Here is a 230,686-nt window from a genome sequence, read left to right on the forward strand (position 1 = left end):
GCAGACAGGAGCGCACCCGGCGCTCCTGCCATTCTTCATCACCTCTCCCTTTACCCTGCCGATACAGCCTGTTGCAACTATTCTCATTATACAGGAGGCGCTGAACTCAATTGCATACACACTTTCGTTGTAATAGATGAGAATGAAGAATGAGAAAAACCATCCGCACCATCGCCAGACTGTGCCATTACTGCAAGCTGGCCACGATGACAGGGCTTTGCATTCTTATGAGCAATCCAGCCAACTCAACCGATGTCCGAATTGAAAAAGACAGCCTTGGAGAGGTCAGCGTGCCTGTTGCTGCGTTGTACGGTGCACAAACCCAGAGAGCTGTGGATAACTTTCCAGTCAGTGGCCAACCTCTGCCGGAAGCGTTTATCACTGCCATTGCCCGTATAAAAAAAGCAGCCGCTGTAGCAAACCAGTCTCTGGGCTTGCTGTCGGAAGACAAAGCTGAGTCCATCATCAAAGCGGCTGATCAGATTATTGCAGCGGATTATCCCGGCACCGCTCAAAGCCAGTTTCCCATTGACGTTTACCAGACCGGTTCCGGCACCAGCACCAATATGAATGTGAACGAGGTGGTCAGTCATCTTGCCAGCCTGAACGGAACCACACCGGTCAGTCCAAACGATGATGTTAACCTTGGGCAGAGCAGTAATGACGTGATCCCCTCTGCCATTCATGTGGCGTCGGCCCTGCTGGTAGAGCAACAGCTGTTACCTGCCCTATCGCACCTGATTCAAACCCTTGACGAACGAATTCAGGATATTGGCCACATCGTCAAAACCGGACGTACGCATACCATGGATGCCATGCCGGTGACTTTTGCTCAGGAAATGGGAGGCTGGAAGGCGCTGCTACTGCAGGACCAGAAACGACTAAAAGACACACAGAAACGTCTGTTACAACTGACCCTGGGCGGAACCGCTGTGGGTTCCGGCACCAATACACATCCCGACTATTCACAGGCTGTCTGCAACGCTCTGGATAAAGATACCGGTTTGCACTTTACCCCGGCTCCCAACTTTTTCGCCGCCCAGAGTGTGCCTGCAACCGCACTGGAGCTTTCAGCCAACCTGAGAAATGTGGCTGTCAGCTTGATGAAAATTGCCAATGATCTGCGCTGGATGAACAGCGGGCCACTGGCCGGTTTCGGTGAAATTGAACTGCCAGCCCTGCAGCCGGGCTCAAGCATTATGCCCGGTAAAATCAACCCGGTCATTTCAGAGTCTGTCACCATGGTTTCGGCACAAATTATCGGACTGGATACTGCCGTCACCATCGCAGCGCAGTCCGGCCACTTTGAACTGAATGTCATGTTGCCACTGGTGGCGAATAACCTTGTACAAAGCATTATGCTGGCGAGCAACGCCAGTATTATTCTGGCTGACAAGGCAATCAAAGGCTTCAGGGTGCGTGAAGCGAATATCAATCAATCCCTTGATCGCAACCCGATTCTGGTCACTGCTCTCAACCCGATCATCGGTTATATGAAAGCAGCAGACATCGCCAAACAGGCCTACAAAGAAAAGCGCTCGATTCTGGAGGTCGCGAAAGAAAAAACAGACCTGACTGAAGAGGAACTAAAAAGGATTCTTGACCCTGTACAGCTGACCAAAGGCGGAATCAACAAAAAATAAGCTTCAATTTTTGATATTCAGCCGGTCGCTGAGCCAGTACCAGAACAGCCCCAGATATTCATGCAGAGCGATTTCACTGCTTCGCAGGTTGCGCGTCCGGGGCATCCAGTAGCGCAGTTTTTTCCATGGAACCTCTGACCAGGTGAAAATGGTGGGCGCGGGAATGACTTCAAACCCCATTTTCTGAAAACTCAACACCGACCGTGGCATGTGCCAGCTATGAGTCACCAGAATAATACGAAGGTCATCTTTTCCTAACTCCCTGCTCAACATGTCGTGACTGTAAAGGGCATTCTGCCAAGTGGTAAGACTTTCTTTTTCCTGCCAGCGAGCCTGAATACCGTAATCCGTGTGCAACACTTCCGCCATGGTGGCAGCTTCTGACCGCGCACCGCCGCCACTGGTCAGCAATGGTACACCACAAATACGGTGGACTGTTGCTCCGTAACGAACTCTCTCCAGAGACAACGCCGTTGGCTGATAGCCTTGGTATTCAGGTGTGAAGCGCGGGAGACCTCCGCCCAGAATCACAATAGCGTCGGCTTCGGCACAGGCATCAGAATCCAGAGCTCCGTACCACTCCAGCCCTTTATTGAGAACCGTTGCAACAGGCGTGATCGACAGCGTATAAAATGCAAACAGTGCCAGCCAGGGCAACCACCCCAGCGTTGCTTTAAAAATCAGTCCCACAGCCATCATCCATAACAGCAGAACCGGTGGCAGCAGGCTCTGTTTTAAACACCATCGCATGACAGGTTTCATAAAAGGCCATTGGTTATTTATCTCAGGTAATTAATACAACAAGTAAGCACAACCCGCTAACCTTTTGCGAGAATATCGGACATACGTACCTTCTTCAAATATGAGTCAATTCGCCAACAACAACCTTCAAACCGCAGTCAAACTGTTGCGCGAGTAATTGATTCATGACCGAGAAAGAAAAAATGATTGCCGGGATGGGCTATTTTCCATCTGACCCTGTCCTGAAGAAAGAAAGAGAGCTGGCCAAGGCTCTTTGCTTTAAGCTAAACAACCTTGCTCCTGATCAGAACGAAGAGAAGATGGAGCTGTTCAAAACACTTCTGGGTAAAGTGGAAGAAGCCAACATTGAGCCCAGTTTCTACTGTGACTACGGCTATAACATCCATCTGGGCAAGAACTTTTACTCCAATCACAATCTGGTCATTCTCGATGTCTGCCCGGTGATTATTGGCGATAATGTCATGTTTGGCCCGAACGTTACTGTTACATCAGCCGGTCATCCGATTGATGCGGAAACCCGTAACTCCGGTCTGGAATTTGGCAAAAAAATCACCATTGGTAATAACGTATGGCTGGGTGCCAATGTAACCGTTAACCCCGGAGTCACTATTGGCGACAACGTTGTCATTGGTTCCGGCAGTGTTGTCACCAAAGACATCCCGGCCAATACTGTGGCGGCCGGGGTTCCCTGTAAAGTCATCAGAGAGATTGATCAGTCTCAGGCAGCCTGAGCGACTTTAAACCTCTGATTGACCAATCACACGATGTCGTTCCTGCAGAACGATATCGTGCATTAACTGCTTCAGCCAGCTTAATACCGGATGCGCACTGTCACTCTTGCGCCAGGCCAGACTGATGGCAAAATCCCCCACAGCCACGGGTGGAATGCAGTGGTGTAAAGGTTGCTCCGAATCATCAATATACGACATCGTTTCAGGGACTACCGATAAAAGACGGTTGCCTTTTAAAAGATTCAGCAACGAAATAAACCTTGAACAGCCCAGAGCCACTTTCCGACTTAAACCCTGCCGGGCAAGAATGTTATCCACATTACCACTGAGTTCGCCTTCCGGCGTCACCAACGCATGGGGCGTATCCAGATAATCCTGCAGAGACAACGGCAATGATTTCTGCAATACCCGGTTATCAAACAGGCAAACGTGTTTCTCAAGGTACAAGTCCTGTACTTCCAGCTCATCCATCGCTTCCGACCAGTGCCCCAGAGCCATGTCCAGTTTTCCGGCTTTCAGCAGGTCTGCCGCATTGCTGCGATTCACCGTAACAAAGCTTAACTGTGCATGAGGAGCCTGAGCCTGTATTCGTTCAAACAGAGCGCGGGCATAAACCAGTTCGCAATAGTCGTTCAGACCAATTCGAACCGCTCCTTCCCAGATGTCTGCTGTGAATGCAGACTGATCCAGAACACGATCCCGAATCACACTTAAAACATCGTGTATTGCCAGATAAAGCTCATCCGCTTTTCGTGTTGGCCGCATCTGCTGACCCTGTCGTTCAAGCAATACATCATCAAACAGCTTACGTAAGCGACCCAGAGTGTGACTCATGGCAGACTGCCCAAGATACAAACGCTCCGCCGCCCTGCTGACACTCTGTTCCTGATACAGCGCTTCAAAGGCTGTCAGCAGGTTAAGGTCTACTCTTGATAGATCGATCTTATTCATAACCAAAATTCAAATAATTAATTAGATTAATCAGTCTGTGTTTTTTTAAAATGTTTATCTCCGAATTACAAGACTTCTGACTGCCCCATGTTCAAAAACTGTTTTGAAGTGTTTATCCGCTTCCTGGCTCTGGGCTGTTATGCCTTCGGTGGGCCGACGGCGCATATTGGCTACTTCCATCGGGAATTTGTAGAAAAACGACAATGGCTGAGTGAGCAGGAATACGCAGACACCGTCGCTCTGTGCCAGATGTTACCCGGGCCAGCCAGCAGTCAGGTGGGCATCAGCATTGGTTTTGACCGTGCCGGTCTGCCAGGCGCTTTCGCTGCGTTTACCGGTTTTACCCTGCCTTCCGCCATCATCATGATTTTGCTGGCAATGGGTTACAGTGAAATTTCCGGGCTGTCTTTTGCCATGGGCATTTTGCAGGGTGTGAAATTGTTTGCGGTGGCTGTTGTAGCCGACGCTCTGATCAAAATGGGTAAATCCCTCTGCCCTGATCGTGCCCGCGTCACCATGGCGATGATAACCGCCGGACTGATGCTGGTAATGCCCGGCGTCGCCATGCAGATGACTGTGATTGTGGTTGGCACCATTGCCGGTTATCTGATTTACAACCGAAATAGCAACGCAGGAGAATTTCCGGAGATCAAAGGTCGTAAACGCATCGCCTTCGCTGCTGCCGCTTTATTTGTGGTGGGAATCCTGGTCATTCCGGCCATTGCCGCTCAATCTGACAGTACTGCCCTGCAATTATTCGACAGCTTTTATCGTTCCGGAGCACTGGTGTTTGGCGGTGGTCATGTCGTGCTCCCTATGTTACAGGCCGAACTGGTACACGACGCGGGTGTTACAGCCGATGCCTTTATCGTGGGATACAGTGCCGCGCAGGCGGTTCCTGGCCCAATGTTTACCCTGGCACCTTTTCTTGGTGGCGTTTTCGGTGGCCACTTTAACCTGAGCTACTCTCTGGTTGCCCTGACGGCTATGTTCGCGCCCTCTTTTTTATTGCTGGCCGCCGCCTGGCCGTTCTGGAACCGGTTGAAAGCCATGCCCAAACTGCGTTCTGCCATCAATGGCATTAATGCAGTCGTGACCGGTCTGCTGCTGGCAGCCTTCTACGATCCGGTCATCACTCTTGCGATTAAAGGTGCGGAAGATGTTGCCCTGGCGTTGCTGGCTTATCTATTGCTGGCGGTATGGAAGCTGCCCATTGCTTTGATGGTGCCGCTTTATGCGGGGATTGGCTTTGTGTTGCTTTAAGGGAATTAGTACGGAGTCACTCGCTGTGACTCCTTACGTATGAGCTTAACCAAACCAGCGATTAAGTCGCTGTTTTATACTGTTAACTTGCTCGCTTCCTTTGTGTTGAAATTCAGTTTTTCTCTGCTTAGCTTCAAGCTTGGCGCGCTTCCAATCTGAGCCTGCCATTTCCTTCTGCACATCATAAACCCCTTGCCTGACTTGATGTTTCGCCTCTCGGCCAATTTTTGTCAGGTTTTCCCAACTAAAATGCTTACAAAGAAAATCACCAATGGGTTTGAGCTTAAATGTAACTCGTTCCAACAAGTCACCCAGTGCATTAATCAAACCATATCGCTGTTCAACACTACGATTATAAGCCCTTGCGGACTGACCTGTGCGAGTCTCCCGGTTGTTAATAGCTCCTGGAAATGAATTGCATCTACGATGACGTTGCCTCTGAGGCCGCTGTGGCACCTGACTATGTTGTCCAACTCCAAACATATGCTGTACCTCCTTGTTCAGTAATATGTTCTCGGAAAAGGTTATTGATATTAACCTTCTACATTTACAAGTCTAGTAATGAATTACTCATTTCATGCCTGAAAACGTTAGCAGCACTAACCGACTGGTTATTCCGTAACCGAAAAAAACACCCTATTTACTAAACCACCGTAGTTTAGTTGTTATAGGGTTCGAGTATTTGCCCTTGTATGGTAGCCTTCATCGTCAACAACAACCCTCTGAAATTATTCATTTCTTCCATAGTTGTTAACCCTATACCAACAGCATGTTGCGTTCACTGCGTACATAACATCACAGATTATCGCAGTACACTCTAAACATGCGCATAGTTTATTGAACGGACAACCCGATGAGAAAACCTTTTCACCTAATGGCCAAACCCACCAGTTATCAGTGTAATCTCGACTGTGATTACTGCTTTTATCTGGAAAAAGAAGTCTTCTTTAACAAACGGGCCGAGAATAAAGGAAAGGAAAAAATCACTCACATGAGTGATGAAGTATTGCGCAACTACATCAAGCAGTACATCGCTTCACAAGACACACCCATGGTTGATTTCACCTGGCAGGGAGGCGAACCCACCACGGCAGGGCTGGACTTTTTCAAGCGCGCTATTGAGTACCAGAAAAAGTTTGCCGGTGACAAACAGATTACCAACAGCCTGCAAACCAACGGCGTTCTTCTGAACGACGAATGGTGTGCCTTTCTGAAAGAACACAACTTTCTGGTTGGCCTGTCTATTGATGGCCCGGAAGAGCTACATGACCATTACCGGGTATCCCAGGGTGGAAAACCGACTTTCAAACGGGTTGTTAAAGCTATTGAGTGCATGAAAAAGCACGGTGTAGAGTTCAATACACTCACAGTTGTGAACAATGTGAATGTGAAGCACCCACTGAAAGTTTATAACTTCCTGAAAGAAATTGGCTCCACCTTCACCCAGTTCATTCCGGTGATTGAGCAAATGGAAGTTGGCGTTGAAAATCCAATGTTGATCTTCCCTAAATCCCAGAGCGAGAAAAAGCTGATGCCTTTCTCTGTGGATCCGGAAGAGTTTGGTGATTTCATGATTGCCGTCTTTAATGAGTGGATTCGAAAAGACGTCGGCAAGATTTACGTGCAAATGTTTGATAATGCTCTGGCGACCTGGATTGGCCAGCCTGCCAACCTGTGCATTTTCCGTGAAGAGTGTGGTTCTGCTCTGGTGGTTGAGCGTAATGGTGATATCTATTCCTGTGACCACTATGTTTATCCGGAATACAAACTGGGCAACATTTCAGACAAGAATGTTCACAAAGTTGCCACCCAGAAAGCCCAGCAAAAGTTTGGTAAAGACAAATCGAACGTTGGTGAAATTTGCGAAAAATGTGAATATCGTTTCGCCTGTAACGGCGGCTGCCCGAAACACCGTATTCACCCAAACAGTGACGGTAGCAGCCAGAATCATCTCTGCCCGGGCTACAAAAAGATCTTCCGCCACATGGATCCGTATATGAAATACATGGCGAATGAACTGCAAAACCGCAGACCGCCTGCTTATGTTATGTATGCAGCAGACCGAATTGCGGCTGAAAACAAGGTTTAATTAATCCGTATCTAATTAATTAATAGGTGTTTAATTCAACGATTAAGCACCTATTGAAACGTTAAACTATTCTCTCAATTCATTCATTTTTCTCTTTGATTTTTCTGTAAACTTTCCTAAAAAAACTTTACTTGCCGTTACTTAGGAGTAGCATCTTTAAGTGTAGGGAAAGGCATATCCCTTAATAAAGAGTAAGGAGGAGAGAATGAAACAATTTGCACTAGCTCTGGCTCTGTCTACTTTAGCAATAGCCGGCTGCTCAACCACCCCTTCACCTCAACAACTCGCCAGCGATGGAAGCTGGGAACAGCTTGGTCAAATGGATGGCTACAAAGGCCTTTCCGAAAGAACACATTCCGAACTGTCCGAATTACATCAGCTTAATGAACAAAACTTTGACCTTTACAAAAAAGGTTATGATACAGGTATCGCAGAATTTTGTTCATTCGATACAGGTTATTTTCTGGGAAGATCAGGCTTCAGTTACAGAGGCCAGTGTGCAGGCTTTGATCATGAAGATGAATATATCCTGAGTTGGCAAGATGGTCAGTTTGAATATGACAACGCTCGCTGGGATCAGGACATTCAGGATTATGATCTCGAAACTTTTTATGGGGTCCAGTGATTAGCCTGTACCGACTAATAGACGACAGAAAGAACATTCGACTATTCGGCAAAAGAAATGCCGCAATCAATGCGGCATTATTTTACAATCATCTTTTGAATTAATCCGTTTCTGTTTGTTTTGCAGAAATTGAAGGCGTTAAACGGGCAAATAAAATACCCATTTCAAACAATAACCACATAGGCCCTGCCAGTAATGTCTGGGAGATGACATCCGGCGGTGTCAGCAACATACCCAAAACAAAACAGCCGACGATAACATAAGGGCGCTTCTTTGCCAGTGAATCAACATCAGACACGCCTGACCATATCAATAACACCGTCGCCACCGGAATTTCAAAAGCCAGACCAAAAGCAAAAAACAGTTTTAAAATAAAATTCAGATAACTGTTGATGTCCGTCATGACGGCAACGCTTTCCGGGCCAATACTGGTAAAGAAACCAAACACCAGAGGAAAAACGACAAAGTAAGCAAACGCCATGCCTGAATAAAACAACAATACACTGGCAACCAGCAGTGGAATGGCCAGACGCTTTTCATGCTTATACAAACCCGGGGAAATAAATGCCCAGATCTGGTGCAGAATATAGGGGATCGCAATAAACAGCGACAATACCAGTGTCAGTTTGAAAGGTGCCAGAAACGGTGATGCCACATCCGTGGCTATCATGCTGGTTCCTTCAGGCAAATACACCCGCAACGGCTGCGAAATAAATTCGTAAATATCGCTGGAAAAATAAAATAGCCCGGCAAACACAATCAATATAACCACTGTGCTGCGAATAATTCGGGTTCTCAGCTCCAGCAGGTGCTGGATCAGTGGCTGCTCCTTGTCGCCGGCACTGGCACTTGAAGTCATAATTCGTCTCTTGATTAACACCAAACAGGAAGCGCACCGATCTATTCAGTCGGCGGGCTTTCAGTCTCTGCTTTTTTGTTATTACTTTTGTTATCACTCTGCGGGCCAAGGGGTTGGTTCAACTCGCTGACCTCCCCCTGCAATCGGGACGACATGGTATTCAGGCTGTCGCCCGCTTCAGATGCCTGCTGCTTTACACTCTCAAGCTGTCGTTCAATATCCTTGAAATGCAAATCCTGTTTGATTTCTTCAATATTGAGTTCGTTTTCCACGGTTTCACGGACATTACTAGCCGTCTGCTTGAGGTAATGTATCCAGCGAACAACAGTTCGGATGGTCTGTGGAAGACGCTCAGGCCCCAGAACAACCAGTCCCAGAAGAGCAATGATCAGCATCTCGGCAAAGCCAATATCAAACACCAGGCATTACCTCAGGATTTATCGTGGGGAATTTCCTTGCCAGACACCTGACCTTCAGATTTCTCGTCAGCCATAGCGTCCTTAAAGCCTTTTACAGCTCCTCCCAGGTCGCTTCCCAGTGTCTTCAGCTTTTTAGTACCGAACAACATAACGACGATCAACAGAATAATCACCAGCTGCCAGATACTGATTCCACCCAGACCCATAACTCTCTCCTGAAAAATAACGAATCCAATGAAGCATACTGGACGGAACAACTGCAGAACAATCAGTAGTAACAGCCAGTCATTAGATACAATACAAAGTGTGGGTGACAGATTCTTAACTATCTCCCGACAAAAACAACTGCATTCCGCATTGCCCTGACCGTAATGCCACCGATTTATTGATACAGATCAATTTACCGAAGGGAAATATTTCACGGACGCATCTGCTCTGGATGATACATTGTTAATATTGCACTTTTTTGTTAGATCTCGTGCAAAGCTTTTCTAAACTTTGATGCAAAACAACAAGCCAGACCACCAGTCTGGCACAATGTGCCTCAGGATGAGCTGACTGATGTGGTGTACAAGTGGCTAATATAAAAGATGTCGCAAAACTGGCGGGAGTCTCCATATCTACTGTTTCCCGCGTTGTGAATAATACGGCAGGTGTTGCCCAAAATAAAAAAGAAGCAGTGCAGCGTGCCATGTCCGAGCTGCATTACAAACCAAACAGCTTTGCCAAGGCTCTGGTCAGTAACAAATCCGACACGCTGGGTCTGGTCGTGGGCGATCTGGGCAATCCATTTTTCAGCCTGCTCATGCGCGGTGTTGAAAAGCTTGCCAGCCGATATAACAAACAGCTACTTATCAGCTCTGGTCATCATGATCCGGACCGGGAGCGGGAAGCCATCCGGTCTCTGATCGACCGCCGTTGTGATGCGATTGTCGTTCATTCCAAAGCATTGTCAGACTATCAGGTAATGGAACTGCTTGAGTCACAAATCAGCTCCGTCATCATCAACCGCAAGATACAGGGCTTTGAAGAGCGTTGTATTTATCTGGACAATCGTAAGGCCGGAGAAATGGCAACACGGTATTTGCTGGAGCGCGGACACCGGCATATCGCCATCATTTCCCGTTCATCCGATAACAAACAACTCGAACTGGAAGATGCCCGCAACCGTTATCAAGGCTATCAGGATGCCCTGCTTGCCCACGGCATTATTCCCGAGCCGGAGCTTTTCACCAAACGCGTTCCTGACGAGCAGGGCGGCTACCATGCAACGATGGAACTGCTCGACCGTAAGGTAGAGTTTTCCGCTATTTTTGCTTACAACGATGCCATGGCAGCAGGGTGCATGATGGCATTGAGGGAGCGCAGGGTTCAGGTACCCAATGATGTATCGGTGATTGGTTTTGATGATACCGTGTTGGCTCACTATCTTAATCCCGGCTTAACCACCGTTCGATATCCTGTAGAAGCCATGGGTGAAGAAGCCGCAACTCTGGCTCTGACTCTGTTCGGGGAGCATGAACCCATAGAGCCAGACTGTGAAGCAATGAGTCAGGAAGAAGTCAATCGGAACAAAGTGACTCTGGAGTTTCTACCGGAAATTCAGGTCAGGGATTCGGTGCGCACCTTATAGACAACAATTGACTTTTACCGATATAGCCAATCTTGTAACATTGTCTGGTTGGTCAGTGAGCAAAGGTTGTAGTCATGTTCTGGTCGGTTGTTTTCCTTCTTCTCATCGTATTGTTATTTTTTGTCTTCAGGCCGGAAGACAAAGGTCAGCCTCACGACGACTATTTTTCCCATCTTTCCAGCAAACTGCCCGCTTCAGTGACTGGTCTTCCCCACATCATGGTGGATCTGGAACGGGTAAACCACAACCTGCTTCAGGTCAGGGAGCATATCGGTGACACCACCAACATCCGCGTGGTAGCCAAGTCCCTGCCCTGCCCACAGCTATTACGCTATATCCTTGACCAGCTTGGCAGTAACCGTCTGATGGTTTTCCACCAGCCTTTTCTTACCCAGATGCTGAGTCAGTTTCCCGGTTGTGACTTTCTATTGGGTAAGCCTTTCCCGATTCATTTGCTGGAAAGCTTTTATGAGCAGCTTCAGCCTGCCCATCGTGAACGCATCAAACAGATTCAGTGGCTGATTGATAAGCAAAGCCGACTGGAGCAATACCTGCTGTTTGCCAGACAGAACCGTCTGAAATTAAGAGTCAGTATCGAGCTGAATATTGGTCTGCACCGAGGCGGGGTTGCCAGCCCGGAGCAGCTGGCGGCCATGCTCAGCCTTATTCGTGCTAACCGGGATCATCTGGAACTGTCCGGATTTATGGGGTACGAGTCACATATTGCCAAGGCACCGCTGGCCTCAATGCGAATCAATGCACGCCTGAGGGCACAGGAAATCTACGACGAATACGTTGCCCTGTTACGCACCGATTTTCTTGACCTCTATGGTTCGAATCTTTGCTTTAACTGCGCTGGCAGCAAAACCTATCAGCTTTATCCTATGGAAAATCGTGGCGCAATAAACGACATCAGCATTGGCTCTGCTTTTGTGCAACCCATGAGTTTTGATCTGCCTACTCTGAAACACCACCAGCCAGCACTGTTCATTTCCACACCGGTTCTGAAAAAACAGGAAGGCCTGACCATTCCCTACATCGAACGATTCACACGCCTGCTATCGTGGTTTAACTACAACTTCCGACAAACCTTTTTTATTAACGGTGGTTGGTGGAAAGCCAGTCCCCTGTCGCCACAGGGATTAACCAACAGCACGCTGTATGGTCGCAGCACCAATCAGGAAATGCTCACCAGTTCTGACAGCACGCAGTTGTTTGAAGACGAACTGGTATTTTTACGACCACACCAGAGTGAGCGGGTTATGCTGCAATTTGGCAAGCTGCTGGTCATTCGAAATCAACAGCTTCAGGATACCTGGGAAACGTTTGATCTGACTTACTGACGTTTAAAATGCATCAATAATCAGCTTTATACCAGTTATAAAAAGACCGGTATAAAGCACCCGATAAAAAATATCTTCACGAATACGGTGTACCAGCTTCATGCCTGCATAAACGCCAATCGGGCACAGTGGTAACAGCATAGCCGACAGTTTAAGATTGCTGAGAGTCAGCTCACCCAACCCGTCATAGGCAACCATTTTCGACAGATTAACCACACCAAAAAAGATGGCTGATGTGCCAGCCAGTATCTTTTTATCCAACTTCAGCGGCAACATATAAACGCTCAGCGGGGCACCCCCGGCATGAACGCCAAAACTGGAAAAACCACTGACTGTTGCCCAGAAAATGCCCTTCAGACGACTCGGTTTGCCCGGCTTGGTATTTCTGGAAAAAAACTGATGACAACAAAACAATATGGCTATGCAGCCAACAAGAAAGCGTATGGCACTTTCCGGTAACTGGTAAAATATCAACCAGCCAAGACCGACCCCGGCCAGACCGGGCAACAGAATAATTTTAAGAATATGCCAGTCAACAAAACGTCTCCAGCCCCATATGGCAAACAGATCCATGATTAACAGCAGCGGTAACAGAATGGCTGCGGCCTGAACCGGAGAAATGACCAGAGACATCAGGGGAACCCCCATAACGCCCATGGCGCTGCCCAATCCCCCTTTGCCCAGAGCAGAAATGAGAACTGCCGGTACGGCCACTAACAAAAATGGAACCAGAGGTACGCTAAAATCCATACTCACTCCATTAACAGCCCCTAAAAAAGAGCCGTGTTGATTTCACACGGCTCATATGAGGAGGCTGTCCGAGAATAGACCGCCTCCTGACAACCCGAAAAACTATCCGATCAGAAACCGAGTTCTCTAAGATAGTTCAGACTTCGGCGGGCATCTTCAAAAGGACTGATTTCCGAACCGGGATCACGAAGCTGCTGCAGAGTTATCCAACCCTCGTATTCAACACGATCAAGTGCTTCCTTGATGGCGCGATAATCCAGATCGCCTTCGCCCACAGAGCGCATTACTCCAAAGTCGCAGGCATTCTTAAAGCCAACCATCTGGCTGTTCAGGCAATACTCGAGACGCTGGTTGCAGACATCTTTAAAGTGCACATGCTCAAGCCGGAAGGTACATTCTTTCATCCATTCGGCAGGCTCCATACCCGCATACGCAAAGTGTCCGGTATCCAGACAGAGACCGGCCTTTTCATAGGGCACATCATCCAGCATCCGGGAAATTTCATCATCAAACTCCAGATAGCTACCGGCATGTGGATGAACCACCGCTCGAATGCCGTAGTCGTACATAGCAATATCAGCGATACAGCGAATCGTTGACATCATGGTGCGCCATTTCGGTTTTTCCAGTCTTGGTGCCTGTTCGCTGATACCGGCAAAGCGTTCTCGCATGTCATTGACCGCATCAACGATCACGAGCTGCTTAGCCCCAACTGAATGCAGCAGCTGGCAAACTTTCCTTGTTTTCGACAGAGTTTCCTCAAGACGGGTGCGATCCCACAACTGCTCATACACCCTGCCCGAGATCACGGACATTCCCCGTATCCCCAGTTCATCTTTCAGCATACTGCCATCGGTTGGGAAGTAACCATAAGGCCCAAGCTCAATACTGGAATAACCCGCTTCTGATGCTTCCTGCAAAAGATCGCGCCATACAGGGCTATCCGGACACTGTGGATTACCTACACCCCAGGAACAGGGCGCAGCGGCAAAGCGGTAACGATCGTGTTTTTTAGTTGGACTTATCATGATCAGGTTCCTGCCTGTAGTTAATAATTCCTAATGGCATGGCACTTTTGACAGGAACAATCCTTTGCTGCCAGAAAACCCGCTGTTTCGCAGCGGTTTCGCTGTACTGCCAAACGGTTGTGTAACTGTGCCTGAAATCCGGCAACAGTCGAACACAGCCATGACCTTCTGCCTGATATATATCAGATGGTGTTTATTACAGACATTGATATTGGACATTCTTTCTGTCGTTTATTGACATATCCGCACACAAAAGCACGACACATTTATCGGTTAGCTTTAACAAAGGGTTTAACTGGCGGTTTTATAGTCAATAGTCGTATAAAATCACTCCGTCGTTGACCTGAGTCAGTCTAATTAAATTGAATAACGCCGATGATCGAAACGTTTCGAACAGTTATTAACCACTCTACAATCTGCTGACTGATTATGCCTTCCACCTTTCCTGCCAAACCTGACACAGACAGACCCAATATCATCTACATCATGTCTGATGATCATGCAGTCAGAGCCGTCAGTGCCTATGGCAGTGATATTGCCCATCTGGCTCCGACGCCAAACATTGACCGAATTGCCCGTAATGGGGTGCGTTTTGACGAATCCTTTGTGACTAACTCTTTGTGCGGCCCGTCTCGCGCGGCTATGTTTACCGGAAAATTTGGTCACAAAAACGGGTTTAATCATAATGGTCAGCTGTTCGATGGTTCGCAGGATGTCTGGCCACGCCTGCTGAAAGAGGCTGGATATACGACAGCCGTTATTGGCAAATGGCATATCAACCTGACGCCCGACGGCTTTGACTTTGATCACTGGGAAGTTCTCAATGATCAGGGGGAATACTACAACCCGGACTGGATTACCAAAGAAGGCGTTCAGAAGGAGATGGGCTACACCACCGACCAGATCACCAACAAAACCCTGAACTGGCTCGATCAACAACGCGATAAGTCCAAACCTTTTGCTCTGGTCATGCATCATAAGGCGCCACACAGGAACTGGATGCCAGCTCCACGCCACACCCGCGCTTTTGAACAGGTAGAGTTTCCGATACCGGACAACTACTTCGACACTTACGAAGGCCGGGTGGCTGCACAAATGCAAACCATGAACATCTATCGCGATGCCCAGGAAGGGCACGACCTGAAAATGACCACTGCCGTTGGTGAAGCAGAATGGCGCGAAGATATATGGCCTCACCTGTTGCAACGAATGACACCGGAGCAACGTGCACAATGGGATGCCGCCTATCAGGAGCGAAATGATGCCATGAACGCGAACGAGACAAACTGGTCCGATGAAGTGATGGCTATCTGGAAGTATCAGCGTTATCTGCAGGACTATCTGGCGACAATTAAGTCCGTGGATGAGTCGGTTGGTGAAGTGCTGGACTACCTTGAGGTGAACGATCTGGCAGAAAACACCATTGTCGTTTACACGTCAGATCAGGGCTTCTATATGGGAGAGCACGGCTGGTTTGATAAACGCTTTATGTACGAAGAATCATTCCGCGCTCCCTTGCTGATGCAATATCCGGCAAGAATCAGAGCAGGAACAGTAGTCAGTCAACTGGTACAGAATATCGATTACGCACCGACCTTTCTGGAATACGCCGGTGTTGATATACCGACAGAAATGCAGGGCGAATCGATGGTGAGCATCATTGAAGGCACTGAATCTAACTGGCGCTCGTCACTGTATTACCATTTCTATGAGTATCCGGCAATGCACGACGTTAGTCGTCATTATGGTGTTCGGGACAGCCGCTACAAACTGATGCACTTTTATTATCAGATGGATGAGTGGGAGTTTTATGACCTTGCTAAAGATCCGACAGAAATGAACAATGCCATCAATGACCCGGCTTATAGCGGTGAAATTGAACGTTTGAAGGCAGAAATAAAAAGGCTTGAAACTTATTACGACGTGCCGCCAAGCACTGACTGGATAGACCGGCCGCTGGAATATAAGCCTGCACCAACGCTGAAAGAATTATTTCCACACAGCTTTCACTCCAACACAGAGCAAGAGTCATAGCCAAGGCATAGAGAAGATTAACTTAATATCTTTCTCATCCTTGAAAGCACCGGGAAACGCTCTTGAACTGCTGGGCAAACCGGTTTTGTTATTAAAAAGCGTACAATGCAGTGTTATGGACGTACCTTTCAGATGACCTGACTGAAAGATATAGCTAATGTCTGCATTGTAGGCCTGCTCCCGCAGTTTTTTAGAAGACGTTACGGCAGGATTGAGTGTATTAGGTTTGCCATCCCAGCCAAAGGCATAAGACAAGCCAGCACTCCATCCGTGTTTAAAGTGGTACCAACCCCCAAAAAACACGGCTTTCTCACCATTATGGTTGAAGTCAGAGCGACTATCCCACCACACTTCATAGGCACCGTTTGAACCGCCGGACCCACCGTTGTAACCCGTGGGTCGAAAGGCAAAATTAGATTCAGACCCTTTCACATTGGTGTAGCTTGCCTCAGCTCTGAACGTCCAACGATGAAGGTGAATGTTTGACATTAGAACATGCTGGTACGCTAAACCCTCAAAAATATCATTGGTTGTGTTTTTTGTGTGATCTGCATTCCAAACAATACCACCGTCGTTTTTATCGTTCATCGCATAGAGCTGGTAGCTCACAGCCAATAAATGCCCGGAATAAGCCAGTTTGAATTTATAGAGGTCGATAAAATCTTCACCCTGACCAAAACCGCCCATCACACTCACGCCGTTGCCCAGATCATAATGAGCGCCAACACTGTAAACACTGTTAAGTGCCGTACCATCTTTGCGCAATAGGGTTTTCATGTCATAAATCCATGGCTTTTTATATTGATCAGCCCACATCAATGCGACAATCAAACCCTCATAATGAAAAGCCGCCTCTCCACCACGATAGGTTCCCGGGACAAAGCTTAAATTTACCCCCAACACCCCCGGCCCTGATGGCTGAATATAACCGGCATGAGCTTTGAAACATGAGTGCTCAACCCTCACAGCTGCCTTATAAAAACTAAAACCATTTTTAATCCTTTCCCGGTCATCGATCAGGGCAATTTCCCCGTATTGTGAAGTGCCTGAGTGCCACATATCCAGAGTACCAAAGACACCGGCACCCACGCCAAACAGATGGTCAAGCAAGCCCGAGCTGAAATCAACATTCGCCAGAGAACTGGAAAGGTAGAGGTTTTCTTTAAACGAATTCGATACATCATCACGACGATCACGAATACGAGTCATGTTATAGATTTTACCGGAGACTTTTGCGTCGCTGAAAAAGTGACGGGTTCTTTTTTTATCAGCGTTCAGGTGGGAAGAACCAATGTGATCCGTTGCAAGCAGGTCAGTGCATGATGATACGGATAGAGTAACCAGAACCAGTGTTACCTTTTTCAACATAGAGGTACCTAAGCAGTTTCATGATTACCGGGCAACGATACCTATAATAGCCTTTTGTCCTATTTATTCAGTGCTGTATAAATACCTGATCTTACGGAAGCAGGCTTTTTTCTTATAAGTCAGGCACTGGTATTTCAGGGCTTACGCATCAATCTGAACTAGCAAATGCCGATTAGGTAGTTGTTTTCTCTAACACACAGCTGAAAAGAAGTTGAAATAATCAAACTCTCAGGATTTTTAAACGACAGTAGGTTTTATATCTCCTGATTTTCACCAGTTTCAAACCGAACAGTCATACTTTGAAAATCTGTAGTCGTTAATATTCAGCCTCTACAAGATAGGTACGATTGTTTTAATTTGATGCGTAAACCCTGCTGGTGTTTTGAATTTTTCAAAGCCTGCAACATGTATAACACCAATTCCATCTTCTAAACATGAATTGCGCCGTCATTCCAAACCACTGGCTCTGCGTCAGAACTCCTCGCAATAGCCAGCTATTACTCGTTGTTCTTCCTTGCCCAGCGATTTGGAATGGCTTGCTCATGCCCATGGTCATATTTAGAAAGCGGGATTGGTATAACATGGGTCGATACCGATGTCAGTCTGCGCGATAAAGTTTACAGATCGACACCATTACTGAACCAGTTAACCGGACTTAAGCAGATTTTAAACGGGCAATAAAATCCTGATAAATGGCATCGAAAAACGCCCAGTCCTCTTTCAGTCGGGCGTATTCTTCCTCCATCTGTTGCTGGCCATTGTCATGCTTATAAGGGTTGGTAGCGTCCAATTTAATTTTTAGCATGTTCTTCCTGCGCATCGATCAGACAAACTTCAAGGTGACTTAGCTGAATACGCATTAGACCTTTAACGGGTTTATGCAAGTGTTTATACTGTTGGCTCGAATATTTCATAAAATGCATGCGCTGTTGCCACATCCCTTGAAAACTCTCACTTGTACCTGTAATGGCTTCGGACTGATGTGTCCGAAGCATTTTTTGTAGAAACGCACTATTTCCATGAGCTATAGCTCAATTATTCATCCCTGTATAAATTCCATCGGAATGCCTAACACCCTGTTATTCCAGCTAATGTAAAAGTCAAGAAGAAAAAACTGCGGAATCGAGTAGTACTAACGAAGGAGGATAATTTCGATTAACCGTCTATCCTTTCTGCATGGCTTTTTTACAATCTCATCAGTTGCAACCTGAAAACCTGCCAAGATTCATCGCTCGGCAGCAAGATCACACCCAGCAGCAAGAGCAGATCATTGAGCTAAAGGAGCTGATAGAAGTTCTTGAGGCAGAGACTCGCCGTCTGAAAAAACTGCCAGCAAAACCGGACATCAAACCTAACACCAAGCCTCCTGATGATGACCCCGGAAGGTATGAAGATGAAGAGCCAGGCGCTGAGAATAACGATGAAGCCAACTCTGGCTCCTCCCAAAAGCGCAAAGTTAAAAAGCCCAACGAGAATACCCGGCAACAGCGTAAACAGCCTCCGAAATCACCGGCTGAAGCATCTATATCGATTGCAGTCACTGATGTTCCGCAGGGCTCAACCCGGAACGGAACTACCCCCTTCCATGTGCAGGAGCTGACAATACAGACATCCAGTTTCAAATATCTTTTGGAACAATGGGTGACAGCAGACGGACAAACCATTAAAGCCAAACCGCCTGCTGATCTCCATGGGCATCATTATGGTCCAGTGCTGCAAGCGTACATCCTGCACCAATACCGCGGCTGCTCTGTTACTCAACCTGAACTGCTGGAGTGGTTATGGGACATTGGGCTCTCTATTTCCAGTGGAGAGCTGAGCCAGCTGCTGACGCAGGGGCACGAACAGTTCCACTCTGAAAAAACAGAGTTACCGGCTACAGGCATCCGCTGCTCAAGCTATATCCAAACAGACGACACAGGTACAAGACACCAAGAACAGAATGGTTATTGCACCATCATTAATAACGAGTCCTTTGCCAGGCTCAAAAGCACAGGTAGCCTGACCACCTTCAATGACGGTGCAAGGCAGTTCGGCGTTTTCAAGCTACCCTGTGGGATTTGCAGCAGTTATCGAGAACTTACGATTCAACAGGCTTGGCACTCCGGCTTAATCAACCGGAATGAGCGAACACGATGAAACACTGTAGCGCATTCAGGAGTAATCCTGTCTGTGTTTGGGCAGAAGTCAGCAGAGGCCATAGGAGGCTGACCGGGAATAGCGCCCGTAGCGAGGATTGTAGAAAATTGAGGATAAAAATTCGGTTTTGAGAGGATAATAGCGAGCTATTTGACGAACAAAATCGGATTGTTAGACCAATTTACTACGACCACACGACGGCATGGATGCCGGAGCTAGAGCAACGCAGGAGCAGTTGCCGGTAGGGCAGACTATTCTCAGGCTCCCGGTAGTTGTCCGACAGGAGTCGTCAGCGAAGGGCTAAACGTAGAAAGCAGAGAGGAGTCATGTATTCTCAATAGCGAACGTGCCGACCGGTTCTTACCCGATATTGACGATCGTACATGAAACCAGCTCTGGCCACCACTGAGTGTGCATGTAACCAAGCTTCGGACTCAGGTATGAGAATAGAAGTGAAAGCTACAGGCTACTGAACTCATTGAAGGTTAAAACTTTCTGTGAATCGCCCAGTGCGGACCCGCATGCTGGGCGGTGTGCAGGCTGGGGGAGAAAAACCCCCGGCTACCCGATTTAGGTGCGTTTATGTTTTATAAGCAATCCTGATCCAAACCTAAAAATATATTCAAGTACAATGATGCAAAAATTACTTTTCTGTGCATATTTATTAACTTTTATTTCTTTTTCGTCTGGTGTGACGGGATCGGAATGTCATGCAATGTTAACAATACGAAAAGTTGACCGCAGACCACCAGAGTTTGCCATAGACGGTTGTACGGCAAACCCTGTAGACCCTGTAGACAGCATTTACAGAACAACGTTAGAATCTCGAATGCCACATAAGGAGGCTTTAGTTAGTATTTCTGATCAGTGTAATTCCTGCTGCCAAGCGAGAGCGATTAATTGCTCTGGATATATCACAGGTAATTGGATTGATATTGATCACTCATTCAAACCAAAAGAAATATTTGAGAGAATTAATGTAACATTTGAAGACCTTGCACAAAATGGAGAAGCTGATTGCATTTGTCTTGAAAATAAAGATCTTAATAAGGATATGAATGAGCGATATCAAACGCTAATCGACAACATGCGAACATCCGAAAATCCCTTAGTATTTGATATGTTAAGTGTTATAGTTGGATATTGGAATGCTATTCAAAATTATTTTCAAAAATGACGCATTATTTTGAGCACGTGACACGCTCCCCCAACTGAAGAGGGTGTCTTAAAAGCCAAAACTCAAACCCAGTGAAGCACTTCTCTTTGCAAAGAACGACGCTTCATTGAATCTATTTCCCAGCTGACCCACTACCAAATGATAGTTATCATTGGAGAGCATAAAGTTGGAGACCGACCCGGACGATCAGAACCAAGAGCTGTAAAGAAGCGACCGAAGGCATTCAAAAAGCTCCAGCACTCCAGAGCAAAAGCTCGTCAACTCAAGGAGTATAAGGGCTAAGAGCTTAAGTCAGTGCCATTGGGGTATAAACCACTTCACCCGTTATCATATTCTTTAGCTCAGTTCCCGGCAGCTTGCGAAGACCGGCACGGTTCTCTTCCAGTGTTTGCTGAATATCGAGAATATCCTGCAAGCGCAGCAGCCCGGTTGGTCTGACCTGTTCAAAACCATGACTCAGAGCCACTGCGTAGCTTTTTACTTCTTTGGCAGCCGGATTATAAATTGTTCCGGCAAGGTCTGATTTAAATAACTCGTCATGAGTGGTAACAATGTTTTCCACCTCGGAACTGTCTTTCGCTTCCTGAAGTGTCAGAGTGCTGATCAGGATGGTTTCATTAGGAATAGAGCGAACCACCCCTATCAGCTCAGCCAAATGGCGATGAGCAGCGGCAAGCTTCTTTAATACCGGGCGACTCTCCAGTTCTTCTTCGTTGGCCAAAGGCAGTTCGGATGGTTGAAACAGGCTCACATTCACTCCTGATATATATAGAAAAATGGCATTTCCTATACATATCAGCCAGACATGTATAAAAAGCGGGGTTTTGTATATCCATTGGAAATTTAGCTCTGAGCCAGATATAGAGTGCTAAACCAGCCCGTCCACCAGCTTCTTCATTGCCTTATCAGGCCAAAGAGTGTCTTTACGGCCTTTAACGGTCAGCGGGCGACGATTAAGCCATTGCTGAATGTCTGCGTGGGGAACGTCAATGATGCTCTCGCGGGCAAAGTAGAATTTTAGGTCTTCTGCCGCTACCCGCATGGAACCCTGAACAGAACGGTCGGTGCTGGTGTCCGCCTGAAGATCACCACAGGCTTTTATCACTTTGCGAACCTGATCAGGGCTTAAGCCAAAACAACCCGACAAAGCATGAAACAGTACCGTCTCGAAAGTATCTTTAAGGTAGTCAAAATGATGCTTTTTTAATCCTTTTGCCAGCAACATAAAGCGGGTTTCATCTTCACAGAACAGCACACACTGACGACGCTGGTACGTTAAAAAATGCGCGTGCCAGTGTTGCAGTTTGCCGATGGCTGGCACTTCGGATTTTTTGGGTGGTTTTGCCGGGAGTTTTGCAGAAAGCTTGGCGGAGCAGTGGATAATCATGCGGCTTCCTTGTTCCAGTTCTTAGGGAGAATTGCGATTTGAAGTATCAGAAAGGAAAAGCTGCTTCTGGAGGAAGCCCGGAGATAATAAATCTTTTGGAAAAAGTGCGGAACTCGCATGGAAATATGGCGCACCTGAGTGGATTCGAACCACCGACCAATGCCTTCGGAGGGCACTACTCTATCCAGCTGAGCTACAGGTGCGTTAAGCTGCTTTGCGTTGAGAATACAACGGACAGCGGCTGCCAATACTACTGACCAAGCCCTTCTTTGTCCACGATTTTTTATGCTTTCACCAAGTGGTACTAACGTAGTGCATAAAGCAACTCAGCCAATTATGCACGCCGCACGCACACGCCACTAACCACTACGTACAAACCACTGTTTTGACAGACGCATCTGTTCTATAATCCGCAGTGCTTAAGAACAATTCGGCTCACAGGTTCACATTCAAAAGGCTTGCCTTCCTGACACGAAGATAATGCCTCGAATAACAAAAACTCATCGTGTTCCTGATGTTGTCATAACGAGGATAAGCGAGTGACTGGGGTTACACACATGCGAATGCTGGCGATCTTGTTAGGGGGGCTTTTCTCGGTGATGGCGCTGGCCAAACCGGTGCCGCTGGACGATGTTTCCCGTCAGGAAATTGCTGAACGGATAGCGCCTGTCGGTTCTGTCTGTAAAGAAGGGGAAGACTGTGCTGCCAATGTGGGTGCTGTTGCTGCGGCTCCCAGCGAGCCTCGCAGTGGTGAGACTGTTTTCAACAAGTTCTGTACCGCCTGCCACACTTCCGGACTTCTGGGTGCACCAAAGAAAGGCGACACCGCAGAGTGGACAAAACGCGCCTCTGCCATTGGTGGTTACAGCAAGCTGCTTCAGCAGGCTTATGCAGGCATTGGCAGCATGCCGCCTAAGGGAACCTGCATGAACTGCTCTGAAGAAGAGTTTGGTAATGCCATGCTGTACATGGGAGCAGTCAAATAGTAAGCCGCTTCTCAGGTATAACCCCCTCTAGGAGGCTGTCCGAGAATAGCGCCCGTAGCGAGGATCGTAGAAAATTGAGGATAAAAATTCGGTTTTGAGAGGAGAATAGCGAGCTATTTGACGAACAAAATCGGATTTTTAGACCAATTTACTACGACCGCACGACGGCATGGATGCCGGAGCTAGGGCAACGCAGGAGCAGTTGCCGGTAGGGCAGACTATTCTCGGACAGGCTCCTAGCTTCTTAAAACTGCCAGAGCTGCTTTAAGAAGCTACTGCCTAAGACAATCACTATCCAAGCGGACTGATAAACCCTTCTGGCTTGATCGCCAAAATAGAACAATAAACATTATTAATAATATTTTCTGCGGTATTGCCCATCAGAACACCCTGGGCGTGATGTCCAAGCGTTCCCATCACAATGACATCCACATTCACTTCATTAGCCAGCCTCTGAATTTCCGGGGCGGGCTGTCCCTTAAGCAAATAACAGTGGATATCCGGACAATTCTTATCGATAGTCACCTCATCCAAAGCTTCATCCAGCTTTTTCTGATACCTCCGATGCGTCGTTTCCTGCAACTCATACAGTTCTTCTTCATCAAAATGTTGTAGAGCATGATGTTCAACAGGAAGCCCCCAGACACTGACAATATGTAGCTGAGCCTGTTCCTGACTACTCAAGTACAATCCATTCAACAGCAGGTTGCGATTGAGTTCTGCCGCATCATGATTTGGATCACCGACATCCAGGGCCACCATAATGTTACCGGTAAACCCGGGCAGCTGCCCTCGACTGGCCATCATCAAAACGGGCACCGGGCACTTTCTCAACAGAGCCAGATCGTTTCCGGTGAGCTGGTTGCGAGCCAGAGGGCCACAGGGGTCGGCCAGTTTAACCACCAGATCGACGCCGTATTCATTGATCAGTCCACCGATCACCTGTCTGGGCTTTCCCGGAACAATACAGGTTTCAGCCTGCACACCTTCTTCCCATGCTTTCGCCCTCAGTTCTTCAGTGTATTCTTCCAGCTGTTTTCTACACAATGCTTCAAGCTTTCCTTCCAGAGGCAGGAACTGCAGTCGTTGCAACACATCCAGACTCTGATCGAACACTGCAATAATCAATCGGGCATTATTGTCCGAAACCAGTCTGAAGGTCTGACTTAACTCCAGCTCACTGGAATGCAGGCGGGTTACGGCCAGCAGGATGGTTTTAAACGCATGCATTGGAAGCACTCTCACAATCAACAACTCTGCAAAGTATTGCAGCCATACAAAATTCTGCCCGCCGTCTGCCGATGAGAAGTACATACGACAATAATCCATCTCCTTTGATATAGGCTTCCCTTCATCATGACGTTAAATCTGGCTGAGCTGAGTGTAATGGTGGTAGAAGATCACGAATTTCAACGCGTGGTTGCGGAACAGGCATTAAAGGGTCTGGGGATCAAAAACCTCAGGCTCGCCAACAATGGTAGTGATGCCCTGAAACAACTGGAAAACTCCCCCGTCATTGATATTGTTATCTGTGATCTGGATATGCCGGAAATGGATGGCATACAATTCATTCGCCATCTGGCAGACGAGGGTTATGCCAGAGCCGTGATTGTCGCGAGTGCCCTGGCGCCTTCCCTGATCAGAACCGTTGAAGATATGGCACAGGAACATGGGCTGCGGGTACTCGGAGCATTGCCAAAACCCTTATCCCGGGATCGTGTCCGGGAATTATTGAAGCTTTACTCCGTTCGCACTCGGCCTTCCAATACCGTCAGCCACCTGCATTTCACCGAGGAAGATTTACAGAAAGCCCTTGATGACGATCAGTTTATTCTCCACTACCAGCCAAAGGTTCTGGTTCGCAGCGGTCGTCTGGTTTCTATGGAAGCTCTTTGCCGCTGGCCTCATCCGGAAATCGGCATGGTCAGCCCTGCACACTTTATTCCACTGATGGAAAGCACCGGATTAATTCACCAGCTGACCGGACGCCTTGTGAGTCAGACCCTGAAGCAGCTGCGTTCAGACCTTGATCATGGCAGAGCTATCTCTATTGGCGTTAACCTCTCGCCTGTAGTTTTAACCGATACAGCGCTACCCGACGATATTTACAAGAAAACCCGGGCACTGAATATCAACCCCGAACTGTTGACTCTGGAAATCACCGAAAGCACCCTGATCGAAAATGCTGCCAAAGCTCTCGAAACTCTGGCCCGCCTCAAGATGAAGGGATTTTCCCTGTCTATTGATGATTTTGGTACGGGCTATTCCAGTATGCAGCAGCTCAACCGGATTCCGTTCTCTGAACTGAAAATTGATCAATCATTTGTGCAAAGTGCCAACACTGATAAAACCCGCAAAGCCATTATCGAAGCCAATATTAATCTGGCGCACACACTGGAAATGGAGACCGTTGCAGAGGGTGTTGAAACTCTGGAGGAATGGCACCTTTTGGATCAGTTACACTGCGATATGGCGCAGGGTTTTCTGATCGGCAAACCCATGCCTGCAGAGGAGCTGCCCGAATGGGAAAAACAGTGGACGGATAAATTACCACTGCCATTGCCTCCTGATAAGCCTCCTGCCAAATAATGCATTGGCACAATAGATACCGCTGCACAACTCATGAAAGAATCAAAGATATACTGAGTTTCATGTCAGCCCGTATCACTCACGGTGTTTTAATGTTCAAAAAATCCTATACGACGAATGTATTTTTATTCCTGACAGGCTGGATCATCTGTTTATCCACCAGCCTCTCGGAATTCAGTAGCGCAATCACACTGGCAACCACCATCACGATCCTGCTGATCCATATTAAATTTATTGGCAACTGGGACAAAGAAAAAGAAATACTGCTCATTTCACTACTGTTGGGTTCCGCTATCGACAGCTTTGCAGGCAATCTGGGCATTCTTGAGTTTTCTACCACCAACCGACTCTTGCCATTATGGATGGCATGCATCTGGGCACTGGCAGGAACCACCATACGACACAGTTTGCTTTTATGCCTGAAGCGCCGTTGGCTGACACCTCTGACAGGCTTTCTGTTCAGCCTGATTCATTACTTCCTGCTCAACCGGATAAGCGACGTTGCCCTGTCTTCGCCTGCATGGCTATCGCTTCTGGTCATGGCGATTATCTGGTCAATCATCACTCCTGTGCTGTTAGCATTCTCGTCAGTGTGGCAGGAACGCTACAAAAGAAACAAACTGTAGTTGAAATGTCATACGAGTTTGAGATAAAAAGCCATAAGCGGGGAAATGCTTTCTTGTACCTACAACATTCCTGACATGCCGTTGCAGACATACCAGGAAGGAGTACATTGAACCAAAAGCATCGTGGTAAAAACCTCGCCACAAGCGAAGAGCCTATAAATTGAACAATAAAGCTCTTGACTTTAAGGAAAATAAATAACGAACAGGGGTTAAGTGCACCATGAGCACGCCTGCCAATGCTTCCGATATCAGTACACTACTTAAACATAAGGCAGTAGACGTGAAAGCGTGGTTTGAATCCGGAACCGCTGAAATGGACGATTTAATCGTCCGCAAACGTCCGGTCCATGCTGAAATCACCGAGTTTATTGCGGCGGAAAAAGAAAGGGAACCCGACAGAGTTCGCTTCGACCTTACCGTTCAGTATGGTGAAAAGCGCTGGATCGTCAGGCTGGAAATGGCATTTTACAGCCTGCGCTGGGTATCTGAAGACTCAATCAAAATGCCCGGGCTGATGTTTAACGCGCTGGCACAAGACGGTATGCCAACCCGAATTGCCTATTACAACCTGAAATACACGCAAAGTCTTGACGCCATGGACCCGCAAACCTGGTGCAAAGGGTGGATTCAGAAAATTCTGAAGCATCCGGATATCAAACATCTGTTTGCTCACAAAGTTGAGGTCCCTGCGGAAGAGTACGAAGAGTAATACCACTGACACCACTGTGCCAGGCTAATCTGCTTTCAGTTGATTCAATTTTCCACAAGCGGGCACAGTGATGAACAGCATGACAAAAGACACTGTCAAACTGACCGAGTACAGTCATGGCGCAGGCTGTGGCTGCAAAATTTCCCCGGAAGTGCTGGACTGCATTCTCAAAACCAACCTGTCCCTGCCCAGCTTTCACGGTCTGTTGGTGGGGCATTCCAGCAAAGACGATGCGGCGGTATTCGATACGGGTAACGGCGAAGGCATTATCAGCACGACGGATTTCTTCATGCCTATTGTTGATGATCCGTTTGATTTCGGGCGTATTGCTGCCACCAATGCAATCAGTGACGTCTATGCCATGGGCGGAAAGCCTCTGATGGCTATCGCTATTCTCGGGTGGCCGGTAAATCTTCTACCTGCCGAGATCGCGGGTACGGTTATCGATGGCGGGCGTCAGGCATGTGCGGATGCGGGTATTCCTCTGGCAGGAGGCCACAGCATTGATGCTCCGGAGCCGATTTTCGGGCTGGCAGTGACCGGGCAGGTTCCGGTAAAACAACTCAAGCGCAACAATCAGGCACGACCCGGAAGCCGTTTGTTTCTGACCAAACCTTTGGGCATTGGCATTCTGACCACGGCACAGAAAAAAAAGTGCCTGTTACCTGAACACACCCATATTGCACGGGATGCCATGTGTACCTTGAACAACGTAGGTGCAGAGCTGTCGAAGCTCCCGGGCATTAGCGCCATGACCGATGTCACAGGTTTTGGTTTACTGGGTCACCTGCTTGAAATCTGCGAAAGCAGCCATGTAAAGGCCACCATTGAAACCCGGAGCCTGCCTTTACTGCATCATGTTGATCAGTATCTGGAGCAGGGTTGCATTCCCGGAGGCACACACAGGAATTTCTCAAGCTATGGCCATATGACCAGTCCATTAACAGACAGACAAAAGCATATTCTCTGTGATCCTCAAACCAGCGGCGGGTTACTGATAGCGGTTGATGAAAACTCAGAAGAGGCGTTCCACGAGATCGTCAAAAGCTTTGATCTGAATTTAACTGAAATAGGCAGGCTTGAAACTTACGACGCAGGGCACTGGGTAACCGTCGTGTGAAGGGGAATAAAAAAGCCCGAACTCAAATGAGCCGGGCTAAAAAACTATCAGATAGGTCTGTTACCGTATTCACCAGAAGGCTTTTGAGGTGGGTTTGCAGTAACATTCGATGGTACTTCTTCTATCTCGCCACCGCTGGCCAGAAAGGCTTCAATTTGTGAATTGAGACTCTCTCTGAGCTTCTTGCGAGACTCTACAGTTCTTTGATCCGCTGGTTCGTCGCGACTTCCCAAAAAACCTATATCGACACCATCAAAACCAGCAGCAGCTTTTTTCGGCGTTCTCCGTGCCATAGCTAGATCCTCTTGGATACTGGTTCAGGAGCATCTGCTCCAGACTGATTGTAAATATATATTTCCGATTTTTTATAGTTATAGTCCAGCGTAAATAAAACGCTAGTTCGGTTATACCCTCCGGTGTCTTTCGGTTAAATTAAAAAGAAATTTAATATTCATTTAAAATCATCATTACTTATATAGCTGACCTTGTAAAGTTGCAATGACAATTCTTTGTCGTCCTTCATCCGCATAGTGAGTACGGTGCTCACCCAGCCAGATCCCCTGCCAGGTACCCAGAGCAAACCTGCCATTACTGACGGGAATACTGAGACTTACCCCAAACAGGCTCGACTTAATATGAGCCGGCATATCATCCGGCCCTTCCAGAGTATGACGGTAGTAGTCGGCACTCTCGGGAATTTCGTGACAACAAAATGATTCCATGTCAGCACGAACATCAGGGTCAGCATTTTCATTCAGCGTCAAAGACGCTGACGTATGTTGCAAAAGCAAGTGACAGAGCCCAACCCTGTAGCGCTCCAGTTCTGGTAACTGTTGCTCTATCTCGTGGGTTATCAGGTGAAAACCCCGCTCCCTGGGAACGAGTTTAAGCTGTGTCTGATACCAATCCATATCAAGCTCCTGACATAACAGTCGATGGCACTGTGTTATTAAGGATCGTGTTGATCAGTCTAATGAAACTAAATAATAAAACGAAGCAAGCGTTCTTTGCTCTGCCTTTTCTGATGTGTTCCATGTCATCGCCGTCAGATGATCTGAACCCTTATGGCTGTCAGTTCAATGATATGGAAGCTTTTTACAAGCAAAAGCTCGGCATTGAAACTGCAAAGGTTCAATACCGCTACGTTCGGGTAAAAGACTACCGCACCCAGGGTTATGCCCAACAGGCAGGAAAAGGACAGTATCGCATAACACTGGCAAACTGGCTGGAAGACAGTGAACTGAGGGTCACACTAGCCCATGAGCTGGTTCACGTCAGACAACTGGAAAGAGGACAAATAGACCTGTCTGAATTTGAAAAGCACTACCATGATCGCAGCTTCGAAGATGAAGCTTTTCGGCTAAGTATTCCCATGGCTGCCGAGTTTTATACTCAGCACAAGTGCAACAAAAGCAATACGAAGGCAAAAGCAAAAACAAAAGCAAAAAAGCCCGGCCATAAAAAAACCGGTTCACAATGATTGATATCACTATGACCCGGCTTTAACTCATCTCATCAGAGTTCGCACTCTACATTTAAGTAAGACGGATGTCGGATATTACTCCTGATCTTCCCACTTCAGGCTGCGCTCAACCGCTTTCTTCCAGCCTTTGTACAGGTCAGCACGCTGCTCTTCTTCCATCGCTGGTACATAAGTACGATCGACAGATACCTTGCCTTTCAGCTCGTCAGTGCTCTTCCAGAAACCAACAGCCAGACCTGCAAGGTAGGCAGAACCGGCAGCCGTTGACTCTGTTACCGTTGGGCGTACGACTTCAGTCTTCAGAATGTCAGACTGGAACTGCATCAGGAAGTTGTTGGCAACCGCACCACCGTCAACACGCAGCTGCTTCATTTCAATACCGGAATCCTGTTGCATAGCTTCCAGCAGGTCGCGTGACTGGTAAGCAATGGCTTCCAGTGTCGCACGAACAATATGGTTGCGGTTAGAGCCACGGGTCAGACCAAAGATGGAACCACGGGCATACGGATCCCAGTAAGGCGCACCCAGACCAACGAAAGCAGGTACCACATAAACACCGTTAGTGTCTTTTACCTTGCTGGCGAAGTATTCGGTGTCTGCTGCATCGCGCACCAGCCCCAGTTCGTCACGCAACCACTGAACAGAAGCACCGCCCATGAATACAGAACCTTCCAGCGCGTACTGAACCTTGCCGTCGATACCAAATGCGATGGTAGTCAGCAGGCCATTTTCAGACTTAACCGGTTCTTCACCTGTGTTCATCAGCAAGAAGCAGCCAGTACCGTATGTGTTCTTGGCCATACCTTTCTCGTGGCACATCTGACCAAACAGAGCCGCCTGCTGGTCACCCGCCATGCCGGCCACCGGGATACGGGTACCGCCTTTACCACCAATGTTGGTCTGTCCATACACTTCAGAACTGGACTTCACTTCAGGCAGCATGCTGCGAGGAATATCCAGCGCCTTCAGGATGGTTTCATCCCAGTCCAGCTTGTTAATATCGAACAGCATGGTACGGGAAGCGTTAGAGTAATCGGTAACGTGGGCACGACCATTGGTCAGCTTCCAGGTCAGCCAAGTGTCAATGGTACCGAACAGCAGATCGCCTTTTTCAGCACTTTCGCGGGCACCTTCCACGTTGTCCAGAATCCACTTGATCTTGGTACCGGAGAAATAAGCGTCCAGAACCAGACCGGTGGTTTCACGGATATGGCTTTCCAGACCTTCTTTCTTCAGCTGTTCACAGATATCTGTCGTACGACGACATTGCCATACAATCGCATTGTAAACAGGGCGGCCTGTATTCTTGTCCCAAACGACAGTGGTTTCACGCTGGTTAGTAATACCCAGTGCCGCCACTTCATCAGAAGGAATACCGGTCTTTGCCAGAACCTCTGTCAGAACAGAGCTTTGAGTCGCCCAGATTTCCATCGGGTCGTGCTCAACCCAGCCTGGCTGGGGGTAGTATTGGGTAAACTCGCGCTGGGAAGAACCTACGATGTCGCCGTCGTGGTTAAAGATAATAGCGCGGGAGCTCGTAGTACCCTGGTCGAGAGAAACAACGTATTTTTTTTCAGTAGTCATCATCTTAATTCCTTTTTGTTCAGCCCCGGATCATTCAGTCGGGCTAATCAGGGAGCGCGCCACATTCAACATTGTGTTATTAATCGTTGAGAAAGGCTGCGCTCCATCTATCTGGTTAAATCGGTCTTGATTAAGCGGTCTTGATTTCGCAGCCCGGAGTTGCGCATTCAACAGGCTCGACTTGCTTGCCCAGCAGGTTGATGTAAGCCCATGCACCCGCCATGGCACCGGTAATAGGCGCAACAATTGGAACCCAGAAGTAAGGGTTAGAGCGGGCACCGGTCAGAGCCACTTCACCCCAGCCGGCCATAAAGGTGAACAGCTTAGGACCAAAGTCACGGGCAGGGTTCATAGCAAAGCCGGTCAGAGGACCAAAAGAGGCACCGATAACGGCAATCAGAATACCAATCAGCAGAGCAGACAAGGCACCGTTGGAAACACCGTTGTTGTCATCGCCAATAGCCAGAATGCCTGCCATCAATACGGCAGTAATCATGAATTCAACTGCAAACGCCTGAGCATTGGACAGTGAAGCGTGGGCATAAGTCGAGAAGATGCCCGCAGTCGCCAGACTTTCTTCTGAACCGCGGATAATGCCATTCGCCAGCTCAAAATCGGCAAACAGGCTGCTGTACAGGAAGTAAACCAGAGCAGCAGAACAGAAAGCACCCAGAACCTGTGCAGCGATGAAAGGCAGAACCTTATGCTTCTCAAAGCCTTTGAATGTGGCCAACGCCAGAGTCACTGCCGGATTCAGGTGTGCACCGGAAACGCCGCCAGTTACATAAATGGCAATGGCAACACCCAGACCCCAGACAATAGAAATTTCCCACTGACCAAAGTCAACACCTGCCAGAACCAAAGCAGCGACAACACCTGCACCAAAGAAAATCAGAAGGCCTGCACCAATAAATTCGGCAAGGCATTCTCCTAACAGTGATTTACGCATAATGATAAGTTCCGCCCGGTTGGGTTAAGAAATTGGTTAATTCAGACCTGCCTTTTACAACAATCAAAGAGGTCTTGATACGGGGCGAATTTTTACAAACCGGAACAAACCTTATCAATCCTTTAAAGTTGATCCAAATCAATCAATGTTCAGGAATGTGCGTTTTTTTCGGAAATTACGCACAAGAAAAGCCACCAAAATAACATTAATTCACAAATTAATTATTTTTCAACAATAAATCATTTGGCTTTCTGTTCAAAAAAACTTCAAATGCTAACAAAATAAACAGACTCGCATTCAATAGAATATTAAACGAGCACAGTCGAACATTGATCCAGATCATTTTTTAATTTCCACTGCTTATTTATAGTGCGCAGCAACAATCACAAACGAACATTAAAAGACATTTCACCATTTAACCGAAGAGTTTTTGAAAGAGCGCACCGTATGAGACAAATAGAAACCGATGTCGTAATTATTGGCGGCGGTGCTACTGGCGCTGGAGTCCTGCGAGACTGTGCACAGCGCGGAATGCGTGCCATTCTGGTAGAAAAAGACGATATTGCGAACGGTACTACAGGCCGCAACCACGGTCTGCTTCATTCAGGTGCCCGCTATGCGGTTACCGACCAACACTCTGCGGTTGAATGCATCAAAGAAAACCAGATTCTGAGGAAAGTCGCCGGTCACTGTATTGAAGAGACCGACGGCCTGTTTATTACCCTGCCGGAAGATGAATTGTCCTTTCAGGACAAATTCATTACATCCTGCCACACCGCTGGCATTCGGGCAGAAGCGCTTAGTCCCAAAGAAGCACTGCGCATTGAGCCTAACGTTAACCCTGAACTGCTGGGTGCAGTTCGTGTTCCTGACGGCACCATTGATCCTTTCCGTCTGACCGCTTCCAACATTCTGGATGCTGAAGAATACGGCGGCCGCCTGATGAACTACACACAAGTCACCGGCCTGATTATCGAAAACGGCCGGGTTTGTGGTGTGCATTGCATCAATGTTAAAACCGGTGAGCTGATCGACATCCGGGCCCTGCAGGTGGTAAACGCTGCAGGTATCTGGGGACAGCAAATCACCGAATACGCCGACCTGTCGATCCGCATGTTCCCGGCAAAAGGCTCCCTGCTGATTGTTGACTATCGCATTAACAGCATGGTGATCAACCGTTGTCGTAAGCCGGCCGATGCAGACATTCTGGTTCCGGGCGATACCATCTCGCTGATTGGTACCACTTCCGAAAAAATTCCTTACAGCGAAATCGAAAATATTCGCGTCAATCCAAACGAAGTCGAAACGTTGCTGGCGGAAGGCGAGAAGCTTTGCCCGATCATGGCAAAAACCCGTGTATTACGTGCTTACTGTGGTGTTCGCCCACTGGTTTCACTGGGTGATGATCCATCCGGTCGTAACATCAGCCGTGGCATTGTTCTGGTTGACCATGGCCAAGCCGATGCCCTGCCAGGATTGATCACCATCACCGGCGGCAAGCTGATGACCTACCGTTTGATGGCTGAAATGGCCACCGACACTGTAGCCAAGAACTTGGGTAACACCAAAGCCTGTGCCACTGCAGAAAAACCCCTGCCCGGCGCCAACGGCAAAAACGCCGAGGTACATGCTCCACAGGTATCCATTCCGGTTTCCGGCTCTGCCAAATACCGCCATGGTGAACGTGCAGCAAAATTCCTGTCCGATGACAAGAAGCAGAATGCCATTATCTGCGAATGCGAAATGGTGACCCGCGGTGAAATTGAATACGCCGTTAATAATCTGAACGCAAAAGACCTGGTAGACCTGCGTCGTCGAACCCGTATTGGCATGGGTCCTTGTCAGGGAGAGATGTGCTCCTGTCGGGCGGCAGGCATTGTCAGTGAAATGACTCACTCCGATAATTCAGAAAATGCTCTGGACAGCATTGGTGAATTCCTGCAGGAACGCTGGAAAGGTGTCCGGCCGATTCTCTGGGGCGATGCCATGCGTGAAGCCGACTTCAGTTACTGGGTATACGACAACCTACTGGGTTACAACCAGCTGCAATCCATACCAACCCCGGTATCAGAACAACTGTTAACCGAGCAACGTTTAACCGAGCAATTTTCGACCGAACAGCATAGACCTGTCGCTGTGGAGGCTGTATGAAGTACAACAGCATTATTATTGGCGGCGGCCTTGCCGGTCTGACCAGTGCAATCCGCTGCGCTGAAGCCGGCCTGAAAACAGCACTGATCAGTGCGGGCGACAGCGCCCTGACTTTTGCGTCCGGCTCTATTGATGTATTGGGTATTCGCCCGAACAACTCATTAGTGCAATATCCTTTTGAAGAAATCAGTCATCTGCCATCCGGTCACCCTTTCCAGAAACTGGGTGCTGGTCAGGTGAAACAAAGCCTGCACTTTTTCACTGGGCAAATGGCAAAAGCCGGTATTGAAATGTCCAGCCATGAACAACAGAACCATAGCCGCTTAACGGCTCTGGGCGCTGTACGACCCTCCTGGCTGAGTCAAACCGGAACAAAAGCTCTATCCATTGCCGCACCAGCAGCAGGCCTGCGTCGTGTAGCCATCATTAATATTGCAGGCTTTCGCGATTTTCAGCCTGCTCTGGTTGCCGCTGGCATGAAAAAGCATCCGGAGTTTGCCGGTATCGAATTCAGGGTTGCTGACATTAAAGCTGAAACCCTGAATATCAACGCCAGAAATGCCTATGAGTTGCGCTCTCTGGAACTGGCTCGACTGCTAAAACGTGACCTGTTCAGCCAGCCAAAAGGGTTGACCATTTTTGCCTCTGCCATACAGAAAGCAGCCGGTAATGCAGATCTGGTGGTTTTACCGTCTGTACTGGCCGTTGAAAAGGGTAACGAACTGGTCAGCCAGCTGGAAGCTCAAACCGGTCTGACTATCTGTGAACTGGGCACACTACCTCCGTCATTGCCAGGTATGCGAATGGCAAGTGCACTCAAACAGCGTTATCGAGAGCTCGGAGGCTTGCTTCTTGAGGGTGATGAAGTTCAGTCTGGTCAATTTGAAAATGGTCAGCTGCACTCTGTTAAAACACGACTGAACCCACATATGCCTCTGGAAGCAGAGCACTTTATTCTGGCAACCGGCAGCTTCTTTAGTCGTGGTCTGGACAGCAGTCGTTCAACCCTGTCCGATAAAACCTTCAACCTCGATGTTGTTGAAGCCGGTCAGCGTGAGCAGTGGTCAAAGGAACGCTTCCTGAACGGCAGTCAGCACGGCTTCAGTTACTTTGGTGTTGAAACCAATGAGCACTTCAACCCTTATCAGGATGGGCAGGCTATCAATAATCTGTACTGCGCCGGTGGTGTACTGGGAGGCTTCAATTCAGTCGCCGAAGCCAGTGCCGGAGGTGTTGCCATCAGTACGGGCTGGTTTGCCGCCAACCAGATCATTGCACAGCACAGCCAAACCATCGGGACAGAGAAGTAAGAGGCAGCTATGTTGAATCTCATTGATACCAGTTTTGACAACTGCATTAAATGTACCGTCTGCACCACTCGCTGCCCGGTCGCCGAAGCCAATCCGGATTATCCTGGTCCCAAGCAAGCTGGCCCCGATGGCGAACGTCTGCGTATAAAAAATCCGGAACTGTACGACGAAGCCCTGAAGCACTGCACCAACTGCAAACGCTGCGAAGTGGCCTGCCCTTCCGGTGTTCATGTGGGTACCGTTATTCAGCTGGCAAAAGCAAAACACGGTGGTTACAAGAAAGGGCCACGTGAATTTATGCTGAGTCACACCGATTTGATGGGTAGCCTGTCCTCTCCGGCAGCACCGATTGTTAATACAGTGACCAAACTGAAACCGGTTAAAAAGCTGCTGGATAAAACCCTCGGGATCGACGAGCGTCGTACATTGCCCAAGTATACCGACCAGACGTTCCGAAGCTGGTTCAACAAACAATCGGGTACTCAGGAACAATTCAAACGGAAAGTCAGCTTCTTCCATGGCTGCTTTACCAACTATAACGACCCGACTGTCGGCAAAAATCTGGTCGCTGTTCTGAACGCCATGAATATTGGCGTGAATCTTCTGAAAAAAGAGAAGTGCTGTGGTGTACCTTTGATTGCAAATGGCTTCTTTGACAAAGCCCGCAAAAACGCCGAGTTGAATATGAGCCAGTTCGCAGACTCGCTCACGAAAACCGAATGCGTGATTGCGACTGAACCCAGCTGCACCATGACCCTGCGGGATGAATACCCGGAAGTTCTGGACGTTGATAACAGCGATATCAAAGACCAGATTTTCTTTGCCTCTGCTTTTATTGCCCGAGAGTTTGCCAAAGGCAATTCGCCGGATATGAAGCCGGTAAAACTGCGAGTGGCTTATCACAGCCCATGCCACCTGATTAAAGCCGGTGGTGTCATTCACACCATGGAACTGCTGAACAGTATTCCGGGACTGGAAGTGATTATGCTGGATCAGAAATGCTGCGGCATGTCCGGAACCTATGGTTTCAAGAAAGAAAATTACGACACCTCCCAGAGTATCGGCCAGGGTATCTTTGACCAGATCGAAGCTCTGGGAGTGGACTATGTCGTGACAGACTGTGAATCCTGCAAGATGCAGGTAGAGATGAACACCGGTCACACCGTTTTGCATCCACTGACGCTTTTAGCTCAATCTTTGACCTGAGCCAAACAAAATAAATATCAAATTCGTATGATTGACGGGCGGGTTTAAATAAACAGCATATTAAACCCGCCGTTAAAACATGCACCGATTGAACCTTCATTTCTTGCTGCCACTGCCCATGTATTGAATGCTTATGGATGCCATAAAAACTGACAGACCATCACCTCAGCTACCTCAAAGCCGCCGCCATGAAATGATTATTAACCTGATAAAGCAGGAAGGCTTTGTGACCACAGAAGGGCTGGTTCAGCATTTCAGGGTGACACCACAAACCATACGGCGGGATTTGAATGAACTGGATCGGCAGGGACAAATCAGTCGTCATCACGGTGGAGCCGGCCTGGCTAACAGCAGTACAGAAAACACTCAATACAGCGAACGAAAAAAACAACTGAGTTCAGAAAAAGACCGCATTGCCAACGAACTGGTGAAACGCATTCCCGACGGCTCTTCCCTTTTCATTGATATTGGCACTTCCACTGAATCGGTCGCCCGCGCACTGCTTAAACACAATCACCTCAAAGTCGTTACCAATAACCTGCACGTTGCCTCTATTCTTCTTGCACGCGATGATTTCACCGTGATTATTGCCGGTGGCGAGGTTCGCAATCGCGATGGCGGTATTATGGGAGAAGCGACACGGGACTTTATCAGCCAGTTCCGGATGGACTTTGCGATCACGGGTATCAGTGGCATAGACCTCGATGGCACTCTGCTGGACTTTGATTATCACGAAGTGTGTGTTGCACAGGCTATGATGGCCAATGCCCACAAGGTTTTCACGATTGCAGACCACAGCAAATTTGGTCGCAGCGCCATGATCCGCCTGGGTCATGTAGAAGATATTGATACGCTGTTTACTGATGTTCAGCCACCAGCGCCATTAATGGATCAGCTTAAGCAGGGACAAACAGACGTCGTTGTGTGCTGATTAAGTGCAAGAACAGGGATAGATGAACAGCGCCTTCTATCCCTGACATCTGGCTACGTCCATCAGACACTATTTTTTTCCATTTCCGATTCCGGCATATCTCTGGCTGCTTCCATCGTATCCAGCTGCCCCCTTGCCAGCAGATAGTCTTCACACTCGTTAATTACCGAGCGAATAGAATCATCCTCGACACTTTCAGTATGGGTTCTTACATCAGAACTCCGATCTCGATATAAATCGGGCCTGTTCAACAGCTTAACCATGCCTTCAAGGTATTCTGACCAGGGCTTACGCATCAATCTGAACTAGCAAATGCCGATTAGGTAGTTGTTTTCTCTAACACACAGCTGAAAAGAAGTTGAAATAATCAAACTCTCAGGATTTTTAAACGACAGTAGGTTTTATATCTCCTGATTTTCACCAGTTCCAAACCGAACAGTCATACTTTGAAAATCTGTAGTCGTTAATATTCAGCCTCTACAAGATAGGTACGATTGTTTTAATTTGATGCGTAAACCCTGTGACTTTGGAAACCTTTCAATAAAATCTCTGACGCCTTCATTAATTTCTTTTAACTCTTTCTTAATATAGGGTCTTACACTTTCCTTGTAGCCATGTTTTTTTACAAACATTTCCAAGTCATAAATCTTACTTTGAATATCAACCGAAAGTTCAACCAGCTCGCCAGGAACAGGAACGTCATTAACCGCATAGTAATCTTCAAATACTTTATCCAGAAAGTGGCATGTTTTCCCCGCATTGAGTACCGCTTTTTCAAGTTTTGCAGGGCTAATCATTTTACCCTCAGAATCTGCAAGAGGTGTTTCAGGAAGTAAGCTTTTAGCCAGTTGAGGTAATGATTTCAATAAAGTTGCACCCAGCATAATAGTACCATTTACACTAATAGCCTCTGCTACTTTTGAAGCTGTATAGGAAGGTTTGTCTGATTTAAACATCGCCAGATACCGTCCTGAATAACTATCAGTCATTTTTGAATAAGGAAAATAGTTACTGAAATGCCCACTGTAATCAGTTTTTTCGAACACTTTCTGTACAAAATCGAGGCAATTAAATTCAGCCAAATTGTAAATACAGGCAGTGCCATCAGTGCCATCTGGGCTATTACATGTCACCTGAGCGTCAGCAATAAAATGTTCCAAGCTTCTTGCCTCAGAAGCGGTAATAGGAAAATCCACATGAGGGTAGGGATCAAAAAAACCAGGTCTCACATAACTACTATTTTGTCCATAAACAACTTTCTCATTTACAATAGATCCTATTGTATCTCCTGCTACAGAAAGAAACTTTAAGTTCTCTTTCATGTCAGGTATTTTATGATAGTACTCCCTTAACAGTTCTCTTTTGGCTTCGATGTCATCACTGGCTGCTTCTTCATCTGGCAATTTTCCTTCAAAATGCACTTTGCTAAATTGATCTAATTCAAGATCATTTTCGTCATCACATCTAACATCTTCTCTTCCACCTAAGTAGTTTTTTGGATAAAACCCCCTGAAAGCATCAATATTCCTTTCAGGAATAGTCAGTCGAATAAACCCGTGTAGTTTATCCAGATAAATTGATAGTTTAGGTTCAACAGAATCAAACGTTTTTATCTCCAAGCGACCCTTTTCACATTTCCGAAGGTCTCGTTTCGAAAAAGGTCCCGAAGCTGTCAGTTGCTCGTTACAACTAACCATATTCATCCCTGTCATGACCTGTCCCTCTTCTTAATTAATCCTTTGAAGCTTCGCTATTTAATTAACAAGCGCTACATCAATTGATTCGGATTAAATCACTGACAGGGCAATTGATCACTAACCAGCCTGTCAGTCCCTCTAACCATTAAAAACGGTGAACGAATAGGGCAGCCTCAGAAAAACTAAACATTGCCTTGCCTGAAGGTATACACACCAGCAAACACACGGGTTGTGGCGGTAATTGCACACAACACGGTAAACACCAAAGCTATCTGCGGAAAATAGGTGGGAAACAGGCACATGGCAATAAAAAACAGAATGGTTTCGGTGCCTTCAGCCAGACCGCCCAGATAGTACATGGACTTGTTCCGATAAACCGGATTCTCGATATTCTGCTTGGCCGCAATCGCCGCGAACGCCAGAAAGCTACTGCCTGTTGCCATAAAGCCACATAGCAACAGACAAGCCATTAAGGCATTGGCCGACGGAGCCGCCAGTGCAAAACCGACAATAATGGAAGCATAAAAGATAAAGTCCAGAACGATATCCAGAAAGCCGCCCACGTCGGTTGTGCCCCGAATTCGGGCCAGGGCTCCATCCAGCCCGTCCATTGTCCGGTTAATACAGATAAACAACAGTGCCAGTATATAGCTCTGAGTCGCCAGAGCAGGCAGTGCAAGCAGACCAATAAAGAAACCAGACACGGTTATCTGGTTAGGCGTAATACCAAAGGTATTGATTCGGGTGGCAATAATGTGCAGCGTCGGCCTGACCAACGCAGCACTCCAACGATCCAGCATATTCTAACTATGTACCGTTTGATGGGTTAAATGTAACACCCGGTTCCTGTCAGCAATGTCGTCTTCATCGTGAGTCACAAGAATCGCGGGGATGTTTCGTTGGGCAATAGTCGTAAAAACCAGTGCCCGGAAGTGAGCACGGGTCTCACGGTCGAGTTTCGAAAAAGGCTCATCCAGCAATAGAGCGCAAGGTTCCGCTGCCAGTGTTCGCAACAGGCTGACTCTGGCAGCCTGACCACCCGACAATTGTCGTGGATAATAACCGGCACACTGCTGCAGACCAATGCTTTCCAAGGCAGCCTGAGCCTTCTGCTTTTTACCGGCCTGCGCACCTGCCGGAGCTGCAAACATCATGTTTTCAAGCACCGTCATATGGGGAAACAGTAAAGGGTCCTGAAACAAAATCCCTACCCGCCTCTTTTCCACAGGTACACCCTGCAAGGGCTGACCGTCCAGCAAAATGTCACCACGGGCATCAAACTGTTCACCCAACGTTCCGGCCACAAACGACAACAGGGTCGATTTACCGCAGCCACTGGGCCCCATCAGACTGAATACCTTGCCAGCGGCTACGGTCAGGCTGACCGGTTCAAACAACGGCCGATGCGCCAGGCCAATAGCCACCTGTTTCAGTTCAAGACTCATTGTGGATCATCCCTGCCATGCTTTTTTGCGGTTAATGAAACGGGCAAACAGAAAGCCAAGTAAAGGCAGCAGCGCCTGCGTCAATCCATAGATCGCCGCAAGACGCCGATCATAACCTGCACCAATGGCAACCGCTTCAGTCGTAACGGTTAACACTCGACCAGCCCCTAATAATAACGTGGGTAGATATTGAACGACACTGACAGAAAAACCTACCGCCCAGGCTGAAACAATAGCGGGCTTCAGCATCGGCCATTTGACCTGCCACCAGGCTCGTGACCAGGAGCTTCCAAATGTCAGGGCAACCGTCTGGTAACGATGATCAAACGATGTAAATGCTCCGTGTAACCCAAGGTAAACGTAAGGAAAGACCATCAGCAAATGCCCGAAACTGACCAGCAGAAACGGATACTGATCAACGCCTGCTCCAAACAATAGCTCACCCACCATCGGCAAACCGGCAAAGAGGGTCATTTGTGGAATCAATAAAGCGATACAGGGCAACAACAAAGGCCAGTAACGTCCACGCTGGTTCTGATACTCCAACATCACCAAACTGGCGACGACTGCCGTCAGGCTGCTGGCCAGCCCCAGTTGCATCGCCAACAGCAGAGGCTCCTGCAATAGGGATGCATGGTGCTGCCAATACTGAATGGTGGTGACAGAAGGCAGGATATCAGGAAAACGCCATCGTCCTGCAAACGACCAGATGAGCAGAACAAGGTTCGCCCCTATCGATAGCAGCGCCAGAACCGGTAAAGTCGAAAACGCCAGCCATAAAACAGGATGACGAACCTGTTTTCGTCCATTCAGCCAAACCATTCGGGCCAGTGGAGCCAACAGCCGTTCAACGGCAAACCAGAACAACAACCCTGCCAAGGTAACGATTAACAACACGATGGCTCCGGCACTGGCTAACAACCGGAAGCTCAGATCAGGGTTCTGAAACCAGCGCAGTACCAACACTGCAAGCGGTGCCGGTAACTGGGGGCCAATGACCAATGCCGCATCCACAACGGTGATGCCATACACCAGCACGGCAAACAGAGGCAACTTCAACTGGCGATACAGCTGTGGCACCAATACTTTCCACCACGCCTGAATGCGATCATAACCCAGGCTTTGCGCCATCATCAGCTGCCGTTGTGGTTGTAGCTGATGAAGAATACCCACACTCATCAACAGCAGAAACGGCACACTTTTGATTAACAGCATCAAAATCAATGACCAGCCTTTCGGGTCATTCACCGTCAGCCAGAACGGCGGCTCATGCCAGCCCGTCAGAGGTGCAATAGCTCTGACCAGCCAGCCACTGGGGGCAATCAGAAAGCTCAGACCAATGGCAAAGGCCACATGGGGCAGTGCCAGTGCCGGGGCAATGTAGAGTGTTACCCAGTTCCAGAATCGTCCTCCCCACAGCAGGCTTAAGACCGTCAGGGTAATCACCAACGCCAGAAAAGCCGAGGTTAAACCGGTAAACAGACTGAGCCAGATCGACTGCGACAAGCCCGGCCACTGAAACAGCGGCTCCCAGACGTTGAGTAACGCTGTCGTTGAAAAAGCATCAAAACCCAGTGCCGGGTAATAACCCAGCGCCGGTAAAATCAAACCCGCCACACCGGCAAATAAAGGAACAAGGCAGAGCAGCACCACGACCACCGTGCCCGGCCTCAAGAATGACTGTACAGAAAAAAACGACGGGTTATGTCCTGACATCATTGATATCCATACCGTTTTAGCCATGCATCAGCCAATGCACCATGCCAACTGAAGTGCGGCTCGGGAATCACATCAAACCTTGCGGTTGCTTCAGGGCTGAGCTGTAGTAATGGTTGCTGCAGAACCGGTGGATCTCCCCACACTGACAGTTTGGCTTTGTGTTGCTGCGCCTGTGGTGACATCAGAAAGTTAATCACGACCTGCGCCCCCTCTTTCGCACTGCTGTTGTAGGGGATTGCCAGAAAATGAATATTGGTCAACGCACCCAGCTGAAAAGCATGACTGGAAACACTGTTAACAAGATCACCCCGGCTGACCGCAGCTGCCGCTTCAGCCGGGTTGAAACTGATTGCCATATGCAGTTCTCTGTCGTCCAGTAACTGAATCATGTGCCGGTCACTCTGGGGAAAACGACGACCGTTGTACCAGGCAAACTTGTGCAGCTGGTCAAGATAATCCCAGAGAGGGGCTGTAACCCTTTCAAAATCGATACTGTCAGCAGGTTTCTGCAACGCTTCAGGGTCCTTGACCAGTTCCGACAACAGCTGTTTCAGAAAGGTCACACCATGAAACTGGGGTGGTTGAGGATAACTGATCCGGCCAGGATGCTGCTTTGCATATTGAAGTAACTCACTGGCGGATGCCGGAGGCTTTTTGGTAACAGACCGGTCAAACATCATGACCATCTGTCCAACACCCCAGGGCGCTTCCAGACCATCAACGGGTGTCGAGAAATCAATATCGATGGGTAAGCGTTTATCCACCAGCGAAAAATTAGGCAGTTGATCGGTAAATGGCCCATAGAGAAGGTCAGCGCGCTTTAACGCTGCAAAGTTTTCACCGTTCACCCAAAGCAGATCAACGCGCCCGTCTTTATGCCTGCCAGAACTTTTCTCGGATAAGACCAGTGTGATGGCTTCACTGATGTCGCCGACTTTTACATGCACAAGGTTAATGTCGTGCAGCCGTTTTACTTCCTGACTGGCCCAGTGCAGATAGTCGTTCACCTGAGGATGACCACCCCAACCATAGAAGTAGACTGTTTGCTCCCTGGCTCTCTTTTCAATCTTCGTCCATTCAGAGCTATAAACTGGCATTAAAAAAAACAGGCACAAAACCGCAAACAGTTTTCCTGCCATTTTTATTATTGAAAGTCGGTTAATCAAATGACCAGTCCTTAGAAGCAAAAACGCCAGTGATCCCAAACGCCTGAGAATCACTGGCGAACTATGATACGGGCAAAAATAAAATTATTCAGCCAGTGTCTTCATATCAATGCCTTTCTTTTTGGCAATGTATTTCGGTATCAGGGAAACACCAAACAATACCAGACCAGCAGCTGCAAATTTCACCAGCAACATGGGTGAAACGCCATTCGTGGCGATATCCCCTGCCATATAGGCAAAGATGAACGCGCCCGGTGCCATGGTGACCAGAGAAACCAGAGAATAAGTCATCAGGTTAATACCGGTCAGGCCATAGGCAAAGTTTTGCAGGCTGAACGGGAAAACAGGCACAAGACGGGTAAGAATCAGAAAGCTGGTACCGTTCTGGGCCACACCGTCGTCAATTTTTTTGAAGATCGGGTTGTCACCAAACTTGCTCAGAATCACATTTCGCAGCAGGAAGCGGGCAACAATAAAGGCAGCAGTAGCACCCAGTGTTGCTGAAAGCAGTGCCAGCAAACCACCCGCTACAGGACCAAAAGCAATGCCTGCCACAATGGTCAGGGCACTGCCCGGCAACATCAGCACGCAGGCAACGATGTATACAAGGGCATACACCACGTAACCCATGGCACCAAAGCTGGCAATCCAGCTCTGCAACCCTTCAACATCAGTCAGCAAAGCCAGAATACCGGTCTGCTGGGCAACAAATAACAAAGCCGCAATAACAGCAGCAATTAAACCAATTTTTACAAATTTCATGTTCTACTCTGCGTTATACCCCTGCAAACACCATTGCAGGGGCTCAAGAAGGTTCTATTAAATGTTCATGCACTTAATCAGACTGGCCTTACTCTTGTAGCGATTCATCCAGGCCTTCACCGGACTGGCAAGCACGTTAACCGGCGCATCGTCGTTTTTCATCACGACCGGTCCCCAGAGCAGATCAAGAATGTGCCAGGACTTAGTGCCTACGCCCATCATGGAAGCGCGACAGGCTGCACAGTAAACGACAACATGATCGGTTTCGAACTCATCCACACGACGCTGGATAACCCGGGTCGCCACATCCGGGTTCGCCGGAACCACCATGCCACCGAAACCACAGCAACGGGTATTTTCACGGGTGTATTTGGGCTCTCTGGTTTTATAACCCAGTTCGTTCAGAATCCAGCGAATACCGTCCTGCAATTCCTTCTCATAACGCGTCGAGCAGGAATCGTGGATAGTGAACACCGCATCAGAGTGTTTTGCCTTGCCACGCAGTTCTTCCGGCAGACCAATTTTGGGCAACAGACTCCACAAAGAAACCGGCTTCTGCCGTTTAGCGCCTTTCTTGATCATGCCCATGCAGCTCTGGCAGGCAACAATGACCTCTTCAGCACCGACTTTGTCAAAGTCCGCCTGCAATAGGCCAAAACGTTCTTTAAACAGTTCCGCCTGACCAATGGCTGCCGTTGGTTTGCCACAGCATTTCTGCACAGCACCCATGTCCGGAAATACCTTCTTCAGGTAATCCGCTGTCTTTTTTACCGCTTCCGGGTTGTACGACGGCAAACTGCAACCCGGCATGAAAATCTTTTTAGCCATGTCGATTACCCTTTGCTCGCCATAGTGAAGAATCGGGAAAAGCCCAGTTTCTGGTGCATATTAATGCCTTTGTGACCCGGCATTGGCGAGTTACCACCATTGGCCTTAACAAAGTCAACACGGGCACCCAGGAAGATCTCTTTCATCGGGAAATCTTTCGGGCAGGCAATGGTGCACTGGTCGCAGGCATTACAGGAATATACCAGCAATGGGTCCATCGATTTTGTTTCAATAAAGTCACTGAACAACTGCTTCGGGCAATCGCCGAAGTCGTTCATCATCACGCACTCGTTCATGCACAGTTTGCAGGAGCACTGCAGACAGCGGCTGGCTTCAAGAGTGACCTGCTCAGGAGTAAAACCGAAATCCACCTGTTTGAAGTCGCGTTTGCGTTCATCCGCATCACGCAATTCACCATGCAGACGAGGTTGATTTTCAGTGTTTTCTGGCAGAGGTACATTCAAACGTGAGTCGTAACTGTATTCCTGCTCAAAGTCACGACCATCATTCAGCTCACGATCATTCAGGAAACGGTCTGTGCTCAGAGCAGCCTTGCGACCCAGCGCCATGGCCTGAATCACAATGGCACCGCCACTGGCATCACCGGCAACGTAAACCCCCGGAATAGCGGTTGCCAGTGTTTGCGGATCCACCACATAACGACCACCACGGGACTGTTCCAGCGCACCATCGGTAATATCGGCAACCACCTGACCCGTCGCAAAAATCACTGTATCCACAGCAACCGTACGACACTCTTCACTGTATTTTGGAGCGAAGTTACCTTGCTCATCAAAGATGGAAAGGACTTTTTGCAGCTCAATCCCGGTGACCTTGCCGTTTTCAGACAAGATGCGCTTAGGCCCCCAGCCGGCATTGAACAATACGCCTTCTTCCAGCGATTCTTCAATTTCAATCTGGCTGGCTGGCAGGGTTTCCATGGTTTCCAGAGAGCACTGATGCACGGCTTCAGTGCCGATACGCCAGGAAGAACGCGCACAATCCATGGCCACATCACCACCACCGATCACCATGACACGCTTGCCTGCTTTCGGGAATGCCTGTGTTTTGGAAATTTCTTTAAGGTATTCAACCGCCGGGAAGACACCCTCAGACTGGTGGCCTTCCACAGGAATAATGGAACCTACGTGGGCACCGTGAGCCAGAATCACCGAATCAAACTGTTTGCACAGTTCATTGAATGGAATGTCTTTGCCAATCTCGACACCAAAACGGGTTTCAACACCCAGCATGTCCAGATAGCTGTATTCAAAATCAATCACATCACGAGGCAGACGGTATTCAGGAATACCGACACGCATCATACCGCCATAGACGTCCAGTTTCTCAAACAGAGTAACGGCGTGCCCCTGACGACGCAGTTCAATCGCCGCCTGAGCACCGGCAGGGCCTGCACCAACAATAGCGACTTTCTTGCCACTGTCTTTTCCAACGGTCAGATCCCAGTTGGCTTTATCATCCGCCTGTTCGGCAATGAAACGCTTAATGCCAGCCACGCTGATGGGCTGATTGAATTCAGTATTGCGACGGCATACCTGTTCACAGGGGTGAGCACAAATACGACCGAGAGTCTGTGGCAGGAATATTTTTTCCCGTACTACATTCAGGGCGTCTGCATACTGCCCTTCACCCGCAAGACGAACATACTGTTTTACGTCGGTATGCATCGGACAGGCAGACTGACAGGCGGGGGCTTCATAACCCATACAGCCATCAACGACATCCTGTGCAGCGTCGTACAACTTCTGGCTGAAAATAATATTTTCCATTAAAGGATTCTGCTTCGAGGTAAAGCAGCTCCAGTCATTACGACTGGAGCTGGAGTAATGATGTGGATGATCAAGGGGTCAATTAGCTGCCTGCGTTAATAACCGCAGCACCTTCTTGCTCAGCTTCGTAATGAGCGTGGCTCCACTCAATCCAGGAACCGTCGTAGTTGTAAACTTCTTCAGCACCCAGGACTTCTTTCAGAACCATAGTCGTATGAGCAGAGCGGACACCGGACTGACAGTAAGAAATGACTTTCTTGCCTTCAATCAGGTCACCGTAAATGGCTTTCAGCTCGTCAGCACTTTTCAGGGTGGTGTCTTCGTTCAGAGCGGTTGTCCACTCCAGGAACTGGCTGGCAGGAATAGCACCCGGACCAAAGGCTCCGGACAGTGTTTGGGACCCATCATGCTCACCCAGACCACGAGTATCAATAATCACCCAGTCTGAATCGCTGGTTGCGTTAACCACCATATCAAAGGTCGCCAGCTCGGCTTCACTGTAGTTTGGCGCTTGATAATCAGTGGCTTCAACCGTCGGGTTGCCATTACCTGTTGGCAAGTCTGCACCCACCCAGGCGTTCAGACCACCATCCAGATAGCGAACGTCTTCATGACCCAGCATTTTCACCTGCCAGTACAAACGGGCAGCATCATGATGCGCATCTGCAGCGTAAACAACAACCGTACTTTCCGTGGTCGCACCAAAGCCACTCAGCAGTTGCTCCATCTCATCCTGCTCAGTGCGCATGCCTCCGAATGGATAGGCATCGCCAGAGGCAGAGTAATCAGAGCGCCATACAGTAAAGGAACCCTGAATCGGACGATTACCGCGCACCGGATTCAAAGAACCAATCACCACAACGTCTTCGTCAGATTCCATTAGCTGCTGCAAAGCTTCCGGCGTAATAAAAGCGTCAGCATTCGCATATTCAGCAATTTTCAGAGCCTGTTCTGTTGCGTTCACGTTCACCGCTTCAACTCCAAAAATGGCACGATACACTGGCATTGCTACCACCGCAGCAGCAGCCAGTACACCGGCAGCTAATGTTTTCTTGTTCATGTCGTTCCTCAGGATATAGTTTTACTTTTCTTTCAGGCAAAGCATCTGGTCAGTAATTGACACAATGCTTAAGGAGTGCTGAAGAAAATTTGACCTGATTATAATTAGAACAACAGAGGCCATATTGCTTTAGATCAAAACTATTACGTATTATCAGTTAAACTCAAAGAGTTTCATTTCTAAAAATACCTTCTGGACTGCATATTTGCGAAACACAATAAAACCTGAATAAACAACAGGCCACACTAACGAAACAAAAGAATTATCGTTAATTTAATTAAATCGAACATCAGCAAGCCTCTATTTTATGTTTGATCTTTTTCTAAAAGGTATTATCGCTGGCATTGTTATTGCCGCACCCGTTGGCCCAATAGGCTTATTGTGCCTGCGTCGTACACTAGAAAATGGTCGGCTGGCAGGTCTTGCTTCTGGCCTTGGAGCTGCAACGGCAGATGGCTTTTATGGCGTGGTGGTAGCGGCAGGTTTTGCGGTTTCCGGGGTACTGGATAGCCATGCCGGTCAAATGAGCGTAGTAGGAGGGCTTTTGGTCACAATTCTTGGGTTGCAGGCATTGCGTGGCTTTCTTAACAACAAAGACCAATCTGCAAACTCTATAACCACTACAGACAAAACCAATATTCTGTCCGCTTTCTCCACAACCTTTATCCTGACCCTGACCAACCCGATGACCATTCTTATGTTCACCGGATTGATTGCTGGCCTGGGCTCCATTGCCGAATCTGAATCTTATTCGGCTTACTGGCTGGTGTGCGGTATTTTTCTGGGCTCAGCGATCTGGTGGATATTTCTGGTGCATATCACGTTGCTTGCCAAATCACGGTTAACTGCTGCCGTCACTCGCTGGTTCGACTTTGTCTCAGGAACACTGCTGCTGTTCTGGGGGTTGTGGTTACTATTCAACAACCTGCTTTAAAAGGCTTCATTCACCCCGACATAGATACCACTGTCACCGTTGCCCCAAGCAAAGTCTGCGCGCAGGTTCACACCCGGCTTCAGCTCATAGCGATAGCCCAGACCCACAGAATGAATCCATGGTTCACTGCCTAGGTCTGACACATCGTCTCCCAGTGTGCCAGCGCCCAGCCAGTACACCATGCCATGTCGTCCCGGCAGATTATGGCGGTATTCCACCTGACTCATCAGCATTTGTTTGCCGCGGTAACGCCCTGTGGTGTAGCCCCTCAGACGATCTTCACCACCCAGTTTGGTGAGGTTATCCCAGGTGACATCACCAAACTTGAACTCCGATGCCAGCTGAAAGGCCAGAACACCCGGCCCCATGGCCTGATATTCCCTGTATTCCAGAGCCAGTTTCTGGAAATGGTGGCTGCGATCGGCAGAGCTGTTATAAAAACCACCATCTGCCTGCAATAAACGACCTTGCTTGGCATTCAGGCCAAAGTCCCTGCTGTCGTACATGGCATGAAAGGTAGCCCCTGCGGTACGGACATCCTGAGGAAAGGCTGATGATGTGACAGGCTGGGTATGATGAGAGTCAACAGAGCCTTTTACATTGTTCTGCCCAAGCGACGCCCCGAATCCAACATAAAATGCAGGTGCCATCTGAAACAGGTATTTAGAGTTAACGACCAGGGTATCCAGTTTGAAGGAGTGCTTATTGTGATTTCTCTTGCCCTTCTTGATGCCGGGACCATAAAAGACATCATGCACTTTTTCGGCAACACCCCAGATATACAAACGACGACGATCTTCCTGAAGGAAAATCTGTGTATCCAGATCGATGCCAATATTGCCTTTTGATGAGCCAAAAACGGTCATGGTAATAGAAGACGGTTGACTGACAGTGTCGTTTTTATCAACTACAAAAAGCCCGACCGAAGAAACTCCCAGTCCAAAACCGGAGTCAGGCGTCGCAAAAGGCCCGGGAACAGCCGCCCAGTCTATGCCATCGTCCGGATTAAATTCCCCATCCCCTCCCAGATTTGCCAGCTCGTGTTCGACCCAGTTTGTCATTCTGTTAAACCAGCCCGGCTCTGCATCAGCGGTTGCGTCGTCTGCGTGAAGTGAAAGGGAGCTAAGCAATAAGAGAACCCCTCCAAAGAGCTTGCCTGATGATCGAATGGGCATATTGGATTATCTACATCTGATGGATAAAAGAGGTGGGGAATACTAGATGTCTGCTTAACAAGCTTCAAGCCACTGTTTCCATGGCATGCAATCTAACCATGAGATAAGTACCTAAACATGAAAACCTTCCGCCTGCTCATGGTTTCTGATAATCATGAACAAGCGGAAGGTTCTTCACTCTTTCTTTAGTCTGTCGTTTTATAGCGTTTGAGCTGCGCAGGTTAACTGCAGCCTGCTGCGCTTCAAGAACTGCCACAGCATCAATACACTGAACAGGGCCGTAAGCGTTTCTGCAAACAGAATACTGGCCCAGATGCCATTTTCAGGAAAGAATCGGGGCAACACGATAATACCCAGAACCACAAACACAAACCCCCGCCCGAGCGACAGCAGTGTCGCCTGATTGGGTTGTGCCGTCGCCTGAAACAGGTTGGCAACGATCATATTCAGCCCCATCAGCGGTGGAGCCAGAAAATAAAATCGCAGCGCTGTTGTTGCCAGTTCAATCAGTTCAGGTCTGCCGACAATATAGAAACGTGCAATGGACTCTGCTGCAAACCAGGCAATAACGAGAAAGCACACACCACAAACAAGTGCTGAACGTAAACCTAAAAACAGCGTTTCCCGAACCCGCACGCCGTTTTGCGCGCCGTGGTTAAAGCTGATGATCGGCTGACAGGCCTGACCAATACCCACCATAGTGAACAGTGCAAACACACCCACATTGGCAGTCAGCCCATAGGCAACTACATGACCTTCGCCGTACTGATTCAACAAGACAATATTGAACAGCATAATGGTCATGGCAGAAGTCAATTCAATAAAAAAGGTGGGCGTACCAATTTTCAGTATGCCGCGCACCTTATCAAAACCCAGACCGGCAAAACTGATGCGCAGATGGCCACGCTTACTGATAAAGTGTGTGAGCAAAATGCATATAATCAGAATCTGTGAAAGACCGGTAGCGAGTGCAGCACCCGTCATACCCCAGCCAAACCGTAGAACAAACACATAATCCAGCAACAGGTTAGCTACTGCACCACCCGACATGGCATACATAGCCAGTCTGGGGTTGGTATCATTGCGAACAAAGCAGGACAGCACCCAGGCCAGTGCATAAATCACGAAAAATTTGAGCATCAAACCAAGGTATTCGTTGGCCAGTTCAGCCATATAACCCCGGGCGCCGACCAGTGCCATCATATCTTCAAGCCAGTACAGACCCGCTGCTACCAGAACCACTGCAATGATTGCAGTAAACAACAGTGACTGGGTAAAAAGTGTCTGGCCTTCCTTCAGATTATTTTTACCAAACTCAATGGACATTAACGCTGCACCACCAATACCGATCATCATGGCAACGGCAGTGAAAAATGAAAAGAACGGCATGGTCAGAGAGATCGCTCCCAACCCTTCTGATCCTACACCTCGACCCACAAACCAGGCATCACCCATAATAAACAGGGATTTAATCAACATGCCGGAAAGAGCCGGTAATAAGTACCGGTAAAATGAAGAGCGCACCGGATCTTCATGCAGATTTATCGTTTTTTTAGACATACGCACACACCTCCCGGAACAGGGAGTTAAAGACAGTGATAAAATGAATGAATGGTATTATCAGGCGGCGGATAAAGTACTGAAAGGGACGGAACGCCTATTCTATGGTGTTATTTAAACACCCGGTCTCGAAAAGCAGCCGGAGATTCTCCAGTGACTCTGCGAAAAAAACGACAGAAATAAGAAGGGTCTTCATAACCCAGCTCTATAGCAATGGTTGTTACCGTTTTTGTTGTGAATGCCAGCTCGCGATGCGCTTCCAGAATAATACGGTCGTGTATTAGAGTAGTGACTGTTTTACCAAGGTATTTCTGAGCCAACTCATTCACTCGCTTTCCGGTAAGGTTGAGTTGACTGGCATAGAACCCTGTTTTTCGCTCCTGCCTGAAATGCTGATCGATGCAAAACAATAGCCGCCCTACGCGTTCATCTTTCAGTTCATTGTCACTGACGCCATCAGACGCATAACCCGCCAGATAATACAAAAAGCTACTTAGCAAGGACTCCTGCAAATCCCAGTCTGGTTTCGATTTGCGATTTTCACGCACCAGAATAGAGAAAAGCATCCCCAGTTCGTGACCGGCGGTTTCATCAATATCAATATAAGGCTCTCTGGACTGATGAAATGAAAACACCTTTTCCAGCATCCGTTTCTGTTTGACATTGTTGTCCAGATAGCCGGGCTTAAAGGTGATCAAACGGACATGGTCGCCCAGTTGGCTGGACTCATGAACCTGCCCGGGAAAAATGGTGTATAGCCGGAGCGCCTTCACCGGATACTCAACGAAGTCGATGCTATGCCTGCCAAAGTCGCGCATGCTCCAGATGATTTCATAGTATTCATGCCGGTGCGGGCGGATATAAGAATCATCGTCATCGAACTCCAGTACGTTCAAAGGGCGACCACCCGGTATGCTGACTCGTGCTATTGAATGGCTCACTGACGTTCTCTGTTTCACCGTGAACACTTGCAATAATAACCCCGAAGCGATTGCAACGGGGTTATCAAAAAGGCTGATTGGGTCAAGCTGCCTTCAGAATACCCTTCTGTTCCAGCTCATCCACATTGACCGGCTTGGTGAAGAACGCTGCGGCACCGGCAATCGCCAGCATCACTGCCGAAATGCTGTAAGCCAGACCATAACCGCCAGTGGCATCCACAACAATACCTGCCATAACCGGGCCCATGAAACCACTGGCACCCCAGGCAAGGTACAGTACGCCGAAGTTAGAGCCGTAGTTTTTGATACCAAAGTAGTCCGCAGTCATCGACGGGAATACACTCAGCAAAGCGCCATAGCTGACACCGGCAACAATGGCACCCGCAATAAAGCCAGCTTCGCCTGTATAGTATGGAAACATCAGCATGTTAGCCGTCTGCATGGCAACCGCCAGCAACAGGGTCGGGGTGCGTCCAATTTTATCAGACAGCATACCCATAAGAATTCGGCCCAGTGTATTGGCCACCGCCAACAGAGAAACCAAATAAGCGACATCTGTCTTATTACCCTGAATGGACGCAATACTGGTGATATTACCAATCAGCATCAAACCGGCAGAAGAAGCAAAAGCAAACGCAATCCACATCAAATAAAACTGACGGGTTCGAACCATTTCACGCCATGTGAAATTACGTGAAGCGGCTTTACCAGCAGGTTCATTGTATCCAGCCGGAACTTCTGGCTGATAACCTGCCGGAGGAGTAACAATAGTAAACGCCAGTGGCAGACCAATCACCAGAACAGCAACACCCAAAGCCATGAAGGTAGCGCTGACGCCCATACTGAGAATCAGGGCACTGCTTAATGGTGCAAGATAAAGTGGTGCCATGCCAAAACCACCGGCAATCAGACCATTCACCATGCCTTTTTTAGAAGGATGAAACCATTTCATTGCCGTCGGGCTGAGACAGGCGTAGGCGAAGCCAATACCGGTTCCCACCAGCACGCCAAAGGTCATTAACAGTGCAAAAGGCGTTGTTGCCATTGATGAGGCCAGCATACCCAGTCCCACCATACCGACACCGGTAATAACGAGTTTTTGAGGCCCCATCCGGTCCTGCAGGTTTCCCGCAGCCAGTACACCCAGGGCAAAAGTGACGACAGCAATCGTATAAGGCAATCCAGCCTCCGCATTAGACCAACCCATCTGGTTGACTAACGCCCTGCTGATGACACTCCAGGCGTATAAAACACCCACACACAGATTTATAAAGACAGCCGCTATAAGGATCTTAAATGCTCGGTTCATTGTTTTTCTCGATTAGTCATCGCTTTTTGCCTGAACGAAAAAGCGACACAATGTATCAGGAAGATGTTTGATAGTTGCTTGGATCAGGCCATAGAAGTGATGGGTAGCGAGTGAGGTAGCAAGTAAGATTATGACTGGCTAGATAGGCGACGCTTACCGATATGGCAGACCTATAATGCGTGTAGCGATGTTAGACCACCCGCCACGGTGTGGAGTATCGCTATTTTTTGCAAAAAAGGTATTGCTCCAGATCATATTTATATCGAAAGTTACAAGAGTTTTCTCAGTCAGATGCACTATCAACAAAAAATGCCCCCGAAGCACAGCAACGGAGGCATTTCTGGTTTTATACATTCAACTGCTGTTTCAGCAGTCAGTATAATCAGGCTTACTGCTTACCAGTGAACTCAGGGTAAGCTTCCATACCACACTCGGTCAGGTCAGCGCCTTCGTATTCTTCTTCTTCAGTAATACGCAGGCCAATCACCGCTTTCACCACACCCCAGACAACCAGTGAAGCACCGAACACCCAGGCGAAGATGGAAACAATACCCAGCAGCTGAGCGCTCAGTGTCGCATCACCATTGGTCAGAGGCACAGCCAGCAGACCCCAGATACCGACGACACCGTGAACAGAGATGGCACCCACCGGATCATCCAGACGCAGCTTGTCGAGAGCAACAATGGCAAATACAACCAGTGAGCCACCCACAGCACCGATCAAGGTTGCAGCCAGAGCCGACGGAGTCAGGGGTTCTGCAGTAATCGCTACCAGACCGGCCAGAGCACCATTCAGAGCCATGGTCAGATCGGCTTTACCAAACAGCAGTCGTGCAACAATCAGCGCAGCAATCACACCACCAGCAGCGCCGGCATTGGTGTTCACAAAAATCTGAGCGACAGCGTTAGCGTTTTCAACATCAGAAATCTTCAGCTGGGAACCACCGTTAAAGCCGAACCAGCCCAGCCAGAGGATAAAGGTTCCCAAAGTCGCCAGCGGCAGGTTAGCGCCCGGCATCGGGTTGATGGAACCATCCTTACCATACTTGCCTTTACGGGCACCCAGCAGCAGAACACCCGCCAGAGCCGCAGCAGCACCCGCCATATGCACCACACCGGAACCTGCGAAGTCCTGGAAACCAGCTTCATTCAGGAAACCGCCGCCCCACTTCCAGAAGCCCTGAACCGGATAGATAAAGCCAGTCATAAACACGGCAAACAGCAGGAACGACCAGAGCTTCATTCGTTCAGCCACTGCACCAGAGACAATGGACATGGCAGTCGCGACAAAGACCACCTGGAAGAAGAAATCTGAACGCAATGAATAGTAAGGCGCATCATCGCCACCGGCGGTAACGGCTTCAACCGAATTTTCACCGCCAATCAAGGTGCCCAGAACCGGCAGGATGCCACCTTCATTGGTGCCCGGATACATGATTGCGTAGCCACACAGTAGATACATGGTGCAGGCAATGGCAAACAGGGCAATGTTTTTGGTCAGTATCTCAACGGTGTTTTTCGAACGTACCAGACCGGCTTCAAGCATAGCAAAACCCGCTGCCATCCACATGACCAGCGCGCCCGACATAAGAAAATAAAATGTGTCGAGTGCATACGACACCTGAGCAAGATTTTCCACGAGTCCCCTCCCCGAAGGAATTCACACTATTATTCTTTTGCTGTAAACGTATTTTTCAGGTGAAAAACAACGACCGTTACAGACTGATTTATTGTTATTGGTTAGCAGATAATGATTAGCAGTCTGCTGACGTTAATCAGATAGCGTCTTCACCGGTTTCGCCGGTACGAATTCGAATCGCTTGCTCCAGCGTGGTGACAAAAATTTTGCCGTCACCAATCTTGCCGGTATTTGCCGCTTTGGAAATGGACTCAATCACCTGGTCCAGCAGGTCATCGGAAATACCCACTTCAATTTTTACCTTGGGCAGAAAGTCCACAACGTATTCGGCTCCACGGTACAGCTCGGTGTGACCTTTCTGACGACCAAAGCCTTTTACTTCAGTGACGGTGATACCCTGCACGCCAATGTCTGACAATGCTTCACGAACATCGTCGAGTTTGAAGGGCTTTATAATGGCTGATACCAACTTCATGCATCTCTCCCGGGTTTTGTTAGCTCTTGGGCAAAAGTAAATAGCTAGCCGAACTAGCTGAAATGTTGAGGAGGGAGCTTAAGTCTACGACTTCCGCCATGGGCGGTTAAGCCCTGCCTCATGATTTTTCTCAGCGATTTCACGACCTGCTGAACCTGATGTTGATAAAGCAGATGCCGTGCCAACTTTTTACCTATGCTGTCAGGGCAAACTGACTGCTAATTTCCGGTGCATGATCAATGATTGCACTCTTTGCGTGCATTGTTTTTTTGCAGGCTTTTGAAGAATGCACCAATAATGTGCAAGAAGAAAAATATCCTCATCACTGCCCTGTGATATGATCCAAACCAATAACAACAGCCATGTACAGCATGTGGCAGTCACCCTTATTCACAGAAAGCCGTCAGGAACCACCATGATCGACAAGGCCGCCATCATCAATAACATCGCCAGCAAGGCAGGTCAGATTCTCAGTGCGGAAAAAAGCAAAACCGCTGAAGATATCGAGCACAATATTAAAGCGCTGGTCAGCAGCACCATGACCAAGTTTGAACTGGTGTCTCAGGACGAGTTCGATGCCCAGATGGCTGTATTGCGTCACACCCGCGAGCGCCTGGAAACGCTAGAAAAGAAAGTGGCAGAACTTGAAGCTGCCATGTCGGGTACATCCGAATAAAACTACGAATAATGCCGCCCATGCCGGGGCGGCTTGCAAATTAACAGGCACCCTTCTGATTCACTGCTATCCTGTCTTCCCGTCCAGCCCCTAAAACGAACAACAAACAGAGGCAAGCCTTTCGTGTCTAAAATCGCGGTTGTACACACTCGTGCCAGAACCGGGCTGGAAGCACCGGCAGTCACTGTAGAGGTTCACTTGTCAGCCGGGCTGCCTGCACTGAATATTGTTGGTTTGCCGGAAACCGCAGTGCGTGAAAGCAAAGACCGGGTACGCAGCGCACTGATCAACAGTGGTTACGAGTTTCCGACCAGCCGGATTACGGTCAACCTGGCACCAGCCGATTTGCCCAAAGAAGGCGGTCGGTTTGATTTGCCCATTGCCCTTGGCATTCTGGCAGCATCAGGCCAGCTACCAGTGGATTCATTGAATGACTACGAGTTTCTCGGCGAGCTTGCCCTTACTGGAAAACTACGTCCGATTACCGGTGCGTTACCTGCCGCCATTGCAGCCAGACAGGCTTCTCACCGTCTGCTGATTCCTGATGACAGTGCACAAACCGCCAGCCTGTGCCGTGAAGCTGAAGTATTTGGGGCGGAAAATCTGTTACAGGTATGTGCCCACCTGACCGGACAAACCGTGTTAGAACCGGTCATTACACATCTGGACAGTACTGAAACCTTCATTTATCCGGATTTATCTGACGTTAAGGGACAACAGCAAGCAAAGCGGGCACTCGCCACCGCTGCGGCAGGCGGACACCACCTGTTGTTTTTCGGACCACCGGGAACGGGGAAAACCATGCTGGCCAGCCGTTTACCGGGTATTCTGCCAGAACTATCGGACGATGAAGCTCTCGAAGTGTCGGCGATTCATTCTCTATCTCTGCAACAGCAGCCCGTAGGATGGAAGCAGCGTCCGTTCAGGAACCCGCATCATACGTCATCTGCCGTTTCACTGGTGGGAGGCGGTACACACCCACGTCCCGGTGAAATATCGTATGCGCATCACGGCGTACTGTTTCTTGACGAATTGCCTGAGTTTCAGAGGCTGGCACTGGAAGTGCTACGCGAACCTCTGGAAACCGGAGAAGTGCTTATTGCCCGCGCCAAAGGGCAGGCAACCTTTCCTGCAGCGTTTCAGCTAGTCACTGCCATGAATCCCTGTCCCTGTGGTTATCTGGGTGATTCTCGCCGAAGTTGCGAGTGCTCTCCCGAACAGGTCAGACGTTATCAGCGCAAAATTTCCGGCCCACTTCTGAATCGTATTGATTTGCAAATTGAAGTGGCCTCACAAAATGCAGCGACATTGTTTCAACAGACAAACTCTGACAACGAATATTCCAGTGAATCCATTCGCAATCTGGTAGTTAAAGCCAGAGCACGACAATTCAAACGACAGGGAAAGACCAATGCGCGTCTGTCAGCCCATGAAATTAACCAACACTGCAAACTGGATGAAGCACAGCAAACCTTTCTGACCAGTCTCTGTGACAAACTGGGGTATTCGGCCAGAGCCGTACATCGTATTCTCAGGGTAGCTCGTACTCTGGCAGACATTGATGAACAGAAGCAGATTCAGAAAAATCATCTGGCAGAGGCCATTCATTACCGAAAGCTTGATCGGGAACGCCTGCAAAAATAGCCTAAAGTGATCGGCAGTATGTTTTTACCTGTCACTCCCCCAAGGCAAGATTCAGGCTGAAATAGCCAGCTTCACCTTTTTCATTGCATTCTTCTCAAGCTGACGAATACGCTCGGCAGACACACCGTATTTATCTGCCAGCTCATGGAGGGTCGCTTTTTCTTCACTCAACCAGCGTTGCTGGAGAATGTCCTGACTGCGCTCATCCAGCTGTGCCAGTGCGTTACGCAACATATTAACGGATGACTGCGACCAGTCACTGTCTTCCAGCAATGTGGCCGGATCGTGGCTTTTGTCTTCCAGATAATGAGCAGGCGCCTGATAAGCATGATCATCGTCGTCTGTTGCATAGCCATCAAAGGCTGTATCCTGCCCCGCCATACGACCTTCCATTTCCCGCACGACGTTAGGCTCTACCCCCAGATCGTTGGCCACCGACTTGACTTCGTCGCTGGTGAACCAGGAAAGACGCTTTTTGGAGCTGCGCAGGTTGAAGAACAGTTTACGCTGGGCCTTGGTGGTGGCGATTTTGACAATTCGCCAGTTTTTCAGAATATATTCGTGAATTTCCGCTTTAATCCAGTGCACAGCAAAAGACACCAGACGTACACCAACTTCAGGATTAAAACGTTTTACTGCCTTCATCAGACCTACATTGCCTTCCTGAACCAGGTCGGAAATCGGCAGGCCATAACCGGTATAGCTTTTGGCAATATGCACGACAAAACGCAGGTGCGACATAACCAGCTGGCGGGCAGCTTCAAGATCATTTTTATAGTAAAGGCGATCTGCGATAGAACGCTCTTCTTCAGCAGACAACACAGCAATGCTGCTAACGCCCTGCATGTACGCTTCAATATTGCGTCCTGGCACTAACATATCAACTGGTTGAAGACTGGTTCCCATAATTAACTCCAGTGGAGTGCAATACAGGCACTCATCTAATCATTCCGACCTTAATAAAGGCGTCAATGGAAAATATCATTTCCCATTATATCAAAATTTACCATTTCTGAAGCCAGTCACTTTACAGGATTATTGCCCCATTTACAGTGACCAACTCCATCTTTACGTCATGTCAATATTGCGAATATGACGCTGACAGCTGACTGCTGCGCCTGCGACACCCAATACAATACCACTGAATATCAGGGTTAGCAGAACGCTGATTCCCGGCCCTTTCGGGGCAAATGAACTGCCATACAGGCCAGCCAGCTCCAATACATTAGACATTAAACCCAACAAAACCGCCCAGGAAACCAGGTAAGCCAGAAGGGCTCCACCCAACCCGTACCATACTCCGGCATAAAGGAAAGGCAGCATCACAAAGCCATCGGTACCGCCCACCAGCTTGATAACTTTTATCTCATCACGCCGGCTTTCAATACCCAAACGCACAGTATTACCTATCGCCAGAATAACGGTAATCCCCAGCAATAGTGACAACAACAGGGCAAATTGATCCAGCAGATCAACAATAGACTGCAAACGCTGTACCCATTCCCTGTCGAGTTTTGACTCCAGAATACCGGAAACGTTCTGGTAGCGTTCTGCCAACCCATCCATTTCTTCATAGGTCAGGCCGGGAATGGGCAAGACTTCAATCACTCCGGGTAAAGGATTAAACCCAAGAGCATTAACGACCCCCTGCATATCGGTTTTCTGCTGAAACTCTTGCAAGCCTTCATCAGGAGAGATGTAGGCTATAGAATCCACATCCGGATCGTTGGCAATTTCAGCGCGAATATTGGCAATTTGCGAGCGATTCAGGTCGGCATCAAGATAAACAGAAATACGGGGATTACCTTCCCAGCCATTACCCAGCACCTGCAGATTAGCAATCAACAGATACATCAGGGCAGGCAGTGCAAACGCGACACCAATCATTAAACAGTTCAGCAGTGTGGACACTGGTGCCTGAATCAACCGGCGGAAGGATTCAACCGCATTCTGTCGGTGCAGCGCTTTCAGGTAAGTAAAACTGAAGCCACCGGCTTCGTGCTTTGCAGCGCCTCGCTCGGCATCAGATTCCTGCCTGATATCCGGGCTTTTGGCTGGTTTGCGAGCCTTGCTGTCGCTTCGTGAGCCGTTACGACGACCTTTTCTGGGAAACATGATCAGGCCACCTCCTGATCATTCACCAGCAACCCCTGATCCAGAGTCAGCACCCGGTGCCGCATACGAGCCACCAGCGCAAGATCATGACTGGCAATCAGTACGGTAACGCCAATCTGGTTAAAGTTCTCAAACAGTTTCATTACTTCGGCAGAGAGATTCGGGTCAAGGTTACCGGTAGGTTCATCAGCCAGAATCACCGGAGGGCGATTCACCACGGCACGAGCCAAACCCACCCTCTGCTGCTGTCCACCCGACAGGGAAGAAGGCAGCATTTTTTCCTTGTTAAGCAAACCGACCATATCCAGTGCAGCGCGCACCCGACCGGCAGCTTCTTCACGGGAAACACCGGCAATCGTCAGCGGCAGGGCAACATTATCGAAGACAGAGCGATCAAACAGTAGCTGATGATCCTGAAACACCAGCCCGATGTTCCGCCGAAAATAGGGAACCTGACCGTGATTCAGGTCTTTAACGTTATGTCCACCCACCAGCACCTGACCACTGGTGGCCTGCTCCATGCGCATAATCAACTTGAGCAGGGTACTTTTACCCGCTCCGGAGTGACCTGTGAGAAAGGCAATCTCACCCCGGCGCAGGTGGAAGCTGACATTCTCCAGCCCCACATGCCCTCCCGGGTAACGCTTGCAGACATTGTCAAAGCGTATCATTCAGCATCCTGCTTACGTTAGGTATCAGATTTTCTGTCGAAAAGGGCTTCAACAAATTCGCTGGCATTAAATGGTCGCAAATCGTCAATCTGCTCACCCACACCCAGAAAACGAATGGGCAGCTGCATCTGTTTGGACAGGGCAAAAATAACACCGCCTTTTGCAGTACCATCCAGCTTGGTCAGAGCCAGACCAGACAGTTCAACCGCTTCATTGAAGATTTTGGCCTGATTCAGGGCATTCTGACCCGTACCGGCATCCAGCACCAGCAGGGTTTCGTGCGGCGCGCTGTCGTCCAGCTTACCCAACACCCGCTTCACTTTCTTCAGCTCTTCCATCAGGTTGTCTTTGTTGTGCAGACGACCGGCGGTATCAGCAATCAGAACATCAACACCACGAGCTTTAGCCGCTTCGAATGCATCGTAAATGACAGAAGCACTGTCAGCACCAGTGTGCTGGGCTACTACTGGAATGTTATTGCGCTCGCCCCACACCTGAAGCTGTTCAACCGCAGCGGCACGGAACGTATCGCCCGCCGCCAACATCACGCTTTTACCTTCCGCCTGAAGTTTGCGTGCCACCTTGCCAATGGTTGTGGTTTTGCCCACACCATTAACACCGACCACCAACATGACAAACGGGGCTTTTTGCCCATCAATCACCAATGGTTTGTCTGCAGGCACCAGAATGCCCTGGAGTTCCTGCTTCAGAGCTTCCATCAGCGCGTCGGCATCGTCCAGCTCTTTACGGCTGACACGCTGAGTCAGTCGCTTGATGATCTCGGTGGTTGCTTCAACACCAACGTCTGCTACCAACAACTGGGTTTCCAGTTCTTCCAGCAGATCGTCGTCGATCTCCTTTTTACCAATGAAGATATCAGCCACACCCTCAACCAGAGCGGTTCGGGTTTTGCTGAGCCCTTTCTTCATGCGGGCAAAGAAACCGAGCTTTTCTTCCTTAGGTTCAGGCTGAGGAGCAACAGCAACATCCTGAACTGGCTCTGGCTCTGGCTCTGGCTCTGGCTCTGGCTCTGGCTCTGGCTCTGGCTCTGGCTCTACAGGAGCTTCCTGTACCGGTTCAGCCTCTTCAACAATCGTTTCAACTTTTTGAGGCTCTTCTATTTCTTCTGGCTCAGCCACCACCGCTTCAGACAGTGCTGCCACTTCCGGCTGCTCAGCAGCAGGTTCATCAGCCTGTTCCGGCTCGACAGGAGCAACCACCTCAGTGGGAACCTGCTCATTACGCTCAACAACAGGTTCTACTGGCGCTTCAACAATAGACTCAGCAACGGGCTCTGCCGCTGCTTCAACATTATCCTGGGTATTGTCCACGGTTTCCGGGGCTTGGGTTTTCTCCTCCCTGCGTCCCCAGGGCCAAAAACGTCGCTTGGCCTTCTTCTCATCATTTTTGCGAGAACCGAACATAGACTACTTCATCAAATGGTTTTGGATAGGCCACTGCCGAATTTGCAGTGGGTATAAATCAAGTGCGTATCCTATCTTAAATCACGTTTGCAAGAAACGAACTTTCCCTGCCCTTACGGAGTCTAATCCCCTGCAACTGAGTTGTTGTGAGGAAAAACAGGCACGGCATGGAATCAACCACCGGAAAAACGCATGGAACAGGAACAGCCTTTATCAAACTCCAGAATGCTGATTTGGAGCCTTATTGTAGTAGCGGGCGTATTGCTTCTGGCTGCTTTTCCATTGCCTGTGCCTGAAAAAATGGCGGGTAATCAGGGTAAACCTGAACACCGGGCGAGCCTGAAACAACAAACACTGGGGGCTATTGCCTGTGAATCCGGCTCCCACATCAATGTTCGAATCAGCTTCTCCAATGCTCATCCAAACCTTCCGGGCTTCTCCTGCTCTGAATATATCCCTGCAAAAACACCACTGCTCAAACAACTCACAAACACCAGCAAACCTCTGGTTATCTCCTTTGAACCGTGATTTTGCTACAATCGCCCTCCTTTGATTGTTTAGAGATTGCACTAATGGCAAGAAAAACGCCCGGCAAAGCCTCTTCCAGAGGCGGAAGTGGTCAGATTCGTATTATTGCCGGTGATTGGCGTGGCAGAAAGCTGCCCGTTGCTGACCTTCCCGGGCTGCGTCCGACGTCTGACCGGGTACGTGAAACGGTTTTTAACTGGCTGGCACCTTACCTTCCCGGAGCACGGGTTCTGGACTGCTTCAGCGGTACAGGTGCATTGTCTCTGGAAGCATTATCCCGTGGTGCTAAAGAAGCCGTCATGCTGGAAATGGCAACACCTGCTGTGAAGATGTTAAAAAGCAATCTGTCACTGCTGAAAGCCGACAATGGGCAGGTAGTGGCGACCAACAGCCTGCAGTTTCTCAGCAAGTCCTGCGTAGAAGCATTTGACGTTATTTTTCTTGACCCTCCTTTCCGTCAGGGAATGCTGGAAGAAACCTGTCATTTATTACAAACCAACGGTTATGTGCACGAACAGACTATCGTTTATGTCGAAGTAGAAAAAGAACTGGACCCACTGCCAGTGCCTGATAACTGGCAACCATTGAAATCAAAGCAGGCCGGGCAGGTGAGCTTTAATCTTATGTCGTGCTGAACATACTGTGCTCTCTTTCCATCAAATCCGACTCATGAAGAGGGCGCATTATCCATCCCTCAAAATACCGAACATTCGAAGACAAAAACCCTCAGATTCTCCCTCTTTGCCACACTTTAAAGCCGACCAAATAGTGGACGCGCCCCATTTATCTAAGTAATCTTCACTGCGCTGATCCTGATCAAAAAAAGTATTGCCGGTTCGACTTAAGATGCCGGCTCATAACGATTTCAAACCTATTGTATTTATAAAACCTAAGGAGCGGTTTCATGAAACAACCTGTACGCATTGCGGTGACCGGCGCAGCTGGCAACATCAGCTATTCTCTGCTGTTCAAGATTGCTGCCGGTGAAATGCTGGGTACAGATCAGCCAGTTATCCTGCAACTGGTTGAGATTCCACAGGCGATGGACAAGCTGCGCGGTGTCGCCATGGAGCTGGAAGACTGCTCATTCCCACTGGTTCACGGTATTACCCTGCACGACAATCCATTCGATGGGTTCAAGGGCATTCATTACGCCATGCTGGTTGGCGCCCGTCCTCGCTCCAAGGGCATGGAGCGTGCAGACCTTCTGGAAGCCAATGCTGCCATCTTCTCTGAACAGGGCAAGGCACTGAACGACGTAGCAAACCGCGATGTAAAAGCCCTGGTTATCGGTAACCCGGCCAACACCAACTGTCTGATCCTGTCCCGTAATGCTCCTGATCTGGATCCATCCCAGTTCTGTGCCATGACCCGTCTGGACCACAACCGTTCACTGGGCATCCTGGGCAACAAGCTGGGTGTAAACCCGTCTGACATCGACGGTGTAACCGTTTGGGGCAACCACTCCCCAACCATGTACCCGGATCTGCACAATGCAACCGCTCTGGGCGAGTCGGTTATCGATCAGATTGATGAAAGCTGGTACAAAACCGAATTCACTCCTCGCATCCAGAAGCGTGGCGCTGAAATCATTGAATGGCGTGGTCTGTCTTCTGCCGCATCTGCCGCACAGGCGGGTCTGGATCACATGCGTGACTGGGCACTGGGCAGCGAAGGCAAGATTGTCAGCATGGGTATCATTTCCGATGGCAGCTACGGCGTAGCCAAAGGCATTTACTACTCCTTCCCGTGCATCTGTGAATTCGGCAGCTACCAGATTGTTAAAGATCTGGAAGTGAACGAATACGGCCAGTCCATGATGAAGAAGACCGAGCAGGAACTGCTGGAAGAAAAAGCAGCTGTTGATCATCTGCTGCCAGCTGACACTGCTGAAAGCCGTGAAAACCTGAGAACGTCTACCGACGGTCAGACCCAGTTTGACAACGGTGTTGATGCTGCTTCTGCATACTACAAAGCGGATCGTATCTGCTGATATACCCATCGCCTTTGAAGATGTGGGGGTGTTGGCTGCTCTTGCTCACCCCAATCACCTACTATTCGCAGGCTCACTGGCAACGCTCCCAGCGTTGCTCAGCACATACACTCCATCCGTGGAGATAACGGGGCTTCGCTCGTTTGCCGCCTACCCACATCTCCAAATCCAATGGGTACAAGCCCATACAATGTTAGCTCCGTCCGGGGCTAACATCCTCAATCCTCCCTGAAGTGACAAATTTCACCCTTTAACCATTGAGCTTTCAATTCAATCTCTGGCACACTGGCTCTCTACCATTGGAGGACAGCAGACCATGAGTGAAATTGTTCTGGAAAACAATAATAGAACCACCACCAGTGTGACCGGAATACCGGCTTTAGACACGGAAAGTACACTGACAGGACTGTTACACAAACAGCGCAAAGCTTTCCTTCAAAACCCCTGCCCTTCTGCCTCAGAACGCCGCGGCTGGCTGCAACAACTCAAACAGGCTCTGCTTAATCATAAGGAAGAACTGATTCAGGCTATTGACGCTGACTTTGGCGGACGCTCCCGCAATGAAACACTGATAGCAGAATTTATGTCTTCTCTGGGAGATATTGCTTATGGGAGCAAGCACCTGAAGAAATGGATGAAACCGAGCCGTCGTAGTGTGCCTCTGCATCTGCAGCCAGCTTCTGCCAAGGTCCTTTATCAGCCGGTTGGCGTTGTCGGCATTATTGTGCCCTGGAATTACCCGTTGTTTCTGGCTATGGGGCCGTTAGTCGCGGCTTTGTCGGCTGGCAATCGATGCATGTTGAAACTGTCCGAATTTACTCCGGAAACGTCAAAACTGACGACAGAGATTATTGCCAAAACCTTTCCGGAAGATCTCATCACTGTGGTGAATGGCGAGGCCGACGTTGCCGCCGCGTTCTCGAAACTGCCTTTTGATCACCTGTTATTTACCGGTTCTACATCGGTTGGCAAGCATGTCATGCGCGCCGCTGCCGACAACCTTACACCTGTCACCCTGGAGCTGGGCGGCAAATCACCAGTGCTTGTGGATAATGACTTTCCATTGCAGGAAGCCGTTGAGCGCATCTGCTATGGCAAATCCCTGAATGCCGGTCAAACCTGTGTGGCGCCGGATTATATCCTCATTGAAAAGTCACAGCAGCAGGCGTTCATTGACGCCTATATAAAAGCGTTCCGCACCATGTACCCAACGGTCAGTGGCAACCCGGACTATTCCGCGATCATCAATGAGCGTCAGCATGAGCGTCTTCAGTCGTTAATTCAGGATGCGAAAGACAAAGGGGCAACCGTGGTGACTCTGGATGATGAAAGCATTACAGACGGTTCCCGTCGCATGCCTCCACACCTTATCGTGAATGCAACAGACGATATGGAAGTGATGCAGCAGGAAATATTCGGTCCACTGCTTCCCGTCATTGCCATCGAAAATCTCAACGAAGGTATTGAATTTATTCGTGCCCGACCACGCCCTCTGGCGCTGTATTACTTTGGCTCCAGCAAAGAACGTCAGGAACAGGTTCAGCAAGCAACACATTCCGGCGGTGTCTGCATCAATGAAACGTTGATGCACGTGGCCATTGACGACATGCCATTTGGCGGAATCGGTCCGTCAGGCATGGGGCATTATCATGGGCATGAAGGATTTCTGACCTTCAGTAAAGCCAAATCGGTACTGTCCAAAGGGCGGTTTAACTCTGCAAAGCTGGTGTTTCCTCCCCACAACACCAAGCTCAAGAAGGCTATCCTGAAATTTATTTCATCATAGTAGCCACCAGCTCTACCGTTGAGTCGCCCCGGGAGGCTTGTCCAGGGTTATAAATTTGAGCCTGAAGGCTGATTTCGTTACGATTGTGCCCTGATTTGCTAACACAACCTCCGCTCAGGAGGGTACAGCAGGAAAAGCACTTTCAATGAGCAAAGTTATCTATCCTGGCACTTTTGACCCGATCACGAAAGGCCATATGGATCTGGTCGAGCGCGCCGCTCGCATCTTCGACGAAGTGGTTATTGCGGTGGCTGCCAGCCCCAAAAAACAACCGTTATTTGATCTGAATGAAAGGGTTCGGCTGGCCGAGGAAAGCACTGCTCACCTTGATAATGTCAAGGTCACCGGCTTTAGCTCCCTGTTGGCAAACTTTCTGGAAGAGCAGCAGGCAACCGTAATCCTTCGGGGTTTACGCGCTGTCTCTGATTTTGAGTATGAATTTCAGATGGCGAACATGAACCGTGTTCTGGCGCCAACTGTAGACAGCCTGTTCCTGACCCCTGCCGAGCAGTATTCGTATATCTCTTCTACTCTGGTGCGTGAAATCGCTTCCCTGGGCGGAGACATTACGAATTTTGTAGACCCTTGCGTTGGCAAGGCTCTGGCTGAGAAGTACGGTCAGAAAGACTGAATGAGTCCGAACAGGCTTTTCGGAGAAGACCCCCATGGCTTTAGTCATTATTGACGATTGCATCAACTGCGACGTTTGCGAACCCGAGTGCCCAAACAGCGCCATCTCCCCGGGAGATGAAATCTATGAAATTGACCCGACACTGTGTACCGAGTGTGTGGGTCATTACGATGAACCACAGTGTCAGAACGTCTGCCCTGTGGACTGCATTGAGCTGGATCCTGAGCACAAGGAATCCAAAGAGGAGTTGATGGAAAAATACACCATCATCACCAGCGCAGCCTGATCTCAGACGGCTAAAACAAAAGAGGCATTGTTTCTGACAATGCCTCTTTTGTTTGTATTTGAAAGTTATAGCAATCGCAGCTGTTAGTAGCAGCTATTGAATAGTCAACTAACTCAACCTGCGCAGATCACCCAGCTTACCGTCGTTGCTATAGGATATTTCAAACGTTCCGTGAATGCCTTCGCGGGTAACGTGTTGAAGCAGGATGTCGTAAGGCAGACTCATGGTAAACCCTTCTCTGGTTCGCACCTGAACACGATGTTTTTTTCCTTTGTAATAGAGCAGAACCTGCTCAGAGTTCAGACTGATTGAAAACACTGCCGTGTGCATGCTGCCTCCATCCCGTGAATGATTAGCTTATATAGTAAAATTTAGCAGGTTATCAGCTTATCTTCTGCCTGTGTGAAAAAAGCATAATTCATTGATGCAAAAGGCTTAGAAGTTGTTCATCAGAATATAAAAAAGCCCAAATGCCATTAAAGCATTTGGGCTTTCATCAATCAGGCCAGTGGTTTACTGCCCCTGATCAGGCTCAGGAGGCATAAGACCTTCCGGCATTTGCATATTATCCGGAATCTGCATCTGCTGCATAACCTGATTAATAGACTCGCGGATGCTGGCAATCATGGCCTTGTAACCTTCATCGAAACCACGGTAGAACGCAATATCAGTCGCTTTCTGCTCTTCCTGCTGCTCCCCTTCAGGCCGGAAAATCGCCGGTTGCTTGCCTTCGGGGTTTTCACCACTAAAGAAGGATTCCATGGAGGTTGGCACCGTCAGGGCAACACGTCCGCCTGCCATGTAACCATCGATGAAACGACCTTTCAGGAATGGATTATCGCTGTTGCCAACACCGGCAACCCGATAGGCATCCTCAGCTTCACACCAGCGATCCTTATATTCACTGGCCTGTTTGCCATCCCGGCAGTCATATTCAAGAAAGCCCAGCTGTTTTACGACGCCATTGTAACCGGCGCGATAGCCAGCCTCGAGAGGCTTCTCATTCTGCCCTTCCAGCGCTTCCCGGCTCACAGTGCTGGCCTCAGCACGGCGGGCATCGTTGATACCCTGACGAAAGCCAGTCAGGAAAGTGCCAAAAGCCTCTTGATCAGCTGCCACAGAACTGGCATCAAACAAAGCTTTGGCCTCGCACCATACCTGTTTCAACGGATTACTGCTGTCAACCACAGAACAGTCATAAGATTCTTCAGCAGTAATGACACGGCTGTCATCAACCACCGGAGCCACTTTTGGGCATTCTTTAGGCTTGCTGCATCCCTGCAAAATGGCTAAAACAGCCACTGCGGGCAGAAGACCTACCGAAACAACTTTACGCATTCAATTCTCCTTCCGGGGATTAAGCACTGGGTATCTTTGCCTCACGGTGACAGGGAATTCCTATAACTCAGCCGGGATAACAACGATGCAGGCTCGATTTAGTATTTGTTCACCATCGTTTGACGGGGCTGAGTAAATATAGTTCACAAAATGAACCATTTTCTTTTCTGGTCGGAATACTCTGAACTAATACTTAAAAAGGCTGTTTTTAAGCTGTACTCCTGTCCCAAAAGAACATAATGCCTGCCAGTTCTGCGGAAGTTTTTGTCTGAATAGAGATAAAAGTTGTTCAAGCGAGCAATCGACACCACAGGCAGGCAAGGCCAGAAGCTCATTATTCAGCATGAGTTTAACCGTGTGCTTCCCCTGATAACCCTTTACAACAATGTCCAGATGAGCGCCATAACCGACGTTTTCCGATCGGGGCAACCCCATAATCGCCAGAAAAGTCAGCAGGTTAATATCACTGGCAACATACAGCACAAAGCGTTCGCAACTTTTTCCCTGACAGGATTGATAGTTACTCAGCGTTTTGACGAGTTCCTGAATAAAGTTGCCACTCAGCAGTTGCAACATTTCCTGATCCTGAACCAGCTTCTGAAAAAACCAGTCCAGCAGACCCAGTAACTGCTCCTGATCTTCAGGAGTCAGTTTGTCAGGCAGCGGGATGTTATAGAGCTTGCGTATAAGAAGCGCATCCATCAGAGGTATCAGGGAGTAAATCTGTTTTGGCTTGTTAGCGACTTCAGCCCAATATGAAAAACGTGTTCCGTAACTGGCTCTTTTTTTTTGCCATTCATCGCTGGCTTCCAGTGACTCCATGCGATTTACAAAGCCCGGGCAGATGTGATGGGCGCTGAATAAGAAATCAGATTCCGGCGGATAAGCAAACAGTGGCGGAATCTGTGTTTGATCTGGCAGTCCAGTGGGTGCAACACCAGCGGGATAAAATCCCTGCAGGATGGCATTGGCAGACTGAATAGTGCGATTCAGTCCTTTTGCGATATGACGGCTATAACCACTGTGCCAGGTTGCCGGAAGGTTATCCTGAAAATAACGCTGCCTGAGGTTTTTTCCCAGTTCGAAACATTGTCTGGTCCCCTCGACGGTCAACTCGCCTTTACCCATAGGCCAGAGTTCCTCATTCAGGGGAACCCTGGGAGAGCGATCACCATGACGCACCAGACTGATCAAAAAATCCGGTGTATCCGCAATGGCAAGATGGGGCAACAGGTGAATGGCTGCCATAAAAACAAACAACACATTCCGGCCAGAAAGATTATTCATTATTCTGTTCGCTTTAGAATTAGCCTTGCGCACAGAATAGAAAAAATTTTCTGATTAACCAGTGTTCACTGTGATTATTCCAATTCCGCTTTCTAAATATGACCATGAGCAAGTCATTCTGGATTGCGGAACAATACCCTGAAGGGCATAAAGGCGGAACGACAAGTAATAGCGAGCTACTTGTGCCCTTTGGGTATTGCGAGGAGTTCCAACGCAGCTTCAGTGATTCAGAATGGCTGCGCAATTCATAATTAGAAAGTGGAATTGGTACTAGCCCGGATATTTCATAAACAAGCAGCAACTACCATCCCATCCTCTTAATTTTGGACTTTTCCGCAAGCCTGTTGCTCTGTTAACCATGTGAAAGACATTGCAGCCCATACTTGCTTACAGATTAGACGCTAATCAACGAATCCTGCTATTTCAGGATAACGGAAAGCCCCAAGGCTCTTTCATCTGGTTGCTATGTACCTTGATTGAGTCTTATGAAAGTTGCTACCCAGGTCGAAGTATCGGCATCTGGTAAAAGACTTCTGTCACATGCTGCAAAAGCCTCTTGAATGGGCAGCTACGCGGCAGATGAAGTTTAATTCGGTCTTTATATTCAACCACTTTGACTGCAACTTTACAGAGCTTCATGATCACCGTTGATGGCTGCGCTTTTTCCAGCTCCGTACCTTTCAAAGTCTTGGTTCTTAACTCATAGTGCAAAACATAAGCGGCACAGGCATAAAACATTCTCAAATGGTTAGCCAAAAAGCCCTGATCGGACAATCTGTCGCCGGACAGATCACTTTTCAGATGTTTGATGAAGTTCTCATCCTGTCCTCTTGGACAGTAAAGCTCTTCATAAATTACCTCTGGAGAAGCTTCCTTCATCGACGTCACAATGAAACGAGGGTTGTCGCCTTTTTGGTTGACCTCCGCCTTGTAAATTATCCGGGTATCGAGACCTTTCCAGCTCTTGGCCTGGTATTCTGCTTCCCCGTAAAGTCTGAGCCGATCAGGTTCTGGCATGTTGTTCAGTCTTGCCAGCTCAGTCTTGACCTTCAGAGCTTGACGCGCTTCATCCAACAACTCTTTGGCTTTTGGCCGCAAAGCCGTTTTGTGGCCTGCACCTTTGCCCAGGACATAATCCGAATGAGGGGCATTCTGAACCACCCACATTAACTCTGGTTGAGCGAAGTGGCTGTCTCCCCGAACCAGTAGATGGGTTTTCGGCCACTTTTTCCGAAGCAGCCGAATGACCCGTTCGAGAATGGCTGCATTTTCCTTGCCCGTTGGGGTTTTCCCCGGACGAAGAATCGCCGTAATCAGCTTGCCGCTGAGTCCCTCAAAAATCATCAGGGGCAAGTAGCAGTAGTCCTGATATTTGGCATTAAACAGGTTCATCTGCTGGCCACCATGAGTAATGGCCGGTGTATGATCAAGATCGATAACGATCACCGGAGGTGGCAGCTTGTAACTGCTGATAAAGTGATGCACAAATGCTTCAGCCATCCTGTAAATGTCGGAGCGGGTCATAGATTGTCCCAGCCGGGTAAAAGTGGGCGCTGATGCGAGATGGTTATCGCTGTCCAACGGATTGCGACCAGTGGCCAGTTTGAACATAGGGTCTTTACGCAAACGGTTACTGTCGTTGGCATCTTCATAGCCGCAGGCCATTTGCAGAACCCGCTGAACCAGAAGTTCTTTCAGGGAGTGGTCGATATAGGATTGATGGCGTCTGTCATTGATGGCATCAGTCATTTTGCAGATAAGACCGCTCTGCAGAATGGTTTCCCGTAGCAGCAGAGTGCCAAAGTCAGAAGATAACTCCCCACCATTGAAGTCTGCCCGGATGGTTTTTCCATTTGAGGGATGAAAACGAAGCTGTTCTTGTGTAGATTTGGGCATGGCAAGTTCCGGTTTGCTTCTTCCGAAGCTTTCTTTTGTTCGACCCAATTATATCAAGTGATTGGGCGGAACTTGCCTCCTTTTATGAAATATTCGGGCTAGTTAGTGCCTGTCAGAAAACCTCTGAAAAATGGCAGTCGTTCCTGGCCGACAGAAGTTGATAACGGCTGGATTTCAGTTACCAGACGAACAAAGGATGTTTTTTGTACTGCGCTGCTCAAAATACAACCTGATTCGACTATCTACGAGCACAGTAATCTCTCATGCTTGGCATGATCAAAAGTAAACTGACGGGAGCCTGACTGAAAGGCTACTGACGATCTCTGGTCAGCAGAATTTTACCCAACCGCTTCAGGTTGCTGGCGACAACAGCCAGTGCGACATACCGCTCAAAGCCTTCTATCCCTTTATCCGGGCATTTGTCGAGACCATTCGCTTCCAGTGCGTTGATATCGGATTCAACGGCTGAGTGCTTCCTTCTTGCCCGGATAAATTCCGGGTGGCATTCCCGTTTTTTGTCATTGGCTGACAGCCTGCCTTTCTTGGGAAGAACTGAATGCTCCAGAAGAACTTCCAGCTTTTCAAGATTGCCCGGACTCCAGAAGCCTTTGTCGTAGCTCACCTGGCTTAATGTCGGGAACCGCTTTTTGGCAGCCTCGGCCATAGGTACTGTAACCTGGTCGTCTGTTTGTTTTTGCATGACCTGATGATGCAAAGTAAAACCGAACTGATCCTGCAACACGCAGACCCGTAACCCCAGTTCAACCGGAGTTCCGGCTTTGCCTTTGCTGATCCATTCTGTATGAGGCTCAAAGATTGAGAACACCTTCTCATTATGGGGAATCTGCTCATGTTCTATCACCCGTCGGTAAATCAGGTTTATCTGGTGACGGCTGTGGGCTATGTGGTATTTGAGGTTTTCCAGCCTTGGCTCATCCGGTTGTTTTTTCAACAGCAAGGACAAGGTCGTTTCAGCTTTGCGGACAATTGAAAGGCTGTACTTTATGTACTCAAGGTGAGCCATTTCAATGTCGTGCTGCCGCTGCTGTTGTTTCAGTTCACAGGTTGCGCTGGAATGCTTCAGGTTTCGAGCCTTGTTGTAGCGTTTGCGATGCTGGTCTTTAAGATATTTGCTCTGACGCCAGCCCGGAAGCTGGTACTGATTGGAGAGAGCGTATGCAAACTCAATGCTTTTACGGCAAGCGTCGCTCAGAAGGCTGATATCCGTGGGGAAATGGACATCGGTTTTGACTACGAAGGAATCGGCACGGCCATGTAGCGGCTCATCTTTTTTTTAACCAGCTGGTGACCTGCATCCACCGTGACCTGGTTAATCTGATCCAGTATCTCCGGTGTGAAGAGGCTGATGTTATCCTGCAATGTTTGTATGTGGTAGGAATGGGTACAATATGGGCCGTGACCGAGCATTTTCCGTAATGTCCCATGTTCATTAGCCAACTCTTGCAAGCGGTCATAGTCACAATTAGTGACAAGGCGCAGAGTGCCGAAAACCAGAATGTTCCAGAGGTCCATACCGGGACGACCGTTGTGCCGACTGGCAGGAATCATGTTCTCAAGCACCTGAAAAACCCTGTGTCGCAGATCAGGTGTTATCCAGATATGTTGCAGCCCCCGAAGCAGACGGGGAATGTCGTCTCTGGACTTGGGATTAAACGTGATGGCGGAGATATCAACTTCGCCCAACTGCATTTGTGGGTTGATGGTTTGGCGCATAAATGTGGAAACAGCCTGTTTTGGAAAATCTTCGAGTACTATATGGGGCTACAGGCTGCTGTTTTCAAGTGTTTGTGGGTTTTCGGACAGGCACTAGTTAATGCCCATGGCCTGTTTAATAATGAGCTCTTTAATAAAATGAGAATCATTAACCAGGTTTAACCCGGTATTTCGCAACCAGCGTACACCAATATCATCTGCATGAAACAAATGCTGAAAACCATCCATCGCTGCCAACATAGCCATGTTGTCAGCTATACGCTGACGCTGATAACGACCCAGAATATGAGCGCCTGAGAAATCATCTCCACGCCGATGGGCACGAATTAACTCTTTAGCCAATGCCTCCACATCCTGAAAGCCCAGATTAACACCTTGTCCTGCCAATGGGTGAATGGTGTGACAGGCATCCCCCACTAACACGACACCATCCCTGAAGTAGTGTTTGGCATGTCGATGCTTTAGAGGAAAACGATGCTTTTGACCGGCACTGACAACATGACCCAGGCGATTCTCAAACACCTCGCCCAACGTTTGGCAGAATGCGGCATCATCAAGCAACATCACTTCATCCGCTCGTTCGGGCAACAACGACCAGACAATCGAACAATAATGTTTGCCTCCCTGATCTGGCAGGGGCAGAAATGCTAACGGACCCGAGTCCAGAAATACTTGCCACGCGGTATCCTGATGTTTTTTTTCAGTTTCAACCGTCGTAACAATCGCGTGATGCAGGCAATCCTTCTGCGACTGTGGGATACCCGCCCACTGCCGGACTGCAGACTCAGCACCGTCAGCCCCCACCAGCAACTGACATTGCAAAGGCTCACCGTCTTCAGGCAACACTTCATAACCGTGTTCAAGTTGTCTGAATGCCAACCTGCCCGTCGCTTCTATTCTCTCGACAGCAGTGCTTTCCAGCCCCTGTAACAAAGACTGACGAATCACCGGATTCTCGACAATGTAACCCAGCTGTGGATAACCCACCGAATCCGCATCAAAGGAGATTTCTCCGGTGCCTTCACCATCCCACACGGTCATATGCCGATAAGGGCAGACTCTCTGGGAGACCATGATGTCCCAGACTCCCAGATTTTTTAACAGTTTTACCGAAGCATCCGTAAGGGCACTGACTCTGGGTGAATAACTTTCGTCAGCCGATACGAGTTCAGGCTTCAGACTGTGCTGATCAATAACAGCCACCCGCAGGGAGGTTTCACTCAGACTTAACGCCATAGCGGCGCCCACCATTCCACCACCAACAATCACAACATCGAAGTTCTGCATGGCTAACTACTCCTTCCCTGACAGGATCAAAGACCCATGGCTTTTCGGGCAAAGCGGGTTTTCAAACGACGACTGACATTTAATCCGGCCAGACCAAGATTTCGAGCCAGAATCACGCCGGTTTCTTTTCGGGCAAACAGCTTGACCAGATTGTCGCAGAAATCCAGTGTCAGATTCTGATCCCGTTTCTGGCGTTCAACATACTGTAATAACTGACTTAGCTCGCCGGGCGATTTTCCTGCTGCCAGAGAATGATCAATGGATTCAACCAGTGCCATGGTATCGCGAATGGCCAGATTGTACCCCTGCCCCGCAACAGGGTGCATGGCATGTGCTGCATTCCCCAGAACCACCAGACCGGGACGCACCTGCTCTCGGGCAACGTTTAATATCAACGGATAACTGTTTCTCTGTCCTAACCGGATAAACCGACCTGCCCGAGAGCCAAACAACTGTTGCAATTGATCCAGAAATGCCTGGTCATCCAGAGCCAGATACTCATTAATCTGTCGGTTAGGTACCGTCCAGACCATACCGCAGCGATGATCACCCGCTTCAGTGCCTTTCAGTGGCAACAGTGCCATCGGACCTTCTCCGGCAAACCGTTCGTAAGCAATGCCCGCATGGGAGCGATCCAGAGAGACGTTGGCGACCAGTGCGTGTTGCTGATAATCAAACTGTTTGCGGCTTATCTTCAGCTTGTCCAGCAACGGTGAACGACCGCCATCGGCAAGAATGGTCAGGTTTGCCAGAACTTCGCTGCGACCTTCTCTTCCAGCTACCTCAACCGCCATACGGGCTTCTGGCAAAGGTTTCATGCCCGTGACCTCGGCTGGGCTGAGTACTTCAATCAATTGCTGATCACGGAAACCTTTTAATCGTTCAAGCAGCACCTTGCCAAGACGAAAATTCTCGATGACATAGCCCAGGGCCGGAACATTTTCTGCCTGGTGATTAAGATGAGTCTGGCCAAAATGGCCCTTGTCGGAAACGTGGATATCAAGAATAGGGGTGGCGTCATCAGACAGGTCTTGCCAGATACCCAACTGATCATAAATAAGACGTGTGCCGTATGAAAGCGCCGAAGCCCGAGCATCATAGCTGGGAGGAGAATCCCTTGGTTCGTCAAGATCGTGACTTTCAACCAGCCCGACTTTAAGCCGGTTAGCCCTGATAACCGGTTCCAGTGCACATAACAGACTGGTGCCAACCAGCCCCCCTCCGATAATCAGGATATCGAACTGCTTCTCCGTCATATCTCCCCCGATTGTCCAGCCACACATTACACACTCTTTATTGATACGAAATAGTATTCGAAAAAGATGGCTCAGGGCTGTTTGTATTTATTATTTAATGGTTTATTAGTGCAAGCTGCCGGTTTCAGCAGATGTCTGCTTACCAGCATCTTCATCGGCATTCATTTCAGCAAAGACGTTGAGCAGTGCCATGCGCACATATTCGCTCACTTCCAAAAAGAAGCGCTCGGTTTCATCACTTTCGTCCGATTCCTGAATCTGGGCGATTTCGGAAAAATCGTGCAGAATACCATTCAAATCGTCGCTGAGCTTCTTGTTGGCAGCACTCTCGCCAAAGCCTGACAGAAAGCCATGGCACCATAATCCCAGTGCTTCGGTTCTTTGTTCCATGGCTTCTTCATCGTCTGGCAAGAGCACCTGAATACCAAAATCCCCCTGCTCCAGTTGCGAACGGGTGCTTTCATACATCACTGCAAACTGCTGCAGGCTGACTTCATCCAGCGGTTCATCACCGAGCATTCCTGCTACCTGCCGTTGCCAGGCTTCCACACCCGGACGCTCTCCACCCGCCAGCAGGCCACACAGCAAGCCGTGCAGCTCGGAAGGATGGCTGCCTCCGCCCAGTTCCACCAGACGGTCTGCCAGTTCATCAAAAAGGATGGGGCTCTGACCCCTTTCACTATGAGACATGTCTCTAAACCTGATACATCAATGCAGGCAGTTTACCAGATAATGTGATCTTTTCTCTTTCATACTGGTCAGTACACACTGAAATTCATTCAGCATGACCAATGTGATTAAAATAAACTGCCCGTCATATATATTTTTGAAGCACATACTGCTTGCAAGAGTATAAAACCACCGCCACCCAGTAGCTTCACAAAAAGTAGCTTCACAAAAAGTAGCTTCACAAATGGATTACCATGCTCGTTACCCTTTATTTCTTGAGGAAGCTTTTCTGCTTTATCTAAATGTGCCAGCAAAATCGATGCAAATGGGTGTTTGCTACTCGAATAGACCGGACATAAAGTCTCTTCAATGTCTGTTTCTTTATTTTGACCAAATTCTGAATGAAAAATAATACGAGGCGTTGTTGCTTCTCCACCCCACCCAGCCATCACGAAAGGCTGATCGCAAACCAGGTCGAAAGCTTCTTACGTACGTTCATATCAAATTTATGATTTGATACATCTTCAAATTATAAAAATTAAACTCTTTAATGCTCGATTGCGTATAAAAAGTTCTATTTTCCGAACTGCACGGCAAATGAGTAATGAGGCTTCGCAAGAAAACCTAACGAACGTACATTAGAAGCTTTCGTCCTGCACCAGCAGTTGCCATTACCAACACTCAATAGAAAAACTTACATGCTATACGTGTTGCATTTGTTGCATTAAACCAATACTTGAAAAATTCAAACTTATATTTGATTCGCCTATTTCATGATACAAGTCAAAAAACAGTACTTCATTAAGAGTAAATTAGCAGCTGACCATCAATAACAATAATCATCAGACGTCATAATCGCTGCAGGAGGAATCTATGAGAACCTTCAGTCATGTTGGTATTCCAACCCCGGACATTCATGCGGGCGAATCACACAATGAAGGGGGAGGCTTTTTCGTTACCGATTTTGAGCAAAGCGATAGCCGGGTTGAGTGGTTACGCTGCGAACCAGACTGCGCCCTGCCACAAATGCTACAAAACATGCCGCACGTTGCTTTTGAAGTCGATGATCTGGATGAAGCACTAAAAGGTGCTGACATTCTCATGGAACCCATGATGCCAAAAGACAATTTAAAAATTGCTTTTGTTATCGAAGACGGTGCGCCCGTTGAATTAATGCAAATCATTAAACACTGACAGGGAATACTTCATCATGGTCATGAAAAAGCTGATTAACAATCCTGAAAATCTCACGCCTGAATTACTGGAAGGCTTTGGTCTGGCGTTTCCCGATAAAATTAAAATCGCTTCTGAAAAAATTGTCTGCCGCGCTGCACCGAAACCTCAGCATAAAGTAGCCATTGTCTCCATGGGAGGCGCAGGCCACGAACCTGCCATTAGCGGTTTTGTAGGTGAAGGCATGCTGGACTACTCCGTGGTAGGTGACATCTTTGCAGCTCCCGGTGCTCCCAAAGTATTTGAAGCTCTGAAAATGGCAAACCGAGAAGCGGGCGTACTGTTTGTTGTCCTCAACCATGAAGGCGATGTGATGGCGGCCAACATGGCAATGGAAATGGCAAAGCGTGAAGGTCTGAACGTTCGCATGCTACTCACCACGGACGATATCAGCGCAGGTCTGGAGTCTGACCGGAAAGATCGCCGCGGACTGGTTGGCTGTGTGCCTCTGTACAAGATTGCAGGCGCTGCGGCAGAAGCAGGTCTGAGTCTGGATGAGGTCTACGACATTGCCTCACGTTTCAACGAACAGGTCGCCACACTCGCCGTTGCCATGAAAACAGCGACTCACCCTCAATCCGGTCTGGCCATTGCCGAACTGGCTGACGATGAAATGGAAATCGGAATGGGCCAGCATGGCGAAGGTGGCGGTGGTCGCTGCAAGCTGCTGACGGCCAATGAAACCGCTGAAATCATGCTCAATCATTTATGCACGGCAATCGACGTACAGAAAGGCGACGAGTTGATGCTGATGTTGAATGGTACGGGTGCTACCACACTGATGGAACTGTTTCTGGTCAATCGTGCCTGCCACATTGCCATTAAGGAAAAAGAAGCCTCCATCCAGTGCAGTGCCATTGATGAATACCTGACGGTGCAGGAAATGTCAGGCTTCCAGATGTGTCTGGCAAGAATGGATACCCAGATGAAAACCCTTTGGGCAGCCCCCTGCGACGCACCCTACTGGATTCATCGTTAAGGAATACAGAAAGAGGCTCCCTGTGAGCCTTTTTCTGTCTGTGGAGAGAATAATCATGAAAATACTCTCAACCATGGACATTACCGGCATGCTGGAGTCAGCAGCAGCCCATGTGATGTCGAGCATTCAGGAACTGAATGAGCTGGATACCCAAATAGGCGACGGTGATCATGGCACCACCATGAAACGGGTGATGAGTTCTCTATGTAAAACATTGGAAACCGATACCGAAAACGACACCAAAACGCTGCTGGACTCTATCGGCTGGAACATTATGAGTCAGGACGGCGGCTCCGCCGGTATGCTGATGGGCATGTTTTTCAGCGGGCTGGCTAAAGGCATAGAGCCCGATCAGACCGCCGAAGAGCGCATGTCGGCGATGCTGAAGCACGGAGCCGACGCACTGCTGTCAGGCAGTGGCGCCGGAGTTGGTGAAAAAACCATGGTGGATGCTTTAGTTCCAGCAGTATCAACTTTTGAAGAAACCATTAAGGGCGGCGGAGATTTCCTTCAGGCGATGAGATTGTCATCCATTGCCGCACGACAGGGGGCAGAGGACAGCAAAAAAATGTTACCTACCCGTGGTCGGGCAAAAAACCTCAAAGAGCGGGCACTGGGCGTAGCCGACCCGGGAGCTACCAGCATTGCCCTGATTTTTGAAGGTTTCTATCACTATTGCGAGCACAGGGGGTTGTATGACTGACAAAGAAGGTAACCTGTCGGCAAAGGATTACGGCATAGATCAGCCCGCTGAAGGCTCGCTATTTCATGTCAAAGGCATGGAACATTGCGACTGGGGCATGAAAGATCGCCTGTCCCGAATTTTTCAGCCTGAGTCTGGCAAAACGGTAATGCTGGCTTTTGATCATGGCTATATTATGGGAGCAACCGCCGGTCTGGAACGCCTGGATCTCACTATCGAACCTATTGCACCTTTTGCTGATGCACTGATGGCCACCCGGGGCGGTTTACGCACGTGCATATCTCCCAGCCACAATAAAGCCGTTATTCTGCGCTCCTCTGCAGGCAGTACGGTACTAAAAGACGACATGAGCCAGGAAGTCATTGGTGTGGACGTGCAGGATGCACTGCGAATGAACGCAGCAGCGATGGCCGTACAGTGCTTTGTAGGCGCCCCACACGAATGCGCCAGTCTTGAAAATCTTGTTCGGGTGATTGATTCCGGTAATCAATATGGCATCCCTACACTGGCCGTGACTGCGGTTGGCAAAGAGATGGAGCGCACTCCCAGATACTTTATGCTGGCCACCCGGGTTCTGGCAGAACTGGGAGCGCATATTGTCAAAACCTATTACTGTGAAGACTTTGAGAAAGTCGTCGCGGCATGCCCTGTACCTATCGTTATTGCTGGCGGAAAAAAACTACCGGAGCGCGATGCTCTGGAAACCGTCTATAGAGGTATTAGTGATGGTGCAGCCGGTGTTGATATGGGCAGGAATGTTTTCCAATCCTCTTCCCCAATCGCCATGATGAAAGCCATCAACGCCATTGTTCATGATGGTGAAACTGCATCTCATGCCTGGGATCTGTTCGGCTACGAGCAATCCATTCGTCAATAAAAAACTATTGATCAACAATAGGGCAGAGTGAAAGCCTCCGCCCTATTGTTGATTGACTCGAAATCCATTCCGCTATTTTGCTTAACGACTCATCATCTGCTCAACCGACAGCTTCAGCTCCGGATGGTGACGCAAGATAAATTCTTTCTGCTTTTCTTTTGACCAGCCCAGAGTGCTCAGCATACCCAGCAGGTTTCCCAAATCAGGTGTTGCAGCTGCCCTGTGGTGACGTCGTCGCTCTTCCGCCTGTTGGTGGGCACAGCGGGCATCATAGCCACTGAGCGTATTGTTCCGCCGGAGTTCACGACTGATTGTACTGCGATGGCATCCCAGTTTTCTGGCAATGTCGGCCTGGCTTTTCCCCTCTCTTCTCAGTGACCAGATAGTGATACGATCTTGTTCTGTTAACTGCCTGTAACTCATATCCGAATCCCCTGTCGTCCTTCCCGGAGAAATAATAAACCTGTCGTGCAAAAAAAATTATTGGCTTGGGGCAATAAAAGTTCCGAATATCTTGTAGCAGGCCAAGAGGATGGATTGTTCTGCTATTCCCTAGCCGCTATAGTAGAGGGAATAAAACGGTCAGCTGGATTTTATGAACGACCCGAATTTAACAGAGCTCAGCCAGAAAATAGAATATCTGGTGAGTCTCTGTAATAAATTAAAGGAAGAAAACAGGCTGCTGCGGAATGAGGAACGCAAGTGGCAGCTTGAACGTGCCTATTTGATGTCAACAAAAGATCAGGCGAGAGGTGAGGTCGAGGACATGATCAAACGATTACGAGGATTGGAGCAATAAACATGATTGAGAACCCTTCGACCACTTCTGTCAAAATTCTCGATAAAGAATACCGCATCAGTTGTCCTCGTGAAGAAGAAGCATCACTGCACAAAGCTGCACATTATCTCCATGACAAGATGAAAGAAATCAAGTCGGGCGGCAAGGTGATTGGTCTGGAGCGTATCGCTGTGATGGCAGCTCTGAACATGAGCTATGAGTTAATGCAGATGAAAGATAGTCAGTTTGAAAACAACACCGATGCACAACAACAAATTCAGGATATGATGGGCAAGCTGGATCAGGCTTTGACCAATCTTGACAGCTAATTCTTGACCGACCGACTCAAACAGCGAACATTCTTCACCAGAAAAGCTCACCTCCTTACATCCTAAGGCACTATTAAAAAATAAATCAATAGCAAAAAAAACCTACAGACTTGAGCGCGATAACCGATATAATCGGGCTCAAGTCTCCCTGGTCTGTTTGCCAGTCATTAAAGACCCGGGCTGATAATACCATACCAGGAGGTTCCTCGTTGGTGCTGGAGCGCAAGTCCACCTCGCAGTGGAAAGCCCGATTCACTACAGCAACTTCCACCGTTGCTTAACAGCAACGGGCTTACGTGGCAGCGGCAGTTTGGGGAGGCTTACAATCATTCAGTTCATGTCGTCTTATTCCCTCTCAGATTCTACAAAAACTCCCTAAAAACAAGGCTTAAATGCCAAACACCCAAACTCATGCTCGATTTATACCCTCGTCTCATACTGAGTACTAAGGTACATTTAGTACTTGGCAGCGCAAATAAAAGTGCCCAAATGCATGCCCAACTTTTCCTCCCGTTACCCAGCAGCAACGGAGAAGCTGGCATATATTGACTGACCCGATAACGAAGAATAAGAAGTCACAACAATGGCAAAGAAGCATTTGTCGGACGCCGACGTCAGAAACAAAAAGCCTGAAAGCAAGGAAACCACTCTGGTTGATGCCACAGGCGTGGTATGCCGGATTTTCCCTTCAGGCAGAAAGACCTTCTGCTGGCGATACGTCGATCAGCATCGCAACAAACAACAGTCCAGAATTGAGTACGGCGACTACCCTGACCGATCATTGGCTGATGCCCGCCGCATACATCTGTCCGCAAAGTCCGCCAGAAAGAATGGGTACGATATCAAAGACCCCGCTGTGCTGAACCGGATCATTAAGGAAGTTGTTAAAGACGCCGCCGACTTTGTCCCACTCCACAAGGAATACACGCTGTCGGACCTGGTGGCAGACTACTTCAAAGGACACATCGAAAAAAACAATATCGGCCCACGTCCTTACAACCGGATAAAAAAACACGTCGAGCCGGTGCTGGGGCATCTTCCCGCAGACCGGATTCCCGCTGAAGAAATCAAACAGCTCATCACCCAACTGCGCGAGAGCAACCAGAAAGACCGAACCATTTTCGATACCATCCGCTTCAGCACCTCGATGTATCGCTGGGGCATTACCCAGTTCAAATGCAAGACCAATCCATTCCAACCTTACGTACCAAAGCAGAAACGAAAAGTTCGCACGTCCTACTATCCGATGTACGAGCTAAGAACCCTGTTGATCAACCCCGATGGCTACCCCATCAAGAACGACTTTTATCTTATCCAGAAAGCTCTGATCCTGTCGGGTACACGCCGAACACAAGTACTGGAAGCCGAGATTAACGAATTCAACTTCGACAACGGTAACTGGACCATTCCCCCAGAACGAGTCAAGAACCAGAACATGCTCAAAGATGATGAGGAAAAAACGCCCTTTATCATCCCAATGTCCAGACAGCTGATGGCAACAATACGCACGGCTATTGAACAGTACGGCAATCACAAGCATGTATTTGGCAGCAAAAAAACTGAATTCACTGATCAACAATGGCAACGCATTCAAGAGGGTTCATCCAGTGCCCGGTATTACAATAACGAGATAAAGACCTACCGCGAGCACTATGGCATTACCAACCGAACCAATCATGACCTGCGACGTACACTGGAAACCAATCTCACCAACCTCGGCGTCAGCGAGTTCATTACCACCGCTATGACCGGGCACAGCCGCAAGGGCATGAGCAAGACCTACAATCAGGCCAAACAGATTCATGTGATGAGAACCGCGTTTCAGATGTGGGCCGACTTCATTGACTTTATCTGCGATAAAGATGAAACCTATGCCGTCTACTTTGAAGAACAAAGACCCAGCCGTGAACTGAAAGACATTTATGCCACTTTCAAATTCAATGACCGGATCATTGATACGTTTACGATTTTTGAGGACGGGTAATGATGGGAGTTGAACAAGGTGAGAAAGGTAAAGGTTGACCACACTGGTCAACCCAACCCCGTCAGCATCGACTCAATAGCACGACTCACATCATCCCGCTTCCATACTCGCCTTTTTGAAGCAATGATGTACCCCTCCGGAAATTGTTTCTGCTTGATCAACCGATAAATGGTCGCTCTGGACAAGGTGGTCATTTTCAACACCTCATCAATGTTAATCAGTTCATAGTCCATTATGACGCTTCCTAAGCCTTAAATGGTCAAACACATACCTACCGATGGTAGATCTGAGAAGTAGCCTGAATTTCGGGTCAGTGATTATCGAAAATGGCTGATTTACAGTACGCATTCCGGTCTTTATTTAGTTTATTTTTCAACCAATCCCAGAATTAAAGACCTGATTTCGTACTCACACTGACCCGTATTTCGGGCAAGCATTTTTATTATTCAGTGATTACCAACACTCAATGGCACCTTTGCCTTGCGACTTTTATTTTCAGGTGGTTTATAGCGTGGCACTTCTTTCTTCCATAGGCCGGACGGCACTCTGGTTTCACCTACCTCCAGTTTGCCGCCACACTCATCAATAGCATAAAGCGTTACGGCATAGAGATTAGGCCAACCTCTTGTAAATGCATGCCCCAAACGAGTCAGCTCAATGAAACCATAATGAAGCAGCTCATCTCTGGCACGCTGCAAAGTGCCCTTGGATTTCCACCCTTGCTTCTCCATAATCGACCAGCTCGCGCAGAGGTCTCCGTTGTTGGTGATGCCTTTGCCTTTACCAAATCGAAATTGATCCATCATCTGCACCAACAACTTAACGGCATTGCCACTTAACATCCTGAAGTTAGGACTGTTGATCAATTCATGTGGTAAACGGACAAATTTGCCACTGCTTCTCCTGCCTTTTACTTTAAGGCGATCCATTGCCTCTCCCCCTTATTGATCCGATCCTGCAACCTGTTCTTCCATCCACTGATGCACAACGTCCTCCAACCAGACATTGATACGGGAAGCAGACGACAGTTTTGTTGGGGCTGGAAATTCCCCCCGTTTGATCATGCGCTCTATGGTGGAAGGGGACAGGCTGGTTATTTCAACAACCCGTCCTTTGCGGATATAGCGGGGTGGCGTTTTAGTGGTCATTAATGATGACTCCTGCTGTTTTGTTACGTTGCAAGAATCATCGTATTCATGACCTACGATAATAAACAGGAAGATTTTTTAACGAAAAACATTCCGGTTACTTCTTATCCAAAAATTCATAGTTAAGCAGCGTTTTAATATATGCAGGATTCTTTGCCAGATTCTCTAATCGGTTTACGGTCTTACGGACATTATCACCAACGTCATCCCATGCCCGGTCGGAAAAGACCGTCTCACCGATCAACTCTAGGGGTATAGAAGTTCCTCGAATCTCAGCCCATAAACGTAAATCCAGAACTGCCAAGATCCGATGCTGGTGAAACAACCGGATCTTCGACTCTGTCATCAGCTTGGTCGGTTCCGGTAGATTTAATTGATCCCGATAGAAATGAATGATGCTATCAAGGTCTGATTTTATCAGTGCGTTTGTAGCAGCAAAATCAACTCTCACATAGCCGACACTTTTATCCCTTCGCCGCTTCGGGCGATCATCTATGCGCTCAAACCAGACACCCATATCATGAAACATATCTTCTATATCAGCGTCATCTTCCAAATTGAAAAATATGTCTCCAAATGTGGCTGGGCTAATCACTCCCCTGCCATTATCAATCCCTGCAATGAGAGATTGCTCTTCACGATCAAATATTACCGGTATGCCCTCATACTCTGGTATGCCGTGGTTTGTAACAGGCTTCCCCGCATGAAGCGACGAGAAAAAATCATTTGATTGTTTTTGCGACTCACTTCCGACACTAAGCCTCCTGGAATGAAATGGGCAGCTTTGCAACTCTTCAAATAACGAGCTTTGGCTAGAATACTGCTCCCTGATTCGATGGCGGTGCATAAACTCTATCCCCCATTCTCTGGGCTTCAGGTGTTCGGTACCTTTATATTTTTCCAAAGAAAACCATTCGGGAAGCTTTTTTATTTTTGACATTACAACGCCCCATATAAACGACAATGGAAATATGCCCCACATCACCTTGAAGAACAACCAGCTCTAACGGTTTCAAAAAGGTTAACAAATCTGAAAAGTCACTTTTCCGAACGGTTAGCTAACCGTTAGTGACTTTGTAGTAGAGAGCTTAAAACACCTTCCACGAATTCATGGCGAACTCATAGCGAACAAATAGCGAACTCGTAGCGAACCGTTCGCAAGCCGTTCAAACACCACCCCCTTTCCTGTAACCTAGCCCCCAACACCCACATTCAAAGCAGTCCGCACCACCAGCAGCCGGACGCAAGCATTACCGGTCACCAACATGCCCAACACCCAAACCAACCTTGCCGCCTTCATCTGGTCCGTAGCTGACCTCTTACGTGGCGATTTCAAACAATCCCAATACGGACGCATCATCCTGCCGTTCACCCTCCTGCGCCGCCTCGAATGCGTTCTGGAGCCAACCAAAGACGCCGTCGTCGCCCAGCACGAAAAAGTAAAAGCCATGAACCTGCCGGAAGACGGCATGGAAAAAATGCTGCTGCGGGCTACCCAATCATCAGATCGCCCCGGCGGTCTGTCGTTCTTCAACACCTCCCCCATGAACCTGTCGAAGATGGGTCAGGGCGACATCAAAGACAACCTGGAAAACTACGTCCAGTCCTTCTCCCGTGATGCCCGTGAAATCTTTGAACACTTCAGGTTCGATGAATTTGTCGGCACCCTGAACGAAGCCAACCTGTTGTATAAGGTGGTTCAGAAGTTCACCAACATCGACCTGAGTCCCAAAGCGATCAGCAACCACGACATGGGTCTAGTATTTGAAGAACTGATCCGCCGCTTTGCCGAATCCTCCAACGAAACCGCCGGTGAACACTTTACCCCACGGGATATAGTCGAACTCACCACCTCGCTGGTGTTTATGGAAGACGACGACGCCCTGAACAAAGAAGGCATTATCCGCACCATCTACGACCCCACCGCAGGGACAGGCGGCTTTCTGTCGTCCGGTATGGAATATGTGTACGAACACAACAAAGACGCTGTCATGCGTGCCTTTGGTCAGGAGCTTAACCCGGAATCCTACGCCATCTGTAAAGCCGATATGCTGATCAAGGGGCAAGATGTCAGCCGCATCAAACTGGGCAACACTCTGTCGAACGATCACCTGAGTGGCGACCAGTTTGACTACATGCTGTCTAATCCGCCGTTCGGGGTGGACTGGAAGAAGATTGAAGGCACGATCAAAGATGAGCACACCTTAAAAGGTTACGACGGTCGCTTTGGTCCCGGCCTGCCAAGAGTATCCGATGGTTCGCTGCTGTTCCTGATGCACCTGATCAGCAAGTTCCGGGACATCACCCCGGATAATCAGAACCCCAGCCGCATCGGCATTATCCTTAACGGTTCGCCGTTGTTTACCGGCAGTGCAGGCAGTGGTGAAAGCGAGATTCGCCGTTATATTCTCGAATCCGATCTGCTCGAAGCCATTGTCGCCCTGCCTACGGATATGTTCTACAACACCGGCATCGCCACCTATGTGTGGGTGCTGACCAATAAGAAGTCCGACGAGCGCAAAGGCAAGGTGCAGTTGATTAACGGCGTGGATCTGTGTGGAAAAATGCGAAAGTCCCTTGGTTCCAAGCGCAACATCATGAGCGAAGCGGATATTAAAACCATTACCCGTTGCTTTGGTGGATTTGAGGCGGTTGAACAGCAAGCATTAGACGATGTGCAGGATGCACAAGTGTCGCGGGAGGCAAGGATGCCGGGAGCGACCAAGCCTGCTGAACAGAAAAGTAACCGTGGTCGCCAGTCAGACTCCTCAAAAGTGAGGGCAACTAAAACCTTTTCCAGTAAAATCTTCGACAGCCATCAATTCGGCTACCGTCGTATTACCGTAGAACGCCCACTGCGCCTGTCAGCCCAGATCACGGACGAAGCCGTAGAAGGCCTACGCTATGCACCCAAACCGTTTAACGCTGTCATGCGCTGGATTCACAGCGAATACGGCGATGAGTGTCATACAACGCTCACAGACAACGAAGAAGCCATCCGCACCAAGATCAAAAAAGACTTTAAAGAACTGAAAGAGAAGCAGATCAAAGAGGTACTGAACGACAAACTCTGGCTGTTCCAGCGGGGGCTGATGGAGAAAGCCCAAACCCTGCAAGATACTCTTTATGGTAACGAGGGCACAGAACTGTCCAACGACTTCAACCAGTTCGACAAAGTCCTGAAAGCCGCCCTCAAAGCCGCTAACTTAAAGCTGGATGCCAAAGAGAAAAAGCAGTTTCTCGATGCCGTTACCTGCAAGAACCCCGAAGCCGAACCTGTCATCAAAAAGGTACTGAAGGAAGACGCACAACCACTGTACGGCGCATTTGAATACAAAGGCAAAGTCGTCGAATTCCAGACCGATGGCGACCTGCGGGATAACGAGAATATTCCCCTTGATCCGTCCGTGACCACCCGTGAACTGATCGAAACCTACTTCAACCGCGAAGTGGCTCCCCATGTCCCCGATGCCTGGATCAATGCCGACAAGTGCGACGCCCAGGATGGCGAGATCGGTATTGTGGGTTACGAGATTCCCTTTAACCGACACTTCTATGTGTATCAGCCACCCCGTGCGCTGGAAGCCATTGATGCCGATCTGGATGCGGTCAGCGGGCGCATTATGAAGCTGTTGGCGGAGGTGCATTCGTGATGGAACTTACCAAAGCTTACGATCACTACCGTTACAGCAATTATTATCGAACTGAACTCCCCGCACATTGGGTAGAGAAGCGATTAAGCTTCCTTGCCAAAGAAGAGAGAACCGCTTTCGTTGACGGTCCTTTTGGCTCGGATTTAAAAAGTAGCGACTATAAACCTTCTGGAGTCCCACTCATCCAGCTAAACAACATTCGAGATAGCAAACATCTTCTACGTAACATGAAGTTTGTCACGGAAGAAAAAAAGGAAGAGCTTTGCAGGCATGTAGCTCTTCCGGGGGATGTGGTTGTCGCTAAAATGGCTGAACCTGTCGCACGGGCTGCAATTGTAGCCAACGATTATCCTGAATATGTGATCGTTGCAGATTGTATAAAGATGACCCCGAATCTCAGATTGGTTGATCTGCGCTTCCTTGTTTGGGCTATAAATTGCGATGTCGTAAGGATAAACGCAGAATTAGTATCGACCGGCACAACCAGAATACGCATAAGTCTCGGTGAATTAAAAAAGTTAAAAATTCCTTTTCCTCCAAGTGATGAACAGAAGCTGATAGCCAACTTCCTCGACCACGAAACCGCTAAAATCGACATTCTGATCGAAGAGCAGCAATCCCTGATCAGGCTGTTGAAAGAAAAACGACAGGCGGTGATCAGTCATGCCGTCACCAAGGGGCTGAACCCTGATGCACCGATAAAGGATTCCGGTGTGGAGTGGCTTGGGGAAGTGCCGAAGCATTGGGAGGTACAGCGGCTAAAAGACTTACTCGTTGAACCAATGAAAAATGGTTTGTTCAAGAAAAAAGATCAGTTTGGCTCTGGAAGTCTATTGGTTAATGTTAGCGACTTGTACGTTGACGAGCATTTTATCGAGCAGGACTCCTTGGATCGAGTACAAACAACACCAGAAGAGCGGGAAGTGTATAAAGTCGATAGCGGCGATATTTTCTTTGTCCGCTCGTCTTTAAAGCTCGAAGGAATTGGTCGATCTGCGTGCTTTTTGAGTGAGTCTGAAGACGTTGTTTTTGAATGTCATATCGTCAATGGAAAGCCTAAAAAGCAATCGGTTTCTCCAAAGTTTTTGACTCGCTATTTAAATTCTCAGCCGGTGTCACAAGAATTTATTCGTAGGTCGAAAACGACAACAATGACAACCATTGATCAGGGTAGCCTGGCAACAATCAGTACAGTTCGACCGCCACTGGAAGAAGCGTATGCCATAGATGCTTTTCTTGATCACAGATTAAACCATATGAATAGTGCAGTAACCGATGCAGAGCGATCAATAAAACTGCTCGAAGAACGCCGCACCGCCCTAATCTCCGCCGCCGTCACCGGCAAAATCGACGTGCGCGGATGGAAGAATCCCCAAAAACAACACTGAAGGAATAACAAATACAAATGGAGAAACAAGCAGTTCTCGACCTGTACAGAGAGCAGTACAGCCTTGAGATTGGTCGCAAAGATGCCATTACATCGCAATGCCAGACTCGATTCGCCATTATTGTCACTGAAGTCAGTTTGCTGATTTATATGTTCAAAACGTTTGCACTGGAGGCAAATGGTTATGTTCTTGCAGGTTTTGTCGCTACTGGGGTGATTACTGTCATTTTGGTTTGCAAAGCAGGAGTTTTATTATCTTCGGCATATACGGGTAATGAATACAGCTACCTTCCCCTGGTCAGCGAGATTGATGCTTACCGTAAAGAACTGGAAAGCGTCGAGTCTGCTGGAAGTCAGTTCATAGACCACCTTCTGGAGGAATACAGCGCCTGCTCTGGAAGTAATGCAAAGCTTAACGACAAGAGATTGAGTTTGCTGAATCGGTCACTGAATTATATTCGCTACTCCGCAATAGCTTTTGCGCTGACTGGCGCTCTATTTATAGGGGCCGATCTGGACTCCTCTTCCCCAAGAAAGCCATTAGAAGTTGAATTTGATAGCTGCTCACTTTGCCTGAAGTCGAATACAAGTACAGAGGTTAAGGATGAACGACCATAACAATACTGACGATAAGCAACCTTCAAAGTTTGCAAACAAGGAAACTCCGAAGAAACCCCAGCGCAGACATGTTATTGAGATGCAACAAGGCGGCGCACAAGAAGCCTTTTACATGATGAAATCAGCTCCATCAATTGGTCACTCTCGCTTGAGCAAAGTGAATGAATCGGCCTTTCAGAATGATATGATCACCCGCCTACAGGATAAAGGCTGGCTGCTCGGCAGTGGCGACCAGTACGACCGGAAAACGGCGTTGTATACCAGCGATGTACTGGATTTTGTGAAGAACACCCAGCCGAAGGAATGGCAGAAATTCTGCAAAAGTTTTCCGGTGGATTCGGAGCAGCATTTTATCAGCCATCTGGTGAACCAGCTAAAGAAAGCCGATGCCAATGCCATTGATAAGGAGCTACGCAGTTTTGGCACCCTGGGCGTGTTGCGTCATGGGTTGAAGATTCGCAACGCCCGATTCTCCTTGTGCCAGTTTATGCCGGAACACAGTTTGAATCCGGATACGCTGGCTCGTTACAAAGAAAACCGTTGTCGTGTGGTGCCAGAGCTGGTGTATTCACCTTATGCTACAGCAGAACATCTGGCAGAAACCGGCAAACAAGCAAAGAAATGGCGCATTGATCTGGTGTTGTTTGTGAACGGTCTGCCCGTGGCAACACTGGAGCTGAAATCGGAATTCAAACAGGCCACTGAAAACGCCAAGCGGCAATATCAAAAGACCCGCCTGCCCAAAGACCCGGAAACCGGCAAGCCGGAACCGCTGCTGACCTTTAAACGCGGTGCGCTGGTGCATTTTGCCGTGAGTCAGTACGAAGTGTATATGGCGACCAAACTGGCGGGCAGCGATACCTTCTTCCTGCCGTTTAACAAAGGCACGGCAGAAGGCGGTGCAGGGAATGATGTTCCTGACGATCAAAACGAGTATGCAACAGAGTACCTGTGGAACGAGGTGCTGCTGCCCGATAACCTGCTGAACATTATCGGTCGGTTTGTGCATTTGCAGATCGAAGAAAAGGAAGACTGGGAAGGCCGCAAGTCGAAAAAGGAAACCCTGATCTTTCCCCGTTATCACCAGTGGGATGTCGTGACCAAGCTGATCGACGCAGCAAAGATGGAAGGCACGGGCAACAAGTATCTGGTGCAGCACAGTGCCGGTTCCGGTAAATCCAACTCCATTGCCTGGACCGCCCATCAGCTTTCCACCCTGTACGATGGCGAAGGCAACAAGCAGTTCCATTCGGTGATTGTGATTACCGACCGAACTGTGCTGGACGACCAGCTTCAGGACACCATCTACCAGTTTGAACACGCCGACGGTGTGGTGGGGCGCATCAACAATAAGGAAGGCGACGGCTCCAAGTCGGAGAAGCTGGCATCGGCCCTTGAGAGTGCTCAGCCGATTATCATCGTCACCATTCAAACCTTCCCTTATGTGCTGGCGGCTATTGAGAACAGCACCAGTCTGAAAGAACGCCGTTACGCCGTGATTGCCGACGAAGCCCATTCATCACAAACCGGCTCTACCGCCCGTAAGCTGAAAGAAGTGTTGATGGTGGACTCGGATGACGTTGACGAAGATAAGCCGCTGTCGTCTGAAGATGTGCTGGATGCGGCTCTTTCTCGAACGAGTGCCGCTCGAAGAGGCAGCAGCAACCTGAACTACTATGCGTTCACGGCAACACCCAAAGAGAAGACCGTGCAATTGTTTGGTCGTCTGCCCAACCCGAATGAACCCGCTTCTAAAAAGAATAAACCTGAAGCCTTCCATATCTATTCCATGCGTCAGGCCATTGAGGAAGGGTTTATTCTCGATGTGCTGAAAAACTACACCAACTACAAAGTGGCGTATCAACTGGCACAGAAGATCGAAGCCGCTGACGAAGAGGTAGACAGCAAGAAAGCCAAAGTAAAACTGAACCGCTGGGTGCGGCTCCACGAGCACAATATTTCCCAGAAAGTCAGAGTCATCGTCGAACACTTTAAAGAACACGTGATGGGGCTACTGGGTGGTCAGGCTAAGGCGATGGTGGTCACCAGTTCCCGTAAGGAAGCGGTGCGTTACAAGTTGGCGTTTGATAAATATCTCAGCGAACACACTTCTCATAAAAAGGAGAGTTCTATCGCTGTGATGATTGCCTTCTCTGGCGAAGTAGAGTTCCACAAAAATGATCCGGACAGTCTCGCACTGCTAGACCAGACGTTTACCGAGAAGGGCATGAACCCGAACCTGAAAGGTCGGGATATGCGCAAAGCCTTCGACACCGACGACTATCAGATCATGCTGGTCGCCAACAAATTCCAGACCGGCTTTGACCAGCCCAAACTCTGCGCTATGTATGTGGACAAACCGTTGGGCGGTGTAGAATGTGTGCAAACCCTGTCCCGCCTGAACCGACAGTACCCCGGCAAGGCGGAGTGCGGCACCTTTGTGCTGGACTTCGTGAATGAGCCGGAAGACATTCTGGAGTCGTTCCAGCCGTACTACCAGACCGCAGAACTGGCGGATGTATCCGACCCCGACAAGGTGTTTGACCTGTACGAAAAACTCCGTGCCAGCGGTATTTTCACCTGGAACGAAGTGGAGCGGTTCTGCGAAGCCTTTCTTGCCAAAAGCAAAAGCAATGCGGCAGTGAGCAATATCGTTAAGCCTGCGGTCAATCGCTGGCAAACACGCTACAGTTCCGCCATTGCCGCCTATGTGCAGGCAAAGGAAATGTTCGAGCGCACCAAGAAAACGAAGGATGCAGTGCTGATCGCCAATGCCGAGAACAGCTTCAAAGAATGCAAGCAGGAAAAAGACCGGCTGGAAATCTTCAAGAAGGATTTAGGCACGTTTACCCGCTTCTACGAGTTCATGTCACAGATAGTGGACTACGACGACCGGGAGCTGGAAAAACTCAGCCTGTACACCCGTTATCTGCGCCCGCTGCTACGAGAGAAAGTCATCGAAGAAGACGACATTGATCTGGATAACGTGGTGATGAGCCATTATCGGTTGTCGAAGATTCGTCAGCAGGACATTGAACTGAAGGAAGACGCTGAAGGGTATGAACTGGAACCCGGCGACGGTGGCGGTACAGCCAAACCGAAGGACAAGAAGGAAGAGTTCCTGTCGCAGATTGTCGCGCGGTTGAATGAACTGTTTATCACCGACGAGTTGAGCGATGGCGACCTGATCAACTACGCCTATACGGTGCGAGACAAGCTGACCGAGAACGACACTGTAATGAAGCAGATCGAAAACAACACGGCGGAACAGGCTCTGCTGGGCGACTTCCCGCAGGCGATTGACGATGCGGTCATGGACAGCAATGAAGCGCATCAGGAAATGATGATGCAGTACCTCTCTAACCCGGAAGTGGCAAGAGGGTTTGCTCGGGTTGTGTTTGATATGTTGAAAGGGTGATGAGCAGAGATTGCTCCGTGCAGAGTTCATTTTGCCCTCTGTACGGAGCACTTTACTCGGGGAATCAATATCCCTTAGCGGAGAATCTGGCTACGCATCCAGTTACCCTGATATCAACAGATGCGAAGCGAGCATTCAGCTCATTATGAAGCGTATCCAGATCATCCTGAGTATTATTAAAAATGCCCTTGCGATTGTATATTCCCATCAAGCAGCTGGCAGCTAAATTTCGCTTCACACCCCCTTGTAGAATCGTAGAGCCGAATACTGTGCCATTCGTGTTTAACAGCGGCAGAATATGGTCAAAAACGATTGCCTTGGTTTGCAAATTTCCTGGCAAACAATGAAGTACATAATTCAGGCTGATTGAGTCAAATGTTTCTGAATGTTTATCGAATGGTTTTAACAGGTCATGAACTTGTGTTTTTGGGCGGTAACGTCGTAAACGTTCACTGGCATAGCCGAGAGCGCCCTGATTCAGATCAACAAGCTTTAAGTGTGGAGTCTTGGAGGGGAAGTGGCAGTGATCAGGAAAGTATCCAGTACCCACTCCCAATTCCAAATGGTTGCTGGAAACATGCTGGTTAAACCAGTCCAGCAGGATAGGGGTCGTGCATTTCCAGATATATCGATTGGAAACCCCGAGAACGGCAATATCGTATATGTTCAGGACTCTTTTGCTGTAGACAGCTTGCCCTTTATAAATCTGATCTTCTGTTATCTTTGAATTATGTGAAGTCATATTATTTCGGTTGTATCAACAATTTTCTGATTGCCATTTGATTCAAACACAGGTAACTGGTTAAAACCATTTTGAGGATGCAAAAAAGAGTGTACTTGTTGGACACATCACACCATCTCGCTAAGTCATTGACCTGCCGTGTCCAATAAACTCATTTCCGACCAACTGGACAGCGTGTAAAGCAGGGTCTAGTTTTCCCTTTACTCAGAATAAGAAGTAGAGGAACCCGCCATGAACGGTCAGAACGTCGGATACATCCGGGTCAGCAGTGTTGACCAAAATACCGCCCGCCAACTCGATGGCATTGAGCTGGATGCCACCTTTGAAGATCATTGCAGCGGCAAAGACACTAACCGGCCTCAATTAAAAGCCTGTCTGCGCCACTTACGAAAAGGCGACCATTTGCATGTCCATTCCATAGATCGCCTTGCACGCAGCCTTAAAGACCTTCAGACGCTGGTTGAAGAACTAACCGACCAAGGTATCAGCATTCAGTTCCACAAAGAAAACCTGACGTTCTCCGGTGACAGTAACCCAATGCATAAGCTGATGTTTCAGATGATGGGAGCCTTTGCCGAATTCGAGCGCAGCATGATTCGTGAACGTCAGCGAGAAGGTATCGCCGCTGCCAGAAAGCAGGGGAAGCAGATCGGCGCAAAGCCGAAACTTACAGACGTTCAACTGGCAGAAATAGTGGAACGCCTTGATTCCGGTGAACAGAAAAAGGCCCTGGCATTAGAGTACGGAGTCAGTCGGCAGACATTGCATAACATGCTGTCAGCGGCTCCTTGAGCAACATGAACTAAATACAAGGAACAAGGTCATATCTATTGAAGCTGGTGCCAGTATAGGCCGTGGTAGGCTGCCAAGCAGTCGCCCGGAGATGCTGCTGGCACTAGCTTTTTGTTAAATCAGTACTACTTTGAATACGAAGCTTACAGTCTGGTGATATGCCTTGGAATTCCACTGAGGACAGTTGATCCAGCTGACGGTTTCCGCACACCTCTAGGCTGACGCTGACATCCCCGAAACTGGATCGGGTGATATAGCGTGTAGTCGAGGCGCACAGCCTTCGAGCTGGTGAACCACTTTGAGGAATTGAACCTCAATCAGTCGAACCAGACGAAGGCTTTCTTAATTTGCAAAGTACTAATCTGCACGAGTGGAACTACCAGCATGAAATGCAGTCTTAGTATAAGCAGGCAGTATCAGTGTAGAACGTGGCAGGTTGCTTTGCTTCCGCCCGGACATGCCTCTGGTACTGCTTGCTCTTCCCGACTCACTGCTTTGAATATCCGAACACGAAGCTGATCTATCGACAGGTATGTATGCTTTTTCTGAACCCAAATTGCCCCTTTTTTATAGTGGTTCAGTTATTCGTTGAATAACGCTCACTAAACAACGAAACAAGACTCCGTGAAATAGTGGAAGTAAGTTTTTTCCAAGCCATTATTTTCCCTTTTTTATAGTGGTGTAATTACTCTCAATCAAGAAGAAACATTCTGCCCAAATTACTGCCCGTAAGATTTAACAAAGTCCATTATTCTCATAATTTATAATATGTTACTGATGTTATGCAGTTCATTAACAGCAACGGGCTTACGTGGCAGCGGCAGTTTGGGGAGGCTTACAATCACACGACACCCACACCCAGTTCATTCAGGCTGTCCCTGAATGCCTTCTCTTTGTTTTCCGGTATAACAATCTGCAGCTTTCCTAAGCACTGGCACCACTTCGACAACACTTTATCATTCATAATCAGATCGACGATTTCCTTACTCTTACAAGTCATAATCAGCGCATGGCTCTGAAGTTTGACACCTTCCCGGTTTGCTTCAGCCTGCTTCAGTAAGCCTTCACAATCTTCCGGTAAAAAAGGCTGGCTCTCTCTGTCGATCAGGAACGTTTTCAACTCTTCAACGCTGCCACCTACCTGTGTGGCTTCCATGATTTTTTTCCGTGATAACTTCCAGTCAGTTTCTTTGCTTTTCCCGGCGTAAAGCGATAAAAACTGCTGTTCCCAAGGCTCGGGTTTGCTGTCAAAAACAATGCGTCCCTGACGATGAATGCTCAAGCTGGTTGCTTTTCTTTCAGGGCTCTTTGACTCATAACTATCCGTCAAACCCAATACATAACTTCCCAAAGGGGTCAGCCTGAAAAAGCGTAATCCATCGTAACGACTGAGGCACTCCATATCACCAAAGTCGTCGTAATACACGCCCTCCTCATTGGGAGCAGCCATCACCACATCCACAAGCCCGAGAGTCGCCGCATACTCCACTAAAAAGCAACGCAAATAAAGGGCTTCCAACTGATCCCATGCCGCATTGTAAAACTCACCCCAATCAGAATTATAAATGTAGAGATAGTGAGACTCTGTCGTAATTTCGAGTTCGGAACCTGTTAGAAACAGGTATTTGGAGAAATCGCTAAAGTTGATCCACTTTCCCTGAGGGCAATCCTTCAGATAGCCAATGATATCCTCCCTTCTGTTGACGACATCCGTAAAGTAACGCTTTCCTTTGCCGGTCTGCCCTTTGATGTTATTGATGCGATTAAACTCATCAAACTTTCGATTACTGACCCATTGATCCCAGATGTCTTTTATATTTTCAGAAAAATGGCTGCTGGTTTTCTTTGCCTGAACCAGTGTCGCTTTTGATTGCTTGGTGAACTTACTGTTGCCCATCATTCTAAGCCACCCAAAGGAAGCAATATACTGCATACCTTTGGCTTCACGGCAAGACTCATCGTCGTAATACTCATGAACCTCTTTGGTCACTTTCTTTAATGTTGCCAATGACGCAACACCCGTTTTATCACTGACCTTGATCTGCTTATTCTGAAGCAACATCAGCAACGAATGAAATTCCGACTGGGCAACTTGTTCACGCTCAAACACCTGATATCCGTCAGGCAGAGTTTCAGGCAACGTATCGACAGGTAACGCATCTACCTCCGGCTCATCAATAAACCGCTTCAAAACAGCCTGCAATTCATCAGGAATTTTCACCGAAGAAGAATCGTATCGGTCTACAGAATAAAAAAACACCGAAAGCGGCTTGGCAATCCCCGGACCGTAATAAAACATTCCATATCGTTCATCATCTTCAGGGAAATCACCATACTTAGCCTCGAAACGCCCCCTCTCAACCAGCCCTTTGTAGTTAAACACAGATTCTTTAACAAGCGACTTTTCCAGTTCAGAAAGGTTCTGAAAATAAGGCTTTACAAGAGCCTCATCAGACAACCCTTCTGCCATAGCTTCCGTCAGCCATGCTTTACGAACCTGCTTTGGCTTCACTCCAAAATACGTTACATAGCATTTTTTAAGCGTTTCGACGGTTTCTGTTTCCAAGGCTGTTTGCAATGAAGACATTCAATACTCCCACTGATTCAGTAATACTGATTCTCTGTACCCAACAGCCGTTGGAGTGTAAACGATTATTCACTCTCTACCAGCATTCAAACACCACCCCCTTTCCTGTAACCTAGCCCCCAATACCCACATTCAAAGCAGTCCGCACCACCAGCAGCCGGACGCAAGCATTACCGGTCACCAACATGCCAAACACCCAAACCAACCTAGCCGCCTTCATCTGGTCCGTCGCCGACCTCCTGCGGGGCGATTTCAAACAATCCCAATACGGACGCATCATCCTGCCGTTCACCCTCCTGCGCCGTCTGGAATGTGTACTGGAGCCAACCAAGGAAGCCGTCGTCGCCCAGCACGAAAAAGTAAAAACCATGAACCTGCCGGAAGACGGCATGGAAAAAATGCTGCTGCGAGCTTCAAAGTTGTCGTTCTTCAATACCTCCCCCATGAACCTGTCGAAGATGGGTCAGGGTGATATCAAAGACAACCTTGAAAACTACGTTCAGTCCTTCTCCCGTGATGCCCGTGAAATCTTTGAACACTTCAAGTTCGATGAATTTGTCGGCATCCTGAACGAAGCCAACCTGTTGTATAAGGTGGTTCAGAAGTTCACCAACATCGACCTGAGTCCCCAAACGCCCACTAATCCAAAAGGCATCAGCAACCACGACATGGGGCTTGTATTTGAAGAACTGATCCGCCGCTTTGCCGAATCCTCCAACGAAACCGCCGGTGAACACTTTACCCCACGGGATATTGTCGAACTCACCACCTCGCTGGTGTTTATGGAAGACGACGATGCCCTGAACAAAGAAGGCATTATCCGCACCATCTACGACCCCACCGCTGGCACAGGCGGCTTTCTGTCGTCCGGTATAGAATATGTGTACGAACACAACAAAGACGCAGTAATTCGAGCCTTTGGCCAGGAACTGAACCCGGAATCCTACGCCATCTGTAAAGCCGATATGCTGATCAAGGGGCAGGATGTCAGCCGCATCAAACTGGGCAACACTCTGTCGAACGATCACCTCGGCGGCGACCGGTTTGACTACATGCTGTCTAACCCGCCGTTCGGGGTGGACTGGAAGAAGATCGAAGGCACCATTAAAGATGAACACACCCTCAAAGGTTACGACGGTCGCTTCGGTCCCGGCCTGCCAAGAGTGTCCGACGGTTCGCTGCTGTTCCTGATGCACCTGATCAGCAAATTCCGTGATGTCACTCCTGATAATCAAAACCCCAGCCGCATCGGCATTATCCTCAACGGCTCGCCGCTGTTTACCGGCAGTGCAGGCAGTGGTGAAAGCGAGATTCGCCGTTATATTCTCGAATCCGATCTGCTCGAAGCCATTGTCGCCCTGCCCACGGATATGTTTTACAACACCGGCATCGCCACCTATGTGTGGGTGTTGACCAATAAAAAGTCCGACGAGCGCAAAGGCAAGGTGCAATTGATTAACGGCGTGAACCTGTGCGGCAAGATGCGTAAGTCCCTTGGCTCCAAGCGCAATATTATGAGCAAGGAAGACCGGGCGATGATTACCCGTTGCTTTGGCGAATTTACTGCGACCGCTACGGATTACCCTGAAGGGCATAAAGGCGGAAGTGCTGGCAATGCAGGAGCAATTGCCAGTGAAGCATCGGAAGACAACTTCGCATCCAAAATCTTCGACAGCCATGAATTCGGCTACCGTCGTATTACCGTGGAACGTCCACTGCGCTTATCGGTGGATATAACGATTGAAGCATTGCGATCACTGAAATTTGCACCTAAGCCATACAACAATGTCATGCGGTGGATGTACCATGAATTTCGCACCAACTTTGACGCCATTTTTGATCAGGGGTATGAAGACAGCAGCCCGGCAAAGTTAGATGCCTTGTGGCAAGACAACGAAGAAGTTATTCGCAGCAAAATCAAAAAAGAGTTTAAAGAACTAAAAGAAAAACAGATCAAAGAAGTCCTGAGTCATAAAATTTGGATTTTCCATCATTTTCTAGCTGTCAAAGGGGCGATGATTGCAGGAAATCTGGAACAACTTCAATGGAATGACTTCAACGAGTTTGATGCAACACTGAAAGACCTGCTCAAAGGGTTTGGCATGAAGCTGGATGCCAAGGAGCGTAAGCAGTTTCTTGATGCCGTTACATTGAAAAACCCCGAAGCCGAGCCCGTCATCAAAAAGATACTGAAGGAAGAAGCCCAGCCACTGTACGGCGCATTCGAATACTCTGGCTCTGTCAAAGAATATCAGGGCAAAGTCGTCGAATTCCAGACCGATGGCGACCTGCGGGACAACGAGAACATTCCCCTTGATCCGTCCGTGACCACCCGTGAACTGATCGAAACCTGCTTCAACCGTGAAGTGGCTCCCCATGTACCCGATGCCTGGATCAATGCCGACAAGTGCGATGCCCGGGATGGCGAGATGGGTATTGTGGGTTACGAGATTCCCTTTAACCGACACTTCTATGTGTACCAGCCGCCCCGTGCGCTGGAAGCCATTGATGCCGATCTGGATGCGGTGAGTGCTAGAATCATGAACCTGTTGAAAGAGGTTCATTCATGAGCAAGCCAAAAAACAACATTAACCTGAGCCTGAATAACGAATACAAAAGCTGGCTGAAAAACCTTAAACAGAAAGTGCTGTCAACTCAACTCAAAGCAGCCGTTCAGGTGAACTCTACCCTGCTGAATTTTTACTGGGAACTGGGAGAAGACATTGTTCGGCGGCAGGCTCAAGCAAATTGGGGGGATGGTTTTTTAAAGCAGCTTAATAAGGATTTAAGCAGCGAATTCCCTGATATTAAAGGCTTTTCCCTCAGCAACATCAAATACATCCGTCAGTGGCACCTGTTCTACCGAGATGAGGTTGAAAAAAGCCAACAGCTTGTTGGCCAATTAACGTCGATTCCCTGGGGACATAACCTGAAGATAATCAGCAAGTGCCAAACAACGGCTGAAGCTCTGTATTACGTGGGCAAAACCATAGAACATGGCTGGAGCCGAAACGTCCTAACTCACCAGATTGAAAATGGACTCTGGCAGCGGAAGGGGCAAGCGCCCAACAACTTCAATGCAACGCTGCCTGCCGTCCAGTCCGACCTTGCACAGCAAACCCTGAAAGACCCCTATATGTTTGACTTTCTTGCCCTCACTGATAACTACACAGAGCGAGAGCTGGAACAGGGATTGATTAAGCATATCACTCAGTTTCTGCTGGAACTGGGATCAGGTTTTGCCTACATGGGCAAGCAGTTTCATATACAAGTAGGACAACGGGATTTTTATATCGATCTGCTGTTTTACCATACTCATCTTCATTGCCATGTAGTGATTGACTTAAAGGCTGTGGACTTTGAACCGGAGCACGCAGGTAAGCTGAACTTCTACATTAAAGCCGTAGACGAACAACTACGAAAAGAAGGGGATGCGCCCACTATCGGCATTCTGCTGTGCAAGAACAAGGACAAACTCGTGGCGGAATACGCCCTCAGTGATATTCAAAAGCCTATTGGTGTTTCGGAATACCAACTGACCGAATCACTGCCGGAAAATCTGCAATCGCAACTGCCCAGCATTGAAGAAATTGAACAGGGACTGGGAGGTGAGTGGTGAATCGAGTTGTGAGTGAGAGCAGGTACAATGCCTATCCGGAATATAAGGAATCTGGGGTTGATGATTTCCCACAAATTCCATTGCATTGGGTTGTGGGTCGTGTGAAATTTGTTACTGATAATTTGGATAAATTCCGAATACCTTTAAGCTCTGAAGAACGTGGAAAAAGGCAGGGCAAATATCCTTATTACGGTGCCTCTGGAGTCATTGATTATGTTGATGATTATATTTTTGAGGGCGAAACCATCTTGTATGGTGAGGATGGGGCAAACCTTCTTGCACGCTCAACACCGTTAGCATTTCTAGCTGACGGAAAATATTGGGTGAATAACCACGCTCATATATTAAAAGCGAAAGACCGAATAAATCGCTATTGGGCAAGGTCTTTGAACAATATTGATATTGCTCCTCTCGTAAGTGGATCAGCACAACCAAAACTGACGGCTGAAGCGTTGGGAAATTTGCCTGTGGTTTATCCACCAACTGAATCAGAACGGATTAAAATTACCAACTTCCTCGACCACGAAACCGCCAAAATCGACACCCTGATCGAAGAGCAGCAATCCCTGATCCGGTTGTTGAAAGAAAAACGACAGGCGTTGATCAGTCATGCCGTCACCAAAGGGCTGAACCCAAATGCACCGATGAAGGATTCCGGTGTGGAGTGGCTTGGGGAAGTGCCGGAGCATTGGAGGGTCACTAAGCTTGGTCAATTGGCATTCATGCAGGAAGGACCTGGATTAAGAACATGGCAATTCAAAGATGATGGCACAAGAGTAATCTGCGTCACGAATATTACGGAAGATGGGATTAATTTTTCCAAGTTAGAAAAGTTCATCTCAACAGATGAATATAAAGAAAGTTATCAACACTTTACTGTGAATAAAGGCGACATATTGCTCTCAAGCTCTGGTAATTCATGGGGAAAGGTTGCGACGTATGAAGGTAGTGAAAAAGTCATACTCAATACAAGTACGATTCGCTTAAACGAATTGCAGCATAAGCCATTGGTGCTGGACTACATACAGCTCTTTTTGCAATCAGAAGCTTGCCGAGAACAATTAGGCGTAGCTATGACGGGTTCATGCCAGCCCAACTTTGGTCCTACTCACCTTAAAGAAGCAAAAACACCAATCCCTCCAGAAGATGAACAGGTTGAAATTAGTCGCTTTATTGCAGCTCAAAAACAACAGTTCAACCAACCAATAGAAGCATGTGAGCAAGCTGTAGAGTTTATGCAAGAACGCCGCACCGCCCTGATCTCCGCCGCCGTCACCGGCAAAATCGACGTCCGTGACTGGCAACCAGCAAAACAAAAAGAACACCCCGCAGAGGCCACCGCATGAGCAAAACACCCGATTCATCGAAACAGCCAGACAACCTGTTCGGCGAAATCAAAGACCTGATTCGGTCCGCCAAACAGCGTGCTGCCGTGGCAATCAATGCCGAGCTGACCCTGCTTTACTGGCAGGTGGGGCAACGTATCAACGTTGAAGTACTGAAAGGCGAGCGAGCCGATTATGGCAAGCAAATTATCACCGATCTGGCTAAAAAGCTGACAGCGACTTTTGGCAGGGGCTGGAGCAACAAACAGCTCCATCATTGCCTCCGCTTTGCGGAGACTTTTGCCGACCTTGAGATTGTCTCCGCAGTGCGGAGACAATTGAGCTGGACCCATATTAAAGCACTGATCTACATCGAAGATAACTTGAAAAGGGAATTCTATTACCTGATGGCTGCCCAAGAAGGCTGGTCAACCCGAACCCTGCAAAATCGCATGGGCAGTTTGATGTACGAGCGCACAATGCTGTCCAGAAAGCCGGAAACAACCATAGAACACGATCTGAACCAATTGCGGGAAAAAGGCAAAATCAATGAAAGCTTTGTACTGAAGGAGCCTTATCTGCTTGACTTCCTCGATTTAAATGACACCTTTTTGGAAAAAGACCTTGAAGACGCCATCCTGCGGGAAATGCAACAATTCTTGCTGGAAATGGGTATGGGATTTACTTTTGTTGCCCGCCAGCACCGAGTGCTGATTGATGATGACGACTTCTATATTGATCTGCTCTTCTATAACAGAGACCTTAACCGCTTGGTGGCTATTGAGCTGAAAAAAGATAATTTTAAGGCCGAATACAAAGGTCAGATGGAGCTGTATCTGCGTTGGCTTGATAAATACGATCGACGACCCGGCGAAGAATCGCCTATTGGCATCATACTTTGTGCAGGAAAAAAGCAAGAACAAATTGAGTTATTGGGACTGCATGACAGTGATATCCATATTGCAGACTACCTCACCAAGATGCCATCCAAAGCGCTATTGGAAGAACGCTTCCAACAAGCCGTTCACAACGCCCGAAAACGCATTGACAATAAAACCAAGTAACAGACTCCTTGAATTGTCTCCGCACTGTGGAGACAAATTCAGCAAACCGTGACTACACAACCGGAAAAGTCCCAATTTGATACCGATCAGTTCCATTTAAGGACTGATTCACCAACATTGAAGTAAATGCTATGGACAGTACCACCGAATCCATCTTTCAAAACGACATGATCGCCCGCCTGCAAGCCAAAGGCTGGTTGCTCGGCAGTGGCGACCAGTACGACCGGGAAACGGCGTTGTATACCCGCGATGTACTGGATTTTGTGAAGAACACCCAGCCGAAGGAATGGCAGAAATTCTGCAAAAGTTTTCCGGTGGATTCGGCGACCGAACCGTGCTGGACGACCAGCTTCAGGACACCATCTACCAGTTTGAATACGCCGACGGTGTGGTGGGGCGCATCAACAATAAAGAAGGCGACGGCTCCAAGTCGGAGAAGCTGGCATCGGCTCTGGAAAGCGCACAGCCGATTATTATCGTCACCATTCAAACCTTCCCCTTATGTGCTGGCCGCCATCGAAAACAGCACCAGCCTGAAAGAACGGCGTTACGCTGTGATTGCCGACGAAGCCCATTCATCACAAACCGGCTCCACCGCCCGTAAATTGAAAGAAGTGTTGATGGTGGATGCTTCGGATAAGAGTGCGGAAGACGGGGATGAAGATAAACCGCTGTCGTCTGAAGATGTGCTGGATGCGGCTCTTTCCCGAACGAGTGCCGCTCGCAAAGGCAGCAGCAACCTGAACTACTATGCATTCACGGCAACACCCAAAGAGAAGACACTACAACTGTTTGGTCGTCTGCCCAACCCGAATGAACCCGCCTCCGACAAAAATCTTCCGGAAGCGTTTCATGTGTACTCCATGCGTCAGGCCATTGAGGAAGGGGTTCATTCTCGATGTGCTGAAAAACTACACCAACTACAAAGTGGCGTATCAACTGGCACAGAAGATCGAAGCCGCCGACGAAGAGGTAGACAGCAAGAAAGCCAAAGTAAAACTGAACCGCTGGGTGCGGCTCCACGAGCACAATATTTCCCAGAAGGTCCGGGTCATCGTCGAGCACTTTAAAGAGCACGTGATGGGGCTGCTGGGCGGTCAGGCGAAGGCGATGGTAGTCACCAGTTCCCGCAAGGAAGCGGTGCGTTACAAGTTGGCGTTTGATAAATATCTCAGCGAACACACTTCTCATAAAAAAGAGAGTTCTATCGCTGTGATGATTGCCTTTTCCGGTGAAGTGGAATTTCACAAAAATGATCCAGACAGTCTCGCACTGCTAGACCAGACGTTTACCGAGAAGGGCATGAACCCGAACCTGAAAGGTCGGGATATGCGAAAAGCCTTCGACACCGATGACTACCAGATTATGCTGGTCGCCAACAAATTCCAGACCGGCTTTGACCAGCCCAAACTCTGCGCCATGTATGTGGACAAACCGTTGGGCGGTGTTGAATGTGTGCAAACCCTCTCCCGCCTGAACCGACAGTACCCCGGCAAGGCGGAGTGCGGCACCTTTGTGCTGGACTTCGTGAATGAGCCGGAAGAAATACTTGAGGCGTTCCAGCCGTACTACCAGACCGCAGAACTGGCGGATGTATCCGACCCCGACAAGGTGTTTGACCTGTACGAAAAACTCCGTGCCAGCGGTATCTTCACCTGGAACGAAGTAGAGCGTTTCTGCGAAGCCTTCCTTGCCAAGAGCAAAAGTAATGCGGCAGTGAGCAATATCGTTAAGCCTGCGGTCAATCGCTGGCAGACACGCTACAGTTCCGCCATTGCCGCCTATGTTCAGGCAAAGGAAATGTTCGAGCGCACCAAGAAGACAAAGGATGCAGTGCTGATTGCCAATGCCGAGAACAGCTTCAAAGAGTGCAAGCAGGAAAAAGACCGGCTGGAAATCTTCAAGAAGGATTTAGGCACGTTTACCCGCTTCTACGAGTTCATGTCCCAGATTGTGGACTACGATGATCGGGAGCTGGAAAAACTCAGTCTGTTCGCTCGTTATCTGCGTCCCTTGTTACGGGAAGGGCTGCGGGAAAAGGTCATCGAAGAAGACGACATTGATCTGGATAACGTGGTGATGAGCCATTATCGGTTGTCGAAGATTCGTCAGCAGGACATTGAACTGAAGGAAGACGCTGAAGGCTATGAACTGGAACCCGGCGATGGTGGCGGCACAGCCAAACCGAAGGACAAGAAGGAAGAGTTCCTGTCGCAGATTGTCGCACGGTTGAATCAGCTGTTTATCACCGACGAGTTGAGTGATGGCGATCTGATCAACTACGCCTATACGGTGCGAGACAAGCTCACCGAGAACGACACCGTAATGAAGCAGATCGAAAACAACACAGCGGAACAGGCTCTGCTGGGCGACTTCCCGCAGGCGATTGACGATGCGGTCATGGACAGTAATGAAGCACATCAGGAAATGATGATGCAGTACCTCTCTAACCCGGAAGTGGCAAGAGGGTTTGCACGGGTTGTGTTTGATATGTTGAAAGGGTGATGTATGCCAGTTAAGGCGAGTAGTAAAAGTCTGGCTGATACCGTTGTTGTACTCGATTTTGAAACCACCGGCTTGTCGCCTGATATGGGCGACCGGGCCATCGAGATTGGTGCCGTACTGATTGAGAATGGGCGTATTACCGACCGATTCCAGCAGTTGATGAACCCCGGCATCCGGATTAATTCGTTTATCCAGAGCTACACGGGCATTTCCAATGCAATGGTGAAAAACGCCGGATCATGCGAAGCGGTCATAAAGGAGTTTGGCGAGTTTATCGGTCATCACAATTTAGTAGCTCACAACGCCTCGTTCGATAAGAAATTTCTGGATGCTGAAATGGATAGGGCAGACACTCGCTACGGTGGTGCGTTTGCCTGTTCCATGCTGATTGCCAGACGACTCTATCAGAATGCGCCGAACCATAAGCTGGGCACACTGGTTAAATACAACAACCTGCCAACAGAAGGCGTTTACCACCGGGCATTGGCCGATGCGGAAATGACTGCCCACCTTTGGCTGAGAATGCTGGATGATCTTGATAGCCAGTTTTCGATTCAGGAAGTGCCGTTTTCGCTGATGAAGAAGTTGTCACGAACGGCAAAGGCTTCTGTGGGTACGATGTTGAAGAAGCAGGCGATGGTCGCTGTTTGATTGGAAAGGCGGAACAGCCTCCGCGTTTCGCTTTCCTGACTTCATACCTATTGATTAAAAGGGTCTGCTCACATCCGAGCAGACCTGAAAGCCTGCCATCTTACAGGTTATTAAGCCTTTACTGCTGCATTTCCTTGATCAACAATCCTATCCCTGTCGCCAGTTCTTTAACTGCCTTTGGCGCATAACTGATTTCCATCCAGCGTGTATTTTTGTTGGGGAACAGAACCCAGCATCGCTGCTCCGATCTGGAGCATTCCGATCGCAGTGAGTAACCAACGCCGTACACTTTCAGTGTATTGTTTTCCAGAACCATTTTGTCGGCTTCCAGGGTTTTTCGGGTCACCACCAGATCGCCGGCCTGATTGGCTTTAACGGAAAAATGCAATGTAGGCTGCTCATTACGGGCTGCTTCATCATAAATGGCATTTGCACGCAAAAGAGAGTTCAGATAAGCCTGTAGCTCCTGACCGGATACCTGTTTATCAGAGTCGTCTATCATCATTCGTACAAATGAACTGGGCTTACCTTCAGGTTTTAAAACGGCTGCTGCCCAGAGTGACGGAGAAAGCAACGAAGAAAGCAGCGCAGAAAAAAGAAAGAATAGAAAAAGAAATACTGATTTATTCATAGCAACCGATAGAAAGAGTTTGTTATTACTCTTCTATCGGTCATGGATAGAACGTCTTAATGATTGCTATGATCCGGCGTCACCCTGATCACTTCTGCAACAGTTGTCAGCCCTGAAGCTACTTTTTGTGCGCCGGATAACCTGAGGCTATACATACCTTCTTTGGCAGCCTGACGCCTGAACTGATGAATATCAGCGTCTTGATTCAACAACTTACTCAGAGAGTCGGACATGGGCATGATTTCATACAGACCGGCCCGACCATGATAACCCGTGTCCCGGCATTCCTGACAACCCGACGGGCTGAACACTTCGCCCGGTTGTGGCGCTGACCAGGGTTTGGTCAGTGATTGCCAGTCCGCTTTCTCAATCGCAACCGGCTGTTTGCAGGCAGGGCACAAAGTACGCACCAACCTCTGTGCCATCACACCCAGAAGCGTTGCCTTGATAAGGTAAGACGGCACGCCCAGTTCCATCAAACGGGTAACGGCTGAAGGGGCATCGTTGGTGTGCAGGGTGGAAATCACCAGATGGCCTGTCAGCGCAGCCTGAACTGCCATCTCAGCGGTTTCCAGATCACGAATCTCACCCACCATGATAATATCCGGGTCCTGTCGTAAAAGCGCTCTCAAGCCACTGGCAAAGGTCAGATCAATATTGTGCTGTACCTGCATCTGGTTAAAGCTGGCCTCTACCATTTCAATCGGGTCTTCAATGGTACAAACATTGACCTTCTCGGTAGCAAGCTTTTTCAAGGTTGAGTAAAGCGTGGTGGTTTTACCCGAACCCGTTGGGCCAGTCACCAGCACAATACCACTGGTCTGGCTGGTCATTTCTTTCCAGCGGCGCTCATCTTCTCTGGAAAAACCGAGATCACCAAACCTTTTGACCAGTACTTCCGGATCAAAAATCCGCATGACCAGTTTTTCGCCAAATGCCGTGGGCAACGTTGAAAGACGCAACTCTACTTCGTTGCCATCAAGGTTAACGGTTTTCAGTCGCCCATCCTGAGGCTTTCGTTTTTCCGCAACGTTCATCCGGCCCAGTATTTTTATGCGACTGGTCACAGCTGCGGCCACTTTCGCAGGCATTTGATAAATGGAGTGCAACACGCCATCAATCCGGAAGCGCAAATGGCACTGATCTCTGCGGGGTTCAACATGAATATCACTGGCTCGCTGCTCAAAAGCGTACTGCAACAACCAGTCCACAATATTGACGATATGCTGATCATTGGCATCCGGGGACTTCATATTCCCCAGTTCCAGCATTTGCTCAAAACTGTTCAGGTTGGTTGACTGCACCCCATCGTTTTCAATCGCCCCCTGAACGGACTGGGCAATACGATAGAACTCGGTGGTAAAACGCCGAATATCCGCCGGGTTGGCAATCACACGGCGAATGTTTTTGCGATTGACATGCTGAAGGTTGTCTTCCCAGCCGCTGTACCATGGATGGGCAGAAGCAATAACCACTTCATTTTCATTGACATCCACAGCCAGAATTTCATGTCGAAGCGCATAAGCTCGCGACATCACCGGCGTGATTGCCGAAGCATCGATTTTCAACGGATCAATGGCAAAATAATCCTGTCCCGACAGGGCTGCCAACCACTGTATTAACCATTCCAGATCCAGCTTCTTGCCGGGCTCACTGGCATTGTCCAGATCCAGAGAAGCAATGTATTCGAGCGGGTGCAGCTTCAGTTGCTCAGCAGAGCGGTGTTTAGACAACACTCTGTCGGCATCGCCTTGCGATAAATGCATGGAACGCAAAAGATCCGATACCGCAGTAGCCAGATCCAGTCGCTGATGACGATGCTTAAAGGCAGCGATAGAGGCTTGAGAAGGCTTGAAGGTGGTATTATTCACGCCAGTCACGACAATTCCCTGTTGTTACTGCTTTTTATTGTAGTTGCCGTTATTCTCTCCTATTCAACGAAGCCTGTCTGCACCCGGAATAATTAAAGCGTTACGCTATAGTTCAAATAGTAATAATAATTTTAAACAGGACTCAACAATGTCTTCCGAGCCAAACAGTCATGAGCGAGAAAACGACGAAAGCCTCTCACCAATGACTGAAACCCTGCAAACCGACTCCGAAGGCATGATAGAAAATGAACCGCCCAAACCCGTCGTCAAACCTCAGACTGCCTCAGGAAAACGACTAAAAGGCAAAGGGTTGAGTCGTTTTAAGGTCAGTCAGAGCCGAACAGATAAAGGCCCGTCCATTGCTAACCACGATGCCTCCGATGATAAACCTGCTGATGCAGACTAGCCCACTGTCAATCTCGCATTAAAAGCAGTTCAAAGCCCCGTTCAGCCTTGCTTTTATCTGATGGCGTCAAATCAACATCCTGTCCCAACTCATCGGCAATCTGTTGCAGAACGGCTTCATCACCATCTATTAATTCAAGCTCCAGTTCACAAATCAGGGAACGGGCATCACCACTTTTAACCAGCCCCTGATCCAGAGCCGCCTCAACCTTTGTCCCGTTGTAATCCACCAGCCACAGAGTTCGATCGAAATCAGTGGCAAACAGCGGTTGTAACTGTTCGGCAGAAATAGTCTGCAAAGACTCCGGCCAGACCTTTGAAAGTCTGGAAAAATCCAGCTGATTACCAGAAATACTCCATTCCCACTCACCGCGCCGCGTGAGGCCGTTAATGCTTTCACCCTTTGTTTTAAGGGTTTGAAAATACACACCATTTTTTTCACGAATACGCAGTGCGACTTTCGCCTGATTCAGAGCCCGATCCGCCGTATCGTAATAGACATTGCCGAGGTGAAAAGTTTTTGGCCCTTCAACCGCGAACTTTTTCCAGAACGGATGGGTCTTAAGCTGCGGAACAGAGTTTTCAGACAATGACAATTTTAACTCGGTTTCAAAACTCATAAGAAAGCTCAACGCTTCAATAAAACAGAATTGCGGAGTTTACGTGATATCAACCGGAACGGAAGACGCTCATGCGGTTCTGTGCAGAATTGGCACAGTACTCCTATAATCTTCCGTTCAGTCAACCGGATTCGCCGTTATGCCAAGCAACTTACTGTCCAGTGTATTTGGCCGGTCACCCATAGGCCCTATACAGAAACACATATCCAAGGCTCATGAATGTGCCATGGAACTGGAACCGTTTTTTATTGCGGCGTTCGATGGCGACTGGAAAAAGGCTGAATCCATCCAGCAGAAAATTGTGCAACTGGAACACGAAGCGGACGACATGAAAAGGAGTGTCAGGCTTTCTCTGCCTAATAGTCTGTTTCTGCCCGTTCCCCGCACCGACCTGCTGGAAATTGTTACGGTACAGGACAAAGTTGCCAACCGCGCCAAGGATATCGCCGGTATTGTGCTGGGACGTCATATGGTCATCCCCCCTGAAATCCGGACTGCTTTTTTGAACTACCTGCAACGTTCTATCGCCACTTCTGCCCAGGCGGTTCGAGCCATGGATGAACTGGATGAACTGGTTGAAACCGGCTTCAAGGGAAGAGAAGTCAACCTCGTAGAACAGCTAATCGAAGAGCTGGACCGAATAGAAAGTGAAACTGATGAGCATCAAGTTGAAGTGCGAAAAATACTGTTCAAACTGGAAAAAGACCTGCCCCCCGTGGACGTCATCTTCACCTACAAAATCATCGACTGGGTTGGAGACCTTGCAGACCGAGCCTCTCGCGTGGGCAGTCATCTCCAGTTACTCCTCGCCCGCTAACTGAAATCACCAACCGGAAGCACATCCATGAGCATTATCGCAGAATATGGCACGATACTGCTGGCACTGGCCTGCCTGTTTGGTTTCTTCATGGCCTGGGGGGTTGGAGCTAACGACGTTGCCAATGCAATGGGCACTTCGGTAGGTTCCAAAGCCTTAACCATCAAACAGGCTATCTGCATTGCCATCCTGTTGGAGTTTGCCGGAGCCTATCTGGCAGGAGGGTCCGTCACCGACACCATACGCAAAGGGATCATTGATCCCAACATATCGTTATTGGTCGAGAACCCGCACCTGCTGGTTTACGGGATGATGGCCGCTCTTCTGGCAGCAGGTACCTGGCTATTGGTCGCCACCCATTACGGCTGGCCCGTATCAACAACACATTCCATTATCGGTGCCATTGTCGGCTTTGCTGCCGTTGGTATTTCAACCGAGGCTGTCAACTGGAGCAAAGTCTCTTCCATTGTTGCCAGCTGGGTCGTATCACCCGTCATGTCGGGCACACTGGCGTTTATGATCTTCATGAGCGTCCAGAAGCTGATTCTTGATACCGACAACCCTTTCAAAAACGCCAAGCGTTATGTCCCCATCTATATGTTCCTGGTCGGCTTCATGATGTCGATGGTGACACTGGTGAAAGGACTGAAGCATATTGGCTTACCACTGGATTATACCCAGAGCATTCTGCTTGCCATTGCCATTGGTCTGCTGGTGATGATCGCTGGTAAAATCTCGCTGACCAAAATCAAGGAAGACGTTCAGGCTGATAAGGAATTCCACTTCTCCAGTGTTGAGAAAGTGTTTGGCGTTATGATGATTTTCACCGCCTGCTCCATGGCGTTTGCCCACGGTTCCAACGATGTGGCTAACGCCGTCGGGCCATTGGCAGCCATTGCCAGCATTATTGGCAGTGGTGGTGAAATATCGGGCCGGGCCGGCATGCCAAGCTGGGTGTTGTTATTGGGCGCTGCGGGTATTGTTGTCGGGCTTGCTACCTATGGTTATCGAGTTATGGCCACCATAGGTACCCATATTACCGAGCTGACCCCCAGCCGTGGTTTTGCCGCAGAGCTGGCAGCAGCTTCTACCGTGGTACTGGCCTCAGGCACCGGTTTGCCGGTGTCTACCACTCACACACTGGTCGGTGCCGTTCTGGGTGTTGGTCTGGCCCGGGGTATTGGTGCTCTGAACCTGAGGGTGATTGGCACCATATTCATGTCCTGGCTGATTACTCTGCCAGCCGGCGCTTTCCTCGCCATTGTCTATTATCACTGCCTGCATTTTATCTTTGGCTGATCATTTAATTAACAACAGGTGCCGGCAGGCTCTCTATCGTCGCACCCGGAGGCGCAATCAAAAGGACCATAATGAACTTTCCGGGTGCCCTGGATCGTGAAGTGTGTCCCTAACCGGGTGTCTTGCAGCATGGCGGCCGTATTGCCGCACACCCTTTCAGGCTTGCCCGTTATAAAACGATGATGGTCATCCAGTTGAAAACTGTGTGGATACCCGGATACAGTTCCTTTGTAGGCCGCGATCTGGCCGTAGTCTTCACAAATATCTTCAAGGTTATCCAGTTTAAACGCCCGTATTGTCATGGAGTAAAATGCAATACCGCCTATTTTCGCTTCTATCTCGGGATTGTTAATGGTTACAGGCGCTTTGGATAACAACCGGTAGTCAGAGCAACCCAGTTCATTTAAAAGACGCCTGAAGTCTTCAATATACAGAGCCCCGCTCAGGCACTCGCCAAGAAGAACGGGGTCGTCCTTTAGTGACTCAGGTATACGCTGACCGGAAAAGACATCTGAAAAGAGCAATTCCCCTCCCGGCTTAAGAACCCGAAAAATTTCTTTAAAAACCTCTCTTTTATAGGGCGAAAGATTGATGACACAGTTTGAAACAACCACATCAACCGACTCGCTCTCGATCCCCAGGCATTGCAATTTTTCAATATAACCTGACCTGAACTCAACATTAGGTGCCTGTTGAAAGCCCAGTTTCTCCATCATTGAGGGCAGATAGCGCCTGGCGACAGACAGCTGTTCATCGGTCATATCAATACCGATGACCAAGCCATTTTTACCCACCAGCCCGGAAAGAATATAAGTATCCCTGCCGGTGCCACAACCAAGATCAAGCACGGTACACCCGTCCAGAGACGCTGGAATGGGCGAGCCGCAGCCGTAAAAGCGGTCAGTAATTTCCTGGTCTATAAGCTTCAGAATGTCCCGGGCAGGCAAAGGCATTGTGTTGGGCTCAGAACAGCAGGCATTGGTTTTAAGATCCCCGGTTCCGGAAAGAACACGACCATAATACTCTTTGAGAGCTTCGTGATTATGGGACATATTTTTCATCTGTGTTCACCTTTACCTTCCGCGCTTTTAAGCAACGGTTCAATAATGCCCGTGAAAAACAGGGCAGCCAGAATTCCGCCCATGACCGGACCTGCGATGTAGACGGAGATGAAACCATAATGATGGTCGGGAAATGCTGCGTCCTTCCAGCCACAAAGCATGGCCAGAAGACGAGGCGATAAATCCCTTGCCGGATTAAGCCCTGACTGGGTCAAGGGGGCGATAATTGAAATGATGGCCGTCAGGGTCAAACCGATAAAAAAGGGTGCCATGGTTTGATCTGGCCGCCCGACGTTACACCCATCGGTTAAAGCAAGAATCATAAAAACAAGTACAAAAGTACCAATAATCTCCGCAAAAAACGCGTTGCCGGTGGAAACCAACGCATTTTTTCCCGCAAGAGGGTTTGGGTAATACTCACCAAATATCATGCCACTGGTGACAGATGATTCTGTTCCGCGAATAATGCCATGGAGAGACTCATACTCAATTATGGAACTGGAAAAAAGCAGATAGACAAGAACAGCTGCGACAAAAGCACCGGCAAACTGTGCAATAAGGTAACAGGGCAGCTTGGTTGCAGGCATTCGCCGACAGATTACCATAGCAATACTGACAGCAGGGTTGAGGTGAGCGCAGGAGAGTTTTCTTGTGGCGTAGATGGCCAGCATCACGGCTATACCCCACACCATAGCCACTTGAAAAAGCCCCGTAAGAGCAGAAAACAGAACCGTTACAGCCACTGAACCGCAGCCAAACAAAACAAGGATCAACGTTCCGACAAACTCTCCGACAAACTCTCCGACATAGCTTTTCAAATAAATCATCCGGGGGTTCCCTAAAACAAGGCTTGCCTGAGAAGAAAGCGACTGGAAAAGTCCGAACATTCAAAACCGACCTGAACAAACCACGACCAAGTTTAGTCCAGAATATCTCACTGACCATGGCTTATTAATACTCCGACAGCCTGATATGATGAACGAGTTGCCAAAGTCGTTAACTCCAGCATCAAGGCGACCCGAAACCGGTACCAGAATATGTCAGATAACATTCAGCCTGATCTGCGATCAGCCCTTTCACGTCTCATTCAACTGCCTTCCGTCAGCTCTACCCAGCCAACACTCGACATGGGCAATTTACCGGTTATCCACGAACTGGCCAGTTGGTTCGAGAGCATGGGGTTTCACTGTGAAATCATGCCGGTTCCGGAACATACGGAAAAAGCCAATCTTATTGCCACACTGGGGCAGGGGTCCGGCGGTCTGGTTCTGGCAGGTCACACCGATACCGTGCCCTTCAACGAGCAACTCTGGCAAACGGATCCGTTCAGACTGGTTGAAAAAAACAACCGGTTCTATGGCCTTGGCAGTTGCGATATGAAAGGTTTCTTTCCGCTGATTATGGAAGCCGCCAGAGAGTTTCAGGAAGGCGATCTGAAAGCTCCCCTGATCATTTTAGCCACTGCCGATGAAGAATCTTCCATGTCCGGCGCCAGAGCACTCGCTACCGCTGGCCGCCCTAAAGCCCGTTATGCTGTTATTGGCGAACCTACTGGTCTGACCCCGATTTACATGCACAAAGGCATTATGATGGAGCGAATCCGGGTTATTGGTCAGTCGGGGCATTCCAGCAATCCGGCACTGGGAAAAAATGCCATGGAGACGACTCACAAAGTGATCTCTGAAATCATGGCATTCCGGTCAGAGCTGGCTGAACACTACAACAACCCGGGATTCTCAATCCCTTCTCCCACCATCAACCTTGGCTGTATCCATGGTGGCGACAACCCTAACCGTATCTGCGGCCAGTGTGAGCTGGATTTTGATGTTCGCCTATTGCCCGGCATGAACAGCGATGAAATCCGCCTGAAGCTCAACAACCGGTTGCAGCCCATTGCCCGTGCCGATGGCGTGAAACTGACACTGGAACCCATTCAAGCCTGTATTGACCCATTTTCAGGAATGGCTGACTCGGAACTGGTCAAAACCTGTGAAGCTTTAACCGGATATAAAGCCCAGTCTGCCGTATTCACAACCGAGGCACCTTTTTTCAGCCAGATGGGAATGGACACCGTGGTTCTGGGCCCCGGTGATATTGATCAGGCGCATCAACCGGATGAGTTTCTTGCTCTGGATCGGATCGAGCCAACAATCCGTTTGCTAAAAGCCCTGATCAGGCAGTATTGTCTCTAGGAGCCTGTCGGACTTACCACTGACCTACTGCGAAAAAGCCCGACAGGCTCTCAGGCGCAATCGCTGGCTGCACGAAGCAACCAGCGAATTAACGAAGAATCATAAATAACTGGCAAGTTTGTGAACGATTTCAGTACCGAGTACGTAAAGTTTTTTCGTCAGTCTTCTCCTTATATTCATGCCCATCATGGCAAGACCTTTGTCATTACTCTGGGGGGAGAAGCTCTGGCGCACGAAAACCTGACCAATATCATTAATGATATTGCGCTGCTCAGCAGTTTGGGGGTGCGCATGGTGCTGGTCTATGGTGCCCGTCCACAGATCGAGTGCCGACTGAAGGAAAAAGGTCTTCAATCTGACTTTTGTCAGAATCGTCGCATTACCGACAAGCAAAGTCTGGAATGCGTCATGGATGCCGTCGGTAACCTGCGGGCACTGATTGAATCAAGGTTGTCTTCCAGTCTGGTGAACTCGCCCATGCAGGGTGCCAGCATCCGGGTGGTCAGCGGTAACTTTGTCACTGCCAAGCCTTTAGGCGTGCTGGATGGCATCGATTTTCAGCATACCGGCGGCGTTCGTCGAATCGACGACAAAGCCATTCATCAGCTGTTGGACAACGACTATATTGTTTTACTGCCTTGCCTTGGACTCTCTCCCACGGGTGAAGTGTTTAATATAGAAGTCGAGGAACTGGCCACTCATACCGCTATTCATTTGCAGGCTGAAAAGCTGATACTTTTTGGTAAACAGGCGGGAGTGGTGGGAGAAAACGGCCAATTGATCAGTCAACTGTCTCCGGGCGTTGCAGGCCGCTATCTGGATGAGCTGAAAAAACAGGATGAACAGATTCACCTTACACGTCTATTGTCTTCTGCAATAACAGCTTGTCTTGGCGGCGTAGAACGAGCCCAGCTGGTGAATTTTCAGGAAGACGGTTCGCTATTGCTCGAACTGTTTACCCGGGATGGCAGAGGCACAATGATCTCTGCCGATCGCTATGAAGAAATTCGTACCGCTACCATTGAAGACGTCACAGGCATTCTGGAACTCATCAGGCCACTGGAAGAGGCTGGCGCTCTCAGACGTCGCTCCAGAAAAGAGCTGGAAAGAGAAATCGGCCTGTTTCGGGTCATAGATCTGGATGGCACCATCATAGGTTGCGCTGCCATTCATCCTTTCCCCGGAGAGAAAACCGCTGAACTGGCCTGCCTGGTGGTACATCCTGAATATCGTCGGAATCAGCGTGGCGACAGTCTACTGGAAGCTATTGTTGAACAGGCGAAGCAACAGAAGCTGGAACAGGTTTTTGTGCTAACCACGCAAACCATTCACTGGTTTATAGAGCGAGGATTCAGGCAAACCAATGCAGAAGCACTGCCACCCAGCAAAAGGCAGCAGTACAACGTTAAGCGTCAATCCAAGATTCTGATGCTTGTTATTTAGTTTCAGCAACATTCCGGGCAGGAGGCATTAAAGAAGTGTGCATAAGCTCCTCAAGTGCCTCTTTTTCTGATAGCTGATCATCAAGCAGAGTAATTTTATAGCCATTCGCTCTGGCATATGCGTAACCAGCCGTCCAGGTGGCGGGATAGGTCTTTCCTTCAAATTTGAACGACTTAACAATGACCAGGTTGTGGTGGGGCTGCAAGCCAAAGTGCTCCAGCAGTGATGCCATGTAGGTCAATGTGCCACAATATTGATTACTTTTAGCCGGTTTAAACGAACCGCTGTAGACAAAGTCGGATGGCAAAGTAACAACACGTTCTTTTGTCATTGGCGGCAATGTTGCTTCAAAATCTTTGAACAGGTTTATTTCGTTCTCACTGTTTTTTGATGCCAGTGCTTCATCCAAAGCTTTTACCGTGAAGTTATCACAGGCATACTTTGCTGCCTTTTCAAGTTGTTCAACGGTTAAATGGGAACGAAGCCCCATGTCTACGGTGTAGTCATAGAAATAACCGCTTAAATAGTATGTGTCGGGCATTGCGGATCTGGCATCCTGTTCAGCCTGCTGCCATATGAACTGATTTTTTGGCTCAGTCTCTTTTACAACAAACAGCTCTTCCATAGATTCTTTGCAAGCCTTGAAGTCAACATATGAAGAACTATCAGCCGCTTCGCAATGCCGAGTCATAACCTCTGGATGCAAATGCTCGTACCCCTTGTAAGCCTTATTTAGCCCAAACCCCATTTGAGACCTGGCAAAGAGAGTATGGGTTTTGTTTCTGTCATAGCCTGACTCAAATAACAGAAAGTTTTTATCGCCTTCTTCTGATTGGTCATCATTAACCTGAACTTTAGTATCTGCTAACCATTTATAAGCTATCTGGGCTGATGCACCACCTAATTCAACAATGCCATAGCTATTTTTTGAGTCAGCATAGACATAATTCACCCCTAACCAGTTATATGCTCCCTCCATAGAACCATCCAAAACCCGCAATTCAAGAGAGTGTTTATGCTCATCAACTCCAAACTTGATCAGTTTGCTTCTGATCATCTTAAGCAATCGCCCGGCACCCAGCCTGTCTTCCCTTTTTCCTGCTGTCATACCAAGAAACAACATGGACTGACTGTTTGGCTGATTACTATTTTCATTAAGCATGGTTACAATTTTTTCAGCCGAATCATCTGTTAGGCCACCATCCTCCTCCTTCAAAGCACTGGCCTGAATAATTTTTGAAGACCTTATCAAGCGAAACTCTTCATCAGTATTGTTTCGGCCAAAAAAGAACGCCACTAACCTAGAGCCTGAACTTCCATCATCAAGAACTACAATTTTTCGGGTTTCCAGATATTGCGATTCACCACCAGCTGACACGATAGTAGAAAAAGGAAACAGTAATAAAATTATGATTTCCCTTACTTTGATCAATCTGGCTAGCCTGAAAAAAAATGGAAGCAACGACCGCATTTTGCACCCTGCATTTTTTCTATTCTAAATTCGCAACCCTAAAGGTTAGTTCAGGAGGGATTATTCGCCAGCAATAATGTCTGACATTTTGCTATCAAGGTAGTCGGTTCTGGTTTGTATACTCCGATGCAGCGCTCCAACGGCTCCAGCCATCATCTCTCTAACCCAGAATTCGTACTTTTGACGTTTCAGAATCATGATAGCCGCCTCATATTCATCCATATACTCGTAGGGTTTGGCGTACGGGTTTTCATCACTGAGTTCTTTCTGAAACTTCAGTTCATCCATCAATTCTTTATGATATTTGTGCAAAGCCAGTGTTTTTTCCACAAAGTCCGGCAGCTTATCTTTGGCGAGCCGCCGAATAGTATTCACCTCTTCCCGTCCTGTGCGCTTACGCCGCCAAGGGCCAAACCCTGTGGTCTGTTTTCTTCCTTTTTGAATGGCTTCAAAACGATTTTCATTGATTCTTGTGTTAATCCTTTCCAGCACAAAATCCACAGTAAAGAAAAAACCAAACGATGCTAAACCTACAAGGTCTGGCTTTGGTAAGGCAGGCATAGTTGTCTGTCTGGGGGAGCCTTGAATAAAAGACCAGCCTAGCTTCAAACTATGAGTGAGTGTAGAGTTAACCGTGTCTCTTATTAATTTGATCATGTAAAGACCAACACCATCCTTGGCAACATGAGCCGCTGTTTCAGCATGACGGTTCAGCATTTCCCTGTTAGCATCGTTTCTGGCAAGTCCTGGCATTTCCTGATCGAGGATTCGCTGGTATTCGTCCAGTGTCTTTTTCCTTTTTACTGTTGATAATCCTGCCTTTTTGGCAAGCCCCGGAAAAACTGTTTTCAACCAGCCCGATTTGTTTGTTTCCAGATGGAATGTTCTTTCTGTCACTCTGGGGTCATTGGCTGCACGGTTGAACAGCGCTTCTCGTCTGGCAGGGTTCATAGTGGCAAACTTGGTTTCCCACAAGTCTTGACCACGGCCTTCCCACTCCTTATCCATCTTGCGCAGATCGGCAGTCACCGTCGTATAGAGGACGTCGTACAGTCTGAACGCTTTTCTGACATTTTCGCGACGGTGTAAATAACGAGCTTTGCCTTCTTCCAGTTTTATTACATCGTTCAGTGAGTAGGCGTTGGGGGCCATGGCCAGCCGCTTCTCAGCGTCTTTTTCCAGTTCAGCGTAAGCATTATAAATTCTTGCCAATGTCTCATGACTGCATACATAACGCAGACTGCGCAGAAACATTCTGAATTTCTTCTCATCCAGTTCACTGATGTAGTTCAGCTCTGAACCATCCAGACGAAAATCGCCTGAGAGCTGCATTTTCTGGATAGCTTTCAATGCCTTTACCATTCTTATCGCATGAGTCATCCCACTCCAGAGGGCGTAGTATCCAATGTAATAAAGAAGATTCAGTACAGCAGCGATGCCCCCACTGCCCACACCCAGAATAAAGGTGCTGAACAATGTGCCCAAGGTTCCTATCAGCGCTTCTTTTTTGTTTCTGAGCGCCTTACGCTTGAGACGGTTAAGCAAATCATGCCGGGGGATTTTTATACCTTTGCCATTGTCCACAACAGTGCGAATATACTTTTTATCTTCGCTGTCGAGCTCATAGCGGTTAGCAATCGGACGCTCAAGACCAGGAGGAGTCGCAGCAGGATTCGAACGATCAAACGCCATAAAATTGGCTGACGAATCGCACTGATCCATATGCGCTCTGGCCGGATCAGGCTGATAACCCAAATACCAGCGAATCCGGTTTTTGACCTCCAGAATCCGCTCAAACGTAATATCCCGATCTTCTCGCAACCCTTGAGAAACAGCTATTTCAGCGACTGTTTTTTCAGCAGCGTCCCGGATTTCCTTTGTGTTTTTATGTTCGTCGTGGCTGTGCCTGACCACGGTATCAACGAAATGCGGCATCAGAGCCCGTTCCAGAAATCCAACCGGCAATCTGCGATCCTGAGATAAAAAGCGGTAAGCCAACTCAGTCGTCGAAAGTTCCACATCAACCTTTATGGAATCCATCACCGCTTTTTTGACTGATTTCGTACCACCCGCAAGCACTTCAACTCTCTGGTCATCAATAGTTTGGCGCTGAAGCTGACCAATACCATGCAGCTGCATAACACAAGCTATTTCATAGTCTTTGATATTTCTGTGATACTCATCCGGAATGCGGGTAGAAGCTTCTTTACTGAACGACTCGTGAAGACTCATGACCCGATGAACAGAAGGTTTGCCAAACAGCAAGCGCTTAAAGCCGCTGGACAGGAAAGCCAGGGCCGAGACAATGTGCCCCTTCCAGGTCTGGTATTCCGAAACGCCCAGCTCCCGGCTGTTCGGGTTTGATAAAGACGGCAATGCCGCAGCTGGCCTGACATCAGAAAAATTGCCAGCCCTGAATCTATGCATACCTCTTAATCCCTGAGATATTGTCATTCGGTATGAATTAGATTTTTTTACTTCAATTTAGAGTTAAAAAGCCTTTTAAAATCATAAAAAGAAATAAAAAATTCTGCTTGTAACAACTTTTAAACTATAGATGGTGGCGTGTTTAAGGTCAGAATAGGGGCAGGAAGAAGTGAATACTGTTTCTTTCACCCGTTAAGTGACAGAAACAGTATGAGACAATACTTGAAGATTTTGCTTCAATCTTTACGGTCAAGCACCAGATAGCTGAAGGTCAGTGGGTCATCATCTTCAGATTGCATATCTTGTCTGGCCGTTTCCAGCCAGTCGCTTTCAACAATTTCAGGAAAAAAAGCATCGCCTTCAAAGCTTTGATAAACCTTTGTCAGATACAGCCGGTCAGCCTTATCCAGAGCCTGTTCATAGATCTGCGCGCCACCAATCACCATCACTTCATCGTTGCCATTGATCAGGGCAATGTCTTCAGCCAGCGCCAGCGCTTCAGTAAGGCTATGAACCACTTTCACCCCATCATGCTGCCACTCGCTGTCTCTGGTAATGACTATATTGGTTCGCCCCGGCAGAGGTTTACGCAGGGAGTCAAACGTCTTGCGTCCCATGATAATCGGCTTACCCATCGTCACCGCTTTGAAATAACGCAGGTCACCGGGCAGATACCAGGGCATTTTATTGTTGATGCCGATTGCGTTGTTTTCCGCAACGGCAGCGATCATGGCTATTTTCATTACTCACACAAGGTAGTCAGTTCAGTTAGTCATCATTGTGTTGATGAAACTGAATAGATTCAACTATTCATTCAGCTATCCATTCACTCATTAGCATGCAACAAAACCCACCAGCACCCGACAAACTATAACCAGGCCCTGACTACGACATGTTCCCTCTGGCTAATTAGCTCATATCTCTGATTAGCGAATATATATGATCAAATTACGTGGCTATTTCACGTAACTATTTCAGACCGCCTTCCTCGAAGGCGGTCTTTTTTTATAAAACCGGGATTACTTATGATCCGGATTAAACACGCCCACATTTTCATGGCCTTCTTCACGAAGGTGCATGGCATGCAGCTGACTCATTACGCCTTTTTCACAATACAGCAGGTAGTGCTTTTCTCTATCCAGTTCTGCAAACCTGGTTCGTAACTGATAAAAAGGCACATGCATCACTTCACGATCCTGCATGGAGAACGGTTTGATCTCTTCTTCATCAGGATGACGAATATCAATGATAATCTCGCCCTGATCCACATGATCCACCACTTCCACTTCTTCACGGGTCAGGTCATCGGCAATGATATCGCTGACAGAAACGACACGACGCTCTGCAACGGCTTTATCCAGCTGGGCAAAATCAAAACGCTCTTCTTCTGCTGCAATCTTTTCAGGCTTGGCTTTAGTGGTTGGGTTCTTGGAAATAACCGCGCAGTACTCAGGAATATTTTTCACAAATTCCTCGGTACCAATACGAGCGGAGATATCAATAATATCCTGCTTGTCCATTGCCACCAGCGGACGCAACACCAGATGATCGGTTGCTGCATCAATCACAGCCAGATTGGTCAACGTCTGGCTGGAGACCTGAGCGACAGCCTCACCAGTCACCAAAGCTTCAACATGCATTTCTTTGGCGGCCGAGGTAGCAGCCCTGAGCATCATTCGCTTGAGAATCACGCCCATCTGGGAGTTATCCACATTCTTCAGAATTTCCTCAACCACGCCTTCAAACGGAATAGTGACAAACTGAACATTGTGGGAGGAACCAAAACGGCTCCACAGGTAATAAGCCACTTCCTTAACCGCCAGCTCATGGGCATGACCACCCAGATTAAAGAAACAGAAGTGGGTACGAATACCACGCTTCATAGTCAGGAAGCTGGAAACCGTTGAGTCAAAGCCACCGGAGATCAACGACAGTACCGGCTCCATGGAACCCAGTGGATAACCGCCAAGACCTTCACCACGGGCAGTCTCGAGGAAATAGCGGTCACGCTTGATCTCAATTTTTACCGTCACATCCGGATTCTTAAGTTTTACACCGGCCGCTTCAGTCTGAACATTCAGGCCACCACCCACCTGCTTTTCCACATCAATAGACTGGAAATCATGGGAACCCTGTCTGGCGCAGGTCACACGGAAGGTTTTGCCTGTCAGTCGTTCACGAAAAGCTGGCAGGGCTTTCTCCAGAATGTCATCAATGGTGGTCAGAGGGTATTCCGTCACCTGCATCCAGTAAGCAATGCCGGGAATATGGCTCAAATGATCTTTCGTTTCAGCCAGCAGAACAGGGTCATCAGACGAGGTCGTTACCTCAATAAAGTCCCAGGTGCCACGAACATCAACACCCGCATCAGAACGCTTGAGGATGGCACGAATATTCTTTCGCAGCACTTTAATAAAACGCTTGCGCACCGGAGTACTTTTAATCGTAATTTCCGGAAACAGCTTAATGATGAACTTCATGGTTCTGGACTACCGTGATCATGCCGCAGGCACTCTTTAGCCCGAATATTTCATAAAATGCATGCGCTATTGCTACATCCCTTGAAAACTCTCGCTTGTACCTGCAATGGCTTCGGACTGATGTGTCCGAAGCATTTTTGGTAAAAAAGCACTATTTCCATGGGCTGTTGACAGTTGGCAGCAAATTTATGAAATATTCGGGTTAGGATGATGAGAGTAAGGTGATTAAGTACTCAACCATACGAAATCATATTTTCTGACTCATTGTTCAGGTGCTCTGACTGCGTTGCAACTCTGGTCACATAGCTTGCTATGCTCCCGCCGTTGCGCCTTGCAGAGCACCTGCCCAATAAGCCAGAAATATTCGATTCCGTATGGCCGAGTACTTAAAGCTTACTGCAACCTGACAGCAATGTTTTGAGAAAAAATAGAGAGAAAAGTGCCGGAATTATACAGAAACACGCGGTTGTGACACATCCCCCAAAATTTTCTGGTCTCTGTCTTCTACCACCAGCACCACCGGAGATAAATACCTGCAAGCATTAGTAGTCAGCGCAGTTTCACGATACACTGACTGCCGCCTGCCATCGGGAACAGAAAAGCAGGCCATCCCGGCTTTTTTACACTGGTACATGCACCAACCGGACTCAAATAATCCAACTGTGCATCAAATTAGTGCATAAGAACCGTTTGCCATGTTTACTTTTAGTGCATATAGACAGGATTTCACTGCTAAATCCTTCAACACAGCTGCACAAGAGGGCATGAAACAGCACTTTGGAAAGCTGGCACGCCGTTTGCTTTTCCAGATGCAGATCAGTCACACCTGTGGCCACCATTGAGCCCGGCGGAAGATCATTCAATCGACTCAACAATATTGACGTTGAAGATTGACGTTGAAGATCAGAGCCAAAAGCGATGCTCTCAGTTTTGAGCTAAGTCCTCTGGAGGAAATAATAAATGTCCAAGACCCTGAACCTGATCAAGGATCACGACGTTAAATGGGTTGACCTGCGCTTCACCGACACTAAAGGTAAGGAACAGCACGTTTCCATGCCAATCAGTGAAGTAGACGGCGAGTTCTTCGAACTGGGTAAAATGTTCGACGGCTCCTCCATTGCAGGTTGGAAAGGCATCAACGAATCCGACATGATCCTGATGCCAGATGACAGCAGCTCTGTAATCGATCCTTTCACCGACGAAACCACCCTGAACATCCGTTGCGACATCATTGAACCTGCCACCATGCAGGGCTATGAGCGCGACCCTCGTTCCGTTGCCAAGCGTGCGGAAGAGTACCTGAAGTCCACCGGCATTGCTGATACTGCTTTCTTTGGCCCTGAGCCAGAGTTCTTCGTCTTTGATGACGTTAAGTGGAAAGTAGACATTTCCGGTGCTGCTTACGAAATCAACTCTGAAGAAGCGCACTGGGCCAGCAACGCCACCTTTGCCGACGGCAACACAGGCCACCGTCCAAAGGTTAAAGGCGGTTATTTCCCGGTTCCTCCGGTCGATTCCCTGCACGACCTGCGTGCCAAAATGTGTCAGGCCATGGAAGATCAGGGTCTGGACGTTGAAGTACACCACCACGAAGTCGGCACCGCCGGTCAGTGTGAAATCGGTGTTAAATTCAACACGCTGGTGAAAAAAGCTGACGAAGTTCAGATTCTGAAGTACGCCGTACACAACGTTGCCCACGCCTACGGCAAAACCGCTACCTTCATGCCTAAGCCTCTGGTGGGTGATAACGGTAGCGGCATGCACGTTCACATGTCTCTGAGCAAAGACGGTGACAACCAGTTTGCTGGCGACGGTTACGCCGGTCTGAGCGAAACGGCACTGTACTACATCGGCGGTGTGATCAAACACGCAAAAGCCATTAACGCTTTTGCCAACGCTTCCACCAATTCTTACAAGCGTCTGATTCCAGGCTTCGAAGCGCCGGTCATGCTGGCTTACTCTGCCCGTAACCGTTCTGCTTCTATCCGTATTCCTTACGTGAACAGCCCTAAGGCTCGTCGTGTAGAAGTTCGCTTCCCTGACCCGACGGCTAACCCATACCTGTGCTTCGCAGCACTGCTGATGGCGGGTCTGGACGGCATCAAGAACAAGATTCACCCTGGCGATGCTGCGGACAAGGATCTGTATGACCTGCCAGCTGAAGAGGCCAAGGAAATCCCTGTTGTGGCTGAAAGCTTCGAAGAAGCTCTGGCGGCTCTGGATTCTGACCGTGAATTCCTGACTGCAGGCGGTGTATTCACCGACGATATGATCGATGCTTACATCGAACTGAAGAAAGAAGAGTGTCTGGCGATCAGCCAGACCACACACCCTGCAGAGTTTGACCTGTATTACTCCGTATAATCCAGACCCTGACATGCCAGTCAGCCTTTTCTGACTGGCATTTTTTTATCAGCGCAGTAAGCTATCTGAATACCCTTATTCACTGGTAGATTCTAATGAAAATAAATACTCTGCCACTGCTTCTGCTATTGATGATTCAACCCTTCAACGCCAGTGGGCAAATCTATAAAACCGTTGATGAACATGGCAATACCGTGTTTACCGACAAGCCGCCAGCTTCACGCCCCAGTGAACCTGTGATACTAAAACCCGCAACAAGCCTGCCTGCACCAGATCGTTCAACGTACAACACCACACCTTCACCCCCAACGCCGGTAGAGCCTGAAATAGCGACTTACAGCGCTTTTTACATTGGCAGCCCAGCTAATAATTCAACGGTTCGGAATAATGGCGACTTCACCATAAAAATATCGATTCGACCCAGTTTGGCCAGAGGACATAAAGTGCGCTTTTTTATTGATGGTAAGCTGGTTTCAGGTCCCCAACGATTACTGAGCCATAACGTCAAAAATATGGATCGGGGAACCCATCAGCTTAAAGCAGAGGTTCTGGATAATTCCGGCAAAGTGATTCAGAAAACTGAAAGTACTGTGCATGTGCAGCGTACCATATTCAGACCTCCCGCTTCCTGAGAGGCCGTCTTAAAAACTGACAGTGACATAAATACTTAATACCATACCCGGCAAATCGACCAGTAATGTAAGCCCTGAAATCACTCTCTTCAGCATCATAAAAAACGCACCATTTCGGTGCATTTTTCATGATGAATCTCTATAATTCTCCTGTCAGGCAACACTGCTGTGCATAGTACACCCATTGCATCCATTGCTATGCAGTTCTGGTTCAATTCTTGCTGTATTCCATCCAGAATGAACAACCACTGCACACTTACTTTTCAGGCATTTAAAACGTGGCATATCAAACAATAAAAACATTATCAGGAATGTTCAGGTGATCGAACAATTTGTACTTGACAACCTCAATACCGCTGTTATCGCACTTGATCAGGACTTACGGATCAGCTACCTCAATCACGCTGCCGAAAACCTGCTGGATATCAGTGAACGACGCAGTCACAGCCAACCCGTTGAAACACTGCTGTCTCAGGCAAGCCTTGAAAAAGATCTGAAGCGGGCACAGTCGCAACAACAGCAGTTCACCCGCCGCAAGGCCAGCATTAATATCAACAACGAACTTGTGACGGTTGATTACACCGTCACCCCTGTTGACTATTCAGGCATCAGTGTTCTGCTGGAAGTACATCCAAGGGATCGGTTACAAAGGATTACCCGGGAAGCCTCTTTGATTGCCAAACAAGAAACCGCCAAAATTCTTGCCCGGGGCATGGCACATGAAGTGAAGAACCCTCTTGGGGGTATTCGAGGTGCTGCACAGTTACTGGAAAGGCAACTTGAAGACAGTGATCAGAAAGAGTTCACCAAAATCATCATCGAAGAAGTTGACCGGCTTCGCGATCTGGTGGATCAAATGCTGGGGCCAATTAAACCCCCCAGCCTTAAAGAGCTGAATATTCACGAAGTCACCGAACGTGTGGTTCAACTGATCGAAGCAGAAACCGGCGGTGCCATCCAGTTTGTTCGGGACTACGACCCCAGTATTCCGGAAATACCTGCCGACCGGGAGCGGCTCATTCAAGCCATTCTGAATCTGGTTCGTAATGCCATGCAGGCTATTCAGCAACACATGCCATTAAGTGACGGACAGATTGTTATTCAAACCCGGGTGATCCGACAGTTCACTATTGCCAACGAACGTTGCCGACTGGTGTGCAATATCAGCATTATCGATAACGGCCCCGGCATTCCCGACGACCTGATCGAAAACATTTTCTACCCGATGATCAGTGGCCGCGCCGAAGGCACGGGGCTGGGGCTGCCTATGGCACAGTCGATTATCAGCCAGCACAAAGGGCTCATTGAGTGTGAAAGCAGACCGGGCCGAACCTGTTTCCATGTTTATATACCCATTGCTCAGTAAGCGGCACAGCCTCTGTGCATAACAGGAGTGTTCATGACTACCGATTCACAAGTCTGGATTATTGATGATGACCGATCGATTCGCTGGGTGCTGGAAAAATCCCTGCAAGGCGAAGGGCTTAATGTAGAGTCTTTTGACTGTGCGGATAAAGCTATAGAGGCACTGGGCACAAACAAACCGGAAGCCATCATCAGCGATGTCCGCATGCCGGGCACCAATGGTCTGGCCTTTCTCAAGCAGGTACAGGAAAGCTATCCCGAGCTGCCCGTTATCATTATGACCGCCCACTCGGATCTGGACAGTGCAGTAGCCTCTTACCAGAGCGGTGCTTTTGAGTACTTACCCAAGCCTTTTGATATTGACGATGCCATTTCCCTGACCAAACGGGCACTGGAACACAGTCGCCAGCAGACGCAGGAAGTCAGTATTGAGCCTGTAGACACGTCCACCGAAATCATTGGTGAAGCTGCCGCCATGCAGGAAGTGTTTCGCGCTATCGGGCGTTTATCCCATTCCAATATCACCGTGCTGATCAACGGTGAATCCGGCACAGGTAAAGAGCTGGTTGCCCGGGCACTGCACAGACACAGCCCAAGAGCGGCCAATCCGTTTATTGCACTGAACATGGCAGCCATACCGAGAGACCTGATTGAATCAGAGCTTTTTGGCCATGAAAAAGGTGCCTTTACCGGAGCCGGAGCCATGCGTAAAGGTCGCTTTGAACAGGCGGGTAACGGCACGCTCTTTTTGGATGAGATTGGCGATATGCCAGCCGATACACAAACCCGGCTGCTCAGGGTTCTGGCCGATGGCGAATTTTACAGAGTGGGTGGTCACACACCTGTAAAAGCCGATGTAAGGATCATTGCGGCTACACATCAGGATCTTGAACGACTGGTTGAAGAAGGTAAGTTTCGGGAAGATTTATTCCACCGTCTAAACGTTATTCGGGTTCATTTGCCCAAGCTCAGTGAACGCTCTGAAGATATTCCAGCGCTGGCACGACACTTTCTTGATCAGGCGGCTAAAGAGTTAAACGTTGAAACCAAAATTCTCACGCCCGAAACCGAAAGCTACTTCGCCCTGCTGCCCTGGCCCGGCAATGTCCGGCAGCTGGAAAATACCTGCCGCTGGCTGACGGTGATGGCTTCAGGCAGAGAAGTGCTGATATCTGATCTACCACCGGAGCTTATGGATAGAAAGCTGCTGGATAATAAACTGTTGGATCAGGACCAACTTCCACAGACGGTACAATCCGACAGCTGGGAGCAGCTGTTGAAGCAATGGGTAGAGAAGGAGCTAGCCATTGGCCACTCAAATATTCTTGAAAAAGCGGTTCCGTCCTTTGAGCGCATTCTGATTGAATCAGCACTGCAGCACACCGGCGGGCGTAAGCGGGATGCCTCTGAACTACTGGGCTGGGGGCGCAATACTCTCACCCGGAAGATAAAAGAGCTGGGGATTGTTGACAAAGCCATTTCTGACTAAAAACCCCGTAGGAAGGAGTCAGGCTTCTGACGCTGGCTCTTTCCACCTATCCTGCTATTGATCCATTTATCCACAGGCTCTTTAGCCTCTGAAACGACGTACTTCCTATCCTGCTGATTTCTATAGAATTTCGATCTATCAACTGAGTACCGACCTGCTGGCAGTCTCTATAATCAAAGTTCAGGGATAAATCAGAAAAGATGTTGATTAAGGAGTACCCTCATGGACGTTAAACGCCAAGTAAAATGGATGTCTGGCGCAGTGCTTTCCATTCTGTTTGCAGTCACAATGCCTGTTCAGGCAGACACTTCCAAGAAAAAAACAATGATCATCGCGGGCCCCATTGGCAAAAGCTCCAGTGCTTCAGCCAGAATTACGCTGGTGATTCCACCCAGACCCGACAAAGCCAAACCATCAGCCTCCCAGAAAAAAGAGTCTGATCAATCCGTTGATAAAAAAACTCAAAAATAGTCTCGAAAACGGAACCCCTGACACCTCTCACGGGTTCCGCGATTCATATAAAAATGCAGCATACCAAATAAGCTGATTTGGTTTTTGTATATACCCATTGGATTTCAAGATGCTACTAGGCGACAAGTGAGTGAAGCCCCGTGAGCCTACGAGTAGTAGGTGATCGGGGTGAGCGAACGCTGACAACAACGTAGCATCTTGAAAGGCGATGGGTATATGCCAGCCTCATCACTCAGGTTCTACAGTAAGAGTCAGCGTGCCTACATAAATATCGGCTTTTCTGGTGCTTAGGGTATTGATATCAGGGAGTTCTAATTTTAGCTGCATATTTTCACCTACGGCTGTCGTACAGTTTTCAGTCCGATCACCACGAAAGCCGGTTAAGATACTTCCATAATTAACTTCACGATAAGACATACCTGTATTGGCAAGGTATACAGAATAGTCAATAGAATCGTTGGTATGAGCTCCTTCTAGTGTGAATGCACCTTCATACGTGGTGGGTGTTAATTTAAAGTTGCCACCGCCCTGCACATAAACACAAAATGGCTGAGAATGAACTCTGCTAAAGCTGTCCTTTAGAAATGTCCCGAAAGAGACATTTTCCAGACCGCTGATTTTGACCTGGGTGTTTATGATGACTCTGATTTCAATATAAAAGTTATTAAAGTCTTCACCGGCAACCCGACCTTTGACCCACAACCAGAAAGTATGTTCACCGGGATCCAGTTTATCTAAATAACTATCATGAAAAGTCAGAATCAAGTTGGCGTGATAGTATTTGTCAGGTTTTCCATCATCATCACCTCCCTTAACTTTACCGCCTTCTCCCGGTATCCACTCTGAACGCCTCTCAGGAGAAGTCATTTCAATAGTGTAAGAAGATTCAGAAACTTCACTAAGACCATATGACCCATAACTTAGAGGCTCACGTCTGATTTGCCACTTTTCACTTTTATCGTCATCATAAGCACGAAACATAAAGTCGATGAAGATAGGGATACTACCTTTACCCAGCTCAAACTCTCCTAAAAAATCAGTTTTGTTCTTCTCGTTCCCTTTGCAGGTCCCCCCCCCCAGATCGGTAAAACAGAAAACTTCGTCATCAGAATAAATTTCCGGGCAAAAAACAGCCATGAAACATATGAGCAGATAAACAATAACAGGCTGTAAGCGAACAACTATGCTGATAACTGACAACAGTACTACTTGTAAGTACTTCATTCTTTTTACAACCCAGTTTGAGCCTGAATCTGGCAGCTAAATCTGGCGGCTGAATCTGGCGGCTGAATCTGGCTATAAAGCCTTTCTACAGGCTGAATTCCTGCCGCTGTTCACGAGTCCCGTCAAACATACCAAAACGAACCAGTTTACCTTTACCGGGTAAATCAAGAGTCAAACTCTGTCCGGCATAAATCCGGCCACCGGCGGTAATCTCGACGCAATCTCCGTTCTTTTCAGTGACCGTGCATTGCTCGCCATTGCGGAGAATAACGTTGCTGTTGCCCTTGTTGGTGAATGTCACTTTATTGCCTTCACGCTTTGCTGTGACTTCGTAAACCGGATTTTCAGGCCGGACAAAAATCAGCGCCTGATAGGCGATCAACAACTGGATTGCATTCTGGTTTGCTTCCACATCGCCGGTCACAGGTCGGAACGTAATTCGATAGACTTCTTCAGTCTCTTTCGGTGTTTCGAGGTTCACCAGACGAACCGTTCTTCGTCCCCGCGGGGCAACAATGGACTTCTGCGGGGTGGCCAGCAGTTTCATTTCATCAGGGTTGATGATTCGAATACGCTCTTCATTTTCTGCGCCGGGGTTAACGACCTTGTAGATTTCTGTCTGCAAAAACAGATTGTCTTCGCTGACATTGGTTACCCGTATATCCTGTCTTGGCTGATTGCCAGGCTCAAAATAGACAATCATTCGATCCAGAAGCATATTGGCACTGGCAAAGGGTACGGTCATGAAGGTCGCAAGCGCGAGTGCCAGAAACCCTGTTTTTCTTCTTACTTCCACGACATCATCCTGATAATTTGTTATTTGATGCGTTCACCTGATTATGAACGTCTGAATAACGACAAACAACCTGCCCAAGGTTAATAAAGTCATCTTCAGACTCTTCAATATCCAGTTCTACCAGACACTGTTTACCACCTTTGACAAAGATCAAACTATCACTGTCGTTTGTCACTTCAGCCTGAAACATTCCAAACTCATCACTGACTGCCAGCCCCAGGCCACCTTGCACGCTCGCGTTAGCTAACCAATCGCCATCAATTGTTCTAACTCTGCCGTACAATACCCTGACACTGTTAACCGTGTACTCAAGGTCTATCACATTACCCGGGTACAGGGTCACTTCGTATTCTTTTTCATCAAAAGAGAAAATGCTATTGCCCGCAGGCCTGATACCAACCTTATAAGTTCTGAACGGACTGAGATGAACAATGGATGGCTTGCCACCCAGTGCATAACCCCGTCGTTGGTTATCGATGTAAACATCAAACTGATCGCCGAGAGAAGCCCCGTCCACGGTAACGACAACGGCAGAACGCGACTGAGATTCGCCGCCAAAGGCAAATACATTACTGTTTGCCATAAAGCTGGTGCTCAGACTGGCAGAATACGCAGTGCTGGTCGTCGTATCCGTTTCGGCATGGTTGAGGTTCAGGTTGGCAGTGCCCCAGGTCGAGGCGTATCGGCTGGATAGTCCCGCAGAAACCCTTCCAGGGGCTTTCTCAGCCCGAATAGTACTGCGAAAATTACCCGCAAAAGTGTCCTTATCGTTATAGGTGGCCGAGACCTGAAGTCTTTCAGACTGGTCAGTATCACCGTTAATATCTTTATCATAGCGAGCTTGCGGGTTTGCCCGGTAAGTCCAGCTACCTTTTGAACGACTCAAGTCAAATGAAATCAAACCGCTGACCTGGCCTTCATCCGTCCAGGAAGTATCAAACCGCATTGAAACAGAATAAAGACCATCACGATACAGCGTTCTACTGTATCCGACACTTTGCCTTGTCTGTCTGTTGCTCTGACTGCCATCAAGAGACTTGCTCTCACTTTCACTGTAACGATAACTGCCATTGCCACCCAAAATCGGGTAGTTCAACGACACACTACTTTGACGAAACTCATTACCTAAAAGATCAAACCCGGTTGAAGGCTTAACCTCATCTCTCCACAGTTGCAAATAACTGCCACTGATATTGAAAAGCCCGTAACGATAGCGCGCATCCAGCTTGCCACCAAAGTCGCCATCACTTGATGCCATAAAAGAAGGAGCTAACTCATAATTACGCCCAATTTTAAAGAATGATGCCTCTCCAAGGCTTTGCCCCTCGGTACCTGCCAAAGCAAACGACCCTGACAATGTATCAGCAAGACGCATGTTAATGCCGCCGCGAACCAATACATCATCGGTCAGTTCAGGCAGTATTTTCTCAGCGGAAGATTGCGATAAACGACCACCTTCAACAAAATACTCTTTCTCTCCTATCGGAGCGAGCCTTGTTTGTTTGGCAAAGAAGCGCGTTTCAGTTCGAACCAGGTTGCCTGAATCATCCAGTAAGCGAATGGTTAAATCGTAGGCACCACTGGGAAAGTTCGTGGTATCCAGCTGCTGGTTGCCTGCCTCGATAAGACCACTGCTAACCAGCCTTTCCTCATAGATCACCTCATAGCGACCCTGCACAGGCATGAAAACTTCTAATGGCGTGCCTTGGGTAAACGATCGGTCTGTACGGGTGTTAAATGAACTGGCCAGCCGGGCTCCCCAGAGCCTGCGACTGGCACTGAAATTAAGACCGAAACCGGTCGTATTCACCAGTCCTGCCTGCCACAAACGGCCTTCATAATCCCGCTCAAACAACAGGGTGTTAACGCTGACATCCTGATCTCTTGAAAAATCCCAGTTTGCCTGAAGACTGTTTTCCTCAAACGACATAAAACTACTGCCAAACACGGTGTAGTTGTCCTGTGAGTTACCATCGTTTAAGTTGCCGGAGATATTAGCCGACAGGTTTTGGATAACAGCAGCACCCGCTTCAGAGCCCGGGAGAAAACGGCTTTTATCCAGTGCCTGAACCGTCAGCAGGCTGGGGTGTATAAACAGGTCGGCTTTAAAGTTATCCGCATCAAAAATAACCTCTGCCACCTCCGGCTCGATAATACCGCAACCCTGCTCCTGCCTGCCGTAGCAGACGGCCTCGGTATGGCTGTCCAGCTCACCTTCCAGGGCCTGAATCACCGGAAACGCGTCCAGAACGGCAGGGATTTGCCGAACCAGTTTTTCGGGGTCTTCAAATTCAATAGACTTGGTTGTGAAGACTGCGGACATGGTGGTGACAAAGCGACCGCCGAAGTAGACGTCGACCATGCTTTGCTGGGGGGCGAGAAGGTCTTCGAAGCCTGCGGGGACGGAAGTTTGGGAAAGGATCAGAGGCTTCTGAGCCACAGCGATGTTAGCAAAAGCCGCTATCAAGGTAAAAAACTGAAAAGCTTTATTCTTTTTATTCATGGCTCACCTGCCCAGTTTACTCTGCTTCCTTTGCGCAGGTTTTTAATCCGGTTCAATCGTTAATATCAGCGTGTCCATATAGCTGTCTGCCGGTTTGACACTAAGGGCGCTGATTTCTGGTAACTCTATTTTTAGTTGCATGTTTTCACCAGTGGTACAGTTCTCACTGGATTCGCCAACCAATCCAGCCCTGGTTTCACCATAATCAATGGAGACAGGGTTCTGCCCAACATTGGCGACAGAAACAGTGTAAGGAATCGTACTGCCAGTGCTGGTACCTTTGAGAGCAAAAAATGAACGAGTACTTTCAGTCGTAGGAGTTATCTTAAAGTTGCCACCACCCTGTACATGGGCGCAAAATGTCTTGGTTTCACTTCTGCTAAAATCATCTGCCAGAAAGGTTCCGAAAGGGAAATTATCCAGACCACTGATTTTTACTTTGGTACTTATATCAATGGTTATCCCGATGTAGAAAGTCTTGTAGTTCTCATTACTAACACGGCCATGTATGGGAAGCCAGAAAAAATGTTCTCCAGCCTCCAAATTATTAAAGTAATTATCAATAAAGGTTAGTTTTAATTCTACTGTGTAGTATATATCAGAAGATCCCTCATCATCCCCACCGGAAATTTTTCCACTGTCACCTTCTGACCATGAATCTGTTTGCGTGGGAGATATCATTTCTATATTGTATGAATCTTCAGAAATATCCTGAGGAAAAAGAAAGCTATAACGCAATAGTCCACGTTTTAAATCCCACTTTTCGCTATCACTTTCATCGTAAGCACGAAACTTGAATCTTATAGTTATAGGATCACTGCCTTTCTCTATCTCTCCTACTTCCAAAAAATCATATTTAAGCGAAATGTTGCTACTACACACATCGCCATCAAGATCAGTAAAACAAAATACTTCATCATCATCGTCATCGTCAGCATACCCAAATGAAGAAAAAACAACCAAACCACACAACAGCAGGTTCAGGAAAACAGTTAATACTTTTTTTCCTGCACCTTTGCTAAATAATTGAACAGTTTGGAAGGACATCATACTTATAATCCTGACTTAGCCTTTCCGGCTTTTTTATTATCCTGAGACTAAATCGAGTAGTGTACATCGGAGATGCTAAACTCTTTTATTTTGACGTTTTTGTAGGTTGGGACGAGCGAAGCGATTCCCAACACGGGTACACGACGTTGCTCACCGTGTTGGGAATCGCTTCGCTCGTCCCAACCTACTTGCTATTTAGCTTCAGCAAGCAGCGTTAAAGTTCCTTTGTAATTATCCGCAGGTGCTCTCGATGCCTGAGCCTGATCAACAACAATATAGAGAGAGGCATTCTCAGGAGTTCCATCCTGACTAGCTGCAACACAGTTAAAGCTTTCATCTAAACCTAAGGCCGTTAAGTCAAATGTGTGATCACTTTCACCAGATGTTGCCTGATCACCATTACTATCATTGACATTCAATCCGCCACTATAATACACATCGTATGCTATTGTTGATGTGTTGTTTTGATCACCACCAGCTAAAACAAAGCCGTTTGTAGCATCTCCTTCTATCTTCAAATCAATTGAAAAATCATTTCCTGCACCAACTCCAGTTCCATAAATGCAAAAATTTGACCCATCCTGCAAATTATTATCTGGTCCAAATGTACCTAAATTTATATTATCCAGGTTTTGAATCAGCACAGAACCACCATCGCTACCCTTACGAAAGTCTGGTACTTTCATGTCGATAGTTAGAGTTCCTGTTGAAGTTTCACCTAAACCAGTACTTGTACCGTCATTACCATCTGCTGCCCAAGCTCCGTTAGCCAATATAAAACCTGTAACAAATGCCAATGTCGTTTTTCTAGCGATCATAATTTGTTCTCCTTATTGATCCACTTTTTCTTATTATCTGGGAATCCAGTAATACCCATTCACTGCACAGAAACCGTCACCGTCAACGTGTCCGAATAACTGTCTTCCGGTTGATTTTCAAGGTTCTGTAACGGAACCCTGACGTTTATCGACGTATTATTATCTTCACAGTCCGAGTTAACTGGTTGACTCGGCAACCTTAGCTGCTGCTGTGGAACATCTTCCAGAGAGGTCAGGTTCAACTCGGTACCGGAGCCACCGGTCTGGTCATACCAGACCACTTCGTAGGGAATTCTGGCGGCAGAACTGGTTCCCAGCAATCCAAAGGAACTGTCGCCTGTACTGTTCGCGCTGTTAACCGTTAAGGAAAATTCTTCGGTGTTGTACCAGATGCAAAAGTCATTAAGCGACTGCGGCACAGTAACATAGTCAAATTCGCCCAGAGAAAATTCCTGAAGCTGGTTGACCCTGGCAAGGGCGGGTATAGAGAGCGTGATATCGGCCTCTGCACAGGATTCAATGTCCAGAACACCATCTCCGCCATTGGGTATGCACACAGCAGCCGAATAAGCGGACTGCAATGCAAGCAGTATGAATATCAGATACCTGTAAATCATATCCTTCGACCTTCAGGTTATATTTTATATCGTACGACTATGCCTTCTTATTTGCGTACAAAATTATTGTGCCGCTTTTTTTGATTTACGTCTATATTTGCGCAGGAATTTATTATTTTTGTAATACTCCGAGTCAGTTTTAGAGTTCTCAACCATGTCAATATCATTAAAGTGATGAGAAACGTCTCTCATGTTAAGAATTAACAGCGAATTTTCCAATGGCAATCTATGCAAAGATTGACAATCCTGGGAACTAAAAGGTCTTTTTTGAGTCAATAATTTTACGGTTTAAATGTTATTTTACTGATCTACGCTTAGATATGCAGCTTCATAAAAGATATGCAGTAGGTGTGAAGCAGATGCTCAAGTACACGATTTTATGAGGCTTTAGAGATGGACTTATCACCTTACGACCAGTGCCGTTGCGACCAAAAGCTGTGCCGCATAGGTCGTTCCTGCAACATAATCACCCTCGCTTTAACCCTTATTCTTATTTCAGGCTTTGCCGTTGCCAATATCTCGCCGGTTCAGTGCAATGTCTTTAGTCAGGAACAGCTAAGCGACAAGAAATAAGCACCTTAACTTTCATATTCCAACAAGACACTTATGGGTTTCAGTCACTTGGGGAGAGGTACACAATATATCACCACTTCCCCAAACTACTGTCTTTGTCGAAGTAACAACCTCATTTCTATGGGGCTATAGAGACCTCTACAGATAGTCGACCAAAGGATAATCATTTAAATGATATATAATAGATACCATTAAGGTGTATCATAGGTGTCAGAATCAAGTGTTTGAATACGATCCAAACAAAAGCATGACTAATTTTGACAAACATGGAATAGACTTCGATGAAGCCCAAAGCTTATGGGAGGATGAATCTAAAATTGTCTTTCCAGCAAGTGTCACGGGAGAGCAACGATTCCTGATGGTCGCAAAGCATAAGTGTAAGCACTGGACAGCTGTATACACCCTACGAGGTGATAATATAAGAATTATTTCTGTACGCCGCTCCAGAGCAAAGGAGATTTCTTGCTATGAAAACTGAAGACTTCGATAAAGCCTTTGATGAAGGCAATGACATAATTGACGATGTTGTTCAATGGGACAAAGGGCACCGACCTGATCTGGATACAAAAAGAGTTAATATTGACTTCCCAATCTGGATGATTAACGCACTTGATAAAGAGGCAGCCAGACTCGGAGTTGCAAGACAAGCCATTGTAAAAACATGGATGGCTGAAAAGCTCGATCAAACTCGTCGATGAGATACAGTGTGAAAATATCGCCAACACATTTACTTTTATAATTACTGTTACTCTTAGCGATCTCTATCAAAAAATTTCATGTCAATCTGAAAACAGAAAAGCCGGGACAATGCCCGGCTTTTCTACAACTGTCGATTAAAATTAATCTTCAGCTTCTACCGCTTCAGCAGGTACTGGACGATCCAGCAGCTCAACGATAGCCATAGGAGCGTTGTCGCCCTTACGGAAACCGCACTTCAGAATGCGGATGTAGCCACCTGGACGCTCTTTGAAGCGTGGACCCAGTTCAGAGAACAGCTTGCCAACAGTAGCCTTATTGCGGAGACGATCAAACGCCAGGCGACGGTTAGCCACGCTGTCTTCTTTAGACAGGGTGATCAGGGGCTCAGCAACACGACGCAGCTCTTTAGCTTTTGGCAGTGTTGTCTTGATTACTTCATGCTCAACCAGAGAACTGGTCATGTTACGGAACATAGCCTTACGATGAGAGCTGTTCCGGTTGAGCTTGCGGCCACTCTTACGATGACGCATGGCACAAACTTCCTCGTTCTGCCATCAGCCCCGCCTTTATCTTTCACCGTATGCTCTTTCTTTAAGAACTAGCATACAACGGACAAAGGCGTCAGGACTGCATGGCTGTTTTAAGCAGAAATCTTGTCGTCGTTTTTCAAACTAGCCGGTGGCCAGTTATCCAGACGCATACCCAGGCTCAGACCACGGGAAGCAAGAACGTCTTTGATCTCAGTCAGAGACTTCTTACCCAGGTTCGGGGTCTTCAGCAGTTCGACTTCAGTACGCTGAATCAGGTCACCAATGTAGTAGATGTTTTCTGCTTTCAGGCAGTTTGCACTACGTACAGTCAGTTCCAGATCATCAACCGGGCGCAGCAGGATAGGATCTACATCATCCTCTTCCTTCACTGGCTCAGGCTCGGCTTCACCTTCCAGATCCACGAATACCGCCAATTGCTGCTGCAGAATAGTAGCAGCTCGACGAATCGCTTCATCCGGATCCAGTGTGCCGTCTGTTTCCAGGTCGATTACCAGCTTGTCGAGGTCAGTACGCTGTTCAACACGGGCACTTTCAACGACATAGGATACGCGGTATACAGGGCTGTAGGTGGCATCCAGCTGAAGGCGGCCAATAGCGCGGGTTTCTTCTTCGTCATGACGGCGGCTTTCACCGGACTCATAACCACGACCACGAGCTACCTTCAGTTTCATATTCAGGTCACCTTTATCGTTCATATGAGCGATAACGTGATCAGGATTCACGATTTCAACATCGTGATCCAACTGAATATCGGCGGCGGTCACAACACCTGCGCCCTTTTTGTTCAGGGTCAGGGTTGCTTCATCACGGCCATTCATACGAATAGCCAGACCTTTCAGGTTTAGCAGGATTTCAATTACGTCCTCCTGCACACCTTCAATCGCGCTGTATTCGTGCTGAACACCGTCGATCTCTACTTCCGTTACGGCACAGCCGGGCATGGAAGAGAGAAGAATGCGACGCAGCGCGTTACCCAGAGTATGACCGAAGCCCCGCTCCAGCGGCTCAAGGGTAACCTTGGCGCGTGTCAGGCTGATTTCCTCAACGTCAATGTGTCGAGGAGTTAGAAATTCAGTAACCGAATTCTGCATGGATGTTACACCCCACCTAACTGTCTATCCCTTACTTGGAGTACAGCTCGACGATCAAGTTCTCGTTGATGTCCGCTGCGAGATCACTCCGCTCGGGCAGCACCTTGAAGGTACCTTCCTTCTTCTTGGCGTCCACTTCAACCCAGGTAGAGAACCCGCGCTGAGCTGCCAATTCGAGTGCTGCATTAATACGCAGCTGGTTCTGGGCCTTTTCGCGAATAGCGATAACGTCGCCTGGAACAACCTTGTAAGAAGGAATGTTCACAGTCTTGCCGTTAACCAGAATCGCTTTGTGGCTTACCAGCTGACGTGCTTCAGCACGGGTGGAACCAAATCCCATGCGGTAAACTACATTATCAAGGCGAGACTCCAGAAGTTGCAACAGGTTTGAACCAGTAGCACCCTTCAGACGGTCTGCATCTTTGTAGTAGTTACGGAACTGCTTTTCCAGAACGCCGTAGATTCGACGAACTTTCTGCTTTTCACGCAGCTGTACACCGTAGTCGGACAGACGACCACGACGCTGGCCGTGCTGGCCAGGAGCAATTTCTGCTTTGCACTTTGACTCGAGTGCACGAACACCGCTCTTCAGGAAGAGGTCGGTGCCTTCGCGACGAGACAGTTTGCACTTTGGACCAATATATCTAGCCATTTATATCGTCTCCTGCTTATACTCGACGCTTCTTAGGCGGGCGGCAACCGTTATGTGGGATCGGGGTAACATCGGTGATGTTAGTGATCTTGTAGCCACAAGCGTTCAGAGCGCGTACAGCGGATTCGCGGCCAGGACCAGGTCCTTTCACGCATACATCCAGATTCTTCAGACCGTATTCAGCGGCCGCGCGACCAGCACGTTCAGCAGCAACCTGTGCAGCGAACGGCGTGCTCTTACGGGAACCACGGAAGCCAGAGCCACCGGAAGTTGCCCATGCCAGCGCGTTACCCTGGCGGTCGGTAATTGTCACGATAGTGTTGTTAAAAGAGGCGTGAATATGGGCGATGCCATCTACAACCGTCTTTTTAACTTTTTTACGTGAGCGAGTACCTGGCTTTGCCATATCAGAATAAATCCTGTGTCATAAGAACGGACTTAACCAGTTCTAGAAATACTTACTTACGAATTGGCTTGCGCGGGCCCTTACGGGTGCGAGCATTCGTCTTGGAGCGCTGACCACGAACTGGCAGACTGCGACGGTGGCGGATACCACGGTAGCAACCCAGATCCATCAGGCGCTTAATGTTCATGCTGATTTCACGACGCAGGTCACCTTCGGTGTCCAGCTTGGCAACTTCACCACGCAGGGCTTCCAGTTGCTCTTCGCTCAGGTCAGCGATCTTGGCATCTGGCTTAACGCCAGTAGCTTCACACAGCTGTGCAGCTGTTGGCTTACCAATGCCGAATATGTAGGTCAACGAGATAACAGCATGTTTGTTATCCGGGATGTTGACGCCAGCAATACGGGCCATTCAATCGTCTCCGTTTGTTTTTCCGTGAGTGCATGCCTTGCGATTTGCAAAACATCTTTCGAGTTCACGGCTGTTTTTCGCCTTGTAGATAAGTTGGCTCGAAAGCCAAAGCGAATATCTACTCGCTATCCAAAGGCAGATAACGTGATTCAGTAAACTCAGGGTATGAACTTACTGATGAGTCAGTCATAGGATGACTGACAGGTCGAAAGGCGGAGATTCTAATCTCCCCTTCGATAAAACACAACCGCTCATGCAAACATGAGCGGTTGGTTTTGCCTGAAATTGCCTGCATTTAAGCAACTTCGTGAGCACTTTTTCGAACAGCTAGTTCGAACGACAAGAGGTAAAGACTTCTTATTATGCAAAACTCCGCAGAGCTTTGCATCATAATTAACCTTGACGCTGCTTGTGACGTGGCTCAACGCAGATCACACGTACAGCGCCTTTGCGCTTGATGATCTTGCAGTTACGGCAGATTTTCTTTACCGACGCACGTACTTTCATTATTCACTCCACCATCGTTGCAGAACTGGGGTGTTGCAGACCCGGCTCAGCGGATCAGGCCACCACCACCGTAGCCCTTAAGATTGGATTTTTTCAGCAGTGATTCGTACTGGTGCGACATCAGGTGAGATTGCACCTGAGCCATGGTATCCATGACAACCACAACGACGATCAGCAAACTGGTACCACCCAGATAGAAAGGTACGTTAGCCCAAACTACCAGGAACTGTGGCAACAGACACACTGCTGTCATGTAGATGGCACCGAACATCGTCAAGCGAGTCAGAACGCCATCAATATATCGTGCAGACTGCTCACCCGGGCGAATACCCGGAATGAATGCACCAGACTTCTTCAGATTATCTGCCACGTCCTTCGGGTTGAAGACCAGAGCAGTATAGAAGAAGCAGAAGAAGACAATACCTGCCGAGAACAGAATGATATTCAGCGGCTGACCCGGACCCAACGCCATAGCGATGTCCTGAAGCCAACCCATGCCTTCACCCTGACCGAACCACTGCGCAATAGACGCAGGGAACAGCAGTAAGCTGGAAGCGAAGATTGCAGGGATTACACCCGCCATGTTCACTTTCAGTGGCAAATGGCTGCTCTGTGCTGCAAATACTTTACGACCTTGCTGACGCTTGGCGTAATTGACAGTAATACGTCGCTGACCGCGCTCCATGAACACGACGAAGGCGATTACTGCGATTGCAAGAAACGCAACTGTGAGCAATGCCAGAATGTTGATATCACCCTGACGGGCGGACTCGAAAGAACGCCCGATTGCAGTCGGCAGACCGGCGACAATACCAGCGAAAATCAGTATCGATATGCCATTACCAATCCCTCTTTCAGTAACCTGTTCACCAAGCCACATCATAAATACGGCTCCGGTTACGAAGGTGACCACAGCCACCAGATAGAAACCGAAATCAGGATTGAAAGCGACGCCCTGGTTGGCCAGACCTACGGTCATACCCATACCCTGGACGAACGCCAGACACACCGTCAGGTAGCGCGTATATTGGCTGATCTTGCGTCGTCCAGCTTCGCCTTCTTTCTTCAACTGCTCGAGCTGTGGACTGACCACAGTCATCAACTGAATAATGATCGACGCCGAAATGTAAGGCATGATACCCAGAGCCAGTACAGACATGCGTTCCAGCGCACCGCCGGAGAACATGTTGAACAGGCCTAAAATAGTGCCTTCATTTTGCTGAAACATTCTGGCCAGTGCATCAGGGTTGATGCCAGGCACAGGAATGTGCGCACCGATCCGATAAACCAGGATCGCCAAAAATACGAACTTTAAACGAGACCAGAGCTCGTTTAACCCGCTTTGATTCCCAACAGGTAGTGTCTTAGCCATTTAGTCCTCGATCTTACCACCAGCAGCTTCGATCGCGGCGCGAGCGCCTTTAGTAGCTGCCAACCCTTTCAGGGTTACGGCTTTATTCAGTTCGCCGGACAGTACCACTTTAGCGCGCAGGATGCTACCGCCAACCAGATTCGCAGCCTTCAGTGCCGCCAGATCGATCACTTCGGATTCAACCTTGGCCAGTTCGTGCAAACGAACTTCGGCAGAGAAGCGAGCCTGACGGGAAGTAAAGCCGTACTTTGGCAGACGACGCTGCAGTGGCTGCTGACCGCCTTCGAAACCTGGCTTAACAGAACCACCGGAGCGAGACTTCTGACCTTTGTGACCACGGCCACCGGTCTTACCCAGACCGGAACCGATACCACGACCAACGCGCTGGCGCTCTTTACGAGAACCTTCAGCTGGGCTCAGAGTATTCAGACGCATGTTATTCTCCTTCGACCTTAACGAGGTAAGATACCTTGTTGATCATGCCGCGTACGGAAGGAGTGTCTTCCACTTCAACTGTGTGGTTGATGCGACGCAGACCCAGGCCACGGACGCAAGCCTTGTGGCTTTCGAGGCGACCGTTGGTGCTCTTAACGAGCTTTACAGTGATCATCTTCTTAGCCATGACTTAGTTCCCCAGAATTTCTTCTACGGACAGGCCACGCTTAGCTGCCACACCGTCAGGGGAACGCATGTCACGCAGACCTTTGAAGGTAGCGTTTACAACGTTCACCGGGTTGGTGGAACCGTAGCACTTAGCCAGTACGTTGTGTACGCCAGCAACTTCCAGAACGGCACGCATAGCACCACCGGCGATGACACCAGTACCCTGGGAAGCAGGCTGCATGTAAACCTTGGAAGCACCGTGACGGGCTTTAACAGGGTATTGCAGAGTATCACCATTCAGGTCAACCTGAATCATGTTGCGGCGAGCAGCTTCCATAGCTTTCTGAATCGCTACTGGCACTTCACGCGCCTTACCACGACCAAAACCTACTTTACCTTTACCATCGCCTACTACGGTCAGAGCAGTGAAGCCAAAGATACGACCACCTTTCACCACTTTGGCTACTCGGTTAACCTGTACCAGCTTCTCAATCAGACCTTCGTCGTTGTTTTGCGGTTTACGCTCATCTTTTGCCATGATGCCTTCCTCAGAATTCCAGACCGGCTTCACGGGCAGCGTCAGCGAGCGCCTTCACACGACCGTGATACTTGTAACCAGAGCGGTCGAAAGCAACCTTTGAAACGCCAGCAGCTTTAGCGCGCTCAGCAATCAGAGCACCCACTTTTTTAGCCGCATCAACGTTACCGGTGGCTTCAGCACGCAGCTCCTTCTCGACAGTGGAGGCCGCAGCCAGCACTTTGTCACCCTCAGGGGCAATCACCTGCGCATAAATGTGCTGAGAAGAGCGGTGAACAGACAAACGGTTCACGCGCAGTTCACGCATCTTCATGCGAGCACGACGAGCGCGACGCAGGCGAGCAGAGTTCTTATCCATCATGATGTCACCCTACCTTACTTTTTCTTGGCTTCTTTACGACGAACGTGTTCGTCGGCGTAGCGGACACCCTTGCCTTTGTATGGCTCAGGACGACGGAATTCGCGGATCTCCGCTGCAACCTGTCCAACCAGCTGCTTGTCGATACCTTTGATAACGACTTCAGTCTGGGATGGAGTTTCCGCAGTTACACCCTCAGGCAGGGCGTAGTCCACTGGATGAGAGAAACCAAGAGACAGGTTCAGGCTTTTACCTTTTACCTGTGCACGGTAACCAACACCAACCAGCTGCAGTTTCTTTTCAAAACCTGCAGTAACGCCAGTCACCATGTTGTTTACCAGCGCACGAGTGGTACCAGCCAGAGCACGGGAGTGCTTGGCGCCATCACGTGGAGCGAAAGTCAGAACTTTTTCTTCCTGACTAACAACAACATTTGCATGGATGTTCAGATCCAGCTGACCTTTAGATCCCTTGATAGAGATATCCTGGCCATTCAGCTTAACTTCAACACCGGCAGGGATTTCTACTGGGCTTTTAGCTACTCGAGACATATCAACCCTCCCTTAGAATACGGTGCAAAGGATTTCGCCACCAACACCGGCTGCACGAGCAGCGCGATCGGTCATTACACCTTTGTTGGTAGAAACGATGGCGATACCCAGGCCGCCATTGACCTTAGGCAGTTCTTCTTTACCGGTGTAAGAACGCAGACCCGGACGGCTTACGCGCTTCAGGTTTTCGATAACCGGCTTACCTTCGTAGTATTTCAGGTCGATAACCAGAGACTTCTGGATCTCGCCTTCAACACGAAAGTCAGTAATATAACCTTCCTCTTTCAAGACTTTGGCTACTGCAGCCTTAACCTTGGAAGAAGGAATTTCAACAGAAGCATGTTCTGCCATCTGGGCATTACGGATACGAGTTAGCATATCTGCTAACGGGTCCTGCATACTCATTATCTATCTCTCCAGAAGATGAAACGCGCTTACCAGCTGGCCTTAACCAGACCTGGAACATCACCACGCATTGCTGCTTCACGCAGCTTGATGCGACTCAGACCGAACTTGCGCAGGTAGCCGTGTGGACGACCTGTCACACGACAACGGTTACGCAGACGGGAAGAGCTGGCATCACGTGGCTGCTTTTGCATAGCAACCAATGCGTCCCAACGCTCATCGTCAGAGCTGTTTGGATGGTTGATGATCGCTTTGAGAGCGGCGCGCTTCTCAGCATACTTGGCAACGGTGCGCTGACGCTTCAACTCCCGCTGCTTCATGGATACTTTAGCCATAAGCTCGTACCTGTATCAGTTACGGAATGGGAAGTTGAAAGCACGCAACAGAGCACGGCCTTCGTCATCACTCTTGGCAGTTGTGGTCATGGTAATGTCCAGACCGCGCAGAGTGTCGATTTTATCGTAGTCAACTTCCGGGAAGATGATCTGTTCTTTAACGCCCATGCTGTAGTTGCCACGGCCATCAAAGGACTTCGGGCTTACACCACGGAAGTCGCGAACACGTGGCAGAGCGATGTCTACCAGACGTTCCAGGAATTCGTACATACGTTCGTCACGCAGTGTCACTTTGACACCGATTGGCCAGCCTTCACGAACCTTGAAGCCAGCAACAGATTTGCGAGCTTTGGTTACTACTGCTTTTTGACCAGCAATCTTTTCCATATCGGAAACTGCGTGCTCGATGACTTTCTTGTCACCGATCGCTTCACCAACACCCATATTCAGGGTGATTTTGGTGATACGTGGTACTTCGTGAATGTTAGCCAGACCCAGCTCTTCTTTGAGCTTGGCGCGGATTTCTTCACGGTACTTAGTCTTAAAATTAGCCATTATACCACCCCTTACGCGTCAACCGGTTTGCCAGTGGACTTGAATACGCGCTGCTTTTTGCCATCTTCAGAGATTGCAATGCCTACACGATCAGCCTTGTCGGTTTCTGTGTTCAGGATCGCAACGTTGGAAGCTTGGATAGCAGCTTCTTTCTCTACGATTCCACCCGGGGTGCCCAACATTGGGTTAGGCTTCTGATGTTTCTTGATCATGTTGATACCAGAAACAATCAGTTTACCGTCAGCACGAACGGTCAGCACTTTACCGCGCTTACCTTTGTCCTTGCCAGCGATTACGATGACTTCGTCATCACGACGGATCTTTTTCATTTCCTGCTCCCTTACAGTACTTCTGGCGCCAGAGAAATGATCTTCATGAACTGCTCACCGCGCAATTCACGAGTCACTGGGCCAAAGATACGGGTACCGATTGGCTGGTTGCTAGCGTTCAGCAGAACGGCAGCGTTGCCATCGAAGCGAATCAGGGAACCGTCTGGACGACGTACACCTTTTTTGGTACGTACCACAACAGCGTTCATCACCTGGCCTTTTTTGACCTTACCGCGCGGAATTGCTTCCTTAACGGATACTTTGATGATGTCGCCAATGTGGGCGTAACGGCGATGGGAACCACCCAACACCTTAATACACTGTACTCGACGAGCGCCGGAGTTATCGGCTACTTCGAGTTGAGATTCTGTCTGGATCATGCTTATTCTCCAAGCCCAAACTGCAGACTGGTACTCGCTAATCTGCGTAATGACTAGCCAGCCGCACAACACTGGTTGGTTAGTGCGACTGACCATCCTAAAGCCATCTGGCGTGACAGCTAGAGGCTAACGTTACTCAGAGTCTGAGAACCCTGGCCTTATATTTGAGTAGCACGCTCATCAATGGAAACGAGTTCGAATGTCTTGGACTTAGACATTGGACGTGTTTCCTTGATGGTCACGATGTCGCCCATACGACATTCGTTGTTTTCATCGTGCGCGTGCAACTTGGTGGACCGCTTAACGATTTTACCGTACAGCGGATGTTTAACACGGCGTTCAATGAGGACAGTGACGGTCTTGTCCATCTTGTCGCTCACAACCTTGCCGGTCAGAGTACGGACTTTCTTGACTTCAGCCATCTTTAGATACCTGCCTTCTCATTCAGCACCGTCTTAATACGGGCAATAGCGCGCTGGTTTTGCTTCATCAGATGTGTCTGATTCAGCTGACCAGTCGCTTTCTGCATGCGGAAGTTAAATTGATCCCGCAGCAGGCTGATCAACTCTTCATTGAGCTGTTCAACAGATTTTTCACGCAATTCAGCTGCTTTCATCACATCACGCTCCGCTTAACGAAGGTGGTCTCAACAGGCAGCTTGGCAGCAGCCAGAGCAAATGCCTCACGAGCCAGTTCTTCGGATACACCTTCCATCTCGTACAGGACACGACCCGGCTGGATCTGTGCTACCCAGTACTCGACACTACCCTTACCTTTACCCATACGAACCTCGAGAGGCTTCTTGGAGATAGGCTTATCAGGGAAGACGCGAATCCAGATCTTACCACCACGCTTGATGTGACGAGTCATGGCACGACGAGCTGCTTCAATCTGGCGAGCAGTTATACGTCCACGACCAGTGGCCTTCAATGCGTATTCACCGAAGCTAACCTTGGAGCCGCGGTGTGCCAGGCCGCGATTACGACCCTTTTGCTGCTTACGAAACTTCGTACGCTTTGGCTGTAACATTACCGCGCTCCTTACTTCTTAGGTTGTCTCTTCTTAGGACGCTTCGCTGGCTCCTTAGCCTGCTGTTCAACAGCCGCCATTCCGCCAATCACTTCGCCTTTGAAGATCCAAACTTTAACACCCAGAATACCGTAGGTAGTCTTGGCTTCGTAGGTAGCGTAGTCGATGTCTGCACGCAGAGTGTGCAGAGGTACGCGACCTTCACGGTACCACTCAGAACGGGCAATCTCAGCACCGCCCAGACGGCCACCGATCTGAACCTTGATACCTTTAGCGCCCAGACGCATAGCGTTCTGAACGGAGCGCTTCATAGCGCGACGGAACATAACACGACGTTCCAGCTGACCAGCGATAGACTGAGCAACCAGCATAGCGTCCAGTTCCGGCTTGCGAACTTCTTCGATGTTGATGTGGACAGGTACGCCCATCATCTTGGTAACTGCCTGACGCAGCTTCTCAACATCTTCACCTTTTTTACCAATCACGATGCCTGGACGGGCAGTGTGAATGGTAACTCGAGCACTCTGCGCTGGACGCTGAATGTCGATGCGGCTTACAGAAGCGTTCTTCAGCTTCTTCTGCAGGAATTCACGAACTTCCAGGTCAGAGATCAGCTTATCAGCATACTCTTGACCTTCAGCAAACCACACAGATCTGTGAGGTTTTACGATGCCCAGTCGAATCCCGTTAGGATGTACTTTTTGACCCATCTGATCGCTCCTTAGACCTCTGCAACCTTAACCGTGATATGGCAAGACCGCTTGAGAATGCGATCAGCGCGGCCCTTGGCACGCGGACGAATACGCTTCATAGTCATCGCTTCATCTACATAGATGGTGGAGACTTTCAGCTCATCAATGTCCATGCCTTCATTGTGTTCGGCGTTTGCAATAGCAGACTCCAGAACCTTCTTAACCAGCTCAGCAGCCTTTTTCGGGCTGAAAGCCAGCAGGTCCAGGGCTTCGCTTACTGCTTTACCGCGAACCTGGTCAGCAACCAGACGCGCTTTCTGGGCAGAAATGCGAGCGCCTTTATGAATAGCAGCTACTTCTTTCATTTCTTACCTCTTAGCGCTTCTTGGCTTTTTTGTCCGCTGCGTGACCGCGATAGGTGCGGGTAGCAGAGAACTCACCCAGCTTATGGCCGACCATGTCTTCGGTAACGAAAACTGGAACGTGCTGACGACCGTTGTGAACAGCGATAGTCAGGCCTACCATAGTAGGGATAATCATAGAGCGGCGAGACCAGGTCTTGATCGGACGCTTGTTGCCGCTTTCAGCCGCATCTTCGACTTTCTTCAACAGGTGAAGGTCGATAAATGGGCCTTTTTTCAAAGAACGTGGCACTGTCGAATCCTCTCTCTAGGCTTACTTAGCGCTGCGACGACGTACGATCATTTTGTCCGTACGCTTGTTGGAACGAGTCTTACGACCCTTGGTCGGAACACCCCATGGTGTCACTGGGTGACGACCACCGGAAGTACGACCTTCACCACCACCATGCGGGTGATCTACCGGGTTCATGGCAACACCACGAACGGTCGGACGAACACCGCGCCAGCGCTTGGCACCAGCTTTACCCAGAGAGCGCAGGTTGTGCTCACTGTTGGAGACTTCGCCCAGAGTGGCGCGACAGTCAGCCAGAACTTTACGCATTTCACCGGAACGCAGACGCAGGGTTACGTAGGCACCGTCACGGGCTACCAGCTGGGCAGAAGCACCAGCACTGCGAATCATCTGCGCGCCTTTACCTGGCTTCAGCTCTACACAGTGTACGATGGAACCCTGAGGGATATTGCGCAGTGGCAATGTGTTACCCGCTTTAATAGGCGCATCTACACCGGAGTACAGCTCGTCACCAGCTTTCACACCCTTAGGTGCGATCACGTAACGACGCTCACCGTCCATGTATTTCAACAGGGCGATGTGTGCGGTACGGTTTGGATCGTATTCCAGACGCTCAACAACAGCCGGGATGCCGTCCTTGTTGCGCTTGAAGTCTACGATACGGTAATGCTGCTTGTGACCACCACCACGATGACGGGTTGTGATACGACCAGCATTGTTACGACCACCGGACTTGCTCTTCTTCTCTACCAAAGGCGCGTGTGGGCGACCTTTGTGCAGGTCAGGGTTTACGACCTTGACGACGAAGCGGCGACCCGGAGAAGTCGGCTTGCATTTAACTACGGCCATCCTTTAACTCCTTATTCCGCGTCCGCAAAGTCGATTTCCTGACCTTGCTCGAGGCTAACGTAAGCTTTTTTCCAGTCTGAGCGCTGGCCCATACCGAAACGTGTACGCTTAGTTTTGCCTTTAACAACGGCAGTGCGAACAGAATTGACGCTTACTTCAAACAGCTGTTCAACAGCTTTTTTGATTTCAAGCTTGGTGGCGTCCTTAGCTACCTTGAAGACGTACTGGCCGTGTTCTTCAGCAACTACGGTCGCCTTCTCGGAAATGTGCGGACCAAGCAGAACTTTGTAGATACGTTCCTGGTTCATCCCAGCATCTCCTCGAACTTCTTGATGGCTGCCACAGTCATTACAACTTTTTCGTGGGCAATCAGGCTTACTGGATCAATGCCTTGCACGTCGCGAGTATCCACGTGTGGGATGTTGCGAGTAGCCAGATACAGGTTCTGGTCGATTTCTTCAGAAACGATCAGACCTTTCTCTACATTGAGCTCTTTCAGCTTTGCGACCATCTGTTTGGTCTTAGGAGTTTCGGCGTTGAAGGATTCAACAACAACCAGACGCTCCTGACGAACCAGCTCAGACAAGATTGCACGCAGAGCACCGCGGTACATTTTCTTGTTCAGTTTTTGAGCGTGATCCTGTGGTTTAGCAGCAAATGCTTTGCCGCCCCCGCGCCAGATTGGGCTACGGATAGTACCGGCGCGTGCACGACCAGTACCTTTTTGACGCCAAGGCTTGCGTCCACCGCCGCTTACTTCGCTGCGGGTTTTCTGAGCACGGGTACCCTGACGAGCGCCAGCCATGAAAGCAACAACAGCCTGGTGAACCAGAGCTTCGTTGAATTCAGTGCCGAAAGTCACGTCAGAAACTTCTACCGTACCAGCACCTGTTACATTCAGTTCCATCATCAAACTCCTCAGGCGCTCGCTTTAACCGCTGGCTTAACGATAACGTCAGCGCCGGTCGCACCTGGAACTGCACCTTTGATGAGCAGCAGGTTGCGTTCAGCGTCTACACGCACGATTTCCAGAGACTGTACAGTCACCTGCTCAGCACCCATGTGACCAGCCATCTTCTTACCTTTGAAGACACGGCCCGGGGTCTGACACTGACCGATGGAACCAGGAGCACGGTGAGACAGAGAGTTACCGTGAGTAGCGTCTTGCATGTGGAAGTTCCAACGCTTAACGCCGCCCTGGAAGCCCTTACCTTTGGACTGACCAGTAACGTCTACTTTCTGACCCTGTTCGAACAGGTCTACACCGATCAGCTGACCCAGCTCAAAGCTAGCGTCTGCGTCGGTGCGGAATTCCCACAAACCACGACCAGCTTCAACTTTTGCCTTAGCAAAATGGCCAGCTTCTGGCTTGATGATACGGCTGCTTTTCTTAGCACCGGTAGTCACCTGAATTGCGTTGTAACCGTCAACATCCAGAGTTTTAACCTGGGTAACACGGTTAGGATCAACTTCAACTACAGTGACTGGTACTGAAGCACCGTCTTCTGTGAAGATACGGGTCATACCGCACTTCTTTCCGACTAATCCAATAGTCATTTCAACCTCTCTCGTGTACGGGGCTTTCACCCACTATGGCCGCCCATTTCAGAGCGTTACACAAAAGCTTGTGCACACTGGAATGGCGCCCTAAGCCGCAATTAACCGAGACTGATTTGCACTTCAACGCCGGCCGCGAGGTCCAGCTTCATCAGTGCGTCAACGGTTTTTTCGGTGGGCTCGATAATATCGAGAAGACGCTTATGAGTACGGATTTCATACTGGTCACGCGCATCTTTGTTTACGTGAGGAGAAATCAGTACGGTAAAACGTTCTTTTCGTGTTGGCAGAGGAATTGGACCACGCACCTGAGCACCAGTACGCTTCGCAGTATCAACGATTTCCTGCGTGGACTGGTCGATCAGACGATGGTCAAAAGCCTTCAGGCGAATGCGAATTTGCTGAGCTTGACTCATCTTGTTCTAACCATATCAATAAAGAACTAGGCCCGGCGATCATTGTCGCCCGGACAAAAAGGACGCAGCATTGTACTAAGCACATAACTATGAGTCAACACAAGGGCTGACACAACATTAAAAGAAGAGCTCAAACATCTGCGCATTCAAATTCCGGAATTATAATAACGGCAGAAAAGAATAAACAAGATACGGACAAGTGCCTGAATTAGACGGAGTTTTACTTCCTTCTTTTTTTGCTAACTACGCACAGACGCAAATAGCCAACTCTTCCCTTTATCAACAAGAATCCATTAACACCCACCAATTACCGAAATAAAAAACCCCGAACCCTGCTTAAAAACAAGATCCGGGGCTTTATAGGGTGAGTTCAGATCACGAACAATTAGCGATTGCTAATTAGTCCAGGATCTTAGCTACAACACCAGCACCTACAGTACGGCCACCTTCACGGATAGCGAAACGCAGGTTGTCTTCCATCGCAACTGGAGTGATCAGCTCAGCGATGAAGTTGATGTTGTCGCCTGGCATTACCATCTCAACGCCTTCTGGCAGCTCGATGTTACCGGTCACGTCAGTAGTACGGAAGTAGAACTGTGGACGGTAGCCTTTGAAGAATGGAGTGTGACGACCACCTTCATCTTTGGACAGGATGTACACTTCAGCTTCGAACTTAGCGTGAGGCGTTACAGATCCTGGCTTGATCAGACACTGACCACGCTCGATCTCGTCACGCTTGGTACCACGCAGCAGACAACCAACGTTCTCACCTGCACGACCTTCGTCCAGCAGCTTACGGAACATTTCAACGCCAGTTACGGTAGTCTTGGAAGTTTCCTTGATACCGATAACTTCTACTTCTTCACCAACAGTGATGATACCACGCTCAACACGGCCAGTTACTACAGTACCACGGCCAGCGATGGAGAATACGTCTTCGATTGGCAGCAGGAATGGCTGATCGATAGCACGCTCTGGCTCTGGGATGTAAACGTCCAGAGTTTCAACCAGCTTCTTAACAGCGGAAGTACCCAGTTCGTTGTCGTCTTCGCCGTTCAGAGCCATCAGAGCGGAACCAGCGATGATTGGAGTGTCGTCACCCGGGAACTCGTAAGTGTCCAGCAGCTCACGCAGCTCCATTTCAACCAGTTCCAGCATCTCAGCGTATTCTTCAGAATCAACGCCGCCACAGTCTTCAGCCAGCAGGTCAGCTTTGTTCAGGAATACAACGATCTTAGGTACACCAACCTGACGGGACAGCAGGATGTGCTCACGAGTCTGAGGCATAGGACCGTCGGTCGCGCCACATACCAGGATAGCGCCGTCCATCTGAGCAGCACCGGTGATCATGTTCTTAACGTAGTCAGCGTGTCCTGGGCAGTCTACGTGCGCGTAGTGACGAGCTTCAGAATCGTACTCTACGTGAGCAGTAGAGATGGTGATACCACGCTCACGCTCTTCCGGAGCGTTGTCGATCTGATCGAACGCTTTCATTTCGCCGCCGAAAACTTCAGCACAAACGCGAGTCAGCGCAGCAGTCAGAGTGGTTTTACCGTGGTCAACGTGACCAATGGTGCCGACGTTTACGTGCGGCTTCGTACGTTCAAATTTTTCCTTAGCCATTTCTCTTAACCTTTGATTCAATGGTTCGGGGTAGCAATTAAAGCCCGCATTCTAACAAATCAAAACAACCGTCAAAATGCGGAACCCAAATTAACCCTGGTTCTTGATGACCGCTTCAGCAATGCTGTTTGGCGCTTCAGCATACTCGGAGAATTCCATTGAGTATGTTGCACGCCCCTGAGTTGCTGAACGCAGATCTGTGGCGTAGCCGAACATTTCACCCAGCGGCACCTGAGCATTAATAGTCTTGCCGGATGGCGTATCATCCATGCCCTGAACGATACCGCGACGACGGTTCAGGTCGCCCATAACGTCACCCATGTAGTCTTCCGGTGTTACCACCTCAACCTTCATCATAGGCTCCATCAGCACAGGCTGAGCCTGTGGCGCGTACTTTTTCAGCGCTTGTGAAGCAGCGATTTTAAACGCCATTTCGTTGGAGTCAACATCGTGGAAAGAACCGTCGTACAGACGCGCTTTCAGACCCAGCAGTGGGTAGCCGGCGATAACGCCGTTTTGCATCTGTTCTTCGATACCTTTCTGTACAGCCGGGATGTATTCACGAGGAATAGCACCACCCACGATTTCGTTAATGAATTCCAGACCTTCTTCGCCACCTTCGGCAGGAGAGAATTCAATAACAACGTGACCGTACTGACCACGACCACCAGACTGCTTAGCAAACTTGTGGTTCGCATCCACGGAGGACTTGATCTTTTCACGGTAAGCTACCTGAGGCTTACCAATGTTAGCTTCCACCTTGAACTCGCGACGCATACGGTCAACGAGGATATCCAGGTGCAGCTCACCCATACCGGAGATAATGGTCTGACCAGTCTCTTCGTCGGTCTTAACCTGGAAGGAAGGATCTTCCTGAGCCAGTTTACCCAGAGCAATACCCATCTTCTCCTGGTCAGCCTTGGACTTAGGCTCAACCGCAACAGAGATTACAGGATCAGGGAATTCCATGCGCTCCAGAGTAATGACGCTATCCATGGCGCACAGAGTGTCACCAGTGGTTACGTCTTTCAGACCGATCAACGCAACGATATCGCCCGCAACACACTCTTTCAGCTCTTCACGGGTGTTGGCGTGCATCTGCACCATTCGACCAACACGTTCACGCTTGTGCTTAACAGGGTTGTATACGGTATCACCGGAACTCAGGGTACCGGAGTAGTTACGTACGAACGTCAGAGTACCAACGAATGGGTCGGTAGCAATTTTGAAGGCCAACGCTGCAAAAGGTGCATCGTCGTCAGCTTCACGGGTTTCAACGGTATCTTTACCATCGTCCAAGATACCTTCGATCGCTTTAACTTCTTTTGGAGAAGGCATCAGCTCGATAACAGCATCCAGTACAGCTTGTACACCCTTGTTCTTGAACGCAGAACCACCAAAGACAGGGATGATTTCGTTAGCCAGTGTACGTGCACGGATACCAGCCTTGATCTCTTCCTCAGTCAAAGTACCTTCTTCCAGATACTTTTCCATCAGCTCTTCAGTCGCTTCTGCAGCTGCTTCCATCATATACTCGCGCATTTCTTCGCAAGTATCCTGAAGGTCAGCAGGAATGTCTTGATATTCGAAAGACATACCCTGGTCAGCTTCATTCCAGATAATGGACTTCATCTTAACCAGGTCAACAACACCCTTGAACTCGTCTTCAGCACCGATAGTCATCTGCATTGGTACAGCATTTGCACCCAGACGATCGCGCAGCTGCTCGACAACCATGCCGAAGTCTGCACCAGTACGGTCCATCTTGTTAACGAATACCATACGTGGTACTTCGTACTTGTCAGCCTGACGCCATACAGTTTCAGTCTGAGGCTGCACGCCGGAGGAACCGCACAGTACAACGACCGCGCCATCCAGTACACGCAGAGAACGTTCAACTTCGATAGTGAAGTCAACGTGTCCAGGAGTATCGATAATGTTTACACGATGCTCATCAAACTGAGCATCCATGCCACGCCAGAAACAGGTGGTAGCAGCAGAAGTAATGGTAATACCACGTTCCTGCTCCTGCTCCATCCAGTCCATAGTGGCAGCACCATCATGAACTTCACCAATTTTGTGGCTCAGACCAGTGTAGAACAGTACGCGTTCTGTGGTCGTTGTCTTACCCGCGTCAACATGGGCACAGATACCAATGTTGCGATAGCGGTTGATCGGGGTTTTACGGGCCACGACTCAATCCTCTGATACTTAGAAACGGTAGTGAGAGAACGCCTTGTTCGCTTCAGCCATGCGATGCACGTCTTCACGCTTCTTGACAGCAGCACCTTTGTTCTCGGCTGCATCCAGCAGTTCGCCAGCAAGGCGCAGTTCCATAGACTTCTCGCCGCGCTTACGTGCAGCGTCTACCAGCCAGCGCATTGCCAGAGCAGTACGACGAGCTGGACGAACTTCTACAGGCACCTGGTAAGTAGCACCACCTACACGGCGGGATTTCACTTCTACCATTGGCGCGATGGATTCCAGAGCTTTTTCGAATTGCTCCAGCGGATCCTTATTAGAGCGCTCCTGAACCTTGTCCAGAGCACCGTATACGATCTTTTCAGCAACAGATTTCTTACCGGAGATCATCACGTGGTTGATGAACTTGGTCAGGGTTTTGTTACCAAACTTAGGATCTGGCAGCACGTCGCGCTTAGCGACTACGCGTCTTCTTGGCATTGATAAGCCCTCTTTTCGGCCTTCAGGTAATCCGGAATAACTCCGGCCTTACTCTTATCAACCTACTGTTAAATTCTGTGTACCTTCTGCTAATAAGCAGCGCACAAATCTTTCAATAAAAGAGTTCAGAGCTCTTTTAAAACGGCTGAACCAGCAGTCTTTTAAGGTTTTAACCTCAGGACTTAGGCTTCTTAGTACCGTACTTGGAACGACCCTGCTTACGATCGTTAACACCCTGGGTGTCCAGGCTACCGCGAACAGTGTGGTAACGAACACCTGGCAAGTCTTTTACTCGACCGCCACGGATCAGAACAACGGAGTGTTCCTGCAGGTTGTGACCTTCACCACCGATGTAGGAAGTCACTTCAAAGCCGTTGGTCAGACGCACACGACATACTTTACGCAGCGCAGAGTTAGGCTTCTTAGGAGTGGTTGTGTATACGCGAGTACAAACACCGCGACGCTGTGGGCAAGCTTGCAGCGCAGGAACGTCGGTCTTTTTGACCTTGCGCTTGCGTGGCTTACGCACCAGCTGGTTAATAGTTGCCATTCAGCGAACTCCAGATTGTTTCTATATTCGAGCTTTTTGAGGTCGAATTTTGCTGTACCAGAGGATTTGCACAGGTTAATTCGGTCTTCAAACAGCAAAAGCCGGCATAAAACCGGCCAGAACTACTCCTGATCGATCATAGACCAAGGGTAATATAAAGCCGCGAAATTGTACGGAAAGGGGGAAATGGCGTCAAGTATCGGTATTCAAAGTTTGCAGCTCGGAGACTAACCATACGGACTGCTTTTTGCGCTATTTTTTAACGGGTTGATTTACAATAAAAAAATGCCGAACAATGTCGGCATTTTTTTATTGGCTTTACTAAATTATTTTAACTATCAGACCATTCATTCTCATCATCTGATGCAGGATCGTCATCCTCGCTATCACTATACCTAATTTTACTCATTTTTGCTTGTAGTATCTCACCAACGGATTTCACTGGTTTTTTATCAGCTTTCTTGAGTTCCTCACCCGTTAAGGCTCCCTTTTGAAAGCCAGAATTTTCCTGATAAAACTCCTTTATTTCCTGCTTTGTCTGCTTAAGCTGCATTTCATAATCTCTGGCAACACGCTCATCATCCACCCCCCCTCTTAGTTTGGCTTCAATATGTTCAACTCGTTTCTCAAGCCCACCAAGCTTATTATCAAGAGCTTTCTTTCTAGTTTGCCTTTCTTTATCTTTCAGCTCTTCTACAGTCTTAACTAGCTGCCTGTGAGTTTTGGGACGAGCAGCATTTTTGACATTACCTTTCGCCTCCCTGATCGCAGCTAGCAAATCATTTTTCGAATTAGCTTCTTCTTTAATTACCTCACTTTTTTTTTCCACACTGTCTGGAAGAAGATTACCCTCTTCATCTCTGGTCTTTCGAAGCCTCACCTTCGACAAATCCTTGGGAGACACCCCTGAACCAGACGCTGATGCAGTACCAGCGGGCTTAGGCTGAGACTTGGAACCAGCAGCCCCAGACGGACCAGCCGGTTTTTTCTTAGCCACTGGTGGGGGAGGTGGTGCTCCAAATTGTGGAGGAGGTGGCGGTGGTGGAGTGATCGCCTTACCCTTATCATTAATAGTTGCACCCGCAGTGTTGTTGATTGCACGAGACTCTACACCCTTTTCTTCTGGTACAACTACCTGAGACTCATCAACACCCCCTTCCGGAGAATAATAATCTTCTTCATCGTCACTGGATGACTGAGTAACAATTCGTTTCGGACTCCCATCTATTTGGGAAACTGTCTGATTTACATTAGCTTGCGGCAATACAACCTGCTCATGATTCTTATGCGAGCGAGCCCGGTTAATGAGTGCACCTTTCAATGCTGGCAATGCTGACGACAGCTGCTTTTCATCAAGCCATTTCTGCAATACAAAGTTATTGTAATTACCAGGCTCCCCCAATGCTTCAAGCTGTTTGTCCAATTCTTCGCACAATTCAACAGCCTCTTTTATGATTTTTGCAAGTTGTGCCTGATAATTTTGCGCACTTCCTGTCATTTTCTGCCAAACAGAACCCGTGGTTTGAAACAACTCTCCTTTATACGCTTCCTCCTTAACCCATGCATCCAGTTTTCCCAAAACAGCACCAAGGCTTGCAACATCTGGCTTTTGAAGGAACACGGCCGTAAAACTCTCAATGGCGGCTTTCGCCTGATCGAGTTGTTCTATATCTTTGCCCGCTTTTTTAAGGGCTTTAATCTGCTCACTGCATTCACGAACCGCAGCAATGTACTCTTTGGTCACCAGCTCAGGGTAAGGAATCACTGGCAAAGTATCAGCCATTTCTTTAATGAGATCATCTGTGCCAGCAGCAGTGTAACTACTCAGCAACTCATTGATAACACTCGCAGTTTCGTTACCAGTAATACCCATATCCAGCAGAGCATTAACACTCTGGCAATATGCACGATCAAATACTTCAACATTGCCTGCAGGGGATTCCAATTTTTTCAGCCGATCAGAAGCTTCAATGACTTTACGAACATCTTCAGCGCTTCCTACAAATTCTGATCCTGAGCGATCCTCAACCGCCTGTACTACCTGCTGATATTCACCAATCCGCACTTTGACCGGAAGATCTGCATTTTGCGCGCCATTATGCAAAAATTCGGAAGACTCCAGAAAACCCATACCCTTGTCCTGACAAGCCTTGATAGCATCAACAATCGTCTGATCAACGATTTCATAGTTGCCTGGCTTTTGTACCTTGCATAGGGAAATAGACTGGAAAATGGCAGCAAAATCCTGAGCAGCCTTGATCTTTTGACTATCGTCTTTAGCAACTATTTCACTCTGGGTAAGGCAATAGGACAACTCATCCATTCTGCCTCTTGCAGCAGCACGGGGAGCGGTGTTGTATTTCCCAATCACTGTGGGTATATCAGCCAATTCAATTCCGGCACTGATAAGGGTCTGAGCAGCTTTAAAGTATCGTTCATCAAGCTCAGTAATTGTGGCATTATCATCAGTGCTGCATTCAACCAGTGGCTCAAGCGCATCAATGATTGTGACAAATTGCTCACCTGTAAGCTCTTCAGGTAACACCGCGCCTTCTGACATCAACATTTCCTGCAGACAACCTATCGAGTCAGCCAACTTCCCCGCCTTTCTCGCCATGTACTCACAGGACGGTTTAGCCTCCTTAACAACTTCTCTCTCTTTGGAGATTGCCTGATTACGCAGATGATCAAGCATATGAACTGCATTACCTTTTCCATCGACACAAGCGACGACCACCTTATCCAAGAGCTGATCAATATTTTTATGTACCGATTGAGCGGCTTCCGGATCAGAAGATTTGCGTGAAGCCTGTTGCATTAATGCACCCTGATGCTCCATAAGATCCATCAAATAAGGGTTTTCTTTGGCCCAATCAGCAAGCCTGCGATCAAGATCAACCAGATCGGATACCAGATATTGTTTGGTATCTTTTAATGGCGGAATTCCATTTTCAAACCCAGCTATTGCAGCCAGATCATTCATGTCTTTTATGGCTTGACCAACACGAATTTGAACAGACTGAGCCAGCTTGTCAGCCCCTTCCACCGACTGAATACCAAAGCCAACCTTATCTGATGAATAAACTGCGGGACTTTTCTCATCTTTCCGGTAAAGCGCCGCCGCCCTGCCCAGCAAATCTTTCTTCATTGCATCAGGCAACTCATCGAAACTGGTAATTTCAGATTGATCAAGGTAATCAAGTGACTTGGGATCTGTTTTTGTATTTTTGCTGGCCTCGAGATGATACCGCTTAGCCAGCTCATTCAGAATATTGCGAATAGGCGTTGGGATTGTACGATTTGCTCTTGCCTCAGCCTGCCTGCAAGCATTAACTCTTTGCTCACAAATAGTGTTCAGCTTTTTCCTGATTGACTCATCCATAGGCTGCAAACACATAGATGCAAGGCGCTTGGCTTCATTAATGCCTGTTTCATCCTGTGGAAAGTTATCGATTAGCTCTTTAACTTTAGATTCAAAGCCGGTTAAATCATTCTTATCCTCAGGCACTGAAGCTTTCAACCCGGCCAGGGCTTTCAGCATTTTTTCGTACTCAGCCCTATCAATACCTGCTTTAATAGCATCCAGATGACCTGCTAATTCTTGGTATTTTTTACTGACTTTCTGATAAGTATCTCGAGCAAGGAATGTAGAATCAGTTGACTCAATCTGTTTTCGGAATTTAGTTGCCTGTTTGACTAGGTAATCAGCGATACCTCTTGATGAACCAGCCGTTTCAGCACCAGCAGCTATTGCAGATATAACGCTGCTTTCTATTATTTCCTGTATATCTTGCTCTGAAGCCCCACCTCCAATCTTTCGATGTACATAGTTTTCATTCAGAGCGGTGCAAAGTTCTTTTGCTACCGCAAGAGCCTTACCATTGTTTTTCGTGATCCATTCTTCAAGTTGGAGCTTCCAATCTGCAAGTTCTGCAATCGGACAATCTTTAGTTATTTTTCGGGTGGGGAGAGAAACGGATTTGCCGAGATCCCGGCCAAATTCTGAATATTCATGAGCCAGCTCTTGAATGTAGCCTGTTACTCGTTCAGCTGCCTGCTCACTTCCTGCAACAGAGTATTTACCCCATACCTTCCCTGCTTCAGGCTTAGCGTAGCTGAATCCATGATCATTATCGTTATAGCTTGCAGAGTACTGACGCAAATCAGCCCTTTCAGATGCATCAAGGTCTTTCCATCCTTTCTCATAGCGTTCTACCGCGAGAGTGTTTAGCATGCTATCAATTTGCGAATGCATTATTGAGACTCCTTTCCCAAGTCAGTAATCCTTATTAATCCAGTGTTGGTAAAGAACCCAGTGGATTCAACGATTTCCACTTATCCTTGACCAATGGATCAAAACCCGTCAATCCAATGACTTATACCTATTACAGGTGTTTCATTATTTAATTCATACCGGAGGTTATCGCGCCTTCTGCCCAATTTACCTCCAAAATGGAAACACTTGTGGTAAAGTCCCGCCGTTATCCACTGTAGACTTGCGAAACACCCATGAAACGCGAACTGGCTATTGAGTTTTCCCGTGTAACCGAAGCTGCTGCCCTGGCAGGCTATAAATGGCTGGGACGAGGCGATAAAAACGCTGCTGATGGCGCTGCCGTAGAAGCAATGCGCGCCATGTTGAACAAAGTTGAGATGGACGGGGAAATCGTCATCGGTGAAGGCGAAATCGATGAAGCCCCTATGCTCTTCATTGGTGAAAAGGTCGGCAAAGGCCATGGCGAAAGCGTTGATATTGCGGTAGACCCGATTGAAGGCACCCGTATGACTGCCATGGGCCAGAATAATGCTGTCGCCGTACTGGCGGCTGGCGAGAAAGGCTCTTTCCTGAAAGCCCCTGATATGTATATGGAAAAGTTGGTAACCGGTCCGGCCGCAAAAGGTGCCATTGACCTGAATCTGGGACTGGCAGAAAACATCCGCAATGTTGCCGCCGCCCTGCATAAATCCATCGAAAGCCTGACCGTTATTACCTTGGCAAAACCTCGTCACGACAGCGCCATTGCCATGATGCAAAAGATGGGTGTAAAGGTATTTGCCATTCCTGACGGCGACGTAGCCGCTTCTATTCTGACCTGCATGCCAGACAGCGAAGTCGATATGATGTACTGTGTGGGTGGCGCGCCAGAAGGCGTTGTGTCCGCAGCCGTTATCCGCGCTCTGGGTGGTGATATGCAAGGTCGCTTGGTGACCCGCGACGAAGCCAAGGGCAAATCTGAAGAAAACGTGAAAGCAGGCGAACTGGAACGTAAGCGCTGTGCTGAAATGGGTATCGAAACAGGCATTGTTCTGAAGCTGGAAGACATGGCAAGCTCTGACAACGTTGTCTTCTCTGCCACCGGCATCACGAAAGGCGACCTGCTGGAAGGTATCTCGCGCAAAGGCAATATTGCCCAGACTGAAACCCTGGTGGTTCGTGGTCGCTCCCGCACCATTCGCCGCATTCAGTCTACCCATTATCTGGATCGTAAAGACGACGATATCAAGAACGTCATCCTTTAAAAGTTTCTATCCATCTCTTCGGGAAGCAGGTTTACTGCTTCCCGCTCGTCCTACACTGTTATAGACAGTCACAGGATGTGTCTTATGCCAAAACTCCCTCTGTTTTTTTGCCTGATACTCTATGCAGCAAGTCCCAACAGTGCCTCTCGTCCCGGGGAAGTCTGGTATCAGAAAGTCTGGTGCGAAGGCAAAGGTGGCAAGGTTGAACAACGCATGCAAGACGGTCGCAGAGTTGACTGCCTGACCGATCACTATGCTATTGAAATGGATTTCGCCAGCAAATGGCAGGAGGCCATTGGCCAGTCACTGGATTATGCTATGTTAACCGGCAAAAAAGCGGGCATCGTTTTAATCCTCAGCTCTTCATCTGACCAACAACACTGGGATCGATTACAGAAAGTAGTCAGCCATTATCAGCTTCCAATACAGCTCTGGAAGCTTGGGCCCTAGTGCTGGAAAGCTCTAATATCCATACACTCTTATGCTTGCAGAGGCCGAGCCCGATAAGTCCACTTAAAAGGCTTGGCCATCCGCTCATTGAAGAAATCTACAAAACCATGAAGTCTGGTTTTCAGGTCTTCAGTTGATGTAAATATGCCTCTTTTCAAAAACCGTCTCACCAAAATGGAAAACCAGATTTCAATTTGATTCAGCCATGATGCGTGCTTTGGCGTGTAATGAAATACTACTTTATGGGATGGGTCACTGAGGTAAGCCGCCCGAGTTTCCATATTTTTCAAAATACCGGATTTACCTTTGACGCCAAGCTCATTAGCTGGTGTGTTTTCGATAGCTGCAACCTTCATGACAGCCGCTTCTGACATGTGTGTATTGAGCTGATCCATGACCAAATGCCAACCTGCTGCCTTTGGGTCACTGGCCAGAACAAGATCCAGCCAGTCAGCAAAATCCTGCTCTGTTCGAGTATCTCTAATAAGAGGAATTATCTTTCCTGTAGCCACATCCATACCGGCCAGCAAAGCTTGCGTTCCATGACGAGTATACTCAAACTCACGCTTTTCTATGTGACCCGGCTTAACCAGTTTGTTTGGTTTCACGGGCTCCAGAGCTTGCATGCCTGTTTTTTCATCAAAGGAAAAGGTATTGATGCCTTGCTCTGCACGCTTAACGGCTTTCTGATAGGTGTCACATATATCGGCGCAGCGGATTTCAAACGCTTCATCTTTCGGAGTATCAACCCAGCCTTTGACCTTGTCTGGACGAATGTCGGCCTGATTTTAAAAAACGCCCCACCTGTCTCTGCGAGATGGATGAGACAATTTTTTTGTCTACTGCCACCATGGCTAATAAGCTTTCTGACCAATGGCTGAAGGGGTAGCCATGGTCTTCTGGCTTGTCGCAAGACAGGGCAATAATCTGGCAAATCTGTTCAGCGGTAAACTTGGGCGGAGTGCCCGGCCTTTGGGCTTCTTTCAGCTTTTCCAGGGTGGATTGGTCATCAGGTCGTTCGACCCAGTGCTTGCGCCAGCGGGTAACCGTTTCTCTGGTACATTTTAATTTTTTAGCTGTTCCGAGCAGGCTTTTACCTTCTGCACCAGCCAGTATGATTTTGGCTCTGAGCACAAGTGACTGACTACTTTTGCGTCTGCGGACTATGAGCTCAAGGTCTTTACGCTGCTGGTCTGACAAGACGATTTTCTGGGTGTGTTTTGACTGCATCCGTGCTGCTTCTGACAAAGCTGGGGGGCGAAAAATGGATGCAGATCAGAACACAACATGAGGTGTATGTATATTAGAGCTTTCCAGCACTAGGAGGCTGTCCGAGAATAGCGCCCGTAGCGAGGATCGTAGAAAATTGAGGATAAAAAGTCGGTTTTGAGAGGAGAATAGCGAGCTATTTGACGAACAAAATCGGATTTTTAGACCAATTTACTACGACCGCAGTAGGGCAGACTATTCTCGGACAGGCTCCTAGGAGGCTGTCCGAGACATATTTATCGAATCTCATAGATAAGCGTGGTTCCAGATACTTCGTGCCCGATCACTAACAGCGGATTGCCAGTAGGGCTATTTTCAGCAGCAACGAATATCATGCCCTCCGGGGATAAATCTCCAGCCTTCTCAGGCTCTTTCGCTGCATCAACCTTAAAATCCCGATTATGTACATAACGGACATACTCAGGCGACTTCGGGTTAGTAATGTCATACATAAACACACCTCCCGTCCGCTCAAGCCCTATAAAAGCATAATACCGTCCGTTCACCTGCCCAACAGCCAGCGCTTCAGGCTCTGGCCCTTTGTCATCGCTGCGGCTGTCACCTTTAGTCTTATCGTCGTTATTATTGAAGTGGGCACCCAATATATCCGCAGTGATTCGTTCGAAGTCATCACCGGAATCAAAAACGAGCTCACCTCTAGCGTCCCAGATTGAGAAAGAACGAGCACCGTAAGAGAAAAGCTTTTCAAACTGCCCATCGTTATCAGCATCTCCCAAAGTATTCGTAATTTTCAGTCGCGCCAGACCCGCTGAGCTTTTCACACTTTCATAGTTAGGGTGATCAGGAGAAACTTTTATTTTTTTCACCCGCACTTCCTCAGAAAAGCCGAGACATCCATCTTCGTCATCAAAATCAAGCCCTCCTGAAGCAAGACACTCTTTTTCAGAAAGGCTGTCATACCAGTAATCCCTGGCATCACCTTCGTTGGCACTGACCACGAAAGTCTCACCATTTACTGTATAAGAGACAATACTGTCGGGCTGGTACATACCATACACGCCAGACCACTGCTTCAGGTTTACACCGTCTTTATTGCTAAAGTCTGCCAGAAACTGACCAAAATCCTTAAAGCCCAAAGGCGCCACTTTTATAATTTCAGCCGTTTCTATATCAATAATCGCCAGCGCATTATTCTCCTGTAAGCTGACAAAGGCTGTCTTTGAATCCTCCGATACAGCTATATACTCCGGCTCAAGATCCTGAGCGACAGATGCATCGCGACCAAAAATTCGAACACGGTTATCCAGTTCCGAATGCCTCAGCCCACCTTTATTAAACGCTGCAAAACCGACCCTCCGAACTTCACCCACAGTACCATTGTCGTGAATACCAACAATACTGACAGAACCTTCAGGATCAACCTTGTAGTCGTCCGACGGCTCGCCTTCATTGGCGACCAGTGCATATTGACCATCAGGTGTGATTGTCACCATATCGGGTAACTCACCTACATAAACATAATCTTTGAAAAACACCCGGCCTGAGCGATTGACTTCAAAGAGCATTAAGACACCCTGCTCCTGTTTGTTATCCGCTTCAACAGCAACAGCCAGCAGATCACCGTGCAAAGCAAGGCTGTTAACGTTACCCAACGGCACTCTTGGTAAAAAACGCTGTAGGTTAATGGTTCCCCGTTTAGTCAGATTGGACTCAACAACAGGATTGACAAGTGGCTGACTGGTTAAGTGACTGGCATCAAGGATATCAATGGTTTTATTGCTTGAATTAACGACAAAAACTGACTGGCTTCCCGAATGCCAGCCCAATATTTCAGCAGCACCTTCATGATACATACCCGATGCGTAACGCCCCACAGGCTGCATATCCGGATGCTTGATCATGACACTCTGACGAGTATTAATCCTATGATCAGAAGCACACCCAGCGAGAATCGCAGCCAAAGCCATTAGGGCCAGAACCAAGGAACTTCTCAAATACTGAAGTTTCATTTGCCTTACCTGTTATTTTTATTGTTTACAAAATCGACAACAGTTATAGCGCAGAAAGATGATAAACAGATGACAGGCAGTCTACTGCCAGATACCCACTTACAAAATTATTATCGTTTTTAGAGCCTTGAAGGGCTTTATGCCCATCAACACTATTAGCTTAAAAAGAAGTCAAACAATACGACAGCATTACACTTGCCCAAATAGCAAAAAAGGCCACTCAGAACGAGCAGCCTTTTTGCTAGTACTCAGCGTTGTGCCTGAAGGCACGCGCTGTTGTTTGTAATGTTTATCACACTTCGCCGAAGTTAAGCGCTTCAGACAGAGCAGCTTCCACATCAGAAGCAGACACCTTAACCGGTGCTTCGAACTCTGGCTCTTCACGACCCTTCTTACGCTCAGCGTGGTAAGCAAGACCCGTACCCGCCGGAATCAGACGACCAACGACCACGTTTTCCTTCAGACCGCGCAGGTAGTCACGTTTACCGGTTACCGCAGCTTCAGTTAGAACTCGTGTGGTTTCCTGGAAGGAAGCCGCAGAGATGAAGGACTCTGTTGCCAGAGACGCTTTGGTAATACCCAGCAGTACACGGTCGAACTTGGCAGGGAACTTGTCTTCCGCACCCAGACGATCGTTCTCTTCCAGAACGGTAGTGTACTCAGTCTGATCACCGCGAATCAGAGTAGAGTCACCGGTATCGGTGATTTCTACCTTACGCAGCATCTGACGCAGAATGGTCTCGATGTGCTTATCGTTAATTTTTACACCCTGCAGACGGTATACGTCCTGGATTTCATTAACGATATAGCGAGCCAGCTCACCCACACCCAGCAGACGCAGAACGTCGTGCGGATTGGTAGGACCGTCGGAGATTACCTCACCTTTGGTTACCTGCTCACCTTCGAACACGTTCAGGTTACGCCATTTAGGAATCAGCTCCTCGTACGGATCGCTACCGTCGTTCGGAGTGATGACCAGACGCTTCTTACCCTTGGTTTCCTTACCGAAGCCGATGGTACCGGTAATTTCAGCCAGGATAGAGTGTTCTTTCGGCTTACGCGCTTCAAACAGGTCGGCCACTCGTGGCAGACCACCGGTGATGTCCTTGTTACCGCCGGACTGCTGTGGAATACGAGCAACGATGTCACCCACTTCTACAGTCGCGCCGTCGGCCAGGTTCACCAGAGCGTTTGCTGGCAGGAAGTACTGCGCAGGCACGTCAGTGTTCGGCAGTTTCAGTTCCTTACCGTTGGCATCCAGCAGCTGAATAGCAGGACGAATGTCCTTGCCCGCAGAAGGACGATCCTTCGGATCCATCACTTCAATGTTGGACAGACCAGTCAGCTCATCAGTCTGGGTCTTAACGGTAATGCCTTCTTCGAAGCCCAGGAACTTAACAGTACCGGACAGTTCGGTCACGATTGGGTGCGTGTGTGGATCCCACTTCGCAACTACCTGACCGGAAGACACTTCATCATCTTCCTTAACAGAAACAACCGCACCGTAAGGCAGCTTGTAACGCTCACGCTCACGACCAAATTCGTCGGCAATCGCCAGCTGACCGGAACGGCTGACAGACACCAAGGTGCCGTCTTTGCGCTCAACAGACTTCATGTTGAGCAGACGAGCAACACCCTTGTTCTTAACAGTAATGTTGTCCTGAGCAGCGTTACGAGACGCAGCACCACCGATGTGGAAGGTACGCATGGTCAGCTGTGTACCCGGTTCACCGATGGACTGAGCAGCGATAACACCAACAGCCTCACCCTTGTTAACCAGATGTCCGCGACCCAGGTCTCGACCATAACATTTCGCACAGATACCGTGGCGTGTGTCACAGCTGATTGGAGAACGTACTTTCATTTCATCGACGTTCATGCCTTCCAGACGTTTAACCCATGCTTCGTCGATCAGGGTACCCGCTGGAATAGCGATCTCGTCTTCGGAGCCTGGTTTGAATACGTCCAGAGCCACAACACGACCCAGAATACGCTCACCCAGAGGCTCAACCACGTCACCGCCTTCAATGTGCGGTGTCATCATCAGACCGTTGGTGGTACCACAGTCGTCTTCGGTCACCACCAGATCCTGCGCAACGTCTACCAGACGACGGGTCAGGTAACCGGAGTTCGCGGTCTTCAGAGCGGTATCCGCCAGACCTTTACGAGCACCGTGAGTAGAGATGAAGTACTGCAGTACGTTCAGACCTTCACGGAAGTTCGCGGTAATTGGCGTTTCTATGATGGAGCCGTCTGGCTTGGCCATCAGACCACGCATACCCGCCAGCTGACGAATCTGTGCGGCACTACCACGAGCACCGGAGTCGGCCATCATGTAAACGCTGTTGAAGGATTCCTGCTCTTCCTCTTCGCCCTGCTTGTTCAGAACGGTGTCGGACTTCAGGTTGTCCATCATGGACTTGGCCAGCATTTCGTTGGCACGGGACCAGATATCGATAACCTTGTTGTACTTCTCGCCTGCAGTTACCAGACCGGAAGCAAACTGGTTTTCGATCTCGCGCACTTCTTCGTTAGCGTCACGGATAATGTCCTTCTTGTTATCCGGGATAACAAAGTCGTTCACACCGATAGACGCGCCAGACAGAGTCGCGTAGTTGAAGCCGAGGTACAGCATCTGGTCAGCAAAGATAACGGTTTCTTTCAGACCAACACGACGATAGCTCGCATTCAGCAGGCCGGAAATAGCCTTCTTCTTCATGGTCTGGTTTACCAGTGAGAATGGCAGACCTTCAGGAACGATTTCCCAAAGAATCATACGACCCACAGTGGTGTCAGCCAGGAAGGTACGATCGTGTTCTACACCATCGTCGTCTTTGTATTTTTCGCTGACACGTACTTTAACGCGAGCGTGCAGCTCAACAGCGCCAGTACGGTAAGCGCGCATTACTTCGCGGATGTCCACGAATGCCATGCCTTCACCCTTGGCGTTGATACGCTCACGGGTGATGTAGTACAGACCCAGTACAACGTCCTGGGAAGGTACGATAATTGGTTCGCCGTTTGCAGGAGCCAGGATGTTGTTGGTGGACATCATCAGGGCACGGGCTTCCAGCTGGGCTTCCAGAGTCAGAGGTACGTGTACCGCCATCTGGTCACCGTCGAAGTCAGCGTTGTACGCCGCACACACCAGCGGGTGCAGTTGAATCGCTTTACCTTCGATCAGAACCGGTTCGAACGCCTGAATACCGAGACGGTGCAGGGTTGGTGCACGGTTCAGCATTACCGGATGTTCACGGATGACATCAGCCAGTACGTCCCATACTTCCGGTGTTTCGCGTTCTACCATCTTCTTGGCAGCTTTAATGGTGGTCGCCAGACCTTTGGCTTCCAGCTTACCGAAGATGAACGGCTTGAACAGTTCCAGAGCCATCTTCTTGGGAAGACCACACTGGTGCAGACGCAGGGTAGGACCTACGGTAATTACGGAACGACCGGAGTAGTCAACTCGCTTACCCAGCAGGTTCTGACGGAAACGACCCTGCTTACCCTTGATCATGTCAGCCAGGGATTTCAGAGGACGCTTGTTAGAACCGGTGATGGCACGACCACGACGACCGTTGTCCAGCAGCGCGTCTACAGATTCCTGCAGCATACGCTTTTCGTTGCGGACAATGATGTCAGGCGCGTTCAGGTCGAGCAGACGCTTCAGACGGTTGTTACGGTTGATCACTCGACGGTACAGGTCGTTCAGGTCAGACGTCGCAAAACGACCGCCATCCAGAGGTACCAGAGGACGCAGATCTGGCGGCAGAACCGGCAGAACGGTCAGAATCATCCATTCCGGGTTGTTACCGGATTTGTGGAACGCTTCAACCAGCTTCAGACGCTTGGACAGCTTCTTCAGTTTGGTTTCAGAGTTGGTCTGCGGAATTTCTTCACGCAGCATTTCCACTTCTTCACCCAGATCGATATCGTTCAGCAGAGCCTTGATCGCTTCCGCACCCATGCGGGCGTCAAAGTCGTCGCCGAACTCTTCGAGGGCTTCATAATATTGTTCGTCAGACAGCAGCTGGTTCTTTTCCAGTGTTGTCATACCCGGATCAACCACCACGTAGGACTCAAAGTAGAGTACACGTTCGATATCGCGCAGGGTCATGTCCAGCAGCAAACCGATACGGGATGGAAGGGACTTCAGGAACCAGATGTGAGCCACCGGGCTGGCCAGTTCGATGTGACCCATACGGTCACGACGCACTTTAGCCAGTGCAACTTCTACGCCACACTTTTCACAGATAACACCACGGTGCTTCAGGCGCTTGTACTTACCGCACAGGCACTCGTAATCTTTCACTGGGCCAAAAATTTTGGCACAGAACAGGCCGTCACGTTCAGGTTTGAACGTACGGTAATTAATGGTTTCCGGCTTTTTAACTTCGCCGTAAGACCAGGAACGTACCATCTCTGGGGAAGCCAGACCGATACGAATAGAGTCAAACTCGTCAGTTTGGCCCTGGGTCTTGAGTAGATTCAGCAAGTCTTTCAAGATCGCATCTCCTCGCGCAGCAAGGCAGCCCGTTACGGCTGCCTTACCTCACGTTTTGTTATTCGGTGTCCAGCTCGATGTCGATACCCAGAGAGCGAATCTCTTTCAACAGTACGTTGAAGGATTCTGGCATTCCAGGTTCCATACGGTGGTCCCCATCGACGATGTTCTTATACATCTTGGTACGACCAGCCACGTCATCGGACTTAACAGTCAGCATTTCCTGCAGGGTGTAGGCGGCACCGTATGCTTCAAGTGCCCATACCTCCATCTCACCGAATCGCTGACCACCGAATTGGGCCTTACCACCCAGCGGCTGCTGAGTAACCAGAGAGTAAGAACCGGTAGAACGTGCGTGCATCTTGTCATCAACCAAGTGGTTGAGCTTCAGCATGTACATGTAACCAACGGTTACCGGACGGTCAAAGGAGTCGCCGGTACGACCGTCAAACAGAGTCACCTGACCGGTGTCGCTCATGTCAGCCAGACGCAGCAGTTCCTTAACTTCGGATTCCTTGGCGCCGTCGAATACGGAAGTCGCCATTGGAACACCGCCACGCAGGTTCTTCGCCAGATCCATGATCTCTTCATCAGAGAAGGAATCCAGATCTTCCTGACGACGGCTGCCGCCTACGCCATTGTAAACCTGATCCAGGAAGTCACGGATTTCAGCCACTTTCTTCTGGGACTCGATCATACGATTGATCTTGTGACCCAGACCGCGCGCTGCTGCACCCAAGTGAGTTTCCAGTACCTGTCCAACGTTCATACGGGACGGTACACCCAGAGGGTTCAGTACGATATCAACCGGATTACCTTCCGCATCGTGTGGCATGTCTTCCACAGGCATGATGATGGAGATAACACCCTTGTTACCGTGACGACCCGCCATCTTGTCACCAGGCTGGATACGACGCTTGATAGCCAGGTAAACCTTGACGATCTTCAGCACGCCAGGTGCCATGTCGTCGCCGGTTTGCAGCTTTTTCTTCTTGTCTTCGAAACGCTCGTCGAGCTGGGCACGACGCTCTTTCAGCTGTTCTCTGGCCAGATCCAGCTGTTCGTTCAGGGTTTCGTCAGACATGGACAGTTTGAACCACTGCTCGTGTTCCAGTCCGTCCAGATATTCGTCAGAGATGGTGTCGCCCTTCGCCAGAGCCGGACCACGATCTACTGACTGACCACGCAGAGCTTCACGCAGACGGTCGAAGGTATCTTCTTCAACCACACGGAACTCTTCGTTCAGGTCTTTACGGTATTCGTCCAGAGCCGCCTTTTCGATGGCCTGGGCGCGGCTGTCTTTTTCAACGCCGTCACGGGTGAATACCTGCACATCAATAACGGTACCTTTAACAGAGGTCGGTACACGCAGAGAGGTGTCTTTAACGTCGGAGGCTTTCTCACCAAAGATCGCACGCAGCAGTTTTTCTTCCGGAGTCAGCTGGGTTTCACCCTTAGGCGTAACCTTACCTACCAGAATGTCGCCTGCGCCAACTTCAGCACCTACGTACACGATACCGGCTTCGTCCAGCTTGTTCAGAGCGGACTCACCCACGTTTGGAATATCAGAAGTAATCTCTTCTGGCCCCAATTTGGTATCACGTGCCACACAGGTCAGTTCCTGAATGTGGATCGTAGTGAAACGGTCTTCCTGAACCACACGCTCAGAGATGAGGATGGAGTCCTCGAAGTTGTAACCGTTCCATGGCATGAATGCCACGCGCATGTTCTGACCCAGAGCCAGCTCACCCATGTCAACGGAAGGACCGTCAGCCAGGATGTCGCCTGCAGCGATACGCTCGCCATTCTTCACCAGCGCACGCTGGTTGATGCAGGTGTTCTGGTTAGAACGTGTGTACTTGGTCAGGTTGTAGATATCTACACCCGCTTCACCTGGCTGCACTTCGTCATCGTTTACACGGATAACGATTCGAGCCGCGTCAACGGTATCAACATAACCACCACGACGGGCAACCACACAAACGCCAGAGTCGGACGCTACGTTGCGCTCCATACCAGTACCGACCAGCGGCTTGTCAGCACGCAGGGTGGGTACCGCCTGACGTTGCATGTTCGATCCCATCAGGGCTCGGTTAGCATCGTCGTGCTCAAGGAATGGAATCAGGGATGCCGCTACAGATACAACCTGTTTAGTGGAAACGTCCATGTACTGAACTTTTTCCGGACCCATCAGGTGAGTTTCACCGCGGTGACGTACGTTAACCAGTTCTTCGGTCAGACGGTTTTCTTCGTCCAGACCAGCAGAAGCCTGAGCGATAACGAACTCGCCTTCTTCAATCGCAGACAGGTAATCAACCTGATCGGTTACCTGACCGTCCACAACCTTGCGGTATGGAGATTCCAGGAAGCCGTAGTCGTTGGCACGAGCGTAGGTTGCCAGAGAGTTGATCAGACCGATGTTTGGACCTTCAGGGGTCTCGATCGGACAAACTCGACCATAATGGGTCGCGTGTACGTCTCGAACCTCGAAGCCAGCACGTTCACGGGTCAGACCACCAGGGCCCAATGCAGATACACGACGCTTGTGAGTTACCTCAGACAGCGGGTTGTTCTGGTCCATGAACTGGGACAGCTGGGAAGAACCAAAGAATTCTTTGATGGCAGCAGCAACCGGCTTGGCATTGATCAGATCCTGAGGCATCAGGCCTTCAGATTCTGCCAGACTCAGACGCTCTTTAACTGCACGTTCAACACGTACCAGACCAACACGGAACTGGTTTTCGGCCATTTCACCTACGGAACGTACGCGACGGTTACCCAGGTGGTCGATGTCGTCACAAACGCCTTTACCGTTACGGATGTCTACCAGAGTCTTCAGGGTATCAACGATATCGCCGTTATCCAGTACACCCGGACCCGTATCGGATTCACGACCCAGACGACGGTTGAACTTCATTCGACCAACGCCAGACAGATCATAGCGCTCGGCAGAGAAGAACAGGTTACCGAACAGGGCTTCAGCAGCTTCCTGAGTCGGTGGCTCACCCGGGCGCATCATGCGGTAGATTTCTACCAGAGCTTCCAGACGGTTCGTAGTGGTGTCAGCACGCAGTGTGTCAGAGATATAGGAACCACAATCCAACTCATTGGTGTAAAGGGTTTCAATATTCTTGACGCCAGCAGCCAGCAGTTTTTCGTAAACTTCCGTAGTGATTTCGGTGTTGCAATCAACAACGATTTCACCGGTCGCCTGGTGCACAACGGTCTTAGCCAGGACTTTACCGTAGACATAGTCTACCGGAGCTTCGATACGCTGGATGTTTGCTTTTTGCAGCTGACGGATGTGACGTGCAGTAACACGACGACCCATTTCTACGATGACATTACCATCGCCGTCCTTGATGTCGAAGCTTGCAGCTTCGCCACGCAGGCGGTCAGCAATCAGTTCAGTGCTTACACTTTCAGAACCGATCTGGAAAGGTACTGTATCGAAGAAGTAATCCAGCATCTCTTCGTTGCCCATACCCAGGGCACGCAGCAGGATTGTGGCAGGCAGCTTACGACGGCGGTCGATTCGAACGTACAGCAGATCCTTAGGATCAAACTCGAAGTCCAACCAGGAACCACGGTAAGGAATAACGCGAGCGGAGTACAACAACTTACCGGAGGAGTGAGTCTTTCCACGGTCGTGGTCGAAGAACACACCCGGAGAACGGTGCAGCTGAGATACGATTACTCGTTCAGTACCATTGATAACAAAGGTACCGTTTTCAGTCATGAGCGGAATTTCGCCCATGTAGACTTCTTGTTCCTTGATGTCTTTGATTGCCTTGTTGGCAGAGTCTTTGTCATAGATAATCAGGCGCACTTTTACACGCAGAGGAACTGCGTAAGTGACACCACGAAGTTGACATTCCTTGACATCAAAAGCCGGAGTACCGAGCCTGTAGCTCACATATTCCAGCGCCGCATTGCCAGAGTAACTAACAATTGGAAATACGGACTTAAAGGCAGCGTGCAGACCAATGTCTTCACGCGCGGCCGGCTCTTTTCCGGTTTGCAGCAGCTTGTGATAAGAATCAAGCTGAATCGCCAGAAGATACGGCACATTCATGACATGCGGCAGTTTGCCGAAGTCTTTGCGGATGCGTTTTTTCTCTGTATACGAGTATGCCATCAGCGTTCCCCAGCTTGGTCACCTGGTCCTGGCTTCAGACCTTCTGGTCTGGCCATCTAGGTTTTGATGAGGGCGGGTGGCCCCCTTTTGACACCCAATGAATACGGTGATTAACAACCGTTAAACCGTTGCATGAGCTTTAGCGTCTGGCTAAATGAACCTTCCGCCACTCGTGCAACCAATGTCAGTCAATTATGACCAACATCCCCCTGAAGTGATCCAAACCATACACCTGTCCGCCCAGAACAACTCCGGAACCTACCAGTGTACATGGCTTCCATATCATTTTCAGGGTTTACACCTACATTTCGATCACTTTATTTTGTAATGAGATGTAGTTACTGCCATAAAAAAAAATTTCCCCACCTGCACTTGCGCAACATTTATACAAACCTGCACAAAAAGGATGACGAAATATTTTCATTTATGGCTGCCTGAGCTCATCATTGCTTAAGCAGCAAAACGATACAGCTCATACAACGGGAAAAAGGCCGGTGCCATTCAGGCACCAGCCCACCTGAGACTATTATGCAATAGACCCCGGATTATGCAACTTTACGTAGAATTACTTAACTTCTACGGAAGCGCCAGCTTCTTCCAGTTGCTTCTTCAGCTCTTCAGCTTCGTCCTTGCTCACGCCTTCTTTCAGAGGAGCTGGAGCGCCGTCAACGATGCCCTTAGCTTCTTTCAGACCCAGGCCGGTAGCAGCACGTACAACCTTGATTACGTTGACTTTCTTGTCGCCAGCACCAGTCAGGATTACGTCGAACTCAGTCTGTTCAGCAGCAGCAGCGCCACCTTCAGCAGCAGCAGCTGGAGCAGCAGCAACAGCAGCAGCAGCGGAAACGCCGAACTTCTCTTCCATTGCTTCAACCAGTTCAACAACGTCCATTACGGACATTTCAGCGATTGCATTCAGGATATCTTCTTTAGACAGTGCCATGTCTATATCTCCAAAAATTTTGGTTGGGGCATAAACCCCGAAATTCATTTAAAAAAGAGAGAAAGCTAAAAATCTTTAAAAAGACTATTAAGCGGCTTTCTTCTTCTCGTCGGCAACAGCTGCCACTACACGTGTAATGCTTGCCGGGAACTCGTTCAGAGTTCTTGCCAGCTTGGTTACAGGTGCAATCATTACGCTCATCAGCATTGCGCGAGCCTGGTCCAGAGTAGGCATCTTAGCCAGAACATCAATCTGCTCTGCACCCAGAACCTGTCCAGCGATGGACAGTGCCTTAACTTCCAGTTCCTTGTTCTCTTTAGCGAAGTCCTTCATCAGACGCGCAGCGGCGCCCGGATCTTCCTGAGAGAAGGCCAGAACAGTTGGACCTACCAGGACGTCCTGCAGACACTCAAATTCAGTGCCTTCAACTGCGCGACGAGCCAGAGTGTTACGTACAACCTTCAGGTATACGCCACCGTCACGGGCTTGCTTACGCAGTTCGGTCATTTGACCAACAGTCAGACCACGGTAATCCGCAATAACAGCCGACAGAGCGCTTTGTGCAGCCTCGCTGACTTCGGCGACAATCGCCTTCTTGTCTTCGAGTCCTAACGCCATGGGCTTTACTCCAAATATCCGAAGTTAACCCTGATACACAACAATCATGTATCAGAGACTTTCAATACGGTGATGGGTCACTAAATAAGGAAAAATGTTCCAAATTCGTGTTCACCGTCTACGCAGGACATTAAGCTCCGATCTTTTTGTCCATCCCTTAGACGAACCCTGCTTGAAATCCTGTCGGACTCAGGCAGGAACAGATCTTTGCACCTGCGATCTTTGACGACCTCCGAAACCGGAGACCCCAAAGTCTTTTGCATTGCAGGTCATCAGTTCCTCTGACAACCTGCAACTCAGGTCATTTGTCTGAAAGACAAAAGCCTTTAATTAGATGTCGAGAGACGCCATGTCGATGGTCAGACCCGGGCCCATAGTAGAGGACAGGGTAACCTTCTTCATGTAAACGCCTTTGCTGGTAGCAGGCTTCAGCTTCTTCAGCTCAGCCATCAGCGCTTCAACATTCTGCTTCAGGGAAGCAGCTTCAAAATCGATCTTGCCGATACCAGCGTGAACGATACCGTTCTTGTCTGTACGGAAACGAACCTGACCTGCTTTAGCGTTCTTAACCGCGTCAGCAACGTTAGGCGTTACAGTACCTACTTTAGGGTTAGGCATCAGGCCGCGTGGGCCCAGGATCTGACCCAGCTGACCAACAACACGCATTGCGTCCGGGGAAGCAATAACAACGTCGAAGTTCAGTTCGCCAGCTTTAACCTGTGCAGCCAGATCGTCCATGCCAACAATGTCAGCACCAGCAGCTTTAGCAGCTTCAGCGTTAGCGCCCTGTGTGAACACAGCGACACGAACGTCTTTACCGGTACCGTTTGGCAGTACAGAAGAGCCACGTACAACCTGGTCGGATTTACGAGGATCCACACCCAGATTCACAGCTACTTCAACAGATTCTTTGAATTTTACGCTGGATACTTCTTTCAGAAGGTTCGCAGCTTCTTCGAAGGAGTAAGCCTTGGTAGCTTCAACCTTCTCAGCAATCATTTTTGCGCGCTTGGACATCTTCGCCATTATTCTACACCTTCCACATTCAGACCCATGGAACGAGCGGAACCGGCGATAGTGCGGATAGCCGCATCTTCGTCAGCAGCAGTCAGATCAGGTTCTTTGATCTTGGCAACTTCCAGCAGCTGCTCACGAGTAGCAGTACCCACTTTTTCAGTGTTAGGACGGCCAGAACCTTTCTTCAGCTTCAGTACTTTCTTCAGCAGTACGGAGGCTGGCGGAGTTTTGGTTTCGAATGTGAAGCTGCGGTCACCGTATACAGTGATCACAACTGGCACAGGCATACCAGCGTCGAGTTCCTGCGTCTTAGCGTTAAACGCCTTACAGAACTCCATGATGTTCACGCCGTGCTGACCCAGAGCTGGACCTACGGGTGGGGAAGGATTAGCTTTACCTGCAGGAACCTGCAGCTTAATGTAAGCTTCGACTTTCTTAGCCATTGCAACCTCTACATTGGGTCAACGCCTCCCTGAAGGCATCATACCAATCAGTTCAGCTACCCGTTTATCAGGCATTCCAGAGAGTTTACACCCCAAATCATGCCCTTAGATAAAAACCCTGCAGTGCTCAGCATTCAGCCAATCAGTGCAGGGTTTCAAAATAAAAAGTCCGACTCTCAGACTTTCTCGACCTGGGAGAATTCCAGCTCTACTGGTGTGGAGCGACCGAAAATCATAACCGCCACATGCAGGCGACTCTTTTCGTAGTTCACTTCTTCAACCACACCATTGAAGTCCGCAAAAGGACCATCAATAACGCGAACCATCTCACCTGGTTCAAACAGCGTCTTCGGACGAGGCTTCTCGGCCCCTTCATGAACACGCTGGAGAATAGCGTCCGCCTCTTTCTCGGTGATCGGCGCTGGCTTATCGGCTGTACCGCCAATAAAGCCCATCACTCGCGGCGTATCTTTAATAAGATGCCAGCTATCGTCGTTCATTTCCATCTGAACTAACACGTAGCCAGGAAAGAACTTTCGCTCACTTTTGCGTTTCTGACCGTTCCGGATCTCGACCACTTCTTCGGTAGGCACCAGAATCTCACCAAAGAGATCCTCCATACCGAATCGCTGAACGCGCTCTTTCAGCGAACGCATTACCTGCTTTTCGTAGCCGGAGTAGGCATGCACTACATACCAACGCTTCGCCATAGTTCTTTCCCTATCCAATCAAGCTGCTGATAGCCCAGCCTAGCAGAGAATCGAGCGCCCACAAAATGAGACCCATAACAATAACCACAGCAACAACGATCAATGTGGTTTGCACGGTCTCTTGACGTGTAGGCCAAACGACCTTGCGAATCTCAACCTTGGCATCTTTAACGAGGTTCCAGAAGGCACCGCCTTTTACTGTCTGCAAACCAATATAGCCTGCAACAGCACCCAGAGCCAGCAAGGCTACAACGCGGTAAAGAATAGACTCAGCAGAGAAGTAGTAATTCCCATATGCGCCAACAGCGACCAGGGCAAACACCAACCCCCACTTAAGGCCATCAAGACGACCTTCAGCCGCCACTTCTGGTTTTCCACTCATTAGTTTGATTTTCTCTCTAGAAAAGCCCCACTCAAAAACAGTAAACATGGTAAAAGAGTGAAGGCTTGAATCAAGAAATGGCAGGCCAGGAGGGACTCGAACCCCCAACAGCCGGTTTTGGAAACCGGTGCTCTACCAATTGAACTACTGGCCTGTATCTACGAGCGCCCTACTTTACTCTTCTAGATACAAGGGCTGACCAATTATAATTGACCATACCTTATCTGAAAAGCGTTATTATTTTTGATTTGTGAGGCATAAAAAAATAAGGGGCAGATAAAACACTCTATCTACCCCTATGCTTCTGGAGCTCTTAACCGGATTTGAACCGGTGACCTCATCCTTACCAAGGATGCGCTCTACCAACTGAGCTATAAGAGCAACTTCTCACCGTATAGAGGCAAGACTTATTCTGGAGCGGGTAGCGGGAATCGAACCCGCATCATCAGCTTGGAAGGCTGAGGTTCTACCGTTGAACTATACCCGCAACATAAACCGCATAGCGAGACTCACATCTTGTGATACCCACTTAGCTTTCAATCTTCTAAGATTTCAAGATCGAAAACAAGAATTTGGTGGTGGGGGCTGGATTCGAACCAGCGAAGCTTTCGCGTCAGATTTACAGTCTGATCCCTTTGGCCGCTCGGGAACCCCACCGAACGCTGCGCTATTGTATCCAGAGACAATTCAAAGTCAAGCTGTTGTTTTCGTCGTTCAACTCACTGAGTTAACTGAAACTCTAACCAATCGGCCTGATTGATTAACCTGCTTTGCTTGGCTGTCCCCGAAGCGCAGGCGTATATTAGTGAATTGATGATTCGGATGCAATCCCTTTGCAGTTTTTTTCTAATACTTTCAGACCGTTGTATTCATCTGCAAATCTTTCCCACATACCCTCTGTGATCTTGTCGGCCTCTTTCACTGCCAGCTCCAGCCAATACGTTTGTGGTTGTCGTGCCAGCTGCTTGATTCTTGTTTCATAGCCCGCCTGTAATAAACGACTACTGACTTTATTAGCGGATACTTCTTTACTGAAAAGCCCCAGGGATATCCCGTTTGCCAATTCACCCTGAGTAATCACAAAACTGTCGATGTTTTGCCCCTGAAGTTCACGGAGCAACCGTATTGCAGCTTCACGGCTGGCCAGAGGAGGGATATGCACCCAGTGGTCGTACTCACTGGCTTCATTATCGGATCGTTCCCTACTGGCTACTCCCAATGAAAAAAGCCGTTGTTGCATATCATCAGCCTTACTTGCAGAACCAAAAGGACCAACAACCAGGCATTGAGCATCCAGAGTCTTTTCTGAAGCTGAACGGTTATTTCGCTCAACAGGTTCAGGCAATAGTTCTGATCGGGGCAGGTTTTTCCCGCTTTCCGACCAGAGAACCAGTCGTTTACCCTGTTGTTTCTCAGGCTCCGACACCGTCGGCTTTACATAACGGCTTTGCGACTGCTGATAAGTTCCCCAGGCAAAATATCCGGTATTCATTATTAGCAGTAATAATATTATCCAGCGCATCCTTCTTTATATTCCCTGGCTGCAATTTCCAAACCATCCATTACCAGGTCAGGCATGAAACTTACCCTTCCTTCTTTATAGACACTAATCAGCGACTCAAGCTGGCCGCCATCACCTCCGGTCAGAATGACCCGGGAACCCGGATGCTCAGTCACAACTCTATCGATCAGAGCCAATGACATCATCAATGCACCATGATGAATACAGTCAACCGTGTTTTTACCCAAAGCCAGATTGTGGTTATCGGTTGATTCGACATAACGAAGCTTTGCCGTGTTGGACGCCAGCGTTTTCTTCATAAGGCTGATGCCCGGAACAATATACCCACCAAGATGAAGCCCGTTTTTATCCAGAACATCAACCGTGATGGCGGTGCCGCAATCGACAACGACTTTTATGTCCGGACTACTGGTTGCATGGGCGGCCAGCATTGCCAGCCAGCGATCGACTCCCAGTTTTTCAGGCGCATCGTAAGACAGCGTCACACCAGCCGATTCTTTTTTTGCTGTTGCTATATATAAAGGTACAACCTGAGTCGCCAATACATATTTTTTAATCTGTTCCAGACGTTCATCTGAAGACACCATCGAGATACTGACCAGATCCAACTTACCAACCGTATCAAGAAAACGGGGAAGGGCTGCCCCCCAGTCCTCGGTATTACAGAAAAAGCCCGAGCTGACTGCCAGAGCATTTTCCCGCAACAACCACTTCAGCCGGGTGTTGCCTGCATCAAACTGTAGAGTTCTCATGATTTCCTCAATGAAACTTCACCACCGTTGAACACTTTCACCCCTGTTTCTGTTTTTATCAGCAAGCCACCCTGTTCATTCACTCCGACATTTACACCTTTTTCCTTTCGGCCAGCCGCTTCTATATTCACTTCCTGCCCCCGGAAAGCATCGTATTCACTCCACTGGTCTCTGTATAACGCAAAGCCACCATGAGTGAAACCATCCAGCGTATGGCTCAGGGTATTGATCAGTTGGGATACCACCGCATTGCGACTGACCGTTTTCCCACAAACCTCATGCAAATCGACAGCGGGTTGCCCGATACCCTTCTTCTGATCTTCACTGAGCTTTATATTGATGCCAATACCAATAATGACATCACATTCTCCAGTAGGGTCACCGTGGACTTCCAGCAGGATGCCGCTGAGTTTCCTGCCCTGCCAAAGCACATCATTGGGCCACTTCAGCTCAATATTTCTTGCACCGTTTGCTTCCAGAGCTTTTAAAACTGCCAAGCCAACTGCCAGACTCAAACCTTCCAGAGATGCGGTACCTTCACTGATTCTCCAGTTTGCAGACATGGATATGGTTGAACCAAAAGGGCTGACCCAGGTTCTGCCTCTTCTTCCCCTGCCACTGGTTTGATGCTCTGCCAGACAAAACGTCATACTGCCGGACTCGTCATCACTCAGCTCTTTGACAAGATCATTGGTAGAGCCTGTGCTGAAGCAGGTATGCAGCTTTATTCTGTTGAGCAGGGATTTATCCAGACCTGACTCAATTTTTGACTGATCCAGCAACTCTATTCCCCTTCCCAGGCGGTAGCCCTTGCCTCGTACAGAGTCCAGTATCAGCCCCAGTTCTTCCAGCCCCTTGAGCTTTTTCCAAACAGCGGCTCTGCTGACTCCGAGAGAGTCTCCCAGCTCTTCTCCAGAGTGGAAGTGACCATCCGCCAGCAGGTTCAGTAACTTTTCCATCGACAGCCTCAATTCTTTTGTGACTGCATGATATGCCTTGCGACCCGCTCTCTCAAATTCATCAAGAACTTTCTGAATGAATCCGTGTCAGATAGCCAGTACAACAAAATGAGCGTTTCTTAAAAAATCAATGTCGCCAATGTCTCAAAGACACCTGTTTACGACTAGAGTTTATGCGAACTTAACAACGAGGAAACGGTATATATGAAATATCAACCACTTTTATCCGGATTGGCAGCAACACTGCTGTCCATGAGCCTGTATGCCTATTCACCCAATGACCAGCAGGGAACCATTTATGCGGGGTTACAAAACCTGAATGAGCTCGCAGATATTTTAATGCTGGAACGGAAACAAGAGCTGGGAACCATAGGCAAGAACAATCTTATTGAGTCACTGCTGTCGCCTTGGGATGAGAGCAAAATCAATGAATTAATATTGAATTCTGGCGACATAAAGACGGCAGCCAAAGACGTTGTAAGTGGTATTTTCAGAAATCCGCTGTATGACCTGTCTGGACTGCTCTCTCACAAAGAAGCCTTTCTCAATCTGATCGAAAACAGTTCATTTCTGAGCGCCTATGTTCCTGCAGCCAGAGGAATCACATTGGATGATACCGATGCGTTGTTCGTTCCCAGCAGAACATTACTGACTAAAAACCTTAATGGTACTGCCAATACAGCTACTGACCAGAAGTCTTCAAGCACACTGATTCCGGCCAATACTCCGGTATTTATTTTGGGCCAGCTGCGCGATCGCCCATCAATGGTCAGTGCAGAGAGAGATTCATGGCTACTGATATGGCGGAAAGAGTTTGGTCTGAAGTTTGTGCGCTCAGGGCATATCGGCAGACTAAGCGAGCAAGATATCGAGAAATACAAACAATTGGTCACTCGGAATCCGGAAATTGTCAGAACGGAGCGGGTTGAGCGTGAATTCAAACTTGATAACTTTGACATGCTGATGCCGGGAACAATGCCGTTGTACAGCCCTGATGAAGGGTACTTTCTGGCAAAACGCAATGGCAGAAAAGGAGAACTCGTCCAGATAGAAAGCAATACATGGTTTATTTACAGGGCAACACTCGATCATGCCACGCTGCGTTCAATAGATGAAGGCAAATCGCTAACCACTCACATTAAACACCCCCCCATGAAGCCCACCGTCCGTAACTACCTGGATGATCTGCATAACGTCATGTTCCATTATCCAATCTATGTGGAACCCCGGCTTAATGAACACCGGTCTTTTTCCTGGGGTGAAGGCATCACAGGTATCGACAACCTGCATGGGGTGGACACTTCCAACTTTGTTTACAAACTGGTACTAGGGTTCGGGCTCCGGCTGCCAAGGCACTCTGCTGACCAGATTGCAGAGGGAATGAAGATTAACAAGATATATGTTGATCGTTCGAAGGACACCGAGTCCCATTACCAGACATTGGTTGAACACTGCACATTGGGAAGAATGGCCGCTTTTGCCAATACCGGTCACCTGGTTTGTATAGGCAGTGTGTCCATGGCACAGCTTAGCTATCTGGATAAAGATGCGGGAACCGCTGCATTGAATAATGGCATAAAAGAAGGCGATCTTATTCCTTTAGTGGCCACCAGTCCGGTCGGGTTTAGCTGGCATAAAGAAGTTGATGGCAAAACAGTCCCAAGCTGGACAATTACACCCAAGGCTGCCGTATTCCCTATTTTCAAGAAAGGGCCATACAGTAGCTGGGTCAGCCGCAAAAATTATGATTTAACAATATTCAGTTTCTTTGAAAACTCCCCCAAACTCGAAACCAGAACTGAACTCTGATAGATCACCCGTTCGGCTCCGCATATACTATGCGGAGCCCGAGAAGCCTGACTGAGAACAGACAGCTTCTGATACTTATAAAATAAGCAGGTGTCACGAATGAGTATTTTCAAATCCCACATTTCTCAAATGGGAGCCTATAAACCACCATTGGAAGGTCGGGATAACCACCAGCACCTGCTGCTTGATTTCAATGAACGGGTTTTACCTGTTGCCCCCGCGGTTAAGCAGGCACTGATTGACTTTATTAATGATGACCAGCTTCAGGTTTACCCGGCTTACGGCAACATTACCCAGAAAATTGCCGACTACTGCGGGGTAAAATCCGAACAGGTGATGATCACCAACGGTTCTGATCAGGGTATCGACCTGATTATTCGTTCTGCTTGTCAGGAAGGTGATGAAGCGATTATTCCGGGCCCAACCTTTGCCATGTACCACCAGTGTGCCAAAGTTGAAAACCTGAACATTATCGAGCCCACCTATTCCAGAGAAAACGGGTTTCCAAAACAGGCCGTTATCGACGCCATTACCAATAAAACCCGACTGATTGTTCTGGCAAATCCAAACAACCCCTGCGGCACCCCTGTTGCCCGGGAAACAATTCTGGAGATAGCCAAAGCGGCACCTCAGGCAGCCACTCTGGTCGATGAATGTTATTTCGAATATACCCGGCAAACCGTTTGCGATGCGGTTGAGGAATACCCTAACCTGCTGGTCACCCGAACCTTCTCCAAAACCTGGGGGCTCCCCTCTGTACGACTGGGTTACGTTATTTCCAGAAAGGAGAACATTGACGCACTACTGAATGTACGTGGACCTTATGATGTTAACCAGCTGGCGGTGGTGGCTATAGATGCGGCACTTTCCAACCCTGAGTACACGCAGGAATATGTGAAAGAGGTGATAGAAGTCTCCAAGCCGATGCTTGAAGCATTTTTAGATAAAAAAGCAATCAAATACTGGCCAACTGTCGCAAATTATATCTGGGTGTTTCCTGATAACCCGGATGCAATGGAAAAGCATATTCGGGCCAGTGGAATTCTTGTCAGACCAAAACTGGACGCTAACGGGCGTAAAGGTCTGAGAATAACTCTTGGAAATAAACGACAGACCTTGAAGTTAGAACAGTGTCTTTCCTCATTTGAAATCAATTAGAAACCACAAGAAATTCCCGGAGCTTGCTCCGGGGGGCTTCTAATTCAAACCTTGTAACTTACGAAGAAGAACATCCATAGAGCGGTGTTTGATCTCTTGGGACCACTTCACTCAGATAAGTTCACTGTGCGCCTGCAACAGCAAGCTCAGTATTCGCCATTTAACTCCCGACACAGCTGATCCCTGAAATCCTTCAGAAACTGGCTGCTGCGCTCAGCCATTTGTCTGCCAGCAGCGGTTTGCATACTGCCGGCAATTTTCAGCAGCTTCAGTTCAAAGTGGTCAAGGGAGTAAATGCGATCATCCAGCTCACGATGGGTAGCCAGTGGGTCTTCAGGGTCAAACAGTTTCTGTTTCAGTTTACCGCCAGTATAAAAGCAGCGGGCAAGGCCGATGGCTCCCAGAGCTTCCATTCTGTCAGCATCCTGCACCACTTTGGCTTCAATGGTTTCCGGTGTTATACCTGCAGAATAACTGTGGGTTTTCACCGCATGGCAGACATCATTGATCAGCGCCTGTGGAAAACTCAGTACTGTCAGGCAACGTTCAGTTTCCTCTGCGGCCAGCGTTGATGCCATTGACCGCTGTGGATGATTTTTGGGCAGCACAACAATATCGTGGAAATAACAGGCGGCCAGAATGACCAGCCGGTTAGCACTCAAATCACCGTTATCCAGCAACTTGCTGGCGGTTCGCCACACTCTCTGAAAGTGTGAAATATCATGAGAAGCATCATCGGATTCCCGTCCCTGTAAAAACTGCACAAAAGTCTGTTCCCATTGCTGTAACAGAGATGGGTCGTTGTAAGGCATAATTTCGCGCTCTTTAGGTCAATTAACCATTTAACTGATAGCGATAGCAGGATCGGCTGTCGATGGCGGGCTCACTATGCAGAAACAGTCGGGAATGCACAACCACCTGCTCCGGCTTTAACTCAACCAGATGGTAAGCAGGCGGTTCAGGTGAAACATAGGCAGGCTTTTTATTATCAAATTCAAAAGCCGTCTGATGAACCGGCGACAAAGGACAGGAATAACTAATACCATGCCAGCTGCCTGTAACGGTTCGATGAAGGTGCCCAAAAAAGAGATGCCGGATTTGATTTAAATAAGGTTTCACGACATGAAAGAAGGCTCCGGCATTGACCAGGTTATCATCGTCCATGGCCGATAGCCCGACAGTGAATGGAGGATGATGCATAAACAGGTAAACAGGCTTTCCTTCGGAAGAAGCCAACACATTCTCCAACCACTGCAACCTTTTCTCACACAGTACACCGCCTCGTTTTCCAGCATCCAGTGTATCAAGGAAAATCATTCTGCCTGCCAGACTATCCAGGGTGTATTGGATAAAGCCTTCATCATCAACAGGGTGTTCAGGAAAAACCGTTAAAAATGCCTCTCTCTGGTCGTGATTGCCCATCAGCAGATAGACAGGAAAAGGCAGCCGGTTTAGCTCTTCTTGCAAAACCCTGTAAGCAGCGACCTCTCCCCAATGGGTCAGGTCGCCCGTGATGACCGCAAAATCAAGAGACAGGTGTTTGCAGTCAGAGAGAACGGCATCGATACACAGCCGGATTCGTAACTGAGGATTAATGTCATAATTCATTTCACCAGCTGGCACCAGCTGTGGGTCAGACAGGTGAATAAAGCGGATACTCTCTTTTGGCGTTTGCGGCGATGTACTCATAATGATTTTTGTGTTTGCAGGGTACAAAACCATCATGGCTCATTTGGTCATGCTTTGCACAGATTCAAAATAGACAAGCTCATTAAGAAGCAGAAACCGCAGACTCCAGACTGTACCGGGCAACCGTCATATTGCTCCAGCCTTCAAAGCCATCCAGATGCATACCCAGCGTCTGGATAACATCCACCGCAAACTCGTTGTCGGGTGCTGTGTAAGAAATAATTTCCTGAAAACCAAAGCGCTCAAAGCCTAAACGTGCAACCGCTTGGGCGGCTTCCAGCACCAGTCCCCGACCACGAAAATCAGGCAAAAAGCGCCAGCTTAGCTCAACACTTTTTCCGTAACTGGAAAAACCACAATAGCCAATTAACCGGTAGGTTTCTTTATGAACAACTGCCCAGCGGGACCAGCCTTTCCGATCAAGCTCCAGCTGGTAACGCCACAGTTCCGTCTCGGGCTTTGAAGCGGGGGATTCATCACTGAATCGTTGGGGTAAATTACTGTGACCAATTAATTCACCGTAAGGTTGCAGGTCACTCTCCTGCCAGGTACGAACCAGCAGTCTGGGAGTTTCAGTTACTATCAGCACGAGGCGCTCCTGATAACGCTTTATCGACAGCGTGAGCTATTGAAACGTTATAAATATGTAGCCCAACTCTGAAAGAAAGGCAGTTTTTTCTTATCTATTTAATCCAAATTAATACAAAGCAACGATAGAAAAACGATAGAAAAACGATAGAAAACGGCGTTCATCGAGCTCTACTTATAAACGTTTAAACGTTGTTTGCTTACCGGCATTTGACCCGTCTGTACCAAAAAAAGTTCTATGCTGTCTGGAAATATTCCATAAACGATTGGCCATAAAAGCTTGCCTGCGGTTGGCCGAAATGATTTCTATAAGACTTTCCAGCGGAAACCATTATGCATACGGTACTCAGCGACTTTCTCACCCTGCCTGAGCCACAGTCCCAGTGGAGGGTTGTGGATGAAGAACTGCTCGAAGGTCAGATAAGAGCCATTCAACTGGAAGTCATCTCACTGACATGGCCAAAAGATCAATCGATCAAGCCCGGTCACCAGCAATGGCATCACCGTTTACACCTTTACCTGCCTGAAAACGATCATCATCAGCCCTGCCTGCTAATGATTAATGGCGGTACACGTCATGACCTGTCGATGGAAATGACACCCCACTCCCAGGTTGACAGCGCAGCTTTGTGCCGACTGACTGGAGCACCGGTAGCCAGCCTGAAAGACATTCCCAATCAACCCATAGCCTTTGCTGACGGTAAACCCCGCTGTGAAGATGATTTGATGGCCTGGAGCTGGAAACAGTTTCTGGACAATCCCGCCGGGAACCGGTTTTACCCTTTGCAATGGCCCATGGTAAAAGCCGTGGTTAAGGCTATGGATGCCATTCAGGCCTTTACTGCAACCCGGAAAATAGAAGTGGATGACTTCATTCTCTCGGGAGGCTCCAAACGGGGTTGGGTGAGCTGGCTGACAGCCAGTGCCGACTTCAGAGTATCTGCCGTCATTCCTATCGTCATTGACGTATTGAATATTGAAGCCTGCATTCGTCATCACCACAACGTTTACAACGGCTGGTCACCTGCTATTCAGGATTACACCGATGAAGACCATAACATTCTGCAGGCACTGGATTCGGAAGCCACCCAACAATTGCTGGAGCTGACAGACCCTGCCCGCTACAAAGAATTCCTGCAACTGCCCAAATTTGTCATCAATGCCAGTGGTGACGAGTTCTTTCCTCCGGACTCTGCAAGATTTTACTATCACCAGCTACCTCAACCCAAATGGCTACGATATCTGCCCAATTGCAGCCACTATTTAGGTCGTGAGGCCAATATCGATACAACCGAACTCATGGCTTCGGCTTACGGAGTGCTGCTGGCTGATACTGCACCGGTTATGTCTTGGCAGCCACTGGACGATGGCGGCATTGAACTCAGAGTCAGCGAAGAGCCCGAAAAGGCTTGTGTCTGGCTATGTCATAACCCGAAAGCACGAGACTTTCGCAGGGATGAACTAAGAGATAGAGGGCTGGGTTTTCACTGCCAGCCCTTAACCCCGATCAGTCAATCACCGTGGGTTTACCATTTCCGCCCTGATACTCCGGGCAACGGCTGGACGGCTTTCTTCATTGAAGCCTCGTTTGAGAACCTGCCATTCCCAAATCTGAAATTAACCAGCGGAATTCGTGTACTACCCGACAATTATCCAACGCCGGATTAGACAACATTAACGACACCGTCTTAGTATTGATGACTGCTGTTCAATAACGGAACCCTTCAACGATGATCTGGAAGAAGTCTCCTTCACTGGAACAATTAAACGCCTCATTGAAAGACAACATGTGTGAACATGTTGGCATTGAACTGACTGAAGTCGGTAATAATTTCCTTGCCGGTATCATGCCAGTCGATAAACGCACTGTTCAGCCTCTGGGGTTATTACACGGTGGCGCTAATGTAGTACTGGCTGAGACGCTGGGCAGTATTGCGGCTAACCTTGCCTGTGAGCACGATCAGTATTGTGTCGGTCTGGAAATAAACGCCAACCACCTTAAATCCGTAAAGTCTGGTCTGGTAACAGGCATCGCCCGTTCTGTTCATGTTGGTCGCAGTACTCAAGTCTGGGAAATTCGCATTGAAGACGGGCAAGGCAACCTGTCCTGCATTTCGCGGCTGACTATGGCTGTAAAAAACTGGAAACAGTAACTCCCTTTCTCAGCAAGCTGTGAATAAAGGGAGTTAAGCTGTGGCAAATTTACTAAAAAATAGTCGTTTATAACTGTTGAGCAATCAGTTGCTCCAACCTGATCTGGTCTTTGGTAAAGTTACGAATACCTTCAGCCAGCTTTTCTGTCGCCATGGCATCTTCATTCATTAACCAGCGAAAAGATGCTTCATCCAGAATCACTTTCGGGTCGCTGGATGCAGGCTTTTCAGCATAGAGTTTCTGTTCCATGGGTTGCTGGGTGTTTTCAAGCTCTTCCATTAACGAAGGCCCTATCGTCAGGCAGTCACAACCTGCGAGCTCCCGGATTTCTCCAGTGTTACGAAAGCTGGCACCCATAACGATGGTTTTGTAATCGTGCTGTTTGTAATAATTAAATATTCTTGAAACTGATACCACCCCGGGGTCTTCAGCTCCGCTAAAGTCCCGGCCTTCTGACTGTTTGTACCAGTCAAGGATGCGACCAACAAACGGTGAAATCAGATAAGCTCCAGCTTCGGCACAAGCCTGAGCCTGAACGAAACTGAACAACAACGTCAAATTACAGCGGATCCCTTCCTGCTCCAGTATTTCAGCCGCTTTGATTCCTTCCCAGGTGGACGCAATTTTTATAAGAACTCTGTCGCTGTCGGCTCCTTGCTGCCGGTAAAGCCCGGCAAGATGGCGAGCTTTTTCAATAGTTGCCTGAGTATTAAAGGAAAGGCGAGCGTCTACCTCTGTAGAAACGACCCCGGGTACAACACCCTGTATTTCCTTACCAATGGCAACCGCCAGCCAGTCACAGGCCAGCCTTGAACGGGTAGAAGCGTCTCCATCCGCGTTGCGTCCATAATCCAGTGCCTCTGACAGTAATGCTTTATAAGCCGGTAACCCAGCTGCTTTCAGGATGAGCGAAGGGTTCGTTGTTGCATCAAAAGGCTTGTAGCGTTTGATCGCATCAATATCACCCGTGTCTGCAACCACCTTGGTCATACTTTTTAACTGATCTAACTCATGTTACGCACCCCTTCATCGACTGAAGTTTCTGGAACGATGATTTCAATGCAGTGAGATAAAGCTTTGCCCGCAACTCAAAATGGTTTAAATCAAGCTTATTAGCCAGCACCTCGAGACGAAATGCCGAATATATCGACATAAACAGATGATTACTCTGCGTCAAAACTGTATAAGTCGGTGACTTGGCCATTGACGCATTAGATTTGAGTGTTTTATGGAAGACTTCAACTTTCCACCGTTTTTTGTAGATCGCCTTCAAAGCCTCTGCGTCACACTCAAGATCACTGCATATCAGATAGAGAATGCCCTTACTGCCATCTTTGTTTGTAAAGACCTGCCGGAACAGCAGAACGGGGAAGTCCACGCCTGCAATCCAGCCTTTGATAGGCTTTTCTTCTGAGAAATCAATGGAATCTATGCGCTGTGAGCGCCCCCGACTTTTATCTTCCTCACTCAGCGAAACCTTCCGGTTTGACTTGCTGGCCATGACAAAATGCTTATCGCATTCGTGTCGTATATACAGCATGTTGTCGTTAGAACAGAACCAGCTATCTGCCAGCACGTAACGAAATTTGAGCTGATTATCACAGCAAACTTTCAGCATCTCCCGAAAGTCTTCGTTCTTGGTGGTTTCAGCCTTGCGTTTAACTTTTTTAGTTTTTACGTCGGAGTATTGAATAGGCTTTTCGATAAGCTTGTAGGCCACGGGAATAGAGATATCACCGACATGGTAAACAAAGTTGAGAAGGTTGATACCTTTTACCGAACGACCAAAGGTGTGATCAAAGTGCCATGCAATCAGGTCGTTCTCATCAGTGTAGAGTTTCTCCTGAATAGTGTCGTCGGCAATAAGTACTCCATCATCGCGCTCTTCCTGACGCACAACGGCTTTAACATGGTGCCAAAGAGTCTTACTGTCGAAGTGATTACGGGACAGAAGGCGTGTTACCTGATCATGGCTGTATGCGCCGTCCAGCAAAGATGACAGCTGTGTAGCTGTCGTTTTGCCGAATGAGGACAGCAGGTAATCGCTATACAGCTCAAACAGCTCTGTGTTCATGCTCTAAAGCATGGCAGATTTTTCTGGGTGCGTAACATGAGTGATCTAACTGATTGCGCATTTTTCAACCTCTTCTTGTCATGCTCATATTTCAAGCCGTGCCCAATTAAGATAGGTGTACTCAGCCACAAAATGACATAGGTCTGTTTGAAAAAACCGGCAGCGGATGCCAGAAGGATGCACTCAGGGCTTTTGCTGTTTGAGGAAAAAAAGAAAAATAACCGGAAGGCTCCGATATCTGAAGTGTCTTGGGTCGGCCATACCCTGCCAGCCAGATGTTCAGGTTTTACCCTGCAAAATCAAGCCAGAAGAGAAAATCGCTTTGTTAACAATACCGGGGACATCAACCCTGAGGCGATAACAGACCTTTACTGTTGAGCTTGTTTCCCGCGTTCATAAGCCAGTTGCTGCATAAGGACACTGATTTGGACATCTTCAGCTCTTATCAATGCCTGATAGTGCAGAACAACTGAGTTGATCTGCTCTGACAGGTTGCCTCTGGCGGTCAGTTCGGCAGTATCTGACAGGCGTTGAACCTGACTGCTCAGTTCTTTATTTTTAAGGCTGTTTTTCAGTGAGGATTTTCCGGATTTATTCAGTTCAGCCTGAAAGCTTTTCTCCAGCGCTTTGATCTCACGATCCATGCGCTTGCGGTATTGGTTGATGCGCTTTTGTCTGAGTTCAATCCGGCTCTGAAGTACACGGATTCTTTCACTCACTTCCAATGACTTCAGCTTATCCATGTCAACCGGCTGCAGTGGCGCTGCCATCCCTCTTAGCTCAACCGGTTTTGCATCTGAGCCGCACTTTTCTTCAGAAAACTGTACAGTGCCATTCACCTGACACTTGTAGATTGTTTTTGCCTGCGCGTTACTGGTGTATGTCATGGTAACGACACTTAGTACCGTTGCGGTGAAAAATTTGAATAAAAACATATCCCCGTCCTGGCCTGAATTCCTTATTAACTATCCATTACTATAGTCGCGGCTGAAACTCAGCACAGAACAGGGAGATTAAGAAGGCGGAATCGATATCAGTCCATCAGCCAATGAATCGCCTGATCTTTTTGCTGCAAACCAAAAGGCTCGGCCTTGATTCCCGGAAACAGCATGTCAGCCCACTCTGTGACCCGACTTAACCATTGCCGGTCAGTGACCACCGCTTTCTTATGGATGGCTTTCAGATGAGGCAGGCCAAATTTCAGATCTTCCCAGAGAGCTGAAACCGTTATGCCTTCCCAGGACTCCACCTCAACGTATACAGACAGTTTGCTATGGTCATCAAACTTCGGCTTCATATAGTCAATCAGAGGAAGGATATCGTCCTTTTCAATTTTGCCAGATACTTTTATACCCACTATATAATCCGCAGGCATCTCCAGAATTTCTATCATCCTACTCTCCTCTCCCTCCAGCCTTCTACAGCAGCACCTGTTACTCCATAGCAAGTCATGGCACTCATTATGCGTGATGCAGCACGACGCTCTATGTCGCTATGCAGACGATCTGGTCTCCAAGCGGCGTCAGACGAGTGGCTGACACCCCCTATACAGCCGAATCATGGGCAGTAACCTTCGGCAAATCAATAGTTGGTATGTAAAAATACTGTTAGTTCTGTTCATAATTCACAACAACTGAATACTGAAAGACCAGTCGGCAATTGAACGACTATAAATTGAACCACTACAAAATAGAGCCTGACTATTCAAAAAATGCTTCCCTGATCTCTTTTACGTACCTTAACTTAGACAGGTTCTTCAGTACTTCAAGATAGTCATCAGTAGCCGTATTACCAATACACAGGTATTCCTGCTCTGTACAACCTATACGCCCGGGAGACTGTTTGTAGACAACCACCGTCGGATCGATCGCCATTACCTCAGAGACATAATTAATATTGTCGGGAATGCAAAATTCATAGCTGAGAGCCAGAAGACTATCGGGCTGCCCCTGTAACCCCAGTTCATCCAGTCTGTTGAGATCAAATTGAATTTTATCCATTGTTCCCGATGAGTTGCCAAATACCGAACACCCGGTAAGCACTCCACTAAGCACTCCACTGAGCAGTAACATCGCCATGGCGGATATTAGTTTCATTCTCATTACTCATGCCTGATGACTTCAGCACAGATTCTACTTTTTTACCGAAGCTTTTTTCCAGAACAAGCTGTCAGACTGGAATAACTAAACTATTGTTTATGGTCATAAAACAACAATTGCACAGCGACCATGACAGTCCGACCGAACCGAACACTGATCAAGCAACTGATTTTATCAGCCCGCTCATGGCTGCTGGTTCTATCTGTCTTTTCATGCTCTTTCTTTTTATGCTCTTTGACAGTATTCGCCAATAACCACCTGAAAGAGCCCCAGAGCCATTGTTCCGATGAACACCTGAAGCAACACCCACAACACATACTTTCCTGCTATCTTCAAAAACCAGACAATAATTACCACTGGCGTGCCACTGAAACATCCGGGAAGACGGTCTCTGTTGCAGACCAAAAACAGGAAGTCATTACACACAGCATCGAAATGACATCGCAGCGCTGGCCTGTTGGCCTGAAGCATCCGGTGGATCACCCCCTCTGGCGCCATAGAATCACGATTTATCAGCCCAAAAAAGTCATTCATGATCAGGCGTTGCTGTTTATTAATGGCGGGCAGCTTTACTCAAACAAAAATGAACCTCTCACTGCAAAGCAGTCACCCAATGATGATCTGGATTTTGCTTACATTGCAGCACTCAGTCAGTCGATAGTGGTTGACCTGAAGGATGTACCCAACCAGTACCTGCAGTTTAAAGACCACCAGCCCGTCAAAGAAGACGCCCTTGTCGCCTACACATGGGAAGAGTTCCTTAAAAACCCCGAAGCGAATGCCTTTATGCCGTTGCGCCTGCCTATGGTGAAAGCCTCCCAGCGAGCAATGGATGCAGTACAGGCGTTTATGAAGGGGCAGAACATTAAAATCAATCAATTCGTCCTGTCAGGCATGTCCAAAAGGGGCTGGGCGGCCTGGCTAACAGCCGCAATGGATAGCAGGGTCATCGCTCTGGCACCGATGGTTGCAGATGTTCTTAACCTGCAAGCGGCTATGGATCATCACTACAAAAGTTATGGCGGCTGGGCGCCTGCCGTCAAAGACTACAAAAATGTTCTGTCACAACTTCATTCCAAACCATTAACACGACTAATGCAGGTAGTTGACCCTGTGCATTACGTACAAAACCTCAGGCTACCCAAATACATAATCTCTGCTGCGAATGACGACTTCTTCCTGCCCGATGCCAGCCGATATTTTTACGATGACCTCAAAGGCGACAAGTGGCTAAGAACGGTTCCGAATGTTCGTCACTATCTTGCCCGTATGGAAAATAAACTGATTACAGAGTCTCTGGCATCTTTCTATGGTTTAATCATCGAGCAACGCCCCATACCGGCCGTTCACTGGGAGTTACAAGGCAATATTCTTAAAGTCACCAGCTCTGTTCCTCCGGAAAGTGTCAGGTTATGGAGCGCGGTCAACCAAAATACCCGGGACTTTCGCTTAACTCCGGATAACCCATCCGTCAAACCATTTACTGCAAAATACCTCACGATCAAGTGCAATCCAATTTGTCGCACTAAAGCCTCAATTGCCAATCCATCAAATGGATGGAAAGCGTCGTTTATAGAAATGAAATTTGCCAACCGCCCGTATAAAGACTTTGTGGTTACCACCCAGGTCTTTATTACACCTGACACCTACCCTTCCCGCTCTCGTTTCCAAGATAAGAAAAAGTCAGACTAAAGCAGATCACTAAATTTGCATTTGATTCAAAATCAGGTTGTCTGAGTTGCTTTTTGGTCTATAAAACCTATAGGCAAACATACCAGGGCGAAAGCTTCTAATGTACGTTCGTTAGGTTTTCTTGCGAAACCTCATTACTCATTCGCCATGCAGTTCGGAAAATAGAACTTTTTATACGCAATAGAGCATTAAAAATTTTAATTTTTATAATTTTAAGATGTATTAAATCATGAATTTGATATGAACGTACGTAAGATGCTTTCGCCCTGATAAAAATATAAGGCCGGTTTACTTTTTAATCAAAGGTGAATCATAGGCATGAGGACAACAGCTAACAAACGACTGACGACTAATAATTAAAACAATAGTACATGATTGCACCATAGCCATTATTTACTTAGCAATGTCACTCCAAAGCAGTTAAGGAATTGATTGATGATATATCGCCATTCAGGACAATACTTTTCATGGGACGCCTTTAGAAAACCACGCATTGGGACTGTCAAAGTCCTTTGCCTGAGCCTTTCGCTCAGCATAGGAACGTTGTGGACAGATACAACATTCTCTGCTGACACACCCTCTGGTGAGAAAGCCGTCGTTCAGAAAGAAGACGTTGCTCAGGACAACGTTAATCTGGCAGCACCTGTCCCTGAGGAAAAGAAAGACTTTCGGCGCAAGAATGAACTCCAGCTTTCCACCATGACCACTGAAGACTCTGCAATCATGGATGTAGAGGGCTATATGATCACATCTGCCGAGCTGGGCAAATCGATCTTCAGAAGAAGCATTGGTACAGTCAGAGATAAATCAAACCCTTCCAAACCCGCCATACCCATCACAGACATAGAGCTTTCGGTTAATGCAAAAGACGTCAGACAACTCGCCCAGACTAATCCTGAGCTGTTTGATGTTGATAAAACCAGAGAAATTGCGGGTGTAGAACTGCTGGGATTTGTTGCCATGAAAAATGCACTGGCGGGTCTGGTTTACCTGGCAGACGCAGAAACGGGCAAAACAGGCTGTGAAGTGCTGCCCATTCAGGATAAAAACAATATTGAAAACCGATACTGGAAAGACATAGACAAATCCATCGGTCAAGAAGCTAATCCGGAAAACTGCTCTCTATCCTTTCGGGTTCGGGTGCAGGAGCTGTCCGAGTTGAAAGCTGTTCAGGGCCGCAGTACGCCAAAAATCGTTAAGACCCTGCGAGCCAAAACTGAAGTCTGTCGCTATCCATCAGCAGGCATTCTGCACAAATCAACCCGTACCTGCCTGGAAGGCTGGGAAGAAGATTTAAGCCACAAACGTTATCTCTTCCTCAAAAACCACGAAGACCGGCTGGCCAGAAAAATTCTGGATGACTTCGGTGCTGCCACTAAATCAGGCAGTCAATATAGCAACAAGCGTTACTACGACTACGAAACTTTTGGCAAAACTCATGACGCCCAGGACGGAAAAAATGCAAACGCCGGGCATGTCAGCGACATTTTCGGAGCACTGCTGCCCAGCTTCTGGATTGCTGCCAACAAGTTTGTCAAACAGTGGACAGGCTTATCCTCCGATTATGCGAAAAGAGCTGAAAGCGTAAAATTTAAAGAGCAGATTAAGTTCTTCAAGGGTAACCCTGACAAAATGCAAAGAGTCTGGAATGAAAAAGCAGGAACCAGCAAAGGGGATTTCAAAGTTGATCTGGCAAAACTTGGCATAGACTCTGTTGAAACAAAGTACTTTCAGGCACTCACCCCTTCTGAAGAAGAAGAGGAAGATGGAATGACCGAGGCTTACTCGGATGACCCTGATTTCGAGCTGGAAATTTCTCCCAAATTCATGGAGTTAAACAGTGACGGTATTTCCATCACGTTTACCCCTATCAGTGTTTCCAAAGGCGCCCTGGAATTCGCAGATAGTGATGAACAGGTTGAAGCCCTTAAAAATTGTCAGGACACCAGCGCCCTGTCAGCGAATGGCCTTGACCTATGCCAGCAAAACTACAAAATTTTGCTTCAAACCAGTCAAGATCTCTCTGACACCGTCGCAGAGCTCACTACTCTGGATTCAAAGGACAGTTCAAGCAAAACTCTCACTGATGAACAGTACAAGGCTCTTGGTTTCGGGCGAATCATTAGCCTGACAAAAGAAACCAATAAGGTTGTGGCGCTGGCAAACGCTCTTATGCGTCTGTTAAACCCTGATCTGCCTGATTCAAAACTCTACCATTCGGGGCAGTCAGTTACCGTCAGCCATGACAATATGCTCTGGAAGTGGCATGACAGTCAGCCCAAAGACAGTGAACAAATTAAGCCTTACCTGCATCAGTTCAAAAATAACGATGGAACCATTGTCGAAGACAGTGAGGGTTCTCCAAAAGACGAATTATAAGTAGCAGGGTACGTCTCAGCACCTTCACGAAGATGTCAGTAAAAAACGGAAGGTGCTGAACAATAATTACGAGAGAACAGCTCAATGAAATCATTTCTTAATACAAGTTTAGCTGCACTGACAGTGTTATTTAATAGTCCTTTACAAGCAGCAGATTCAAACACTGAGACCAGACTCGAACCTGCTGATACTGTTTATCTGCAAGAAACAATTAGTTGCCCTGAGTCTTTTAATTTCACCGAGATAAAAGGAGACCGGGACCGGAAAAGAAAACTGAAACAACTGGTTGCTCCTGAACTGCCAACAGAGTTCTCGGACACTTTTAAAATTGAATCAAAGCATATAAAAGCAGGGCGAGAATTCCTTTTCAACGAAGGCAGGATCACATTTACTAAAAACCTGCCTGACGGAATGACATGTACCTACACAGGAGGAGAAGAGCTCGCAGAAATAATCATCACGGTTAATAAAGACCCTGACAGTAAAAAAGCTGAAAAAGACATGAGTGATTTCGAAAGGATACACTCATCGGAAAAGCCATATCCCTACAAGCTTGCGAATGATCGTGCTCTGGTTGCAGACACTGACACTCACATTGGAGAGCTATCCTGCCACCCAAATCAGCAAAACAGATGGCAATGTAGCATTGCTCCAATGTTCTTCGTGGTTGTTAACAAAGTTTCGTACAGAAAACTCAGACCAAGAAAAAGTGACGACAAAGGCCATATCCTGCTGGTTGAAACCGCAGGTGACAGAAGAAACGAAAGTGTGAAACCTGTAGCCAATGGACAAAAGACCCCCCCGGAAAAACTCTATATCCCATTTACTACAGAAATCACGGCCATACAGCTGCAGCTGATTAACGCTAAAGATAATAAAGAGCTGACACCACTGTGCATTCCTGAAGGAAAAACACTGGACAGACTCCCCATGACACTGGGCACATCAGCAGTCATTGAAATTCAGGGCGTGGTTGATAAAGAAGGTATTGTGCAGGAAGGCACAAAGTGTACGATGCGCTGCGGTAATGATTCCAGAACATCAAGTTGCTGGCAAAAGAAAACACCTTATCAGTATACCTGCGAGTGGTATAAATCAGCAGCTAACTATGTGGCTGAATCAATGCTGTGGCTAACACCGCCTATCGGTTGCTGGGAAGTAAAAGATGAAGTACCAAAAAGCCCCAAAGAGCCGGCTCCTGCTGACAAACCGTCCGATGTAGAAGTAGTAAATGATCTGGATGACTGGTATGCAGATGAAGCTGACGAAGCTGACGAATACGACCCGGAAGACATCAGGTTGACCCCGGAACAGGAAAGGCTTAAGAAATCGCACTTTAAAAAGATGGTGATGCTCTCTGCTGAAACAGACCCATTCAAGCTTCTGGGCCTAAACCAGACAGCTCACGATGTCTTCCTGTCTGCCGGAGAGCTGAAGCGTATTCGTCAGAAGCACGGTATTACTGAACCTCAATGCTCGGATGGTTTATTTCGACCTTTGTGCAAAATCATCAACCACAAATTGGAAGAGGCAAGACGTGTTTTAAATGAAGCCAAGAGGGCAAAAGACACAAAGCTTGATGGTGATGGTGATGTTAAGGAAGAGTTCAAAAAAATTTGTAGCTCTGATGCAAATGGCGATCAATACTGTGAGTATGTTAAAAAGTCTGAACTAAAAATGCACAACCTAAATGAGCTTTGATAACGAATGTCAACGCAGAATAACCGGCTGAAAAGGCAGCGCAATAGAATAGCTAATTATTGCGATTGGTATAACTGATCAGGTCTGAACTAACTCAACTTAAAAGAAAGCCAGCTTATTTGCTGGCTTTCTTTATCAGGAAGATGTTTATTTAAACAAACCCTTTAATGCCCACAGCCTGACGCACCTGCTGCAGGAATGGCGCGGCTTCTGCCCGGGCTTTTTCCGCACCTTTGCGCAGTTCTGCCTCAATAAAAGCAGGGTCCTGAAGCAGTTCATTGTAACGTTCACGAGGCCCTTTCAGCTTGTCGTTCACGTACTCAAACAGTTCATTTTTCAAATCGCCCCAGCCAGCGCCCGCTTCATATTGAGCTTTCTTTGCCAGAACCTCTTCTTCGTTCGCAAAGGCCGAGAAAATCTGTAGCAGCGTACAGGTAGACGGATCTTTTGGTTCACCCGGTTCCAGAGAGTTCGTCTTGATCTTGCGAATCAATTTCAGCAGTTTTTTCTCTGGCACAAACAGGGGAATGGTGTTGTCGTAGCTTTTACTCATCTTACGACCATCAAGGCCGTTCAGGATGGCCGTTTCTTCACCGACAACCGCTTCAGGCAATACAAACCGGGTTTTGTAGTTGTGATTCATGCGCTTGGCGATATCTCGTGCCATCTCCAGATGCTGAACCTGATCCTGACCAACAGGAACCTTGTGGGCATTGAAGATAAGAATATCGGCAGCCATCAGTACCGGGTAACTGAACAGCCCCATGGTAATGCCAAAGTCCGGATCATTCTGTTCATCAGCAACATTCTGTTGAACGGCGGCTTTATAAGCATGGGCGCGATTCATCAGGCCTTTGGCCGTCATGCAGCTGAGAATCCAGTTCAACTCCATGATCTCGGGAATGTCAGACTGACGATAGAACGTTGCCCGATCAGTATCCAGCCCTAAAGCCAACCATGTCGCAGCATTGTGCATTCCGGATTCATGGATTCGCTTTGGATCACGACCTTTTACCATTGCATGATAATCCGCCATGAAGTAGTAGGACTGAATATCATCACGCCAACTTTCCTCAATAGCTGGTTTAATAGCGCCTACATAGTTACCCAGGTGCGGAATGCCTGTCGTCGTAATACCAGTTAATACTTTGGTCTTTGTCATGGGTTACTCATTAGGGAAAGTCTATGACGTGTACAATGCAGTAGTAATAGTCACTACACTTGAAACGAACGAAGCATTATAAATAAAACAATTTGTTGGGTGAAGGGGCACAAGAGGTTCATAACGGCAGTCTTATCGTAAACGAAGCACCACCCAGTTCAGAGTCACTGATAGAGAGCGAGCCATCATAGCTGTCAATAATATCCATCGCTACAGCCAGCCCGATTCCCTGCCCTTTGGTACGACTGTCAGCCCTGACACCCCGCTTCAGAATAGCCTGCCTACGGCTTTCCGGTACGCCTGCCCCGTCATCTTCAATCTGACAAACTGTCCAGCTTTTTCCGTCCTGAAGGAGAGTATGCGAAGAAACCTGCACTTGATGCAGGCATAGCCGGTAAGCATTCTCAAGCAAATTACCCAGTACTTCCATCATATCCTGCTCTTCAGCCGGAAAATGTATACCTGCATCAATGTCAGTGTTCAGTTCAACCCGCTTGTCGTGATACACCTTGTCCAGTGTCCGGGTTATTCGCCCGACAATATCCGCCACATCAGCCCGGTGCCTGACCAGCCCGCGCTGTCGTGTCAAAGCCCTTTGCAGTTGATAGCTGATAATCTGGTTCATACGATGTACCTGTTCGTCGATCACCGCCCCAACGTTTTCATTCTCTCCATGGTTTTTAAGCGTTTGACTGTATTGAGCACTTTGCAATACTGCCAAAGGGGTTTTCAGGCTATGGGCAAGATCAGCCATCGCATCACGGTAGCGCTCCCGCTGTTGACGTTCGTTGTTCAACAATTGGTTCAAGGCATCCGTCAAAGCCACCAACTCGCTGGAATACACACCCTCAAGCCGATTGGTATCCCCTGCTTCAATACGTTGCAGGTTACCCGCAAGCTTTCTGATGGGAATCAATGACCAGTGCATGCCGTACCAGAGCACCACCATCATTAGCAGTGCCGTTAAGGACAGCGACAGCAATAAATTACTTCTGAAGGCAATAAAAACTTCTTTATATTCCGTCGCAGGAATCATGGTCAGAAACGTCAGGGGCAGCCCTTCCAGCAAAATATCAATATCATAAAGAAAATAGCTGCCTTCAGGCCCCGAATAACGGGCAAAGTTGGTCGTGTGCTCATCAAACTGAACCGAGTAATAAAGAATCTCATCCAGCGATGAATGGGAGCGCCACAGCACATCACCCTGCTTATCCAACACCAGCCCGAGCACTTCCGACTCTACCTGATTAAAGCGTTCATCCGGCATCAGATGCGGCATAACCAGTTGCTGGTCAGTCACACTGGCCACCGTCAGGAGCACATTAGCACCCGCCGCCAACTCCTTTTTAATCAGGTCATATTGTGCTCTTTCAAACGACTTCATCACTGAAAAAACAATCAGTGCCACGCTGATCAGAAGAATCAGCCCGGAAGCCATCAGCACACGAAGTCGTAAAGAGTGTTTCATTATTCAGGAGCAGGTCAGAGTGAACAGATAGCCCTGCCCACGAATCGTATCAATGGGATTTTCAACACCTGTAGCTTCCAGCTTTTTACGCAGGCGTCCTACCAGAACTTCCAATACGTTGGAGTCCCTGCCTTCATCATCGTACAGCTCATCTACCAACTGTCGTTTGGAAATCACCTGCTGACCATGGCGCATCAGGTATTCAAGAATTTTGTATTCATAAGCGGTCAGTTCAAGAAGCTGCTCACCCGCCCAGACCTGATGTCTGGAAAGATCCAGAGTAAAATGCCCGGCTTTTATCTTTGGCTGGCTAAAACCGGAAGAACGACGGATCAACGCATTCAAACGGGCTTTCAGCTCTTCAAACTGGAACGGTTTAACCAGATAGTCGTCAGCACCTGCTTCAAGACCAGACACCTTGTCCTGCCAGTTGCCCCGGGCGGTCAAGATAAGAATCGGGAAGGTTCTGCTCTGTTCCCTGAGTTTGCGAATCAAATCCAGACCATCCATTCCGGGCAGTCCCAGATCTATGATGGCGGCATCCAGAGGATACTGGTCAACCAGAAACAGGGCTTCTCTGGCATCCGGCGCAGTATGAACACGATAGTCCTCACTGCCCAGCTGATAACTGATGTGGTGACGCAACAGGTCGTCATCTTCAACCACCAACAACTTCATGGCAACTTCCCACGATCTAAAAATGTGCGAATTATTTCACAGGATTATAACGGGCGTCACCGCTTGTTGCTCAGCATAATAAGATGGCGTTGCTCGATAGAAGTGCAGTTCCCCACAGGGCGTGAGGAACTGTAAGAAGCTGTTCATGATCTTTTGAGGAAAGCGAAAATGGTGAAAAACAGGGGCAATTTATCGACATTTGCAGCCCTCAATAAGATCGTGAACAGCTTCCAAGGCTGTCCTTGAAAAAAGATAGTGAAAAAAGATAGTGAAAAAAGATAGTGAAAAAAGATAGTGAAAAAAGATAGTGATGACCATTTTCTGAAGACAGGTCATCACTATCCGTTGATTAGCATGAATAAACCAGACAACGACGGCTATGCATCAATATCTGGTTAACTATCTCAGATAGCTCTCTGACACCTTCCGCTCTTTATAAATCATGCAATTTAAACCCACTGTATCTATTTCAAATAATTTTAACTATCAAGGATATTTATTCTAGGTTATTTAAAATCAGTTATTTTAACTGAAATTATACAACTAACTACTAATACATTCTGGCATCGACGATGCGTTTGATTTTTTATTAATTCTTATACAGACGGTCTTCCAATTATTATGAAAAGTCCATCTAAAACCATTTATTATTTGACGTATAGATTACACGTTTTTTTATCGGTCCTGCTTCTAGTCTTTTGTGTTTTGCCTTTTTCTACATACAGTTCCAGTGATGACGGTTTACCAACCACAACCTCTTCTCCAAACAGTACGACCTCTCGTCAGCCTTTGAGCAACACTCCTTTGAACAATACTACAGCCATAGTACCCACTACCGCTGTCAGCAGAACCAATCCGTGTAGCCAAATAACCACTAATCCGGCGGCTCAAAACAACTGTCACACTTTCTTCAACAATCCAACAGCCGCTGGAACCAGTTCATTTGCAAAAGCGGTTGTGGTCAGCAATGCACAGGGACTTATCAGTGAGGTCAAAAACGCCAGTCCTAAAGGCACTATCATAGTCGTAACTCCCGGTTCCTACGACCTGACCGAACAGTTGGCACCCGGTCAGAGGGTTGCCCTGATAGGTGTTAAAACCGGTGAGACCCGACCAACAATCAGGATGACTTCGGATTTGCTGAAAAAAGCATCGGAAGCCAATACGCTTGTTTATCTCACCAGACCAAACCGGGGTGCTTCTGCCGGTTTTTACAGTGCTTTTATTAACTGGGAAACCAAGATTGATGACAGTGACTACAACGAAGATGAAGATAGTGCCTACACAGTTTATGGAGGCAGTTATCCAGGAGAAATCAGGCTTTATGACAACACATTTATACACCGCGACAAAAACATTGATCTTGACGAGTATGTCTCTCTAAGTGCCCCCGAAGGCAAAGTCGTTATCGACAGCAACCAGTTCAATACCAGCAACCTTTACTTCTCTGCAGTTTACTCAGATTGCACTGGCTGCGGTGAAAATGAACATGAAATTATTATTACCAACAACACTTTGACCAGCACCGACGGTGCAAACAACGACAGTGACTACGCTTTCCATCTTGAAGATCACAAAAAGTTCACAATCAAAAATAATACCTCACTGAACAGTCAGGCAAATGCCTCCATGTTGATCCAATTACCTAACAAACCGGGATTACAAAGCACCATCGAAAACAACACGGCAGACACTGGCGCAGCAATAGAACACCGGAGCATTGAAATAGAATTGAAAAAAGACGCTATGGATAATTATAAGATTGCAGGCCATCTAACCGTTTCTGGCAATGACTATTTTTACGTTGACCATGAAGACGAAGATGGCGACTATCTTGTTTTGACGGAAGGAAGAAAGATTCCTGCCGGTTCTTCATCGGTCAGAGTTTCTCTGTCACTATCCCCCTCTTCAGTAATGGTTAGTCCCGGCGCAACCACAATACCAGCTGCAGCTAAAAACCCCTGCAACAGCTTAAATCATGACGCCACTGCCCGTAAGATCTGTAACGATTTCCTGAACAACTCTCAGGCAAGTGATAACGATAAAGCGTTCTCTCATGCCTTTGCTGTTCACAATGCACAGGAGCTGCTTAACGCGGTTGAGAGAGATCATCTCGACGGTACAGCGTTCACTGGCAGCATTATTGTTCTGCGAGCAGGAACTTACGAGATTCCCAGACAGTTAAGAATCAACCATAAAGTTGCCCTGGTCGGTGAAAAATCCGGTGAGTCTTTACCTGAAATAAAAGCCAGTAAAGACATCCATGGAATATTTCACCATCTTAACTCGCTGGTTCATCTGACAATAAGTTCATCACAAACAACCTCGGGCTTTTACAGCACTCATATTCAGTGGGATACCAGCATTGATAACGATATAATAGGCGTGGTCTCCGGAGGTGCTATCGGCAGTAACTCTTATCCGGGCAAGATCCGGATTTTCGAAAACCACTTTAAGCATCAGGGCACCAAAACCGATGTTTATGACTTCGTGAAACTCAAAGATTCTTACGGCGATACCTACATAGGGCATAACACATTCGACACAACCCATCTTAAATATGCCACAGTCGATGCTCGTTGTGTCAGTTGTTTAGACTTCGACCCAAAACTGGAAATTGTTTCAAATAGCCTCGTCAGCGAGCAGGATTCAAAAAGAAAGACCGTATCCAGTGCATTTGAAGTCAAGGGTTACAAACGGTTCTGGATTGAAAATAACCAGCAAAAAAATTCCAAGGCAGCTGCCTACATTAAAGTCAGACTAAAAAACAACACCAGTGGACTCAGAGGTTTTATCCGTAATAACGTCGCACTTCAAACAACCCCGGCAGACCAGAGAGAGATAAAAGTCGAGACGTTCCATAAACACGGGCTGCCTCTGAACATCAACGGGTCGCTGATCACAACGCCAAACCGCCATTACTCAGTCATTGACCCGGAAGACTTGATGGCTCATATTGGATCAATCGTTGAATCTACAGCCTCTGCTCAGGCACCATCGACAGTACAAACCGCTATATCATTGACACAGGTCTCTCCAACTCCCGCTGTAATGTCGCCTGCACAAACACAACAGGTCATTGCCAGAGGCTCTTTACAGCCTTCACCGACTCAAGCGATACCAGCAACGTCTTCTGTCACTCCAACCAGTGACCCCGCGGTCATCTGTGATTACATGCAATCACCCACAACAATAAGCTCCAGTGAAATTAATGCCTGTAAAGCCTTTCTCAAGGATGAAATAGCATCTGCTGGCCGTTCATTTTCCATGGCTGTTGTCGTCAGCAATGCCAAAGAACTGGATGAAGCAGTTACTGGAAAGTTTCTGCTAGCAAACGCCGATGCCAGTAAACTTATTGTCTTAAAAAGTGGTACCTATTATCTGACCCAGTCTCTGAATATCTCCCACAAAATAGCCCTGGTCGGAACTGTTAAGGACGGTGAATACCCGGTTATCCGGATCGCTGATGACTTTTTAATGCCCAGCCCGAACAACCGTGCCTTGGCCTATCTCTATGATGATGCAACAGTGGCTGAAACCGGCTTCTACAGTCATCACATTCACTGGAACACTACCAACCCTCCGCGCAAACTCATGCGTCTGTATATGGGAGCCATCAACAGCCAGTCCTATCAGGGAGAGCTTAGGTTTTATGAAAACAAATTCTCGGAAAGCAAACACGATTATACGACACACTATATCCGTCTGGTGAATGCAGTCGGCGGCGCGTTTATAGAAAACAACCGCTTTGATACCGCTTATTTAAGAGTCTCTGCAATATCGGCCTTATGTTTAAGTGCCGCCTGTCAAGCCGATAAACCACAGCTTGAAATTCTCAACAACCATTTCTACAGCAGACATATTGCTTACAAACAAAGCCGGGCCGGATCAATGATTGTCAGAGGTTATATGCGTTTTAAAATCATTGATAACCAACAGGAAACCAAGGACGCTGCAGGCAGTATTTTTATAAAGGATCACATCAATGTTAAACACATGGATGGCTATATATTGAATAACATTGCCCATAAAGACGCACCGGAGTTTCACCGAAGAATCATTGTTGAGTCCTTCTTTTCTCCCGAACAATCTGTGCATATCACCGGAAAGCTTCATGTTGCCGGTAACGATTACTACAAGTTTAGAGAGTCCGGACTGGCTATAGACTATGTTGATTACACAGCTGGCAAACAAACGGCTTCAACCCAGGTTGCCTCGTCACAAACAGCATCAACCACACCATCACCAGACGCAACGCCATCAACAGTAGCAGCAACCCCGTCAGCCTATATGCCCCCTGATTTTTCGGTTGGCAACATTACGCCCACCCAGTTACTGGTCGCTGTCACCGCTTCGGTCAGTCCAACACCCGCAAAAAAGGAACCGTGCAATGATATCCGGGGACATGCAGCTGCATTTTCTGCCTGCAAGGCATTTCTGAAAAGCGAGCTGGCGTCGGGGCCTGATTCCGATAAACCCGAGTTTTCACACGTCATCCTGGTCAACAATTCATTCGAGTTAATCAACGCCATTAACAAAAAGACCGGCGATGATGGCAAAACCATTCGTGGCAGCATTATTCTATTGAGTCAGGGTACCTATGAACTGTCAGGACCATTGCAGCCAACACACCGGATTGCGACCGTTGGTTTAAAAGATAAAAGCGATAAGTTACCTGTTATAAAAGCCTCAGGCAGCTTCAGCGCCAGCCCGAGATCACACCGCTCGCTGCTTTATCTGGAAGGTGTTTCCAATCCGCAGAATACCGGTTTTTACAGTTGGAACCTGGAGTGGCAAACCAGCCTGCCTTCTAATCACTACTATTACGAGTTTGAATCCTATATCTATGCAGAAGGTTATAGCGGAGATGTACGCTTGTACCAAAATCGCTTCAGCCATCAGGGTATGTCGGCCTGGTCCAGACACTCCGTTCTTCTGAGCAATAATGCCAACCACAAGTATTATATTGGTCACAATACCTTTGATACATCCGCAACCAGCGATGGCGTAGTAAAATCCAGTGCCCGCAAAGACAGAAACAGTCAGGCCGATATCGAGGTTGATGCCAATGAATTTACAACCGCCGGAAAAGGAGTAAAGCTGGATGCCGAAGCGATCTTGCTTTCTGGGTATCAACGCTTAAAAATCAGCAACAATATCCAGAAAGACCGACATGCAGCAGGCGCTATAGAACTCACCTTCTATAACCATATGCCTCTGAGAAGCCCGTCCGTCACTAATAACAGAGCACATCAGGACAGTCCTGAAAAAGACCGAACCATTGAGTTAAAGCTGCATTCATTTGAAACGGTCAACATATCTGGTTATGTAGAAGTGACGGGGAACGATTATTATGAATTCAATATTCCGGAGGAATTACCGCATAGCAATTACCGTTATACTCCCGGCCTGAGAGTAGGCTCCACCCCCTCGACATCACTGACAATGGCAACGCCATCTGTCACACCTTCCGTGCTATACAATGCCTACAGCGCCAAGCCGTCACCCACTCAGCCCGTTCAAGCCACAACGACTATTAACAGCTACGGCACCCCACGGTTAAGCCCGTCAAGAGAGGCCGGATCTGTAGCACTGACCTCTGTGCCGACGCAGTCCATCCAGCCACTGCTTCAGGCAACACCGAGCATTAAAACCTCTCCTTTATCAGCGGGCACAACGCATTTGACACCCGCATTGAAGTCATTCGCCTCGTCAACACAATCACCGGCAACCACCAGTAATGCTTCGACTTCAACACCTCCGCCTCTGATCAATAGCCCTTGTGACCAGTTGTCCCGTCCGGATCGGGCACAGCTCTGCCAGACGTTTCTGGACAAGCTTCAGCTGATGGAGACCGGGGCCACGTTCTCTGAAGCAGTGACGGTTAACACCAGCCAAGAACTGGTTGCCGAAATAACCAGTGCTTCTGATTCCGGCAAAATTATTCTGCTTCGCGCAGGTAGTTACGAAGTGGATAAGTCTCTTCATATTCTCAATCCAGTAGCGCTGGTGGGTATCGGTAATGCCCAAATTAAACCCTCAGGCGCTTTTCCTGCCGAAGCCGATACTTTGGTACTCCTTGATGATGCAGGTACCGGTCAAGGGTTCTTTACCAAAGGCATCACATGGACTATTTCCACTTCCGGCAAAACCCTCAAAACCGCCATAAAGGCCATCCGTTATCAAGGTAAACTGCTGATGACGGAGGATGATTTCCAATACCACTCAGACGAGGAGAGCAAAGAAGCACCGTCTTATTATATTCAGGTTCAGGACTCTTCAGGCGATGTGCTGATCGCTGACAACACCTTCTTTTCGGGAGGACTGGAAAAAGCTGCCGTTTTTGCCAGTTGTAAAGAATGTCTGACCGATGACCAGAGTATCAATATTTTCGGGAATCACTTTACTGACTCCAACCATGGTGAGTCTGCACCCACTGCCATTGATGTCCGTTACTACAAACGCCTGAACATTCACCAGAATGTACAGGGCAGCAAGTCGGTTTCAGCCCACATCAATATTGTTCTGCCAAACCATAAGGACGATATTAACGCTGTTATTGGAAACAACGTGGCTCTTGGTGAATCAAAGCAAGAAAAGAGAACCATTGACCTGATGGTTGGCAGAGTGGCGAAGGAACCCGTCCGCATCGATGGTTCTGTGAAGGTATTTAATAACCGTTGCTTCACCGTTAGCCATAATGGTATACCGTCGCATGTTCTGGAGCTCATAGAGGGCAGCTGCCCAAGGTCACCCAATGCCCAATCCCATATAGGAGGTCAATCAGGAGGTCATTCAGGAGGTCATTCAGGGGGTCTTAGTACTGCCGAGTGGGCAGGTACAGGAGTGGCAATCGGTGCGGCGGTATTCTATGGCAGTTGCGGCCTCTATGGTCAAACCAACTGGCCCGGCCATGCCCGAGCCCGGTCAATCTTTATCCTGCCCAAAACCTTTATGTATTTTGTCGGTGCCAAAGCACTCGAATGGTACCACCAGTGCAGAGGCTATAGCCGGAGTGAGAATGAAAACACGGCTGATGGCGAAGTGCTAAACGAATTGATAAACAATGAAGGAGATCCTTTAACAGGGAATAGAGAACTATAAGCATCAAGCCATGAATGAGAGGATATTTGCCCAAAATATCCTCTCAACCGTTCCGCTAAAAGGTCTCCAAAACGGCTTATGAGTTTGAACTGGCCGATGGCAAAGTTCAGGGCTAAAACTATCTAATAAAATCTCAAGCATGGATAAGAGATTAGTGAAGATAGGTGAGGCAGCTCGTTTACTTGGTACAGACCCGGTAACACTACGAAAATGGGAAAGTACAGGTGAGCTGCTTCCTGCCAGAAAAACCAAAGGCGGAACCCGTTACTACGACGTGTCTGAATTGATGGGTTTCAGTAACGAAGCTGCGCCTACGCTTTGCTATTGCAGAGTATCCAGTCACGACCAAAAACCAGACTTAGACAGGCAGCAAGAGTTACTGGAAGCCTACTGTTCTGCAAAAGGTTGGCGAACTCAGGTTATACGAGATCTTGGTTCTGGAATGAACTACCGGAAAAAAGGACTTAATCAGCTACTTGAGTTGATAATGAAACGTCAAATTAAACGACTGGTTATTTCCCATAAAGACAGGCTGTTAAGGTTCGGTGCTGAATTGGTTTTCTCCCTATGTGAATTGCAGGGAATAGAAATAGTTATCGTACATAAAGGCGATCAGCCTTCGTTTGAAGAAGAACTCGCCAATGACGTATTGGAAATAATCACTGTATTCATCGCAAGACTGTACGGCAGCCGAAGCAAGAAACATAAAAAGATGCTTGAGACTTTACAAGATGTTGTTAGCTCACAAGATTGAACTCAGACCGACAAAACAACAGGCCGATTATCTTGACAGGGCTTGCGGTTCTCGTCGTCATGCGTTTAATCAACTGTTAGCGCATTTCAATCAAGAAGGCGTTAAGTGGTCAAAGAAGGCTGCGAATGAAAAATACAAAGAACTCAGGCTTGAGTTTCCTTGGTATGCCGAAGTCAGCCAACGTGTAACCAGAAACACAATTGACGATCTTCATAACGCCTTTACTCACTTCTTTCGTCGAGTAAAGAAAGGAGAAAAAGCAGGGTATCCAAGATTCAAGCAGCGAGGGCTACACGACAGTTTTTCTCTCAGGGAAAAACCCAAGTTCGATGTTGACGGCAGAACACTCCGCATTGAGAAACTGAAAACCAAAATCAAAATGCGCCAAGAGCTGAGATTCACTGGCACACCATGTCAGGTGACGATCAGTAAACGAGCCGGAAAGTATTTCGCTTCTATTTTGGTAGACACTCAGGACTACGACCCTAAAGCACAAAGTAATGAGTCTGTAGGCGTTGATTTTGGCATCAAAGATTTGGCTATTTGTTCGAATGGCAAAACCTTTGCTGCTAATCAAAAACTGAAACACTCTCTGAAACGGCTTAACAGAAAACAGAGGGCATTAAGCCGCAAAACAAAGGGAAGCAACCGCTATGCGAAAGCCAAGCGAGCGGTTGCCAAACTTCATTACCGGATAAGTAACCAGCGATCAGCCGTACTACATGAGGTAAGTGATTATCTGACTTCAAGGTTCAAAATAATCACCATCGAAAATCTGAATGTAAAAGGCATGGTAAAAAACCGTAAACTGGCAAGAGCAGTCAGTGACGCAGGTTTCGGTAGGCTGAGAGAGCTTATCGAATACAAGGCAGAGCTGAGAGGATGCCGGATTGTGATTGCAGATCGGTTCTTTCCCAGCTCGAAAAAGTGTGCGGTTCAAACTTGCAACCACATAAACGACAATCTCACTCTATCTGATCGTGAGTGGCGGTGTCCGAAATGTAAGACCCTGCATGACAGGGATTACAGTGCGAGTTTGAATCTTGATAATTATGGTCGAGACACGTTACAGCTCGACCCTAAACCCTACGCAAGAGTGGAGTTAGACACGATTCGTCGTGCATCCATGTTAACGGCGTAGATAAGTCTACATAATTACAGATTATGTTAGATTTTTAGTAGCGGAACTTTGAATACGACTATCTCGGTGGGTACCAAGTATGACCTTAAAGGTTGCGAAACCCCGGTAGTGGGTCAGATGTGTGGGTAGGCATATTTCCATACTGAAGAAATCTTCTTTGTCTCCATATACGTCTTATGACGTGTCTTATTGAAGTAAAATGCCCAGACTGTGATCTCCCTTTCGTTTGCCGACACGGCAAATACCGTAAAGGAAACCAGCGCTATCGACGTCAGAATAAGCTCTGTGATACCAGAACATTTATGCTCGAATATCACTATAAAGCGTGCGACAGGAGAGCGTGCGACAGGCGCACCAAAAAAGACATGGTCAAAATGGCCATTAACAGCAGTGGTGTCAGAGACACCAGCAGAGTACTTGGCGTCAGCAAAACAACGGTCATCAAGACGCTGAAAAGTAAAGAGCCCCCTTCTGGTTCAGGTCAACCCAAACATCAGAACCATGAACCTGGATGGTAGTAGCACTGTGCGGCTCGAGCCTGCTTGTGAAGTTGCCGAGCTTGATGAGCAATGGTCATATGTCGGGAACAAAGCGGATCAGCGCTGGTTATGGCTCGCTATTGACCACGACAGTGGGGCTGTCCTTGCATATGTTTCCGGGAAGAGGAAAGATGCAGTCTTCAGGCAACTTCAGACTCTACTGAAGCCCTTTGGTATCAAGCGATTTTGTAGCGATGACCGGGGAGCATACGAGCGGAATATTGATCCGGAAACGCATGAAGTTGGTAAGAGAAATACCCGGAAAATTGAGCGTAAAAACCTGGACGTCAGAACCTGGATTAAACGGTTGACCAGGAAGAGTATATGTTTTTCCAAGTTAGAGAAAATGCATGATATCGTGATTGGACTATTGATTAACTCTCTTGAATTTGGGGTCGATATTTATGGAGAACAACACATCTGACCCACTACCCTTTTGCCATTCAATCCCGGTGCAAAAGCGGGTCTATTCTATCAATGCATTGAATAGATACCGATGGTATTGTTCATAGTGTTCATGGGATTTTTACTTAAGTGGATCGTAATGCCGGAACTGCCCGAAGTTGAAACAACCCGCCGTGGTATAATGCCTCATATTGTTGGACAAACCGTAGACAGCGTTGTGGTTCGCAATCCGAAACTGCGCTGGCCGGTTCCGGATAATCTTCCAGAGCTGCTGGCCGGAAAAGTGATTGAATCCGTCAGTCGTCGGGCAAAATACCTTGTGATAAAAGTTGCCGACGGCCATCTACTCATTCATCTGGGAATGTCCGGCAGCCTGAGAATGGTGAGCAACAACGAACCCGTTAAAAAACACGACCATGTTGATATACTTTTCAGTAATGGTTCCTGCCTGCGTTACCACGATCCCCGTCGGTTTGGTGCCGTGCTCTGGAGCGAAGCGCCGGTTTACGAGCATAAACTGATCAAACAGCTGGGGCCGGAACCTCTGAGTGATGATTTTTCAGGCAGTCTGCTCTACCGGCTCTCACGGAATAAATCCCAAGCAGTAAAAACCTTTATCATGGATAGCCATGTGGTTGTTGGCGTTGGTAACATCTACGCCAGTGAAGCATTGTTTAAAGCCGGTATTCGTCCCGAAAAGCCCGCAGGCAAAATCTCCAAAGCCCGTTATGAACGTCTGGCAGACTGCATTAAAACCACTCTTGCAAAGGCGATAAAGCAGGGAGGAACAACCCTGAGAGACTTTGTGGGAGGCGATGGCAAACCCGGTTACTTTAAACAACAACTGGCCGTTTACGGTCGTGCCGGTAAACCGTGTATACGATGTCAGTCGCCTGTTACCGAAATCCGACTGGGCAATCGCAGCACGTTTTACTGCAAGAAATGTCAGCGCTGAGGCACGCCTCAGTTTCTCTAAACCGATTACATACAGTTTGAATGGATAAGCAGTTACAACCCAGCCCAGTGAAAGCCGCCATCGGCCGTTTTGTTTTTAAATTATTAGGTAACTGGCAGATTGAAGGCCGGCCTCCTGCCGTCAGTAAGTATGTGATCATCGTCGCTCATCACACGTCAAACTGGGACTTTATTGTCGGCATTGCGGTAAAACTCATTCTCGGACTAAAGCTTCAGTTTTTTGCCAAGCATTCGTTGTTTTTCTGGCCACTCGGCGTGCTGATGCGGAGTTTTGGCGGCGTTCCCATTAAGCGCGATGAATCCATAAACCGGGTAGACGCCAGTATTGACCAGATTAAAAAGGCTGATGAGTTTGTTCTGGTGATCACCCCCGAAGGCACCCGTTCAAAAGTCGAGCGCTGGAAAACCGGCTTTTATCACATTGCCAAAGGGGCAGAGATACCTATCATTCCGGTGGCCTTTGATTTTGCAAACAAAAAAGTGATTTTTGGTGCCCCGCTGCCAATCACTGACAACAAAGAACACGACATCAAAGAGATGCATCGTTTCTTTCTGCCTTACAAGCCCAGACATCCGGAGCTGGCTTGTAACGGACCTTTTGAAACACATTAAGAGAATCGCTGTAAACCAGACAGTCCACAAACTCCATCATCCATAGACAATCTATAGACAATCCATAGACAAGAGTACTCAAACCCAATAGACTCGACGCGTTGGTTGGGGTGTTGTCCATTCGGACAACTGAGAAATACCCATTGAACCTGAGAGTCCATCTGAATCAGATGAACTCTGCACCAGATAATGCTGGCGTAGGAAACCGACGAACAAGCGATTAAGGTTTGCCTGCCATCGTTTGCCTCAACGTTTCCATCGTCAGTTCGGAAGGAGTTAACCGAACCGATGATAACTGATAAAAACCTCTCTACTCCCATCGCCCTGACCATTGCCGGATCAGACAGTGGTGGCGGTGCCGGAATCCAGGCTGACCTCAAAGCTTTCTCTGCGCTTGGCGCTTATGGATGCAGTGTTATAACCGCACTGACAGCCCAGAACACTCAAGGCGTTCAGGGGATTTTTGACGTAGATCCTGCTTTCATCCGTCAACAGCTTGATTCCATCTTTTCCGACATTGATGTGACCGCCGTCAAAATCGGCATGCTCAGCCAGCCGAAAGTGATTGAAACCGTTGCCGAACGTCTTGAGCATTACAAGGTGAAGCGTCTGGTGGTTGATCCGGTAATGGTGGCTACCAGTGGTGATGTTCTGCTCCAGCGCGAAGCCATTCAAACCCTCAAAGAAGTTCTGATTCCTCAGGCGTCCCTGATTACACCCAACCTGCCTGAAGCGGCTGTTTTGCTGGATCAGCCTAAACCGGAAAGTACCCAACAGATGCTGGATATGATTGAACCCCTGCTGGAGCTGGGTTCCAAAGCAGTGCTTCTGAAAGGCGGTCACCTTGCTGGCAGTCAGGTAGAAGGCGGTAAAGCCGTGGATTTCTATCACGATGGTCAGTCATTGCATCGTCTGGAATCCGTGTGGACTGAAACCAACAATACTCACGGCACAGGCTGTACCCTGTCTTCCGCCATTACGGCTCTGCTGGCAAAAGGGTTCAGCATGACCGAAGCGGTTCAGGGCGGTAAAGAATACATTGCTGCAGCCATTGCCAAAGCAGACGACCTGAACATCGGGCAGGGCCATGGTCCGGTACACCACTTCTACCGGAACTGGTGATGTTTGACGTCGTTATCAATAATGCCTCACTGTCGTACGACAATAAACCAGTATTCACGGGTCTGAACCTGACCCTGAAAGGCGGGCAATGGACCTGCCTGCTGGGTGGCAGCGGTGTTGGCAAAACCAGCCTTCTGCGTTTTATCGCCGGATTAAATAACAGCGTAGAAGGTTCATCCGTGTCCGGTACGGCACTGTGTCAGGACGGTTCTGCGCTGAACCAGCGCATTGCCTGGATGGCACAGCAGGATCTGTTGTTGCCATGGTTTTCAGTACTGGACAACATCACTCTGGGACAACGCCTGCGCAGTCACCCTCTTGGTCGTCAACAGGTGTCTGCCGAACATCTGGAAAAAGCCAGAGATATCCTCAGCCGTGTCGGTTTAAGTGACAAAGAGCAGGAACTGCCTCAAAGCCTGTCAGGTGGTCAACGGCAGCGTGTAGCTCTGGCGCGAACGCTGATGGAAAACCGGCCTGTGGTTCTGATGGATGAACCTTTTGGTGCCTTGGACGCCATTACCCGCCTGAATCTTCAGGATCTTGCCTGCGAACTGTTGGCAAACCGCACCGTTCTGCTGATCACCCATGATCCACTGGAAGCGTTGCGGCTGGGGCATCAGGTTTACCACCTGCAGGGACACCCTGCACAGTTAACCGACCCGATTGTGCCTCCCGGCAACATTCCCCGTTCTCTGGACAACAGTCAGTTGATGTCTCTGCATGGTCAGTTGCTGGAGCGACTGCGCCACGAGGAGGCTGCCTGATGATACGTCCACTGATTGTGGTATTGGGACTGTTACTGGGCTGGGAAGCACTGGTGTGGTGTCTGGAAATGCCCAGCTACATCCTTCCTGGGCCAACACAGGTTGCCCAAAGCATGTACGACAATGCCAGTCTGCTTTGGGACAACACGCTGGTGACCATGACCGGAATGCTGCTGGGGCTGGGGCTGGGAGTTGGCTTCGGAGTGTTGCTGGCTTTATTGCTGGTTTATTTCACCGGCCTGCGTCCATGGCTGCTGCCACTGCTGCTCATTACCCAGGCGATTCCGGTGTTTGCCCTGGCACCCATTCTGATGCTCTGGTTTGGTTATGGGCTTGCCTCCAAGGTAGTCATGACCATTCTCGTCATCTTCTTTCCGGTAGCCACCTGCTGTTACGACGGTTTAAGGCACACCAATAAAGAGTGGATGGAAATGGCGCACACCATGGGCGGCAACAGCTTTGCCATTCTTCGCTACATTCGCTGGCCTGCAGCGCTGCCTGCACTGGCATCGGGTTTGCGGGTGGCCGTGGTGGTTGCACCCATTGGTGCCGTCGTGGGTGAATGGGTCGGCTCCAGTGCCGGACTGGGTTATATGATGATGCAGGCCAATGCCAGACTCTGGGTAGACCAGATGTTTGCGGCACTGACAGTGCTGGCTATCTGCAGTGTCAGCCTTTACTTCATGACCGATCACTTGCTGAAGAAATGGATTCCGTGGCAAACGGAAACTGTCCGATAACGCTACCTATATACCCATTGGATTTGGAGATGTGGGTAGGCGGCAAACGAGCGAAGCCCCGTGAGCCTACGAATAGTAGGTGATCGGGGTGAGTGAGGACAGCCAACACCGCCACATCTTCAAAGACGATGGGTATAAATCAAAAAGCAACGAATAACACTTAGGACCGAATCGTGTTGAAACGACTATTTTCACTGATTGTGATGCTGTTCCCTCTGTTGGCAACAGCCGCCCCGATTGAGAAAAACAAAGACCTGACCCTGATGCTGGAATGGTTCATTAACCCGGATCATGCCCCTATCATTGTAGCGCAGCAAAACGGTTATTTTGAACAGGAAGGCGTTAACGTCACCATTCAGGAACCTGCCGACCCTAACCTTCCGCCAAGAATGGTCGCTGCGGGCAATGCTGACATTGCCGTCTATTACCAGCACAGTCTCAACTATGCCGTCGATTCAGGTCTGCCACTGGTTTGGGCAGGCACTCTGGTGGCTACCCCGCTGGATGGACTGATTGTTCTGGAAGAAGGCAAAATCAAAAGCCTTGAAGACATGAAGGGCAAAACCATCGGTGTCAGCACCAACGGCAATCACAAAGCCTTTGTGGATACGCTGTTCAATCCCCATGGCTTTGGCTACGACGATATCAAAATGGTGAATGTAGGCTGGAATCTGTCGTCTTCCCTGATGACCGGACGGGTGGATGCTATTTTAGGCGCTTACCGGAACTTTCAGCTGAATGAACTGATTCTGGCCGGAAGCAAAGGCAAAATGTTCTATTACGAAGAAAACGGCATTCCACCCTACGATGAGCTGATTTTCATTGCCAATCGGGATAAACACGATAAAGACGCCATTCGTCGTTTTCTTCGCGCCGTCGAGCTGGGGGCGCAGTTTATTGCCAACAATCCGGACAAAGGTTGGGAGATTTTCAGAGACTCCAATCCGCGCCAGCTGGATAACGAACTGAATAAGCGGGCATGGTATGACACCATACCTCACCTTGCGCGTCGCCCTGCGGCAAAAGACACCGGGCGCTATCAGCGCGTAGCCGATTTTCTCTATGAACATAAAGAGCTGAAGAAGCCCCAAAAAGCTGAAGACCTGATGATAGCACTCTAAAGCTTCCATCAAGCCAGTGACTGCCATCAGCAGCACTGGCTTCACAAAAAGCTACAACAGGGGGCACGTTTCAAACAGGTTGCAACACATTCGTGAGATGAACTACCCAATGACTTCGCCATGCCGCTCCTCTGAGCGAGAAAAACAGATAGTTCTAATTGTCCTGAGTCATTAGACCACTTCAGTAAACCGGAACCGGGGTTATTTCTTCTCGGCGTACTTCATTGAATCCAGAGCGACCGCAAAGATAATAATCGACCCCTTAATGACATACTGCCAGTAAGGACTCACACCAATATAAGTCATACCGTAGTTAATAAGGGTAAAAATTAAGGCTCATTATGGATTCCGGAAGGTTAACGCAGGAGCAGCTCCAACAAACCTGACATTGCAGCCTTGCCTCGTCGTTTGATGTTGTGAAGGCATTCAAATAAACCAAGGTACAGCGGTAATTTTTCTTGTGAAATTCCCCTGTGCGGTCGTAGCCACGAACGCAATAAAGACCAGAAGCCTTCCATGGTATTGACATGAATTTCATGGAATCCATCACCATCTTCATCTCTTGCGTATTCGCCCTTCCCGTGGCAGACAGACTTATGACTATACCCAAGTGAATTCAAGATGCAGGATTTAGCCTCTGAAAACTATCGTTAATTCTGCTGACTAACGAAGCACCAATTTCAGGTAACGTAACGTCCAGAAAATGATTAACTGATGTTACGCACCTTAAAGGAAGGAATCAGGGCTACAGAGCAATGACCTCGTTCGGAAATCTTGATGATTCGTAGAGGGTGCGTAACTCCAGTTATTAACAGACATAAAACGACTTATGCCTGTTAATCCAAAGCCTGTGCAACACAGTGGTCAAGAAGGATACTAAGCGAACAAAACCTGATAGATAATGACTCACATCAACCCATAGTTAACAAACTGTAACAGCAGCTTAAGTTTTTTAATGCATGCCCTTTATCTCTCAAGCCTTATTTCATTCGCTATTGATTCACTATTGATTCACTATTGAATTACCACCAGGTTTCCATGTTGAAGCCGAAGATCAGCTCATTTTTCTTCTCTTTATCAATAGCTGTAGCAGTGCCATAACGATAGGTATCACCATTCCCATTAAAGCGATCCCACTCATCCGTCTTTCTAGCGTAGGTCACGAAAGCCCGCAATGATGGTCGAGCCCAAACGCCTTTGCCTGCCTGAAATATCTGGGCAAGGGTAATCTTGGACATTTCATTGGTTCCTGCACCATTCTGTGCTTTGACCGACTCATAACCCACTTCCAGTGCAGTGGCCATGGTATTCGACCATTGGTATTGAGGTCGGGCGCCAATACTGAACCATTTCTCACCGTTCTTGTTATCCAGTCGCTTATCCTGATAGGCGACGTTGTACATAATCTCAACGTCTTTTGATACGTTCACTTCACCATGATTGAACACACGCCAGCTATGACCGTCGTGATCTTCGCCAATACTGTATTTACGATCAGAACCACCTTCAGCACTCATCAGGCCACCAGCCAGACCATCAACACCATACTGGAATGCGAATGTGTTGTTACCATGCGCCCAGCCCTGTCGATACACGGTGGAAAGCATGTAGCCTGAGTCCGTGACATTCTGACCTGGTTCTGTCTTGAATTTTGTATTTTGTGCAATGACATAGTTCACACCCACCACCAGATCAGCCGAATCACTGAGCTGAATATCACTCACACGCAAGTCTATATTGTGTAGTGTTCGTCTATCTATTTCGACGCCATTTTCATCCTTCCTTGAGTCAGGGCTTGAATCCGGAGACATCCAAGCGATCTGGGCATTACCAAAACCAATATTCCAGTTTTCAATACCAATACCGGTACTGGATGTATCCCAGTATTTGATATCCGCCAGATGCACTTCATGGCGACGATAAAAACGCTCACCGATCCAGACAGAAGCATCCGGCTGGCTGGCAAACAGACCATGACCGGCTGACCACATCTGAATCGTACTGACATCCCCCCAGTCTTCACCGCTACCAAGCATCAAAGTCGTATCAAAGTAGGTGTCACCATCGCGCCAGAGATCCATGGAGACACCGGCCTCCCACCAGTTCAGCTCATTACCCAGACGGTAATTACCATAACCCTGTCCGGCACGAACGACATCGTTACGCTCGCCTTTCCCGCCATTATGGTCATTATTGTTGGTATAAAGAGTACCCCATTTGGCATAGCCCATAGTCTGGATATTCTCAATACCAAAGTTGGCATGAGCCGCAGTAGCCGAGCATAAAACCGCTAAAGAAACTGCGTTAGCAAGAAGTGTCTTTTTTAACATAGATATCACTAAATTATGTGTGTGTTTTGGCGTGTTGTAATAAACCGGTTATCCAAACCCATTCCAGAGTTTGAACGTTGGATAAAATCAATTTGACCAGTCAATTTGATACTGACTGGCAATATTGGTGCATTAACAAAAGGTATTCATTTTCAAGGCACTGAAAAATATTCAGCCATACTGATTCATTTAGAAAATAGCAAAACCGTATTTGTTAATGAGTCATGTATTTACGGTTAATTCAATTTTCAACCCGACAAACAACATGACTCATTATGAATCGATACCGTTTAAACCCCGGTTATACGAATCAACAAAGAACTTTCCGGCTGCAAAACAGGCATCATTAATCCAACCTGCCCTAACAGGGCACCACTCATCGTTACTGTTTCCGTCATCCAGGGCGGACACTGTTTCATGTAAATATCTGTTGAACTGTTTTCCAGCACTTCTACCTTGTAGGTCGTGTCCGGATTCAGGCCCGGTATTTTCACAGGAGCAGCCAGCGCATATTCGGACATTTTGAATTGTGAATACATCAGCACCGCTTCCTGCTGATTCTGACTGACCACGCCCCATGCCTGGGTCTCTTTCACATCGGTGTCGCAACGGAAATGCTGCCCCGTATGCAGAAGACCACGGAAAGACTTGTGCAATGCAATGTATTTGGCAAATGCCTGCTTTTCTTCCTCTGATGCACTGGCAGGATCCAGCTCAACACCCATATGCCCAAACAATGCCGTGATGCCCCGGAAATGGCTGTTATGCTGACGTCCCGTGGTATGGCAAAGCTTCGCGCCAATATGCGCACCGGTAATTTCCAGCGGGAAGAAATAGCTGGCACCGCGCTGAATCGCCTGACGCTCCAGGGCATCGTTACAGTCTGAGGCCCAGAATCGGTGAGTACGACGCAGCACTTCATAATCCACACGACCACCGCCGCCTGAACAGGTTTCGATTTCCACCAGCGGGTGCTTTTCCCTGACAAAATCTACCAGCCGGTAATAAGCCTCTACCTGACCATGGAAGCCTGCTTTACCCTGATGAGTTGGCTGTACCAGTTCCCGGTTCATATCCCACTTGATGTAGCGGATATCGTATTCCGACAACAGTGCGTCCAGTCGTCCGGCAATATAATCAAAGGCTTCCGGAATTTGCAGGTTCAGCACATACTGATTGCGAATCGTCACCTGATCATAGCCTTCAGTGTGCAGCATCCATTCCGGGTGCTTACGGTAAAGGTCGGAATCCGGGCTGATCATTTCCGGTTCAAACCAGAGGCCAAACTCCATGCCGTGTTCCTTAACACAGTCAATAATCGGCTGGAGGCCTTCAGGGTACTTGCCGGTATCCAGATACCAGTCACCCAGCGCCGCATTATCACCATTGCGTCCACGGAACCAGCCATCGTCAATGATAAAACGCTCAACCCCGATTTCAGCGGAAGCACGCACCATTTTCAGGATGTACTCCGGATCGTGATCAAAATAAATGCCTTCCCAGGTATTCAGGTGAACCGGGCGAACTTTCCCGGGTTCCGGAAACGAGACAATTTCGGAGCGGACATGGCGGTGGAAGTTCTGACTGATACCGTTCAGGCCTTCACTGCTGAAGGTGCTGTAGAGGGTAGGCGTTGTATAACATTCTCCTGCTGCCAGGGTCATTTCACCCGGCATCAACAATTCACCAGCCTGAAGATAACGACGACCATCGCTCATAGCCTCGGCATGAAAACGATGGTTACCACTCCAGCCAAGATGGAAGCCGTAGACACTGCCTGCTGTTTCACTGAACCCCGTATCACCGATCATCATGCCCGGGAAATGTTCGTGAGATGTCCGCCCGCGGCGATTCTCCAGGGTAAAACCACCACGATCCAGAATCTTTCTTTCCGTCTGGAATTCATGGGTCCAGCGTCCCTGGAAATACTGGATTTCACGGGCTGCCACCGGCAGTGCCAGGGTGTTGGTCAGTTTCTGCAGCTGGTAAGGTGCGTTGCCTTCATTGGTCAGCTCCAGACGGGATTCCAGAACGTCGGTAGCCGGGTTCAGCTTCAGGTGCACAGACAGTTTCAGCTCTGCCCTTGGGTCACGGCAGGAAAACACGACACTGTTTTCCTGTTGCAGGACTTCCTCGACCGAAAATTCCGGCGACCAGTTATCCCCCTGACGACTTCCCTCCAGACCCGGAGAGGTAAACAGCCCCCGGGCATGCTCGGGACACAGTGACAGCACAGTATCTGAATCAATACGGGCCTGGGGTACCGGGCGATGATTGCCGTGAAAATAACTTTCCAGGTCGGTGCCTTCGGGCAGTTTTTTACCCCAGTACAGCATCTCGGGCAAACGCTGGTCGGCCTTGATGAGCAGACTGGTCGTGTCGGTACTCAGGTGGATTAATGGTTTAGTCATAGTGCAGCGTACATAATAAAATCAGTGAAACAGGCACTTCCCGGATGAGGGGAAGCGCCTGTGTTAATCAGGCATAGGAAGCGTTGTTAGCGTCAACGTTGTCCTGAAAACGCTTGTCCAGACGATAGGTCTTCTTGTAAATCAGTGCGCTCAGGCCAACCAGAATCGCCGGTACCAGCAGCATCAGAACCTTCAGCCCCATAACGGTATCCGGTGTCTGGATTTCGTTAGCAACGTAGCCAACCAGAGTCAGGCCGGAACCGATCAGGAAGCCCGCCATGGCACCGGCTGCTTTTACCAGCATGGTTTGAACCGAGAAAATGACACTTTCACTGCGCATGCCTGTTTTCTCTTCGCCGTAGTCCACAACATCCGCCAGCATGACGGTAGACAGGCCGTTAAACAGACCATTACCAAACTTCATTGCAGCACCGGCGATACCCACCAGAATGGCACTCTGTGGTGCAATCACGCTACCCATGTAGAGAACGGCACAGCACAGAATCGGGAAGCCACACGCCAGGGGCCACATAAAGCGACGGTTAACCACTTTGGAAATCCATGGGAACAGGAAGATACCGGTAAATTCGGCAGCACCGGCAACCAGCATAAACATCGGGAACAGTGCTGGCTCACCAATAGCGTAAGAGAAGTAATAGATACCAAAGCCGCCGATCAGCTGCATGGCGATATTAAACGACAGAACAAAACCAATCAGGGACTTCAGCTGATCGTTTTCACCAATGATCTTTTTAACGTCACGGATAGTAAACTTCTCTTTGGCTACTTTGCCGGAGTCTGTCTTTTCCTTAACCCGGAAGAAAACCAGCAAGGCACTGGCAATAAACAGAACCGCAATGCCGATACTCGCCAGGAAGAAGCCCTGCCCCTGATCACCACCGCCCAGAATGCCAACGGTATAAAGGCCATAACCACCAACCAGCGTCCAGGCAATGCTGGCGAAAATACGCGGCCAGACCACCAGATGTTCGCGCTCGGAACGTTCAGAAGACAGTGAAGGAATAATGGACCAGTAAGGAATATCCATAATGGTGTACGTCACACCCCAGAGGATATAGGTCAGCGCGGCATAAATATACACAAAGGTTCCGTCATAACGGTGTGCACTGAACAGCATGATCAATACGACAGCGTTAATCAGTGTTCCGATCAGCACCCATGGGCGGAACTTGCCAAAACGGGACCGGGTATTATCCACAATCATCCCCATCAGAGGATCAGTGAACGCATCAATAACCCGGGCGACCAGAAACAGTGTGCCCACAAACGCTGCAGAGAGACCGACGACATCGGTGTAATAAAACATCAAAAAGATATAGATGGGTGCACAACCAAAGTCTTTACCCAGGGCTCCCAGCCCGTAAGAAAACTTGGTGCCCAGCGATATATGCTGGTTTTTAGCTTGCGTACTCATTACCCGTTTTACCCCCAAAAAAGTGATAAGTAACCTTCATCTCTCACCAGACGGAATGGTGAAAAAAGAATTCTGTGATCGCGATCTTGAATAGCGACTGTAGATAGTGACAGTAAATAGCGACCGGGAATCACCTGAAGCGGTGACCCCGGTCCCACACAACTCAGGACAATTCAAACTGCCATTGATAGAAAGAGGCTTTCAACTGGTATTCCGGACGAATACTCGGTGACCAGGAATCATCACCGCCAATCCCCATATGGAAACCATCCAGATAAACAAACAGGCCTTCACACTCTTCCAGCTCATTGGTGTGCAACGCCCTGGCCAGTTGCGCCTGACCATATGGGCTGACACTGAAGTGAAAATCACCTTTCACCGTTGCATCACCCAACGACATGTGGCGAGTATCACAACGCAGGCCATTTTCACTCGGGAAAATATAGGGCGTGTGCATAGCAGCAGGCGTTTCTGACCACACACCGAAGTCTGCACTCAGTTTACGGTCAGGGTAGTTCTCGTGAGGACCGCGCCCCAGCCAGGTCACTACGTCAGGCTTCTGTTTCAGCCGCAGACTTGCACCTACCCGTGGCAGCGGTGGTAACGACGGGTCAAGCTGAACCTCTACAGCAATGTCTGCCTCACCATCAACAGTGAACTGATAAGTCCATGACGTTTTGATAACAGGGTGCTTCGCCTGCTCATGGGCAAAATATTCGTGATGGGCAATCACCGTTCCCCGTTCATGGTCACAGTGAGTCCCCGCACATCGATGCACCAGATCAAACAGCCCGGCTCTCTGCCAACGCGCCATCCATGCATTAGGATCTGGGCGGTCAACTTCACTGACACCAATATCGTTATCCAGGGGCGCCCGGAAAAAGTTATCCTGCAAAGGCGAAAGCAGTTGTTCTTTGTCGTCTTTAATCCAGCTGGTCAGTTGTCCTTTCTCTTTACTCAGCAGCCACTGGCTGTTACCTGCAGTGATGGCATAATCCGTCTGAGTTTCACTGATAACAGCTGTTTTCCTGCTGACCGGACTGCGATTAACGGTTAGCGGTTCGCGCAGCATAAACTGCTGACAAGCTACTTCATGACCGGCTTGCGACCAGGCAGTTGCTTCAGGCTGTTTAATCACAATGTTCAGCCGTGGCAAAGCCCCGTTGCCGATAGCCGATCTGTCAATAGTGATCTGCTGACGCTTGCCCGGTGCAATATTCAGATCCACTTCACCCGATGCCAGTCGCTCGCCTTCAATCCCGGTCTCTTTACCGGCCACAAGCTCCCAGTGCAGCCTGTGATTATCGGTTTCGACAAAGCAGTATTCGCTGATCACATCCAGTGTCAGACTATCGCCCTCAGTCAATTCAAAGGTAAACGGTTGCTGTGCCCGCTTTGCTTCAAAAAGCGTTGGATGAGGCGTTTTATCCGGAAATACCAGGCCATTGATGCAGAACTGACGATCATTGATCTCATCACCAAAGTCACCGCCATAAGCCCAGTAGTGTTTGCCGTTGTCGTCGTATTTATCCAGCCCCTGGTCAACCCAGTCCCAGATAAAGCCACCCTGCAACTGCTCATGCTTACGGAATGCTTCCCAGTACTCGGCGAAACCACCCAGACTGTTACCCATGGCATGGGCGTATTCGCACAAAATGACAGGGCGGTTTTCATTGGGCTTGCCCACCCATTTGTTCAATGCCCACTTTGGTGCATCAAACCACGGCTGGGGCAGATCCTGATCAGTCCGGGCATACATCGGACAGATGATGTCTGTTGCTGCGGTATTGGCACCGCCACCTTCATACTGTACAGGGCGTGATGGGTCTGTCCGTTTGATCCACTGGTACATGGCATCATGGGCTGCACCGTAACCGGACTCGTTACCCAGCGACCAGATAATAATGGACGGATGGTTAAAGTCGCGGGCCACCATACGGGTCGTACGCTCCATAAAGGCACTCAGCCAGCGGGGATCATCTGCCAGCTTACCCATTGGCTTCATACCGTGGGTTTCAATGTTGGCTTCATCCACCACATAAAGACCCAGCTCGTCGCATAACTCGTAAAATGCAGGCTGGTGAGGATAATGGGAGCAGCGCACAGCATTGAAATTATTCTGCTTGATCAGCAGCAGGTGTTCTCTTACATCTTCAACGGTTTCAAAGTGACCAGTAGCAGGGTTGTGTTCGTGCTTGTTAACCCCCCGGATCATCAGCGGTGAGCCGTTCAGGGTTAGCAGACCATCTTTGATCTCAACTTTACGAAAGCCCACGTTGTAAGCTTCTGTTTCGATTGCTTTCCCGCTGGTGGTATCGATCAGGGTAACCGTAAGACGGTAAAGATTGGGTTCTTCTGCACTCCATAATTTTGGAGAAGCGATATCCAGTTCGATGAAGCAGCGGTCATCAAAACCGCCCTTTTCGTCCACCGGACGGGTTCCAACAGGCTCGGTTCTGGTGCAAACAACCGTCTGACCCGAATAGAGCGTGGTTCGTACAGACAGATCTTCACTCTGGCAGGTATCAACGACGATGTTCAGAGAACCCTGATTACGGGCATGATCCAGATCCGGTGTAATTCGCACATCGGTAATATGACTGGCAGGTTTGTTCAACAGGGAGACTGAGCGATAAATACCGCTGAGCCACCACATATCCTGATCTTCCAGATAACTGCCATCGGACCAGCGAATCACCATAACGCACAGACGATTCTCTCCAGACTGCAGATAGGGTGACAGGTCAAATGCAGCGGCCAGACGGCTGTCCTGCGAGTAACCAACCATCGCGCCATTGCACCAGAGATAAAAAGCACTGTTTACCCCGTCAAAGATAATTCGGGTCTGGCTGCCTGCTTCCCAGTCTTCAGGCAACTGAAAAGTGGTTGAGTAACAGCCGGTTGGATTTTCTTCAGGAACAAAGGGAGGCTTGCAAGGAAAAGGGTATTTGACATTGGTGTAAATTGGCTTGTCGTGCCCCTGGGTTTGCCAGTTGCCGGGAACCTTTATGGTTCCGGACTCTGCAACACCATTTTCAGGAAAACTGGCCGGCACTGCTTCTGGTGAAGGAAACAAACTGAAATCCCAGTCACCATTCAGCGAGATTTTTCTGTCACTGGTCACACCGTTCAATGCAGAAGCTTCTGATGACCAGCTTTGCAATGGTGAATGCGCTTTCAAACGGTTCCAAGAGGTTATTTCTGGATTTTCCCAATCCCGGCGAATCAACAAACTCATCATTTACTCTGTAATCAGTCGCTCTATGTAACGTTACATTCAATCTAACCGGATCAATGCAACAGCACTGCACAGGCCTGACCAAACCAGGGTGCCCATACTTTTTCAGAAGCGATCATAAACACAAGTGCAGACGAACATACTGACACAGATCAACTTCATGTAACGTTTACATAAAGATGGTAACAAAATCTAAAAAGCCTATATAAAAGCCTATAAAAAAGGGCTTATATAATGTAACGTTTACATTTTTGGTTCCGGATATAGCCAATTCCAGTGATGCAGCCGCTCGTCGAGGCTTAACATTTTTTATCAGAACAAAATCCGGCAAAGAGACTGAAAAGCTGTCGTTTTGATAACCGGCATTGGTTTGCAACCGTATACTTCGGAAGGTATAAAGCACCAAATCAGGCAATACCCGGCTATTCTCGGACAGCCTCCCGGCGGATTGGCCGAATCAAGTGCCGACTATAAAACTAATGGTTAATGGAAAAGTATGGTTTCGATAAAGGATGTTGCCAGAGAGGCCAATGTGTCTACGGCAACCGTATCAAGGGTGATCAATCGCCAGTCGAATACAAGCAGTGCAGCGACCACTGCCGTTCATCAGGCTATTGCCAAACTGGGTTATAAGACCAGTAGTAATAAACAGTCAGCAAATATGATTGGCGTCATGGTTTCTGATGTATCCGAACCTTTTTTTGGTCAGATACTGAAAGGAGTAGAAAGTGTCGCCCAAAAAAACGACAAAAGACTTCTTGTTTTGAGCAGTCAATACAGTGTCGAGACTGAACGGCAGGCCATTAAACAGTTAGTGAGTTACTGTGATCATGCCATCATTCACAGCAAATGGCTGACTGATGACGAACTGATTGAGTATGCCAGTCAGATACCGGGACTGATTCTTATCAATCGTTACATCAAATCAATTCGTCATCGCTGTATTGCACTGGATAATGTCCACGGTGGTTACATTGCAACGAGACATCTGTTGAACAAAGGCCACCGGAACATCGGTTGTTTATGCTCTGAACAGGATATAGACGACGCTGTTGATCGATTGGCAGGTTATAAACAGGCATTGACTGAATTCGGTCTTACTATTGATGAGCAGTTTATTTCTTCCTGCTATCCTTCGGAAGAAGGCGGAAGGCTGGCGACTTATAACCTGCTTGCCAAAAAGCTGCCCCTGACAGCGATTGTGTCGTACAACGATATTATGGCAGCAGGAGCTCTGGCGGCTCTTGCGGAAAACGGAATCAAGTGCCCGGACAATATATCCGTTGTCGGATTTGACGACCTGATCATCGCAGGCTACCTGAATCCAAAGCTCTCTACTGTGCGCTATCCTGCTGCCGCCATGGCGGAACAGGCTGCCAGGCTGTCGCTAAAACTGACTGGACAGAATGAATCGGATCAATCGTCATTCATCCGGGAACATATCCTGATCCCCTCCTTTGTTAAGCGCAACAGTACTTCTGTATGCAGTACCCAAACCTGAGAGGCGTTGTGTGGCTCTTCAATTTTTTACTCACCCTGATTTTTTGTAGACAGAACCATGACTATTGATTATTTGTTGAAAATTTTGAAAACATTTTCAACATTGACATAAATCAAATTATCGAGTTGTTCACTACGTTACGATATTCACAACTTTAAACAAGTACGGACAATAATGACATGAGCATTCTGGTCACAGGTGGAGCAGGTTACATTGGCAGCCATACATGCCTTGAGCTTTTGCAGGCTGGATATGATGTTGTTGTCGTTGATAATT

General features: G+C 48.4%; 212 protein-coding genes, 5 tRNA genes, 1 other RNA gene and 1 pseudogene (1 of these 219 running past the window's edge). 84 read left to right on the forward strand and 135 right to left on the reverse strand.

Annotated elements, in window-relative coordinates; translation table 11 throughout:
* The first annotated feature begins 227 nt into the window (after positions 1-227).
* On the forward strand, positions 228-1,643 hold the full coding sequence (locus tag EZMO1_RS22475; RefSeq protein WP_034878532.1) for a class II fumarate hydratase: 1,416 nt from the start codon (positions 228-230) through the stop codon (positions 1,641-1,643).
* A 3-nt stretch (positions 1,644-1,646) separates the two neighbouring features.
* Here the strand turns inward: EZMO1_RS22475 and EZMO1_RS22480 are convergent, their stop codons facing one another.
* On the reverse strand, positions 1,647-2,393 hold the full coding sequence (locus EZMO1_RS22480) for a YdcF family protein (protein ID WP_160174111.1): 747 nt from the start codon (positions 2,391-2,393) through the stop codon (positions 1,647-1,649).
* Positions 2,394-2,569: 176 nt separating this feature from the next.
* On the opposite strand from EZMO1_RS22480, the gene EZMO1_RS22485 reads away from it, so the two are divergent.
* Positions 2,570-3,136 carry a sugar O-acetyltransferase gene (locus EZMO1_RS22485; RefSeq protein WP_034878533.1) on the forward strand — a complete coding sequence of 189 codons (567 nt, stop codon included), beginning with the start codon at positions 2,570-2,572 and terminating at the stop codon, positions 3,134-3,136.
* 6 nt (positions 3,137-3,142) lie between these two features.
* Here the strand turns inward: EZMO1_RS22485 and EZMO1_RS22490 are convergent, their stop codons facing one another.
* Positions 3,143-4,087 (reverse strand): LysR family transcriptional regulator, encoded by a 945-nt coding sequence (locus EZMO1_RS22490; protein ID WP_034878534.1) that lies wholly within the window; start codon positions 4,085-4,087, stop codon positions 3,143-3,145.
* An 87-nt stretch (positions 4,088-4,174) separates the two neighbouring features.
* Between EZMO1_RS22490 and chrA the strand changes: the two genes are divergently transcribed.
* Entirely contained in the window at positions 4,175-5,350 is a 1,176-nt protein-coding gene (gene chrA, locus EZMO1_RS22495) for a chromate efflux transporter (protein WP_034878536.1), read from the forward strand.
* Between the two features lie 45 nt (positions 5,351-5,395).
* Here the strand turns inward: chrA and EZMO1_RS27460 are convergent, their stop codons facing one another.
* Positions 5,396-5,677, reverse strand: coding sequence for a hypothetical protein (locus EZMO1_RS27460; protein WP_034878538.1), 282 nt, complete (start codon positions 5,675-5,677; stop codon positions 5,396-5,398).
* A gap of 547 nt (positions 5,678-6,224) precedes the next feature.
* Between EZMO1_RS27460 and EZMO1_RS22505 the strand changes: the two genes are divergently transcribed.
* Positions 6,225-7,439 (forward strand): anaerobic sulfatase maturase, encoded by a 1,215-nt coding sequence (locus EZMO1_RS22505; protein ID WP_244886716.1) that lies wholly within the window; start codon positions 6,225-6,227, stop codon positions 7,437-7,439.
* A 205-nt stretch (positions 7,440-7,644) separates the two neighbouring features.
* Complete coding sequence (locus EZMO1_RS22510; protein WP_051790518.1) at positions 7,645-8,064, forward strand: DUF2799 domain-containing protein; 420 nt, start codon at positions 7,645-7,647, stop codon at positions 8,062-8,064.
* A gap of 100 nt (positions 8,065-8,164) precedes the next feature.
* Here EZMO1_RS22510 and tatC read toward each other — a convergent pair whose 3' ends face one another.
* The 3 genes from tatC to tatA are packed head-to-tail and all read right to left on the reverse strand — an operon-like array spanning position 8,165 to position 9,548.
* On the reverse strand, positions 8,165-8,923 hold the full coding sequence (tatC, locus tag EZMO1_RS22515) for a twin-arginine translocase subunit TatC (protein ID WP_051790520.1): 759 nt from the start codon (positions 8,921-8,923) through the stop codon (positions 8,165-8,167).
* Between the two features lie 41 nt (positions 8,924-8,964).
* Positions 8,965-9,342, reverse strand: a complete 378-nt coding sequence (tatB, locus tag EZMO1_RS22520) for a Sec-independent protein translocase protein TatB (protein WP_051790522.1) — start codon at positions 9,340-9,342, stop codon at positions 8,965-8,967.
* A gap of 11 nt (positions 9,343-9,353) precedes the next feature.
* On the reverse strand, positions 9,354-9,548 hold the full coding sequence (gene tatA, locus EZMO1_RS22525; RefSeq protein WP_034878542.1) for a Sec-independent protein translocase subunit TatA: 195 nt from the start codon (positions 9,546-9,548) through the stop codon (positions 9,354-9,356).
* 368 nt (positions 9,549-9,916) lie between these two features.
* Here tatA and EZMO1_RS22530 point away from each other — a divergent pair, with 368 nt between their 5' ends.
* The gene (locus EZMO1_RS22530) at positions 9,917-10,975 is read left to right on the forward strand and encodes a LacI family DNA-binding transcriptional regulator (protein ID WP_034878543.1); all 1,059 of its coding nucleotides are present in this window, start codon (positions 9,917-9,919) and stop codon (positions 10,973-10,975) included.
* 74 nt (positions 10,976-11,049) lie between these two features.
* A complete protein-coding gene (locus EZMO1_RS22535) occupies positions 11,050-12,318 on the forward strand; it encodes an alanine racemase (protein WP_034878545.1) in 1,269 nt (422 codons plus the stop codon).
* Between the two features lie 3 nt (positions 12,319-12,321).
* Here the strand turns inward: EZMO1_RS22535 and EZMO1_RS22540 are convergent, their stop codons facing one another.
* Complete coding sequence (locus tag EZMO1_RS22540; protein ID WP_034878546.1) at positions 12,322-13,068, reverse strand: sulfite exporter TauE/SafE family protein; 747 nt, start codon at positions 13,066-13,068, stop codon at positions 12,322-12,324.
* Positions 13,069-13,178: 110 nt separating this feature from the next.
* Positions 13,179-14,096, reverse strand: coding sequence for a TIM barrel protein (locus EZMO1_RS22545; protein WP_034878547.1), 918 nt, complete (start codon positions 14,094-14,096; stop codon positions 13,179-13,181).
* Between the two features lie 429 nt (positions 14,097-14,525).
* Here EZMO1_RS22545 and EZMO1_RS22550 point away from each other — a divergent pair, with 429 nt between their 5' ends.
* Entirely contained in the window at positions 14,526-16,130 is a 1,605-nt protein-coding gene (locus tag EZMO1_RS22550) for a sulfatase family protein (RefSeq protein WP_082212307.1), read from the forward strand.
* Here the strand turns inward: EZMO1_RS22550 and EZMO1_RS22555 are convergent.
* The gene (locus EZMO1_RS22555) at positions 16,125-17,498 is read right to left on the reverse strand and encodes an OprD family outer membrane porin (RefSeq protein WP_034878548.1); all 1,374 of its coding nucleotides are present in this window, start codon (positions 17,496-17,498) and stop codon (positions 16,125-16,127) included. The genes EZMO1_RS22550 and EZMO1_RS22555 overlap by 6 nt on opposite strands.
* 655 nt (positions 17,499-18,153) lie before the next feature.
* Positions 18,154-18,303, reverse strand: coding sequence for a hypothetical protein (locus EZMO1_RS27100; RefSeq protein WP_160174112.1), 150 nt, complete (start codon positions 18,301-18,303; stop codon positions 18,154-18,156).
* A gap of 371 nt (positions 18,304-18,674) precedes the next feature.
* On the opposite strand from EZMO1_RS27100, the gene EZMO1_RS22560 reads away from it, so the two are divergent.
* Positions 18,675-19,637 (forward strand): hypothetical protein, encoded by a 963-nt coding sequence (locus EZMO1_RS22560; protein WP_034878549.1) that lies wholly within the window; start codon positions 18,675-18,677, stop codon positions 19,635-19,637.
* Positions 19,638-20,211: 574 nt separating this feature from the next.
* Positions 20,212-20,814 carry a hypothetical protein gene (locus EZMO1_RS26360; RefSeq protein ID WP_145912707.1) on the forward strand — a complete coding sequence of 201 codons (603 nt, stop codon included), beginning with the start codon at positions 20,212-20,214 and terminating at the stop codon, positions 20,812-20,814.
* Between the two features lie 286 nt (positions 20,815-21,100).
* Here EZMO1_RS26360 and EZMO1_RS22570 read toward each other — a convergent pair whose 3' ends face one another.
* The 3 genes from EZMO1_RS22570 to EZMO1_RS22580 all read right to left on the reverse strand — a co-directional run bounded on the left by EZMO1_RS22570 (position 21,101) and on the right by EZMO1_RS22580 (position 22,404).
* A complete protein-coding gene (locus EZMO1_RS22570; protein WP_051790526.1) occupies positions 21,101-21,565 on the reverse strand; it encodes a Fic/DOC family N-terminal domain-containing protein in 465 nt (154 codons plus the stop codon).
* Between the two features lie 117 nt (positions 21,566-21,682).
* Positions 21,683-22,201: a DUF6933 domain-containing protein gene (locus EZMO1_RS22575; RefSeq protein ID WP_051790528.1), complete on the reverse strand. Its 519-nt coding sequence runs from the start codon at positions 22,199-22,201 to the stop codon at positions 21,683-21,685.
* A 126-nt stretch (positions 22,202-22,327) separates the two neighbouring features.
* Positions 22,328-22,404, reverse strand: a tRNA-Arg gene (locus EZMO1_RS22580).
* 336 nt (positions 22,405-22,740) lie between these two features.
* Between EZMO1_RS22580 and EZMO1_RS22585 the strand changes: the two genes are divergently transcribed.
* The gene (locus tag EZMO1_RS22585; protein WP_236632075.1) at positions 22,741-23,187 is read left to right on the forward strand and encodes a c-type cytochrome; all 447 of its coding nucleotides are present in this window, start codon (positions 22,741-22,743) and stop codon (positions 23,185-23,187) included.
* A 291-nt stretch (positions 23,188-23,478) separates the two neighbouring features.
* Here EZMO1_RS22585 and EZMO1_RS22590 read toward each other — a convergent pair whose 3' ends face one another.
* Positions 23,479-24,516 (reverse strand): universal stress protein, encoded by a 1,038-nt coding sequence (locus tag EZMO1_RS22590; protein ID WP_082212308.1) that lies wholly within the window; start codon positions 24,514-24,516, stop codon positions 23,479-23,481.
* A gap of 27 nt (positions 24,517-24,543) precedes the next feature.
* Between EZMO1_RS22590 and EZMO1_RS22595 the strand changes: the two genes are divergently transcribed.
* The 4 genes from EZMO1_RS22595 to selD all read left to right on the forward strand — a co-directional run bounded on the left by EZMO1_RS22595 (position 24,544) and on the right by selD (position 28,231).
* Positions 24,544-25,776 (forward strand): EAL domain-containing response regulator, encoded by a 1,233-nt coding sequence (locus tag EZMO1_RS22595; protein ID WP_082212309.1) that lies wholly within the window; start codon positions 24,544-24,546, stop codon positions 25,774-25,776.
* A 62-nt stretch (positions 25,777-25,838) separates the two neighbouring features.
* Positions 25,839-26,402 (forward strand): DUF2878 domain-containing protein, encoded by a 564-nt coding sequence (locus tag EZMO1_RS22600; protein WP_222842156.1) that lies wholly within the window; start codon positions 25,839-25,841, stop codon positions 26,400-26,402.
* Between the two features lie 220 nt (positions 26,403-26,622).
* Complete coding sequence (locus EZMO1_RS22605) at positions 26,623-27,111, forward strand: hypothetical protein (RefSeq protein WP_034878559.1); 489 nt, start codon at positions 26,623-26,625, stop codon at positions 27,109-27,111.
* Positions 27,112-27,190: 79 nt separating this feature from the next.
* The gene (gene selD, locus EZMO1_RS22610; RefSeq protein ID WP_034878917.1) at positions 27,191-28,231 is read left to right on the forward strand and encodes a selenide, water dikinase SelD; all 1,041 of its coding nucleotides are present in this window, start codon (positions 27,191-27,193) and stop codon (positions 28,229-28,231) included.
* Positions 28,232-28,278: 47 nt separating this feature from the next.
* Here selD and EZMO1_RS22615 read toward each other — a convergent pair whose 3' ends face one another.
* Both EZMO1_RS22615 and EZMO1_RS22620 read right to left on the reverse strand, forming a co-directional pair.
* The gene (locus EZMO1_RS22615) at positions 28,279-28,524 is read right to left on the reverse strand and encodes a hypothetical protein (RefSeq protein WP_201772224.1); all 246 of its coding nucleotides are present in this window, start codon (positions 28,522-28,524) and stop codon (positions 28,279-28,281) included.
* A gap of 174 nt (positions 28,525-28,698) precedes the next feature.
* Positions 28,699-29,142: a secondary thiamine-phosphate synthase enzyme YjbQ gene (locus tag EZMO1_RS22620; RefSeq protein WP_034878561.1), complete on the reverse strand. Its 444-nt coding sequence runs from the start codon at positions 29,140-29,142 to the stop codon at positions 28,699-28,701.
* 122 nt (positions 29,143-29,264) lie between these two features.
* On the opposite strand from EZMO1_RS22620, the gene EZMO1_RS22625 reads away from it, so the two are divergent.
* The gene (locus tag EZMO1_RS22625; RefSeq protein ID WP_145912708.1) at positions 29,265-29,711 is read left to right on the forward strand and encodes an ImmA/IrrE family metallo-endopeptidase; all 447 of its coding nucleotides are present in this window, start codon (positions 29,265-29,267) and stop codon (positions 29,709-29,711) included.
* A 78-nt stretch (positions 29,712-29,789) separates the two neighbouring features.
* Here EZMO1_RS22625 and glpK read toward each other — a convergent pair whose 3' ends face one another.
* Positions 29,790-31,298, reverse strand: a complete 1,509-nt coding sequence (gene glpK, locus EZMO1_RS22630) for a glycerol kinase GlpK (protein WP_061509771.1) — start codon at positions 31,296-31,298, stop codon at positions 29,790-29,792.
* A gap of 130 nt (positions 31,299-31,428) precedes the next feature.
* Positions 31,429-32,247, reverse strand: a complete 819-nt coding sequence (locus tag EZMO1_RS22635) for an MIP/aquaporin family protein (protein ID WP_034878564.1) — start codon at positions 32,245-32,247, stop codon at positions 31,429-31,431.
* A gap of 447 nt (positions 32,248-32,694) precedes the next feature.
* On the opposite strand from EZMO1_RS22635, the gene glpA reads away from it, so the two are divergent.
* The 4 genes from glpA (at position 32,695) to EZMO1_RS22655 (ending at position 37,845) form a co-directional block, all read left to right on the forward strand.
* Positions 32,695-34,398, forward strand: a complete 1,704-nt coding sequence (gene glpA / locus EZMO1_RS22640; RefSeq protein WP_034878567.1) for an anaerobic glycerol-3-phosphate dehydrogenase subunit A — start codon at positions 32,695-32,697, stop codon at positions 34,396-34,398.
* Positions 34,395-35,708, forward strand: coding sequence for a glycerol-3-phosphate dehydrogenase subunit GlpB (gene glpB, locus EZMO1_RS22645; protein WP_034878568.1), 1,314 nt, complete (start codon positions 34,395-34,397; stop codon positions 35,706-35,708). The genes glpA and glpB overlap by 4 nt, the downstream gene beginning before the upstream one ends.
* 9 nt (positions 35,709-35,717) lie before the next feature.
* The gene (glpC, locus tag EZMO1_RS22650; RefSeq protein WP_034878569.1) at positions 35,718-36,914 is read left to right on the forward strand and encodes an anaerobic glycerol-3-phosphate dehydrogenase subunit GlpC; all 1,197 of its coding nucleotides are present in this window, start codon (positions 35,718-35,720) and stop codon (positions 36,912-36,914) included.
* 133 nt (positions 36,915-37,047) lie between these two features.
* Positions 37,048-37,845: a DeoR/GlpR family transcriptional regulator gene (locus EZMO1_RS22655; RefSeq protein ID WP_051790555.1), complete on the forward strand. Its 798-nt coding sequence runs from the start codon at positions 37,048-37,050 to the stop codon at positions 37,843-37,845.
* A gap of 62 nt (positions 37,846-37,907) precedes the next feature.
* Here the strand turns inward: EZMO1_RS22655 and EZMO1_RS22660 are convergent, their stop codons facing one another.
* The 10 genes from EZMO1_RS22660 to EZMO1_RS22705 form a co-directional block, all read right to left on the reverse strand.
* A complete protein-coding gene (locus EZMO1_RS22660) occupies positions 37,908-38,141 on the reverse strand; it encodes a hypothetical protein (protein WP_034878570.1) in 234 nt (77 codons plus the stop codon).
* Between the two features lie 174 nt (positions 38,142-38,315).
* Positions 38,316-39,557 (reverse strand): hypothetical protein, encoded by a 1,242-nt coding sequence (locus EZMO1_RS22665; protein WP_145912709.1) that lies wholly within the window; start codon positions 39,555-39,557, stop codon positions 38,316-38,318.
* A gap of 167 nt (positions 39,558-39,724) precedes the next feature.
* The gene (locus EZMO1_RS22670) at positions 39,725-40,342 is read right to left on the reverse strand and encodes a CDP-alcohol phosphatidyltransferase family protein (RefSeq protein WP_034877997.1); all 618 of its coding nucleotides are present in this window, start codon (positions 40,340-40,342) and stop codon (positions 39,725-39,727) included.
* A gap of 3 nt (positions 40,343-40,345) precedes the next feature.
* Positions 40,346-40,987, reverse strand: coding sequence for an ATP-binding cassette domain-containing protein (locus EZMO1_RS22675; RefSeq protein WP_034877996.1), 642 nt, complete (start codon positions 40,985-40,987; stop codon positions 40,346-40,348).
* Positions 40,988-40,993: 6 nt separating this feature from the next.
* Positions 40,994-42,730, reverse strand: coding sequence for an ABC transporter permease (locus EZMO1_RS22680; protein ID WP_222842157.1), 1,737 nt, complete (start codon positions 42,728-42,730; stop codon positions 40,994-40,996).
* A complete protein-coding gene (locus EZMO1_RS22685) occupies positions 42,703-43,803 on the reverse strand; it encodes an ABC transporter substrate-binding protein (RefSeq protein WP_201772218.1) in 1,101 nt (366 codons plus the stop codon). Before EZMO1_RS22685 ends, EZMO1_RS22680 begins: the two co-directional genes overlap by 28 nt.
* 153 nt (positions 43,804-43,956) lie before the next feature.
* The gene (locus EZMO1_RS22690; protein ID WP_034877994.1) at positions 43,957-44,634 is read right to left on the reverse strand and encodes a TVP38/TMEM64 family protein; all 678 of its coding nucleotides are present in this window, start codon (positions 44,632-44,634) and stop codon (positions 43,957-43,959) included.
* 57 nt (positions 44,635-44,691) lie between these two features.
* On the reverse strand, positions 44,692-45,462 hold the full coding sequence (locus EZMO1_RS22695; RefSeq protein WP_034877993.1) for a heterodisulfide reductase-related iron-sulfur binding cluster: 771 nt from the start codon (positions 45,460-45,462) through the stop codon (positions 44,692-44,694).
* A gap of 5 nt (positions 45,463-45,467) precedes the next feature.
* The gene (locus EZMO1_RS22700; RefSeq protein ID WP_034877992.1) at positions 45,468-47,252 is read right to left on the reverse strand and encodes an FAD-dependent oxidoreductase; all 1,785 of its coding nucleotides are present in this window, start codon (positions 47,250-47,252) and stop codon (positions 45,468-45,470) included.
* An 82-nt stretch (positions 47,253-47,334) separates the two neighbouring features.
* Positions 47,335-48,312: a sulfurtransferase gene (locus EZMO1_RS22705; RefSeq protein WP_034877991.1), complete on the reverse strand. Its 978-nt coding sequence runs from the start codon at positions 48,310-48,312 to the stop codon at positions 47,335-47,337.
* Between the two features lie 307 nt (positions 48,313-48,619).
* On the opposite strand from EZMO1_RS22705, the gene EZMO1_RS22710 reads away from it, so the two are divergent.
* The gene (locus EZMO1_RS22710) at positions 48,620-49,246 is read left to right on the forward strand and encodes a LysE family translocator (protein ID WP_034877990.1); all 627 of its coding nucleotides are present in this window, start codon (positions 48,620-48,622) and stop codon (positions 49,244-49,246) included.
* On the opposite strand, the gene EZMO1_RS22715 is transcribed toward EZMO1_RS22710, so the two are convergent.
* The 6 genes from EZMO1_RS22715 to glnK all read right to left on the reverse strand — a co-directional run bounded on the left by EZMO1_RS22715 (position 49,243) and on the right by glnK (position 56,345).
* On the reverse strand, positions 49,243-50,376 hold the full coding sequence (locus tag EZMO1_RS22715; protein WP_051790420.1) for a BamA/TamA family outer membrane protein: 1,134 nt from the start codon (positions 50,374-50,376) through the stop codon (positions 49,243-49,245). The two genes, EZMO1_RS22710 and EZMO1_RS22715, sit on opposite strands and share 4 nt — an antisense overlap.
* Before the next feature lie 243 nt (positions 50,377-50,619).
* Positions 50,620-51,981 carry an MATE family efflux transporter gene (locus EZMO1_RS22720; protein WP_034877988.1) on the reverse strand — a complete coding sequence of 454 codons (1,362 nt, stop codon included), beginning with the start codon at positions 51,979-51,981 and terminating at the stop codon, positions 50,620-50,622.
* A 110-nt stretch (positions 51,982-52,091) separates the two neighbouring features.
* Complete coding sequence (locus EZMO1_RS22725; protein ID WP_034877987.1) at positions 52,092-52,922, reverse strand: AraC family transcriptional regulator; 831 nt, start codon at positions 52,920-52,922, stop codon at positions 52,092-52,094.
* Positions 52,923-53,004: 82 nt separating this feature from the next.
* A complete protein-coding gene (locus tag EZMO1_RS22730) occupies positions 53,005-54,231 on the reverse strand; it encodes an L-lactate MFS transporter (RefSeq protein WP_034877986.1) in 1,227 nt (408 codons plus the stop codon).
* Positions 54,232-54,619: 388 nt separating this feature from the next.
* Positions 54,620-55,819 carry an ammonium transporter gene (locus EZMO1_RS22735; RefSeq protein WP_051790415.1) on the reverse strand — a complete coding sequence of 400 codons (1,200 nt, stop codon included), beginning with the start codon at positions 55,817-55,819 and terminating at the stop codon, positions 54,620-54,622.
* A gap of 187 nt (positions 55,820-56,006) precedes the next feature.
* Positions 56,007-56,345 carry a P-II family nitrogen regulator gene (glnK, locus tag EZMO1_RS22740; RefSeq protein WP_034877984.1) on the reverse strand — a complete coding sequence of 113 codons (339 nt, stop codon included), beginning with the start codon at positions 56,343-56,345 and terminating at the stop codon, positions 56,007-56,009.
* A 337-nt stretch (positions 56,346-56,682) separates the two neighbouring features.
* On the opposite strand from glnK, the gene EZMO1_RS22745 reads away from it, so the two are divergent.
* The gene (locus EZMO1_RS22745) at positions 56,683-57,021 is read left to right on the forward strand and encodes an accessory factor UbiK family protein (protein ID WP_051790413.1); all 339 of its coding nucleotides are present in this window, start codon (positions 56,683-56,685) and stop codon (positions 57,019-57,021) included.
* 123 nt (positions 57,022-57,144) lie between these two features.
* On the forward strand, positions 57,145-58,665 hold the full coding sequence (locus tag EZMO1_RS22750; protein WP_082212279.1) for a YifB family Mg chelatase-like AAA ATPase: 1,521 nt from the start codon (positions 57,145-57,147) through the stop codon (positions 58,663-58,665).
* 51 nt (positions 58,666-58,716) lie between these two features.
* Here EZMO1_RS22750 and rpoH read toward each other — a convergent pair whose 3' ends face one another.
* The 4 genes from rpoH to ftsY all read right to left on the reverse strand — a co-directional run bounded on the left by rpoH (position 58,717) and on the right by ftsY (position 62,875).
* Positions 58,717-59,571 (reverse strand): RNA polymerase sigma factor RpoH, encoded by an 855-nt coding sequence (gene rpoH, locus EZMO1_RS22755; protein WP_034877983.1) that lies wholly within the window; start codon positions 59,569-59,571, stop codon positions 58,717-58,719.
* Positions 59,572-59,733: 162 nt separating this feature from the next.
* Entirely contained in the window at positions 59,734-60,780 is a 1,047-nt protein-coding gene (gene ftsX, locus EZMO1_RS22760; protein ID WP_051790412.1) for a permease-like cell division protein FtsX, read from the reverse strand.
* Positions 60,781-60,782: 2 nt separating this feature from the next.
* Positions 60,783-61,451, reverse strand: coding sequence for a cell division ATP-binding protein FtsE (ftsE, locus tag EZMO1_RS22765; RefSeq protein WP_034877982.1), 669 nt, complete (start codon positions 61,449-61,451; stop codon positions 60,783-60,785).
* Positions 61,452-61,468: 17 nt separating this feature from the next.
* On the reverse strand, positions 61,469-62,875 hold the full coding sequence (gene ftsY, locus EZMO1_RS22770; protein ID WP_034877981.1) for a signal recognition particle-docking protein FtsY: 1,407 nt from the start codon (positions 62,873-62,875) through the stop codon (positions 61,469-61,471).
* Between the two features lie 192 nt (positions 62,876-63,067).
* Here ftsY and EZMO1_RS22775 point away from each other — a divergent pair, with 192 nt between their 5' ends.
* From EZMO1_RS22775 to EZMO1_RS22800, 6 genes are all read left to right on the forward strand, one after another.
* Positions 63,068-63,403, forward strand: coding sequence for a hypothetical protein (locus EZMO1_RS22775; RefSeq protein ID WP_034877980.1), 336 nt, complete (start codon positions 63,068-63,070; stop codon positions 63,401-63,403).
* A gap of 44 nt (positions 63,404-63,447) precedes the next feature.
* Entirely contained in the window at positions 63,448-64,038 is a 591-nt protein-coding gene (rsmD, locus tag EZMO1_RS22780) for a 16S rRNA (guanine(966)-N(2))-methyltransferase RsmD (protein WP_034877979.1), read from the forward strand.
* Positions 64,039-64,307: 269 nt separating this feature from the next.
* Positions 64,308-65,396 carry a malate dehydrogenase gene (locus EZMO1_RS22785; RefSeq protein ID WP_034877978.1) on the forward strand — a complete coding sequence of 363 codons (1,089 nt, stop codon included), beginning with the start codon at positions 64,308-64,310 and terminating at the stop codon, positions 65,394-65,396.
* Positions 65,397-65,712: 316 nt separating this feature from the next.
* On the forward strand, positions 65,713-67,182 hold the full coding sequence (locus EZMO1_RS22790) for a coniferyl aldehyde dehydrogenase (protein WP_082212278.1): 1,470 nt from the start codon (positions 65,713-65,715) through the stop codon (positions 67,180-67,182).
* 145 nt (positions 67,183-67,327) lie between these two features.
* Entirely contained in the window at positions 67,328-67,813 is a 486-nt protein-coding gene (coaD, locus tag EZMO1_RS22795; protein ID WP_034877977.1) for a pantetheine-phosphate adenylyltransferase, read from the forward strand.
* A 34-nt stretch (positions 67,814-67,847) separates the two neighbouring features.
* The gene (locus EZMO1_RS22800; RefSeq protein WP_034877976.1) at positions 67,848-68,099 is read left to right on the forward strand and encodes a YfhL family 4Fe-4S dicluster ferredoxin; all 252 of its coding nucleotides are present in this window, start codon (positions 67,848-67,850) and stop codon (positions 68,097-68,099) included.
* Positions 68,100-68,207: 108 nt separating this feature from the next.
* Here the strand turns inward: EZMO1_RS22800 and EZMO1_RS22805 are convergent, their stop codons facing one another.
* From EZMO1_RS22805 to EZMO1_RS22850, 9 genes are all read right to left on the reverse strand, one after another.
* On the reverse strand, positions 68,208-68,429 hold the full coding sequence (locus tag EZMO1_RS22805; RefSeq protein WP_034877975.1) for a DUF2835 family protein: 222 nt from the start codon (positions 68,427-68,429) through the stop codon (positions 68,208-68,210).
* Between the two features lie 183 nt (positions 68,430-68,612).
* Entirely contained in the window at positions 68,613-69,437 is an 825-nt protein-coding gene (locus tag EZMO1_RS22810; protein WP_034877974.1) for a hypothetical protein, read from the reverse strand.
* Positions 69,438-69,623: 186 nt separating this feature from the next.
* On the reverse strand, positions 69,624-70,724 hold the full coding sequence (locus EZMO1_RS22815; protein ID WP_034877973.1) for a histidine phosphatase family protein: 1,101 nt from the start codon (positions 70,722-70,724) through the stop codon (positions 69,624-69,626).
* 495 nt (positions 70,725-71,219) lie between these two features.
* Entirely contained in the window at positions 71,220-72,620 is a 1,401-nt protein-coding gene (locus EZMO1_RS22820; protein ID WP_034873155.1) for an IS1380 family transposase, read from the reverse strand.
* Between the two features lie 310 nt (positions 72,621-72,930).
* Positions 72,931-74,354, reverse strand: a protein-coding gene (locus tag EZMO1_RS25955; RefSeq protein WP_244886717.1) for an ISNCY family transposase whose coding sequence is annotated in 2 segments (ribosomal slippage) — positions 72,931-73,910 and positions 73,910-74,354 — 1,425 coding nt in all. Because the reading frame shifts where the segments join, the coding sequence is not laid out codon by codon here.
* Between the two features lie 93 nt (positions 74,355-74,447).
* Positions 74,448-75,641, reverse strand: a complete 1,194-nt coding sequence (locus tag EZMO1_RS22835; RefSeq protein WP_034877972.1) for a UbiH/UbiF/VisC/COQ6 family ubiquinone biosynthesis hydroxylase — start codon at positions 75,639-75,641, stop codon at positions 74,448-74,450.
* Positions 75,642-75,667: 26 nt separating this feature from the next.
* Positions 75,668-76,897, reverse strand: coding sequence for a 2-octaprenyl-6-methoxyphenyl hydroxylase (gene ubiH / locus EZMO1_RS22840; protein WP_034878704.1), 1,230 nt, complete (start codon positions 76,895-76,897; stop codon positions 75,668-75,670).
* Positions 76,898-77,002: 105 nt separating this feature from the next.
* Positions 77,003-77,587, reverse strand: coding sequence for a UPF0149 family protein (locus EZMO1_RS22845; RefSeq protein ID WP_034877971.1), 585 nt, complete (start codon positions 77,585-77,587; stop codon positions 77,003-77,005).
* Between the two features lie 107 nt (positions 77,588-77,694).
* On the reverse strand, positions 77,695-78,015 hold the full coding sequence (locus EZMO1_RS22850) for a C2 domain-containing protein (RefSeq protein ID WP_034877970.1): 321 nt from the start codon (positions 78,013-78,015) through the stop codon (positions 77,695-77,697).
* Between the two features lie 424 nt (positions 78,016-78,439).
* Between EZMO1_RS22850 and EZMO1_RS22855 the strand changes: the two genes are divergently transcribed.
* The 4 genes from EZMO1_RS22855 to lsrF are packed head-to-tail and all read left to right on the forward strand — an operon-like array spanning position 78,440 to position 81,358.
* Positions 78,440-78,760: a VOC family protein gene (locus EZMO1_RS22855; protein WP_034877969.1), complete on the forward strand. Its 321-nt coding sequence runs from the start codon at positions 78,440-78,442 to the stop codon at positions 78,758-78,760.
* 22 nt (positions 78,761-78,782) lie between these two features.
* On the forward strand, positions 78,783-79,778 hold the full coding sequence (locus EZMO1_RS22860; protein ID WP_222842158.1) for a dihydroxyacetone kinase subunit DhaK: 996 nt from the start codon (positions 78,783-78,785) through the stop codon (positions 79,776-79,778).
* A gap of 55 nt (positions 79,779-79,833) precedes the next feature.
* A complete protein-coding gene (dhaL, locus tag EZMO1_RS22865) occupies positions 79,834-80,481 on the forward strand; it encodes a dihydroxyacetone kinase subunit DhaL (protein ID WP_061509733.1) in 648 nt (215 codons plus the stop codon).
* Complete coding sequence (gene lsrF, locus EZMO1_RS22870; RefSeq protein WP_034877967.1) at positions 80,474-81,358, forward strand: 3-hydroxy-5-phosphonooxypentane-2,4-dione thiolase; 885 nt, start codon at positions 80,474-80,476, stop codon at positions 81,356-81,358. Before dhaL ends, lsrF begins: the two co-directional genes overlap by 8 nt.
* A gap of 324 nt (positions 81,359-81,682) precedes the next feature.
* On the opposite strand, the pseudogene EZMO1_RS28355 reads toward lsrF, so the two are convergent.
* Positions 81,683-81,781, reverse strand: a pseudogene (locus tag EZMO1_RS28355) (helix-turn-helix domain-containing protein); the annotation flags it as partial.
* A gap of 172 nt (positions 81,782-81,953) precedes the next feature.
* Between EZMO1_RS28355 and EZMO1_RS22880 the strand changes: the two are divergent.
* The 4 genes from EZMO1_RS22880 to EZMO1_RS22895 all read left to right on the forward strand — a co-directional run bounded on the left by EZMO1_RS22880 (position 81,954) and on the right by EZMO1_RS22895 (position 84,449).
* A complete protein-coding gene (locus tag EZMO1_RS22880; protein WP_034877965.1) occupies positions 81,954-82,157 on the forward strand; it encodes a TIGR02449 family protein in 204 nt (67 codons plus the stop codon).
* A 2-nt stretch (positions 82,158-82,159) separates the two neighbouring features.
* Positions 82,160-82,465, forward strand: a complete 306-nt coding sequence (locus EZMO1_RS22885) for a cell division protein ZapA (protein WP_034877964.1) — start codon at positions 82,160-82,162, stop codon at positions 82,463-82,465.
* A 142-nt stretch (positions 82,466-82,607) separates the two neighbouring features.
* Positions 82,608-82,786, forward strand: a non-coding RNA gene (ssrS, locus tag EZMO1_RS22890) — 6S RNA.
* A 262-nt stretch (positions 82,787-83,048) separates the two neighbouring features.
* Positions 83,049-84,449, forward strand: coding sequence for a tyrosine-type recombinase/integrase (locus tag EZMO1_RS22895; protein ID WP_034877963.1), 1,401 nt, complete (start codon positions 83,049-83,051; stop codon positions 84,447-84,449).
* 47 nt (positions 84,450-84,496) lie between these two features.
* Here the strand turns inward: EZMO1_RS22895 and EZMO1_RS22900 are convergent, their stop codons facing one another.
* The 4 genes from EZMO1_RS22900 to EZMO1_RS22915 all read right to left on the reverse strand — a co-directional run bounded on the left by EZMO1_RS22900 (position 84,497) and on the right by EZMO1_RS22915 (position 86,537).
* Positions 84,497-84,682 carry a helix-turn-helix transcriptional regulator gene (locus EZMO1_RS22900; RefSeq protein WP_034877962.1) on the reverse strand — a complete coding sequence of 62 codons (186 nt, stop codon included), beginning with the start codon at positions 84,680-84,682 and terminating at the stop codon, positions 84,497-84,499.
* Positions 84,683-84,895: 213 nt separating this feature from the next.
* Positions 84,896-85,378, reverse strand: a complete 483-nt coding sequence (locus tag EZMO1_RS22905; protein ID WP_051790406.1) for a hypothetical protein — start codon at positions 85,376-85,378, stop codon at positions 84,896-84,898.
* A 12-nt stretch (positions 85,379-85,390) separates the two neighbouring features.
* Positions 85,391-85,597 carry a helix-turn-helix transcriptional regulator gene (locus EZMO1_RS22910; RefSeq protein ID WP_034877961.1) on the reverse strand — a complete coding sequence of 69 codons (207 nt, stop codon included), beginning with the start codon at positions 85,595-85,597 and terminating at the stop codon, positions 85,391-85,393.
* A gap of 97 nt (positions 85,598-85,694) precedes the next feature.
* Positions 85,695-86,537, reverse strand: coding sequence for a DUF6387 family protein (locus tag EZMO1_RS22915; RefSeq protein WP_145912710.1), 843 nt, complete (start codon positions 86,535-86,537; stop codon positions 85,695-85,697).
* A 325-nt stretch (positions 86,538-86,862) separates the two neighbouring features.
* Here EZMO1_RS22915 and EZMO1_RS22920 point away from each other — a divergent pair, with 325 nt between their 5' ends.
* The 4 genes from EZMO1_RS22920 (at position 86,863) to EZMO1_RS22935 (ending at position 94,673) form a co-directional block, all read left to right on the forward strand.
* Positions 86,863-89,250, forward strand: a complete 2,388-nt coding sequence (locus tag EZMO1_RS22920) for a type I restriction-modification system subunit M (RefSeq protein WP_034877959.1) — start codon at positions 86,863-86,865, stop codon at positions 89,248-89,250.
* Positions 89,250-90,638: a restriction endonuclease subunit S gene (locus tag EZMO1_RS22925; protein WP_034877958.1), complete on the forward strand. Its 1,389-nt coding sequence runs from the start codon at positions 89,250-89,252 to the stop codon at positions 90,636-90,638. Before EZMO1_RS22920 ends, EZMO1_RS22925 begins: the two co-directional genes overlap by 1 nt.
* A gap of 17 nt (positions 90,639-90,655) precedes the next feature.
* Positions 90,656-91,255, forward strand: coding sequence for a hypothetical protein (locus EZMO1_RS22930; protein ID WP_034877957.1), 600 nt, complete (start codon positions 90,656-90,658; stop codon positions 91,253-91,255).
* A gap of 112 nt (positions 91,256-91,367) precedes the next feature.
* On the forward strand, positions 91,368-94,673 hold the full coding sequence (locus tag EZMO1_RS22935) for a type I restriction endonuclease subunit R (protein ID WP_244886718.1): 3,306 nt from the start codon (positions 91,368-91,370) through the stop codon (positions 94,671-94,673).
* 64 nt (positions 94,674-94,737) lie between these two features.
* On the opposite strand, the gene EZMO1_RS22940 is transcribed toward EZMO1_RS22935, so the two are convergent.
* Positions 94,738-95,415: a class I SAM-dependent methyltransferase gene (locus EZMO1_RS22940; RefSeq protein ID WP_034877956.1), complete on the reverse strand. Its 678-nt coding sequence runs from the start codon at positions 95,413-95,415 to the stop codon at positions 94,738-94,740.
* Positions 95,416-95,646: 231 nt separating this feature from the next.
* On the opposite strand from EZMO1_RS22940, the gene EZMO1_RS22945 reads away from it, so the two are divergent.
* A complete protein-coding gene (locus EZMO1_RS22945; protein WP_034877955.1) occupies positions 95,647-96,207 on the forward strand; it encodes a recombinase family protein in 561 nt (186 codons plus the stop codon).
* 841 nt (positions 96,208-97,048) lie between these two features.
* On the opposite strand, the gene EZMO1_RS22950 is transcribed toward EZMO1_RS22945, so the two are convergent.
* The gene (locus tag EZMO1_RS22950; protein ID WP_034877954.1) at positions 97,049-98,794 is read right to left on the reverse strand and encodes a hypothetical protein; all 1,746 of its coding nucleotides are present in this window, start codon (positions 98,792-98,794) and stop codon (positions 97,049-97,051) included.
* A gap of 185 nt (positions 98,795-98,979) precedes the next feature.
* On the opposite strand from EZMO1_RS22950, the gene EZMO1_RS22955 reads away from it, so the two are divergent.
* From EZMO1_RS22955 to EZMO1_RS22980, 7 genes are all read left to right on the forward strand, one after another.
* Positions 98,980-101,364 (forward strand): type I restriction-modification system subunit M, encoded by a 2,385-nt coding sequence (locus EZMO1_RS22955; RefSeq protein WP_061509734.1) that lies wholly within the window; start codon positions 98,980-98,982, stop codon positions 101,362-101,364.
* Positions 101,361-102,413 (forward strand): PDDEXK nuclease domain-containing protein, encoded by a 1,053-nt coding sequence (locus EZMO1_RS22960; RefSeq protein ID WP_187300040.1) that lies wholly within the window; start codon positions 101,361-101,363, stop codon positions 102,411-102,413. The genes EZMO1_RS22955 and EZMO1_RS22960 overlap by 4 nt, the downstream gene beginning before the upstream one ends.
* Complete coding sequence (locus EZMO1_RS22965) at positions 102,410-103,759, forward strand: restriction endonuclease subunit S (RefSeq protein WP_160174097.1); 1,350 nt, start codon at positions 102,410-102,412, stop codon at positions 103,757-103,759. Before EZMO1_RS22960 ends, EZMO1_RS22965 begins: the two co-directional genes overlap by 4 nt.
* A complete protein-coding gene (locus EZMO1_RS22970; protein ID WP_034877953.1) occupies positions 103,756-104,802 on the forward strand; it encodes a PDDEXK nuclease domain-containing protein in 1,047 nt (348 codons plus the stop codon). The genes EZMO1_RS22965 and EZMO1_RS22970 overlap by 4 nt, the downstream gene beginning before the upstream one ends.
* A gap of 131 nt (positions 104,803-104,933) precedes the next feature.
* Entirely contained in the window at positions 104,934-105,872 is a 939-nt protein-coding gene (locus EZMO1_RS28360; protein WP_413783217.1) for a hypothetical protein, read from the forward strand.
* 40 nt (positions 105,873-105,912) lie between these two features.
* Complete coding sequence (locus EZMO1_RS22975; protein WP_420809950.1) at positions 105,913-107,307, forward strand: type I restriction enzyme subunit R domain-containing protein; 1,395 nt, start codon at positions 105,913-105,915, stop codon at positions 107,305-107,307.
* A 3-nt stretch (positions 107,308-107,310) separates the two neighbouring features.
* Complete coding sequence (locus EZMO1_RS22980) at positions 107,311-107,958, forward strand: 3'-5' exonuclease (RefSeq protein ID WP_034877952.1); 648 nt, start codon at positions 107,311-107,313, stop codon at positions 107,956-107,958.
* 118 nt (positions 107,959-108,076) lie between these two features.
* On the opposite strand, the gene EZMO1_RS22985 is transcribed toward EZMO1_RS22980, so the two are convergent.
* Both EZMO1_RS22985 and tfpB read right to left on the reverse strand, forming a co-directional pair.
* Positions 108,077-108,463, reverse strand: coding sequence for a hypothetical protein (locus EZMO1_RS22985; RefSeq protein ID WP_034877951.1), 387 nt, complete (start codon positions 108,461-108,463; stop codon positions 108,077-108,079).
* 182 nt (positions 108,464-108,645) lie between these two features.
* On the reverse strand, positions 108,646-110,355 hold the full coding sequence (gene tfpB, locus EZMO1_RS22990) for a type IV pilus assembly ATPase TfpB (RefSeq protein ID WP_082212315.1): 1,710 nt from the start codon (positions 110,353-110,355) through the stop codon (positions 108,646-108,648).
* A 253-nt stretch (positions 110,356-110,608) separates the two neighbouring features.
* On the opposite strand from tfpB, the gene EZMO1_RS22995 reads away from it, so the two are divergent.
* Entirely contained in the window at positions 110,609-110,866 is a 258-nt protein-coding gene (locus tag EZMO1_RS22995; RefSeq protein ID WP_034877950.1) for a hypothetical protein, read from the forward strand.
* A 7-nt stretch (positions 110,867-110,873) separates the two neighbouring features.
* Here the strand turns inward: EZMO1_RS22995 and EZMO1_RS23000 are convergent, their stop codons facing one another.
* Positions 110,874-111,485 (reverse strand): CYTH domain-containing protein, encoded by a 612-nt coding sequence (locus tag EZMO1_RS23000; RefSeq protein WP_051790401.1) that lies wholly within the window; start codon positions 111,483-111,485, stop codon positions 110,874-110,876.
* A gap of 139 nt (positions 111,486-111,624) precedes the next feature.
* Between EZMO1_RS23000 and EZMO1_RS23005 the strand changes: the two genes are divergently transcribed.
* Together EZMO1_RS23005 and EZMO1_RS23010 are read left to right on the forward strand one after the other, a co-directional pair.
* A complete protein-coding gene (locus EZMO1_RS23005; protein WP_034877949.1) occupies positions 111,625-112,302 on the forward strand; it encodes a TIGR00153 family protein in 678 nt (225 codons plus the stop codon).
* A gap of 27 nt (positions 112,303-112,329) precedes the next feature.
* The gene (locus EZMO1_RS23010) at positions 112,330-113,601 is read left to right on the forward strand and encodes an inorganic phosphate transporter (RefSeq protein ID WP_034877948.1); all 1,272 of its coding nucleotides are present in this window, start codon (positions 112,330-112,332) and stop codon (positions 113,599-113,601) included.
* 8 nt (positions 113,602-113,609) lie between these two features.
* On the opposite strand, the gene EZMO1_RS23015 is transcribed toward EZMO1_RS23010, so the two are convergent.
* The gene (locus tag EZMO1_RS23015) at positions 113,610-114,662 is read right to left on the reverse strand and encodes a methyltransferase domain-containing protein (protein WP_086936439.1); all 1,053 of its coding nucleotides are present in this window, start codon (positions 114,660-114,662) and stop codon (positions 113,610-113,612) included.
* On the reverse strand, positions 114,659-115,489 hold the full coding sequence (locus EZMO1_RS23020; protein WP_034877947.1) for an MIP/aquaporin family protein: 831 nt from the start codon (positions 115,487-115,489) through the stop codon (positions 114,659-114,661). The genes EZMO1_RS23015 and EZMO1_RS23020 overlap by 4 nt, the downstream gene beginning before the upstream one ends.
* Positions 115,490-115,699: 210 nt before the next feature.
* On the opposite strand from EZMO1_RS23020, the gene argE reads away from it, so the two are divergent.
* The gene (gene argE / locus EZMO1_RS23025; protein WP_034877946.1) at positions 115,700-116,854 is read left to right on the forward strand and encodes an acetylornithine deacetylase; all 1,155 of its coding nucleotides are present in this window, start codon (positions 115,700-115,702) and stop codon (positions 116,852-116,854) included.
* A 120-nt stretch (positions 116,855-116,974) separates the two neighbouring features.
* Positions 116,975-118,297, forward strand: coding sequence for an amino-acid N-acetyltransferase (gene argA / locus EZMO1_RS23030; protein ID WP_034877945.1), 1,323 nt, complete (start codon positions 116,975-116,977; stop codon positions 118,295-118,297).
* On the opposite strand, the gene EZMO1_RS23035 is transcribed toward argA, so the two are convergent.
* The 4 genes from EZMO1_RS23035 to thiI form a co-directional block, all read right to left on the reverse strand.
* Positions 118,290-119,729, reverse strand: coding sequence for an acetate and sugar kinases/Hsc70/actin family protein (locus EZMO1_RS23035; protein WP_034877944.1), 1,440 nt, complete (start codon positions 119,727-119,729; stop codon positions 118,290-118,292). The two genes, argA and EZMO1_RS23035, sit on opposite strands and share 8 nt — an antisense overlap.
* A gap of 99 nt (positions 119,730-119,828) precedes the next feature.
* The gene (locus tag EZMO1_RS23040; protein WP_222842159.1) at positions 119,829-122,222 is read right to left on the reverse strand and encodes a hypothetical protein; all 2,394 of its coding nucleotides are present in this window, start codon (positions 122,220-122,222) and stop codon (positions 119,829-119,831) included.
* A 209-nt stretch (positions 122,223-122,431) separates the two neighbouring features.
* Positions 122,432-122,938, reverse strand: coding sequence for a dihydrofolate reductase (locus tag EZMO1_RS23045; RefSeq protein WP_034877942.1), 507 nt, complete (start codon positions 122,936-122,938; stop codon positions 122,432-122,434).
* 276 nt (positions 122,939-123,214) lie between these two features.
* Complete coding sequence (gene thiI, locus EZMO1_RS23050; RefSeq protein ID WP_034877941.1) at positions 123,215-124,675, reverse strand: tRNA uracil 4-sulfurtransferase ThiI; 1,461 nt, start codon at positions 124,673-124,675, stop codon at positions 123,215-123,217.
* A 960-nt stretch (positions 124,676-125,635) separates the two neighbouring features.
* Here thiI and glnA point away from each other — a divergent pair.
* The 5 genes from glnA (at position 125,636) to EZMO1_RS23085 (ending at position 130,996) form a co-directional block, all read left to right on the forward strand.
* Complete coding sequence (glnA, locus tag EZMO1_RS23065) at positions 125,636-127,039, forward strand: glutamate--ammonia ligase (protein WP_034877938.1); 1,404 nt, start codon at positions 125,636-125,638, stop codon at positions 127,037-127,039.
* A gap of 95 nt (positions 127,040-127,134) precedes the next feature.
* On the forward strand, positions 127,135-127,671 hold the full coding sequence (locus tag EZMO1_RS23070; RefSeq protein ID WP_051790399.1) for a DUF4124 domain-containing protein: 537 nt from the start codon (positions 127,135-127,137) through the stop codon (positions 127,669-127,671).
* Between the two features lie 319 nt (positions 127,672-127,990).
* Positions 127,991-129,037 carry a nitrogen regulation protein NR(II) gene (glnL, locus tag EZMO1_RS23075; protein WP_330217132.1) on the forward strand — a complete coding sequence of 349 codons (1,047 nt, stop codon included), beginning with the start codon at positions 127,991-127,993 and terminating at the stop codon, positions 129,035-129,037.
* Positions 129,038-129,070: 33 nt separating this feature from the next.
* On the forward strand, positions 129,071-130,525 hold the full coding sequence (gene glnG, locus EZMO1_RS23080) for a nitrogen regulation protein NR(I) (protein ID WP_034877936.1): 1,455 nt from the start codon (positions 129,071-129,073) through the stop codon (positions 130,523-130,525).
* Between the two features lie 222 nt (positions 130,526-130,747).
* A complete protein-coding gene (locus EZMO1_RS23085) occupies positions 130,748-130,996 on the forward strand; it encodes a hypothetical protein (protein WP_034877935.1) in 249 nt (82 codons plus the stop codon).
* Between the two features lie 228 nt (positions 130,997-131,224).
* Here EZMO1_RS23085 and EZMO1_RS23090 read toward each other — a convergent pair whose 3' ends face one another.
* From EZMO1_RS23090 to EZMO1_RS23115, 6 genes are all read right to left on the reverse strand, one after another.
* Complete coding sequence (locus EZMO1_RS23090) at positions 131,225-132,220, reverse strand: hypothetical protein (protein WP_034877934.1); 996 nt, start codon at positions 132,218-132,220, stop codon at positions 131,225-131,227.
* A gap of 85 nt (positions 132,221-132,305) precedes the next feature.
* Positions 132,306-133,016 (reverse strand): fimbrial biogenesis chaperone, encoded by a 711-nt coding sequence (locus EZMO1_RS23095; protein WP_145912712.1) that lies wholly within the window; start codon positions 133,014-133,016, stop codon positions 132,306-132,308.
* A gap of 4 nt (positions 133,017-133,020) precedes the next feature.
* Positions 133,021-135,519, reverse strand: coding sequence for a CS1-pili formation C-terminal domain-containing protein (locus EZMO1_RS23100; RefSeq protein WP_034877933.1), 2,499 nt, complete (start codon positions 135,517-135,519; stop codon positions 133,021-133,023).
* A 42-nt stretch (positions 135,520-135,561) separates the two neighbouring features.
* Positions 135,562-136,569, reverse strand: a complete 1,008-nt coding sequence (locus tag EZMO1_RS23105) for a hypothetical protein (protein WP_034877932.1) — start codon at positions 136,567-136,569, stop codon at positions 135,562-135,564.
* Positions 136,570-136,760: 191 nt separating this feature from the next.
* On the reverse strand, positions 136,761-137,387 hold the full coding sequence (locus EZMO1_RS23110) for a hypothetical protein (RefSeq protein ID WP_034877931.1): 627 nt from the start codon (positions 137,385-137,387) through the stop codon (positions 136,761-136,763).
* A gap of 59 nt (positions 137,388-137,446) precedes the next feature.
* Complete coding sequence (locus tag EZMO1_RS23115; RefSeq protein WP_034877930.1) at positions 137,447-138,004, reverse strand: hypothetical protein; 558 nt, start codon at positions 138,002-138,004, stop codon at positions 137,447-137,449.
* 393 nt (positions 138,005-138,397) lie between these two features.
* Here EZMO1_RS23115 and EZMO1_RS26365 point away from each other — a divergent pair, with 393 nt between their 5' ends.
* From EZMO1_RS26365 to brnA, 3 genes are all read left to right on the forward strand, one after another.
* Positions 138,398-138,577 carry a hypothetical protein gene (locus EZMO1_RS26365; protein ID WP_145912713.1) on the forward strand — a complete coding sequence of 60 codons (180 nt, stop codon included), beginning with the start codon at positions 138,398-138,400 and terminating at the stop codon, positions 138,575-138,577.
* Between the two features lie 247 nt (positions 138,578-138,824).
* The gene (locus EZMO1_RS23120) at positions 138,825-139,055 is read left to right on the forward strand and encodes a BrnT family toxin (RefSeq protein WP_034877929.1); all 231 of its coding nucleotides are present in this window, start codon (positions 138,825-138,827) and stop codon (positions 139,053-139,055) included.
* Positions 139,045-139,275, forward strand: a complete 231-nt coding sequence (gene brnA, locus EZMO1_RS23125) for a type II toxin-antitoxin system BrnA family antitoxin (RefSeq protein ID WP_034877928.1) — start codon at positions 139,045-139,047, stop codon at positions 139,273-139,275. The genes EZMO1_RS23120 and brnA overlap by 11 nt, the downstream gene beginning before the upstream one ends.
* Before the next feature lie 141 nt (positions 139,276-139,416).
* Here the strand turns inward: brnA and rplQ are convergent, their stop codons facing one another.
* The 33 genes from rplQ to EZMO1_RS23285 form a co-directional block, all read right to left on the reverse strand.
* Positions 139,417-139,806, reverse strand: coding sequence for a 50S ribosomal protein L17 (rplQ, locus tag EZMO1_RS23130; RefSeq protein ID WP_034877927.1), 390 nt, complete (start codon positions 139,804-139,806; stop codon positions 139,417-139,419).
* Between the two features lie 110 nt (positions 139,807-139,916).
* Positions 139,917-140,918, reverse strand: a complete 1,002-nt coding sequence (locus EZMO1_RS23135; protein ID WP_034877926.1) for a DNA-directed RNA polymerase subunit alpha — start codon at positions 140,916-140,918, stop codon at positions 139,917-139,919.
* Between the two features lie 31 nt (positions 140,919-140,949).
* Entirely contained in the window at positions 140,950-141,570 is a 621-nt protein-coding gene (rpsD, locus tag EZMO1_RS23140) for a 30S ribosomal protein S4 (RefSeq protein ID WP_034877925.1), read from the reverse strand.
* A 16-nt stretch (positions 141,571-141,586) separates the two neighbouring features.
* Entirely contained in the window at positions 141,587-141,976 is a 390-nt protein-coding gene (rpsK, locus tag EZMO1_RS23145) for a 30S ribosomal protein S11 (protein ID WP_034877924.1), read from the reverse strand.
* A 52-nt stretch (positions 141,977-142,028) separates the two neighbouring features.
* Positions 142,029-142,385 (reverse strand): 30S ribosomal protein S13, encoded by a 357-nt coding sequence (gene rpsM / locus EZMO1_RS23150; RefSeq protein ID WP_034877923.1) that lies wholly within the window; start codon positions 142,383-142,385, stop codon positions 142,029-142,031.
* Between the two features lie 393 nt (positions 142,386-142,778).
* Positions 142,779-142,892 (reverse strand): 50S ribosomal protein L36, encoded by a 114-nt coding sequence (gene rpmJ / locus EZMO1_RS25960; RefSeq protein ID WP_082212274.1) that lies wholly within the window; start codon positions 142,890-142,892, stop codon positions 142,779-142,781.
* 46 nt (positions 142,893-142,938) lie between these two features.
* Complete coding sequence (gene secY, locus EZMO1_RS23155; RefSeq protein ID WP_034877922.1) at positions 142,939-144,264, reverse strand: preprotein translocase subunit SecY; 1,326 nt, start codon at positions 144,262-144,264, stop codon at positions 142,939-142,941.
* A complete protein-coding gene (gene rplO / locus EZMO1_RS23160; RefSeq protein WP_034877921.1) occupies positions 144,265-144,699 on the reverse strand; it encodes a 50S ribosomal protein L15 in 435 nt (144 codons plus the stop codon).
* A gap of 1 nt (position 144,700) precedes the next feature.
* The gene (gene rpmD, locus EZMO1_RS23165) at positions 144,701-144,886 is read right to left on the reverse strand and encodes a 50S ribosomal protein L30 (RefSeq protein WP_034877920.1); all 186 of its coding nucleotides are present in this window, start codon (positions 144,884-144,886) and stop codon (positions 144,701-144,703) included.
* Between the two features lie 3 nt (positions 144,887-144,889).
* Positions 144,890-145,405, reverse strand: coding sequence for a 30S ribosomal protein S5 (gene rpsE, locus EZMO1_RS23170; RefSeq protein WP_034877919.1), 516 nt, complete (start codon positions 145,403-145,405; stop codon positions 144,890-144,892).
* 10 nt (positions 145,406-145,415) lie between these two features.
* Positions 145,416-145,766 carry a 50S ribosomal protein L18 gene (gene rplR, locus EZMO1_RS23175; protein ID WP_034877918.1) on the reverse strand — a complete coding sequence of 117 codons (351 nt, stop codon included), beginning with the start codon at positions 145,764-145,766 and terminating at the stop codon, positions 145,416-145,418.
* Between the two features lie 14 nt (positions 145,767-145,780).
* Positions 145,781-146,314 carry a 50S ribosomal protein L6 gene (rplF, locus tag EZMO1_RS23180; protein ID WP_034877917.1) on the reverse strand — a complete coding sequence of 178 codons (534 nt, stop codon included), beginning with the start codon at positions 146,312-146,314 and terminating at the stop codon, positions 145,781-145,783.
* Positions 146,315-146,326: 12 nt separating this feature from the next.
* Positions 146,327-146,719 (reverse strand): 30S ribosomal protein S8, encoded by a 393-nt coding sequence (gene rpsH / locus EZMO1_RS23185; RefSeq protein ID WP_034877916.1) that lies wholly within the window; start codon positions 146,717-146,719, stop codon positions 146,327-146,329.
* 29 nt (positions 146,720-146,748) lie between these two features.
* Positions 146,749-147,054 (reverse strand): 30S ribosomal protein S14, encoded by a 306-nt coding sequence (gene rpsN / locus EZMO1_RS23190; protein WP_034877915.1) that lies wholly within the window; start codon positions 147,052-147,054, stop codon positions 146,749-146,751.
* Between the two features lie 15 nt (positions 147,055-147,069).
* Positions 147,070-147,609 (reverse strand): 50S ribosomal protein L5, encoded by a 540-nt coding sequence (gene rplE, locus EZMO1_RS23195; RefSeq protein WP_034877914.1) that lies wholly within the window; start codon positions 147,607-147,609, stop codon positions 147,070-147,072.
* 11 nt (positions 147,610-147,620) lie between these two features.
* On the reverse strand, positions 147,621-147,938 hold the full coding sequence (gene rplX, locus EZMO1_RS23200; protein WP_034877913.1) for a 50S ribosomal protein L24: 318 nt from the start codon (positions 147,936-147,938) through the stop codon (positions 147,621-147,623).
* An 11-nt stretch (positions 147,939-147,949) separates the two neighbouring features.
* Complete coding sequence (rplN, locus tag EZMO1_RS23205; RefSeq protein ID WP_034877912.1) at positions 147,950-148,318, reverse strand: 50S ribosomal protein L14; 369 nt, start codon at positions 148,316-148,318, stop codon at positions 147,950-147,952.
* A gap of 158 nt (positions 148,319-148,476) precedes the next feature.
* Positions 148,477-148,740 (reverse strand): 30S ribosomal protein S17, encoded by a 264-nt coding sequence (rpsQ, locus tag EZMO1_RS23210; protein WP_034877911.1) that lies wholly within the window; start codon positions 148,738-148,740, stop codon positions 148,477-148,479.
* Positions 148,741-148,742: 2 nt separating this feature from the next.
* Entirely contained in the window at positions 148,743-148,934 is a 192-nt protein-coding gene (gene rpmC, locus EZMO1_RS23215; protein ID WP_034877910.1) for a 50S ribosomal protein L29, read from the reverse strand.
* Complete coding sequence (gene rplP, locus EZMO1_RS23220; RefSeq protein ID WP_034877909.1) at positions 148,934-149,347, reverse strand: 50S ribosomal protein L16; 414 nt, start codon at positions 149,345-149,347, stop codon at positions 148,934-148,936. The genes rpmC and rplP overlap by 1 nt, the downstream gene beginning before the upstream one ends.
* 11 nt (positions 149,348-149,358) lie before the next feature.
* Positions 149,359-150,057 (reverse strand): 30S ribosomal protein S3, encoded by a 699-nt coding sequence (gene rpsC, locus EZMO1_RS23225; protein ID WP_034877908.1) that lies wholly within the window; start codon positions 150,055-150,057, stop codon positions 149,359-149,361.
* 11 nt (positions 150,058-150,068) lie between these two features.
* Positions 150,069-150,404 (reverse strand): 50S ribosomal protein L22, encoded by a 336-nt coding sequence (rplV, locus tag EZMO1_RS23230; protein WP_034877907.1) that lies wholly within the window; start codon positions 150,402-150,404, stop codon positions 150,069-150,071.
* Positions 150,405-150,414: 10 nt separating this feature from the next.
* Positions 150,415-150,693, reverse strand: a complete 279-nt coding sequence (gene rpsS / locus EZMO1_RS23235; protein ID WP_034877906.1) for a 30S ribosomal protein S19 — start codon at positions 150,691-150,693, stop codon at positions 150,415-150,417.
* Positions 150,694-150,714: 21 nt separating this feature from the next.
* Positions 150,715-151,542, reverse strand: coding sequence for a 50S ribosomal protein L2 (rplB, locus tag EZMO1_RS23240; protein WP_034877905.1), 828 nt, complete (start codon positions 151,540-151,542; stop codon positions 150,715-150,717).
* An 11-nt stretch (positions 151,543-151,553) separates the two neighbouring features.
* Positions 151,554-151,850 (reverse strand): 50S ribosomal protein L23, encoded by a 297-nt coding sequence (gene rplW, locus EZMO1_RS23245; RefSeq protein WP_034877904.1) that lies wholly within the window; start codon positions 151,848-151,850, stop codon positions 151,554-151,556.
* Positions 151,847-152,449 carry a 50S ribosomal protein L4 gene (rplD, locus tag EZMO1_RS23250; RefSeq protein ID WP_034877903.1) on the reverse strand — a complete coding sequence of 201 codons (603 nt, stop codon included), beginning with the start codon at positions 152,447-152,449 and terminating at the stop codon, positions 151,847-151,849. The genes rplW and rplD overlap by 4 nt, the downstream gene beginning before the upstream one ends.
* Positions 152,450-152,460: 11 nt before the next feature.
* Positions 152,461-153,099, reverse strand: a complete 639-nt coding sequence (gene rplC / locus EZMO1_RS23255; RefSeq protein WP_051790395.1) for a 50S ribosomal protein L3 — start codon at positions 153,097-153,099, stop codon at positions 152,461-152,463.
* Between the two features lie 101 nt (positions 153,100-153,200).
* Positions 153,201-153,515, reverse strand: coding sequence for a 30S ribosomal protein S10 (gene rpsJ, locus EZMO1_RS23260; RefSeq protein ID WP_034841731.1), 315 nt, complete (start codon positions 153,513-153,515; stop codon positions 153,201-153,203).
* Between the two features lie 399 nt (positions 153,516-153,914).
* Positions 153,915-155,138 carry an elongation factor Tu gene (gene tuf / locus EZMO1_RS23265; protein WP_034877901.1) on the reverse strand — a complete coding sequence of 408 codons (1,224 nt, stop codon included), beginning with the start codon at positions 155,136-155,138 and terminating at the stop codon, positions 153,915-153,917.
* A 90-nt stretch (positions 155,139-155,228) separates the two neighbouring features.
* Positions 155,229-157,331, reverse strand: a complete 2,103-nt coding sequence (fusA, locus tag EZMO1_RS23270) for an elongation factor G (protein WP_034877900.1) — start codon at positions 157,329-157,331, stop codon at positions 155,229-155,231.
* A gap of 18 nt (positions 157,332-157,349) precedes the next feature.
* Positions 157,350-157,820, reverse strand: coding sequence for a 30S ribosomal protein S7 (gene rpsG, locus EZMO1_RS23275; RefSeq protein WP_034877899.1), 471 nt, complete (start codon positions 157,818-157,820; stop codon positions 157,350-157,352).
* A gap of 175 nt (positions 157,821-157,995) precedes the next feature.
* Positions 157,996-158,370, reverse strand: coding sequence for a 30S ribosomal protein S12 (rpsL, locus tag EZMO1_RS23280; RefSeq protein ID WP_034841716.1), 375 nt, complete (start codon positions 158,368-158,370; stop codon positions 157,996-157,998).
* A 331-nt stretch (positions 158,371-158,701) separates the two neighbouring features.
* Entirely contained in the window at positions 158,702-162,625 is a 3,924-nt protein-coding gene (locus EZMO1_RS23285; RefSeq protein ID WP_051790394.1) for a hypothetical protein, read from the reverse strand.
* Positions 162,626-162,879: 254 nt separating this feature from the next.
* Between EZMO1_RS23285 and glpX the strand changes: the two genes are divergently transcribed.
* Both glpX and EZMO1_RS23295 read left to right on the forward strand, forming a co-directional pair.
* Positions 162,880-163,890 (forward strand): class II fructose-bisphosphatase, encoded by a 1,011-nt coding sequence (gene glpX / locus EZMO1_RS23290; protein WP_034877898.1) that lies wholly within the window; start codon positions 162,880-162,882, stop codon positions 163,888-163,890.
* A gap of 84 nt (positions 163,891-163,974) precedes the next feature.
* A complete protein-coding gene (locus EZMO1_RS23295; protein ID WP_034877897.1) occupies positions 163,975-164,340 on the forward strand; it encodes a hypothetical protein in 366 nt (121 codons plus the stop codon).
* A 29-nt stretch (positions 164,341-164,369) separates the two neighbouring features.
* On the opposite strand, the gene EZMO1_RS23300 is transcribed toward EZMO1_RS23295, so the two are convergent.
* The 18 genes from EZMO1_RS23300 to birA form a co-directional block, all read right to left on the reverse strand.
* The gene (locus EZMO1_RS23300; RefSeq protein ID WP_413783212.1) at positions 164,370-164,948 is read right to left on the reverse strand and encodes a transposase; all 579 of its coding nucleotides are present in this window, start codon (positions 164,946-164,948) and stop codon (positions 164,370-164,372) included.
* A 136-nt stretch (positions 164,949-165,084) separates the two neighbouring features.
* Positions 165,085-165,570 (reverse strand): helix-turn-helix domain-containing protein, encoded by a 486-nt coding sequence (locus tag EZMO1_RS23305; RefSeq protein ID WP_051789651.1) that lies wholly within the window; start codon positions 165,568-165,570, stop codon positions 165,085-165,087.
* 275 nt (positions 165,571-165,845) lie between these two features.
* Positions 165,846-167,579 (reverse strand): choice-of-anchor I family protein, encoded by a 1,734-nt coding sequence (locus EZMO1_RS23310; RefSeq protein ID WP_034877896.1) that lies wholly within the window; start codon positions 167,577-167,579, stop codon positions 165,846-165,848.
* A gap of 292 nt (positions 167,580-167,871) precedes the next feature.
* The gene (gene rpoC, locus EZMO1_RS23315; protein WP_034877895.1) at positions 167,872-172,083 is read right to left on the reverse strand and encodes a DNA-directed RNA polymerase subunit beta'; all 4,212 of its coding nucleotides are present in this window, start codon (positions 172,081-172,083) and stop codon (positions 167,872-167,874) included.
* A 58-nt stretch (positions 172,084-172,141) separates the two neighbouring features.
* The gene (gene rpoB / locus EZMO1_RS23320) at positions 172,142-176,221 is read right to left on the reverse strand and encodes a DNA-directed RNA polymerase subunit beta (RefSeq protein WP_034877894.1); all 4,080 of its coding nucleotides are present in this window, start codon (positions 176,219-176,221) and stop codon (positions 172,142-172,144) included.
* 565 nt (positions 176,222-176,786) lie between these two features.
* The gene (gene rplL / locus EZMO1_RS23325; RefSeq protein ID WP_034878681.1) at positions 176,787-177,164 is read right to left on the reverse strand and encodes a 50S ribosomal protein L7/L12; all 378 of its coding nucleotides are present in this window, start codon (positions 177,162-177,164) and stop codon (positions 176,787-176,789) included.
* A gap of 87 nt (positions 177,165-177,251) precedes the next feature.
* Complete coding sequence (rplJ, locus tag EZMO1_RS23330; protein ID WP_034877893.1) at positions 177,252-177,782, reverse strand: 50S ribosomal protein L10; 531 nt, start codon at positions 177,780-177,782, stop codon at positions 177,252-177,254.
* Between the two features lie 330 nt (positions 177,783-178,112).
* The gene (rplA, locus tag EZMO1_RS23335) at positions 178,113-178,808 is read right to left on the reverse strand and encodes a 50S ribosomal protein L1 (RefSeq protein ID WP_034877892.1); all 696 of its coding nucleotides are present in this window, start codon (positions 178,806-178,808) and stop codon (positions 178,113-178,115) included.
* Complete coding sequence (rplK, locus tag EZMO1_RS23340; RefSeq protein WP_034877891.1) at positions 178,808-179,242, reverse strand: 50S ribosomal protein L11; 435 nt, start codon at positions 179,240-179,242, stop codon at positions 178,808-178,810. The genes rplA and rplK overlap by 1 nt, the downstream gene beginning before the upstream one ends.
* 176 nt (positions 179,243-179,418) lie before the next feature.
* Positions 179,419-179,952, reverse strand: coding sequence for a transcription termination/antitermination protein NusG (nusG, locus tag EZMO1_RS23345; protein ID WP_034877890.1), 534 nt, complete (start codon positions 179,950-179,952; stop codon positions 179,419-179,421).
* Positions 179,953-179,962: 10 nt separating this feature from the next.
* On the reverse strand, positions 179,963-180,334 hold the full coding sequence (gene secE / locus EZMO1_RS23350; protein WP_034877889.1) for a preprotein translocase subunit SecE: 372 nt from the start codon (positions 180,332-180,334) through the stop codon (positions 179,963-179,965).
* 78 nt (positions 180,335-180,412) lie between these two features.
* Positions 180,413-180,488: transfer RNA gene (locus tag EZMO1_RS23355), tRNA-Trp, on the reverse strand.
* Between the two features lie 151 nt (positions 180,489-180,639).
* Positions 180,640-180,715: transfer RNA gene (locus EZMO1_RS23360), tRNA-Thr, on the reverse strand.
* A 32-nt stretch (positions 180,716-180,747) separates the two neighbouring features.
* Positions 180,748-180,821, reverse strand: a tRNA-Gly gene (locus EZMO1_RS23365).
* A gap of 86 nt (positions 180,822-180,907) precedes the next feature.
* Positions 180,908-180,991: transfer RNA gene (locus EZMO1_RS23370), tRNA-Tyr, on the reverse strand.
* A gap of 145 nt (positions 180,992-181,136) precedes the next feature.
* Positions 181,137-181,826, reverse strand: coding sequence for an SPOR domain-containing protein (locus EZMO1_RS23375; RefSeq protein ID WP_051790392.1), 690 nt, complete (start codon positions 181,824-181,826; stop codon positions 181,137-181,139).
* A 17-nt stretch (positions 181,827-181,843) separates the two neighbouring features.
* Entirely contained in the window at positions 181,844-182,608 is a 765-nt protein-coding gene (locus EZMO1_RS23380) for a type III pantothenate kinase (RefSeq protein WP_051790391.1), read from the reverse strand.
* Positions 182,605-183,567 carry a bifunctional biotin--[acetyl-CoA-carboxylase] ligase/biotin operon repressor BirA gene (gene birA, locus EZMO1_RS23385; RefSeq protein WP_034877887.1) on the reverse strand — a complete coding sequence of 321 codons (963 nt, stop codon included), beginning with the start codon at positions 183,565-183,567 and terminating at the stop codon, positions 182,605-182,607. Before birA ends, EZMO1_RS23380 begins: the two co-directional genes overlap by 4 nt.
* Positions 183,568-183,771: 204 nt before the next feature.
* Between birA and EZMO1_RS23390 the strand changes: the two genes are divergently transcribed.
* Both EZMO1_RS23390 and EZMO1_RS23395 read left to right on the forward strand, forming a co-directional pair.
* On the forward strand, positions 183,772-185,376 hold the full coding sequence (locus EZMO1_RS23390; RefSeq protein WP_145912715.1) for an NlpC/P60 family protein: 1,605 nt from the start codon (positions 183,772-183,774) through the stop codon (positions 185,374-185,376).
* 99 nt (positions 185,377-185,475) lie between these two features.
* Positions 185,476-186,534: a pyridoxal phosphate-dependent aminotransferase gene (locus EZMO1_RS23395; RefSeq protein WP_034877885.1), complete on the forward strand. Its 1,059-nt coding sequence runs from the start codon at positions 185,476-185,478 to the stop codon at positions 186,532-186,534.
* A 146-nt stretch (positions 186,535-186,680) separates the two neighbouring features.
* Here the strand turns inward: EZMO1_RS23395 and EZMO1_RS23400 are convergent, their stop codons facing one another.
* The 3 genes from EZMO1_RS23400 to EZMO1_RS23410 all read right to left on the reverse strand — a co-directional run bounded on the left by EZMO1_RS23400 (position 186,681) and on the right by EZMO1_RS23410 (position 188,812).
* Positions 186,681-187,346, reverse strand: a complete 666-nt coding sequence (locus EZMO1_RS23400) for a phosphohydrolase (RefSeq protein ID WP_034877884.1) — start codon at positions 187,344-187,346, stop codon at positions 186,681-186,683.
* Between the two features lie 22 nt (positions 187,347-187,368).
* The gene (locus tag EZMO1_RS23405) at positions 187,369-188,223 is read right to left on the reverse strand and encodes a phosphodiesterase (protein ID WP_160174096.1); all 855 of its coding nucleotides are present in this window, start codon (positions 188,221-188,223) and stop codon (positions 187,369-187,371) included.
* Positions 188,224-188,305: 82 nt separating this feature from the next.
* A complete protein-coding gene (locus EZMO1_RS23410; protein WP_051790387.1) occupies positions 188,306-188,812 on the reverse strand; it encodes a GNAT family N-acetyltransferase in 507 nt (168 codons plus the stop codon).
* Between the two features lie 332 nt (positions 188,813-189,144).
* Here EZMO1_RS23410 and EZMO1_RS23415 point away from each other — a divergent pair, with 332 nt between their 5' ends.
* The gene (locus tag EZMO1_RS23415) at positions 189,145-190,479 is read left to right on the forward strand and encodes a PhoPQ-activated protein PqaA family protein (protein WP_034877883.1); all 1,335 of its coding nucleotides are present in this window, start codon (positions 189,145-189,147) and stop codon (positions 190,477-190,479) included.
* 62 nt (positions 190,480-190,541) lie between these two features.
* The gene (locus EZMO1_RS23420) at positions 190,542-190,964 is read left to right on the forward strand and encodes a hotdog fold thioesterase (protein ID WP_034877882.1); all 423 of its coding nucleotides are present in this window, start codon (positions 190,542-190,544) and stop codon (positions 190,962-190,964) included.
* A gap of 67 nt (positions 190,965-191,031) precedes the next feature.
* Here EZMO1_RS23420 and tal read toward each other — a convergent pair whose 3' ends face one another.
* From tal to EZMO1_RS23450, 5 genes are all read right to left on the reverse strand, one after another.
* On the reverse strand, positions 191,032-191,955 hold the full coding sequence (gene tal, locus EZMO1_RS23425; RefSeq protein WP_034877881.1) for a transaldolase: 924 nt from the start codon (positions 191,953-191,955) through the stop codon (positions 191,032-191,034).
* A gap of 19 nt (positions 191,956-191,974) precedes the next feature.
* Positions 191,975-193,039, reverse strand: coding sequence for an IS701 family transposase (locus EZMO1_RS23430; RefSeq protein WP_034873259.1), 1,065 nt, complete (start codon positions 193,037-193,039; stop codon positions 191,975-191,977).
* Between the two features lie 368 nt (positions 193,040-193,407).
* The gene (locus EZMO1_RS23440; protein WP_034877879.1) at positions 193,408-193,974 is read right to left on the reverse strand and encodes a hypothetical protein; all 567 of its coding nucleotides are present in this window, start codon (positions 193,972-193,974) and stop codon (positions 193,408-193,410) included.
* A gap of 98 nt (positions 193,975-194,072) precedes the next feature.
* Positions 194,073-194,432, reverse strand: a complete 360-nt coding sequence (locus tag EZMO1_RS23445) for a SpoIIAA family protein (protein ID WP_034877878.1) — start codon at positions 194,430-194,432, stop codon at positions 194,073-194,075.
* A 307-nt stretch (positions 194,433-194,739) separates the two neighbouring features.
* A complete protein-coding gene (locus tag EZMO1_RS23450) occupies positions 194,740-195,135 on the reverse strand; it encodes a hypothetical protein (protein ID WP_145912716.1) in 396 nt (131 codons plus the stop codon).
* A gap of 132 nt (positions 195,136-195,267) precedes the next feature.
* Here EZMO1_RS23450 and EZMO1_RS23455 point away from each other — a divergent pair, with 132 nt between their 5' ends.
* From EZMO1_RS23455 to EZMO1_RS26370, 3 genes are all read left to right on the forward strand, one after another.
* A complete protein-coding gene (locus EZMO1_RS23455; RefSeq protein ID WP_034877877.1) occupies positions 195,268-196,830 on the forward strand; it encodes a PhoPQ-activated pathogenicity-related family protein in 1,563 nt (520 codons plus the stop codon).
* A gap of 435 nt (positions 196,831-197,265) precedes the next feature.
* On the forward strand, positions 197,266-199,209 hold the full coding sequence (locus EZMO1_RS23460; RefSeq protein WP_152557060.1) for a hypothetical protein: 1,944 nt from the start codon (positions 197,266-197,268) through the stop codon (positions 199,207-199,209).
* A gap of 501 nt (positions 199,210-199,710) precedes the next feature.
* Positions 199,711-200,910: a hypothetical protein gene (locus tag EZMO1_RS26370; protein ID WP_222842160.1), complete on the forward strand. Its 1,200-nt coding sequence runs from the start codon at positions 199,711-199,713 to the stop codon at positions 200,908-200,910.
* Between the two features lie 151 nt (positions 200,911-201,061).
* Here the strand turns inward: EZMO1_RS26370 and trpS are convergent, their stop codons facing one another.
* The 3 genes from trpS to EZMO1_RS23480 form a co-directional block, all read right to left on the reverse strand.
* Positions 201,062-202,072 carry a tryptophan--tRNA ligase gene (gene trpS / locus EZMO1_RS23470; protein WP_034877873.1) on the reverse strand — a complete coding sequence of 337 codons (1,011 nt, stop codon included), beginning with the start codon at positions 202,070-202,072 and terminating at the stop codon, positions 201,062-201,064.
* Positions 202,073-202,190: 118 nt separating this feature from the next.
* A complete protein-coding gene (locus tag EZMO1_RS23475; protein ID WP_034877872.1) occupies positions 202,191-203,540 on the reverse strand; it encodes an ATP-binding protein in 1,350 nt (449 codons plus the stop codon).
* A gap of 3 nt (positions 203,541-203,543) precedes the next feature.
* Complete coding sequence (locus tag EZMO1_RS23480; protein ID WP_034877871.1) at positions 203,544-204,218, reverse strand: response regulator transcription factor; 675 nt, start codon at positions 204,216-204,218, stop codon at positions 203,544-203,546.
* 804 nt (positions 204,219-205,022) lie between these two features.
* On the opposite strand from EZMO1_RS23480, the gene EZMO1_RS23485 reads away from it, so the two are divergent.
* The 11 genes from EZMO1_RS23485 (at position 205,023) to EZMO1_RS23530 (ending at position 219,495) form a co-directional block, all read left to right on the forward strand.
* A complete protein-coding gene (locus tag EZMO1_RS23485) occupies positions 205,023-211,322 on the forward strand; it encodes a hypothetical protein (protein WP_061509737.1) in 6,300 nt (2,099 codons plus the stop codon).
* A 139-nt stretch (positions 211,323-211,461) separates the two neighbouring features.
* Positions 211,462-212,076 (forward strand): IS607 family transposase, encoded by a 615-nt coding sequence (locus EZMO1_RS23490; RefSeq protein WP_034877869.1) that lies wholly within the window; start codon positions 211,462-211,464, stop codon positions 212,074-212,076.
* A complete protein-coding gene (locus EZMO1_RS23495; RefSeq protein WP_034877868.1) occupies positions 212,054-213,217 on the forward strand; it encodes an RNA-guided endonuclease InsQ/TnpB family protein in 1,164 nt (387 codons plus the stop codon). The genes EZMO1_RS23490 and EZMO1_RS23495 overlap by 23 nt, the downstream gene beginning before the upstream one ends.
* A 374-nt stretch (positions 213,218-213,591) precedes the next feature.
* Positions 213,592-213,735, forward strand: coding sequence for an IS1-like element transposase (locus EZMO1_RS28365; RefSeq protein WP_222842161.1), 144 nt, complete (start codon positions 213,592-213,594; stop codon positions 213,733-213,735).
* Positions 213,719-214,180 carry an IS1 family transposase gene (locus tag EZMO1_RS27470; RefSeq protein ID WP_051790384.1) on the forward strand — a complete coding sequence of 154 codons (462 nt, stop codon included), beginning with the start codon at positions 213,719-213,721 and terminating at the stop codon, positions 214,178-214,180. Before EZMO1_RS28365 ends, EZMO1_RS27470 begins: the two co-directional genes overlap by 17 nt.
* 120 nt (positions 214,181-214,300) lie before the next feature.
* Positions 214,301-215,116 (forward strand): bifunctional DNA-formamidopyrimidine glycosylase/DNA-(apurinic or apyrimidinic site) lyase, encoded by an 816-nt coding sequence (gene mutM, locus EZMO1_RS23505; protein ID WP_034877867.1) that lies wholly within the window; start codon positions 214,301-214,303, stop codon positions 215,114-215,116.
* Positions 215,117-215,157: 41 nt separating this feature from the next.
* Entirely contained in the window at positions 215,158-215,748 is a 591-nt protein-coding gene (locus EZMO1_RS23510; RefSeq protein ID WP_034877866.1) for a 1-acyl-sn-glycerol-3-phosphate acyltransferase, read from the forward strand.
* A 288-nt stretch (positions 215,749-216,036) separates the two neighbouring features.
* A complete protein-coding gene (gene thiD, locus EZMO1_RS23515; protein ID WP_034877865.1) occupies positions 216,037-216,870 on the forward strand; it encodes a bifunctional hydroxymethylpyrimidine kinase/phosphomethylpyrimidine kinase in 834 nt (277 codons plus the stop codon).
* Positions 216,870-217,634: an ABC transporter ATP-binding protein gene (locus EZMO1_RS23520; protein WP_034877864.1), complete on the forward strand. Its 765-nt coding sequence runs from the start codon at positions 216,870-216,872 to the stop codon at positions 217,632-217,634. The genes thiD and EZMO1_RS23520 overlap by 1 nt, the downstream gene beginning before the upstream one ends.
* On the forward strand, positions 217,634-218,374 hold the full coding sequence (locus EZMO1_RS23525; RefSeq protein WP_034877863.1) for an ABC transporter permease: 741 nt from the start codon (positions 217,634-217,636) through the stop codon (positions 218,372-218,374). Before EZMO1_RS23520 ends, EZMO1_RS23525 begins: the two co-directional genes overlap by 1 nt.
* A gap of 176 nt (positions 218,375-218,550) precedes the next feature.
* Positions 218,551-219,495, forward strand: a complete 945-nt coding sequence (locus tag EZMO1_RS23530) for an ABC transporter substrate-binding protein (protein ID WP_034878667.1) — start codon at positions 218,551-218,553, stop codon at positions 219,493-219,495.
* A gap of 1,022 nt (positions 219,496-220,517) precedes the next feature.
* Here the strand turns inward: EZMO1_RS23530 and EZMO1_RS23535 are convergent.
* From EZMO1_RS23535 to EZMO1_RS23550, 4 genes are all read right to left on the reverse strand, one after another.
* The gene (locus EZMO1_RS23535; RefSeq protein ID WP_034877862.1) at positions 220,518-221,825 is read right to left on the reverse strand and encodes a carbohydrate porin; all 1,308 of its coding nucleotides are present in this window, start codon (positions 221,823-221,825) and stop codon (positions 220,518-220,520) included.
* A gap of 290 nt (positions 221,826-222,115) precedes the next feature.
* Complete coding sequence (locus EZMO1_RS23540; protein ID WP_034877861.1) at positions 222,116-224,236, reverse strand: alpha-galactosidase; 2,121 nt, start codon at positions 224,234-224,236, stop codon at positions 222,116-222,118.
* A gap of 67 nt (positions 224,237-224,303) precedes the next feature.
* Complete coding sequence (gene melB / locus EZMO1_RS23545; protein WP_034877860.1) at positions 224,304-225,671, reverse strand: melibiose:sodium transporter MelB; 1,368 nt, start codon at positions 225,669-225,671, stop codon at positions 224,304-224,306.
* Positions 225,672-225,834: 163 nt separating this feature from the next.
* Positions 225,835-228,912 (reverse strand): beta-galactosidase, encoded by a 3,078-nt coding sequence (locus tag EZMO1_RS23550; RefSeq protein WP_201772215.1) that lies wholly within the window; start codon positions 228,910-228,912, stop codon positions 225,835-225,837.
* A gap of 493 nt (positions 228,913-229,405) precedes the next feature.
* On the opposite strand from EZMO1_RS23550, the gene EZMO1_RS23560 reads away from it, so the two are divergent.
* Both EZMO1_RS23560 and galE read left to right on the forward strand, forming a co-directional pair.
* Positions 229,406-230,410 (forward strand): LacI family DNA-binding transcriptional regulator, encoded by a 1,005-nt coding sequence (locus EZMO1_RS23560; protein WP_034877857.1) that lies wholly within the window; start codon positions 229,406-229,408, stop codon positions 230,408-230,410.
* A 179-nt stretch (positions 230,411-230,589) separates the two neighbouring features.
* A protein-coding gene (gene galE / locus EZMO1_RS23565) for a UDP-glucose 4-epimerase GalE (RefSeq protein ID WP_034877856.1) crosses the window boundary here: on the forward strand, positions 230,590-230,686 show its 5' portion. It continues 920 nt past the right edge of the window; only the first 97 of its 1,017 coding nucleotides appear in the window; it begins with the start codon at positions 230,590-230,592; the stop codon falls past the right edge of the window.

The organism is Endozoicomonas montiporae CL-33, from assembly GCF_001583435.1.
Lineage (GTDB): Bacteria > Pseudomonadota > Gammaproteobacteria > Pseudomonadales > Endozoicomonadaceae > Endozoicomonas_A > Endozoicomonas_A montiporae.

What these genes read in the sequence shown, in the direction of transcription:
- EZMO1_RS22475 (WP_034878532.1), top strand. Translation starts at nt 228, where the DNA reads ATGAGCAATCCAGCCAACTCAACCGATGTCCGAATTGAAAAAGACAGC.
- EZMO1_RS22480 (WP_160174111.1), bottom strand. Translation starts at nt 2,393, where the DNA reads ATGCGATGGTGTTTAAAACAGAGCCTGCTGCCACCGGTTCTGCTGTTA.
- EZMO1_RS22485 (WP_034878533.1), top strand. Translation starts at nt 2,570, where the DNA reads ATGACCGAGAAAGAAAAAATGATTGCCGGGATGGGCTATTTTCCATCT.
- EZMO1_RS22490 (WP_034878534.1), bottom strand. Translation starts at nt 4,087, where the DNA reads ATGAATAAGATCGATCTATCAAGAGTAGACCTTAACCTGCTGACAGCC.
- chrA (WP_034878536.1), top strand. Translation starts at nt 4,175, where the DNA reads ATGTTCAAAAACTGTTTTGAAGTGTTTATCCGCTTCCTGGCTCTGGGC.
- EZMO1_RS22505 (WP_244886716.1), top strand. Translation starts at nt 6,225, where the DNA reads ATGGCCAAACCCACCAGTTATCAGTGTAATCTCGACTGTGATTACTGC.
- EZMO1_RS22510 (WP_051790518.1), top strand. Translation starts at nt 7,645, where the DNA reads ATGAAACAATTTGCACTAGCTCTGGCTCTGTCTACTTTAGCAATAGCC.
- tatC (WP_051790520.1), bottom strand. Translation starts at nt 8,923, where the DNA reads ATGACTTCAAGTGCCAGTGCCGGCGACAAGGAGCAGCCACTGATCCAG.
- tatA (WP_034878542.1), bottom strand. Translation starts at nt 9,548, where the DNA reads ATGGGTCTGGGTGGAATCAGTATCTGGCAGCTGGTGATTATTCTGTTG.
- EZMO1_RS22535 (WP_034878545.1), top strand. Translation starts at nt 11,050, where the DNA reads ATGTTCTGGTCGGTTGTTTTCCTTCTTCTCATCGTATTGTTATTTTTT.
- EZMO1_RS22540 (WP_034878546.1), bottom strand. Translation starts at nt 13,068, where the DNA reads ATGGATTTTAGCGTACCTCTGGTTCCATTTTTGTTAGTGGCCGTACCG.
- EZMO1_RS22545 (WP_034878547.1), bottom strand. Translation starts at nt 14,096, where the DNA reads ATGATAAGTCCAACTAAAAAACACGATCGTTACCGCTTTGCCGCTGCG.
- EZMO1_RS22550 (WP_082212307.1), top strand. Translation starts at nt 14,526, where the DNA reads ATGCCTTCCACCTTTCCTGCCAAACCTGACACAGACAGACCCAATATC.
- EZMO1_RS22555 (WP_034878548.1), bottom strand. Translation starts at nt 17,498, where the DNA reads ATGTTGAAAAAGGTAACACTGGTTCTGGTTACTCTATCCGTATCATCA.
- EZMO1_RS27100 (WP_160174112.1), bottom strand. Translation starts at nt 18,303, where the DNA reads ATGCTAAAAATTAAATTGGACGCTACCAACCCTTATAAGCATGACAAT.
- EZMO1_RS22560 (WP_034878549.1), top strand. Translation starts at nt 18,675, where the DNA reads ATGGCTTTTTTACAATCTCATCAGTTGCAACCTGAAAACCTGCCAAGA.
- EZMO1_RS22575 (WP_051790528.1), bottom strand. Translation starts at nt 22,201, where the DNA reads ATGATTATCCACTGCTCCGCCAAGCTTTCTGCAAAACTCCCGGCAAAA.
- EZMO1_RS22590 (WP_082212308.1), bottom strand. Translation starts at nt 24,516, where the DNA reads ATGGATTATTGTCGTATGTACTTCTCATCGGCAGACGGCGGGCAGAAT.
- EZMO1_RS22595 (WP_082212309.1), top strand. Translation starts at nt 24,544, where the DNA reads ATGACGTTAAATCTGGCTGAGCTGAGTGTAATGGTGGTAGAAGATCAC.
- EZMO1_RS22600 (WP_222842156.1), top strand. Translation starts at nt 25,839, where the DNA reads ATGTCAGCCCGTATCACTCACGGTGTTTTAATGTTCAAAAAATCCTAT.
- EZMO1_RS22605 (WP_034878559.1), top strand. Translation starts at nt 26,623, where the DNA reads ATGAGCACGCCTGCCAATGCTTCCGATATCAGTACACTACTTAAACAT.
- selD (WP_034878917.1), top strand. Translation starts at nt 27,191, where the DNA reads ATGACAAAAGACACTGTCAAACTGACCGAGTACAGTCATGGCGCAGGC.
- EZMO1_RS22615 (WP_201772224.1), bottom strand. Translation starts at nt 28,524, where the DNA reads ATGGCACGGAGAACGCCGAAAAAAGCTGCTGCTGGTTTTGATGGTGTC.
- EZMO1_RS22620 (WP_034878561.1), bottom strand. Translation starts at nt 29,142, where the DNA reads ATGGATTGGTATCAGACACAGCTTAAACTCGTTCCCAGGGAGCGGGGT.
- EZMO1_RS22625 (WP_145912708.1), top strand. Translation starts at nt 29,265, where the DNA reads ATGTCATCGCCGTCAGATGATCTGAACCCTTATGGCTGTCAGTTCAAT.
- glpK (WP_061509771.1), bottom strand. Translation starts at nt 31,298, where the DNA reads ATGACTACTGAAAAAAAATACGTTGTTTCTCTCGACCAGGGTACTACG.
- EZMO1_RS22635 (WP_034878564.1), bottom strand. Translation starts at nt 32,247, where the DNA reads ATGCGTAAATCACTGTTAGGAGAATGCCTTGCCGAATTTATTGGTGCA.
- glpA (WP_034878567.1), top strand. Translation starts at nt 32,695, where the DNA reads ATGAGACAAATAGAAACCGATGTCGTAATTATTGGCGGCGGTGCTACT.
- glpB (WP_034878568.1), top strand. Translation starts at nt 34,395, where the DNA reads ATGAAGTACAACAGCATTATTATTGGCGGCGGCCTTGCCGGTCTGACC.
- glpC (WP_034878569.1), top strand. Translation starts at nt 35,718, where the DNA reads ATGTTGAATCTCATTGATACCAGTTTTGACAACTGCATTAAATGTACC.
- EZMO1_RS22655 (WP_051790555.1), top strand. Translation starts at nt 37,048, where the DNA reads ATGGATGCCATAAAAACTGACAGACCATCACCTCAGCTACCTCAAAGC.
- EZMO1_RS22660 (WP_034878570.1), bottom strand. Translation starts at nt 38,141, where the DNA reads ATGCGTAAGCCCTGGTCAGAATACCTTGAAGGCATGGTTAAGCTGTTG.
- EZMO1_RS22665 (WP_145912709.1), bottom strand. Translation starts at nt 39,557, where the DNA reads ATGACAGGGATGAATATGGTTAGTTGTAACGAGCAACTGACAGCTTCG.
- EZMO1_RS22670 (WP_034877997.1), bottom strand. Translation starts at nt 40,342, where the DNA reads ATGCTGGATCGTTGGAGTGCTGCGTTGGTCAGGCCGACGCTGCACATT.
- EZMO1_RS22675 (WP_034877996.1), bottom strand. Translation starts at nt 40,987, where the DNA reads ATGAGTCTTGAACTGAAACAGGTGGCTATTGGCCTGGCGCATCGGCCG.
- EZMO1_RS22680 (WP_222842157.1), bottom strand. Translation starts at nt 42,730, where the DNA reads ATGGCTAAAACGGTATGGATATCAATGATGTCAGGACATAACCCGTCG.
- EZMO1_RS22685 (WP_201772218.1), bottom strand. Translation starts at nt 43,803, where the DNA reads ATGCCAGTTTATAGCTCTGAATGGACGAAGATTGAAAAGAGAGCCAGG.
- EZMO1_RS22690 (WP_034877994.1), bottom strand. Translation starts at nt 44,634, where the DNA reads ATGAAATTTGTAAAAATTGGTTTAATTGCTGCTGTTATTGCGGCTTTG.
- EZMO1_RS22695 (WP_034877993.1), bottom strand. Translation starts at nt 45,462, where the DNA reads ATGGCTAAAAAGATTTTCATGCCGGGTTGCAGTTTGCCGTCGTACAAC.
- EZMO1_RS22700 (WP_034877992.1), bottom strand. Translation starts at nt 47,252, where the DNA reads ATGGAAAATATTATTTTCAGCCAGAAGTTGTACGACGCTGCACAGGAT.
- EZMO1_RS22705 (WP_034877991.1), bottom strand. Translation starts at nt 48,312, where the DNA reads ATGAACAAGAAAACATTAGCTGCCGGTGTACTGGCTGCTGCTGCGGTG.
- EZMO1_RS22710 (WP_034877990.1), top strand. Translation starts at nt 48,620, where the DNA reads ATGTTTGATCTTTTTCTAAAAGGTATTATCGCTGGCATTGTTATTGCC.
- EZMO1_RS22720 (WP_034877988.1), bottom strand. Translation starts at nt 51,981, where the DNA reads ATGTCTAAAAAAACGATAAATCTGCATGAAGATCCGGTGCGCTCTTCA.
- EZMO1_RS22730 (WP_034877986.1), bottom strand. Translation starts at nt 54,231, where the DNA reads ATGAACCGAGCATTTAAGATCCTTATAGCGGCTGTCTTTATAAATCTG.
- EZMO1_RS22735 (WP_051790415.1), bottom strand. Translation starts at nt 55,819, where the DNA reads ATGTCGGGCGCGCTGGTCATGTGGATGGCAGCGGGTTTTGCTATGCTT.
- glnK (WP_034877984.1), bottom strand. Translation starts at nt 56,345, where the DNA reads ATGAAGTTGGTATCAGCCATTATAAAGCCCTTCAAACTCGACGATGTT.
- EZMO1_RS22745 (WP_051790413.1), top strand. Translation starts at nt 56,683, where the DNA reads ATGATCCAAACCAATAACAACAGCCATGTACAGCATGTGGCAGTCACC.
- rpoH (WP_034877983.1), bottom strand. Translation starts at nt 59,571, where the DNA reads ATGGGAACCAGTCTTCAACCAGTTGATATGTTAGTGCCAGGACGCAAT.
- ftsX (WP_051790412.1), bottom strand. Translation starts at nt 60,780, where the DNA reads ATGTTTCCCAGAAAAGGTCGTCGTAACGGCTCACGAAGCGACAGCAAG.
- ftsE (WP_034877982.1), bottom strand. Translation starts at nt 61,451, where the DNA reads ATGATACGCTTTGACAATGTCTGCAAGCGTTACCCGGGAGGGCATGTG.
- ftsY (WP_034877981.1), bottom strand. Translation starts at nt 62,875, where the DNA reads ATGTTCGGTTCTCGCAAAAATGATGAGAAGAAGGCCAAGCGACGTTTT.
- EZMO1_RS22775 (WP_034877980.1), top strand. Translation starts at nt 63,068, where the DNA reads ATGGAACAGGAACAGCCTTTATCAAACTCCAGAATGCTGATTTGGAGC.
- rsmD (WP_034877979.1), top strand. Translation starts at nt 63,448, where the DNA reads ATGGCAAGAAAAACGCCCGGCAAAGCCTCTTCCAGAGGCGGAAGTGGT.
- EZMO1_RS22785 (WP_034877978.1), top strand. Translation starts at nt 64,308, where the DNA reads ATGAAACAACCTGTACGCATTGCGGTGACCGGCGCAGCTGGCAACATC.
- EZMO1_RS22790 (WP_082212278.1), top strand. Translation starts at nt 65,713, where the DNA reads ATGAGTGAAATTGTTCTGGAAAACAATAATAGAACCACCACCAGTGTG.
- coaD (WP_034877977.1), top strand. Translation starts at nt 67,328, where the DNA reads ATGAGCAAAGTTATCTATCCTGGCACTTTTGACCCGATCACGAAAGGC.
- EZMO1_RS22800 (WP_034877976.1), top strand. Translation starts at nt 67,848, where the DNA reads ATGGCTTTAGTCATTATTGACGATTGCATCAACTGCGACGTTTGCGAA.
- EZMO1_RS22805 (WP_034877975.1), bottom strand. Translation starts at nt 68,429, where the DNA reads ATGCACACGGCAGTGTTTTCAATCAGTCTGAACTCTGAGCAGGTTCTG.
- EZMO1_RS22810 (WP_034877974.1), bottom strand. Translation starts at nt 69,437, where the DNA reads ATGCGTAAAGTTGTTTCGGTAGGTCTTCTGCCCGCAGTGGCTGTTTTA.
- EZMO1_RS22815 (WP_034877973.1), bottom strand. Translation starts at nt 70,724, where the DNA reads ATGAATAATCTTTCTGGCCGGAATGTGTTGTTTGTTTTTATGGCAGCC.
- EZMO1_RS22820 (WP_034873155.1), bottom strand. Translation starts at nt 72,620, where the DNA reads ATGCCCAAATCTACACAAGAACAGCTTCGTTTTCATCCCTCAAATGGA.
- EZMO1_RS22835 (WP_034877972.1), bottom strand. Translation starts at nt 75,641, where the DNA reads ATGCAGAACTTCGATGTTGTGATTGTTGGTGGTGGAATGGTGGGCGCC.
- ubiH (WP_034878704.1), bottom strand. Translation starts at nt 76,897, where the DNA reads ATGACGGAGAAGCAGTTCGATATCCTGATTATCGGAGGGGGGCTGGTT.
- EZMO1_RS22845 (WP_034877971.1), bottom strand. Translation starts at nt 77,587, where the DNA reads ATGTCTCATAGTGAAAGGGGTCAGAGCCCCATCCTTTTTGATGAACTG.
- EZMO1_RS22850 (WP_034877970.1), bottom strand. Translation starts at nt 78,015, where the DNA reads ATGGCTGGGTGGGGTGGAGAAGCAACAACGCCTCGTATTATTTTTCAT.
- EZMO1_RS22855 (WP_034877969.1), top strand. Translation starts at nt 78,440, where the DNA reads ATGAGAACCTTCAGTCATGTTGGTATTCCAACCCCGGACATTCATGCG.
- EZMO1_RS22860 (WP_222842158.1), top strand. Translation starts at nt 78,783, where the DNA reads ATGAAAAAGCTGATTAACAATCCTGAAAATCTCACGCCTGAATTACTG.
- dhaL (WP_061509733.1), top strand. Translation starts at nt 79,834, where the DNA reads ATGAAAATACTCTCAACCATGGACATTACCGGCATGCTGGAGTCAGCA.
- lsrF (WP_034877967.1), top strand. Translation starts at nt 80,474, where the DNA reads ATGACTGACAAAGAAGGTAACCTGTCGGCAAAGGATTACGGCATAGAT.
- EZMO1_RS22880 (WP_034877965.1), top strand. Translation starts at nt 81,954, where the DNA reads ATGAACGACCCGAATTTAACAGAGCTCAGCCAGAAAATAGAATATCTG.
- EZMO1_RS22885 (WP_034877964.1), top strand. Translation starts at nt 82,160, where the DNA reads ATGATTGAGAACCCTTCGACCACTTCTGTCAAAATTCTCGATAAAGAA.
- EZMO1_RS22895 (WP_034877963.1), top strand. Translation starts at nt 83,049, where the DNA reads ATGGCAAAGAAGCATTTGTCGGACGCCGACGTCAGAAACAAAAAGCCT.
- EZMO1_RS22900 (WP_034877962.1), bottom strand. Translation starts at nt 84,682, where the DNA reads ATGGACTATGAACTGATTAACATTGATGAGGTGTTGAAAATGACCACC.
- EZMO1_RS22905 (WP_051790406.1), bottom strand. Translation starts at nt 85,378, where the DNA reads ATGGATCGCCTTAAAGTAAAAGGCAGGAGAAGCAGTGGCAAATTTGTC.
- EZMO1_RS22910 (WP_034877961.1), bottom strand. Translation starts at nt 85,597, where the DNA reads ATGACCACTAAAACGCCACCCCGCTATATCCGCAAAGGACGGGTTGTT.
- EZMO1_RS22915 (WP_145912710.1), bottom strand. Translation starts at nt 86,537, where the DNA reads ATGTCAAAAATAAAAAAGCTTCCCGAATGGTTTTCTTTGGAAAAATAT.
- EZMO1_RS22920 (WP_034877959.1), top strand. Translation starts at nt 86,863, where the DNA reads ATGCCCAACACCCAAACCAACCTTGCCGCCTTCATCTGGTCCGTAGCT.
- EZMO1_RS22925 (WP_034877958.1), top strand. Translation starts at nt 89,250, where the DNA reads ATGGAACTTACCAAAGCTTACGATCACTACCGTTACAGCAATTATTAT.
- EZMO1_RS22930 (WP_034877957.1), top strand. Translation starts at nt 90,656, where the DNA reads ATGGAGAAACAAGCAGTTCTCGACCTGTACAGAGAGCAGTACAGCCTT.
- EZMO1_RS22935 (WP_244886718.1), top strand. Translation starts at nt 91,368, where the DNA reads ATGATGAAATCAGCTCCATCAATTGGTCACTCTCGCTTGAGCAAAGTG.
- EZMO1_RS22940 (WP_034877956.1), bottom strand. Translation starts at nt 95,415, where the DNA reads ATGACTTCACATAATTCAAAGATAACAGAAGATCAGATTTATAAAGGG.
- EZMO1_RS22945 (WP_034877955.1), top strand. Translation starts at nt 95,647, where the DNA reads ATGAACGGTCAGAACGTCGGATACATCCGGGTCAGCAGTGTTGACCAA.
- EZMO1_RS22950 (WP_034877954.1), bottom strand. Translation starts at nt 98,794, where the DNA reads ATGTCTTCATTGCAAACAGCCTTGGAAACAGAAACCGTCGAAACGCTT.
- EZMO1_RS22955 (WP_061509734.1), top strand. Translation starts at nt 98,980, where the DNA reads ATGCCAAACACCCAAACCAACCTAGCCGCCTTCATCTGGTCCGTCGCC.
- EZMO1_RS22960 (WP_187300040.1), top strand. Translation starts at nt 101,361, where the DNA reads ATGAGCAAGCCAAAAAACAACATTAACCTGAGCCTGAATAACGAATAC.
- EZMO1_RS22970 (WP_034877953.1), top strand. Translation starts at nt 103,756, where the DNA reads ATGAGCAAAACACCCGATTCATCGAAACAGCCAGACAACCTGTTCGGC.
- EZMO1_RS28360 (WP_413783217.1), top strand. Translation starts at nt 104,934, where the DNA reads ATGGACAGTACCACCGAATCCATCTTTCAAAACGACATGATCGCCCGC.
- EZMO1_RS22975 (WP_420809950.1), top strand. Translation starts at nt 105,913, where the DNA reads ATGGTAGTCACCAGTTCCCGCAAGGAAGCGGTGCGTTACAAGTTGGCG.
- EZMO1_RS22980 (WP_034877952.1), top strand. Translation starts at nt 107,311, where the DNA reads ATGCCAGTTAAGGCGAGTAGTAAAAGTCTGGCTGATACCGTTGTTGTA.
- EZMO1_RS22985 (WP_034877951.1), bottom strand. Translation starts at nt 108,463, where the DNA reads ATGATGATAGACGACTCTGATAAACAGGTATCCGGTCAGGAGCTACAG.
- tfpB (WP_082212315.1), bottom strand. Translation starts at nt 110,355, where the DNA reads ATGCATTTATCGCAAGGCGATGCCGACAGAGTGTTGTCTAAACACCGC.
- EZMO1_RS22995 (WP_034877950.1), top strand. Translation starts at nt 110,609, where the DNA reads ATGTCTTCCGAGCCAAACAGTCATGAGCGAGAAAACGACGAAAGCCTC.
- EZMO1_RS23000 (WP_051790401.1), bottom strand. Translation starts at nt 111,485, where the DNA reads ATGAGTTTTGAAACCGAGTTAAAATTGTCATTGTCTGAAAACTCTGTT.
- EZMO1_RS23005 (WP_034877949.1), top strand. Translation starts at nt 111,625, where the DNA reads ATGCCAAGCAACTTACTGTCCAGTGTATTTGGCCGGTCACCCATAGGC.
- EZMO1_RS23010 (WP_034877948.1), top strand. Translation starts at nt 112,330, where the DNA reads ATGAGCATTATCGCAGAATATGGCACGATACTGCTGGCACTGGCCTGC.
- EZMO1_RS23015 (WP_086936439.1), bottom strand. Translation starts at nt 114,662, where the DNA reads ATGAAAAATATGTCCCATAATCACGAAGCTCTCAAAGAGTATTATGGT.
- EZMO1_RS23020 (WP_034877947.1), bottom strand. Translation starts at nt 115,489, where the DNA reads ATGATTTATTTGAAAAGCTATGTCGGAGAGTTTGTCGGAGAGTTTGTC.
- argE (WP_034877946.1), top strand. Translation starts at nt 115,700, where the DNA reads ATGTCAGATAACATTCAGCCTGATCTGCGATCAGCCCTTTCACGTCTC.
- EZMO1_RS23040 (WP_222842159.1), bottom strand. Translation starts at nt 122,222, where the DNA reads ATGACAATATCTCAGGGATTAAGAGGTATGCATAGATTCAGGGCTGGC.
- EZMO1_RS23045 (WP_034877942.1), bottom strand. Translation starts at nt 122,938, where the DNA reads ATGAAAATAGCCATGATCGCTGCCGTTGCGGAAAACAACGCAATCGGC.
- thiI (WP_034877941.1), bottom strand. Translation starts at nt 124,675, where the DNA reads ATGAAGTTCATCATTAAGCTGTTTCCGGAAATTACGATTAAAAGTACT.
- glnA (WP_034877938.1), top strand. Translation starts at nt 125,636, where the DNA reads ATGTCCAAGACCCTGAACCTGATCAAGGATCACGACGTTAAATGGGTT.
- EZMO1_RS23070 (WP_051790399.1), top strand. Translation starts at nt 127,135, where the DNA reads ATGAAAATAAATACTCTGCCACTGCTTCTGCTATTGATGATTCAACCC.
- glnG (WP_034877936.1), top strand. Translation starts at nt 129,071, where the DNA reads ATGACTACCGATTCACAAGTCTGGATTATTGATGATGACCGATCGATT.
- EZMO1_RS23085 (WP_034877935.1), top strand. Translation starts at nt 130,748, where the DNA reads ATGGACGTTAAACGCCAAGTAAAATGGATGTCTGGCGCAGTGCTTTCC.
- EZMO1_RS23090 (WP_034877934.1), bottom strand. Translation starts at nt 132,220, where the DNA reads ATGAAGTACTTACAAGTAGTACTGTTGTCAGTTATCAGCATAGTTGTT.
- EZMO1_RS23100 (WP_034877933.1), bottom strand. Translation starts at nt 135,519, where the DNA reads ATGAATAAAAAGAATAAAGCTTTTCAGTTTTTTACCTTGATAGCGGCT.
- EZMO1_RS23105 (WP_034877932.1), bottom strand. Translation starts at nt 136,569, where the DNA reads ATGATGTCCTTCCAAACTGTTCAATTATTTAGCAAAGGTGCAGGAAAA.
- EZMO1_RS23110 (WP_034877931.1), bottom strand. Translation starts at nt 137,387, where the DNA reads ATGATCGCTAGAAAAACGACATTGGCATTTGTTACAGGTTTTATATTG.
- EZMO1_RS23115 (WP_034877930.1), bottom strand. Translation starts at nt 138,004, where the DNA reads ATGATTTACAGGTATCTGATATTCATACTGCTTGCATTGCAGTCCGCT.
- EZMO1_RS26365 (WP_145912713.1), top strand. Translation starts at nt 138,398, where the DNA reads ATGGACTTATCACCTTACGACCAGTGCCGTTGCGACCAAAAGCTGTGC.
- EZMO1_RS23120 (WP_034877929.1), top strand. Translation starts at nt 138,825, where the DNA reads ATGACTAATTTTGACAAACATGGAATAGACTTCGATGAAGCCCAAAGC.
- brnA (WP_034877928.1), top strand. Translation starts at nt 139,045, where the DNA reads ATGAAAACTGAAGACTTCGATAAAGCCTTTGATGAAGGCAATGACATA.
- rplQ (WP_034877927.1), bottom strand. Translation starts at nt 139,806, where the DNA reads ATGCGTCATCGTAAGAGTGGCCGCAAGCTCAACCGGAACAGCTCTCAT.
- EZMO1_RS23135 (WP_034877926.1), bottom strand. Translation starts at nt 140,918, where the DNA reads ATGCAGAATTCGGTTACTGAATTTCTAACTCCTCGACACATTGACGTT.
- rpsD (WP_034877925.1), bottom strand. Translation starts at nt 141,570, where the DNA reads ATGGCTAGATATATTGGTCCAAAGTGCAAACTGTCTCGTCGCGAAGGC.
- rpsK (WP_034877924.1), bottom strand. Translation starts at nt 141,976, where the DNA reads ATGGCAAAGCCAGGTACTCGCTCACGTAAAAAAGTTAAAAAGACGGTT.
- rpsM (WP_034877923.1), bottom strand. Translation starts at nt 142,385, where the DNA reads ATGGCCCGTATTGCTGGCGTCAACATCCCGGATAACAAACATGCTGTT.
- rpmJ (WP_082212274.1), bottom strand. Translation starts at nt 142,892, where the DNA reads ATGAAAGTACGTGCGTCGGTAAAGAAAATCTGCCGTAACTGCAAGATC.
- secY (WP_034877922.1), bottom strand. Translation starts at nt 144,264, where the DNA reads ATGGCTAAGACACTACCTGTTGGGAATCAAAGCGGGTTAAACGAGCTC.
- rplO (WP_034877921.1), bottom strand. Translation starts at nt 144,699, where the DNA reads ATGCGTCTGAATACTCTGAGCCCAGCTGAAGGTTCTCGTAAAGAGCGC.
- rpmD (WP_034877920.1), bottom strand. Translation starts at nt 144,886, where the DNA reads ATGGCTAAGAAGATGATCACTGTAAAGCTCGTTAAGAGCACCAACGGT.
- rpsE (WP_034877919.1), bottom strand. Translation starts at nt 145,405, where the DNA reads ATGGCAAAAGATGAGCGTAAACCGCAAAACAACGACGAAGGTCTGATT.
- rplR (WP_034877918.1), bottom strand. Translation starts at nt 145,766, where the DNA reads ATGATGGATAAGAACTCTGCTCGCCTGCGTCGCGCTCGTCGTGCTCGC.
- rplF (WP_034877917.1), bottom strand. Translation starts at nt 146,314, where the DNA reads ATGTCTCGAGTAGCTAAAAGCCCAGTAGAAATCCCTGCCGGTGTTGAA.
- rpsH (WP_034877916.1), bottom strand. Translation starts at nt 146,719, where the DNA reads ATGAGTATGCAGGACCCGTTAGCAGATATGCTAACTCGTATCCGTAAT.
- rpsN (WP_034877915.1), bottom strand. Translation starts at nt 147,054, where the DNA reads ATGGCTAAAGTATCCATGAAGCAGCGGGAGTTGAAGCGTCAGCGCACC.
- rplE (WP_034877914.1), bottom strand. Translation starts at nt 147,609, where the DNA reads ATGGCTAATTTTAAGACTAAGTACCGTGAAGAAATCCGCGCCAAGCTC.
- rplX (WP_034877913.1), bottom strand. Translation starts at nt 147,938, where the DNA reads ATGAAAAAGATCCGTCGTGATGACGAAGTCATCGTAATCGCTGGCAAG.
- rplN (WP_034877912.1), bottom strand. Translation starts at nt 148,318, where the DNA reads ATGATCCAGACAGAATCTCAACTCGAAGTAGCCGATAACTCCGGCGCT.
- rpsQ (WP_034877911.1), bottom strand. Translation starts at nt 148,740, where the DNA reads ATGGCTGAAGTCAAGAAAGTCCGTACTCTGACCGGCAAGGTTGTGAGC.
- rpmC (WP_034877910.1), bottom strand. Translation starts at nt 148,934, where the DNA reads ATGAAAGCAGCTGAATTGCGTGAAAAATCTGTTGAACAGCTCAATGAA.
- rplP (WP_034877909.1), bottom strand. Translation starts at nt 149,347, where the DNA reads ATGTTACAGCCAAAGCGTACGAAGTTTCGTAAGCAGCAAAAGGGTCGT.
- rpsC (WP_034877908.1), bottom strand. Translation starts at nt 150,057, where the DNA reads ATGGGTCAAAAAGTACATCCTAACGGGATTCGACTGGGCATCGTAAAA.
- rplV (WP_034877907.1), bottom strand. Translation starts at nt 150,404, where the DNA reads ATGAAAGAAGTAGCTGCTATTCATAAAGGCGCTCGCATTTCTGCCCAG.
- rplB (WP_034877905.1), bottom strand. Translation starts at nt 151,542, where the DNA reads ATGGCCGTAGTTAAATGCAAGCCGACTTCTCCGGGTCGCCGCTTCGTC.
- rplW (WP_034877904.1), bottom strand. Translation starts at nt 151,850, where the DNA reads ATGAACCAGGAACGTATCTACAAAGTTCTGCTTGGTCCGCACATTTCC.
- rplD (WP_034877903.1), bottom strand. Translation starts at nt 152,449, where the DNA reads ATGGAACTGAATGTAACAGGTGCTGGTACGGTAGAAGTTTCTGACGTG.
- rplC (WP_051790395.1), bottom strand. Translation starts at nt 153,099, where the DNA reads ATGACTATTGGATTAGTCGGAAAGAAGTGCGGTATGACCCGTATCTTC.
- rpsJ (WP_034841731.1), bottom strand. Translation starts at nt 153,515, where the DNA reads ATGAGTCAAGCTCAGCAAATTCGCATTCGCCTGAAGGCTTTTGACCAT.
- tuf (WP_034877901.1), bottom strand. Translation starts at nt 155,138, where the DNA reads ATGGCTAAGGAAAAATTTGAACGTACGAAGCCGCACGTAAACGTCGGC.
- rpsG (WP_034877899.1), bottom strand. Translation starts at nt 157,820, where the DNA reads ATGCCAAGAAGACGCGTAGTCGCTAAGCGCGACGTGCTGCCAGATCCT.
- rpsL (WP_034841716.1), bottom strand. Translation starts at nt 158,370, where the DNA reads ATGGCAACTATTAACCAGCTGGTGCGTAAGCCACGCAAGCGCAAGGTC.
- EZMO1_RS23285 (WP_051790394.1), bottom strand. Translation starts at nt 162,625, where the DNA reads ATGCATTCGCAAATTGATAGCATGCTAAACACTCTCGCGGTAGAACGC.
- glpX (WP_034877898.1), top strand. Translation starts at nt 162,880, where the DNA reads ATGAAACGCGAACTGGCTATTGAGTTTTCCCGTGTAACCGAAGCTGCT.
- EZMO1_RS23295 (WP_034877897.1), top strand. Translation starts at nt 163,975, where the DNA reads ATGCCAAAACTCCCTCTGTTTTTTTGCCTGATACTCTATGCAGCAAGT.
- EZMO1_RS23305 (WP_051789651.1), bottom strand. Translation starts at nt 165,570, where the DNA reads ATGCAGTCAAAACACACCCAGAAAATCGTCTTGTCAGACCAGCAGCGT.
- EZMO1_RS23310 (WP_034877896.1), bottom strand. Translation starts at nt 167,579, where the DNA reads ATGAAACTTCAGTATTTGAGAAGTTCCTTGGTTCTGGCCCTAATGGCT.
- rpoB (WP_034877894.1), bottom strand. Translation starts at nt 176,221, where the DNA reads ATGGCATACTCGTATACAGAGAAAAAACGCATCCGCAAAGACTTCGGC.
- rplL (WP_034878681.1), bottom strand. Translation starts at nt 177,164, where the DNA reads ATGGCACTGTCTAAAGAAGATATCCTGAATGCAATCGCTGAAATGTCC.
- rplJ (WP_034877893.1), bottom strand. Translation starts at nt 177,782, where the DNA reads ATGGCGTTAGGACTCGAAGACAAGAAGGCGATTGTCGCCGAAGTCAGC.
- rplA (WP_034877892.1), bottom strand. Translation starts at nt 178,808, where the DNA reads ATGGCGAAGATGTCCAAGCGCGCAAAAATGATTGCTGAGAAGGTTGAA.
- rplK (WP_034877891.1), bottom strand. Translation starts at nt 179,242, where the DNA reads ATGGCTAAGAAAGTCGAAGCTTACATTAAGCTGCAGGTTCCTGCAGGT.
- nusG (WP_034877890.1), bottom strand. Translation starts at nt 179,952, where the DNA reads ATGGCGAAGCGTTGGTATGTAGTGCATGCCTACTCCGGCTACGAAAAG.
- secE (WP_034877889.1), bottom strand. Translation starts at nt 180,334, where the DNA reads ATGAGTGGAAAACCAGAAGTGGCGGCTGAAGGTCGTCTTGATGGCCTT.
- EZMO1_RS23375 (WP_051790392.1), bottom strand. Translation starts at nt 181,826, where the DNA reads ATGAATACCGGATATTTTGCCTGGGGAACTTATCAGCAGTCGCAAAGC.
- EZMO1_RS23380 (WP_051790391.1), bottom strand. Translation starts at nt 182,608, where the DNA reads ATGAGAACTCTACAGTTTGATGCAGGCAACACCCGGCTGAAGTGGTTG.
- birA (WP_034877887.1), bottom strand. Translation starts at nt 183,567, where the DNA reads ATGGAAAAGTTACTGAACCTGCTGGCGGATGGTCACTTCCACTCTGGA.
- EZMO1_RS23390 (WP_145912715.1), top strand. Translation starts at nt 183,772, where the DNA reads ATGAAATATCAACCACTTTTATCCGGATTGGCAGCAACACTGCTGTCC.
- EZMO1_RS23395 (WP_034877885.1), top strand. Translation starts at nt 185,476, where the DNA reads ATGAGTATTTTCAAATCCCACATTTCTCAAATGGGAGCCTATAAACCA.
- EZMO1_RS23400 (WP_034877884.1), bottom strand. Translation starts at nt 187,346, where the DNA reads ATGCCTTACAACGACCCATCTCTGTTACAGCAATGGGAACAGACTTTT.
- EZMO1_RS23405 (WP_160174096.1), bottom strand. Translation starts at nt 188,223, where the DNA reads ATGAGTACATCGCCGCAAACGCCAAAAGAGAGTATCCGCTTTATTCAC.
- EZMO1_RS23415 (WP_034877883.1), top strand. Translation starts at nt 189,145, where the DNA reads ATGCATACGGTACTCAGCGACTTTCTCACCCTGCCTGAGCCACAGTCC.
- EZMO1_RS23420 (WP_034877882.1), top strand. Translation starts at nt 190,542, where the DNA reads ATGATCTGGAAGAAGTCTCCTTCACTGGAACAATTAAACGCCTCATTG.
- tal (WP_034877881.1), bottom strand. Translation starts at nt 191,955, where the DNA reads ATGACCAAGGTGGTTGCAGACACGGGTGATATTGATGCGATCAAACGC.
- EZMO1_RS23430 (WP_034873259.1), bottom strand. Translation starts at nt 193,039, where the DNA reads ATGAACACAGAGCTGTTTGAGCTGTATAGCGATTACCTGCTGTCCTCA.
- EZMO1_RS23440 (WP_034877879.1), bottom strand. Translation starts at nt 193,974, where the DNA reads ATGTTTTTATTCAAATTTTTCACCGCAACGGTACTAAGTGTCGTTACC.
- EZMO1_RS23445 (WP_034877878.1), bottom strand. Translation starts at nt 194,432, where the DNA reads ATGATAGAAATTCTGGAGATGCCTGCGGATTATATAGTGGGTATAAAA.
- EZMO1_RS23450 (WP_145912716.1), bottom strand. Translation starts at nt 195,135, where the DNA reads ATGAAACTAATATCCGCCATGGCGATGTTACTGCTCAGTGGAGTGCTT.
- EZMO1_RS23455 (WP_034877877.1), top strand. Translation starts at nt 195,268, where the DNA reads ATGACAGTCCGACCGAACCGAACACTGATCAAGCAACTGATTTTATCA.
- EZMO1_RS23460 (WP_152557060.1), top strand. Translation starts at nt 197,266, where the DNA reads ATGATATATCGCCATTCAGGACAATACTTTTCATGGGACGCCTTTAGA.
- EZMO1_RS26370 (WP_222842160.1), top strand. Translation starts at nt 199,711, where the DNA reads ATGAGTGATTTCGAAAGGATACACTCATCGGAAAAGCCATATCCCTAC.
- trpS (WP_034877873.1), bottom strand. Translation starts at nt 202,072, where the DNA reads ATGACAAAGACCAAAGTATTAACTGGTATTACGACGACAGGCATTCCG.
- EZMO1_RS23475 (WP_034877872.1), bottom strand. Translation starts at nt 203,540, where the DNA reads ATGAAACACTCTTTACGACTTCGTGTGCTGATGGCTTCCGGGCTGATT.
- EZMO1_RS23480 (WP_034877871.1), bottom strand. Translation starts at nt 204,218, where the DNA reads ATGAAGTTGTTGGTGGTTGAAGATGACGACCTGTTGCGTCACCACATC.
- EZMO1_RS23490 (WP_034877869.1), top strand. Translation starts at nt 211,462, where the DNA reads ATGGATAAGAGATTAGTGAAGATAGGTGAGGCAGCTCGTTTACTTGGT.
- EZMO1_RS23495 (WP_034877868.1), top strand. Translation starts at nt 212,054, where the DNA reads ATGTTGTTAGCTCACAAGATTGAACTCAGACCGACAAAACAACAGGCC.
- EZMO1_RS28365 (WP_222842161.1), top strand. Translation starts at nt 213,592, where the DNA reads ATGGCCATTAACAGCAGTGGTGTCAGAGACACCAGCAGAGTACTTGGC.
- EZMO1_RS27470 (WP_051790384.1), top strand. Translation starts at nt 213,719, where the DNA reads ATGAACCTGGATGGTAGTAGCACTGTGCGGCTCGAGCCTGCTTGTGAA.
- mutM (WP_034877867.1), top strand. Translation starts at nt 214,301, where the DNA reads ATGCCGGAACTGCCCGAAGTTGAAACAACCCGCCGTGGTATAATGCCT.
- EZMO1_RS23510 (WP_034877866.1), top strand. Translation starts at nt 215,158, where the DNA reads ATGGATAAGCAGTTACAACCCAGCCCAGTGAAAGCCGCCATCGGCCGT.
- thiD (WP_034877865.1), top strand. Translation starts at nt 216,037, where the DNA reads ATGATAACTGATAAAAACCTCTCTACTCCCATCGCCCTGACCATTGCC.
- EZMO1_RS23520 (WP_034877864.1), top strand. Translation starts at nt 216,870, where the DNA reads ATGTTTGACGTCGTTATCAATAATGCCTCACTGTCGTACGACAATAAA.
- EZMO1_RS23525 (WP_034877863.1), top strand. Translation starts at nt 217,634, where the DNA reads ATGATACGTCCACTGATTGTGGTATTGGGACTGTTACTGGGCTGGGAA.
- EZMO1_RS23535 (WP_034877862.1), bottom strand. Translation starts at nt 221,825, where the DNA reads ATGTTAAAAAAGACACTTCTTGCTAACGCAGTTTCTTTAGCGGTTTTA.
- EZMO1_RS23540 (WP_034877861.1), bottom strand. Translation starts at nt 224,236, where the DNA reads ATGACTAAACCATTAATCCACCTGAGTACCGACACGACCAGTCTGCTC.
- melB (WP_034877860.1), bottom strand. Translation starts at nt 225,671, where the DNA reads ATGAGTACGCAAGCTAAAAACCAGCATATATCGCTGGGCACCAAGTTT.
- EZMO1_RS23550 (WP_201772215.1), bottom strand. Translation starts at nt 228,912, where the DNA reads ATGATGAGTTTGTTGATTCGCCGGGATTGGGAAAATCCAGAAATAACC.
- EZMO1_RS23560 (WP_034877857.1), top strand. Translation starts at nt 229,406, where the DNA reads ATGGTTTCGATAAAGGATGTTGCCAGAGAGGCCAATGTGTCTACGGCA.